Annotated in this window: 220 protein-coding genes and 1 riboswitch; of the genes, 189 read left to right on the plus strand and 31 right to left on the minus strand. The window is 47.6% G+C overall.

Annotated features, from left to right (window positions below):
• The first annotated feature begins 183 nt into the window (after window positions 1-183).
• From LG211_RS11290 to pdaA, 8 genes are all read left to right on the plus strand, one after another.
• Window positions 184-1,311, plus strand: a complete 1,128-nt coding sequence (locus tag LG211_RS11290) for a 4-hydroxybutyrate dehydrogenase (protein ID WP_148398660.1) — start codon at window positions 184-186, stop codon at window positions 1,309-1,311.
• A gap of 40 nt (window positions 1,312-1,351) precedes the next feature.
• On the plus strand, window positions 1,352-2,710 hold the full coding sequence (gene gabT / locus LG211_RS11295; RefSeq protein WP_269477563.1) for a 4-aminobutyrate--2-oxoglutarate transaminase: 1,359 nt from the start codon (window positions 1,352-1,354) through the stop codon (window positions 2,708-2,710).
• A 144-nt stretch (window positions 2,711-2,854) separates the two neighbouring features.
• Window positions 2,855-3,763, plus strand: a complete 909-nt coding sequence (locus LG211_RS11300; RefSeq protein ID WP_148398658.1) for an NYN domain-containing protein — start codon at window positions 2,855-2,857, stop codon at window positions 3,761-3,763.
• A 6-nt stretch (window positions 3,764-3,769) separates the two neighbouring features.
• Window positions 3,770-4,177, plus strand: a complete 408-nt coding sequence (locus tag LG211_RS11305; protein WP_227755411.1) for an NUDIX hydrolase — start codon at window positions 3,770-3,772, stop codon at window positions 4,175-4,177.
• 160 nt (window positions 4,178-4,337) lie between these two features.
• Window positions 4,338-4,730, plus strand: a complete 393-nt coding sequence (locus LG211_RS11310) for a Fur family transcriptional regulator (RefSeq protein WP_148398656.1) — start codon at window positions 4,338-4,340, stop codon at window positions 4,728-4,730.
• Between the two features lie 57 nt (window positions 4,731-4,787).
• Window positions 4,788-6,185: a glutamate synthase-related protein gene (locus LG211_RS11315; protein ID WP_253019858.1), complete on the plus strand. Its 1,398-nt coding sequence runs from the start codon at window positions 4,788-4,790 to the stop codon at window positions 6,183-6,185.
• A 9-nt stretch (window positions 6,186-6,194) separates the two neighbouring features.
• Window positions 6,195-6,743: a beta-class carbonic anhydrase gene (locus LG211_RS11320; protein WP_148398654.1), complete on the plus strand. Its 549-nt coding sequence runs from the start codon at window positions 6,195-6,197 to the stop codon at window positions 6,741-6,743.
• A gap of 103 nt (window positions 6,744-6,846) precedes the next feature.
• Window positions 6,847-7,662 (plus strand): delta-lactam-biosynthetic de-N-acetylase, encoded by an 816-nt coding sequence (gene pdaA, locus LG211_RS11325; RefSeq protein WP_227755409.1) that lies wholly within the window; start codon window positions 6,847-6,849, stop codon window positions 7,660-7,662.
• Here pdaA and LG211_RS11330 read toward each other — a convergent pair.
• Window positions 7,631-8,299 carry an SGNH/GDSL hydrolase family protein gene (locus LG211_RS11330; protein WP_148398652.1) on the minus strand — a complete coding sequence of 223 codons (669 nt, stop codon included), beginning with the start codon at window positions 8,297-8,299 and terminating at the stop codon, window positions 7,631-7,633. The genes pdaA and LG211_RS11330 overlap by 32 nt on opposite strands.
• Window positions 8,300-8,568: 269 nt before the next feature.
• Between LG211_RS11330 and LG211_RS11335 the strand changes: the two genes are divergently transcribed.
• Window positions 8,569-9,090: a DUF1836 domain-containing protein gene (locus LG211_RS11335; protein ID WP_148398650.1), complete on the plus strand. Its 522-nt coding sequence runs from the start codon at window positions 8,569-8,571 to the stop codon at window positions 9,088-9,090.
• 14 nt (window positions 9,091-9,104) lie between these two features.
• Here LG211_RS11335 and LG211_RS11340 read toward each other — a convergent pair whose 3' ends face one another.
• Window positions 9,105-10,106 (minus strand): asparaginase, encoded by a 1,002-nt coding sequence (locus tag LG211_RS11340; RefSeq protein ID WP_148398648.1) that lies wholly within the window; start codon window positions 10,104-10,106, stop codon window positions 9,105-9,107.
• Between the two features lie 121 nt (window positions 10,107-10,227).
• A riboswitch (THF riboswitch) is annotated at window positions 10,228-10,332 on the plus strand.
• Between the two features lie 113 nt (window positions 10,333-10,445).
• On the opposite strand from LG211_RS11340, the gene folE reads away from it, so the two are divergent.
• The 12 genes from folE (at window position 10,446) to LG211_RS11400 (ending at window position 20,878) form a co-directional block, all read left to right on the plus strand.
• Window positions 10,446-10,997, plus strand: a complete 552-nt coding sequence (gene folE / locus LG211_RS11345) for a GTP cyclohydrolase I FolE (RefSeq protein ID WP_227755407.1) — start codon at window positions 10,446-10,448, stop codon at window positions 10,995-10,997.
• A gap of 1 nt (window position 10,998) precedes the next feature.
• Complete coding sequence (locus tag LG211_RS11350; protein ID WP_148398644.1) at window positions 10,999-11,481, plus strand: HD domain-containing protein; 483 nt, start codon at window positions 10,999-11,001, stop codon at window positions 11,479-11,481.
• 11 nt (window positions 11,482-11,492) lie between these two features.
• Window positions 11,493-12,299, plus strand: coding sequence for a dihydropteroate synthase (gene folP, locus LG211_RS11355; protein WP_269477564.1), 807 nt, complete (start codon window positions 11,493-11,495; stop codon window positions 12,297-12,299).
• Window positions 12,300-12,313: 14 nt separating this feature from the next.
• Window positions 12,314-13,132, plus strand: coding sequence for a 2-amino-4-hydroxy-6-hydroxymethyldihydropteridine diphosphokinase (gene folK / locus LG211_RS11360; protein WP_148398640.1), 819 nt, complete (start codon window positions 12,314-12,316; stop codon window positions 13,130-13,132).
• An 18-nt stretch (window positions 13,133-13,150) separates the two neighbouring features.
• Window positions 13,151-13,444 carry a hypothetical protein gene (locus LG211_RS11365; RefSeq protein ID WP_148398638.1) on the plus strand — a complete coding sequence of 98 codons (294 nt, stop codon included), beginning with the start codon at window positions 13,151-13,153 and terminating at the stop codon, window positions 13,442-13,444.
• Window positions 13,445-13,456: 12 nt separating this feature from the next.
• Complete coding sequence (nudC, locus tag LG211_RS11370) at window positions 13,457-14,299, plus strand: NAD(+) diphosphatase (protein ID WP_227755405.1); 843 nt, start codon at window positions 13,457-13,459, stop codon at window positions 14,297-14,299.
• Between the two features lie 20 nt (window positions 14,300-14,319).
• Entirely contained in the window at window positions 14,320-15,354 is a 1,035-nt protein-coding gene (locus tag LG211_RS11375; protein ID WP_148398634.1) for a CobW family GTP-binding protein, read from the plus strand.
• A 29-nt stretch (window positions 15,355-15,383) separates the two neighbouring features.
• Window positions 15,384-16,325, plus strand: a complete 942-nt coding sequence (locus LG211_RS11380; protein ID WP_148398632.1) for a TIGR03943 family putative permease subunit — start codon at window positions 15,384-15,386, stop codon at window positions 16,323-16,325.
• A gap of 472 nt (window positions 16,326-16,797) precedes the next feature.
• Entirely contained in the window at window positions 16,798-16,950 is a 153-nt protein-coding gene (locus LG211_RS11385) for a hypothetical protein (RefSeq protein WP_227108373.1), read from the plus strand.
• The gene (locus LG211_RS11390) at window positions 16,944-18,536 is read left to right on the plus strand and encodes a hybrid sensor histidine kinase/response regulator (protein WP_148398630.1); all 1,593 of its coding nucleotides are present in this window, start codon (window positions 16,944-16,946) and stop codon (window positions 18,534-18,536) included. Before LG211_RS11385 ends, LG211_RS11390 begins: the two co-directional genes overlap by 7 nt.
• 58 nt (window positions 18,537-18,594) lie before the next feature.
• A complete protein-coding gene (locus LG211_RS11395; protein ID WP_227755402.1) occupies window positions 18,595-18,984 on the plus strand; it encodes a thioesterase family protein in 390 nt (129 codons plus the stop codon).
• A gap of 526 nt (window positions 18,985-19,510) precedes the next feature.
• On the plus strand, window positions 19,511-20,878 hold the full coding sequence (locus tag LG211_RS11400; protein ID WP_269477565.1) for an amino acid permease: 1,368 nt from the start codon (window positions 19,511-19,513) through the stop codon (window positions 20,876-20,878).
• Here the strand turns inward: LG211_RS11400 and LG211_RS11405 are convergent.
• On the minus strand, window positions 20,871-22,181 hold the full coding sequence (locus LG211_RS11405; RefSeq protein ID WP_269477566.1) for a M18 family aminopeptidase: 1,311 nt from the start codon (window positions 22,179-22,181) through the stop codon (window positions 20,871-20,873). The genes LG211_RS11400 and LG211_RS11405 overlap by 8 nt on opposite strands.
• A gap of 144 nt (window positions 22,182-22,325) precedes the next feature.
• On the opposite strand from LG211_RS11405, the gene LG211_RS11410 reads away from it, so the two are divergent.
• The 4 genes from LG211_RS11410 to LG211_RS11425 all read left to right on the plus strand — a co-directional run bounded on the left by LG211_RS11410 (window position 22,326) and on the right by LG211_RS11425 (window position 25,958).
• Complete coding sequence (locus LG211_RS11410) at window positions 22,326-22,766, plus strand: MarR family winged helix-turn-helix transcriptional regulator (protein ID WP_253019851.1); 441 nt, start codon at window positions 22,326-22,328, stop codon at window positions 22,764-22,766.
• On the plus strand, window positions 22,756-24,087 hold the full coding sequence (locus tag LG211_RS11415; protein WP_269477567.1) for an MATE family efflux transporter: 1,332 nt from the start codon (window positions 22,756-22,758) through the stop codon (window positions 24,085-24,087). Before LG211_RS11410 ends, LG211_RS11415 begins: the two co-directional genes overlap by 11 nt.
• Before the next feature lie 135 nt (window positions 24,088-24,222).
• Window positions 24,223-25,095, plus strand: coding sequence for an SIR2 family NAD-dependent protein deacylase (locus LG211_RS11420; RefSeq protein WP_269477568.1), 873 nt, complete (start codon window positions 24,223-24,225; stop codon window positions 25,093-25,095).
• A gap of 17 nt (window positions 25,096-25,112) precedes the next feature.
• The gene (locus LG211_RS11425) at window positions 25,113-25,958 is read left to right on the plus strand and encodes a protein-ADP-ribose hydrolase (RefSeq protein WP_148398620.1); all 846 of its coding nucleotides are present in this window, start codon (window positions 25,113-25,115) and stop codon (window positions 25,956-25,958) included.
• Here the strand turns inward: LG211_RS11425 and LG211_RS11430 are convergent.
• Window positions 25,907-26,257: a winged helix-turn-helix transcriptional regulator gene (locus tag LG211_RS11430; protein WP_148398618.1), complete on the minus strand. Its 351-nt coding sequence runs from the start codon at window positions 26,255-26,257 to the stop codon at window positions 25,907-25,909. The genes LG211_RS11425 and LG211_RS11430 overlap by 52 nt on opposite strands.
• A gap of 89 nt (window positions 26,258-26,346) precedes the next feature.
• Between LG211_RS11430 and LG211_RS11435 the strand changes: the two genes are divergently transcribed.
• The 4 genes from LG211_RS11435 to LG211_RS11450 are packed head-to-tail and all read left to right on the plus strand — an operon-like array spanning window position 26,347 to window position 29,262.
• Window positions 26,347-26,955, plus strand: a complete 609-nt coding sequence (locus tag LG211_RS11435) for a 4Fe-4S binding protein (protein WP_148398617.1) — start codon at window positions 26,347-26,349, stop codon at window positions 26,953-26,955.
• 25 nt (window positions 26,956-26,980) lie between these two features.
• Window positions 26,981-27,616: an ABC transporter permease gene (locus tag LG211_RS11440; RefSeq protein WP_336246067.1), complete on the plus strand. Its 636-nt coding sequence runs from the start codon at window positions 26,981-26,983 to the stop codon at window positions 27,614-27,616.
• A gap of 1 nt (window position 27,617) precedes the next feature.
• Window positions 27,618-28,532, plus strand: a complete 915-nt coding sequence (locus tag LG211_RS11445; RefSeq protein WP_227755397.1) for a glycine betaine ABC transporter substrate-binding protein — start codon at window positions 27,618-27,620, stop codon at window positions 28,530-28,532.
• A gap of 4 nt (window positions 28,533-28,536) precedes the next feature.
• Window positions 28,537-29,262 (plus strand): ATP-binding cassette domain-containing protein, encoded by a 726-nt coding sequence (locus LG211_RS11450; RefSeq protein WP_148398611.1) that lies wholly within the window; start codon window positions 28,537-28,539, stop codon window positions 29,260-29,262.
• A 519-nt stretch (window positions 29,263-29,781) separates the two neighbouring features.
• Here LG211_RS11450 and LG211_RS11455 read toward each other — a convergent pair.
• The 3 genes from LG211_RS11455 to LG211_RS11465 are packed head-to-tail and all read right to left on the minus strand — an operon-like array spanning window position 29,782 to window position 32,104.
• On the minus strand, window positions 29,782-30,546 hold the full coding sequence (locus tag LG211_RS11455) for an amino acid ABC transporter ATP-binding protein (protein WP_269477569.1): 765 nt from the start codon (window positions 30,544-30,546) through the stop codon (window positions 29,782-29,784).
• Between the two features lies 1 nt (window position 30,547).
• Window positions 30,548-31,240 carry an amino acid ABC transporter permease gene (locus LG211_RS11460; protein ID WP_227755396.1) on the minus strand — a complete coding sequence of 231 codons (693 nt, stop codon included), beginning with the start codon at window positions 31,238-31,240 and terminating at the stop codon, window positions 30,548-30,550.
• Window positions 31,241-31,267: 27 nt separating this feature from the next.
• Complete coding sequence (locus tag LG211_RS11465) at window positions 31,268-32,104, minus strand: amino acid ABC transporter substrate-binding protein (protein ID WP_227755395.1); 837 nt, start codon at window positions 32,102-32,104, stop codon at window positions 31,268-31,270.
• Between the two features lie 589 nt (window positions 32,105-32,693).
• Here LG211_RS11465 and LG211_RS11470 point away from each other — a divergent pair.
• The 13 genes from LG211_RS11470 (at window position 32,694) to LG211_RS11530 (ending at window position 47,029) form a co-directional block, all read left to right on the plus strand.
• Window positions 32,694-33,257, plus strand: a complete 564-nt coding sequence (locus tag LG211_RS11470) for a DUF2284 domain-containing protein (protein ID WP_269477570.1) — start codon at window positions 32,694-32,696, stop codon at window positions 33,255-33,257.
• 66 nt (window positions 33,258-33,323) lie between these two features.
• Window positions 33,324-33,725 (plus strand): molybdenum cofactor biosynthesis protein MoaE, encoded by a 402-nt coding sequence (locus tag LG211_RS11475; protein ID WP_148398579.1) that lies wholly within the window; start codon window positions 33,324-33,326, stop codon window positions 33,723-33,725.
• Between the two features lie 8 nt (window positions 33,726-33,733).
• A complete protein-coding gene (locus LG211_RS11480; protein WP_269477571.1) occupies window positions 33,734-34,516 on the plus strand; it encodes a hypothetical protein in 783 nt (260 codons plus the stop codon).
• An 84-nt stretch (window positions 34,517-34,600) separates the two neighbouring features.
• Complete coding sequence (locus LG211_RS11485; RefSeq protein WP_148398573.1) at window positions 34,601-35,842, plus strand: WYL domain-containing protein; 1,242 nt, start codon at window positions 34,601-34,603, stop codon at window positions 35,840-35,842.
• Window positions 35,842-36,750: a WYL domain-containing protein gene (locus LG211_RS11490; protein WP_148398571.1), complete on the plus strand. Its 909-nt coding sequence runs from the start codon at window positions 35,842-35,844 to the stop codon at window positions 36,748-36,750. Before LG211_RS11485 ends, LG211_RS11490 begins: the two co-directional genes overlap by 1 nt.
• 370 nt (window positions 36,751-37,120) lie before the next feature.
• Window positions 37,121-38,365 carry a slipin family protein gene (locus LG211_RS11495; protein WP_269477572.1) on the plus strand — a complete coding sequence of 415 codons (1,245 nt, stop codon included), beginning with the start codon at window positions 37,121-37,123 and terminating at the stop codon, window positions 38,363-38,365.
• Window positions 38,366-38,391: 26 nt separating this feature from the next.
• Window positions 38,392-38,673 carry a DUF503 domain-containing protein gene (locus LG211_RS11500; RefSeq protein ID WP_253019843.1) on the plus strand — a complete coding sequence of 94 codons (282 nt, stop codon included), beginning with the start codon at window positions 38,392-38,394 and terminating at the stop codon, window positions 38,671-38,673.
• An 84-nt stretch (window positions 38,674-38,757) separates the two neighbouring features.
• Complete coding sequence (locus tag LG211_RS11505) at window positions 38,758-40,167, plus strand: sigma-54 interaction domain-containing protein (RefSeq protein WP_269477573.1); 1,410 nt, start codon at window positions 38,758-38,760, stop codon at window positions 40,165-40,167.
• Between the two features lie 292 nt (window positions 40,168-40,459).
• The gene (locus tag LG211_RS11510; RefSeq protein WP_269477574.1) at window positions 40,460-42,079 is read left to right on the plus strand and encodes an amidohydrolase; all 1,620 of its coding nucleotides are present in this window, start codon (window positions 40,460-40,462) and stop codon (window positions 42,077-42,079) included.
• 17 nt (window positions 42,080-42,096) lie between these two features.
• Window positions 42,097-43,233: an MFS transporter gene (locus tag LG211_RS11515; RefSeq protein ID WP_253019841.1), complete on the plus strand. Its 1,137-nt coding sequence runs from the start codon at window positions 42,097-42,099 to the stop codon at window positions 43,231-43,233.
• A 433-nt stretch (window positions 43,234-43,666) separates the two neighbouring features.
• Entirely contained in the window at window positions 43,667-44,689 is a 1,023-nt protein-coding gene (locus LG211_RS11520) for a type II glyceraldehyde-3-phosphate dehydrogenase (RefSeq protein WP_253019840.1), read from the plus strand.
• On the plus strand, window positions 44,686-45,930 hold the full coding sequence (locus LG211_RS11525; RefSeq protein WP_269477575.1) for a phosphoglycerate kinase: 1,245 nt from the start codon (window positions 44,686-44,688) through the stop codon (window positions 45,928-45,930). The genes LG211_RS11520 and LG211_RS11525 overlap by 4 nt, the downstream gene beginning before the upstream one ends.
• A gap of 31 nt (window positions 45,931-45,961) precedes the next feature.
• A complete protein-coding gene (locus tag LG211_RS11530; RefSeq protein ID WP_148395962.1) occupies window positions 45,962-47,029 on the plus strand; it encodes a tartrate dehydrogenase in 1,068 nt (355 codons plus the stop codon).
• Window positions 47,030-47,084: 55 nt separating this feature from the next.
• On the opposite strand, the gene LG211_RS11535 is transcribed toward LG211_RS11530, so the two are convergent.
• On the minus strand, window positions 47,085-48,167 hold the full coding sequence (locus LG211_RS11535) for a response regulator transcription factor (RefSeq protein WP_227755384.1): 1,083 nt from the start codon (window positions 48,165-48,167) through the stop codon (window positions 47,085-47,087).
• 323 nt (window positions 48,168-48,490) lie between these two features.
• On the opposite strand from LG211_RS11535, the gene LG211_RS20150 reads away from it, so the two are divergent.
• From LG211_RS20150 to LG211_RS11545, 3 genes are read left to right on the plus strand one after another with little or no spacing between them, the layout of a single operon-like run.
• A complete protein-coding gene (locus LG211_RS20150) occupies window positions 48,491-48,658 on the plus strand; it encodes a YbhB/YbcL family Raf kinase inhibitor-like protein (protein ID WP_417448605.1) in 168 nt (55 codons plus the stop codon).
• Window positions 48,659-48,679: 21 nt separating this feature from the next.
• The gene (locus LG211_RS11540; RefSeq protein WP_269477576.1) at window positions 48,680-51,085 is read left to right on the plus strand and encodes a glycyl radical protein; all 2,406 of its coding nucleotides are present in this window, start codon (window positions 48,680-48,682) and stop codon (window positions 51,083-51,085) included.
• Between the two features lie 17 nt (window positions 51,086-51,102).
• Window positions 51,103-52,011, plus strand: coding sequence for a glycyl-radical enzyme activating protein (locus tag LG211_RS11545; RefSeq protein ID WP_269477577.1), 909 nt, complete (start codon window positions 51,103-51,105; stop codon window positions 52,009-52,011).
• Between the two features lie 132 nt (window positions 52,012-52,143).
• Here LG211_RS11545 and LG211_RS11550 read toward each other — a convergent pair whose 3' ends face one another.
• The 5 genes from LG211_RS11550 to LG211_RS11570 all read right to left on the minus strand — a co-directional run bounded on the left by LG211_RS11550 (window position 52,144) and on the right by LG211_RS11570 (window position 58,209).
• On the minus strand, window positions 52,144-53,220 hold the full coding sequence (locus tag LG211_RS11550; RefSeq protein ID WP_148395958.1) for an NAD(P)H-dependent amine dehydrogenase family protein: 1,077 nt from the start codon (window positions 53,218-53,220) through the stop codon (window positions 52,144-52,146).
• A 74-nt stretch (window positions 53,221-53,294) separates the two neighbouring features.
• A complete protein-coding gene (locus LG211_RS11555) occupies window positions 53,295-53,639 on the minus strand; it encodes a glycerol dehydratase reactivase beta/small subunit family protein (protein ID WP_253019836.1) in 345 nt (114 codons plus the stop codon).
• On the minus strand, window positions 53,632-55,524 hold the full coding sequence (locus LG211_RS11560; protein ID WP_272490569.1) for a diol dehydratase reactivase subunit alpha: 1,893 nt from the start codon (window positions 55,522-55,524) through the stop codon (window positions 53,632-53,634). The genes LG211_RS11555 and LG211_RS11560 overlap by 8 nt, the downstream gene beginning before the upstream one ends.
• Window positions 55,525-55,536: 12 nt before the next feature.
• Entirely contained in the window at window positions 55,537-55,959 is a 423-nt protein-coding gene (locus LG211_RS11565) for a diol dehydratase small subunit (RefSeq protein WP_148395956.1), read from the minus strand.
• A 24-nt stretch (window positions 55,960-55,983) separates the two neighbouring features.
• The gene (locus LG211_RS11570; RefSeq protein ID WP_148395955.1) at window positions 55,984-58,209 is read right to left on the minus strand and encodes a propanediol/glycerol family dehydratase large subunit; all 2,226 of its coding nucleotides are present in this window, start codon (window positions 58,207-58,209) and stop codon (window positions 55,984-55,986) included.
• 291 nt (window positions 58,210-58,500) lie between these two features.
• On the opposite strand from LG211_RS11570, the gene LG211_RS11575 reads away from it, so the two are divergent.
• The 16 genes from LG211_RS11575 (at window position 58,501) to LG211_RS11650 (ending at window position 77,681) form a co-directional block, all read left to right on the plus strand.
• Window positions 58,501-59,937: a sigma-54 interaction domain-containing protein gene (locus LG211_RS11575; protein WP_148395954.1), complete on the plus strand. Its 1,437-nt coding sequence runs from the start codon at window positions 58,501-58,503 to the stop codon at window positions 59,935-59,937.
• A gap of 356 nt (window positions 59,938-60,293) precedes the next feature.
• Complete coding sequence (locus tag LG211_RS11580; protein WP_148395953.1) at window positions 60,294-61,667, plus strand: APC family permease; 1,374 nt, start codon at window positions 60,294-60,296, stop codon at window positions 61,665-61,667.
• 307 nt (window positions 61,668-61,974) lie between these two features.
• On the plus strand, window positions 61,975-62,829 hold the full coding sequence (locus tag LG211_RS11585; protein WP_227755378.1) for an NAD(P)H-hydrate dehydratase: 855 nt from the start codon (window positions 61,975-61,977) through the stop codon (window positions 62,827-62,829).
• 27 nt (window positions 62,830-62,856) lie between these two features.
• Complete coding sequence (locus LG211_RS11590) at window positions 62,857-63,219, plus strand: type II toxin-antitoxin system PemK/MazF family toxin (RefSeq protein ID WP_148395951.1); 363 nt, start codon at window positions 62,857-62,859, stop codon at window positions 63,217-63,219.
• 80 nt (window positions 63,220-63,299) lie between these two features.
• Window positions 63,300-64,118 (plus strand): transketolase, encoded by an 819-nt coding sequence (locus LG211_RS11595; RefSeq protein ID WP_148395950.1) that lies wholly within the window; start codon window positions 63,300-63,302, stop codon window positions 64,116-64,118.
• Window positions 64,118-65,044, plus strand: coding sequence for a transketolase family protein (locus LG211_RS11600; protein WP_148395949.1), 927 nt, complete (start codon window positions 64,118-64,120; stop codon window positions 65,042-65,044). Before LG211_RS11595 ends, LG211_RS11600 begins: the two co-directional genes overlap by 1 nt.
• Window positions 65,045-65,068: 24 nt before the next feature.
• The gene (locus tag LG211_RS11605) at window positions 65,069-65,647 is read left to right on the plus strand and encodes a hypothetical protein (protein ID WP_148395948.1); all 579 of its coding nucleotides are present in this window, start codon (window positions 65,069-65,071) and stop codon (window positions 65,645-65,647) included.
• A gap of 149 nt (window positions 65,648-65,796) precedes the next feature.
• Window positions 65,797-66,276: a protease complex subunit PrcB family protein gene (locus LG211_RS11610; protein ID WP_227755376.1), complete on the plus strand. Its 480-nt coding sequence runs from the start codon at window positions 65,797-65,799 to the stop codon at window positions 66,274-66,276.
• Window positions 66,277-67,229: 953 nt separating this feature from the next.
• A complete protein-coding gene (ftsE, locus tag LG211_RS11615; RefSeq protein WP_148395946.1) occupies window positions 67,230-67,991 on the plus strand; it encodes a cell division ATP-binding protein FtsE in 762 nt (253 codons plus the stop codon).
• A gap of 2 nt (window positions 67,992-67,993) precedes the next feature.
• The gene (ftsX, locus tag LG211_RS11620) at window positions 67,994-68,887 is read left to right on the plus strand and encodes a permease-like cell division protein FtsX (protein WP_148395945.1); all 894 of its coding nucleotides are present in this window, start codon (window positions 67,994-67,996) and stop codon (window positions 68,885-68,887) included.
• Between the two features lie 11 nt (window positions 68,888-68,898).
• Window positions 68,899-70,080, plus strand: coding sequence for a murein hydrolase activator EnvC family protein (locus LG211_RS11625; protein ID WP_227755375.1), 1,182 nt, complete (start codon window positions 68,899-68,901; stop codon window positions 70,078-70,080).
• 28 nt (window positions 70,081-70,108) lie between these two features.
• Window positions 70,109-71,746 (plus strand): single-stranded-DNA-specific exonuclease RecJ, encoded by a 1,638-nt coding sequence (gene recJ / locus LG211_RS11630; RefSeq protein ID WP_148395944.1) that lies wholly within the window; start codon window positions 70,109-70,111, stop codon window positions 71,744-71,746.
• A 274-nt stretch (window positions 71,747-72,020) separates the two neighbouring features.
• On the plus strand, window positions 72,021-73,202 hold the full coding sequence (locus LG211_RS11635) for a S41 family peptidase (RefSeq protein ID WP_227755373.1): 1,182 nt from the start codon (window positions 72,021-72,023) through the stop codon (window positions 73,200-73,202).
• A 197-nt stretch (window positions 73,203-73,399) separates the two neighbouring features.
• Window positions 73,400-74,512 (plus strand): helix-turn-helix transcriptional regulator, encoded by a 1,113-nt coding sequence (locus tag LG211_RS11640; protein WP_269477578.1) that lies wholly within the window; start codon window positions 73,400-73,402, stop codon window positions 74,510-74,512.
• A gap of 126 nt (window positions 74,513-74,638) precedes the next feature.
• Window positions 74,639-76,051 carry an MFS transporter gene (locus LG211_RS11645; RefSeq protein ID WP_227755371.1) on the plus strand — a complete coding sequence of 471 codons (1,413 nt, stop codon included), beginning with the start codon at window positions 74,639-74,641 and terminating at the stop codon, window positions 76,049-76,051.
• A 10-nt stretch (window positions 76,052-76,061) separates the two neighbouring features.
• Window positions 76,062-77,681 carry an amidohydrolase gene (locus tag LG211_RS11650; RefSeq protein WP_269477579.1) on the plus strand — a complete coding sequence of 540 codons (1,620 nt, stop codon included), beginning with the start codon at window positions 76,062-76,064 and terminating at the stop codon, window positions 77,679-77,681.
• Between the two features lie 7 nt (window positions 77,682-77,688).
• Here the strand turns inward: LG211_RS11650 and LG211_RS11655 are convergent, their stop codons facing one another.
• Window positions 77,689-78,633, minus strand: coding sequence for a calcium/sodium antiporter (locus LG211_RS11655; RefSeq protein WP_148395939.1), 945 nt, complete (start codon window positions 78,631-78,633; stop codon window positions 77,689-77,691).
• Window positions 78,634-78,825: 192 nt separating this feature from the next.
• Between LG211_RS11655 and LG211_RS11660 the strand changes: the two genes are divergently transcribed.
• The 19 genes from LG211_RS11660 to LG211_RS11750 all read left to right on the plus strand — a co-directional run bounded on the left by LG211_RS11660 (window position 78,826) and on the right by LG211_RS11750 (window position 93,342).
• Window positions 78,826-79,125, plus strand: a complete 300-nt coding sequence (locus tag LG211_RS11660) for a YerC/YecD family TrpR-related protein (protein WP_148395938.1) — start codon at window positions 78,826-78,828, stop codon at window positions 79,123-79,125.
• A 66-nt stretch (window positions 79,126-79,191) separates the two neighbouring features.
• Window positions 79,192-79,728, plus strand: a complete 537-nt coding sequence (locus LG211_RS11665) for a 4'-phosphopantetheinyl transferase family protein (protein ID WP_148395937.1) — start codon at window positions 79,192-79,194, stop codon at window positions 79,726-79,728.
• Window positions 79,707-80,645 (plus strand): DMT family transporter, encoded by a 939-nt coding sequence (locus tag LG211_RS11670; RefSeq protein ID WP_148395936.1) that lies wholly within the window; start codon window positions 79,707-79,709, stop codon window positions 80,643-80,645. The genes LG211_RS11665 and LG211_RS11670 overlap by 22 nt, the downstream gene beginning before the upstream one ends.
• Window positions 80,614-81,444 (plus strand): MBL fold metallo-hydrolase, encoded by an 831-nt coding sequence (locus LG211_RS11675; protein ID WP_148395935.1) that lies wholly within the window; start codon window positions 80,614-80,616, stop codon window positions 81,442-81,444. Before LG211_RS11670 ends, LG211_RS11675 begins: the two co-directional genes overlap by 32 nt.
• Entirely contained in the window at window positions 81,434-81,886 is a 453-nt protein-coding gene (locus tag LG211_RS11680; protein WP_148395934.1) for a regulatory protein RecX, read from the plus strand. Before LG211_RS11675 ends, LG211_RS11680 begins: the two co-directional genes overlap by 11 nt.
• Window positions 81,876-82,559, plus strand: a complete 684-nt coding sequence (locus LG211_RS11685; protein ID WP_465250799.1) for a tRNA threonylcarbamoyladenosine dehydratase — start codon at window positions 81,876-81,878, stop codon at window positions 82,557-82,559. Before LG211_RS11680 ends, LG211_RS11685 begins: the two co-directional genes overlap by 11 nt.
• Window positions 82,553-82,897 (plus strand): Smr/MutS family protein, encoded by a 345-nt coding sequence (locus LG211_RS11690; protein WP_148395933.1) that lies wholly within the window; start codon window positions 82,553-82,555, stop codon window positions 82,895-82,897. The genes LG211_RS11685 and LG211_RS11690 overlap by 7 nt, the downstream gene beginning before the upstream one ends.
• Window positions 82,898-83,199: 302 nt before the next feature.
• Window positions 83,200-83,709, plus strand: a complete 510-nt coding sequence (locus LG211_RS11695) for an O-acetyl-ADP-ribose deacetylase (RefSeq protein ID WP_148395932.1) — start codon at window positions 83,200-83,202, stop codon at window positions 83,707-83,709.
• Window positions 83,710-83,724: 15 nt separating this feature from the next.
• On the plus strand, window positions 83,725-84,198 hold the full coding sequence (locus LG211_RS11700; protein WP_148395931.1) for a hypothetical protein: 474 nt from the start codon (window positions 83,725-83,727) through the stop codon (window positions 84,196-84,198).
• Entirely contained in the window at window positions 84,191-85,180 is a 990-nt protein-coding gene (locus LG211_RS11705) for a helix-turn-helix transcriptional regulator (protein ID WP_269477580.1), read from the plus strand. The genes LG211_RS11700 and LG211_RS11705 overlap by 8 nt, the downstream gene beginning before the upstream one ends.
• 4 nt (window positions 85,181-85,184) lie before the next feature.
• On the plus strand, window positions 85,185-86,450 hold the full coding sequence (locus LG211_RS11710; protein WP_148395929.1) for a DNA recombination protein RmuC: 1,266 nt from the start codon (window positions 85,185-85,187) through the stop codon (window positions 86,448-86,450).
• Between the two features lie 14 nt (window positions 86,451-86,464).
• The gene (locus LG211_RS11715; RefSeq protein WP_148395928.1) at window positions 86,465-87,166 is read left to right on the plus strand and encodes a metallophosphoesterase; all 702 of its coding nucleotides are present in this window, start codon (window positions 86,465-86,467) and stop codon (window positions 87,164-87,166) included.
• A gap of 5 nt (window positions 87,167-87,171) precedes the next feature.
• Window positions 87,172-88,344, plus strand: a complete 1,173-nt coding sequence (locus LG211_RS11720; RefSeq protein WP_227755367.1) for a phosphopentomutase — start codon at window positions 87,172-87,174, stop codon at window positions 88,342-88,344.
• A gap of 27 nt (window positions 88,345-88,371) precedes the next feature.
• Window positions 88,372-89,679 (plus strand): pyrimidine-nucleoside phosphorylase, encoded by a 1,308-nt coding sequence (locus LG211_RS11725; RefSeq protein ID WP_269477581.1) that lies wholly within the window; start codon window positions 88,372-88,374, stop codon window positions 89,677-89,679.
• Window positions 89,680-89,681: 2 nt separating this feature from the next.
• Window positions 89,682-90,359, plus strand: a complete 678-nt coding sequence (locus tag LG211_RS11730; RefSeq protein WP_148395925.1) for a nucleotidyltransferase domain-containing protein — start codon at window positions 89,682-89,684, stop codon at window positions 90,357-90,359.
• Window positions 90,360-90,391: 32 nt separating this feature from the next.
• A complete protein-coding gene (locus LG211_RS11735; RefSeq protein WP_148395924.1) occupies window positions 90,392-90,751 on the plus strand; it encodes a DUF6054 family protein in 360 nt (119 codons plus the stop codon).
• A gap of 145 nt (window positions 90,752-90,896) precedes the next feature.
• The gene (locus LG211_RS11740) at window positions 90,897-91,964 is read left to right on the plus strand and encodes a helix-turn-helix domain-containing protein (protein ID WP_269477582.1); all 1,068 of its coding nucleotides are present in this window, start codon (window positions 90,897-90,899) and stop codon (window positions 91,962-91,964) included.
• 14 nt (window positions 91,965-91,978) lie between these two features.
• Window positions 91,979-92,626: a GNAT family N-acetyltransferase gene (locus tag LG211_RS11745; protein ID WP_269477583.1), complete on the plus strand. Its 648-nt coding sequence runs from the start codon at window positions 91,979-91,981 to the stop codon at window positions 92,624-92,626.
• A 26-nt stretch (window positions 92,627-92,652) separates the two neighbouring features.
• The gene (locus LG211_RS11750; RefSeq protein ID WP_148395920.1) at window positions 92,653-93,342 is read left to right on the plus strand and encodes a YjjG family noncanonical pyrimidine nucleotidase; all 690 of its coding nucleotides are present in this window, start codon (window positions 92,653-92,655) and stop codon (window positions 93,340-93,342) included.
• Window positions 93,343-93,364: 22 nt separating this feature from the next.
• Here LG211_RS11750 and LG211_RS11755 read toward each other — a convergent pair whose 3' ends face one another.
• Both LG211_RS11755 and LG211_RS11760 read right to left on the minus strand, forming a co-directional pair.
• Complete coding sequence (locus LG211_RS11755) at window positions 93,365-94,714, minus strand: radical SAM/SPASM domain-containing protein (protein ID WP_148395919.1); 1,350 nt, start codon at window positions 94,712-94,714, stop codon at window positions 93,365-93,367.
• Complete coding sequence (locus tag LG211_RS11760; RefSeq protein ID WP_148395918.1) at window positions 94,711-95,016, minus strand: DUF6363 domain-containing protein; 306 nt, start codon at window positions 95,014-95,016, stop codon at window positions 94,711-94,713. The genes LG211_RS11755 and LG211_RS11760 overlap by 4 nt, the downstream gene beginning before the upstream one ends.
• 175 nt (window positions 95,017-95,191) lie before the next feature.
• Here LG211_RS11760 and LG211_RS11765 point away from each other — a divergent pair, with 175 nt between their 5' ends.
• The 12 genes from LG211_RS11765 to LG211_RS11825 all read left to right on the plus strand — a co-directional run bounded on the left by LG211_RS11765 (window position 95,192) and on the right by LG211_RS11825 (window position 103,157).
• Window positions 95,192-95,773 carry a TetR/AcrR family transcriptional regulator gene (locus LG211_RS11765; RefSeq protein ID WP_148395917.1) on the plus strand — a complete coding sequence of 194 codons (582 nt, stop codon included), beginning with the start codon at window positions 95,192-95,194 and terminating at the stop codon, window positions 95,771-95,773.
• Between the two features lie 26 nt (window positions 95,774-95,799).
• The gene (locus tag LG211_RS11770) at window positions 95,800-96,735 is read left to right on the plus strand and encodes a LysR family transcriptional regulator (protein WP_148395916.1); all 936 of its coding nucleotides are present in this window, start codon (window positions 95,800-95,802) and stop codon (window positions 96,733-96,735) included.
• A 107-nt stretch (window positions 96,736-96,842) separates the two neighbouring features.
• The gene (locus LG211_RS11775; protein ID WP_269477584.1) at window positions 96,843-97,685 is read left to right on the plus strand and encodes an acetoacetate decarboxylase family protein; all 843 of its coding nucleotides are present in this window, start codon (window positions 96,843-96,845) and stop codon (window positions 97,683-97,685) included.
• 8 nt (window positions 97,686-97,693) lie between these two features.
• Window positions 97,694-98,044 (plus strand): YdhR family protein, encoded by a 351-nt coding sequence (locus LG211_RS11780; protein WP_148395914.1) that lies wholly within the window; start codon window positions 97,694-97,696, stop codon window positions 98,042-98,044.
• Between the two features lie 156 nt (window positions 98,045-98,200).
• Window positions 98,201-98,935: a GNAT family N-acetyltransferase gene (locus LG211_RS11790; protein WP_465250800.1), complete on the plus strand. Its 735-nt coding sequence runs from the start codon at window positions 98,201-98,203 to the stop codon at window positions 98,933-98,935.
• Window positions 98,936-98,956: 21 nt separating this feature from the next.
• Window positions 98,957-99,355, plus strand: a complete 399-nt coding sequence (locus LG211_RS11795) for an SRPBCC family protein (protein WP_148395912.1) — start codon at window positions 98,957-98,959, stop codon at window positions 99,353-99,355.
• A gap of 28 nt (window positions 99,356-99,383) precedes the next feature.
• Complete coding sequence (locus LG211_RS11800) at window positions 99,384-100,019, plus strand: methyltransferase type 11 (RefSeq protein ID WP_269477585.1); 636 nt, start codon at window positions 99,384-99,386, stop codon at window positions 100,017-100,019.
• Window positions 100,003-100,296 (plus strand): hypothetical protein, encoded by a 294-nt coding sequence (locus LG211_RS11805; RefSeq protein ID WP_269477586.1) that lies wholly within the window; start codon window positions 100,003-100,005, stop codon window positions 100,294-100,296. The genes LG211_RS11800 and LG211_RS11805 overlap by 17 nt, the downstream gene beginning before the upstream one ends.
• 72 nt (window positions 100,297-100,368) lie before the next feature.
• On the plus strand, window positions 100,369-100,974 hold the full coding sequence (locus tag LG211_RS11810) for a histidine phosphatase family protein (protein ID WP_269477587.1): 606 nt from the start codon (window positions 100,369-100,371) through the stop codon (window positions 100,972-100,974).
• Between the two features lie 315 nt (window positions 100,975-101,289).
• On the plus strand, window positions 101,290-101,661 hold the full coding sequence (locus tag LG211_RS11815) for a GntR family transcriptional regulator (RefSeq protein ID WP_148395910.1): 372 nt from the start codon (window positions 101,290-101,292) through the stop codon (window positions 101,659-101,661).
• 3 nt (window positions 101,662-101,664) lie between these two features.
• On the plus strand, window positions 101,665-102,516 hold the full coding sequence (locus tag LG211_RS11820; protein WP_148395909.1) for an ABC transporter ATP-binding protein: 852 nt from the start codon (window positions 101,665-101,667) through the stop codon (window positions 102,514-102,516).
• Window positions 102,513-103,157: an ABC-2 transporter permease gene (locus LG211_RS11825; RefSeq protein ID WP_227755358.1), complete on the plus strand. Its 645-nt coding sequence runs from the start codon at window positions 102,513-102,515 to the stop codon at window positions 103,155-103,157. Before LG211_RS11820 ends, LG211_RS11825 begins: the two co-directional genes overlap by 4 nt.
• Window positions 103,158-103,584: 427 nt before the next feature.
• Here the strand turns inward: LG211_RS11825 and LG211_RS11830 are convergent, their stop codons facing one another.
• Both LG211_RS11830 and LG211_RS11835 read right to left on the minus strand, forming a co-directional pair.
• Entirely contained in the window at window positions 103,585-104,460 is an 876-nt protein-coding gene (locus tag LG211_RS11830; RefSeq protein WP_465250801.1) for a DMT family transporter, read from the minus strand.
• Between the two features lie 18 nt (window positions 104,461-104,478).
• Window positions 104,479-104,859: a DUF4186 domain-containing protein gene (locus LG211_RS11835; RefSeq protein ID WP_227755357.1), complete on the minus strand. Its 381-nt coding sequence runs from the start codon at window positions 104,857-104,859 to the stop codon at window positions 104,479-104,481.
• Between the two features lie 178 nt (window positions 104,860-105,037).
• Here LG211_RS11835 and LG211_RS11840 point away from each other — a divergent pair, with 178 nt between their 5' ends.
• The 7 genes from LG211_RS11840 to LG211_RS11870 all read left to right on the plus strand — a co-directional run bounded on the left by LG211_RS11840 (window position 105,038) and on the right by LG211_RS11870 (window position 111,103).
• Window positions 105,038-105,604: an RNA polymerase sigma factor gene (locus LG211_RS11840; RefSeq protein WP_227755356.1), complete on the plus strand. Its 567-nt coding sequence runs from the start codon at window positions 105,038-105,040 to the stop codon at window positions 105,602-105,604.
• Entirely contained in the window at window positions 105,588-106,553 is a 966-nt protein-coding gene (locus LG211_RS11845; protein WP_269477588.1) for a hypothetical protein, read from the plus strand. Before LG211_RS11840 ends, LG211_RS11845 begins: the two co-directional genes overlap by 17 nt.
• Window positions 106,554-106,605: 52 nt before the next feature.
• On the plus strand, window positions 106,606-106,800 hold the full coding sequence (locus LG211_RS11850) for a hypothetical protein (RefSeq protein ID WP_148395904.1): 195 nt from the start codon (window positions 106,606-106,608) through the stop codon (window positions 106,798-106,800).
• A 175-nt stretch (window positions 106,801-106,975) separates the two neighbouring features.
• Window positions 106,976-107,197 carry a FeoA family protein gene (locus LG211_RS11855; protein ID WP_269477589.1) on the plus strand — a complete coding sequence of 74 codons (222 nt, stop codon included), beginning with the start codon at window positions 106,976-106,978 and terminating at the stop codon, window positions 107,195-107,197.
• A 3-nt stretch (window positions 107,198-107,200) separates the two neighbouring features.
• A complete protein-coding gene (feoB, locus tag LG211_RS11860; RefSeq protein ID WP_269477590.1) occupies window positions 107,201-109,240 on the plus strand; it encodes a ferrous iron transport protein B in 2,040 nt (679 codons plus the stop codon).
• 148 nt (window positions 109,241-109,388) lie between these two features.
• Entirely contained in the window at window positions 109,389-110,012 is a 624-nt protein-coding gene (locus LG211_RS11865; RefSeq protein ID WP_148395901.1) for a TetR/AcrR family transcriptional regulator, read from the plus strand.
• Between the two features lie 14 nt (window positions 110,013-110,026).
• Window positions 110,027-111,103, plus strand: coding sequence for a radical SAM/SPASM domain-containing protein (locus LG211_RS11870; RefSeq protein WP_148395900.1), 1,077 nt, complete (start codon window positions 110,027-110,029; stop codon window positions 111,101-111,103).
• A gap of 75 nt (window positions 111,104-111,178) precedes the next feature.
• Here the strand turns inward: LG211_RS11870 and LG211_RS11875 are convergent, their stop codons facing one another.
• The 3 genes from LG211_RS11875 to LG211_RS11885 all read right to left on the minus strand — a co-directional run bounded on the left by LG211_RS11875 (window position 111,179) and on the right by LG211_RS11885 (window position 114,082).
• Window positions 111,179-111,652, minus strand: a complete 474-nt coding sequence (locus LG211_RS11875) for a pyridoxamine 5'-phosphate oxidase family protein (RefSeq protein WP_148395899.1) — start codon at window positions 111,650-111,652, stop codon at window positions 111,179-111,181.
• A 423-nt stretch (window positions 111,653-112,075) separates the two neighbouring features.
• Window positions 112,076-113,371, minus strand: coding sequence for a sensor histidine kinase (locus tag LG211_RS11880; RefSeq protein WP_253019820.1), 1,296 nt, complete (start codon window positions 113,369-113,371; stop codon window positions 112,076-112,078).
• Between the two features lie 9 nt (window positions 113,372-113,380).
• Window positions 113,381-114,082 (minus strand): LytR/AlgR family response regulator transcription factor, encoded by a 702-nt coding sequence (locus LG211_RS11885; protein ID WP_148395897.1) that lies wholly within the window; start codon window positions 114,080-114,082, stop codon window positions 113,381-113,383.
• A 166-nt stretch (window positions 114,083-114,248) separates the two neighbouring features.
• Between LG211_RS11885 and LG211_RS11890 the strand changes: the two genes are divergently transcribed.
• The 9 genes from LG211_RS11890 to LG211_RS11935 all read left to right on the plus strand — a co-directional run bounded on the left by LG211_RS11890 (window position 114,249) and on the right by LG211_RS11935 (window position 122,182).
• A complete protein-coding gene (locus LG211_RS11890) occupies window positions 114,249-115,007 on the plus strand; it encodes an ABC transporter ATP-binding protein (protein ID WP_148395896.1) in 759 nt (252 codons plus the stop codon).
• Window positions 114,994-117,102, plus strand: a complete 2,109-nt coding sequence (locus tag LG211_RS11895; protein ID WP_269477591.1) for an FtsX-like permease family protein — start codon at window positions 114,994-114,996, stop codon at window positions 117,100-117,102. Before LG211_RS11890 ends, LG211_RS11895 begins: the two co-directional genes overlap by 14 nt.
• 109 nt (window positions 117,103-117,211) lie before the next feature.
• Window positions 117,212-117,724 carry an immunoglobulin-like domain-containing protein gene (locus LG211_RS11900; RefSeq protein WP_253019819.1) on the plus strand — a complete coding sequence of 171 codons (513 nt, stop codon included), beginning with the start codon at window positions 117,212-117,214 and terminating at the stop codon, window positions 117,722-117,724.
• Between the two features lie 81 nt (window positions 117,725-117,805).
• A complete protein-coding gene (locus LG211_RS20155; RefSeq protein ID WP_415270811.1) occupies window positions 117,806-118,552 on the plus strand; it encodes a GNAT family N-acetyltransferase in 747 nt (248 codons plus the stop codon).
• Window positions 118,553-118,651: 99 nt separating this feature from the next.
• Window positions 118,652-119,440: a GNAT family N-acetyltransferase gene (locus LG211_RS11915; protein WP_148395893.1), complete on the plus strand. Its 789-nt coding sequence runs from the start codon at window positions 118,652-118,654 to the stop codon at window positions 119,438-119,440.
• 107 nt (window positions 119,441-119,547) lie between these two features.
• On the plus strand, window positions 119,548-119,988 hold the full coding sequence (locus LG211_RS11920) for a LytTR family DNA-binding domain-containing protein (protein ID WP_227755348.1): 441 nt from the start codon (window positions 119,548-119,550) through the stop codon (window positions 119,986-119,988).
• A gap of 13 nt (window positions 119,989-120,001) precedes the next feature.
• Window positions 120,002-120,430, plus strand: coding sequence for a DUF3021 family protein (locus LG211_RS11925; protein ID WP_227755347.1), 429 nt, complete (start codon window positions 120,002-120,004; stop codon window positions 120,428-120,430).
• Window positions 120,414-121,328, plus strand: a complete 915-nt coding sequence (locus tag LG211_RS11930; protein WP_148395890.1) for an ABC transporter ATP-binding protein — start codon at window positions 120,414-120,416, stop codon at window positions 121,326-121,328. Before LG211_RS11925 ends, LG211_RS11930 begins: the two co-directional genes overlap by 17 nt.
• A complete protein-coding gene (locus tag LG211_RS11935; RefSeq protein WP_269477592.1) occupies window positions 121,325-122,182 on the plus strand; it encodes an ABC transporter permease in 858 nt (285 codons plus the stop codon). Before LG211_RS11930 ends, LG211_RS11935 begins: the two co-directional genes overlap by 4 nt.
• 19 nt (window positions 122,183-122,201) lie before the next feature.
• Here LG211_RS11935 and LG211_RS11940 read toward each other — a convergent pair whose 3' ends face one another.
• A complete protein-coding gene (locus LG211_RS11940; RefSeq protein ID WP_269477593.1) occupies window positions 122,202-123,473 on the minus strand; it encodes an ATP-binding protein in 1,272 nt (423 codons plus the stop codon).
• Window positions 123,474-124,088: 615 nt separating this feature from the next.
• Here LG211_RS11940 and LG211_RS11945 point away from each other — a divergent pair.
• The 4 genes from LG211_RS11945 to LG211_RS11960 are packed head-to-tail and all read left to right on the plus strand — an operon-like array spanning window position 124,089 to window position 126,567.
• Complete coding sequence (locus tag LG211_RS11945; RefSeq protein ID WP_269477594.1) at window positions 124,089-124,562, plus strand: GNAT family N-acetyltransferase; 474 nt, start codon at window positions 124,089-124,091, stop codon at window positions 124,560-124,562.
• A gap of 26 nt (window positions 124,563-124,588) precedes the next feature.
• On the plus strand, window positions 124,589-124,954 hold the full coding sequence (locus LG211_RS11950) for an MmcQ/YjbR family DNA-binding protein (RefSeq protein WP_269477595.1): 366 nt from the start codon (window positions 124,589-124,591) through the stop codon (window positions 124,952-124,954).
• A complete protein-coding gene (locus LG211_RS11955; protein WP_269477596.1) occupies window positions 124,951-125,814 on the plus strand; it encodes an alpha/beta fold hydrolase in 864 nt (287 codons plus the stop codon). The genes LG211_RS11950 and LG211_RS11955 overlap by 4 nt, the downstream gene beginning before the upstream one ends.
• Before the next feature lie 33 nt (window positions 125,815-125,847).
• Window positions 125,848-126,567, plus strand: coding sequence for a DNA alkylation repair protein (locus tag LG211_RS11960; RefSeq protein ID WP_148395884.1), 720 nt, complete (start codon window positions 125,848-125,850; stop codon window positions 126,565-126,567).
• Between the two features lie 24 nt (window positions 126,568-126,591).
• Here the strand turns inward: LG211_RS11960 and LG211_RS11965 are convergent, their stop codons facing one another.
• Window positions 126,592-127,224, minus strand: coding sequence for a GNAT family N-acetyltransferase (locus LG211_RS11965; RefSeq protein ID WP_227755342.1), 633 nt, complete (start codon window positions 127,222-127,224; stop codon window positions 126,592-126,594).
• Window positions 127,225-127,344: 120 nt separating this feature from the next.
• Between LG211_RS11965 and LG211_RS11970 the strand changes: the two genes are divergently transcribed.
• From LG211_RS11970 to LG211_RS12015, 10 genes are all read left to right on the plus strand, one after another.
• Window positions 127,345-128,163, plus strand: a complete 819-nt coding sequence (locus tag LG211_RS11970) for a MerR family transcriptional regulator (protein WP_148395882.1) — start codon at window positions 127,345-127,347, stop codon at window positions 128,161-128,163.
• 30 nt (window positions 128,164-128,193) lie between these two features.
• On the plus strand, window positions 128,194-128,820 hold the full coding sequence (locus LG211_RS11975) for a sugar O-acetyltransferase (RefSeq protein ID WP_269477597.1): 627 nt from the start codon (window positions 128,194-128,196) through the stop codon (window positions 128,818-128,820).
• 64 nt (window positions 128,821-128,884) lie between these two features.
• On the plus strand, window positions 128,885-129,472 hold the full coding sequence (locus tag LG211_RS11980) for a flavodoxin family protein (RefSeq protein WP_269477598.1): 588 nt from the start codon (window positions 128,885-128,887) through the stop codon (window positions 129,470-129,472).
• A gap of 71 nt (window positions 129,473-129,543) precedes the next feature.
• Window positions 129,544-130,566, plus strand: a complete 1,023-nt coding sequence (locus LG211_RS11985; protein ID WP_269477599.1) for a GNAT family N-acetyltransferase — start codon at window positions 129,544-129,546, stop codon at window positions 130,564-130,566.
• Window positions 130,567-130,674: 108 nt separating this feature from the next.
• Window positions 130,675-131,058: a helix-turn-helix domain-containing protein gene (locus tag LG211_RS11990; RefSeq protein ID WP_253019811.1), complete on the plus strand. Its 384-nt coding sequence runs from the start codon at window positions 130,675-130,677 to the stop codon at window positions 131,056-131,058.
• Between the two features lie 131 nt (window positions 131,059-131,189).
• Window positions 131,190-131,819, plus strand: a complete 630-nt coding sequence (locus LG211_RS11995; RefSeq protein ID WP_227755338.1) for a CatB-related O-acetyltransferase — start codon at window positions 131,190-131,192, stop codon at window positions 131,817-131,819.
• Window positions 131,820-132,448: 629 nt separating this feature from the next.
• Window positions 132,449-133,111 carry a TetR/AcrR family transcriptional regulator gene (locus LG211_RS12000; protein ID WP_148395876.1) on the plus strand — a complete coding sequence of 221 codons (663 nt, stop codon included), beginning with the start codon at window positions 132,449-132,451 and terminating at the stop codon, window positions 133,109-133,111.
• A 125-nt stretch (window positions 133,112-133,236) separates the two neighbouring features.
• On the plus strand, window positions 133,237-134,199 hold the full coding sequence (locus tag LG211_RS12005) for a DUF4097 family beta strand repeat-containing protein (protein ID WP_269477600.1): 963 nt from the start codon (window positions 133,237-133,239) through the stop codon (window positions 134,197-134,199).
• Between the two features lie 18 nt (window positions 134,200-134,217).
• Window positions 134,218-134,586 carry an ACT domain-containing protein gene (locus LG211_RS12010; protein WP_227755337.1) on the plus strand — a complete coding sequence of 123 codons (369 nt, stop codon included), beginning with the start codon at window positions 134,218-134,220 and terminating at the stop codon, window positions 134,584-134,586.
• 70 nt (window positions 134,587-134,656) lie between these two features.
• Window positions 134,657-135,547, plus strand: coding sequence for an SPL family radical SAM protein (locus LG211_RS12015; RefSeq protein ID WP_269477601.1), 891 nt, complete (start codon window positions 134,657-134,659; stop codon window positions 135,545-135,547).
• A gap of 46 nt (window positions 135,548-135,593) precedes the next feature.
• Here the strand turns inward: LG211_RS12015 and hcp are convergent, their stop codons facing one another.
• Both hcp and LG211_RS12025 read right to left on the minus strand, forming a co-directional pair.
• Entirely contained in the window at window positions 135,594-137,183 is a 1,590-nt protein-coding gene (gene hcp, locus LG211_RS12020; RefSeq protein ID WP_336246064.1) for a hydroxylamine reductase, read from the minus strand.
• 17 nt (window positions 137,184-137,200) lie between these two features.
• Window positions 137,201-137,911: a 4Fe-4S dicluster domain-containing protein gene (locus LG211_RS12025; RefSeq protein ID WP_148395872.1), complete on the minus strand. Its 711-nt coding sequence runs from the start codon at window positions 137,909-137,911 to the stop codon at window positions 137,201-137,203.
• A gap of 423 nt (window positions 137,912-138,334) precedes the next feature.
• Between LG211_RS12025 and LG211_RS12030 the strand changes: the two genes are divergently transcribed.
• From LG211_RS12030 to LG211_RS12045, 4 genes are all read left to right on the plus strand, one after another.
• A complete protein-coding gene (locus tag LG211_RS12030; protein WP_148395871.1) occupies window positions 138,335-139,546 on the plus strand; it encodes a D-alanyl-D-alanine carboxypeptidase family protein in 1,212 nt (403 codons plus the stop codon).
• A gap of 21 nt (window positions 139,547-139,567) precedes the next feature.
• A complete protein-coding gene (locus tag LG211_RS12035; protein WP_269477602.1) occupies window positions 139,568-139,843 on the plus strand; it encodes a putative Se/S carrier protein in 276 nt (91 codons plus the stop codon).
• A 162-nt stretch (window positions 139,844-140,005) separates the two neighbouring features.
• Complete coding sequence (locus LG211_RS12040) at window positions 140,006-141,814, plus strand: SH3 domain-containing protein (protein WP_269477603.1); 1,809 nt, start codon at window positions 140,006-140,008, stop codon at window positions 141,812-141,814.
• A 25-nt stretch (window positions 141,815-141,839) separates the two neighbouring features.
• Complete coding sequence (locus tag LG211_RS12045) at window positions 141,840-142,490, plus strand: hypothetical protein (RefSeq protein WP_269477604.1); 651 nt, start codon at window positions 141,840-141,842, stop codon at window positions 142,488-142,490.
• A gap of 55 nt (window positions 142,491-142,545) precedes the next feature.
• Here the strand turns inward: LG211_RS12045 and LG211_RS12050 are convergent, their stop codons facing one another.
• A complete protein-coding gene (locus LG211_RS12050) occupies window positions 142,546-143,955 on the minus strand; it encodes a sensor histidine kinase (protein ID WP_269477605.1) in 1,410 nt (469 codons plus the stop codon).
• Window positions 143,952-144,659, minus strand: a complete 708-nt coding sequence (locus LG211_RS12055) for a response regulator transcription factor (protein WP_148395866.1) — start codon at window positions 144,657-144,659, stop codon at window positions 143,952-143,954. The genes LG211_RS12050 and LG211_RS12055 overlap by 4 nt, the downstream gene beginning before the upstream one ends.
• 144 nt (window positions 144,660-144,803) lie before the next feature.
• Here LG211_RS12055 and LG211_RS12060 point away from each other — a divergent pair, with 144 nt between their 5' ends.
• The 3 genes from LG211_RS12060 to LG211_RS12070 are packed head-to-tail and all read left to right on the plus strand — an operon-like array spanning window position 144,804 to window position 147,048.
• Complete coding sequence (locus tag LG211_RS12060; protein WP_148395865.1) at window positions 144,804-145,559, plus strand: ABC transporter ATP-binding protein; 756 nt, start codon at window positions 144,804-144,806, stop codon at window positions 145,557-145,559.
• Window positions 145,556-146,278 carry an ABC transporter permease gene (locus LG211_RS12065; RefSeq protein ID WP_269477606.1) on the plus strand — a complete coding sequence of 241 codons (723 nt, stop codon included), beginning with the start codon at window positions 145,556-145,558 and terminating at the stop codon, window positions 146,276-146,278. Before LG211_RS12060 ends, LG211_RS12065 begins: the two co-directional genes overlap by 4 nt.
• A 2-nt stretch (window positions 146,279-146,280) precedes the next feature.
• A complete protein-coding gene (locus tag LG211_RS12070) occupies window positions 146,281-147,048 on the plus strand; it encodes an ABC transporter permease (RefSeq protein WP_265333481.1) in 768 nt (255 codons plus the stop codon).
• Between the two features lie 83 nt (window positions 147,049-147,131).
• Here LG211_RS12070 and LG211_RS12075 read toward each other — a convergent pair whose 3' ends face one another.
• Entirely contained in the window at window positions 147,132-148,241 is a 1,110-nt protein-coding gene (locus LG211_RS12075; RefSeq protein WP_148395862.1) for an aminopeptidase, read from the minus strand.
• A 122-nt stretch (window positions 148,242-148,363) separates the two neighbouring features.
• Between LG211_RS12075 and LG211_RS12080 the strand changes: the two genes are divergently transcribed.
• The 30 genes from LG211_RS12080 (at window position 148,364) to LG211_RS12225 (ending at window position 194,777) form a co-directional block, all read left to right on the plus strand.
• Window positions 148,364-149,311 carry a diacylglycerol/lipid kinase family protein gene (locus tag LG211_RS12080; RefSeq protein ID WP_269477607.1) on the plus strand — a complete coding sequence of 316 codons (948 nt, stop codon included), beginning with the start codon at window positions 148,364-148,366 and terminating at the stop codon, window positions 149,309-149,311.
• 115 nt (window positions 149,312-149,426) lie between these two features.
• Window positions 149,427-150,845: a spore germination protein gene (locus LG211_RS12085; RefSeq protein ID WP_148395860.1), complete on the plus strand. Its 1,419-nt coding sequence runs from the start codon at window positions 149,427-149,429 to the stop codon at window positions 150,843-150,845.
• A gap of 296 nt (window positions 150,846-151,141) precedes the next feature.
• On the plus strand, window positions 151,142-151,405 hold the full coding sequence (locus LG211_RS12090; RefSeq protein WP_148395859.1) for a YabP/YqfC family sporulation protein: 264 nt from the start codon (window positions 151,142-151,144) through the stop codon (window positions 151,403-151,405).
• Window positions 151,353-152,594: a sporulation protein YqfD gene (locus tag LG211_RS12095; RefSeq protein WP_148395858.1), complete on the plus strand. Its 1,242-nt coding sequence runs from the start codon at window positions 151,353-151,355 to the stop codon at window positions 152,592-152,594. The genes LG211_RS12090 and LG211_RS12095 overlap by 53 nt, the downstream gene beginning before the upstream one ends.
• Window positions 152,536-153,516: a PhoH family protein gene (locus tag LG211_RS12100; protein WP_227755412.1), complete on the plus strand. Its 981-nt coding sequence runs from the start codon at window positions 152,536-152,538 to the stop codon at window positions 153,514-153,516. Before LG211_RS12095 ends, LG211_RS12100 begins: the two co-directional genes overlap by 59 nt.
• Entirely contained in the window at window positions 153,517-153,969 is a 453-nt protein-coding gene (ybeY, locus tag LG211_RS12105) for an rRNA maturation RNase YbeY (RefSeq protein ID WP_148395857.1), read from the plus strand. It abuts the gene before it with no gap.
• A 5-nt stretch (window positions 153,970-153,974) separates the two neighbouring features.
• Window positions 153,975-154,361, plus strand: coding sequence for a cytidine deaminase (cdd, locus tag LG211_RS12110; RefSeq protein WP_227755329.1), 387 nt, complete (start codon window positions 153,975-153,977; stop codon window positions 154,359-154,361).
• Window positions 154,358-155,254: a GTPase Era gene (gene era / locus LG211_RS12115; RefSeq protein WP_148395855.1), complete on the plus strand. Its 897-nt coding sequence runs from the start codon at window positions 154,358-154,360 to the stop codon at window positions 155,252-155,254. Before cdd ends, era begins: the two co-directional genes overlap by 4 nt.
• Before the next feature lie 186 nt (window positions 155,255-155,440).
• The gene (locus LG211_RS12120) at window positions 155,441-155,830 is read left to right on the plus strand and encodes a hypothetical protein (protein ID WP_269477608.1); all 390 of its coding nucleotides are present in this window, start codon (window positions 155,441-155,443) and stop codon (window positions 155,828-155,830) included.
• A 309-nt stretch (window positions 155,831-156,139) separates the two neighbouring features.
• A complete protein-coding gene (gene asrA, locus LG211_RS12125; RefSeq protein WP_148395853.1) occupies window positions 156,140-157,186 on the plus strand; it encodes an anaerobic sulfite reductase subunit AsrA in 1,047 nt (348 codons plus the stop codon).
• 2 nt (window positions 157,187-157,188) lie between these two features.
• On the plus strand, window positions 157,189-157,980 hold the full coding sequence (asrB, locus tag LG211_RS12130; protein WP_148395852.1) for an anaerobic sulfite reductase subunit AsrB: 792 nt from the start codon (window positions 157,189-157,191) through the stop codon (window positions 157,978-157,980).
• A gap of 18 nt (window positions 157,981-157,998) precedes the next feature.
• Window positions 157,999-159,048 (plus strand): sulfite reductase subunit C, encoded by a 1,050-nt coding sequence (asrC, locus tag LG211_RS12135; protein WP_148395851.1) that lies wholly within the window; start codon window positions 157,999-158,001, stop codon window positions 159,046-159,048.
• 182 nt (window positions 159,049-159,230) lie between these two features.
• A complete protein-coding gene (gene recO, locus LG211_RS12140; protein ID WP_148395850.1) occupies window positions 159,231-159,998 on the plus strand; it encodes a DNA repair protein RecO in 768 nt (255 codons plus the stop codon).
• Between the two features lie 16 nt (window positions 159,999-160,014).
• Window positions 160,015-160,725, plus strand: a complete 711-nt coding sequence (locus LG211_RS12145) for a DUF4342 domain-containing protein (RefSeq protein ID WP_148395849.1) — start codon at window positions 160,015-160,017, stop codon at window positions 160,723-160,725.
• A 35-nt stretch (window positions 160,726-160,760) separates the two neighbouring features.
• Window positions 160,761-162,164, plus strand: coding sequence for a glycine--tRNA ligase (locus LG211_RS12150; protein ID WP_148395848.1), 1,404 nt, complete (start codon window positions 160,761-160,763; stop codon window positions 162,162-162,164).
• A gap of 18 nt (window positions 162,165-162,182) precedes the next feature.
• The gene (gene ppdK / locus LG211_RS12155) at window positions 162,183-164,813 is read left to right on the plus strand and encodes a pyruvate, phosphate dikinase (protein ID WP_269477609.1); all 2,631 of its coding nucleotides are present in this window, start codon (window positions 162,183-162,185) and stop codon (window positions 164,811-164,813) included.
• A gap of 295 nt (window positions 164,814-165,108) precedes the next feature.
• Complete coding sequence (locus tag LG211_RS12160; RefSeq protein WP_227755327.1) at window positions 165,109-166,863, plus strand: Hint domain-containing protein; 1,755 nt, start codon at window positions 165,109-165,111, stop codon at window positions 166,861-166,863.
• The gene (locus tag LG211_RS12165; RefSeq protein ID WP_227755326.1) at window positions 166,851-169,103 is read left to right on the plus strand and encodes a hypothetical protein; all 2,253 of its coding nucleotides are present in this window, start codon (window positions 166,851-166,853) and stop codon (window positions 169,101-169,103) included. The genes LG211_RS12160 and LG211_RS12165 overlap by 13 nt, the downstream gene beginning before the upstream one ends.
• An 8-nt stretch (window positions 169,104-169,111) precedes the next feature.
• Window positions 169,112-172,237, plus strand: a complete 3,126-nt coding sequence (locus LG211_RS12170; RefSeq protein WP_253019801.1) for a hypothetical protein — start codon at window positions 169,112-169,114, stop codon at window positions 172,235-172,237.
• Window positions 172,227-173,543 carry a ComEC/Rec2 family competence protein gene (locus LG211_RS12175; RefSeq protein ID WP_148395843.1) on the plus strand — a complete coding sequence of 439 codons (1,317 nt, stop codon included), beginning with the start codon at window positions 172,227-172,229 and terminating at the stop codon, window positions 173,541-173,543. Before LG211_RS12170 ends, LG211_RS12175 begins: the two co-directional genes overlap by 11 nt.
• A 24-nt stretch (window positions 173,544-173,567) precedes the next feature.
• The gene (locus LG211_RS12180; protein ID WP_269477610.1) at window positions 173,568-181,772 is read left to right on the plus strand and encodes a hypothetical protein; all 8,205 of its coding nucleotides are present in this window, start codon (window positions 173,568-173,570) and stop codon (window positions 181,770-181,772) included.
• A gap of 348 nt (window positions 181,773-182,120) precedes the next feature.
• On the plus strand, window positions 182,121-183,272 hold the full coding sequence (locus tag LG211_RS12185) for an ADP-ribosyltransferase domain-containing protein (protein WP_269477611.1): 1,152 nt from the start codon (window positions 182,121-182,123) through the stop codon (window positions 183,270-183,272).
• A 4-nt stretch (window positions 183,273-183,276) separates the two neighbouring features.
• On the plus strand, window positions 183,277-183,633 hold the full coding sequence (locus tag LG211_RS12190; RefSeq protein WP_148395840.1) for a DUF6508 domain-containing protein: 357 nt from the start codon (window positions 183,277-183,279) through the stop codon (window positions 183,631-183,633).
• Window positions 183,634-184,241: 608 nt separating this feature from the next.
• The gene (locus tag LG211_RS12195; protein WP_269477612.1) at window positions 184,242-185,975 is read left to right on the plus strand and encodes an AraC family transcriptional regulator; all 1,734 of its coding nucleotides are present in this window, start codon (window positions 184,242-184,244) and stop codon (window positions 185,973-185,975) included.
• A 205-nt stretch (window positions 185,976-186,180) separates the two neighbouring features.
• Entirely contained in the window at window positions 186,181-187,653 is a 1,473-nt protein-coding gene (locus tag LG211_RS12200; RefSeq protein WP_269477613.1) for a M28 family peptidase, read from the plus strand.
• A gap of 29 nt (window positions 187,654-187,682) precedes the next feature.
• Window positions 187,683-188,282 (plus strand): hypothetical protein, encoded by a 600-nt coding sequence (locus tag LG211_RS12205; RefSeq protein ID WP_269477614.1) that lies wholly within the window; start codon window positions 187,683-187,685, stop codon window positions 188,280-188,282.
• Window positions 188,283-188,296: 14 nt separating this feature from the next.
• The gene (locus LG211_RS12210; RefSeq protein WP_269477615.1) at window positions 188,297-190,270 is read left to right on the plus strand and encodes an FAD-dependent oxidoreductase; all 1,974 of its coding nucleotides are present in this window, start codon (window positions 188,297-188,299) and stop codon (window positions 190,268-190,270) included.
• Between the two features lie 166 nt (window positions 190,271-190,436).
• Window positions 190,437-192,086, plus strand: a complete 1,650-nt coding sequence (locus LG211_RS12215; RefSeq protein ID WP_269477616.1) for an APC family permease — start codon at window positions 190,437-190,439, stop codon at window positions 192,084-192,086.
• 381 nt (window positions 192,087-192,467) lie between these two features.
• Window positions 192,468-194,018: an amidohydrolase gene (locus LG211_RS12220; RefSeq protein WP_269477617.1), complete on the plus strand. Its 1,551-nt coding sequence runs from the start codon at window positions 192,468-192,470 to the stop codon at window positions 194,016-194,018.
• Between the two features lie 144 nt (window positions 194,019-194,162).
• Window positions 194,163-194,777, plus strand: coding sequence for a GNAT family N-acetyltransferase (locus LG211_RS12225; protein ID WP_148395829.1), 615 nt, complete (start codon window positions 194,163-194,165; stop codon window positions 194,775-194,777).
• A 7-nt stretch (window positions 194,778-194,784) separates the two neighbouring features.
• Here LG211_RS12225 and LG211_RS12230 read toward each other — a convergent pair whose 3' ends face one another.
• Entirely contained in the window at window positions 194,785-196,464 is a 1,680-nt protein-coding gene (locus LG211_RS12230) for an AraC family transcriptional regulator (protein WP_269477618.1), read from the minus strand.
• 275 nt (window positions 196,465-196,739) lie between these two features.
• On the opposite strand from LG211_RS12230, the gene LG211_RS12235 reads away from it, so the two are divergent.
• From LG211_RS12235 to LG211_RS12310, 16 genes are all read left to right on the plus strand, one after another.
• A complete protein-coding gene (locus LG211_RS12235) occupies window positions 196,740-198,845 on the plus strand; it encodes a M28 family peptidase (protein WP_269477619.1) in 2,106 nt (701 codons plus the stop codon).
• A gap of 13 nt (window positions 198,846-198,858) precedes the next feature.
• Window positions 198,859-200,274: a M28 family peptidase gene (locus LG211_RS12240; protein ID WP_148395826.1), complete on the plus strand. Its 1,416-nt coding sequence runs from the start codon at window positions 198,859-198,861 to the stop codon at window positions 200,272-200,274.
• 40 nt (window positions 200,275-200,314) lie between these two features.
• Window positions 200,315-201,604: an MFS transporter gene (locus LG211_RS12245; RefSeq protein ID WP_269477620.1), complete on the plus strand. Its 1,290-nt coding sequence runs from the start codon at window positions 200,315-200,317 to the stop codon at window positions 201,602-201,604.
• Window positions 201,605-201,614: 10 nt separating this feature from the next.
• Window positions 201,615-201,803: a hypothetical protein gene (locus LG211_RS12250; RefSeq protein WP_269477621.1), complete on the plus strand. Its 189-nt coding sequence runs from the start codon at window positions 201,615-201,617 to the stop codon at window positions 201,801-201,803.
• The gene (locus tag LG211_RS12255) at window positions 201,800-202,366 is read left to right on the plus strand and encodes a TetR/AcrR family transcriptional regulator (RefSeq protein WP_148395823.1); all 567 of its coding nucleotides are present in this window, start codon (window positions 201,800-201,802) and stop codon (window positions 202,364-202,366) included. The genes LG211_RS12250 and LG211_RS12255 overlap by 4 nt, the downstream gene beginning before the upstream one ends.
• 352 nt (window positions 202,367-202,718) lie before the next feature.
• Window positions 202,719-203,915, plus strand: coding sequence for a metal-dependent hydrolase family protein (locus LG211_RS12260; protein ID WP_269477622.1), 1,197 nt, complete (start codon window positions 202,719-202,721; stop codon window positions 203,913-203,915).
• Window positions 203,916-203,968: 53 nt separating this feature from the next.
• Window positions 203,969-205,654: an amidohydrolase gene (locus LG211_RS12265; protein WP_269477623.1), complete on the plus strand. Its 1,686-nt coding sequence runs from the start codon at window positions 203,969-203,971 to the stop codon at window positions 205,652-205,654.
• Window positions 205,655-205,714: 60 nt separating this feature from the next.
• A complete protein-coding gene (locus tag LG211_RS12270) occupies window positions 205,715-206,002 on the plus strand; it encodes a helix-turn-helix domain-containing protein (RefSeq protein ID WP_148395820.1) in 288 nt (95 codons plus the stop codon).
• Window positions 205,986-207,119, plus strand: coding sequence for a type II toxin-antitoxin system HipA family toxin (locus tag LG211_RS12275; RefSeq protein WP_269477624.1), 1,134 nt, complete (start codon window positions 205,986-205,988; stop codon window positions 207,117-207,119). Before LG211_RS12270 ends, LG211_RS12275 begins: the two co-directional genes overlap by 17 nt.
• A 191-nt stretch (window positions 207,120-207,310) precedes the next feature.
• A complete protein-coding gene (locus tag LG211_RS12280; RefSeq protein ID WP_269477625.1) occupies window positions 207,311-208,939 on the plus strand; it encodes an AraC family transcriptional regulator in 1,629 nt (542 codons plus the stop codon).
• A gap of 222 nt (window positions 208,940-209,161) precedes the next feature.
• Window positions 209,162-211,300 (plus strand): M28 family peptidase, encoded by a 2,139-nt coding sequence (locus tag LG211_RS12285; protein WP_269477626.1) that lies wholly within the window; start codon window positions 209,162-209,164, stop codon window positions 211,298-211,300.
• Window positions 211,301-211,312: 12 nt separating this feature from the next.
• On the plus strand, window positions 211,313-212,749 hold the full coding sequence (locus LG211_RS12290) for a M28 family peptidase (protein ID WP_269477627.1): 1,437 nt from the start codon (window positions 211,313-211,315) through the stop codon (window positions 212,747-212,749).
• A gap of 26 nt (window positions 212,750-212,775) precedes the next feature.
• Window positions 212,776-214,068 carry an MFS transporter gene (locus LG211_RS12295; RefSeq protein WP_269477628.1) on the plus strand — a complete coding sequence of 431 codons (1,293 nt, stop codon included), beginning with the start codon at window positions 212,776-212,778 and terminating at the stop codon, window positions 214,066-214,068.
• A 25-nt stretch (window positions 214,069-214,093) separates the two neighbouring features.
• Window positions 214,094-215,314 carry a saccharopine dehydrogenase family protein gene (locus LG211_RS12300; protein WP_269477629.1) on the plus strand — a complete coding sequence of 407 codons (1,221 nt, stop codon included), beginning with the start codon at window positions 214,094-214,096 and terminating at the stop codon, window positions 215,312-215,314.
• Window positions 215,315-215,338: 24 nt separating this feature from the next.
• Entirely contained in the window at window positions 215,339-217,324 is a 1,986-nt protein-coding gene (locus tag LG211_RS12305) for an oxidoreductase (protein WP_269477630.1), read from the plus strand.
• Complete coding sequence (locus tag LG211_RS12310; RefSeq protein WP_269477631.1) at window positions 217,302-217,973, plus strand: zinc-binding metallopeptidase family protein; 672 nt, start codon at window positions 217,302-217,304, stop codon at window positions 217,971-217,973. The genes LG211_RS12305 and LG211_RS12310 overlap by 23 nt, the downstream gene beginning before the upstream one ends.
• 162 nt (window positions 217,974-218,135) lie before the next feature.
• On the opposite strand, the gene LG211_RS12315 is transcribed toward LG211_RS12310, so the two are convergent.
• Complete coding sequence (locus tag LG211_RS12315) at window positions 218,136-218,573, minus strand: Rpn family recombination-promoting nuclease/putative transposase (RefSeq protein ID WP_253019795.1); 438 nt, start codon at window positions 218,571-218,573, stop codon at window positions 218,136-218,138.
• Window positions 218,574-218,590: 17 nt separating this feature from the next.
• Window positions 218,591-218,929, minus strand: a complete 339-nt coding sequence (locus LG211_RS12320) for a PD-(D/E)XK nuclease family transposase (protein WP_269477632.1) — start codon at window positions 218,927-218,929, stop codon at window positions 218,591-218,593.
• Between the two features lie 310 nt (window positions 218,930-219,239).
• Between LG211_RS12320 and LG211_RS12325 the strand changes: the two genes are divergently transcribed.
• The 14 genes from LG211_RS12325 to LG211_RS12390 all read left to right on the plus strand — a co-directional run bounded on the left by LG211_RS12325 (window position 219,240) and on the right by LG211_RS12390 (window position 230,682).
• Window positions 219,240-219,773: a TetR/AcrR family transcriptional regulator gene (locus LG211_RS12325; protein ID WP_269477633.1), complete on the plus strand. Its 534-nt coding sequence runs from the start codon at window positions 219,240-219,242 to the stop codon at window positions 219,771-219,773.
• Window positions 219,770-220,264: a flavodoxin family protein gene (locus LG211_RS12330; protein ID WP_269477634.1), complete on the plus strand. Its 495-nt coding sequence runs from the start codon at window positions 219,770-219,772 to the stop codon at window positions 220,262-220,264. Before LG211_RS12325 ends, LG211_RS12330 begins: the two co-directional genes overlap by 4 nt.
• Entirely contained in the window at window positions 220,261-220,908 is a 648-nt protein-coding gene (locus LG211_RS12335; protein WP_227755310.1) for an NAD(P)H-dependent oxidoreductase, read from the plus strand. Before LG211_RS12330 ends, LG211_RS12335 begins: the two co-directional genes overlap by 4 nt.
• A 590-nt stretch (window positions 220,909-221,498) precedes the next feature.
• Window positions 221,499-222,380, plus strand: a complete 882-nt coding sequence (locus LG211_RS12340) for a 4Fe-4S double cluster binding domain-containing protein (protein WP_148395807.1) — start codon at window positions 221,499-221,501, stop codon at window positions 222,378-222,380.
• Between the two features lie 3 nt (window positions 222,381-222,383).
• Window positions 222,384-222,905, plus strand: coding sequence for a nitroreductase family protein (locus LG211_RS12345; protein ID WP_148395806.1), 522 nt, complete (start codon window positions 222,384-222,386; stop codon window positions 222,903-222,905).
• 120 nt (window positions 222,906-223,025) lie between these two features.
• Complete coding sequence (locus LG211_RS12350; protein ID WP_148395805.1) at window positions 223,026-223,496, plus strand: 2-thiouracil desulfurase family protein; 471 nt, start codon at window positions 223,026-223,028, stop codon at window positions 223,494-223,496.
• A 15-nt stretch (window positions 223,497-223,511) separates the two neighbouring features.
• Window positions 223,512-223,997 carry a DUF6652 family protein gene (locus LG211_RS12355; protein ID WP_269477635.1) on the plus strand — a complete coding sequence of 162 codons (486 nt, stop codon included), beginning with the start codon at window positions 223,512-223,514 and terminating at the stop codon, window positions 223,995-223,997.
• A 96-nt stretch (window positions 223,998-224,093) separates the two neighbouring features.
• On the plus strand, window positions 224,094-224,816 hold the full coding sequence (locus tag LG211_RS12360; RefSeq protein WP_148395803.1) for a Fic family protein: 723 nt from the start codon (window positions 224,094-224,096) through the stop codon (window positions 224,814-224,816).
• Window positions 224,817-224,933: 117 nt separating this feature from the next.
• Window positions 224,934-225,455, plus strand: a complete 522-nt coding sequence (locus LG211_RS12365) for a DUF5720 family protein (RefSeq protein WP_269477636.1) — start codon at window positions 224,934-224,936, stop codon at window positions 225,453-225,455.
• A 30-nt stretch (window positions 225,456-225,485) separates the two neighbouring features.
• Window positions 225,486-226,358, plus strand: coding sequence for a DUF6017 domain-containing protein (locus LG211_RS12370; RefSeq protein WP_269477637.1), 873 nt, complete (start codon window positions 225,486-225,488; stop codon window positions 226,356-226,358).
• A gap of 72 nt (window positions 226,359-226,430) precedes the next feature.
• Entirely contained in the window at window positions 226,431-227,414 is a 984-nt protein-coding gene (locus tag LG211_RS12375; RefSeq protein ID WP_269477638.1) for a toprim domain-containing protein, read from the plus strand.
• 16 nt (window positions 227,415-227,430) lie between these two features.
• Complete coding sequence (locus tag LG211_RS12380; protein WP_269477639.1) at window positions 227,431-227,715, plus strand: helix-turn-helix domain-containing protein; 285 nt, start codon at window positions 227,431-227,433, stop codon at window positions 227,713-227,715.
• Window positions 227,716-228,627, plus strand: a complete 912-nt coding sequence (locus tag LG211_RS12385; RefSeq protein ID WP_269477640.1) for a hypothetical protein — start codon at window positions 227,716-227,718, stop codon at window positions 228,625-228,627.
• A 30-nt stretch (window positions 228,628-228,657) separates the two neighbouring features.
• Window positions 228,658-230,682, plus strand: coding sequence for an LPD1 domain-containing protein (locus tag LG211_RS12390; protein WP_269477641.1), 2,025 nt, complete (start codon window positions 228,658-228,660; stop codon window positions 230,680-230,682).
• Window positions 230,683-230,686 lie beyond the last annotated feature (4 nt).

A 230,686-nucleotide genomic window follows, 5' to 3' on the forward strand; every position in this document is an offset into this window, starting at 1 on the left:
GGGATGCAGACCTCGGATATCATCGTGGCCATCAATAAGGATCCGGAAGCGCCGATGATGCAGCTGGCCGACTACGCGGTCTGCGGCGATCTGAAGAAGGTCATTCCGGAAATCATCGAAGCTTGGGATCAGGCGTAAGAAACGCCAGGGACGATTCCAGGGACCAAAAGGAGGTTCGTAACCATGAAAGAAATACTGATCAAAGGACAATTGCACAAGTTCCAAACCTTTCAGGCGTTTGCCGAGGAATTCCAGCTGGGAGCACGGGATCTGCTCTTCACCAATGAGTTCGTCTACACGCCCTTCATGAAAGAGCTGGGTCTTTCCTGCCAGGTGGTGTTCCAGGAGAAATTCGGAGCCGGGGAGCCCTCGGAGGAGATGATCACCGACATTTTCGCGGCCATCAAGGAAGATTCCTATGACCGGGTCATCGCGGTAGGCGGCGGCGCCATCATGGACATCGGAAAGCTGCTGTCCTTAAAGCGCACCGGCACGGTGCATCAGCTGTTCTTTAAGGAAGCCGAGGTGGTGCCGGCCAAGAAGCTGGTGGCCATTCCAACCACCTGCGGCACCGGTTCGGAGGTCACCAACATTTCCGTGGCCATCGTGCGGGACGAAAACGGGGACACCACCAAGCTGGGTCTGGTGTCCGATCTGTTGATTCCCCAGGACGTGTGCCTGATTCCGGACATGCTCAAGACCCTGCCTTACGCGCCCTTTGCCTCTTCGGCCATCGACGCCCTCATCCACGCGGTGGAATCCTATCTGTCGCCGGCCAGGGCCACCATGACCTCGGAGCTTTATGGCGTCAAGGCTATGGAGCTGATTCTGGAGGGCTTCCGCAGGATCGGAGAAGGGGGCCCGGATGCCAGGCTGGATTATTTGGATGAATTTTCCACCGCTGCCTGCTACGCCGGAATCGCTTTCCTGCAGGCGGGCTGTGCCACGGTCCACGCCATGTCCTTCCCTCTGGGCGGTACCTACCACGTACCCCACGGAGAATCCAACTACGCCCTCTTCGGCAAGGTGCTGGAGAAGTATGAGGTATTGAAACCGGAGGGCAAGATCGCCGACTTCAAAAAGACCATCGCCCGCATCCTGGGCGGAACCGAAGCGGATGCCCTGAAGAATCTGGCGGCGCTGGAGGAGACCATTCTCCATCTTAAGCCCCTGCGGGAATATGGGTTCAAGGAGGAGGACATCCAGGTCTTTGCCGATTCGGTGTTAGCCAACCAGCAGCGCCTGGTGACCAATTCCTATGTGCCTCTGACCAAGGAGCTCATTCAGGAAATTTATGCGGAGTGTTATTAATTGAAAAACGTTGAAAGAGATAGAAAGAGGAGGAGAAAATATGTCACTTAGAACAAGCTTGCCAAAGATCGTTACAGATACGGTACCGGGTCCAAAATCCACCGAATTGTTAAAGGTAAGAAAGGATAATGTTACCGATGCGGTTGCCATGCTGGCTCCTGTATTCGTGGACAGAGCAGAAGGCGCAATGGTCCAGGATGTGGACGGTAATATCTTTCTTGACTTTGTAGCAGGTATCGGCGTGCTGAATATCGGTCATTCCCACCCGGAAGTTGTGGAAGCAGTTAAAGCCCAGTGTGAAAAATATTTCGCACCTAATCTGAATGTGTTCAACTATGAACAATATCCCAGACTGGCGGAAAAGCTCAATGAAATTATCCCGATTGAAGGAGAAAAACAGACGATCCTGGTCAATACCGGCGCTGAGGCGGATGAAAATGCCATTAAGCTGGCAAGAAGATATACCGGAAGAACAGAAATCATCTGTTTTGCCGGAGCCTTCCACGGCAGAAGCTATATGACAATGGCCATGACCAGCAAATGCCATCCATACAAGACCGGATTCGGACCCCTGCCGCAGGGCGTGAACCGCTTCCCGTTCCCATACTGCTACAGATGCCCATATGGACTGGAAAAGGGCTCCTGCGACATGCACTGCGCCAAGATGTTCGAGGAAAGCTTCTTCCTGGAATATGTAGCTCCCGACGAAACGGCAGCGATTATTCTGGAACCGGTTCTGGGCGAAGGCGGCTTCATCGTTCCACCAGATGAATTTGTTCAGGAATTGAGACGTTTGTGCGACAAGTATGGAATCCTGCTGATCGCGGATGAAATTCAGGCGGGCTATGCACGTACCGGAAAGATGTTCGGATGTGAACACTGGAGCGTGAGACCGGATATTGTGGTCAGCGCCAAATCGGTTGCAGGCGGTATTCCGGTAGCTTGCGTAACGGCCCGCAAAGATATTATGGAAGCAGTTTCTCCAGGAGAACTGGGCGGTACATACAGCGGGAACGCTCTGGCAACTGCATCGGCTCTCAAGGTTCTGGAAATCATGGAACGGGACGATTATTGCGCGAAAGCAAGACATATCGGCGACATGACCATGAAACGTTTCCAGGAAATGAAAGAGAAATATGAGATTATCGGCGATGCCAGAGGCGTCGGCGCCATGCTGGTTCTGGAGTTTGTTAAGGATAGAGCCACAAAAGAGCCGGCAAAGACGGAAACAAAAGCCATTATCAACGAGTGTATGCAAAACGGCCTGGTCGTTCTGGGCGCAGGCGTGAGAGACAACTGCATCCGCTTCCTGATGCCGCTGGTGATCACCGACGAACAGGTGAACGCAGGACTTGACATTCTGGAAAAAGCGATTGCAAAGATCGACGCTGAAAGATAAGAATAAATCATTTAGCAAAGAGAGCAGTTCTCAAACCGAGAGCTGCTCTCTATTTGACTTCTTTTCTGAAAAATGCTACCATTAGATGCAATAGATTTCTTGAAATAAGGTTGCTTTGAGAGCATCAAGAGATAGGAGAATAATTTGGATAAGAGATTTGCGCTACTGATCGACGCCGATAATGTTTCGGCAAAATACATCGACCCGATTTTGGACGAGCTGTCCAAATACGGAAACGTCACATACAAGAGGATTTACGGGGATTGGACCAGCCGTCAGAATTCCAGCTGGAAGGAAGAACTTCTTTCCAGTTCCATCACGCCCATCCAGCAGTTCAGCTACACCACCGGCAAAAACGCCACGGACTCGGCGCTGATTATCGATGCTATGGATATTTTGTATACCAGTACGGTGGACGGATTCTGCATTGTTTCCAGCGACAGCGATTTTACCAAGCTGGCCAGCCGCATCCGAGAATCCGGGCTGACGGTGATCGGAATGGGTGAAAAAAAGACACCCATGGCTTTCCGCAAGGCCTGCGATATTTTCACCAGGCTGGAATTGCTCCAGGGAGAAGAAGAGACGAAGGAAGAAGCGGCAGTCAAGGACATCGACAAGTCCACGATTGAGGATGCCATCGTTAAGATCATCACAGAAAATACCAACAATGGCAGGGAGACCGGGCTGGCTGAGCTGGGCAACCGGCTGCTCAAGCTGTATCCGGACTTTGACGTACGAAGCTACGGCTACAGTCTGCTTTCCAAGCTTTTGGAAGAGTTCCCCAAGATCCGCCTCCTGAAAAAAGGGAATTATGTTTCCGTCAAGCTGGCGGAGGGAAACAATGTGGAGGATTTTGTGGTCGAGCTGGTTAAGGCCGGCGGCAGAGAAGGCGTTGATCTGGGTATTCTGGGGCAGGAGCTGCATCAAAAATACGATAATTTCAATGTACAGGATTACGGATTTTCCCAGTTTAAAAAATATATTCGCAGCATCAAAGGAATCGAAGTGCGCAAAAGCGGCAATCAGAACATGGTGCGGTTTGCAGGAAAGTAGGCGGACATGCAGGGATATAATTGTATCATGGTCTATGATCCCTCCCGGGAAAAACTGCTGTTTTGCAAACGGACGAAGGATCCATATAAAGGAAAGTTCAATCTGGTGGGCGGAAAGATCGAGCCGGGTGAGGACGGACTGGCCGCGGCCTATCGGGAGCTGGCGGAAGAAACCGGCATCGGCCGGGATCAAATCGTGCTCAAGCATATGATGAACTTCACTTACTTTAATCAGAACTGCGTCGTTGAAGTATACGTGGGTTCGCTGGTCCGAAGCGTGGATCTGAAGGAAGAAACCCATCCTCTGCTTTGGCTGGATATGAATGAAAATTTCTTTGATCTGGAGAAGTTCGCAGGAGAAGGAAATATCGGCCATATGGTGGAGCAGGTCAGGGTTTACGGCGACGGGATTTAGAGATTATAAGGATATAAGAAATTTTGAGGATTGCGGCGGCAGGGAAACGTCTTGTCAGGGCAATCCTTTTTGTTTGAGAAAATTTGTCTGCCATTGACAAACCTCTAAAAATAGAATATAATCTTAAATAATAATTATTATCAATAAGGAGGTGACCATAATGCAGACCAGAAATACGCTGCAAAAGGATATTATTTTGAAAGCTGTCAATCAGCTTCATAATCATCCTACGGCGGAGATGGTATATGAGGAAGTAATTCGCGAGTATCCGAGAATCAGCAAAGCAACTGTCTATCGCAATCTCAATCAAATGGCTCAGCAAGGGCAGATCCTGCGTATCCAGATTCCCAATTCGGCAGACCGCTATGATTTTAATATCTCCGGACACTACCATCTGAAATGTACGGACTGCGGACAGGTATTCGATATGGACGTACCCTATATGGACAGGCTGAACGAGCTGGACCTGAGCGAACAGGGGTTTACAATAGAAGATCACAATATCATTTTCCAAGGGAAATGCCCCCGCTGTAATAAAAAGGGGTCCAACTAAGGATATAGCAAGGGATCAATTCGTCGCTGCAACTGTTATTGAGTAAAGGAGAAGAAGATGGGAGTATACAAATGCGGCATCTGCGGTTATATCTTTACCGAAGAGCCGGGAAAAACAATCGATAGTCTGAGTGAATGTCCGATTTGCGGGCAGCCGAGGAGCGTTTTTGAAAAGATCGATGACGATGAGGTTCAGGCAGTGCCGCCGGAGGAAGCTTCTCCTGGCGAAGGTTCGCTGGATTATGATCCCGAGTATGCCAGAGCCGATGCCTCCTGCCGCTATATGGATGAGATTCACAAGATGTCAGTAACCGGAGAGACCATTATCGAAGCCATGGGTACCAAGATGCCCATGCCCAACTGGGACGACATTCTGATTTTGGGAGCACAGCTCAACCCGCCGCCGTTGTCAGAGCATGCGGAAGTGGACACGACCACCATAATTGGGCGCAGAGCTGCCAAACCGATGGTTTTGGAAAGTCCCGTCTATATTTCCCACATGTCATTCGGAGCGCTTTCCAAAGAGACAAAAGTTGCCCTGGCGAAAGGAAGCGCTATGGCAAAGACGGCCATGTGCAGCGGGGAAGGCGGCATTCTGCCGGAAGAGATGGATGCAGCTTATAAATATATCTTTGAATATGTTCCCAACAAATACAGCGTTACGCCGGAAAACCTGAAAAAAGCCGATGCCATTGAGATCAAGATCGGCCAGGGCACCAAGCCGGGCATGGGCGGTCATCTGCCGGGAGACAAGGTGACGCCAGAAATCGCAAGAATTCGAAACAAACCCCTGGGCCAGGATGTGATCAGTCCTTCCTCTTTTGAAGAAATTAAAAGTAAGGAGGATCTGCGGGCGCTGGTGCAAAAGCTGAGGCTGGAATCGGAAGGCCGTCCCATCGGCATCAAGATCGCTGCCGGCCGTATTGAACGGGATCTGGAATTCTGCGTTTTCGCGGAACCTGATTTTATCACCATCGACGGCAGAGGCGGAGCTACGGGAGCCAGCCCCAAACTGGTAAGAGATGCAACCAGCGTTCCCACCATCTATGCCCTCAGCCGAGCGAGAAAATATCTGGATGAAGTTGGCGCGGACATAGAACTGGTGATTACCGGCGGCCTGCGGGTATCCTCTGACTTTGCCAAAGCACTGGCTATGGGGGCCGACGCTGTGGCCATTGCTTCAGCGGCGCTGATCGCTGCGGCCTGTCAGCAGTACCGCATCTGCGGAAGCGGTAAATGTCCGGTGGGCGTGGCTACCCAGGACCCGGAACTGCGATCCAGACTCAAAGAAGAAGCCGCGGCTCAACGAGTGGCCAATTTCCTGAGCTGTACCTGCAGAGAGCTGGAGACCTTTGCCAGAATTACAGGACATGAACGCCTTCAGGATTTATCCCTGGAAGACCTGTGCACGATCAACAGAGAAATTTCAGAGTTTACCGACATACCACATGCATAGGAGTAATCAATGATTGAAGAAATACTGGAATACAACCGAAAATTTGTAGAAGAGGAAAGCTATAAGGCCTACGTCACCAGCAAATACCCGGATAAAAAGCTGGCTATACTCTCTTGTATGGATGCCAGACTGACCGAGCTTCTGCCTTCGGCAATGGGCCTGAAAAACGGTGATGTAAAGATCATAAAAAACGCCGGCGGCGTGATCGCGAACCCTTTTGGAAGTGTCGTAAGGAGTTTGTTGATTGCCATTTATGAATTGGGCGTGGAAACCATTCTGGTGGTCGGACACACCGACTGCGGCGTCCAGCACATGGACAGCAAGGCCATGATTGCGCATATGAAGGAGCGGGGCGTATCTCAGAAATCGCTGGATATGATGGGCTATTGTGGAATCGATTTTGAACGCTGGCTAAGCGGGTTTGACGATGTGAATACTTCAGTCAGAGAAACGGTTGATTTGCTGAAACATCATCCATTGATTCCTGAGGATATTCAGATCGGCGGATTTGTCATGGACTCTACGACTGGAGAATTGATGCCAGTATCGGAAAAATAGAAGGGCTGTATGGCAGAAAGCGGTAAGAGGCCTGTACCCTTTCCCGCATTAAAAGCATAGTTTGAATCACCGCCCAATATACTTGACTGGGTGGTGATTTTTTATGATTATAATGATTCGAAAAAAAAGACTGCTGCGTGTAACGGCAGTAGTGGCCCTTTTCGCAGTAGCATTTGTTGGTGTCGGTCTGGCAGCCGGCGTCTTTAAAAAGGATGCTGTCTCCACATCGGCAGACGGAAACTGGGGCCTGAGCTTCCAGCAGGCGGGGCAGCCTCCGGTTGCCAATGCGACGGCGGAATACCTGAAAAAGTATAATGCCTATTATGCGGAAAAAACCCAGGAGAAGGTCCTGTATCTGACCTTTGATGCGGGATACGAAAACGGGCATACGGCCAAAATCCTCGATGCTTTGAAAAAGCATAAGGTCCCCGCGGCGTTCTTTGTGGTGGGTAATTATTTGCAGACTAATCCCGAGCTGGTGAAACGAATGGTGAAAGAAGGGCATATTGTAGGAAACCACACCTTCCATCACCCGGATATGTCTCAGATATCCACCATGGAGGATTTTTCAAAAGAAATTAAGGACCTGGAAGCACTGTACAAAAAAACCACAGGGAAGGAAATGAAGAAGTTTTATCGCCCGCCCCAGGGAAAGTACAGCGAGTCCAATTTGGAAATGGCTAAGGAGCTGGGCTACCATACCATTTTCTGGAGCCTGGCCTATGTGGACTGGTATGAGAGCCAGCAGCCATCCAGAGAAGAAGCCTTTAAAAAGCTGATCCCCAGGGTACACCCGGGCGCCATCGTCCTGCTCCATAGTACTTCCCAGACCAATGCCGAAATTCTCGATGAACTACTGACAAAGTGGGAGGAACTCGGGTATACCTTTAAATCATTAGATCAACTAGTGCAGAATTAATCAGCGCATGTCCTTTTTCGTTGGGATGCATGCCGTCCAAACAGAGCAGCTCGCCGTAATGACGGTTTTCAAGGAAAATCCGACGAATATCGATCAGAGGGGCATTTTGCTCCTGGGCCAATTGAAAGACCATGAGATTATAGGCTTCGTGCCAGCGATAGATATAATCGATATCGCCGAGCCAGTTTAAAATATTCTCTTTGTTCAGCCCCTTGCAGACCCAGTCGAAAAAACGCTGCGGGTTCAGAGGGGGCAGTGAAAGAAGGATCGGCTGACTTCCGCAGGCTCTGACCTGCTTCAGGATTGTAGTGTAAGTATCCTTAAAAACAGATGAGGGGACCGCAGGCATGTGGTCCTTTTCCGGTGTCCGTGATATTTCTTCCCAGTTATAGTTGCAATCGTTTCCCCCGAACTCCAGAATGGTATAATCGTATAGAGACAGCTGGGTTTTATGCTTTTCAAGGATTTCCCGTCCTTTGGTGGTCGTGCAGCCGAAGCGGGCCAAGTTTTTTACCGGAATCTGCCTCACACTGGAAAACAGATTGATAAAACTGTTTTTCAAAAACGTATATTTGTTCCTCGCCTCATCGTAGATGACCCCTTTGGCAACGGAATCTCCGAGAACACAGATTTGCATGGTGAATCCCCCTTTCTTGAAACTTGGAATCTATCAGTAAGTCCAGCTCTTTTATGAGTTCTTAAACATTACTTGATACTACGGGATAATAAAAATTGTTTAATGTAATATTTAATATTATATTATGTAATTGTAATGAGGTCAAGACTATTTACAATTATTTATATATGATATATACTATTGGTGCAGCCAATAAAGCTCCAATATGGAGTCCTTGTATATAGAATGGCATAATAAGGAATTATTTATACAGAAAAGAGGTATAAAGGATGGAAACAATTAAGAAGGTATTGGAAGAAAAAAGGCCAAATAAATGGGATGATATTCCGGACATCGATTTATATATGGATCAGGTGCTCAGCTACATGCCCAGGCAGCATGCCGGACTGGAGCTGGACGAGAATCTGACGGCGGCGATGGTCAACAATTATATTAAAAAAGGGCTGCTGCCGAGAGCCAAGGGGAAAAAGTACAATCGAGAGCATATCGCTTATCTGACGGCAATCTGTCTTTTAAAGCAGGTTCTGTCTGTGACGGATACGGGAGAGCTGTTAAAAGCCAGGATTGAAGACGGTGAAGTTCGGGATTTTTATGAACGATATATCCAAGTGATGGATGAAGAGTTTAAAAAGGTGTCGGCGTCGCTGGAAGAGACCAAGGACAAAGCTCAGCTGTCGGAAGCGGCCCTCCGGCTGGCGGTTTCCAGCTATGCCCAGAAACTGGCCTGCGAGCAGATGCTGAAGGAACTGGGGGAATCGTTCAAGGAGGAAGCTGAGGAGGAAACGGAGTAAGCCGCCGGACACCCTCAATAAAGGGTGTCCGAATTGATGCACTTGTAGAATTTGCGGCAAATTTCCGGCCAGGAAATTCCATCCTCCGCCATAATCCACATCATCTTGGTCAGAACGGCTTCCAGGGTCATATCCTTGGCTTCCAAGATGCTGAAGGTTTCGTTGAGCCTGCGGCCCACCTCGTAAGTCTCCACATTGCTGCCTTCATAAGTAACCTGGGTGGTCATCACCAGCACCTTTTCCTGGGGAGCATATTTGCTCAACTGGGAAAAAAGTTCGCTTTCCAGCGTGTCGGGAATGCCGCCCACGCCGAAACTCTCGATAATGATGCAATCGTAAAGGCGAAAGATTTCGCCAAGAAGGACCGGGGAAATTCCGGGCGTCAGCTTGAGCAGGAAGACCTTGGGATTGAGCCGGTCGTAAAAGACTACCGGATTTTTTTCGATGCTGGGCGGCAGATAGCGGATGATCCGGCCATCCTGAATAGTAGCCAGGTAGGGGTAGTTTATGCTGGAAAAGGCCGCGAAGCTCAAAGTCTTGGTCTTTTTCGCCCTCGTGCCCAGGATCACTTTGCCGTCAAAGACGATCTGAACGCCCCGGGAATGGGGATCGGCCGCATAGAGAATGCTGTCCCGCAGGTTTGCTTTGGCATCGGTGATCTCAGAGCCGATGGGCTTTTGCGCCCCGGTGAGAACGATGGGTTTGGACGAATGCTGGATCAGATAGGAAAGAGCGGCGGCCGTATAGGCCATGGTATCCGTTCCGTGGCAGATGACAAATCCGTCGTAATTATGATATTCTTCCCGGATGGAGCCTGCCAGCAGCAGCCAATGCTCCGGCGTGATATCGGTGCTGTCCAGATTGCAGACTGCTTTTGTTTTTAAAAGAAAATCGCTGCCGATTTCGGGAAGGTAAGAAAGCAGTTCCTCGGAAGTCAGAGCAGGGATCAGCCCATGGGGCGTCTTTACAGAGGCGATGGTGCCTCCTGTAGTTAAAATAAGTAATTTTTTCGTCATATGTTGATTCACTTTCTGTTTCAAATTGCTGAAAACAGGATAGCACACGGTTGATGATTTTCCAAGTACAATCCTTGTAATTTCCTGAATTTGTACTATAATAGAGTATAGCGTAATAACATGCAAAATAGGAACGTACGCGTCAAGTGTTCGGCGGATGGGGAGTTGCCGCTGAAACGAAAAGCACGGACAAGCTGCTTGCGGTGTATGTTCCGCACCCGTTGCAACAGAAGCTCTGGCATTATGTATGTGAAGGGAGAAGTTTTTCACCGGCATCATGATAGATGGAGAGCTTTTTTGTTTTCTGTCAATGGGAAAAAAAGAAGGAGACAGAACAACATGGATCAAAAGAAAATCAAAGAAGGCGTCCGGCTCATACTGGAAGGGATCGGAGAGGACCCTCAGAGGGAGGGCCTTTTAGAGACCCCGGACAGGGTGGCCCGGATGTGCGAAGAGATATACGCAGGAATGGCCCAGGACGCAGAGGCACATCTTTCCAAGCAATTTCACGTGGAAAACAACAATATGGTGTTGGAAAAAGACATCGTCTTTTATTCCACCTGTGAACATCACCTGCTGCCCTTTTACGGGAAAGCGCATGTGGCCTATATACCGGACGGTACAGTGGCGGGACTGTCCAAGCTGGCCAGAACTGTGGAAGTTTACGCCAGAAGACCTCAGCTGCAAGAGCAGATGACCGCCCAGATCGCCGATGCTCTGGAAACCCACCTTCACCCCAAAGGAGTCATGGTTATGATTGAGGCAGAGCACATGTGCATGACCATGCGAGGCGTGCAAAAACCAGGAACAAAGACTGTGACCACCATGGTCAGAGGAGATTTTGCACAGGACTATTCGCTGCAGCAGACTTTTTTACAAATGGTGAAATAATATGGAAAGAGTAAATCGAATTTTTAACCATCCGGCATACCAGGAAGCGATGGAGGCCATTGAAGAAGCAGAAACCGATCGGATTTTCTGCAAACATGATATGGAACATTTCTTGAGTGTGGCAAGGCTGGCCTATATCTACAATTTGGAAGAACAGGCAGGCATTGCCCGGGAAATCATCTACAGCGCGGCCCTGCTGCACGATATCGGCAGAGGGCTCCAATATACAAAGGACATTCCCCATCACGAAGCGGGGGTAGGCATGGCGGAGAAAATTCTGCCAGAGTGCGGCTTTTCCGACGAGGAGCAGGCCCAGATCATCGATGCTATCCTGTTTCACAGGCGGGAGGGCGTAAAAAAGGGCGGACCTCTGCGGACGTTCCTTAACAAAGCGGACAAGCGGTCGCGGAATTGTTTTATCTGCCGGGCCAGGGATGCCTGCAAGTGGCATAAAGAAAATATGAATTTAAAAATCGACTACTAAGGAGAGCATATATGAAAATCGGCAATCGAGAATTTGACGCTGCGAATCGAACTTACATTATGGGGATCCTCAATGTGACCCCGGACTCCTTTTCCGACGGGGGAACGTTCAATCGACTGGATGCCGCTCTTTTTCGTGCGGAAGAAATGATCCGGGAAGGGGCTGACATCATCGATGTGGGCGGAGAATCCACCAGGCCGGGGCATACGGTCATTACGCCTGAGGAAGAAATGGAACGGGTTGTGCCGGTCATCGAGCAGATCGATAAAAATTTTGACATCCCCATTTCCATTGACACGTATAAAAGCAGCGTGGCCCGTGCTGCGCTGGAAGGGGGCGCCCATCTGGTGAACGATATCTGGGGACTGAAAAAGGATCCGCAGATGGCGGCTCTGATCGGAGAAAAAAAGGCGGCCTGCTGCCTGATGCACAATCGGGAGCAGCCCGTTTATGAAGATTTCCTCAACGACATGCTGGAGGATCTGAAGGAATGCGTCCGCCTTGCAAAGGACGGCGGCATTGCAGATGATAAAATCATCCTCGACCCGGGCATTGGTTTTGGCAAGACTTATGAAATGAACCTGACGGCTATCAACCGGGTGGAGCTTTTGGGCCATTTGGGTTATCCGGTGCTCCTGGCAACATCCAGAAAATCGGTGATCGGACTGACGCTGGATCTGCCGGCGGATCAGCGCCTGGAAGGCACCCTGGCGACGACAGTCCTGGGCGTGATGAAGGGCTGCGCCTTTGTGCGGGTTCACGATATTAAAGAAAATAAACGGGTCATACGTATGACAGAGGCCATTTTAGGCAAATAACAGTTAGGAGAACCATGGACAAAATCTATATCAAGAATCTGGAAGTTTTCGCCCGCCACGGCGTTTTTCCGGAAGAAAACGCACTGGGACAAAAATTTCTCATCTCTGCGGTTCTATATACGGATACGAGGAAGGCGGGAATGACCGACGATCTGACCGCATCCATCCACTACGGCGAAGTCAGCCAGATGATGAAAGCGTTCATTGAAGAGAATACCTTCAAGCTGCTGGAGACCGCAGCGGAAAGGCTGGCTTTTAAAATGCTGATGGAGATCTCCAATCTGGAGCAGGTCAAATTGGAAATCAAAAAGCCCTGGGCGCCGATCGGCATTCCGCTGGAGACCGTATCGGTGGAAATCCTTCGCGGGTGGCATCGGGCCTATATCGCTTTGGGGTCTAATATGGGCGATAAAGAGGCATACTTGAAACAGGCGGTGGCTGCCCTAGATGAGGAAGAAGGCTGCTGGGTGAAGCAAGTATCGAATTTTTTGACGACAGAGCCCTATGGATATCTGGACCAGGATGAGTTTCTCAACGGCTGCCTTGAACTGCACACGCTGCTGACGCCGCAGGAACTGCTGGAACTGATCCACAGGATCGAAGCAGATGCGGAGCGCAAGCGGGAAATACGCTGGGGCCCTAGAACCCTGGATCTGGATATTCTGCTCTATGATGATTTGATTCTGGATACTGAGGATCTGACCATCCCCCATATTGAAATGGAAAAAAGGGATTTTGTTCTGCGGCCTCTGGCCCAGATCGCGCCCTTGGTGCGGCACCCGCTCACAAGAAAGCGGGTAAGTGAAATGCTGGCCGATTTGGAATCTGAATAAAAGAGGTGAAGAAAGAAGATGCATAGCATAAAACTGGTTTGCGACAAGCCGTTTCACAATAACTGCGATGTCACCGTATACGATGTGACTGACGGGAAAGAAAAGAAACGCTGCAAGATCATGGTAGATTACGCTGAGAGCGATATCCGTCAGCTGCAAAAACAGGGATACGATTATGAAGCTGCTGCAGCTTATTTTCAAGAGTGGATTTATAAAACCGTAAAACGATACATTGCCGATGACTGGGAATGTACGGAAGGCCTGGATGAAATCATGCAGATCGTAAGAGAACATATTGAACCATACTTCTAAGGAGAAATGACGATGATACAGGATATAGCGCCGCACAAGCTGGACAATTCTTATGCACGCCAGCAAGCAGAGAAAGAACATATGGCCTTTACATTCAAAGACGGCAAGATATTGCTGCACAAGGATAAAGAGGGAAACCTGACGCTGCCGGTTCTGGGGCAGTTGCCGGGGTCCTTTGAAACATATGAAGAAAAGGCCCTCTATGCCTTTTCCGTGGATCAGGAGCCCATGTTCCTCATTTTACCCCATGATTTGGAAGAAGGGCAGACAGACCTGGAATACCACGATCTACGGGATTTATACGGGGTTTCACCTGTCTGGGCCGCCCTGGCCGGGGTGACAGCCAGCCATTTGAATCACTGGTATCTGGAGCACCTGTTCTGCGGTTGCTGCGGAAGTCCGGCAAAGCTGGGAAAATGGGAGCGGGCCATGGTCTGTCCCCAGTGCAAGAACATCCAATATCCCAGAATTTCGCCGGTAATCATGGCCGCCGTTACAGACGGCGACCGGCTGCTGGTCACCAGATACGCGGGCAGGCCTTACAAAGGACTGGCTCTGATCGCGGGATTTGTTGAGATCGGCGAGTCGCTGGAAGGCGCGCTGCGGCGTGAAGTAATGGAAGAAGTGGGACTGGAAGTGGAAAACCTTCAGTATTTTGGAAGTCAGCCCTGGGGATTTTCCGATTCGGTGATCTCAGGCTTTTTCGCCGATCTTTCAGGAAGCAGCCAAGTCCGGCTGGATCGGGAGGAGCTGTCGGAAGCCGTTTGGCTCCATAGAGATGAAATACCGAAGCAAAACAATGGCATCAGTATCACAGCGGCCATGATCGAAGCCTTCCGCACTGGGAAGTTTTAAGTTGAAAGGGGAATGAAACGATGACAAAGGTAGATCTGATATCCGGCTTTCTAGGCGCCGGAAAAACGACGTTTATTAAAGAGCTGATTGCAAAAGTTTGGAAGGATGAAAAGATCGTTCTTATTGAAAACGAATTCGGTGAGATCGGCATTGACAGCCGGTTTATGCAGGACTGCGGCATTGAAGTTACAGAAATGAATTCTGGCTGCATTTGCTGCACCTTGGTAGGCGACTTTGCAAGAGCCCTCAAACAGGTGGTGGAAGAATTCCAGCCTGACCGGGTGATCATCGAGCCTTCCGGCGTGGGCAAGCTGTCCGATGTGGCCGCCGCCGTCAAGGAGATGGAGGAAAGCGCCCAGGTAGAGATCGACTGCAAAATTACAGTTGTGGATGGGAAAAAGGCAAAGCTCTATATCAAGAATTTCGGAGAATTCTATAACAATCAGCTGGAAAACGCGGACACGATCGTTGTCAGCCGTACCCAGGACATGACCGAGGAAAAACTCAAGGAATGCCTGGCTTTGATCCAGGAGCATAATGAGGATGCGGCCATCATTACCACGCCCTGGCAGCAGCTTTCCGGCGAAATGATTCTGGACGCCCTGCACCACGCCCATGATCTGGAAGCGGAGCTGGCCAGGGAGCATGACCACGATCACCACCATGGAGCCTGCCACCATGAAGATCACCATCATGAACATCACCACCACCACGATGAAAGCTGCGGCTGCGGCCATGAACATCATCATGACCACGATCACGAAGGCCACCATCATGCGGATGAAGTGTTCACAAGCTGGGGGATCGAAACGGTCCACAAATTCAATGAATCCGAGCTTGCGGATACGCTGAAAATGCTCAGCATGACCGATGAATTCGGCACGGTTCTGCGGGCTAAAGGCATCGTGGAAGGTGAGGACGGACAGTGGCTCGAGTTTGACATGGTCCCCGAAGAGACAGAGATCCGCAGGTGCCGCCCTGACTATACGGGCAGAATCTGTGTGATCGGGACCGAGCTCAAAACGGACGATCTAAAGCGGGTCTTTGGTAAATAGAGGGCCGGAGCAATAAGGAGGCAGAGATTATGGAAATTCCTGTTTATTTGTTTACAGGACTTTTGGACAGCGGAAAGACGACCCTGATTCAGGAGGTCGCTGGTGAAGAAGACTTTCTGGAGCCGGGGACGACGCTGCTGATTCAGTGTGAAGAGGGGGAAACCTCATTCAGCGATGCATTTTTGGAACAATATCAAATAAAAAAGATCGACGTGGAGGATCCGGAAGAACTCAATGAGCTTTTTTGGAGACGTTGTGAAAAAACGTACCGGCCGGCTCAAATTATAATCGAATACAATGGGATGTGGGAGCTGAGTACGCTGTTTGAGAGCGGAATTCCCGAAGACTGGTTCATCGGCGGCATCTATTCCACCGTCGATGCCGGGTCTGCAGAAATGTATATTGCCAACATGCGCAAGGTTTTTATGGAGCCGCTGAAGGAGTCCAATCTGATCATATTCAACCGCTGCGGCGATGATACGGATCGGCTCAAATTCCGAAGAAGCCTGAAAGCCCTTAATCCTCAGGTCCAAGTGGCTTTTGAGCGCACCGACGGCACCATGTTTGAAAACGAAATCGAAGAAATGCCCTTTGATTACAGCGGACAGACAGTGGTCATTGAGGATATGGATTACGGGCTTTGGTATCTGGATGCAATGGACCATCCCGACCGCTATATGGGAAAAGAGGTTATGTTTACAGCAAGATACTGCGCCAGCGCCAAAGCCTCTCAGAAATACTTTGTCCCCGGCCGCCATATCATGACCTGCTGCGAAGATGATATTCAATTTCTGGGGTTTATCTGTGACTTCGAGGGTGAAATGCCCTTTGAACATGGAGACTGGGTACGGGTTACGGCTCAATTTGATTATGGTTTCAGCAAAATGTACGGAGAAGAAGGCCCCCTGCTGCATTTGATTCATATTGAGGAAGGAAACAAACCGGAACAGGAACTGGTCGCCTTTACGTGATAAAAAACACAAGATTAAAAGGAGAGGCACAGCCGGCCCTGTGTCTCTTTCTTTTTGCAAAAAGTAAACATGCAGGATGGACGCCCGCATTTTTGACTTGCACTTTTACACTCACTTCGGTTTATATTTATGAAGTTGAGGAGACAAAGCTTCTTTTCGGACAACTTTCCTTGTCCCAGCGTCTACACTATAACATTTACTCGGAAACATGGGAACTATAACAAAGTCGGCTTTGCCGATTCTTAAAAGAAGTAGACTTTGTTGATACTCCGGAAATATCGCTGACGATATTTCCTACGTAATAAAAAAGATATAGGCCTATATGGCTGATTGCATAGCAGACGTATCCACAGGATCTGTCTGATTTTGTCGAAAAGAAAATTGCTTATTTGGCGCAATTAATTGTAAAATCATGTTATGTTAGGAGTTAATTTACTAAAATGTTATCATATTTAGGAAAAAAGAGGGTATAATGGAAATAAGAGTATATGATGAGCGCGAAAATATCCGAAGGATTCAGGGAAAGAAAACAACAATTTCCGCAGCTGTGTATCGGGCAGAACCGGGAATGTTTGCGGCGATCTGCATTACTGCGGTAAAAGAAAAGAGGTTAGAGAAATGTTGAGGAGGAAGAAAGAGCAAGAGTCGGCTCTTGGATACGAGTGTATGGATGAAATCTTTGACAGTCCGGAAGATGTTCTGATCGTTGCCGACCGCCTGAGTCTTAATATTGAATATATCAGCACAGGCGGAAATGCGCTGCTGGGCATACAAAATGCAGATACTGAAGGATGCGTTTTTACGCTGCTGGATCGGGTGGGAGTTTCGCAGGAAATCCTTGAAGCCATGCGGTTAGGCTCAGAGCCTTTTGAATCAGAGTGCTGTCTGACCAATCTGCGTACAGGTCAGGCCGTTTGGTGCAAATGCAGATGGCGCCTTGCATTTCTTTTTGACAGCAGCGAAGAAAAACTGATTTTTCATGTTTTGGATTATTCCAAGGAAAGGGCGCTGTTAGATAAGACCAGGCAGGAACTTTTGGAAGCAAACCGGTCCAACGATGCAAAGAGCCGCTTTCTTTCCACCGTATCACACGATATCCGTGCACCTCTAAATGCAATCATCGGCTTAGCGGATCTGGCGATTGAGCATAAAGAAGACGGGGAAAAGGTACAAGGATACATACATAAGATTTTCCGCTCCTCCAATTATCTATTGAGTCTCTTAAACGATGTGCTGGATATGTCAAGAATTGAAAGCGAAAGAATGTCCTTGGATTATGAGAGCTTTCAAATGTCGACGCTGCTGGAGTCGGTTACGGATATTATACAAACCCAAGCAGAAGACAAAAATCAGGAACTGGAAACAGAATGGATCATTGTTCATGATCATGTCAACGGAGATGCTGTACGGATCAAACAAATTTTGATCAACTTATTATCCAATGCAGTTAAGTATACGCCCGAGGGCGGGAAACTCTTTTTTCAGGCCGTGGAAACTGTGGCAAAAACCGGCGAGGATGATATGTACGTGACCTATCAGATGAAAGTATTTGATAATGGTTATGGAATGTCAGAGGAATTCTTGAAGGTTATCTTTGAGCCTTTTGAAAAGGAACGGAACGGTGTTTATGGAGGCGTAGAGGGAACTGGCCTTGGAATGGCCATCACCAAAAGTCTGGTAGAATTGATGGACGGAAAGATTTTCGTTGAAAGCAAGCTGGGAGAAGGAACGATATTCACTGTCAACCTGCCGTTGCAGCTCCAATTGCAGGAAACGGCGGATATGGGCAGAACCAGCCTGGCATCGTCGGAAAAGGATGATCTTGCAGGATTGCGAATTTTACTTGTTGAGGATAATGAACTGACCGCTGAAGTACTCAAGGATATTTTAGAACTGACCGGATGCAAGGTAGAATGGGCGGGCAACGGGCTGGAAGCTGTCACTTCATTCCGGCTTAAAGGAGAACAATTCGATGCTGTTCTCATGGACGTACAGATGCCGGGAATGAACGGTTATGAGGCAACAAAACAGATCCGCAGCATGTCGGATGCGGGTGCCAGCGTGCCGATCATCGCGCTCACGGGAAATGCCTTCACAGAGGATATCCAGGCATCAAAGAAAGCCGGTATGGATCGCCACATTTCCAAACCAGTGCAGAGGCGGGAGCTTGCCAAGGTGCTGCGGGAAGTGCGCGGCATTGACAGAAAATAAACAAGTATGTTAAAATACGCCGGAAGCAAACGATAAATTGTAAAAGGAGACTTAGATTATGTTAGAAACAGGAATCAAGGGGATGCAGCAGGTGACCGTTTGTGAAGAAAACAGCGCTCTGTCCATGGGAAGCGGCACATTAAAGGTATTTGCCACTCCGGCCATGATCGCGCTGATGGAAAAGACAGCCTGGATGAGCGCGGCGCCTCATCTGGAAGATGGACAGGGAACCGTGGGTACGGCGCTGGATATCAAGCATACGGCCGCTACGCCGCTGGGCATGACTGTGACCTGCGAAAGTGAGCTGATCGCTGTGGACGGCAGAAAGCTGACCTTTCATGTAACCGCCAGAGATGAAGCCGGTGTCATCGGTGAGGGAAACCATGAACGGTTCATCGTCGATAATGAAAAATTTCAGGCAAAGGCAGATAAAAAAGCAGAAAAATAATCGGAGGGCAGCCTGATCAAAGGGCAATAAACGAGAAGAAGAGCGGAGATACCAGAGGGCATCCCTGCTCTTTTTCATTATGCAGGAAATATCGATGAAATTGATATTGATCAATTGGGACAGCACTGCCGAGGGTGGTGCCGAAAGTTGTCGAATGAGAGAATTGGTTCAACAATGCATTAATTTTTTCTTGTTGTTGAGATTTTTCAACGCCTACAGGCTGCAATTTTTGACAAAGGCTTTGATATACAAGTTTTTTCCATTTAGGCAGCCTGCAAGCCTGTGTTTTAGCTCAACAAATGAGTTGTTTTCCCCGATTGTTGAACCAAACTCTTAATTTTCTCTAGCTTAATCGATCCAACGAATGTCTACACAAAACAAGGTTCCAAATATCCGTATTTCTATGTCGGCAGTTTTTTTGTTAAATAGCAGGAGAGGAAATTACATAAAATCAGAAAGCTTTTAATATTTCCCGGTCCGGCTAATATACTTTAAAGAGTATCTTGGCGGAAAGAGGAAATATAACATGAAGAATACCATTTTTAAGAAGCTGCCCATCGGAAAGACCGGCGGGGGAGGGCTGAAGCGGACTTTAGGCGCTTTTGAACTGACCATGATGGGGATCGGCGTCATCATCGGTTCGGGAATTTTTGTGATTACGGGGGTGGCTGCCGCGGAACATGCCGGACCGGGACTGGTCTTTTCTTTTCTTCTGGCTGGGATCGCCTGCGGCTGCGCGGCTTTATGCTACGCGGAACTGGCATCCTCCATTCCCGCCTCCGGGGGTGCGTATACCTTCGCTTACGCGGGGCTGGGGGAAATCTTCGGCTGGTTCATAGGATGGTGCCTGACGCTGGAATACGTGGTGGCTATGTCGGCAGTAGCGGTGGGCTGGTCGGCGTATATTTCCAATGTTCTGCCGGTCCTGGGGCTGGAGCTTCCCCAGGCCATTCTTGCCGACCCATCCAGCGGAGGAGCGATCAATCTTCCGGCGGCGGCCATTATTACGATCATGGCCCTTTTGCAGCTGAAAGGATCGAAAGAAAGCGCCAGACTGAACAATCTTCTGGTTGCCATTAAGCTGACGGTCATCCTGCTGTTCATCGTTCTGGTTGCCGGCCGCATCGACCCGGCCAATTACGATCCCTTCCTGCCTTTTGGATGGGAAGGTGTCTGCTCAGGCGCTGCGGTGGTATTCTTTGCCTATCTGGGGTTTGATGCCATTGCCAATTCCGCGGAAGAGGTGATCGACCCGCAGCGGAACATGCCCAAGGGAATCATCGGTTCTCTGGTGATGGCTACGGTTTTGTATATTGTCGTAACCTTTATGCTGACAGGCGTGACCCGTTACTCTTCCTACGCTGGTGTTGCCGCCCCGGTGGCCTTTGCCCTCAACGAAGCTGGCATTCGATGGGGAGCGGCTATGGTATCGGCGGGAGCCATCGCAGGACTGACTACCGGGGTGCTGGTGTTTTTAGGAAGTGAATCCAGGCTGATCTACTCCATGTCCCGGGATGGGCTGCTGCCTCCGGCTTTTTCCAGAGTGAGCAAAAACGGGGTGCCGACAAAAGCAGTGGCCTGCGTATGGCTGATGGGCTGCGTTTTAGGCGGTTTTCTTCCCATCGGGACCATTGCCGAGCTATGCAACATGGGAACCTTGTGGGCCTTTTCTTTGGTATCAGTGACCGTAATAGTGCTGCGGGTGTCCCGCCCGGAATTGCGCCGTGGCTTTCGCGTTCCGGTAGTCCCTCTTGTGCCTCTGATTGCCATGGTGATGTGCGCCTTTCTTGCCCTGCAGCTGAGTGCGGTAACCTGGAAGGTATTCTTCATCTGGACCGCTGTCGGTATGTCCATCTATTTTCTTTATGGCAGAAGGCACAGCTTTCTCAGATAATCGTATAGCTGCCGTCCTGTCTGCAGCGGATTTCCGTCTGGTAAAATTCCTTGATGGCCTGAATCAGAAAGGCGGTATCCTTTGAACCGGCTGTTTCATATGGAGTATGCATCGCCAGCTGGGCCAGGCCGATATCCACCGTATTCATGGGCACCTGGGTGTTGGAAATATTGCCCAGGGTGGAGCCGCCGGCCATGTCCGACCGGTTGAGGAAGGTTTGACAGGGAACATCCGCTTTCTCACAGATAGATTTGAATATGGCAGCCGATACGCCGTCGGTGGTGTATTTTTGGTTGGCGTTATACTTGATCACCACGCCGTGATTCATGTAAGGCCGGTTGGTGGGATCGGTTTTGTCCGTGTGGCTGGGGTGAACGGCATGGGCGTTGTCCGCCGAAAGCATAAAGCTGTTTGCCAGCATGGTATGGTAGGCCTCCAGATCTGCACCCAGGCCCATTAAAATCCGCTTCAGCGTATCCTTGAGGAAGGTGGACGCTGCTCCCTGCTTGGTGCCGCTTCCCGTCTCTTCATTATCCAGCGTACAGTGAACCGAGATGGCAGCAGGGCTTTCCGCTGCCAGAAAGCCTTTGAGGGAGGCAAAGGCGCATTGAAGGTCATCCAATCTGGGACAGGAAATAAATTCGTCGTCCGCGCCCCAAAGGCTGCCTTTCATGCGCAGATATAAAAAGAGATCATTGCCTAAGATGGCATCTTCTTCCGTATCCGCGGCCTCTGCGATCAGTTTCATAAAGCTGCCGCGGGCGTTTTCGCTGCCGTATAAGGGTAGAAGATCGGTCTGGGCATTGAATTTATAGCCGTCGTTCACTTCCTTATTCATATGAATGGCCAGGCTGGGGATCAGCAGCAAATCCCGATCAATGGACACGAGCCGGGTTTGAACGGATGAGCCGTCCTTCACCAGAACCCGCCCGGCTGCGGACAGCGGCCGGTCAAGCCAGGGGGCCATGGACATGCCGCCGTATTTTTCCACGTTGAGCTGGATATAATGCTGCTCTTTTTCTATTTCACAGTTTTCTTTAATCTTAAAAGTCGGCGAGTCGCTGTGGCTGGCCGTGATATGAAATCCGACTCCTTCCTCTTTTGGGATATGAAAGGCGATCAAGGAAGAAAGATTTCGTGTTACAAAATAGCGCCCTCCCCGGACCAGCTTCCAGGAATCGGCCTCACTCAGTTCCTCAAATCCATGTTCAGTCAATTCCCTTTTCATATTGTCAATAGCGTGAAAACAGCTGGGACTTTTTTCGATAAAGTCAAAGAGCTGTTTGTTGATATCCGTTGTCATAATTCATCCTCCGTTGTTTGATGGTTCCTCTATTTTATAATAACCAAAATTGGGATGCAAGATGTTTGAAATTTGACATTGACAATAGTACTAATCCGTACTATAATAAATATGGTACGAATCAGTACTATTTTGTGGAGGTGAATGATGAATATTCGTGAACAGATCAAGCTGGTAAATCGTGCGCTGAGCGGCACTCTGGACTTGTACGGAGTATGGGCGAAAAAGCACGGACTCAACTATAATGCTCTCGTCATTTTATATACGCTGGACGATTGTCAGACTTGTACGCAAAAACAAATTTGCCAATGGTGGGCGCTGCCCAAGCAGACCGTCCATGGCATTTTGCTGGATTTTGAGAAGAAAGGCTATCTTACAATAACAGCAAATACAGAGAATAAGCGTGAACGGCTCGTCGCATTTACAGAAAAGGGAAAAGCATTTGCAGCTTCCATACTGGAGCCCCTTTATAAGATGGAAGAGAAGGCTATGAAAAAGATGGGACAAGAGCAGCGAGCTCAGCTGATTGCCTGCAATACAAACTACTATGAATTATTAAAGGAGGAAATGGAACATGGAGAATAAACTGGCCGGGAAGTTTACATTTGCTTCCTTGCTGTCCTTTGCCATTCCCAATGTAATTATGATGATTACCTTGTCCATGTATATAATTGTTGACGGCATGTTTGTATCCCGTCTGGCGGGAACGACAGCGCTTTCGGCTGTAAACATGATTTACCCGGCAATCTGCTTTGAAATGGCCATTGGAATCATGATCGCTACCGGAGGAAGCGCCATTGCAGCCAGAAAACTGGGAGAAGGGAAGCAAAGAGAGGCACAGAAAATTTTAAGCTTTCTAATTGTCGTGGAGCTGGTGATTGGCATTGTATTTGCCGTTGCAGGCAACTTGTTTCTGGAGGAAATCGTTCTGTTGCTGGGAGCAAGCGAAAGACAGCTTCCCATGTCTCTTGCATACGGCAGAATTATATTTGCCTTTGCCCCTGCCTTTTTCCTGCAGACGGCCTTCCAGACCTTTTTGGTTACTGCGGGAAAACCTGCTCTCGGCTTGATGGTTACTGTGTCCGCTGGTATTGTGAACATTGTATTGGACTTTATTTTCATGGCGCCGCTGGATATGGGCGTGTCTGGCGCGGCTCTGGCTACCGGATTGGGATATTGCGTTCCTGCTGTTGTCGGATCGGTCTTTTTTCTGAAGAAAAAAGAGAATCCGCTTCATTTGGTCAGACCGGCAGTGGACTGGAAGGTTCTTCGGCAGTCATGTGCAAATGGTTCTTCAGAGATGGTGGTGAATTTAGCCAATGCTGCAACGACCTTTTTGTTCAACTATATCTTACTGGATTTTTACGGAGAAGACGGCGTTGCTTCAATAACGATCCTGCTATATTTCCAATATCTATTTACCGCCCTCTATTTTGGCTACTCCAACGGGATCGCGCCGATCATCAGCTTTAAGTACGGAAGTGGAGATCAAGAGCAATTAAAAAAAATCTTTAAATGCAGTATCTTATTCTTGATCATAAGCTCCGTCCTGGCAAATATCCTGATCCAGTTGACCGTAACCCATGCCCTTACAATTTTTACGCCCGCAGACAGCAGGGTTTATGATATCGCCCTAAACGGGTTCTGGCTGTATTCGCCGGCGTTCCTGATCATGGGTCTGGGCATCTTTGCTTCTTCCATGTTTACGGCCTTTTCCGACGGGAAGATATCGGCTGTCATATCCTTTTCCAGAACCTTTATTTTCATTGTGGGAGCGATTCTTATTCTGCCTTATTTACTGGGCGGCGCTGGGATTTGGATCGCTGTGCCGCTAGCAGAAATTCTTGGGTTTTTTGTGGCAATTATCTTTCTCATTTCCAGAAAAGATCGATATGCATACGCCTGAAATGCTGAGGGCTTTTTCGGGCTGATGCCCGCCAATGGTATCCTTTTGGTGCCTATCCCACTTTAAAGTGCCGTCTTTACAAGCTGAAAACATGCGGTCATAATAGACTTAACATGAATAGAGGAGGCCGCGGCCATGGAAGATAGGAAACGGGACAGCAATAAAGAGAAACTGAGGAGCATGGCTCTTATTTTAAACCGGGCCGATGCCCTTGTCATTGGGGCCGGTGCCGGTCTTTCTGCGTCAGCAGGCTTTACTTACGACGGACCCCGTTTTACCGACAATTTTTCCGAGTTCATCGAGCGGTATGGGATGACGGATATGTACTCGGCAGGTTTTTATCCGTTTAAAACCCCGGAGGAAAAGTGGGCCTATTGGAGCAGGCATATTTATGTCAACCGCTACGATATGGAAGCGGGCCGGGCATACAAGGATTTATTTCAGCTGGTGAACGACAGGAATTATTTTGTCATCACCACCAATGTGGACCATCAATTTCAGCTGGCGGGATTTGACGATGATCGGATTTTTGCGACTCAGGGGGATTACGGGCTTTTCCAGTGCAAGCGGGCTTGCCACAAAAGGCTGTATGAGAATGAAGATCAGATCCGGGAAATGGTGAAGCACCAGAAAAACTGCCGCATTCCCTCCTCGCTGGTACCGAAATGCCCGGTATGCGGCGGTGAGATGGAGGTCAATCTCCGCGCAGACGGTTTTTTTGTGGAAGATGGAAGCTGGCACCGGGCTGCCCGGCGATATGAGGCATTTTTAAACGAGAACATGGAAAAAAGCATCGTGTTCCTGGAGCTGGGTGTGGGCATGAATACCCCCGGCATCATTAAATATCCCTTCTGGAAGATGACAAAGGGCATGAGCCGCGCTTTTTACATTTGCATCAATCGGGGAGAAGCCTGGGCGCCGGGTGAAATTGAGGATCGATCCATCTGTGTGGATGGGGATATCGGGGAACTACTCAACCAATTATTGCTGTACGAATCGAGGCTTTGAAAAAGGAGATGGGACGGATGAGTCAGTTTGATACACAAGAAGAACAGCTGGAATATCTGGTAAGGGAGCTGAAAAGAGACAGCGGCCGCTATAAGGATTTGGTCATTCCCAAAGGGAAACTCGAAAAAAGAAGGCTGATGCGATCCTTTATGAATATCCGTATGCCGGAACCGATGGATGAGGATTTTCTGAAAGTCCAAGATCAGTTCCTACAGCAGGAGGCCCGGGAAAAGGGCATTGTCTCTATTTCACGCCTTGCATCTGTGAAAGAGGAATTGGGGTGCGCTATGGAACATGGGGAGCGGATGGTTCTTTGGCGGGGAGATATCACTACCCTGGCGGCGGATGCCATTGTCAATGCGGCCAATTCACAGCTTCTGGGATGTTTTGTACCCTGTCACGGATGCATCGATAACGCAATTCACTCGGCTGCGGGGGTGCAGCTGCGGGAGGAATGCAGCAGGATCATGAAAGCCCAGGGACATAGCGAACCTGCGGGAACTGCCAAGATCACCAGCGGATATAACCTTCCCTGCAGATATGTGATTCATACAGTAGGTCCTATCGTTGCAGATACGTTGACAGATGAGGACTGCCGGCTGCTGGCCGGCTGCTATGAATCCTGCCTTCGATTGGCGGCAGAAAAGGGACTAAAGAGCATCGCCTTTTGCTGTATTTCCACCGGAGAATTCCACTTTCCCCAGGAGATTGCTGCAGAGATCGCAGTGAAAACTGTCCGCGATTTTCTGAGGGAAAACGGGGAGCTGGATACGGTGATTTTCAATGTATTCAAAGAAAGGGACTATGAGATTTACCGGGAAATTTTCTGCGGCGGCTCGTCATCTGTAAGCTGCTCTTTATAAGCGGTTCCCCAATCGATCATGGATTTTAGGACTGGCTGCAGGCTGAGTCCTGTTTCGGTAAGAGAATATTCCACTCTGGGCGGAACTTCCGGGTAAACGGTGCGATTTAGAAGACCGGCCTTTTCCATATCGCGAAGATTGCTGGTCAGCACCTTTTGGGTGATGCCGCTCAGGGAACGCATCAGTTCGTTGAAACGTTTCGTCCCGGAGAGCAGGTCGCGGATAATCAGGACCTTCCACTTGTTTCCAATGAGCTGAAGGGTCATTTCCACCGGACATTTTGGAATTTTTTCTTGCATGTGGATCGGCTCCTTTCTATAAACAGGTTGTATTACGGCAGATAAACTAATTCCTATTATAATAAAAGAAAAAGAAGAGGTAAAGGATAATGAATGAGAAAGCGAGAAAATATGTGGATTTGTTTCGTCAGGTCAAGATCGCATCGGCGGCCACTGTGGATGAAAAGGGGCGTCCCCAGAGCAGGATTATCAATGTGATGATCGCTGCAGACGAAGGCATGTATATCGTAACTTCCAAAGGCAAGCCCTTTTACAAACAGCTGATTGATACGGGACGGGTCGCCCTCAGCGCCATGTGTCCGGATTGTCAATCGCTGAAATTCAGCGGCAAGGTGCGGCAAGTGGACAAACAATGGGTAGACCGGGTCTTTGAAGCCAATCCGGGGATGAACGAGGTATATCCCGGCAAGACGAGGGATGCTTTGGAGGCTTTTCTGATTTATGAAGGCAGCGGCGAATGGTTCGATCTTCTCAGCTATCCTATCAATCGGGAGACCTTTGCATACAACACAGAGGAAGAAGCGGCCGGGTTTGAGATTACGGACGATTGCATCGGATGCGGGCTTTGTCTTCCGGTTTGTCCTCAAAAATGTATTGTGAAGGGACAAGCCTATGGTATAATGAAGAGTCATTGCCTGCAATGCGGCGCATGTCTGGCGGCGTGCCCGCAGGGAGCGATTCGCAGGCTGCATCCATGATAAGGAGGAGCGCGCTTTGGAGTTTGTGAAAGAAGTTATCAGCCTGTATATTGAAAGAAAAGATTGGTTTCTCCAGCTGATCGCAGAGCATATTGGTTTATCTTTGATCGCCATTGTCTTTGCAGGGGTGATCGGTCTGCTGCTGGGGATTTGGATTGCGGAGCACGAGAAGGCGGCGCCGCCTGTTTTGGGCATTGCCAATGTTTTTTACACTATCCCTTCCATCTCCCTTTTGGGAATGTTGATTCCCCTATTAGGGATCGGAAACACAACGGCGGTGGTGGCACTGATCATTTACGGAATCATGCCCATGGTGCGAAATACTTATGCGGGCATCAAGGGTGTGAGTGAGGATGTGGTCACGGCGGCCCGGGGCATGGGCAGCACCAACTTTCAGATTATGACCAGAATCAAGCTGCCTCTGGCGCTGGGGGTCATTATTGCCGGTCTGCGCAATATGGTGGTGATGACTATATCCGTAGCAGCCATCGCCTCCTTCATCGGAGCGGGCGGTCTGGGGGTAGCCATTTATCGGGGCATTACCATCTACGACACAGCCCTGACCTTTGGCGGCAGCTTCTTGATCGCACTGATCGCGCTGATCAGCGACCTTCTTTTGGGGCATATGGAAAAACGTATTAAGAAAAAGAGAGGGAACTAAAATGAGAACATGGAAGAAAATCACAGCATTTATACTGGTATTATTGATGACGCTGGCTTTCGCAGGCTGCGGCAGCGGCGGCGGGGCGGACAGCGAGCCTATCAAGATCGCCACCAAACCGATGACCGAGCAGTACATTTTGGGTGAAATGATCAAGCAGCTGATCGAAAGCAAAACCGATTATAAAGCGGAGATCACTAAAGGCGTTGGCGGCGGCACCAGCAACATTCAGCCGGCTATGGAAAAAGGGGATTTTGATCTTTATCCGGAATATACTTCTTCCGGATGGTCCATGGTGCTGGGCCATGAGTCCAAAGGTGTCAGCGATGATGAGATGCTGAAAAAACTCCGGGAAGAATACCATGAAAACTACGGCATGACCTGGACCAATCTTTACGGCTTTAATAATACCTTTGCCGTAGCGGTGCGCAAGGAGGTTGCTGACAAGTATAAGCTGGAAACTTGCTCCGATCTAACCAAAGTGGCGGATAAGCTGGTGTTCGGCGGCAACCCGGATTATTTTGAAAAAGAAGAAGGCTTCGATGCGCTGAAGGCGGCGTATCAGTACGAGTTCAAACAGGTGAAGGACGTGGATATCGGCCTTAAATACGAAGCTATGAAAAAAGGCGATATCGATGCGACCAATGCTTTTACTACCGACGCACAGCTGAGCAAAGATTTCGTGAAAGTGCTGAAGGATGACAAGCATCTCCAGTATAACTACTATTGTGCTACCGTCGTGCGGGAGGATGCTTTGGAAAAATATCCTGACCTGGAAAAGACGCTGGCTCTGATGGACAATCTTCTGACCGATCAGGAAATGGCGGAGCTGAATTATCAGGTGGAGATTGATGGCAAAAATGAAGGGGATGTGGCTAAGGCATTCCTGGTTTCTAAGGGTTTGATCGAGGAGTAAGCTGATGGATATGATCCGATTAGAGCATCTGTCAAAGAGCTTCGGCGGCCGGAAAATCCTTGATGATTTTTCCCTTGCCGTCAAGGAAGGGGAGTTTTTGACGGTGATCGGCCGCTCTGGATGCGGCAAGACGACCATGCTGAAGATGATCAATGGCTTGCATCAGCCGGACAGCGGCAAGGTCTTCGTCCAGGGACAGGATATCGGCGAGACGGATATTATTGAGCTGCGGCGGAGCATCGGCTATGTGATTCAGAATAAGGGCCTTTTCCCCCATATGACGGTGGAAAAGAACATCACCTATGTGCCGGTGATCAGCGGCAGGAAAAACAAGGCGGAAAATCTTCAGCTGGCCCGCCGCCTGATCGAGACTGTCGGTTTGGAGGAGGATATGCTGGAGCGCTATCCGTCCGAGCTTTCCGGCGGCCAGCAGCAGCGGGTGGGCATCGCAAGGGCCCTGGCATCTGACGCCAGGATTCTGCTCATGGACGAGCCTTTTGGGGCGCTGGATGAAATCACCAAGCGGGCCATGCAGGATGAAATTTTATCGCTGCATCGCAGTTTGGGGATTACCATTGTCTTTATCACCCATGATATCCGTGAGGCCATGAAGCTGGGGGATCGGGTTCTGGTCATGGAGCAGGGGAAAATTGTTCAGCTGGATGAACCGCAGCAGATTCAGGAACATCCTGCCGATTCTTTTGTGGCTCAGCTGATCGGGGCTGTGTAGGAAAGGGCGGGAGCCAGCCGGTTGAGCGTTTTATCGAAGCCTGGGCGCTGGGGGAAAGGGCCGGGCTGTTGGTTTGGCGTGAAGGCGGAAAAAAGGTGGGGTTCATTGAGAATAATGTGGGCCCCTCCAAAAAAGGGGAAGTGTAGGGTAAAAAATGCGTAGATTTTTTGGAATTTACGCTTTTTTTAACGATTGAGGCTCCTCAAATTTGCTTGTTTGGCGTCAGGAGCCCTTTTTCCCAATATGAAGACCCGCAAACCCACAACTTTGCGTAAATATCACGAAAATTTTTTGAAATTTTCCCGATGACGAGCCCGGAGGAGGTAAAATCTATGGGATGCCCAGTCCGGCGGTAAACATAGAAAAGGGGCGGCTGCATGAAGCAATTTGCTTTTCATACAGCCGCCCCTTTTTCATAACACAGGAAATATCGGTTGCGTAGCATTTCCTGTGTTTCAAAAAAGTTCACCTTGTGAAAGTGAGTGCGAAGCGCGATTAACGTCTCCCAAGAAAACTTTTTTATTTCAGCATGGAGCTGAGAAAATCTTTTAAACGTTCGCTCTTTGGATTTTTAAAGATCTCTTCTGGCGTTCCTTGTTCCACGATTTTGCCCTGATCCATGAATACCACCCGATCGGCAACCTCTCTGGCAAAGCCCATTTCGTGGGTAACGACAACCATGGTGATCCGTTCTTCTGCCAGCTTTTTAATGACGTTGAGTACCTCGCCGGTGATTTCCGGATCCAGGGCTGAGGTTGGCTCGTCGAAGAGCATGATCTCCGGGTTCATGGCCAGTCCTCTGGCAATGGCGATTCGCTGCTTTTGTCCGCCGGACAACTGGGCCGTATAGACACCGGCTTTGGTTTCCAATCCTACCAGCTTGAGCAGATCGTGTCCCCGGGCCTCCGCTTTCTTTTTATCCTCTTTTTTCACTTTGATCGGCGCATAACAGATGTTTTGCAGACAGGTCATATGAGGAAAAAGGTTGAAATGCTGAAACACCATTCCCGTTTCCGCGCAGATGCGGCGCAGTTCCTTATCGGGAATATACTCGGCCTTGCCGCTCTCAGGCGTGTCCACGAAGGTTTCTCCGTTGAGGGTGATGGTGCCGGAGGTAATGCGATTCAGGCAGTTGACGCACCGCAACAAGGTGCTTTTGCCAGATCCGGAAGGCCCGATAATGGCCACCGTTTCGCCTTTGGCAATGGAAAAATCAACATGATCCAGCGCCCGGCAGTTGGCAAAATCCTTTACGATCTGTTTCATTTCTAATATCTGTTCCATGTTACCATTCCTCCTTCGCGTCATAGACTGAGAACCTTCTTTCCAGATAATTGGACAGAAGGGTGAGCAGGAAGGTGAAGATCAGATAGATGATGGCCGCCAGCAAAAAGGCCAACGGGTTTACATCCCGATTTACCGCCGAAGAGGAAGCTTTCATCAATTCCAGTACGCCGATGGTGGAAACCAGGGCCGTATCTTTGATGAGTATGATGGCTTCGTTGGAAACCGGCGGCAGCACGCATTTCATGGTCTGAGGCAAAATGATGCCAAAGGTGGTCTGGGTCCTGGAAAGGCCCAGCGAATGGGCGGCCTCATACTGTCCCTTGTCGATGCTGTTGATCCCCCCGCGATAGATTTCAGCAAAGTAAGCGGCGTAGTTGAGTACGAAGGTCAAGGTTGCCGTTGTAAATGCCGAGAACCGAATGTCAAAAGCAATGGGGAGAAAAAAGTAAAAGAAGAACAGCTGCAACAGTAGAGGAGTGCCTCTGAATATCCAAATATATAGTTTTGCAAGTACCCGGAAAATCCCGATGCGGCTGTTGCTGCCCAGTGCGAAGGGCAGTCCCAGCGGCAATGAGAGAACCAGGGTCACAACAAATAGTTTTAGCGAACACCAGGCTCCTGTCAGGAGCGAGGGCATCAGGACCACCATATATTCCAGGGTGTCCTGAAGACTTGCGATAAAATCACTCATAGAAGCAACTCCTCCAAGTATGTTTATTTATTTATCCAGTTCTTCAAAAATTACGATGTTCTTTCCAAACCATTTATCGCTGATCTTTTCAGCTTCACCGCTGTCGATGGTGGCTTTGATGGCTTCGTTTACTTTGGCTGTCAAAGCTTTGTCATCTTTTCTAAAGCCGATGGCATAGAAGTCATCGCCGAAGTTAAAGTCGCATACGGTCATTTTCTTGTCCAATTTGGAGTTCTTGTATTCTCCCAGTACCTGGTCAACGACGATGCAGTCAACTCTGCCGGCCTGCATGTCCATCAGCGCTTCATCATATGTTTTGTATTCGGTGATGTTGTCTTTGAATGAATCATAGGCTTCGTTCTTTTTCATGGTTTCCAGAGCAGCAGAATCTACCTGGGTTCCGATTTTGTATTTTGCCATATCTTCAGCAGCTGCCACTTTTACATCCTTCTCCAGTGTCATAACGATGATCTTGTTGTTGAGATATTTGTTGGACAGGGACATGCCTTCTATTCTTTCAGGAGTGATGGACATGCCGTTCCAGATGCAGTCGATGTTTTTGGATGTCAGTTCCATGTCTTTGGAATCCCAGTTGATGGGCTGGAATTTGACCTTCACGCCCAGTTCTTTGCAGACAGCTGTCGCCAGGTCGATATCGAATCCAACCAGATTGTTGCTTTCATCGCGGAAGCCCATTGGAGCGAAGGTATCGTCCAGGCCTACGATCAGTTCACCTTTTTCCTGTACATATTCCCAAGAAGAATCGTCAGCAGTTTCCTTGTCGCTGCCGCCGCATCCGGTGAGAGCCAGTGAGCCGACAACCAGTACCAGCACAGCTGCCAGTAATAATAGTTTCTTTTTCATGATGTGTTTCCTCCATAACTTAATGAGTAATAAGTAAGAATAAGTTCGCTTTATTCCTATGCGACATCTTTGCGTTATTGGAATAAAGCGATACTATATTAAAAATGGTACCATAAATATGGACGAAAATCAATGGTTTTTGGGAAAGGTTGTGAAGGTTGGCGGCTGGGGTGAGTTGATGGGCTTGCAGGGTTCGCCTGTGAAGGAGGCAGACTCCATGGCGACTTTTATACTGCCGCTTCACTGCTCTGCGAACTTGGGTGCTTTGGCCTACACTATAATTTTGAGTTGGTGATGGGTTGTATCAGGTCATTGGGAGTCGGCATACGGAAGGAAATATCAAAAAGTGAATTTTTTTAAGAAAGCACGACAGTCTGGCAGGCTTGTTATCCTGATATGAGAAGCAGCTTCAAGCGAAACTATCAGGATACGAGATCGCACATATCAATCTTGATACTTTTTGCCGCGCAGCCTGAAATATAACCAATGCAAAACAAAAGGACGGAGAAATCCAGCTATACATATAACAGCACAGATGATAAAATAACGGTAACGGAGGAAAAGCCAAATCTGAAGTATGGAGGAACGAATGTATACAACAAAACGACACTGTATGTCAGTTGGGATAGAGGAATATCTGGATGGTTACGTCAACATAGAGGAGTTTCTTACGTATTGCCAAACCTGTCCGAACTACCAGACATTCTGGGCATGCCCGCCCTTTGATTTCTCCCCGATCGATTATTGGAAACAGTTTGAAACCCTGGACCTTTATGCGGAAGAAATTATCTTTGATGAAGCCCATGCAGGAAAGAAATTTGATCAGGAGGAAATGGACCGTATCATCGACGATTCTCTCAAACAGGTCAAAAAGCAGTTGACAGAGGAGCTTTATGAGATTGAGCAGCAGACTCCGGGAAGCGTCAGCCTCTCCGCCGGCAGCTGTGAGCTTTGCCAGGACGATTGCACCAGAAAAGATAAAGAGGCTTGCAGGTTTCCCGAAAAAATGCGATACTCCATTGAAGCATTGGGAGGCAATGTAGGACTGACCATTAACAAACTCATGGGTATAGAGCTGGAGTGGATCCGGGAAGGCGTACTTCCGGGTCGCTTTGTACTGGTCTGCGGGCTTTTGAAAAAGCCTCAGATTTAGAATGAACCGAAACCCAAAATGCAGCCATTTGAAAAGATTCTAAGTAATTAAGGAGGTATCGATCTTATGAATAAAAACAACATCCCTTCCATGGACGCTTGGTTAAAGGAAGCCAAGCAGCACGAAAGCGCTAAAAAAATCGGCATGTACCTGACGCACAACGGCGTTGTCCGGGAAAGCGCCAAGGCAAAAGTGCGGCAGGGCGCAGAGAATACCCGGCCGGTTGTGGGTATGGAATTTTCCTATGATCAGGAAAAAGTAAACGCCATCATTGACGAAACTTATAAGATGGACGGCATCTATTATATCAGAACCTGGCTGGCACAGGGCCAGCTGCAGGTGGGGGACGATATCATGTACGTACTCATCGGCGGAGACATCCGGCCGCATATCATCGAGGCGCTGCAATATCTGGTGGGCCGTATCAAGAACGAGTGCGTAGTGGAAACGGAACTTTACGGGGATTGATGCGACCTATGGTTAAAAAACTGTGCGAACACTGCCTTGAAGATAATGACATTTATTTTGTAAAGACCGAACATGATAAGATTTTTATCAACGATAACTACCAGGGCCTTTTCGTACTTGACATGAAATTCAACTGCATCGACCATATGCAAATGGACGACGAACTTTTTATATATGAAGGTTTTGTCCATGATGAAGAAGTCTTTTTGCATTGTGCGGAGAATAACTGCATCATATATGTTAGTTTTAAAAAGAGGTCAAAAAAGATCGTCAATTTGCCCAATGGTTTTATGACCTCTTTTAATGAGGTGGTGCGATGGACAGACAAGCGTGTTGATTTGATTTGTGGAAACGGTCGTTTCTATCGAGTCGATTTTATGGATAATAAGATACACAAGGTGTCTTGCCCGGATAACAGCCTGCCTTACTATGAGGCCCTTTGCAAAGCAATGGAGCAAGGAGGGATTGACCATGTTATTAATTGGAAATCCGGTTATGGATACAAAAAACGATCAGATCGATTCGACCTTTATTCCGTGAGAGACGGGTTTACAGGGGAATTAGATAAGAGCGCATATCACATCTATGAAAAAGACGGCGTGCTGGCAGGTGTCGGAGAAGAAAAGATAGAGGTCCTTTATAGAGCCCAGAAAACGGTTCTTACTCCAAAGCGCGGGTATTATTTCATTGGGTTTGATGGTACAACCGTTGATGAAGAAAAAATCTTAATCACGATCCAATCTGACAAAGAGAATTGTAAAAAGAACTGGATGATATTATATAAAATATAAGAAGATGCCGTTTTCTCAGGGATCGCACGGCCGCAACAACCACCAGAGCCCCCCCCGATCAGGAATTTACCCAGGAGCAGATCAATGGCATACACCGAATTAATCAAAAACTTTGAACGTATCCGCAGCTACATGCGGGATTTTTACGTCTACGGCTTTAAGAGCCGGGACAACTTCAAACAAAAGAGCGCCCGCTCTTATGACAATGAGCGCCGGCGGATCGAAAGCTATCTGGGCGAATATATGAAGTTTCACCAGACGGCGACGGGTAAAAACGTTTTTCTATCCATCGACAGCCGCAGGACAAGGCAAAACCCTCTCTATAAAGCATGGAAGGCCAAAAGCTTTACGGACAGGGATATTACCCTGCATTTTTTGATTCTCGATATCCTCCACCAACCCGAAGAATGGCTGTCCTTGACTGAAATTATGGAAAAACTGGAAAGCGAGTACCTATCCCGCTTTCGGGAACCGATGATCCTGGATGAATCCACCGTTCGCAAGAAACTGAAGGAATATATCGGACTGGGCATTCTTGCAGATCGGAAACAAGGCAGACAGATGTATTACAGCAGGAGCGGGGAGCTGGCGATTGAGCCGATGAGGGAGGCCATCGCCTTTTTTTCAGAAACCGCGCCGGCGGGCGTGATCGGCAGCTTTCTGCTGGATCAGCCGGGAATGGAAAGCTCCGTGTTCACCTTTAAGCACCACTACATTGCCTGCACACTGGACGATGAAATTTTGTGCCGCCTGCTTTCCGCAATTTCTGACGAAAAAGAGATCGCTCTGCAGCTGACAACAAAGAATCCGCACACCAACTCCACGAGGCGGGCGGTGCCTTTAAAAATCTTTGCCAGCACACAAAACGGCAGGCGGTATTTGATGGGCTACGACCGGAAGCAGCGAAAAATCACAGCTTACCGCCTGGATCGAATCGTAAAGATAGACGAAGGAGAGGTTTCACCGGATTTTGCCAGGCTGAGGGAAAAACTTGAGACCATCCGGCCGCAGATATGGGGTGTTGTCTGCGAGAGCAGAAGCACCGCCCTGGAACATGTGGAGTTCACCATACAGATCGGGGAGGGAGAGGAGCACATCTATCAAAGATTGATACGGGAAAAGCGGTGCGGCACGGTGGAGCGCCTGGACAGCAGCACCTGCAGGTTTACCGCAGACGTCTACGACAGCGGAGAAATGATCCCCTGGATCAGAACCTTTATCGGGAGGATCCTTTCCATGAACTTTTCCAATCGGACCATTGAAAATCAATTCCGGCAGGATATTGAAGAAATGTGCCGGCTCTATGGCATAGGAGGTGAAGGGTAATGCTGTTTCATGAAATCTACGGCTGTTACTACAATACGGTCGCCAGGATCCTCAAAGAAGCGCGGAAGGGAACCGTCGATTGGGATGCGATGAGGCAGATCGTTTCGGAAAATGCCTTTTCGGAGAGTTTTCTGACAATCGAGCCGGCACTGAAAAAACAAGAATGGAAGCTGATCGATGAAAAGGGGCTCACGCCGCTGAAGCACGACCCTTCCCTGCCGGTGAGCCTGCTTCAAAAGCGCTGGTTGAAAGCGATCAGCCTGGATCCGAGGATACAGCTCTTCGACGTGAATTTTGAAGGGCTGGAGGGCATAGAGCCTTTGTTCACACCCCAGGACTATGTGGTCTTTGATCAATATGACGACGGGGATCCATATGATGACCAAGCGTACCGCGAAAACTTCCGGATGATCCTCGATGCCATAAAAAATCAGAAGCAAGTTCACGTGCTCTATGAAAACCGCAAGGGGTCGGCGCGGGAGTTTGTTTGTGTGCCCTATCAGATGGAATACTCGGAAAAAGACGACAAGTTCAGAGCCCTGGTGGCGGGTACCAGATATGCGGATATTGTCAATATCGCCAGGATAAAAGAGTGCCGCCCGGTGGGACAAAGCGATGGGCAGATAAAAGAGCCTGCGGTAAAAAAATCGGATTATTTTGTTTTAGAACTGACCGATGAAAGAAACGCTTTGGAACGGGTGATGCTCCATTTTGCCCATTTCCAAAAGGAAGCGGAGCAGCTTTCGGATCATCGATATCGGCTGCGAATTGATTACCAGCGGGATGATGAAACGGAACTGGTGATCCGGGTGCTTTCTTTCGGCCCCATGGTAAAGGTCACCGAACCGGCAGGCTTTTTAGAACGGATCAAAGAAAGACTGATGATGCAAAAAGATTGCGGACTTTAATAAGGTTCGCAACTTTTTTTCCATGATATAGGAAACCATTCCCAGTATACTAAAAACTGCAAGAATGCTTAAGCATGTGTCTGCGGCCGTACATGGGCCGGGCACTGCGGTGCGCCAGGTGTACCGGGGCGTATGTCAAAGCATGAACTGCACATGGATGGCAATCGCAAAAGCGATGGGGTTCGACTCCCCAGATCGCAGGTTCGATTCCTGCCTGAGTTTATCTGACTCAGCCAAGCGGTTTTGGTAAGTAAAATTGTGTTTTGTCTGAAAGACGAAAACAGATGACATCCGTCATCTCAAGTAAGGCAATAGGCCACGTCAAGTCGTCCTTGATCAGATATGCGTCTGGTGAAGGAGCAGGCTGACAATGAGCATTGTACCCTGCCGGAAAGAGGATACCGTTTTGTGCGCCCCAGCCGGCCAGAGCATCTGCTTCCGCCGCTGCGGCAGCAAACTGAATGTTTCCGCCGTACCATGTTCATGGCAGATTGCCAAACGAATTTCAACTGGGAGGTTTATTTATATGAAGAAAATTATCAATGAAAATCAAAGGGGGCTCCTGTTTAAAAAAGGCCGGTTTATCAGACTGGTGGAGCCGGGAGGCTGCTATTTGTTCGGCGGCGCGCAAGTGGAAATTGTTGAACTGGATGAGCCTTTGGAGCCGGTGACCTGTTCTTTGGATGTGCTTTTGAGAAATGAGGCTGTTCAGGAGCAGGTGGAGGTAGTCAATGTGGGAGATGAGGAACTGGTCCTCCACTTTGTCAACGGGCGTTTTGACCAATGCCTGGATACGGGAAGATATGCCTTTTGGTCCCTTTATGATCGGCATGAATTCATTTCCGCAGGGATTGACCGCCCGGAAGTGGCGCAGGAGATTCCCGCTCACATCTTCGACAAGATTCCCGCCAGCTATTACATAAAAACAGAGGTTGCTGAATACGAAAAGGGCGTGCTGTTCTATGATCAGAAATTCGTCGGCGTACTGGATGCAGGCACCTATTATTTCTGGAGGGGCAAGACAAAGGTGAACGTTAAGCTGGTGGATACCCGTCTGACGAGGATGGAGATCAGCGGCCAGGAGATTCTTTCCAAAGATAAAGTGACTCTGCGTATCAATTTTGTGTGCAACTATCAGGTTGTGGATTGGGTAAAAGCGATCATCAAGCTGGATAATTACCAAGAACAGCTGCACGTAGCTGCTCAGCTGATCCTCCGCGAGTATGCGGGAAATTATCGCATCGACGAGATTTTGGAAAACAAGGAAGAACTGGCGGAGAAAGTGTTTCAGAAGTTGAAAGAAAAGGAAGCGGATCTGTACGTGCAGATCAAAGAAGCGGGTATCAAAGATATTATCCTGCCCGGAGAAATACGGGAAATTATGAACACGGTCCTTATCGCGGAAAAACGCGCTCAGGCCAACGTGATCACCAGGAGGGAGGAAGTGGCGTCCACCCGTTCCCTTCTGAACACAGCCAAGCTGATGGATGAAAACAAGACCCTTTACAAACTGAAAGAGCTGGAATATGTGGAGAAAATATGCGAAAATGTAGGAGAGATTTCGGTGGCGGGAGGCGATTTGCTGGGACAGCTGCGTGAGATCGTCGGCCGTTAGCGGGATTGCGGCAAGGAGGTCCTGTAATGCAAATTCTATATCTTACAATAAAACTTTATGCTCCCTGGGTTCACTCTCTGAAAGAAAAGCGGATGATCGTCAAGAGTCTGTGCGCCAGGCTCCGCAATAAATTCAACATAGCAATCGCAGAGACGGCAGAGCAGGATACCCACCAGACGGTCGTCGTTGGTATAGCTGCTCTGGCAGCGCATCAGGCTCAGGCTGACAGCATGATGGAGAAAATCGTTCATTTTATCGAAGAGACAGTAGAGACAGAGGTTCAGTCTGTGGAGTATGAGATGAGGTGAAAGCCCTCCGCTTGCCTTTTTTCCCAGTTCAGATTAAAATAGAATTGCAGTTAATTTCTGATAAGGGGACGAGGAGGTACTTCAATGAAAAGCCATAATCTCGATAAAGACACCAGGGCGGAATTGTTTGATGTGCTGCTGGAAAACTCCTTTATAGGAATAACGATAACAGATGAAAAGGGCGAAATCGTAGTTGTAAACGAGGCTCAATCAAGGATAACCAATATACCAATCGTGGAATCAATCGGGGCAAATATGGAAAGCTATGTGGAAAGCAACTATATTTCCCAGTCCGCATCCATGCAGGTAATTCAGGATAAAAAACGAGTGGTGATTAACCAGAAATTATCTGCGGGCAAGTCCCATGTCGTTGAAGGTATTCCTGTGATGGATGATGCTGATCATATAAAATATACGGTCAATTTTTTATTGGATGAATCGGAACTGGAGGAAGCAAGGCAGGAAATCGAAACGGTTTCATCTGACAAAGAAAAACTTTTCAACAAGTATCAAGAATTGCTGGAAATCCTGAACGAACAGGAAGACATCATCTATCAGAGCAAGGTTATGCGGGATATCGTGTATCTTGCGAGCCGAGTAGCTGATCGGGATGTAGCAGTGCTGATCACAGGGCCGTCCGGTTCGGGAAAGGAATTGATCGCCAATCTGCTTCATGAAAAGAGCAGGCGAAAAACGCGACCGTTCGTAAAAATAAATTGTTCGGCAATACCGGAGCAGCTGTTGGAATCAGAGCTGTTCGGATACGAGCCGGGCGCTTTTACCGGAGGAGCGCCAAAGGGTAAGGCAGGGCTGCTCGAGTATGCGGACGGAGGGTCTATACTGCTGGACGAAATCGGCGAAATGCCGATGCAGCTGCAGGCCAAGCTCTTGCGGGTGCTGCAGGACCAGCAGGTACGCAGGATAGGCAGCACGAAAGATATTAAGGTTGATGTACGGATTATTGCTTCTACAAATGCAGATTTGAAAAAGCTCATTGCAGAAAAAAAGTTCAGGGAAGACTTGTATTACAGGATCAATATCGTAGATATCAAAATGCCCGGACTGGATAAGCGCAGAGAAGACATACCGCTTTTGATCGCTCATTTTGAAAAACGTTTTAATCAAAAATATGATTTCAATAAAAAATTCAGCATTGATGCCATCAATTATCTGATGGGTTTGGACTATTGCGGAAATGTTCGAGAATTGCAAAACATCGTCGAGCGGCTCATTGTCCAAAGTTCGAATGATGTTATTACTTTGGAGGAAGCCTTTGCTGCCATGGGTATCCTCACCATCGAGGAGGATGGGGAAGGAGGAAGGGAACTTATCAAAGTAGAAGAAGAGATGTCACTGAAAAAGATTATGGAACAATATGAAAGAAAGATCCTTCTTCATTATAAAAAAGTATATGGCAAAGGCACAGTGATGGCAGAAAAACTAAAGACTGACCAAGCCACAATCTCTAGGAAGCTAAAAAAATACGGTTTATAGAAAATATGCAGGAATACAATATTTGCGTTCCTGCATATTTTATGTTTAAGGCTGGATATTTAGAGCTTTTCGGTGGTAATACGGCCCATAATATGCAAAATTGCAAGAATCCCTTTTGGAGCAGCAAAGGCAGAAGAACATAAAAGAGACCCCACTTTGCTTAAAAAACCTTTTATATTTACAAATATTAAGAAAATTCTGCGCAGCGGCAGCGTTGGCATCATAGTTGCGCTGTAAATAAGAAATTTGTAAATAAGAGGTTTTTTGTTTTGCAGAAGAAAAGGAGGGTGTTATGTTTCACACAAAAACAATAGCGGATATTGTCATAAAAAATGGCAATGTCGTGACGGTCAACAATGGCAATGAAATACAGGAGGCCATCGCCATTAAGGAAGAAAAAATCATTTTTGTCGGCAGGACAAACGATGCAGAAGAACTGATCGGTAAGAGGACAAAGGTAATCGACGCTCAGGGAAAAACAGTCATGCCGGGATTTGTCGATGCTCATCTTCACTTGGGAATGTTTGGTTTGCTCGGCCATGGAGTCATAGATATCAGCTATCCAAAGGTTAAGTCCATCGAAGATATCAAAAGGCTGATCCGGGAGGCTGCCAAAAAGAGTGCACCGGGACGCTGGATCAAACTGCAGGGATATGATCACAACAAGCTGGAGGAAAAGAGACATCCCTCCAAAGAGGATTTGGATGAGGCCGCTCCAGAGAACCCAGTCCAGTGTATGAGATGCTGCGCCCATCTGAGCGTTTATAATTCACCGGCGCTGAAGCTGGCAGGCATTCGAGATGATACAGGCTATGCGCCGGGAGAAGTGGTGATGAATGATAAACATGAACCCCATGGATTGTTAAAGGAAACGGCTCATTGGAATGCCTGCGAGATCGTAGAATTTTACGATGAAGAGCTGAGGGGCGGCTACAAGAACGCAGATCAAATCCTGACATCTTACGGAATAACATCAGCCCATGACGCAGGAGGGTATGGCAGCAGCTATTACAGGATCATGCAGGATATGTGTAATAACAGTGAGCTGAATACTAAAATGTACTCAATGCTGTTTAATTTATTTGGAAAGGAATCCGCCCGTAATTTTTTAAAGCTTTTCGTGGGAACAGGCATACATACAGGGTGTGGAAATGAACGATTCAAATTGGGGCCTGCGAAAATCATGCTGGACGGCAGCTCCAGCGGACCTTCATCGGCGATGATCGAGCCTTATTGCCATTTGCCTTCAAAGGGGATCCTAGTATGGACCCAAGAAGAAGCGGACAAAATGGTAGCTGATCTCCACAGAAAAGGCTATCAGGTCACAGCGCATGCAGTAGGGGACCAGGCAGTGACGATCATTGTAAATGCAATCGAAAAGGCTATGAACGAATATCCAAGGGAGGATTGCAGACACAGAATCGAACACTGTGGCATTGTAAACTCCCAATTGCTCGATCAAATAGCGGAGCTGAACATAATTCCAATCGCAAACCCCGCTTTTATAGCGATAAACGGTGCCGATTACAATCGCTTTTACGGTATGCGGACAGAATACATGTTTCCTCTTAAAAGCTATTTGGAAAAAGGGATCGTGGCTGCTCTGGGGTCAGACGCTCCGGTTTCTTATCCAAACCCCATGTACAGTTTTTTCGGTGCCCTCAACAGAAAAGATCTGAAAACAGGAGAGCCGGTAGGGGCGGGCCAGAAGGTGGAACTGATGGAAGTCATACGAATGTTTACCTACAACGGGGCGTATGCCTCCTTTGATGAGGATATGAAAGGAAGTCTGGAAGAGGGGAAGCTGGCAGATGTGATTATTCTCAGTGAAAATATTTTTGATTGCCCGAAGGAAGAGATCATGAGAATCACAGTGGAGACCGTCATATCAGGCGGCGAAATCGCAGGTTAAATGGGAGGAGGATTTAAATGGATATAAATTTAGTTAAGAAAAGCAGAAGGCGCGCCTGGCTGGTTGTAACTGCGGGATTTTTTACTTATTTCTTTATTTATGGTTCGGCATTCAACTGTTTTGGTCTGTTTCTTACACCAATGACTGAAACGCTAGGGGTATCGAGGACAATCATATCCAGTCTTTTTACCATAGAGCTGCTGGTAGCTATACCGGGCGCTTTGATCTTTGGCAGAATCGCCGACAAAAGGGATCTGAAATGGCCAATGGCAATATGCTGTGCGCTGGTGGGCATAGGATATATCATGTATGCTACTGTAACTTCGGTGGCGCTGCTTTATATAGCAGCCGGACTGATCGGTATTGGAATTGCAGGAACCATACAAATACCGGCGGCGATTTTCATTGATGGCTGGTTCATCAAAAGAAAAGGATTTGCTATGGGCGTCACCATGGTTGGAAGCGGTGTGGGTGGAACGATACTATCGCAGGTCCTCACACGCGTCATTCAGTCATCTGGATGGGAAGCCGCCTATTTTGGCCTGGGCGCAGCAATCATTGTCATTACGGTTCCGCTCACTTTGGCCTTCGTTACAAAAACGCCGCATACTAAAAATATGCTCCGATATGGCGAAGAAGATGAGGCGTATATTGAGAAACTGAAAGCATCTGAATATGCGGCTTCAGAAAAAGAAGGCGATATAAGAGAGATCATGCGTAAACCAGAATTCTGGGTGCTGTTCATAGGTGTATTCTGTTTTATGCTGCCGATGGGAGCCATCAAAGGCCATGTAGTAGCTTATTTAGGCGACCTGGGATATTCACCTCAGCTTGCGGCAAATATCCTAACCATTATGGTGTTTACCGTGATACCGGGAAAGCCGTGTACAGGCATATTTTACGATAAGCTGGATTCCAGGATCGCCACTGCCATATGCGGAGTATGCATGGCAGGCGGACTGTTCTTCTCTTTGGGGGCAGGAGCCGGGATTATATTCGCGATCGCCTTTGCTGCAATTTATGGATTCGGATCAGCACTGGCATTGCTTTTGTCGGCGATCATCATCGCCATAGGATATCTGGCATGTATCATCGCATTGACAATGAGCAAAAGAAGGAAAAGGCAGAGCAGGAAACATAATTTCTGTAATTAAGGAACGTCCGATAATCGGCTCCGAACAGGGCGGCGTCAGGACAAGCGGTACAAAACATCTGATTTACAGGCCGCATAGATAAAAAGCAGAAATAAGTCAAAAACGACTATGTGAATAGTCGTTTTTGACTATAAAAATAACGTTGTTTGGGATGAATTCCTTCCTATTTTAAGAGCGGATAGTCAATTTTAGCTAGCAATAAAAATGCCTGGCTAAAATGAAATTGAAGAAAAACCTTTTGTTTCAAGGAAATAGAAGGTTTTTTGTGCGTTTCTTGAAACTAAATGTATTTGGCATACAATTTGCAATATATTAAGGTCAGTATATTATCAACAAGGACTCGGAGGCGCCGTTAATGCAGCTTGCAGATCATGCCATCTGCGGAGCTTTAAAAAAGGTGATTCCGGAAATGAGTGAACGAGGAGGAGAAACAATGACGAATGTATTAGTGGTGGGTTATGGAACAATTGGACAGAGGCTTGCCGACGGGGTTAGTCTGCAGGACGATATGAATCTGATTGGAGTTGTGGACGCGGCAATGAGTCTGTCGATCAGGGCCCTGAAAGAAAAAGGCATGCCATATGATCTTTATGCAGTAAACGAAACGTGCCGGGCCGAGCTTGCAGCAAACGGGATTCCAGTCCGCGGACTTTTGGAGGAAGCACTTGAGAAAACAGACATTGTATTGGATGCGACATCCGCAGGTGTTGGTGCGAAAAATAAAGAGCAATATAAAAAATATGGGGTTAAAGCGGTCTTCCAGGGCGGCGAGAAAAATGATGTGGCAGATGTGTTTTTTCACGGATATGCCAACTATGAAAAAGGCCTCCATGCGGATTTCCTAAAGCTGACATCCTGCAACACAACCGGATTGATCCGGGCAGTAGACTGCCTCGATAAAAAATGCGGGATTGAGAAGGTCGCGATTACCATTGTACGGAGAGTTGCGGACCCGGGAGATTACCACAGAGGATTGACCAATGCGCTGCAGGTTGACAAAGCGCCCAATCATCAGGCACTGGATCTGATGACGATTTTGCCGGAAATTAAAGCGACCGGAATCCTGGTGCACGCACCGGTAACCCATGGACACTTTATTACCGTAGTGGCAACACCGAAGAGAGATATATCAGTGAAGGAGGCAATCGATACATTCAAAGAGCACAACCGTATTCGCATGGTCAGACTGGATGAAGGATTTCAGGGCAATGCTTCAATCTTCAAATACGCAAGAGATCTTGGAAGGCCAAGAGGCGATCTGTATGAAATCTGCATCTGGGAGGACACCATCGTAAAATCTGGTAAGGATATTATGTTTGGAATACATATTCCACAGGAATCGGTAACCATTCCTGAGACGATTGATGCGATTCGTGCGGCAATGGCCATGGATACAGACGGAAAAACAGCGGTGGAAAAGACCAACAAGAATCTTGGCCTGGGAGGATGGAAATGATTAAATGGAAAACAGTGGACGATTATGATTATCGGAACAAAGTGACCTTGCTGCGAGTGGACATCAACTCTCCAATCCACCCAGGTACGAAGAAAATTGTAAACGAAAACAGGATTCATAAAAGCGCGCCAACCATCCAGAAGCTGTTAGATAAAGGTACGAAGCTGGTGATCATCGCGCACCAGGGGGATACGCTGGATTACGAAAACCTGATCCCTATGGAAGAACATGCTCAAAAGTTGAATCAATATATAAACGGGAGTATCCGCTATATTGATGATCCCTGCGGTCCGGCAGCACAGGAAGAAATCCGAAAGCTGAAGGCTGGAGAAGGACTTTTACTGGGAAACTTGCGCTATCTTACTGAAGAGACTTCAACCTTTGAGAATGTGGTAAAGCTAAAGCCAGAATTGATGGAACAGACCTACCTGGTACGATCCCTGCTTCCTTTATGTGATTATTATGTCAACGACGCCTTTTCCGCAGCCCATAGAAATGCACCTTCCATGGCTGCATTCCAGAGGCTTCTTCCTACGGCAGCAGGCGAGCTGATGTGCCGGGAAGTTGAAGCGCTGGATCAGATTATTGAATCTCCGGACCACCCATGTCTGTTTGTGTTAGGAGGTGCAAAGATTTCCGATGCCTTTGGCATGATGAAGCAAGTTCTGGAAACAGGCAAAGCGGATAAAATTCTTACTTGCGGAGTTACAGGTGAAATTATGCTGATGGCGAAAGGCTATTCATTGGGAGAAAAAAAGGAATTATTTATCCGCGAGCGGGGACTGGACCGTTTCGTACAGGAGGCAAGGCAATATCTTGATAAATACCCACAAAAGATCGATTATCCAGTTGATGTGGTGTATGAAAGAAGCGGGGAACGCTGTACGCTGGACATTGACGAATTGCCCAAGTCAGAACTGTTTATGGACATTGGAGAAAAAACGATTGAGCACTATCGACGAGAAATCATACAAGCAAAAACCATTTTTGTAAACGGACCTGCAGGCGCTTATGAAAATCCGCTTTTTGAAAGAGGAACGAAAGAAGTCTGGGAAGCGATTGCAGCTGCAAAAGGCTATTCTGTCATCGGAGGCGGCGACACCGTCAGTGCGGCGCAGCGCTATATTAATCTGGATGATATTGGTTATGTCTGCACTGCAGGAGGTGCGATGGTGAGGTATGTATCCGGGACAAAACTGCCTTTAATCGAGGCCATGGACGGTGCACAATCAAAAGGTTAAAAGAACAGAGATTCTGGGAAAGGAAAACAAAATGAATACATATAAAATTGCAGTAATCGGCGGAGACGGCGTAGGACCGGAAGTTTGCAGGGAAGGAAAAAAGGTTCTGCATAAAATTGCAGAGCTGGATAAGGGCATCGGATTTGAATTTGAGGATTTCCCCTGGGGATGTGAATATTATCTGGAGCATGGTGAAATGATGCCGCAGGATGCCCTGGAGACTCTAAAAAAATTTGATGCCGTTTACTTGGGAGCAGTTGGATTTCCGGGGGTACCGGACCATATTTCTTTGTGGGATATTCTGCTGAAAATCAGAAAAGGGTTTGATCAATATATCAACCTGCGGCCGATCAAGCTGCTGAAAGGAGCCCCATGTCCGCTTGCAGGTGTAAAGCGCGAGCAGATTGACATGCTGGTTGTGCGGGAAAACAGCGAAGGCGAATATGCAGGAAGCGGAAGCTGGATGTACAAGGGAAAAATCAACGAAGTGGTGATACAGGACAGTGTTTTTTCCAGACTGGGATGTGAAAGGGTGATTCGCTATGCGTATGAATTAGCAAAAAAAGAGAAGAAAACATTGACAAGCATTAGCAAAGCCAATGCACTTAATTACTCCATGGTATTTTGGGATCAGATTTTTGAAGAGGTCGGACGGGAATACCCGGATGTGGAAACCTACTCCTATCTGGTGGATGCGGCAAGCATGTTTTTTGTAAAAGAACCTGAGCGGTTTCAGATCGTAGTAACGTCCAATTTGTTCGGAGATATTCTCACCGATTTAGGGGCAGCGATTGCGGGAGGTATGGGACTTGCCGCAGGGGCAAATATCAATCCGGAAAGGCTCTATCCGTCCATGTTTGAGCCGATCCACGGATCTGCGCCCGACATTGCGGGAACCGGGCAGGCAAATCCCCTTGCAGCGGTCTGGTCAGTCAGCCAGATGATGGACTTTTTCGGTTATGAGGAATGGGGAAAACGCATATTGGATGCCATTGAACAGCTTCTTACAGAAAAAAAGAGCCTGCCACGCGACTTAGGAGGGAGTTCGACAACAGAAGCTGTCGGAAATGAAATTGTGCGGCTGCTGGAACGGGCGTAAAGGGTAAAGGGATAAAATGCGGCAACGCCGCATTCAATGGGGAAAATCGTATACCCTAAGAATAAAAGACCCGCTGAAAAAGCTGATGTCTTCCGCTGATATCCAATTTCTGATAGATATTGGATACATGCTTTTTTACGGTAGGCATACTGATTTGACATTGCTCCATGATTTCCGTATTGCTGAGGCCGTTTACCAGATACTGGAGCACTTCGTATTCCCGGAGGGTCAGGTGATTGGTCTCTTTGATGGAAAGAAGGATATTGTCGATGATGGTGGAATAGTCGTAAACACAGCAGGAGAAGGTCTGGTCAGAATCGTTGTAGCTGACGTTGACGTAATAGGACTTATCTTCCAGGTTGATTTTACTGTGGGTTTTCAAAGTTTCAGACACTTTGGAAGCGCCTCGGGCCGAGATTTCCTGCTTTAGCGTCTCGCACATGGCAGTAAACATATTCCGGATCGTATCCAGAGAGAGCTGAGAATGCAGGCCGGTGGTAATATTGGAATGCATGATGTTCAGATCCCGGTCGTAAACCATGTACACCAGAATATTATCGTGAGAAAACATAGTATATTTGCTTTTATCCAGATTATGCTTTGCCTCACAAACATCCTGAACGATTCTGGACAAGTGCAGTTTGAACATTTTGATCAATTCCAGATCCTGCGCGGTAAAATCCTCAGATTGCTTTGACCGATGCAGCCCAATGCCGCAGACATATCCACTGGGGGAATTTTCCACAAAGAGATTGCCCTCGATGGAATAATACATATTGCAGGGCTTGAGGCATTCTTTAAAATAGCGGGTTTTCTCCCGCTCAGAGCGGGTAAAAATCTCCGAGCTTTTGAAGATGATGGGCTGTTTCAAAGAAACGATAGGCAGAGCATCGTCCATGTCACAGACCTTGAAATAATAGTTCAGATCCTTTCCCCATCCGGCAAAGATAAAATTTTCAAATCGAATGCTGTTCTGCCCTTTTTTAAAAATATAAATATCGCCTTTTTCAAAGAAGCAAAGTTTCTTTAGTTCTTCAAGAAAGTGCTGCAAAGCGTCGATTTTATTGTATGCAACATATAAATCCGAAATCATTTTGTTAAACGTATAAAATTCATTTTCATTAAAGGTAAATGCCATAATATTTCCTCTGCATAACATTTAGCAAAAACAGACTGTATATTTATTATATTTGATTGTATTTGAAAAGTAAATGTTCAATTCGGCAAGGTATACCAACGGCTACCATGGAAAAAATCCTACTGCAGAACAATTGTCAGAAAACTTGATCGGGTATATAGTTAATCTATACTTGGAAAAGACAAGACAACGGATAAAATGACGAAGGAAGGGAGTGAAAGAAAACGAATATAAAATTTAGAGCAGCCAGCCCGGCGATTACAGACGGCAGGCTGGCTGACAGATATGGGAGCTGGTCCAGAGAAGCTGAAATCGCCTATGGTATCCCGCTTACATCTTTTCCCCTCCGGTGGGAAGGGGTACCTGCGGGCACAAAGAGCTATGCGGTCATCTTTATGGATAACGACAACGCAAAAGGGGAAGGATTTCCTTTTATACATTGGCTGGCCTGCAACATTCCGGGGGAAATGACCGAGCTTTACTACGGATAGAAAGAGAAGGGAGCAAATCACATGAACACAGAAAACAGAACTTTTTCTTTAGAAGGGGAAAACCATTTCCCCAGAATTGAAAAGCTGATCGAAGACTACAGAAAAGCCCGGCCCAGCGTAGATATCGAGCGGGCCAGAATCTATACCGAGTCTTTCAAAGAAACAGAAGGGGAAGACATCATTACCAGACGGGCCCAGGCCTTCAAGGATTACTGCGAGAAAAGAGAGATACGGATTGCAGACCACCAGCTGATTGCAGGCGATGTCGCCAGAATCCCCAGGGCTGGAGTTGTAGACCCGGTGTTTCACTGCGGCTGGCTCAGCGAAGAACTGGACACCATTTCCACAAGAAAACAGGATCCCTATTTCATTTCGGAAGAGGATAAAAAAGAACTGCGGGAAACCATTTTTCCATATTGGAAAGGCAAAATTGTCAGCGAACTCTGGCTCCGCCAAATCCCGCCTTATGTAAGAGAAATGGCCGTCAAGACCGGCATCATCGACGTGGAGATCAAAACTCAGAGCGCGGCCGGAGAGACAGCTCCTTACTGGGAAAAGGCCATGAATACCGGCCTGGGACAGATGGAAAAGGAGCTTGCGGAGGCCATCGACGCTCTGGATCCGATTGATCCGGAAAGCTATGAAAAAATTACGTTTTATAAAGCCTGTAAGATGACCTTAGAAGGCTTAAAGCATTATATCCTGCGGTTTGCCGGTCTGGCTGAAGAGCAGGCCGATCAGGCGGCAGGCAAAAGAAAGGAGGAGCTGGAACGCATTGCTGCCAACTGCCGCTATCTTTCAGATAACAAACCAAAAACCTTCTGGCAGGGGCTGCAGCTTACTTACTTCATCCTGGCAGGCTGCATGATGGAAGGCAACGGCCCTTCCTATTCGCCGGGAAGAATGGACCAGTATCTGTATCCTCTGTACGCAAAGGATATGGAAGAAGGAAGACTGACGGATGCACAGACGCTGGAGCTGATCGAGGCATTCTATGTAAAGACAGCGGAATCCACTTGGTTTCTCAGTGCAAATGCGGCCATGTACTTTGCGGGATATCAGCCGTTTCACAGCATTATCGTAGGCGGGATTGACAAGAGGGGAAAGGATGCGACCAACCAGCTGTCCTACCTGTTTATCACAGCTAAAATGGATGTACAGCTTCACAGCCCCTCTCTGTGCGCCCGGGTACACCAGCAGTCGCCAGAGGAGCTGATTGCCCACATCGCCAAACTGGCCAGACTGGGAACCGGATTTCCGGCTATCTATAACGATGAAGTCGCCATTAAGATGATGCTGCTGTCCGGAGGAACGATGGAAGAGGCCAGAGACTATCAGATGGTTGGGTGTGTTGAGCCGTTTATGGGCGGCAAGATGGCCAAATGGTCAGACGGCGGCCACTACAACTATGCGGCGGCCATGGAATTCGTTCTCCATAACGGAAGAAGCATTATCAATGAGAACAAGCTGCTGGGTTTGGAAACAGGTGATCCACAGGACATGACTTACGATGAAATCAAAGATGCGGTGAAACAGCAGCTCAAATATATGATCGAGTCCATCAGCATCTGCGCCAATGTCAATGAGAAGGTCTGCGCAGAGCTGACACCGTACCCGTTTATTTCCACATTCCTGGAAGGGACGTTACATACAGGAAAAGATCTGACCCGGGGTGGTGTGAAATATACCATCGGACCGGCGCTGATCGGCACAGGCATTGCAGATCTGGTTAACTCGCTTTCCGCAATTAAGAAGCACGTCTTTGATGATAAGACGATTACTATGGGTGAGTTGATCCAGGCACTGAAAGCAAATTTTGATGGTTATGAAAAAATCCGTCTCATGCTGCAGAATACAACGCCGATGTACGGAAATGACATTGAAGAGGTGGATGCGCTGGCAGGAGAAATGACTGATTACGCCTACAGTGTGATTTCCCAGTGCAAATCCTGGAGAGGTCCGCACTTTATTTCCGGTCTGTACCCGGTATCCTCACATGTTCCCCACGGACTGGTGGTAGGCGCTCTGCCTTATGGGCGGCTTTCAGGAAAGGCCCTTGCGGACGGATGCTTCCCAAATGGCGGAACCGACCACGAAGGACCAACTTCCGTATTAAAATCGGTTTCCAGAATCAATCACGAAGTCCATACCTCGGGCACCCTGCTGAATATGAAACTGGACCCTCAAAGTGTTTCGGGAGATTTGGGAATCAAGCGGATTTCCGACATCATCCGTACATTTGTAGACTTGAATATCTATCACATTCAGTTCAATGTAGTGAGCCGTGAGCTGCTGCGAGCAGCGCAGGACAAACCGGAAGAACACAAATCACTGATCGTGCGAGTAGCCGGATATAGCGCCTACTTCACGGAACTTTGTGAAGAAATGCAGGACGACATCATCAACAGAACCATACATCAGGCTTAAATACAGGAGATTTGTCAATGAAGGAAAAACGGACAGGGATTATCTTTAATACGCAGAAATTTTCCATACATGACGGCGGCGGGATACGGACCCTGATTTTTATGAAGGGCTGCCCGCTGCGGTGTATCTGGTGCAGCAATCCGGAATCCCAGAGGCCGGAGCCGGAGATCACAGATGTAAAAACCAATTGTATTGGCTGCGGAGACTGCGTTTGTGTATGTCCGAAGGAGGCAGTCAATCCGTTGACCTTTCAGATTGACCGGGGCAAGTGCGATGCCTGCGGCCTGTGCGCGAAAAGCTGCTACGCACAGGCTAAAAAGCTGACCGGTCAGGTAGTGACTGTGGAGGAGCTGGTGAATATCGCTGTAAAGGATCAGGTCATATACCGGAATTCAGGCGGCGGTGTGACGGTCGGAGGCGGCGAGCCTCTGACCCAGCCGGACTTCGTTTACGAGTTTCTCCGTGCCTGCAGCATGCGCAACATCCATACGGCCATTGAAACCTGCGGCTTTGGAGACTGGTCTGAGGTGGAAAAGGTTTTTCACCAGGCCGATCAGATTTTATTTGATTTGAAATGCATGGATGAGGAAAAGCATCGGGCGTATACTGGCGTAAGTAATAAAAGCATCCTGCTCAACGCAGAAAAGGCGGCGGCCTCAGGCAAAGAGATCCGCTTTCGGGTCCCGGTGATCCCAGGGGTAAACGACGGGGAGAATATACGGCAAACCGGAGCGTTTGTCCGTGGGCTGCAGAGGCAAAACAGTCAGGTGAAGGTTGAACTGCTGCCTTATCATAATTTTGGAAAAGACAAGTATAAATGGCTCGGCAGAAAGTATGATCTGGAGCCTTTAGAGCGTATGGAAAAAGAGGAGTTGGGCCGATATTACAAGGTGTTGGAAGAATTGGACTGTAATGTCGTATATTAAAAAAGGAGCCGGTCGCTGTGCATTCAGTGGCCGGCTCCTTTTGTTGGGCTTCCGCATAGATTGGAAAAATGTCGCTTCGCGATCTTTCCTCATTGATGCGACAGCCCAACTCGATTAATTTATATGAAATGGCTATTTCACATAGGTCTCCATTGGGCGGATCATATAGTTGAGAGGGCCCATCTTATCGGTCGTAACATAGCCTGGCTCGGAGTTCATGACATCCGGTATCCGGTTAACAACGGAAGCACAGGTAATGGCTACGGTGTCCGGTTTCTTTAATACGAAGTCCTGGGTCGGTTCTCCGTAAAGGGTCCATTTGATCAAATCCTCTTCGCCGGGAGCATATACTTTTCCCACACACTCGGTTTCCAGCGTGATGCCTTCTTCTGTAGTGGTAATCACCGTAGCGGAGAGCCCGACTGCATGGCCGGCGGGGATTTCTGTCTGCAGAACATCGGACCATAACGGCTGATCGCAGGTCTGAGGGATGAATTTCTGTTCCTGTGTCTTTACAGTCAATCCCAGCAGGGAACAGATCCAGCCGTTGGCATTCCACATGTAGCATGGAAGGAAATCTTCTGTTTCCAGTACTTCCTGTCTCTTTTCCTCAGAAATATTATTAACAGCGGCAATGGTCTTTTCAAATTCATCCAGCGACAGGTTGACGCCATGAACCTTGGCCAGGGCAACTCCGTAATCTTCCGAATTATATACAACAGAGCCTTTAATTTTGGTGACTTTATTGGATGCCCCGGCGATGGTGGAAATAATGTATCCCCAGCCCATGTCCTGTGCTCCGGTCCCGCAGATGGTACAGTTGTTCTTTTTTGCAAGCTCATCGATTTCCTTTGTCATCTTATAGCGGGAGTTCCATGGATAAAAGGCCTCTTCACATGTGGAGATGGCATTAATGCCCAATTCCGCGCAGAGAAGGAAGATGTCCTGACAGTCGGGGAGAAGGGCCATGGTTTCAACAATGCATACATCCGGCTTAGTCTGGGTGAGGATCTGGCGGGCATCCTTGGCGTAGCTGACTTTAACGCCCTTGTTTTCTGTGCCCATGATCTCGCCAATATCTTTGCCAAAGGCGCGGTCGGATTTACCAAAAGCGCAGACCACCTCGCCACCATGGTCATAGACATACTTCATAGTTGGACCAGCCATTTTTCCACTTCCATACTGAGCAACTTTTACTTTACGATTCATTTTTTACCTCCTAAAATTTTCACAATGATTGATATGTTGATACGGCAAAATCAGCCGATCTGGATAAACACAAGTTATAACGGATATAAGGGCAGCCCTTTCACGAGGCGGGCTGCATTTTGACCAAAGATTCGCCCTTCCTTTTTCGTCAGAGCAGGCGGCCTCTTTTCCAGGATACAGGTCCCGGGCCCAGCCTTCTGATGCATGAGAAACACCTTCTCTTTTGATATTCCGATTGCAATGCCCACCTTGGAAGCCTGAGCTGAGCCAAAGGTGTGCTCGTTCAGAGCAGAGGCGGGCGCAAGGGTGCGGGTGCTGAACAAGCCTTCCTCCTCGATTCCGTACTCGATCTGCGTCACATAGCAGGATAGGGAGTCCTCGGTATAAAGCAGGTGGATTGCCGGGTATCGGTTATTCATGGCCCCCTCCTTTTTGCGCTTTTGCTGCGCCATCTGGTTGGGGTGAAGACTTGCGGTCAAAGGCTTCTTCTTTCTGAAGGAATGCATAAAGCAGGCCGCTAGCAACCGCATTCCGCGGCCCCATGCACCCGCGAATATTGCCTTTCCCGCTGGTGATGCCATAGTAGGCCAAAACATCCGTCAGCATATTTGGGAGTTCAAAGTCCAGTGAAGAGCCACCGACCAGCACCACATGCTCGAATTCATGAAGGGTGCCTGTAGCAGAAACCTTCAACAATGCCCGAAGCACATTGTTGACAAAGACCTTTCGTTTGATCTCTCTGCGGACGGAACGAACCTTTTCCAAAGAATGCCTGGTATTGATCGGCAGATATCCGTCCGGTTGAATGGACAAAAGTTTGGCGAAAAAGTCACTGTGGAGCGGCTCTTTGAAAAACTCCACACTTCCGTCTTCGTGGCGCAGGTGAAACAGGGACTCGGCTCTTGCCAGAGGATATTTTTTGATGGCTTCCGCTTCTTCTCTGGAAGAAAGGCCCAGCTCTGCCTGGATCAGCTCGGTCACCATGTTGCCCGCGCCAGCCAGGTGGATGGTCTTTTTCTGGCCATCACTGTGAAGATAACAGGAATCCGTAGATCCGGCGCCAATATCAACAACCAGGATGGGCGTTCCGCTTCCCGGCGTCGTGAGGGTTCCAAGGACTGCCATATCTCCCTCGACACCGCCGATCTCCGTGGGGCAGCCGACTGTTTCCTCCAGTAGAGCCGCCAGGTGCTGCATGTGCAGCTTTTGGGTCTTTACCATGGCCGCGATGCCGACGGATTTTTCCATATAAAACTCATTGGCCAAGGAGCCGATCACATTTTGCGGCACCAAAGTGTCTACGGCCATCAGATCCTGAATAAAGATGGAATCTTCCGGCGTATCGGTGACTTGAGCCATCTTTTTGCGAACCGACTCCAGCATACCGCCGACATTCGTACCGCTGCTGCCGTGGACATCACGAATCGAACCGGCACGTTTCACCTGATCCATAATTTTTTGGGCACCGTCGTCCACGTTGACCCGGTACTGCTGCCTCTGTCCGTCGATGATGATTTCGCCCGCCGGGATGATCCGTTCATGGATGCTGCCGGAAGGCGTTTTGATGACAACGGCAGAGCGGTTGCCGATCAGCGCTTTGGCAATATGGATTACATGCTTTGTCTCCGCAGAAGAGAGAGAAAAGGCGGTCGCAATGCCATAGGGGTTGGTGAGAAAGTCGATCGACGCACCCGGCCTTGCCACCTCTACGGCACACAGATAATCCACCGGAACCTTATCGATGAGGGAGACCTCATCCACGATGGGAAGGGTTTCCGAAAGCCGATTGCAGATCAGCACCCCGTCATCATTTTGGACGATCAGTCCTTTGATGGAATAACCATCTTCAATGGCCAGATTAACCTCCCTGGCTGCGGTAATAAAGTCGTGCTCCTCTGAAATAATAACGATATGCGGCTTTTGTTTATCTGCTGCGGGAAGATCCTCCAAAAATACGGTGTAGCCGATGCCAAGACCAAGGCCACCGGGAGTGTCCGGGTTGTGGCCAATCATGGCAGATTCGGTAATGACCGTCTGAGTGATCGTTTCCATGGCAAAATCACCGATCACAGGAGTTGCCTCGTTAATACGGATCAGATCCAGAGAAGACAGCGGGATATCCATATCCGCACAGGCTTCTTTTAGAGAATTGATCATTCCGTAAAGGTTGTCTTTTGTACCTTTGATACCGGTTGTTTTTGTTATTCCGCTGGTGCAGCGAAGCAGCCGCCCATCCTGGATCTTGCCCAGAGCAGTTTCGGTGGTAGCATTTCCGATATCGATACCAGCTACATAAGTGATCATAGGCTGCTCCTTTTACCGGTTGTGCTTGAGGCGGTTGCTGTCTTGCAGGATTTCGCCTGCCTCCCGGACGAACTGAGCGGTCTCAGCGGCTCCGTATTTGTTTTCCAAAGCATCGGCAACCGCTAAAATGTCTTCCATTTCACTACGGAAAGGGCGAATAGTGTTATAGACTTCCAAAATATAGTCATCGGGAACATTGGTCAGCTCCGCCGCGCGCCGCAGATTGGCCGCAATCTGAATATCGCCTGCCGACTGGGCGATTTCGGCCTGCATCAGCAAGGTGTCCTTGTGGATCTTTCCGTCCTCCATTTTGACCGTCCCTGCCAGAACGTTTTCCATGGTCAGTTGGCCTATGGGTCTTCCGGACATGGCTTTCAGTTTGTCAGGGTGCTTTTCCAGGAGTGGATAATCGGTTTTGTAATTTAAGGTATTCATGGGTTTTGCCGTTCCTTTCTGTAATTATATAAAAGAGACTTCAAGCTCTACCGGTTTGATGTTTTTGATCTGAGCTGTTTCGTGGTTGTGAAGAAGGGTTGTTTTCAACATATAAAATCTCGTGCTGCTGTCGATATCGCCGGGAAGCGGTTCAGGGCTTTCCCCTTTTGCGTATTTGGCCGCATTTTTTCCGATAGCCCGGTAGGTTTTTTTGTCATAAAGCGGCGACTGAGGGAAAAGCTCCAGATTGTCCAAAGGTACCAGATCTTTTTGATGGATCACCGTAGTCCCTCTTGACTGGATACCGATGCTGATGCCTGAGCCGCTCAGCCTGGAACCTGCGCTGCTGATTACAGCCAGATCAGAGGAGCTGTAGCATTTGATAAAGCGCGGTTTCATGCCTTCCTCTTCGATGCCGGCAGCAAGCTCGCGGAGCACGATTTCATGGGGGAGGTCTACGATGGTCTTTCGCTGCTGCTGCCCAAAGCTTGGAGAAACTGCAATAACAACTTCATCTGGATTTGTACCAGGAGCGGCAGGGCCGCATTCGGTGATGCCATTGATGTAGGATTCATCCCTGGAGTCGATAAAGTCATCTGTGGAAACAGCGCCCATGTGCTGCTGCATCTGATCCCACCGCGCATCCGAGATCTGATAGCCGGTCGTCGGTCCGGCATAGTCGTTTTCGTTATTGATCGCGCTTATCACGTGGAAGTTTTCGTCAAAGATTGCAGAGGTGTGCAGATAGTCTCCTGCCACGCGCTGCTTGAGCATGGTCAGGATGTTTTCTGCAAGCTCCTCGTATCCGGCCTGGTACAAAACCTTCACAATATCAAAACCATTAAAATCGCTTTCCATAATGTGGGTAGCCGCTTTTATGTCTTCTGCAACGTTTCTCTTTGGCATATCGGAAGATTTGTAGGCGTAAACAGCAGCCTCTACTTCTTCATCGGTGATCTCAGGAAAATCCATCGCGTAGAACAGTGCCTGCATAGCCTGGGCTGCTTTGCGGCGATGAGCAATTACCTCCTCATTGCTGACTGGATGCAGTGCTCCATCTACCTTCATATCGCGCTGAACCATATAATAGTTGGCGTAGTTATCGCAGTCCATGGTGCTGGCGGAGAAGGTGTTGTCGCAGTTGGGAATAGAGGCATACCCGGAGGTGACCAGATCGGTGCCGGGCAGCATCTGCATCAGTAGCTTGGACATGCTGCGAGCCAGAGAGTGGGAAAAATAGGTGTCGTTACCAGAGGCTACTTCCAGTCCCAGCATAGAGGTCAGCAGATTTTCTGCGGCAACAGCCCGAAGCCCTGAGGGCATGGACGAGGATAGGGGCAGTCCGTCGATAGAACCGTTCTGCGTGCCCTGGGAGCCGCCAGCTTTTACCATCCAGACACAGCGCGCTTCCAGATACAGCATGGATTTTCCTTCCGCATAGCCCATCATGACCTCAGAGCCGGTACCAGAGGAAAAACGCATTTTCATACCCCGGGCGGCGTAGGCGGATGCCAGGAAAGATTTTGACCAGGGAGTATCATCTCCGTCAGACATGACCGCCTCGGTACCATATACGGAAACGGTTTCTGCGTAAGAGGTGAAGCCCTTCATGCCGATCTTCAATTCGGTGGCTTCCTCCAGGGAACACTGGGTGATAACGCCTGGGCGGCCGACCTGGCTTCCGATCATCAGCGCAATCGCGTTGAGCGGTGCGCAGCGAGTCACACTGCAGGTAGTCTCCAGTTCGGCAAAACCGCGGAGGGCAGCTTCGGCGGCATCGGCAGCCATCAGTACCGGATTGTCCAGCAGGTTGGTCACATGGGCCTGATTGGCCGGACTTTTTCTGGCTCGCATTTTCATTTGTGCCATCATGATTTCCACAACGTTCATTTTGCTGACCACATCGACCAGTTTGGCAGGAGTCAGGCCGGAGGCAATCTTCAAAAGGTCACGTCTTGAAACGTTGATATCTACCAGCATCTTTGCGATTTCCGCGGAATCAAGGGCCATAGAGGTTTCCGCCTCAGAGACATTGATTCCATATTTAACAATAAATTTGTCGATAAAGTCAAATTCATCCCTGGTTTTTCCATCCATCTCCACAATCTGGCCATCTATGATTTTAATGCTGGGGCGAGGGTCGTTGGGGCTGTCCAGTGCGACTAAACCGACTGCAGGATCCTCCCACGCGATAACATCTTGGGTTACAGGGGCCTGCTCATATTTTTGTCTTCGTTTTGTTGATTTCATTTCCTACTCCTTTTCTACTTTGGTTTCTTTAAGAATCCCTGTGAGGACCATAAAAGTTTCCTCGTAACCTTATTTTAACATAAAGATTGCTCAATATTCTGAAAATTCTCCTGAGAAACGATGGGGACGAAAATCTTTATGCTATTTAATAAAGCAAATTTTATGCCAAAGATAATCGGCCCTAAAGAATAATGATAAAACTATACTGGCGGCTACTGTTGGAATGGGGCGTTTTCTGCTATAATAAGAATGTAGAAAAAGCGGAGGCAAGTGGAAGGAGGATAGAGCATTATGGAAAAAAAACATTCAGAGAAAAGCAGTTCGCCATGTGAAACATGCCGCCATTATGAAGAAAAACGAATGGATATCTTGTTCGAAGTTATGGATAATGAGAATGATGTGACCTTAGCGGACGGGAAGGGCGTTGTGCTGAGAGTCAGCGATTCCTACGAAGACCATTTCGGTCTGAAGAAAGAGGAAATTATAGGTAAAACCGTGTGGGAGCTGGAGGATATGGGGGTCTTTAAGCCGTCGGTAACTGCTGCTGTTTTGGAAAAGAAGAAAAACACCACCATTATGCAGAAGAACAAACAGGGGCGGGATGTACTGACTACTGGTGTTCCTGTTTTCGGAAAAGATGGAGAAATCGCATATGTAGTCAGCTTTAATTCGATTCATATTGCAGGCGTTACGAGCCTGCAGAGCCAATATGAACAGTTAAACACAATGATGCAAGCGTATAATCAGGAAATCAATAAGCTTCGATTAAGAGATTTGAGAGAAAAGAAATTTATCAAAAAGAGTAAGAGTATGGAAAATATCAGCGAATTGATTTCGCAGATTGCGGATACAAACGCGTCCGTATTGATTACAGGAGAAACGGGTGTGGGAAAAAGTATGGTTGCCAAGCTCATTCATGAAAACAGCAACCGTTCAGAAGGCCCTTTTGTGGAGATCAACTGCGGGACAATTCCTGAAAATTTAATCGAATCCGAACTGTTCGGCTATGAAAAAGGATCCTTTACAGGAGCCAACAGCAAAGGGAAAATAGGAAAAATAGAGCTGGCAAAAGGAGGAACTTTGTTCCTGGACGAAATCGGCGAAATCTCGCTCAATCTGCAAATTAAATTTCTGCAGGTCATACAGGAAAAATTGATAACAAGAGTAGGTGGACTTAGTAAAATCGAGGTGGATTTCCGTCTGATCACCGCGACGAACCGCGACCTGGAAGACGATATTCATCGGGGGCTCTTTCGGGAGGATTTGTTTTATCGTCTGAATGTAATACCAATTCATATTCCGCCTCTGCGCGAACGCAGGGAAGATGTCCTGCCGTTGATTTTGAATGCTTTGGAACGGTTTAATTCTCAATATGGAAGACATATAAAATTGTCGGCAGATGCCCTTCAGATATTGGAACGGCAGACGTGGCCCGGGAACATCCGCCAGATAGAAAATCTGGTTGAACGGATGGTCGTTACTTCCAGGGGCGAGCTAATAAGGATAGAAGACCTGCCTGCTGACTTGGAATGGGAGACCATGCAGCAGACGCCGGAAACAACGGGACAGCTGAAAGAACGGCTAGAAAATTATGAACGCAACATCTTTATCGATGCCTTTAAGGAACATCAGTCAAGCGTAGCAGTGGGAAAAGCCTTGGGAATCAGTCAGACAACGGCTGCGAGAAAGCTGCGTAAGTATATTCCGGGATATGCAAATTTGAACTAGTCAAAAATAGCTATTATAGTCAAAAATGGCTATGGTATGAAAAAGTGCTGTTATATTCAGATTTAGGCACGAGGAAGAGGAAAAAGGAGGTTTAAAAGTATAGCCAAAAATGCCTAGTCCTGCAACAGGCCCATGGTTGAAACCCTGGGATGAATCGAAATCTTTTGATCAAATTCCAGCAGGATAAAGGACTTGATTTTTTTAGTGCAAATCCGTAAATTCTCCTAAAATCCGTAACGCCCGAAAATTTTTTTGTCCTGCAGTTCAGTGATTTCTTAGTTTTGGCGCGAACCTTGCACTTTGATTAATTTCGTAAAATCAAATTCATTATTCATATGTATTAAGGAGGTATCGCTATGAACGAACACGACAGGGCTGTACAAGCCAGTGAACCCAAGCTAAAGAGGGTGCTTGGAACTCCCGGCCTGGTCTTTTTTGGTTTGGCATTTATGAACATTACATCGATTATACTGGGTTATGCAATCGTTGATCAAATGACACATGGAATGGTGCCGCTCTCCATCCTGATCTCATTTGTGGTCATGCTGATCACAAGCTTCAGCTATAAACAGATGTCCATGCAATATCCGATGTCCGGATCCGCCTACACCTACACTTCTAAGGCAATCAATCCATATGTAGGTTTTTTTACCGGCTGGGCGATTCTTTCCACCTATCTGATCCTTCCCGGATATAACTTCTTGTTGTTCGCATTGTACATGAATGTTTTAATTCCCGGTGTCCCTATGTGGGTTTGGATCGTAGCCTCAATCGTCATCGTTGGCGTGATTAACTTTTTAGGAATCAAGCTGCTTTCTATTGTAGATGCAATTTTTGTAGTTATTTTTGCTGTATTGCTTACTGCGATTGCGATTTCTGCTATCGTTCATCTGTCCGGAAATCCAACTGCTCCCGGGTTCTTCGATGGTCTGGCGAATCTGTATAAGCCGGAAGCGGCAAGTGAAGTTGGAGGAATGGGCATTTTACAGGGTGCGGCATATATCTGTTTTTGCTATTTGGGTTTTGATGCCATTTCAACGCTTGCTGAGGAAACGATTGATCCTACCAAAAAAGTTGGACGTTCTATGGTTCTTTCTGTTGCCATAGGCGGTGCGATTTTATTGCTGTTTTCGTTCCTGTTTGATCTGTGCTGGTCTGATAAATGGAATATGTATGATAACCCGGATACAGGGGCAATCGAGATTATCCGCTCTGTAGGCGGCGATACCCTTGGTTATATAACAAGCGCAATTTTGGTTGTTGGTGTCTTTGCTTCCGTATTGTCCATTGAGACTTCTGCGACAAGGCTGCTGTACGGAATGAGTTGTGATAAAGTAATGCCAAAATTCTTTTCCAAACTGCACCCGAAATTTAAAACTCCGGGTTATGGAATTATATTTGTGTCTGTTTTAGGCCTTTTGGCGCTTCTGCGGGATCTGGAGGTCATTGTTTCCCTGCTCAATGTTGGTGCGCTGATTGCCTTTATTCTTGTAAATATAGCGGTAATCGCCCAGTTCTGGATCAAGAAAAAAGACAGGGCAGGCTTTATGAACAAGTTGAAATATTTAATCGCCCCGGTTATTGGTACGTTAAGCCTGGCGGTTGTACTGATCAATGTCGGAATATACGGCCTGGTTTTGGGATTTGTCTGGTTGCTGGCCGGCTTTATTTTTCTCGCGTACAGGACAAAGATGTTTAAAGAACTGCCGCCTACCTTGAAGGGGTTCTAATGGCCTTGGATACTGACAGTTTTGGGCCTTTGATCCGGGCCGGACGTCAGAGAAAGTATCGGAATTGATTTTAAAACGCTTCAATTCCGATACTTTTTTCGTTTTTGCCGGAAGAAACAGTAACTTCTATCTTTTTTCCATCAGACACCTTGCGCCGTGACCGCATTGTGATATAATTATTTAATCTGGGATTTTAGTATCTGATTCAGGCAGGTCAAGCTGAGTCAGCGGCTGGATTTCAGAATCTGAACCAAGAACAAGAAAAAGCCGGTAAATCATTTGAATCATCGCCAGGCAGGAAATTTTTATGAAAAAAACAGGTTTAATAAATTTGGAATATGTAAATACTGTAATTAAGGAACGTCCGAGGGACATACATAAAGGTGACTGCGGAAAGGTTCTTGTGATTGCAGGCTCAGTTGGCATGGCAGGCGCGGCCGTGCTTTGCGCGCGGGGAGCGCTGCGATCCGGAGCAGGACTCGTACGGATATCTGCTCCCAGAGAACTATATCCCATTCTGCAGGTGGGCGTACCGGAAGCCACATGTGTCCCGAGAGAGCTTTCCTTACCGGAACTGATGGACAGCGATGCCATCGCAGTTGGTCCGGGGTTAGGAGATGATGGGCAGAACGCCAAGCTTATCCGTACAATCTTAAAGGAATATAAAAAGACCGTCGTCCTCGATGCCGATGGGATCAATACCATCAGCCGGGCGGATCTGCTGGATGAACTGCGGGAAACGAAGGCCCAAGTGATCATGACACCCCATCCTGGAGAGGCTGCAAGACTTCTCAGTTATTGCGGGATTGAAACTTCCCGGATGGACAGGCCCAAGACGGCCCAGCTGCTGGTGGAACAGACCCGGGCTACCTGCGTGCTCAAAGGCAGCGGAACCCAGGTGGCAACAAAAGACGGCGAATCATATACTAATACTACAGGAAACCCGGGAATGGCTGCCGGCGGCAGCGGAGATGTTCTGACAGGCATCATCGCAGCGCTGGCCGGACAGAAGCTTTCTCCGGCGGACTGTGCAAAGGCGGGAGTGTTCATCCACGGGATGGCAGGGGACCTGTGCGCCCAATCTCTTGGAGAGACGGGTATGACGTCCCTGGACCTGGCAAACATGGTTGCTCTTGCTTTCAAACAAATCATAGGAAAATAAAACTTGAATAGATAAGGAGTGAAGGACTTGCTGGTAAAGAAAGGCGATCTTTATTTTGCAGATTTAAGTCCGGTAATCGGCTCCGAACAGGGCGGCGTCAGGCCGGTCCTGGTGGTTCAGAACGATGTAGGAAACAAATACAGCCCGACCATAATCGTGGCTGCTGTTACCTCACAGAAAAATAAAGCCAATCTGCCGACCCATGTGGAAATCGCAGCGGACGGCAATGGTCTCAGCAAAAATTCAGTAGTGCTCTTAGAACAACTCAGAACAATTGACAAGAAACGATTAAAGGAACGAATTGGCACACTTGACCATGATCGTTTACCGGATGTAGATGAAGCATTAGGCGTAAGTTTGGGAATTGCAAGCCCCAATACGTTTGAATAATTATGAATAGCAAAAAGCGGGGCGGCCCCGGGCTGCCCTGCCCAAAGCTTATAGATAGAATTAACACAGGAGGAAGAAGAATGGATTACACACAGTTTGAAAAAACAGCGGCCAATATCCGTACCGGTATCGTCAAAGCAATACATAATGCGGGATCCGGCCATCCGGGAGGCTCTCTGTCAGCGGCGGATATCGTGACGGCGCTGTACTTTAAGGAGATGAACATCGATCCCCAAAATCCCAAGATGAAAGACAGGGACAAGTTCATACTATCCAAGGGGCACGCAGGTCCGGTGCAGTACGCGGCCCTTGCGGAGAAAGGCTATTTCCCTAAAGAAGATATTCTCCAGCTGAGAAAGCTGGGATCCAAATTCCAGGGTCATCCGGATATGAAAAAGGTTCCCGGAATCGAAATGTCCACCGGCTCACTGGGCCAGGGATTTTCTGCTGCCGGCGGCATGGCCATGGCAGCCAAGCTGGATAAAAGCCCGGCGAGAGTCTACGTCCTTTTGGGAGATGGAGAGATTCAGGAAGGACTGATCTGGGAAGCGGCCATGTCAGCGGCTCACAATAAGCTGGACAACCTGACTGCTATTTTAGACTGGAATGGTCTGCAGATCGACGGTAAAAATGAAGATGTAATGACAGTTGCTCCTGTTGATGAAAAGTTCCGTGCTTTTGGCTGGAACGTGATAAAGATCGATGGCCATGATTTCGAACAAATTTTCGACGCTTTTGCCCAGGCAAGAGCCTGCAAGGGGAAACCGACGATGATCATCGCCAAGACGATCAAAGGAAAAGGCGTTTCCTTTATGGAAGGAGAATACGGCTGGCACGGAAAGGCGCCCAATGAAGAGCAGACGAAACAGGCGATTGAGGAACTGGGAGGTGAATGGTAATGGCAGATAAGATGGCGACAAGACAGGCTTACGGCAAAAAGCTGGTTGAGCTTGGAGAAACATATGACAACCTGGTGGTAATGGACGCAGACCTTTCCAAATCTACCATGACCGCTGAATTCGGCAAAACTTACCCAGAGCGCTTTTTCAATATGGGAATCGCTGAACAAAATCTGTACGGCACAGCGGCCGGACTGGCTCTTTCGGGAAAAATCGTATGCGCCAGTACCTTTGCCATGTTTGCTTCCGGCAGAGCTTTTGAGATCATACGTAATTCCATCGGCTACACAAAAGCCAATGTGAAAATTTGCGCTACCCACGCAGGGATCACGGTTGGCGAAGATGGAGCCAGCCATCAGACCTTTGAAGACATTGCTCTCATGAGAACGATTCCGGGAATGACGGTGATCAATCCGTCGGACGGTGTTTCCGCTGGAAAACTGCTGGAACAGGCGGTTGCAATGCAGGGGCCTTGCTACGTAAGGCTGGGGAGAGCCGCGGTTCCGGTATTTTATGATGAAAGCGCAGATATCACACTGGGAAAAGGCAGTCAGGTACGACCGGGCAAGGATATTTCGATTATTGCTACCGGAATTATGGTCAATGAAGCGGTGATGGCAGCCGAAGAGCTGGCAAAAGACGGCATTGATGCTCGTGTAATTGATATACACACCATAAAACCCATCGATGAAGAGATCATCATCAAGGCGGCCCGGGAGACCGGAAAAATTGTCACTGCGGAAGAACATTCGGTGATCGGAGGACTGGGAAGTGCTGTGGCAGAAGTTATCGTAAAAAATACGCCGGTGAAGATGGCCTTTGTAGGACAGAAGGATACTTACGGAGAATCTGGAAAACCGGAAGAATTGAAAACGAAATACGGCATGACCGCTGCTGATATTGTTTTGGCAGCCAAAAGCCTGTAAGTGTGAAAGAGGAGAGATCGCTTTATGAAAAAATCGTTTTTGTGTCTTAGTTTGATGCTGATTATTTGTCTATCCCTGGCAGCCTGTGGTTCTTCTCAAACCAAAGGAGCACCGGATAAGGCTGAGGCAACGGAAACAACTCAAGCTCCGGCAAAGGAAAAAGTATTTGAAACCAGCGACGAGCGCTTTCAGATCACAGCCGATGAGGATTGGTCTGATGCTAAAGATGTTTTGAAGATTGAGGACGCTACGTTATCCATTTCCAAAGGAACGGAAGGCTATATTGCGCTTATCAGTGAAAGCAAATATAACTTTTCTAATGAACTTTCCGGCTACAATAAGCTGGTAGTGAAGCATATGGAAAAAAGTATTGATGACGAAAAAACTAGTGAATCACAAACGATGAAGCTGGGTAAATATGATGCTTACAAAACAACCATTTCCGGCAACGTAGAAGATGTGGCGATGACGTATCAAATCTATTGCACTGAAATTGAAGATCGGTTTATTCAGCTGACTTGCTGGAGTTTAGACGGCAGCGAGAAAAAGTTAGCCCCAAAATTTGACAAGATCGCGCAGACCTTGTCGCCGGTAAAAGATTAGAAAAACAAGTAATAACAAGCTCTCCTTCCGAATAGTCTTAAGTATGACATGTTCATATGCAAAAGCGGCCGGGCCGCAAAGACGAATATGTCCAGGTATGCGCAGGCTCAGCCGGCATATGGCAGATTATACGGAAGGGAGTTTTTGTTTTGGGAGAGAAAGAAAAAGAAAAGAAAAAAATATGGAAGCCGGGGAAGAAAGGTCTCATCATAATTGCAATTATTATCGTTGCTTTGGTAGCCGCCCTGGTTGCGGTAAATCTGTTTAAGGGTGACAAAAAAGTGGAATTTAAAACATTGAGCGAAAACAAAATACCTCAGGACATATCCAGTCAGGTAATCCCGGAATACAGAACTCTGGAGCGGGCTTTGGCATGTGTGGTAGAGGATAAAATCTATGTGGTTGTAACCAGAGGCGAAAAGCCGACTTCTGGATTTGAAGTGGATATTGATAAGATGAAGCTGGAGGAAAAGGACGGTAAGACCAATCTGATCGTCTACGCGGATTTTAAAGATCCGGAAAAAGATAAAGCCCTCGCCCAGGTCATTACCTATCCGGTGAAAGTGGCCAGTACGGATCTTTCCAAGCTTCCGGATGAAATCGAGCTGCGCATTCAGTATGAAGAATAGCCGCTGGTACTTTTGAGAAACCGGCAGTAGTTTCCTCAGTGTGACCCGCCCAGGCGCTGGCCTGTCGTGAGACAAGGTGCCGGGCTTTGGCGAGTTGTTAGTCAGGCGTGAGGTACTAGGCCGCCCTGCCAGCCAGATCGCTATTCAAGCGGCGGGCAGCTTGATGTCGGACAAATAGCCGCCATGCCAGCCGGACCATTGAAAATATCGAAATTGATGTAAAATGACATGATTTTTGATAGTTTTCCTTCGGAGATTGAAAGAAAATTGAAAAAAATATCAAAACAGCCATCAAAACATGGCCGTTTTGATATTTTTTATTGTCCAGATTGTGCTGAAGATAAAAAAAGTATCATAATAGCAGAAAAAAATAAGTATCCAGACACTTTACAGAATTTGACAAATACAAACAAATGATGTAAAATTTTGGAATAAAGAACAAACAGGGGGCCGTCCGAAAAAGGAGAACTATGTATACAGAATATCAACAGGAAATACGTGAGATAAAAGCGGAACTAAAACTGCTCCCCAAAGGCATTTGGTGAAGCGACGAGATTTCTATTATTATTGGGACAGTGGAAAGGAGGCAGATTTCATATTGCGATGAAGCTGCTTTGGCTCTGGGAGAGGTTACGTTTTTCCCGGATTTTGCAGCCAGGTGTTTAGGCGATGGCAGGCTGCTTTTTGGGGAATATTTTGGACTTTTGGGGCGACCGGATTACGATGAAAAGAATGCTCAAAAGTTAAACCTTTACGCAAAATCTTGATTTGTATTTCGGAACAGAGACGTCAGACCTTACCAAAATTTCAAGCAACTTTTCACATACTTTTCACCTGATGATGATAATATTGTAACGTTTTAAGGAATATTAGCGATAATTGTTTGATAATAGCGGACAGTTATAGTAAAATATATGGTAGATCTATCAAAAGGAAAGGGGCACAGACGCAGAATGATTGTTTTTGAAAATGTTACAAAGCATTACAAATCCAACATAGGTCTTGATGATGTCAGTGTGAGAATCAACAAAGGGGATTTCGTATTTCTCGTGGGACCAAGCGGAGCGGGAAAATCTACATTTGTTAAGCTTATCTTAAAAGAAATAGATGTCAATAAAGGCAAAATTAAAGTCAGAGGAGAAGATATAACCAAATTCTCTAATAGGCAGATACCGAAACTGAGAAGGAATGTCGGTATCGTTTTTCAGGATTTCAGATTGCTGCCAAAGAAAACTGTATTTGAAAATGTGGCCTTTGCAATGGAAATAATCCATCAGAGTCCAAGAACCATTAAAAGACAGGTTCCCCAGGTGCTCAGTCTGGTGGGAGTCGGTACTAAAGCGCAAAAATACCCGAATGAGCTGTCCGCAGGTGAACAGCAAAGAGTTGCGATTGCACGGGCTATTGTCAATAACCCCAAAATCCTCATCGCTGATGAACCCACGGGAAACCTTGACCCGGAGACTGCCTGGGAAATTATGCAGCTTTTGGAACTGATCAATATGCGAGGCACGACCATTCTCATGGTTACCCATGCCAAAGATATTGTGGATCGAATGAATAAGCGGGTCATTGCGATCGAAAAGGGAAAAATCGTAAGGGATGACGTTGGAACTTACGGATTTGAGGATGCGTTGGCTAAAATGGAAGTGACGTTTGACACGTTGCCCCACCGCCGCCAATTTAATGAAAAACTGAAAAAGGGAGACTTGTAATAATGTTCAGACGTTTTTTCTATACTATCAAGCAGGCATTCCTGCAAGTCTTTAGAAACAGAGCGATGTCGGTGGCATCGATATTTGCCATTACAGCCATGCTGCTGATTCTGGGATTATTCTTTGTGATTGTGATTAATATTAACACTGCTGCTACCATGATCCGGCAGGATTATGATTCCATCGAAGTTTTCCTGCTGGACACTACGGCTCCAGAGCAGGCGGATGCGATGATCGCTTCTCTTAAAGGGGAAAACGGTGTGGAAGATGTGACTTACCGCACGAAAGAAGAGGCAATGACAGAGCTGAAAACAAGATGGGGCGACAGCGGATATTTACTGGATTCATTGGCATCCAATCCTTTGCCTAATTCCATTGTTATCAAAATTAACAGTCTGGAAGCTGCTGATGATATAGCGGCTAAGGCTGCGGCCTTGGACGGCATTGAAGATGTAAAGTATTATAAAGAAACTGTAGACAAGCTGATGAGCGCCACCCGGTTTGTCCAATTGGCAGCCATTGTAATCATGATATTCTTGATCATCGTATCAGTAGTGGTGGTATCGAATACGATTAAGTTGACAGTATTTAATCGGGCCAGGGAAATCAGCATTATGAAATATGTGGGAGCGACGAACTGGTTCATACGGGGGCCCTTCTTAGCGGAAGGCATCATTATTGGTCTTTTTTCGGCCGGAATCTCGGTGGGGATTTCTGCCTTTGTGTATGAAAAAGTTGTGGATTTAATAGGGAAGGACGTATTTGCTGTACTTTCCACACCTATGGTACCGGTCGATTTTCTGACCTATAACCTGGTGTGGATCTTCGCTGCTCTCGGTGTCAGCATCGGCGCCTGCGGCAGTATCATTTCAATGAGAAAGTTCTTAGACGCTTAGGAGGTCATTTCATGCGAAAAAAGATAACAGTAATTACCGCTCTAATGCTTATGTTTACCGTAGTATTTAGTTCCGGCACGGTATATGGAGCCAGTCTGAGTGATATTAAGAAGGACATTCAGAATAAGCAAAAGCAGCTGGAGAATGGGAAAAGCCAAGAAAAGGAATTATCTCAGGAAATTCAGGACTTGGAAAAGGAGATCAACTCAGCTGAAAATCAGCTGGAGAGCTTAAGAAATAAGATTTCAGAAACAGAAGATAAAGTCGTGGCGGCGGAAGCAGACCTGAAAAAAGCGGAAGAAGATGTGGAAACCCAAAACGCCAATCTCAATGTCAGACTCAGGACAATGTATAAAAATGGAACCATTGGGTTTATGGACGTGCTCCTGGGATCAGGAAGCATTTCGGAATTCATCAGTAATATTGATATGGTGAAGAAAGTGTATTCCGGTGATAAAGATGTGCTTGCTGATCTTGAAAAAGACTATAAAAAAATTGAAGCCAAGAAAAAGAAGCTGGATTCGTTAGAAAGCCAGTTGGAATCTCAAAAGCAGGAGCAGATGGACAAGCAGGCTGAATTGACGGCTAATCGCAGTGAGGTTTCCAAGAAAAAGGCCAATGTGGTAGCCAGCAATGAAGCTCTTGAAGATAATATTGCCGATCTGAACGCAGAAGCGGATCGGATTGCTGCCATTATCGAACAAGACAGCAAGAAGAATGACAACAGCGGAAGCGGCGGAAGCGGTGGAAGCGGTGGAAGCGGCGGCGGGAGCGGCGGAAGTTCCTATAACGATGGACAATTTGGGTGGCCGGTGCCGGGACATACGAGGGTTTCCTCCAATTACGGATGGAGAAATTGCCCCTTCCACGGAAGAGAAAAGCATACTGGCATTGATATTCCAGCACCTTATGGAACAGCCGTATTGGCGGCTGCAAAAGGAACCGTTATTTTTTCCGGATATCTGGGCAGTTACGGAAACGCGGTTATCATTAGCCATGGAGGCGGATTATATACCCTTTATGGGCATAACAGCAGCTTGGTAGCAGGTTCTGGGGCCAAAGTAAAAAAAGGACAGAAAATTGCCAGAATCGGAAGTACAGGTAGCTCGACCGGGAATCATTGTCATTTCGAAGTTCGAAAAGGAGGCAGCGGTTACGGCAACGATGTGAATCCGTGGAATTACTTAAAATAAAATTCCTATCATTAAGGAGTCAAAACGAATGAATTACATAAATCCGATTATTATAGAACTTCTAAACAAGCGAGGCATCTCCGAAGATGCGGAAATCGAAGAATTCTTGTCGGATAAACCCCAGAAAACGTATGATCCATTCCTGCTTCCTGATCTGGAAGCGGGGGTGGATTTACTATTAGAGGCGATCCGTGATAGAAAAAGAATTTGTATCTACGGAGACTATGATGCTGACGGAATTACCTCCGTCAGTATTCTTATGGAATTTTTAGGTATATTGACCGACCAGCTTCAATATTATATTCCTTCCCGTTTTGATGAAGGATATGGTTTGAACGCCGAAGCAGTAAGGAAGATCAGAGAACGGGGAACCGATGTTTTGGTGACCGTAGACTGTGGAAGCGTTTCCTATGAAGAAGTGGAACTTGCCAAAGAATTGGGCATGAAAGTGCTGGTAACCGACCATCATAGCATTACCGATGTGCGTGCCGATTGCCTTTTGATCAACCCTAAACGGCCGGAATCTTCTTATCCATTCCGTGAATTAGCCGGCTGCGGCGTGGCTTTTAAACTCTTGCAAGGCATCCAAAAAAAAGCCGGCGTTCCGAAAAAAATTCTTAACAGGGCTTTAGACCTAGTCGCATTGGGAACAATTGCCGACGTGGTGCCGCTCTTGGATGAAAACCGGACGCTGGTTAAGCATGGCATGCATATCATCAGCAGCGGGCTCAGGCCAGGGCTGTCAGCTCTGATCGAAGGGATTTCTTTTAAAAGAGAAAACCTTCGCTCTGACCAAATTGCTTTTGGTGTGGCACCTCATCTCAATGCGGCCGGCAGAATGGGCGATGCCAAAGTGGCTGCGGGGTTGATGCTGGAAAAGGACCAAAGTACCATACAAAGCCAAGTATCTCAGCTGATTGACTTTAACAAACAGAGAAAAAAGACTCAAGAGGAAGCGTATCAGCTGTGTGCGCAGCTGATTGACGAGCACCTGAAAGATCGAAAGTTTTTGGTCGTTTACGCAGAAGATGTGCATGAGGGGATTGCAGGAATCGTTGCCGGCAAACTGAAAGATAAATATGAACGGCCAACGATCCTGGTAACTCCGTCAGGAGAACATTTAAAGGGGACGGGCCGCAGCGTAAACGGTGTCAATCTCTATCAAGTCTTGAAATCTCATGAAGAATTGTTTTTCCGTTTCGGGGGCCATGAAGGTGCTTGCGGTTTTTCCATGAAACGGGATAAGCTGGAAACCTTGGAAGCTTTATTGGAGCAGGATATGAAACGGATGCTCGATGAAGATCCGGAACTGTTTTCACGACTGATCAGAGCCGATTTGTCGCTGCCTGTAGAAAAGGTTACTCTGGAATTGGCGCAAGAACTGGAGCTCTTGGCGCCCTTTGGCAGTAAAAACCCAAAACCGCTCTTTCTATTGGAAAACATTCGAGCCGCCCGTTTGCAGCCTATGGGTGCTGACGGCAAGCACATGCGCTTTTTTGCCGTTTCACAGGATGGAAAATCGGTAGAGTGTGTACTTTTTAACCGGGCGGAGGATTTTAAACAGATGCTTTACGGGGAAGCGAGCATAAATTTGATCGGCTCTGTCGATTTTCAGGAGTGGAGGGGAAATAAAAGGGTACAATTCAATGTGGAAAGTGTGGTATAATGTTCGCGTTGATTGTATACGGCGTTGCCGCAAGGAAGCGAACATTGAAACCCGCTGCGACGTGGCTTGCGTGTTATAATGCCCGCGTTGATTGATACGGCGTTGCCGCAGGGAAGCGAACATTGAAACCCGCAGCGACGTGGCTTGCGTGTTATAATGTCCGCGTTGATTGATACGGCGTTGCCGCAGGGAAGCGAACATTGAAACCCGCAGCGACGTGGCTTGCAGGGTGTAGGAAAAGGGAAAATAGAATTTTGGGATGGAGGCAGTTGGAATGACGATAAAAAAACGAAACCTGGTACTTTTGCTGATCGTTGCCTTCCTGCTGGGAGGCACCATCGCCGCAGGATCGGTGATTTTGATTGAAAACGGCGCTCTGGGGGGAACAGTAAAGGTATCTAAGAAAAATTACAATTATTATCAGAAACTAGATGAACGTTACGGCAAGCTGGATCAGCTTTATGACGAACTGGAAAACAGTTTTTATAAAAAGCCCGATGAGGAGCAGATGGCGACAGGAATGTATAAAGGGCTCGTTGCCGGTTTGGGCGACCCTTATTCGGCCTACATGACTAAAGAGGAATATACATCCTGGACAGACAGCACACTGGGTGAATTTGACGGCGTAGGGATTACCTTTTCCACCAATAAAAACGGGGAATATGTAGTCGTCAATACCATACCGGATACGCCGGCGGAAAAAGCCGGATTGGAAGCGGGAGATATTTTGCTGGCCGTCAATGATAAGACATACAGCACCATGGACACCTTCAGCGCGGCATTAAAGGGAAAGGCCGGAACAAAGGTAAAACTTACGTATGCACGGGACGGCAAAGAAAAAAATGTGGTTATGAAACGGGCGACAATCGTCAACAAAACCATTGAAAGCGAGGTTTTGAAAGATCAGATCGGATATATTAAAATTTCTTCCTTTGAAGAGCATACGGCGGACGATTTCAAAAGCGCCCTCAGCAATCTGCAAAAGAAGCAGGTAAAAGGTCTGGTAATCGACCTGAGGGAAAACGGCGGCGGTATTGTCGATGCCGGAATCCAGGTAGCAGATGAACTGCTGGGTGAAGGAACGGTGACATACCTGCAGGACCAGCATGGAAAAAGACAGTATTTGAAATCCGAAAAAAGCAAAATCGATATCCCATACGTGCTGCTGGTGGATGAGAATACGGCAAGTACTTCCGAAATCATAGCGGCAGCAGTAAAAGATGACGGCAAAAACCCGCTGGTAGGAACGACGACTTTTGGTAAAGGAATTGTCCAAAGTACAGGAGAGCTCAGCGATGGCAGCGCCCTCAAGCTCACGACCATGCAGTATTTTTCACCAAAAGGGCATGTGATCAACGGCAAGGGAATCAAACCGACTTATGAAGTTAAGAACGACAAAAAGAGCAAGACCGATAAACAGCTGAACAAAGCGCTGGAGCTGCTGAAAGCAAAGTAGCATCAGCATCACTACGGAAAAAAGGACATAAAAAACGACCGGACAAATTCAGAGCGAATGTTTGGTCGTTTCTTTTCTTTTTCAACGTATTTAAGAACGTGATCCCTTCGGCAACAGCGCGATGCATGGTTCCCTTTTCACAGGAACATGGTATAATCAAAAGAAATGCCACTTCTCAAACAAAGAATGGAGCAGCTATGATCAGCAAGGATTTTTATCTGAACAGCAAACTAATGGTTCGTCCCCAATTCGGAGAACGATATCAGGATGTGGTGATAAAGAATACAATTTGCAAGGAACACCCGATTCACATGCACGATTGCGTCGAGATCATCTATGTTCTCAGGGGAACGATTGAATGCAAGATTTCCTTTGAGCAATACGTCTTGCAGGAAGGTGAATTTTTGGCCATTAATGCCTTTGATCTTCATCGGATCAAGGCAATTGCTGAGGGTACGGCTATTTCCTGCATCCATATCGGCCAGGAAATCTTTCCGCCGTCAGAAGGATTTATTGTGTGGTGGATCGATGTCTTGAAATCCAACAAAGAAAAATTCATACAGCAGGCTGAAAACCTGAGGATGTTGATCAAGCAGTATACTCAGTTTGCGCCCAAAAGTGCGATACGAAACTGTATTGAACGAATTTTACAGCTGTTTCGTATGGAGTTCATGCTGGAGCGTTTTCAGATTGCCGGTGACCACATTGTGCTGAAAAACAGTGAGGTCGATCTGGAAAGGATCGGAGCCATCTATATGTATTTGTATCGGCGTTGCAATGAAAAACTTACCCTGGAAAAAATGGCAAACGAATTTGCTATGAGCAAATATTATCTTTCACACTTTATTAAAAAAGTAGTCGGAAACGGTTTTCAAAAATCTCTGCATATGATTCGCTGTGAACGAGCAGAAGTCGCATTGCTCCACGGAAATGAGACGATTGAAGAAATCCGTATGCAATTTGCACTGTCATCAAATCAATCGTTTAACGAAGGCTTTAAAAGTCTCTTTGGAATGATACCAAGCGCTTATCGCAGAGCGCACAAAAAAGATACGGTCATTCACCAGGAGTTTCTGGAGGAGCCGATTTCCGATATTGGAGCAGTCATGAGCGGGATAAGCCAAATAGACGACACTGATAAAATCGTGGAACTTCATTTAAAAGAAGGAGCCGGGAAAATGATTATTGTGGAAAGCATAGGCGGTAACGAGGTCATGACACAGCATGATTTGATGGGAAAAAACAAAATTACCATTGAGCTGCAAAATGAAGAGAGCATTCTTGTGATAAAAAAGCAAGAAATGTTATAGAAAAAACAAAAAAAGAATCAAAAATCTGAAATTAGACAATTTTCTGATAAAAGAGCGCAACATTATAACTTCCTGTTGGCTCTTTTTTTTAATATTCTAGGCTCATAAAATTTAGGAGGTGTCATAATGAACGAAACAAAGAAGCTTTCAAACAAAACGATTTTCGGTTACGGTTTTGGCGCGATGGCAGATGCGGCTGCATATAATTTTTATATTATGTATGCGTTGTATTTTCTGACGACGATCGCAGGGCTTAGTGCGGGAAAGGCGGGCCTGGTTATTTCCGTGGCCACCGTGATAGCAGCAATCGTCGGGGTAGTGCTGGGACCGATCAGCGATAACACCAGAAGCCGGTTCGGCAGAAGAAGGCCGTATCTTCTGGCCGGAGGTACCGTGCTGCTGGTAGGTCTGGTGTTGTTTTTCAGACCTATGGAATTCAGTGACAGCGGAAAATTCGCGTACTACATGGCAATGTTTATCATCATTAACATAGGGTATGGAGTTTTTCTGATTCCGTATAATGCGCTGGGTGCGGAATTGACCAATGATTACGACGAGAGGACGAAGCTGAGGACTCCGGCTACCTTCATGAACTGTGTCGGCAATATTATTGGAATCTCTTTGCCCCTCACCGCAGTTGCGGCCTTTACAAAAGCAGGTGCATCAGAAGGGAATGCGTGGAATTATTTTGCGATGATTGTCGGTGCGGCCTGTCTGATCGCCATCCTCATCACCTGGAAAACGACAAAAGGCAAGGAACTGCCGCAGGAAAGTCTGGAGGCGCCGGAGGATCGTGAACTCAACCCATTGAAAACATTCTGGAGAATCCTCAAACTGAAACCTTTTAAATGGGTGATTGGGATTCTGATTTTATTTGCGATTGGGTACATTGCATTCCAGTCGGGACTGGTCTATTATGTGCTGTTTTACGCAGGTTTGACAGAAGCGCAGATGTCAACAGCCATGTTTATTTACATCTTTATTGGAATGGGATGGACCGTGGTGATTTCACTTTTGGCGACAAAGATCAACAAGAAAAAGGGCATGGCCCTCTGCTTTCTGGTGAGTGCTGCGGGTATGGCGATCATGTATTTTGTCGGCGTCCATTCTTTTGGAATGCTGGTCCTGCTGCTGGCCATCTTCGGCATGGGCAACGGAGCATACTGGCTGCTGATCTATCCCATCATTTATGACTTGGCAGAAGTCTATGAATATCAATACGGAAAGAGAAAAGAGGGAGCCCTGATGTCCATGTACGGATGTATTTTTACCCTTTCTACGGCATTGGGAACACAGGTGCTGACAATTATGCTGACCCTGGTAGGATACGACCCTCAGCTTCCGGTACAGTCTGCGGAAACCATCAACGGCATCTCCAATATTGTTTTGGGAATTCCGATCATCACCTTTGTTTTGGGCGCATTGTGCAGTCTGGCATATCCTCTTTCCAAAAAAACCTTTGAAAAACTGATGCAGCAGCTGGAAGCGAAGAGAGCAGGAGAGCCTTCAGATGAATCAGAATTGGAAAGGATCGTTTAGGTGGCTGAATATGATTGCATTATACAACGGAACAATTTACAGCGGAAAAAGGTTTTATGAAGCGATCCTGTTGGACGGGAAATGGATTAAAAGCATTGGAAGTAATGAAGCGATCAGAAGGCAGGCCACTTCACAGGACCAGCAGATCGATTTGGGAGGACGGCTGGTCCTGCCGGGATTCATCGATTCTCATGCACACGGCCCTTTGTCAATCAGCCGCACGTTGGGAAAGATTGACTTGTATCCGGCAGAAACGCAGGACCAATATTTGCAAATCATTCGTCAGTTTGTCGAGGAAAATCCTGAACAAGAACTCTATTCCGGCATGGGGTGGCTGAACCCGGCATTCGGTGAACTGGGACCTGACAAGGAATCGCTGGATGCTATATGCAGCAGCAAACCCATCGTACTTTGCTCCGGCGACGGACATTCCACCTGGGGAAACTCAAGGGCCATCGAGCTGGCGGGAATAACCCGGACCAGTGAAGATCCGGAGGGCGGAACGATTGAGCACAATGCGGACGGATCTATTCGCGGCACTTTTCGCGACCAGGCAAAGGACTATCTGCAGAATCTGGTCCCTGATGCGAGCGCGGACGATTACAAAGAGGCATTGATGAACTTTCAGGACATGATGGCCGGGTATGGGCATACGGCAGTCTTTGACGCGATGGTCGACCTGAACAGCAATATGCACCAGGCCTATCGGGAACTGAACCGGGATGGACAGCTGAAAATAAAATGTGTACTGGCATATACCAGCGATCCGGAAAACCCGGAGCTGTCACTGGCTCAGTATGAAAAAGCAAAAGTGGTTAAGGAAGGAAAGCTCACGGAAGGGACAATCGTAAAGGTCTTTGTGGACGGCGTGGTTGAAGGCGGCACTGCGTTTCTAAAGGAAGAATATTGTCATCAGAAAGATTACTACGGGGAGCCGCTCTGGGAGCAGGAGGCTTTAAATCAGTTCTGTGCAGCGGTTGACCGGATGGGGTATGATCTTCATTTTCATGTTATAGGAGATGCCGCGGCGGCGGAAATGCTTACCGCAATGGAATTCGTCCATCAGAAAAATGGAGAAAAACTGCGAAACACAGTGGCTGCCCATATGCAGTTGGTAGATCCGAAAGACTATCAGCGGCTGAAAGCGTTGGATATACGAATCTCATCAAATCCCTATTGGTTTGTCAAAGCTCCCGGCTACTACGAAAACATCGAGCTTCCCTTTTTAGGCAACCGGGCAGAGTTGGAGTATCCCATGAAAAGCTTCTTTGACCTGGGCCTTATCGTGTCGGCCGGCAGCGATTACGGCGTGACACCTCAGCCATATCCTCCGGCGGGCATGCAGATTGCCCTGCTGCGAACTTTGTATGGGAAGGACCATACGATTTTGAAAGATGTTTTAAATGCCGCAGAAGCCATCGATCTGGAAGAGGCACTGGATGCATTTACGATCAACGGAGCCAATACCATGGGGATTGAGGATATGACAGGTTCTTTAGAAGTGGGTAAACATGCAGATTTAGTAGTGATGGAGCAAAATCTCTTTGATACGGATGCGGCGGATTTTTACCGAACAGAAGTTTATATGACCATATCGGAAGGAGAAATCATATATAAAAAGCGTGAATGACTAACGATCAGCGCACAATGATATAATAGCTGTAAACAAAATATGCAAGAATAAAAAGAAGTCCCCAGCCCCTGCGGATTTCTTTTTTTATAAGCGCGGGGATCATGACCAGAAGGCTGGCGCCGATCAAAATCCAGGCATCATAAATCGAAATCGCTTCCACCTGAATGGGGTGGACGGTCACGGAAGCGCCCAACACAAAGAGAATGTTGAACAAATTGGAGCCAATTACGTTGCCGACGGCGATATCCGTTTCTCCCTTTCTGGCGGCGGCAATACTCGTTACCAGTTCAGGCAGGGATGTGCCGATCGCGACGATGGTCAGGCCGATGAGCGTCTGGCTGACGCCGAAAGAGGCAGCTATGGCGCTGGCTTTATCCACCACCAGCTGTCCGCCGAAAATAACAGCGGCCAGTCCGATCAACGCAAACAAAATTCCTTTGGGCAGAGAAGGCTTCTTTTCCCCGGAAGCAGACTCAAAGACTGGCTGCTTGATTGCCTTGCGGATCGTCGATATGATAAAAAACGCGAAGACTGCCAAAAGGATCAAGCCGTCCGGCCTGGATAGAGAAAGGGCTGTGCCGGAGCCAAGGGCAGTAAGCGTTAAAACAAGAAACAGAAGCGCGGCTATGATAGAGAGGGGATATTCGCTCTTTAAAATGTGCGGCTGTACGGGACATGGCTTGAGCAGAGAGCAGGCCCCAAGAACAATGAGCAAGTTAAATAAATTGGAGCCGATCACGTTGCCCACGGCGATGCCGTTCTGGCCGGTAGTTGCCGCTGTGATGCTGACGGCAGCCTCGGGGGCGCTGGTCCCGAAGGCGACGATGGTCAGGCCGATGATAAAGGATGGAATGCTGAAATACCGTGCGATATCCGAACTTCCATCTACAAAAATATCCGCTCCTTTAACAAGCAGTATGAATCCAACAATTAATAATATGTAATCCAATGTTCTTCCCCTTTATTTATATACTAAAGGAATTATATGACAATATGCGGAAGCTTGTCAAATTTTAATTTTTACAGAAAAAGCTGCAGGCGCGCTTTAGGGCGTGAAAGTAAAAAGTGTTGACGGTCATTTTGCCGGGTGCTATAATTGTACTGTAATGTGTTGAAGTAAGGATGAAAGGAGCTATATCATATGGCTTACGAATCAAAATTCAAACGCGCAGACATTGATGAACTTTTCAAGGCAATCTTGCTGCTGGAGGATGAGGAGGACTGTTACCGCTTTTTCGAAGACATCTGTACAATTAATGAGATTCATGCAATCGCACAGCGGCTGCAGGTGGCCAAGCTGCTTTCAGAAAAGAAAACTTACAGTGAAATTGAGGACCTGACAAAAGCGTCCACGGCTACGATCAGCAGGATCAACAAATGTCTGGTATACGGCGCCGAAGGTTACCAAAGAATTCTGGACCGCATGGAAAAAGCCGATTAGGACGGTAAAGGGAGAACAGAAATATACACAGCGGAACTGTCAGGTTCCGCTGTTTTGGAGTTAAAAATGTATTTATACGTATATGAAGGTTATCAAGGAGGCCGGGAAGGGCGGCAGCGAACAGAGGAACTGGTCCGACGTGCCGCCGAGCGCTACATATATGAAGAGCGTTTGAATTTGGGGACGGTTTCCGGTCGTATTCTGCGAACCGAGCGGGGAAAACCATATTTTCAGGAAGTTCCGATTGAATTTTCGGTCAGCCACACCGGGAGCCTGTGGGTCTGCCTGATGGATACTGGGACGGTGGGGGTGGATGTGCAAGAGATTCGCGGCTGCCGCAGAGAAAAAATCGCAGAACGTTACTATACAGCTGACGAGAGGGAATATGTCCAATCGAGGGGAGAATCAGGATTCTTCCAAATTTGGGCAAGAAAGGAGGCCTACGCCAAATACACGGGCGACGGCTTTACCGAACGGCTTCGTAGCTTTTCGACTCTGAAGGATACCAGTGTAGAATTTATTGATTTCGATGTTTGTGCGGGGATCAAAGGATCCTGCTGCATGAAAGAAAAGAGAGAATTATGGATAAGACAAATAGTGTGAAAGGATATGGCGCTGCAATACTGTTTTCTATTTTAGTCGGGTTTTCGTTCTTAGGTGTCAAGACCTGCGTGCCGCTTGCTAGCAGCCTTCAAATTTTGGTACACCGATATAATTTTGCGTTCCTGGCGCTGGTAATTATTCTGGCATTGCGCATTGGAAAAATCAATCTGCGTGGCAAGCCGAAAAAAAATCTGATCCTGACGGCGGGTTTTTACGTAGGATTCATGGTTTTGCAGGTGGTGGGACTTATCTTTTCTACTTCCATTGAAGGTTCCATAATTTTTGCCATCATCCCGATTATCGCTAAGATCATCGCTTCACTGTTTTTGGGAGAAAAATCCTCTGTCCTTCAAAATATTTTTGTTTGTTTGACTGTAGCGGCATTGATCGTGATGATCGTTATGGGCAGCACCACTGTCACCCTTAACATCGGCGGCGCAATCCTGCTGGTCCTTTCCAGCATTTCCATGGCCATCAGCAATGTTTTTATGCGTTATGTCCGCGACCAATACAAACCCATTGAAATCTCTGCGGCCATTATCATCGGCGGCTGCGTGATTTTCAACCTGGCTTTCCTGGTCCAGGGACTGTTTTCTGGGACGCTTCACACCTACTTTGAGCCCTTTTCCCACCCGGAATTTATTATAGCAACGGCTTATCTGGGCGTGGGCTGTATTTTGCTTTCTGCCCAGCTGATGAGCTATTCTTTAAGCAAGATGGAAGCGGTAAAGGCTACGATCTTCGGCAATGTTTCCACGGCTATATCCATTATAGCCGGCGTTGTGGTGCTGGGAGAACCTCTCCTTGCGTATCATATCGTTTGCACGGTTTTAATCATTGTCGGAGTTGTAGGCCTGAGTGTGTCAGGAAAGAAAAAGGAGGCAGATGATGAGATTCAAAATTCTGATGGAGAATAAGACCGACGGACCCGGCTGCATAGCAGAACACGGGTTATCGATATACATAGAGGCCCAAGGGCGAAAGCTGCTGTTTGACACCGGGGCTTCTCCACTGTTTGCCCAAAATGCAAGAGCGATGGGCGTGGACCTTTCCCAGGTGGAAGCACTGGTCATCAGTCACGGCCACTACGATCATACTGGGGGAGTACCGCAGTTCTGCGAGCTGAATCAGATTGCTCCCATCTACATTCACCAGGGCGCTTTCTATGAAACTTACGGAAAGGAAGATGGTAAGTGGGAGAGTCAGACCTGCGGAATTCGCTGGAACGATCACCAGCGGAGCATGATCGATCCAAGGATCGTCCGTACAAATGGCCCGGAGTGGATTTCAGAAAATATTGTTATATCGGGAACTATCCCTGAGATTCCCGGATTTGAGCCCGCGGAAAGTTTTTACCGGAAATGTCAAGACGGCAGCTATGAGCCGGACCCCATGGATCACGAACAAATTCTCGTCATCCGGGAACCGGAAGGACTGTACGTTTTCTCGGGATGCAGCCACAGGGGCGTCGTTGCGGCAGTCCGCCGGGCCAGGGAACTGTTTGACGGCGAACGGATCGCGGTGCTGGCAGCGGGTATGCATCTTTACAGCGCTGGGAAAGATATGAGAAAAAAGGTGGTGGACCAGATCATACAAGAAGAAATGGATCTGATAATGCCGGTCCACTGCACAGGAATCGACGCCATCTGCGACCTCAAGACAGCGCTGGGGGATAAGTGCGTGGCAGCCACGGCGGGGAGCAGCTATGGATATTAAAGATTCAGCTCTCAGGTATCTGGGGCCGAGAGCCAGGACCTGCCGTGAAATGAAAGAGCATCTGCAGGCAAAAGGCTTTTCCCAGCAGGAAATCGAAGAGGTGATCCGGGAGCTAAGCCAGCTCCATTATCTGGACGACCAGGATTATTGCCGCCAATATTTTGATTATGCCTTTGGCAAGGGGAAGGGCGCCTACCGGGTCAAAAGAGAACTGGAACAAAAAGGCGTCGACCGCGCTACCATTGAAATCGCATTCGAAGAATATGAAAGCGAAGAGACGGAGATGGAAAGGGCGAAAAAGCAGGCGGCCAAAATCGCGGCTGGAAAGCAGATAGATGAAAAGCTGATGGCTAAGATGGGGCGTCGGCTGACTGGGCTGGGATATCGTTCAGATGTGGTATATCAAATAATAGGAAGTTATATGGAACAACATGATGAATGACCGTTTTACAAGGACAAAATTGATATTGGGACAAGATGGAATCGATAAATTACAAAACAGCCGGGTAGCTGTTTTCGGAATCGGCGGCGTGGGCGGCTTTGCAGCAGAAGCCCTGGCGCGGGCCGGAATCGGTGCTATTGATCTCATTGATAAGGATAAGGTGGATGTGACCAACATCAACCGGCAGATCATAGCCGCGGAAAGCACGGTGGGCCGGGACAAGGTGGAGGTCATGAAGGAGCGGATTTTGGACATCGGCCCGGAGATTCGGGTGACGGCTCATAAATGCTTTTTTCTGCCGTCGACCGAATTTGATTTTACACGATTTGATTATGTGGTGGACGCCATCGATACGGTGACTGCCAAGCTGGATCTGATTGTCAGGGCCAGGAAAGCAAAAGTGCCTGTCATCTCATCCATGGGAACAGGCAACAAGCTGGATCCGACCCGATTTGAAGTGACCACCATTGACAAGACCTCTGTGTGCCCCCTGGCCAAGGTCATGCGAAGAGAACTTCGCCGCAGAGGAATTTTAGACCTGAAAGTCGTTTATTCCAGAGAAGAACCTGCAGAGCAGGCGGAGCGGGGCGTTCCGGCCAGCGTTTCCTTCGTGCCTCCGGCAGCGGGGCTGATCCTTGCGGGCGAAGTGGTAAAGGATTTGATAAAATGGTAATGGTAAAAGTAAAAGAAATTAATTTGGAACGGGGATATCCGACTGTTCCCCAGGCAATGCGCAACCTGGTCAACGATCTGACCACCGCCCAGAGAAGCGGCTGCAAAGCTGCGGTCATTGTACACGGATATGGTTCCACAGGCACGGGCGGAGCGATTAAGGTCGCGACGAAAAGCAAACTGAAAGAACCGCTCCTGCGGGGAGTGATCAAAGAAGCCATAGCCGGCGAGGATTGGTATTCCAAGAAAAAAGTGTTTATCGATTATTGTCCTCAGCTGAGGGACTTCAGCCGCTATATCGATGGAAACCGGGGAATTACCGTCGTCTTGCTGCGATAAAAAAGGCAGCCAGACCCGGCGGGAAAAAATTTTTAAAAAAATTTCAAGAAATTTCGCATACGCACCGAAAAACGGACATAGACTTTGGTATAGTTTAACTATCAAGAGAACGGGTATAACCATATCAAGTAGAACAGACGGAGGTGCATACAATATGTTGTTAATTTTACCTTGGATTTTCATGCTGATCGCCATTGCTTTAGTTCTTGTTCTGTGGAACGACTATTTAAAAGAAACACGCAGTAACGCTTACAAGAAAGAACGGGACCGAATGAGAGAAGAAAAAGAAAGGATGATGCTCAATGAGCCTGAAAGCGATAAAAGGAGACATCACAAAGCTGAACGTAGACGCTATCGTCAATGCTGCTAATCGGACGCTGCTGGGCGGCGGAGGCGTGGACGGAGCCATTCATCGGGCAGCGGGCAAAGAACTGCTAAAAGAGTGCAGGAACCTTGCCGGCTGCGAAACGGGACAAGCCAAGATAACCAAAGGATATAAACTTCCGGCCAAGCACGTGATCCACACGGTAGGGCCGGTATGGCACGGAGGGGAGCAGGGTGAACCGGAGCTTCTGAAGAATGCCTATCAAAACAGCTTGAAGCTGGCCAGAGAAAATCAGCTGGCCTCCATCGCCTTTCCCGCTATTTCCACAGGCGTATATGGTTATCCAAAAGAAAAGGCCGCTCAAATCGCAGTGGAAGCCTGCCTGGATTTCCTAAAGGAGTATGAGATGGCAATCCTGTTGGTTGCTTTCAGTGACAGCGATCTGAATCGTTATCAACAGCTGATAGAAAATATGTCCGAAAAGTAGAAGCGGAGGAAATCAATGTCAGACTATCGAACACTGATCCAAAGGATCGAACATTTTTATATCGACGTTGTGGAAGAATTTAAAGAAGCGGAGCAGCAGATTATCAACGATTCTCAGTTTCGAAGCATATTCCGCAAGAAGGACTATGACGGCAACATCGCAAAATTGAAAGCTTGTAAAAGGCTGGCCCAGGAGATCGATATCGTTCATATTCAAATCGATGAACAGGCTTCAAAAGAGGTGGCGGAAAGCTTCAGCCGGGCGTTGTCCTTGTTTATCGCCCTGTGTGATGTGTATGTGCAGCTGCAGGTTTTTCTAAAAAAGAAAGCCATGAAGGAAGAGGCTAAATTGTCCACTTACAAGGAAATTTTCGCAAAAGTAGAACAGTGCAAAAAGGATGTTAATCAGGCTCTTCACGATTTGGACATCGTCTATACCGACTATACGGAGGAATATCCCCTGGAGGACGGGGAAGAAACCGATGAGTAAAGGACAAGTAAAAAAACTCTATATCCTCTATATCCTGGAAATTCTCCGCAGATACTCAGACCAGGATCACCCGCTGATGCAAAAAGAGATCGTTGAAATTATGGAACGGGACTTTGGCATCGTCTGCGAGCGCAAAGCGGTATCGAGAAATGTGGGCGATTTACAGGATATGGGCTACGAAATCCGCCACACTAAGAAGAAGGGGTGGTTTCTAGCAAAACGTGAATTCGGAGACGGCGAGCTGCGGCTTTTGATCGACAGTGTGATGGCTTCCCGCCATATACCGGAAAAGCAGGCGCAGGATTTGATTGAGAAGCTGATTAACCAATCCAGCGTCTTTTTTAAAAAACAGCTGCGCCACGTCTATAACATTGAACGGATGGAGAGGGATGAAGGAAATGAACTCTTCCATACCATCGAGCAGATCAGCAGAGCAATTGAAGACAGGAAAAAGATCTCCTTTTTCTATAATAAATACGGACCGGATAAACAGCTGCACCACACAACAGAAAACAAACATCTGGTCAACCCCTATCAGATCGTAGTTGCCAATGGGCGCTATTACTTGATCGGCAACGTGAACAAATACAATAATGTCACCCATTTCCGCGTAGAAAAGATCACCGATACGGAGATTCTAGATCTGGACGCCAAGCCGCTGGAAGAGGTGGAGGAGCTGAAAAACGGATTGGATTTGCCGACCCATATGGCGGAGCATCTTTATATGTTTTCCGGAAAATCCTCGATGATCACCTTAAAGGTGGAAGAATGGGGGATCAACGATGCCATCGACTGGCTGGGAAAAGACATTGAGATTTCCCGGGAAGAAGACGGGTATCTGGTGCGGGTAAAGGCAAATGAGCAAGCGATCGCTTACTGGGCGATCCAGTTCGGCGGCAGTGTGGAAGTCCTGGCTCCGGAAAGTCTGCGGCAGCAAGTAGCGGAGCGGATCAAAGCAATCAATCAAAAATACGAAAGGTAAATCTATGGAATATATCACACTTTCGGCAGCGCTGGCTGCTGTTGTGCTGCTTGTTTTTGCGCTGCTGAAGATCAGTGCCCTCAGCCGTTCCGGTATGCAGGCCCAGCTTATTAAAGAGACAAAACGGGATCTGGAGCAGCAGATACAGGTATCCAGGCAGGAAACGCTGCAGCTGGTTCAGAGCAGCGTCAAAGCCCTGGGCGAAATGCTGGCCGTCAACCAGCGGGGATCTGCGGAGGCTCAGGATAAACGATTGGCGGAGATGAACCGGCAGTTTGCCAGCATGACCATACAAAATGAACATAAGATGGAACAGATACGGCAGACCATGGAAGGGCGGCTCGCTGCCCTGACTGCCGATAACAACCGGCAGCTGGAGCAGATGCGGCATACAGTGGATGAAAAGCTGCAAAAGACTTTGGAAACCCGCATCAGCCAATCCTTTAAGCTAGTCAGCGAGCGGCTGGAACAAGTGTACAAGGGGCTGGGAGAAATGCAGACCCTGGCTTCGGGTGTGGGGGATTTGAAAAAGGTGCTTTCCAATGTTAAGACGAGAGGCATCTTGGGCGAGATCCAGCTGGGAGCCATCCTGGAACAAATTCTGGCTCCCGATCAGTATGAGGAAAATGTCCGCACCAAGCCTTCCGGCAGTGAACGGGTGGAATTCGCCATCCGCCTTCCGGGGGAGGGGGATGCAGCTGTCTATCTGCCCATCGATGCCAAGTTTCCCGCCGACGTTTATGCCAATTTGATGGATGCTTACGATGGCGGCGATCCTCTGATGATCCAGGAAACCGGCAAGCTGCTGGAACGAGCTGTGAAAAAATCGGCAAAGGATATCCACGATAAATACGTGGAGCCGCCCGCGACCACGGATTTTGCCATTCTCTTCCTTCCTTTCGAAGGGCTTTATGCGGAAGTGGTGCGCCGGGGACTGGTGGAAACCTTGCAGCGGGATTACAAGATCAATATCGCAGGGCCCACCACCATGGCGGCCCTGCTCAACAGCCTGCAGATGGGCTTCAAGACCTTGGCGATTCAAAAACATTCCAGTCAGGTATGGGATGTTCTGGGGGCAGTCAAAACCGAGTTCGATAAATTCGGAGACGTACTGGCCGCGACTCAAAACCGGATCAATCAGGCCAATTCCGAGCTGGACAAGCTGATCGGCACCAGGACCAGGAGCATTCAGCGCAAGCTGCGCAGCGTCTCCAGCCTGGCGGAAGAAGACAGTAAAACGTTGTTGGACTTTACAGATGATATTGACTGAAGGAGCTAATTGACATGAGCATTTATGCGATTGGCGATCTGCACCTGTCCTTTGCTCCGGGCGTTGAAAAGCCCATGGACATATACGGCAGTGCGTGGATCGATCATGCGGCAAAATTGAAAAAGAACTGGCTGGAATTGATTAAGCCGGAAGATACCATCGTTTTGGCCGGGGATATTTCCTGGGGGCTGAAGCTTTCGGAAGCGATCCCGGATTTGGACTGGATCGACGGATTGCCTGGGAAAAAAGTGATTTTCAAGGGAAATCACGATCTCTGGTGGAGCGGAATCGGAAAGCTCAACAGCCTTTATGATTCGATCCATTTTGTACAGAATACGGCCTTTGAAGCAGAAGGCTGTTTTCTGTGCGGCAGCCGGGGGTGGATTTGCCCGGGAAATGACGATTTTACCCAGCAGGATGAAAAAATCTATAAACGGGAGCTTTTGAGACTGGAGATGTCCCTTACGGATGCCAAAGAAAAAGGCGGCGGCGATCGTATCATCGGCGTCCTGCATTTTCCGCCGTCCGCAGGTCAGGCCCAGGGCTCAGGTTTTACGGATGCCTTTTCCAGGGCAGGCGTCAGTCAAGTGGTATACGGCCATCTTCATGGAAAAGAGGCTTTCAAAAATGGATTACAGGGAACTTATAACGGGGTAATGTACAGGCTGGTCTCTTTGGACTATCTCAACTGCAGGCCTGTACGGATAAAGGAGTGATGATCATGAAACGAGCAGCAATTCTTGTACTGGACAGTCTGGGCGTGGGGGAGCTTTCGGACGCGGGACGTTACGGCGATCAGGGGGCGGACACGCTGGGCCATATTGCCCAGCAATACCCTCAGCTTTCCATGCCAAACCTGCAAAGACTGGGTTTTGGAAATATTCAGGGGGCCGCGGGCGGGGCTTTTGCAGTCAGCGATCCTGCAGGCTCCTTCGGCAAGCTCAGGGAAAAATCCAACGGCAAAGATACCATTACCGGCCACTGGGAAATCGCCGGACTATATACGGAAGTGCCTTTTAAGACGTATCCAGATGGATTCCCCCAGGAATTTATCGAGAAATTCCAGAAGGCCATAGGCAGAGAGGTCCTGGGAAATTGCACGGCTTCGGGAACGGTGATCATTGATGAGCTGGGGCCGGAGCATGAGGAAACGGGAAACCCCATTGTTTATACTTCTGCGGACAGTGTTTTTCAGATTGCGGCCAATACGGCTGTGATTCCCCTGGAGGAGCTCTACCATATTTGTCAAATTGCCCGGGAAATGCTCCAGGGCGACTGGTCCTGCGGCCGGGTCATTGCCCGTCCCTACGTTTTGGAGGATGGAAAACGGAGCAGAACGGCCGACCGGAAGGATTATGCCGTTTCTCCCTCCGGAAAAACCATGCTCGATCATGTGGCGGAGCTGGGAAAGGAAACCTATGCCATTGGTAAGATACGGGATATTTTCGACGGCCAGGGAATCACTCAGGCGGTCCATACCGTCAGCAACATGGATGGCGTTGATAAAACCATTGAAGCGCTCAATATGGACTTTGAGGGATTGATTTTCACCAATTTGGTGGACTTTGATTCCAAGTATGGGCACAGGAGAGATCCCCAGGGTTACGGAAAAGCCATTGAAGAATTCGATGCCCGCCTTCCGGAAATTCTGGCGGCCATGAAAGACAGCGATGTGCTTATCCTGTGTGCGGACCACGGCAACGATCCGGTACACAGTGGATGGGATCATACGAGAGAACATGTTCCGGTAGTGATCACAGGAGCGGAGATACGCAGCGGGGTCGATCTGGGGATCCGCAGTTCCTTTGCTGATATCGGGGCGACTGTCTGTGAAATGCTGGGAGCAAAGAAAACGGCCATTGGAGAAAGTTTTTTCAATCAGATCAAAAAATAGATCGGTTCAAGACAGGGGGACATGAAAATGAATATGAATGATATGATCATAAAAAAGAGGGACAAAGGCGTCCTGACCGAAGAAGAAATCCAGTTCTTTGTTAAGGGATATACGGAAGGCGCAGTTCCAGATTATCAGGCGTCCGCCCTGCTGATGGCCATTTATTTCAACGGCATGAATAAGGAAGAAACCTATGCCCTGACGACCGCTATGCGGGATTCAGGCGATATTGTGGATCTGTCGGCCATACGGGGAATCAAAGTGGATAAGCACAGTACCGGCGGCGTAGGAGACAAAACGACTTTGATCGTGGGCCCCATGGCCGCCGCCTGCGGCGTGCCCATCGCCAAGATGAGCGGAAGAGGACTGGGCTTTACCGGCGGCACGGTGGACAAGATGGAATCCATACCAGGTTTTCGGACAACGCTGGAGGAGCAGGAGTTTGTCAATCTGGTCAATGAAAACGGCATTTCCGTTATCGGACAGACCGGCAGCATCGCTCCGGCTGATAAAAAAATTTACGCGCTGCGGGATGTGACGGGTACGGTGGAGAACCTCAGTCTGATCACTTCCAGCATTATGAGCAAAAAGCTGGCTTCCGGCAGCGATGCTATTGTGTTGGACGTAAAGTGCGGCGACGGCGCTTTTATGGAAAGCCTGGAAGATGCCCGCCGCCTAGGCGAGCTGATGGTGGAGATCGGCAATGCGGACGGAAAGCGGACTGCGGCAGTTATCACGGATATGGATCAGCCCCTGGGCCGGGCAGTGGGAAACAGCCTGGAAGTGATCGAAGCCATCGAGACGCTCAAGGGCAATGGACCGGAGGACATTACCCTGCTTTCGCAGACTTTGGCCGGGATCATGGTTTATTTGGGCGGAAAAGCAGCTTCCCCTGAGGAGGGCTATCGTATGGCCGGTGAAAGCCTGCAAAGCGGCGCTGCCTTGAAAAAAATGCGCCTCTTTATAAAGGGGCAGGGAGGAGACCCAAGGATCCTCGATGATGCCGGCTTATTTCCTCAGCATCAGTTCGCAGTGGAAGTGACCAGCCCTGGGGCCGGATTTATCCAAAAGATTAAGGCACGTCAGGTGGGAATCGCATCTCAGCACGCAGGGGCCGGCAGGGCTGCCAAAGGTGATGCCATCGATATGACGGCGGGAATCTATCTCCACAAGAAAGTGGGCGATGCGGCGCTGGAAGGCGAAACATTAGCTACTGTATTTGCAAACGATGAGCAGAAAGCTGCGGCGGCTGCCGAAGAGCTGTTGTCCGCCTATCAGATCGGAGAAGAAATGCTGCAGACAAACAAGCTGATCAAAGAGATCATAGGGTTATAGATATGGATATTAAACAATGGATGAAAGACTTTCAGGATGCGATCCTGAATCAATTTAAAGAGAACGTCCTTTTTATCGGCCTGCAGGGAAGCCAGGCCAGGGAAGAGGCGGGGCCTGACAGCGATATCGATGTGGTGGTGATTTTCGATACCCTGTCCTTTGAAGATATCAAGCAATATGAAAGGACTGTAGAAAGCCTGCCCTGCAGAGACCGGCTGTGCGGTTTTATCTCCGGAAAAGCCGAGCTGCAGAATTGGGAGCAAGGGGAATTGTTCCAGTTTTATTACGATACGATCCCCGTATACGGCAGCCTGGAAGAGCTGATCAAGCTGGACGATGGGGACAGCGCAGCAAAGGCGGTCCATATGGGAGCCTGCGCCATTTATCATGGGTGCCTCCACAACTTTTTGCATGGAAAAGAACCGGCAGCTTTGAATGCATTATGTAAAGCGGCGGTTTTTGTCATGCAGGCGGAGCATTTTTGCAAAACTGGAACCTACATACATAAGCATCATCAGCTGCTGCCGCTTTTGGGCGAGCAGGAGCAGAGAATTTTAGAGATGAAAGAGGATTGTCCGGCCAATTTCGAACCTCTGTCTGACCTGCTGATTAGTTGGTCGGCAGAACGAATCCAGCCGCCCCAGGCAGAGAAGAGCGCACGGACCAATTTTATACGGTGAATAGGTTCAATTAAATAGAGAAAGGCAAATCTATGGGAAAGTTTGTAACGCAAATGCAGGGAAATATCGATGAATTTACCCGTTATCTGGAGCAGGCGATGCAGCGTGAAAAGCTTTTTTCTGAGATCCGGCATCAGTTCCGTACAAAGATCAATGGGGTTCGGTGCTGTATCCAGGTTTTTGAACGATATTCCTTTCGCGGAGGCAATTGGCTGACGATGAACGTTACGACTTTAGAATATGTCGGAATGCTCAAAATCGTAGTTATGGTTTCAGGCGGCAGCAATAATATCTTGTTTAAGTACTGGTCCTTTGGAGTGGAGAGCGAAGCCCGCGTGCTTGAGGAAGCAAAAAATATAATCGCCGCATACAAGCCAATCCGCTTAGGTTGAGGTGGTTTGGAGCAGGAAATCAGCGCAAATATATGAATAACAGTTAAGTTTTTTGATGAAAACTTAATAACCGGTCAATATCATTAGAAGAACTCCAATGCTAAAATACGAGTAAGATACCGTTGAAGAAGGAAAGGAGTTTTTTATGAAACTGCCTCAAGTAATCAGAGAGAAACGAAAGCAATTGAATTTGACACAGGAACAGGTGGCGCGCTATCTGGGCGTCACTGCGCCGGCCGTTAATAAATGGGAAAAGGGCATATCTTATCCGGATATTACCCTGCTGCCGCCTCTGGCCCGGCTGCTTGGGACGGACCTGAATACTTTGCTGGCTTTTCACGAAAATCTGACTGATCAGGAAGTGGAACAATTCGCAGCAGAGCTTTCCGCTATGGCGATGACGGAGGATTTTGCTGTATGCTACCAGACGGCCATGGAGAAGATTGCCCAGTATCCAACCTGTGTCAAGCTCCTCTTTTATGCGGCCGTCACGCTGGAGGCGGCACTGATCCGACTGCCGGAAAAGGATGAGCGTCAGCGCTGCAGGGAGGAGATCGAGAAGCTTTACCTCCGTGCGGCGCAGGGAGATGATTTTGAGATCAGCCATCAGGCGAAGCTGATGCTGGTCGGCCGCTACATTGAGCGTAAAGAACTGGAACAAGCAGAAGCTCTGCTGGATGAGCTGCCGGAGCTTCCCGTGGATACGGTTCATCTGAGGGCCAGCCTTTATATCGCCCAGGGAAAACTTGATAAAGCCGGAGAACTGATGGAACTGGCTGTGGCCAAGGCCGGACAGGAGTTGGAATCCCACTTTCTGATGCTGATTGAAATCGCTGCTGAAGAACGGGATGAGCAGAGGCTGGAAGAATTAATAGGTTTGTCTCAGAAAACCGCAAAGCTGTATGACCTGTGGGGGATTTTCCCCTGTTTGACAGAATTTCGTATCGCCGCTGTGCTGGAGGATAAGGACCGCTGTATAAAGGCTCTGAAAAACCTGCTGGCTGCAATGAAACAGCCGTGGAAAATCAACCAGTCCTCACTGTATAAGCATATTCAGGATGAGGCGGGCAGTTATGCGCTTACAGAGCAAATGACGGCTAGCTTTGCGGCAGGCCTGAAGAATGACCCCACTGTCGCGTTTTTGCGAAAAGACCCGGAGTTTTTAGGATTGATCAAAGCCTTTGAAATGGATGTGAAGGAAGAGAAGCTTTGACAGGGACCCATATTATGAAACCATTAAAAACAAAAAAATTACTTATTACGCCGATGACAGACGAGGAATTGGGTGAGAAGATTGCCCGGGAAAAAGAGGCGCATATGAGCGCGGCTTTGCGTGAAATGCTCGACGGCTGTCGGCAGCATCCCCAGGACCGAGACTGGTACACGGGCTGGCGGATCACTTTACAGACAACTGGAGAGGAAATTGGAAGCCTGGGTTTTCATGGGGTGCCTGAAAAGGGCCAGGTGGAAATCGGATATGGCATCGAACAAGCATATCAAAGACAAGGCTTAGGGACAGAGGCTGTTCGGGCGGCTGTTGAATGGGCCTTTTCTCAGACTAATGTATATTTTGTAACAGCAGAGGCAGAAGAAGATAATCTTGCTTCCGTGCGTCTTTTGGAAAAATTACAGTTTGCTGAATGCGGCAGGGGAGAAGAGGGCGTCTGCTTTGAAAAAGAAAAGCCGGCCTCCGTCTATCTGCCCATTTTTATGTGCTTGTTCATGAGCGTAGGGCTGAGTATTGGCGCAGCCATGGATCATATGGCGATGGGCAGTTGTTTTGGAATCGCGATTGGATTCATGCTGGGGGCGGCTCTGGATGCCAGCGATAAAAAGAAACGAGAAGAGATGAAAAAAGAATGGCAGAGAAATTAGCATGAATCGAGGCGCAAGGAGGAAGTATGGAAACGATAAGAACCATATTATGGGACGTGGACGGAACGCTGCTGGATTTTGCCGCATCAGAAGAAATTTGTATGAACCAGTGTCTGAAAAAGTACGGTGTGACGATTAATGAGGAGCAATTTAACTGGTATAAAGCGTGCAACCACTCCTACTGGCAGCGGTTTGAGAAAAAGGAAATCCCCAAGAGTCGGGTGTACATCGGCAGATTTGAGGATTTTTTCGCATACTTAAAGGTCAGCGGAATCGATTGTCAGCGCTTCCATGATGAGTATCAGCAGGCACTGGGAAACAGTGCCGTTTTGCAGGATTATGCCCTGGAGATCTGTCAAAAGCTGGCCCAAAACTACCGCCAGTATGTGGTCACCAATGGCAGCAGCGTCGCGCAGAATGGAAAGCTGCGGCGCAGCGGACTTTATGATTTGATGGATGGCATCTTTATCTCCGAAGAAATGGAAACAGAAAAGCCCAGCAAAGAATTCTTCGACCTGTGCAGCGAGCAAATATCGGATTATGATCCGCAAGCCGTGATGATTATCGGAGATTCCCTGACCAGCGACATGGCAGGCGGCAACAACGCCGGAATCCGCTGCTGCTGGTTTAACCCGGAAGGAGCACCGGTTCCAGAAGGTCTGAAGATCGATTATGTTGTTTCTTCACTGCGTGAAGTTGAAAAGATTCTTTTTTGATCTTGTCCGCAGCACAACCAGTCTATTTGCCTGCTTTTTCAGCCTGCTGCTCCGCCCATAATTTATCGGCTACAGGCGTCCATTGATCTGCATAGGGAACAGTCTTGGCACAGAGCTCTTCCGCAGTCTCAGGTGCCTGGGGATCGGTGGAATGGGCGCCGGATTCCCTTACGAGTTTCGGCAGTATATCGGGATTTTCCAGCATCGGACAGGGCCGGAACATGTTGTCGTTAAACGGCTGCCCATCGTGATAGGCCATAAAGAGCGGCGATCTCAGCACATCCAGCAGTGAGCAATCGTGGATATTGGCGTTGGAATAGTGGATGAACACGCAAGGGTCTACGTCGCCGGCCGCATTGATATGCAGATAACGGCGGCCTCCGGCTATGCAGCCTCCTACAAATTCAGCATCGTTTTGAAAATCCATGGAAAAGATGGGCTTTGTCTTCCGATACTTGCGGATGCGGTCATAAACAGTCATCCGCTGTTTTGGTGTTGGCAAAAGTTCGGGCGATGCATCCTTGCCCACCGGCATGTAATGGAAGAACCAGATGAAGAATGCTCCCATATCGATCAGTTTATCAAAGAAAGCCTCGCTGCTGATATCATCGTAGTTCTGGCTGGTATAGCAGGTGGAAATGCCGAAAGGCAGCTTGTGCTCCTTGAGAAGCTCCATCGCGCGCATCACTTTCTTGTAAACACCGTCTCCTCTGCGGCTGTCGTTGGCCTCCTCGAACCCTTCCAGGCTGATGGCCGGCACGAAGTTCTGAACCCGGAGCATCTCCTGGCAGAATGCCTCGTCAATCAGAGTGGCGTTGGTGAAAGAGAGAAAGATGCAGTCATGATGCTTCTCGCAGAGGCGAATCAAATCGTCTTTTCGCACCAGCGGTTCGCCGCCGGTATAAATATAGACATATGTACCCAGTTCTTTGCCCTGACTGATGATGGAATCGATATCCTCATAGGACAGATTTAAATTGTGGCCATATTCCGCAGCCCAGCAGCCGGTACAGTGAAGATTGCAGGCTGAGGTGGGATCAAGAAGGATCGCCCAGGGAATGTTGCAGCCATACTTTTCCCGGTTTTCATCCTGAATGGGCCAGCTGAGCAGATTGCCGTTGAGGATAAAGTTGCGGAAAAAGGTGATTCTGGTCTGGGGATCCAGATCGTAAACCCGCATAATCAGCTGATACCAGTTGTTTTTCTCATCGATAGCGCTGCGGAAGGCCGCCCTCTGGGACGCAAACTCATCCTTGGGAAATACATGGTCCACAAACTCCATCAGCTTTGGTATATTGGTCTGCGGATCCTTTTCAAGATAATGAAGGACCTTATTGAAGCCGAATGTTTTGATTTTTTCATTGATATTCATTGTACGATCTCCTTTGCTTTTATTGCTGCCGCTCCTTTTAAAAAGCTCATCAGGCCGGACCAGCAGTTCTTTGCAGTCTCATATCCATGCAAATAATAAGCTTGCAAAGTATCATAATCCGTTTCGAACCGTTTCACTTCACGGCTTTCAGGACGAATCCGAAAGACTTTTTTCTCCCCTTCCAGCTGCTCCAAAATGCGGATTTGCTTTTTATAGGTGTCGGGGGAGGATTCAATTGCCTCCAGCAGGCGAGGATATTTTTTGTAATTTTTTTCGTATAGCATTTTTTGTATCGATGTCATCAGGGGACCTTTATCCCGATTTCTGGTGGCCGATCATCTCCCTTCCGCGATGATTATATCCCAAATGTTGCTTTTTCTACATATGGGTATTATAATAGGGAGTGACAATTTTTTCAATTACCAGAATTTTTGATCTGAGTATTATTCTACAAGTTAACAGAAAGTGGGGCGAAACATGACAGATCGAAGAGTACAAAAAACCAAACAAGCCATCCGTGAAGCATATCTGTCGCTGATTTTGGAAAAGGATACGCCTAAAATTACCATAACGGAAATTGCGCAGAGAGCCAATATTGACCGAAAAACGTTCTATCTACATTATGATTCCATCGCAGATATTATTCATGAATTCGGCCGGCAGGAAACAGAAGAGCTTATCCTGCGGCTGGAACAGAACGATTTTTTCGACGATACCTCGGATGTAGCGGTGCTCTTTCGGGCTCTAAACACGCTGATGGAAGAAAATCTCCAGTTGTATCAGCACATTGCCAAGACGCCTTCCTATGCCTTTTTATGGGGAGCCATTAAAGATATATTAAAGGAAAGTCTGATCGAAACCATGGGAGAGCGGCTGGATATTTCCAAAGCGGAACTGGAAATCTGCGCGGAGTTTTATGCGGCCGGAACCATTTCCACCTATCTGGAGTGGCTGCGGGGCGATCTGCCCATGACCGATGACGAGCTGGCGCAGATCATCGGCGATACGGCTTACTATGGCCTGCAAAAGCTGCTGACAAAGCCTCAGGAAAAGGCATGAGAGATCATTAGAAAGGGAGAGGTGTTATGAGTCTTAATCTATTTGCGTTGGAATATATCTCAGAAGTGGCAAAGACCGGTTCCATTTCAAAGGCTGCTCAGAATTTGTTTCTTTCCCAGCCACATCTGAGCAATACCATCAAAGCCGTTGAAAAGGAACTGGGGGTTCAGCTATTCCGCAGGTCAGCCAAAGGGATGGCGCTGACAGAAGAAGGCCGGGTCTTTGTCCAGGAAGCCAGAAACATCTTGACTGAGGTGAACGCGCTCCACGCAAAGCTGCGCATAAAACCGGAAACAGCGGTCCGCAGCCGCATCTCCGCAACCCGATCCCACCAGATCAATCGCTGTATCACCGATTTCATCAACCGTCATGCAGCCAAAGCGGAGTTTCAGATACACGTAAAGGAAACCAATCCCTTCCAAGTGGTGGAGGACGTGCATTGCCGCGAATCTGAGCTGGGAGTTCTGCATTTTTTCGACGCACAAAAGGAATATTTTCTCAATTTGTTCCAACGCTATTCTTTATCCTTTCAGAAACATTATCAGCGGGAATTCCTGGTTGCCATGTCAAAAGACAACCCGCTGGCAAAGGAAGAAACGCTTTGCAAAGAGATGCTGGAAGAGCAGATTGTCGTCATTTATGGGGATTATGAAATCCCTTCCGCTTCCTATGAGACGATCACCAAGGTCAGCGATATTATCTTATCGCCCAAACGGATCTTTGTATATGACCGGGCGGGCGCCATGGAAACCCTGAGTCGATGCCCCGGCACCTATATGTGGATTGCCGGCCTTCATCCCGAAACGCTTCAGAACAACGGCCTGGTGCTGCGCCGCTGCAGCGATGTGGAAGTGGTTAATTTGGGGTATAGTATTCATTCTCTTGACGAGCCGCTGTCCTGGGCCACCGCCGAGCTTTTCGCTGATATGCAAAAGATCGACTGGACCGAGGAAGTGCGATAAACAAAAACCAATACCCCTATAAGTAATGGGTATTTTTCAGCAAGGCCGGCAGATGCTATCATGGTTTTAGAAAGAATCGAAAAAAGCAAAACATAGGAGGTAAAACCATGAGCTTTAAAAGAACGCAGGAGCAGGTATGCGATACGCTGAAAGGCGGGATCACCGATTTTCCAGGTGCAGAAATCATGTCGGTCTTTTACGAAACAACGCCGGAGGCTGCGGCTGATGTCCTGCCGCCGGGGCTGAAGCCCTACAAACGTCCCATCGTCGTTGCCGGATTCAATCATTTTACGGAGACTAATTTTGAGGTACCCTATAACGAAGCGGCTCTCTATGTCGCAGCTGTTCATGAAAAAACTGGACTTCCAGGACTTTTTGTTCCCGGCATGACCTTAGATGTGGACATGGGCAGCATTCTCGGGCGGGAGGTAGGCGGTTATCCGAAAAAGTGGGGAAGCCTATCCATGGAGCAGGAGGGAGAAACTTATCAGGCCAGCGCCAGGCGGCATGGGATAACGTATTATTCCGTCAAAGCTCAGCTCAACGGAAAACCCAATGATCCCAAGCTGATGGAGGCCATCGGCGAGCTGCTGACACCGCCGGATCCGGAAGGCCATCCAGGTGCTACGATCATCTACAATTATCTCTGGCCCGCCAGCCAGTGGGCTCATCTTTCTGATATTTCCAAGGCACCCAGCCCCATTCTCTATACTGTGTGGAAGACCAAACATCCAGGCCCGAAAAAGCCGATCCTTGGTACCGGCGAGGTCATCTATCAGCATTCGGATCACGACCCATGGGATTCTCTTCCGGTTGTTCATACTTTGGGGGCGATCATGACTTTTGACGGCATTGCCCTTGATGGCGCAAGAAGTCCGGAGGATGAGTACCTAGTAGATCCGCAGGAGTATTTGCCGTATGCGTTTTATGGATTTGATCACAAGCTGTAGGAGGTGGAATGATGTCTGTATTTCTTTGTGTAAAAATGGATTTGGGCGGTGAAGGTTTGACCTTTGACGAGACGGTAGATACTGCGTTCACCATGGAGGGGGCCCGGCGAATGCTGGAGCTGCCCACCTTGCAATGGAAAATTTGGGGTTTGGACTCTGATAAAAAACAGGGCTGCGGATTTTATCTGTTTGCTTCAATAGAAGCGGCAAAAGCCTATGCGAAGCAGGCCGTTCTCAACTTGCAGTCGCGCCAGGGCGTGTCCAACGTGACGACGCAGATTTGGACCATTGCGGAAGAACAAACGCATATCACCAAAGGGCCGATTGATCTGCCCCAGATCAAGGATTTAAAAGAATAATTGTTAAAAGAGAGCCGCTGCGCTGGCTGAAAACCCAATGCAGCGGTTTTTCTATGGAGTTTTTCTTTGTTTTGTTATACAATAAACCCCAGAGTAGTATCTGATTTATCCAAACACCAACCAGACACTACCCTAGGAACGAGAAGGAGGCGCAAAATGTTTGAATCGAGATGCGGCGTCGATTGCAGCCAATGTGAAAGAAAGACGGATGTCAGCTGCAGAGGTTGTATTTATATGGATAAGCCCTTTTGGGGAAGCCCGTGCGGCGTCAAGTCCTGCTGCGAAGAAAAGGGGCTGAACCACTGCGGTCAATGCAGGGAGTTCCCTTGCGAAATGCTGGCGACGATGGGCGTGGATCAGGGGTTCGATCCCAAGCCCAAGCTGGAAAACTGCAAGGCATGGGCAAAGCTGAAGCTGCGGCGGGCGTCGATGGAGGATCTGACGGCTGTGGTTTCTGTGGAAGCTGGGTGTTTTCCTCAGGCCGAAGCGGCGGGGAAAGAGGCTTTTGCAGAAAGGCTGAGGGTATTCGGCGATCATTTCTGGCTGCTTGAGGATGAAGGAACGCTGGTGGGCTTTATCAACGGCCTGGTCACCAACGAAGAAACGATTGATGATCTGATGTACGAAAAGGCAGATTTACATATTGAAAATGGTGCTTGGCAGACCGTGTTCGGCGTGGATACCATTCCCCAATACCGGCGCAAGGGCTGCGCGGCTTTGCTGCTACAGCGCTTGATCACAGATGCAAAGAAGCAGGGTCGTAAAGGTTGTATACTCACCTGCAAGAAAGAGCTGGTTCACTATTATGAAAAGTTTGGCTTTCAGAACTGGGGCCAATCCCAGTCGGTTCACGGCGGGGCCTTGTGGTACGACATGCGGCTGGAATTTTAACGAAAGGAAAAGGTTTAACGGATGACAACTGCCAATATAAAGGTGACTTTGAATGGGGATGTGGAAACTGTATGGAATACGGTTACATCTCTGACAGAATGGGGCTGGAGAAGCGATGTGAGCAGGATCGAGGTTTTAGAAAAGGGCTGCAAATTCGTGGAATATACGGAGGAGGGCTATGCGACCACCTTTACCATTACGGCTTTTGAGCCCCTGCAGCGCTACGAATTCGATATGGAAAACGGCAATATGAAGGGCCACTGGGTCGGGCTCTTTTCTGGTGAAGGTGAAAAAACAACCATTGATTTTACAGAAGATATAATGGTGAAGAAATGGTTTATGAAGCCTTTTGCCGGCGCTTATTTGAAAAAACAGCAGCAGACCTATGCGGACGACCTGCGGAAAGCTTTGGAAGAGTAGAGACCAAGACTGCGGAAAGGGGACAGACATGAATCAGAGTATGGAAAATCCTTGGAAGGCGATTGATCTTACTGATTATGAAAATCATATGAAACTGGATGATGTGCGTCAGCTGCAGACGCTGAATGAAATGATGAAAGACCAGCTTCATGATTACCTCGTAAAGACTGTCATGATACTGGGCGTTGCCGGAGGCAACGGACTGGATCACATAAAACCGAAACAGTTCGAGCGGGTCTATGGGGTCGATGTCAATGGTGATTATCTGGCGGAATGCTGCCGCCGTTACGAGGATTTGAACAGCTTTTTTCCCATTGAAGCCGATTTGACCGGTGATGATCTGGAGCTTCCCTGCGCGGAACTCCTGCTGGCCGATCTGCTGATCGAGTATGTTGGCTGCGAATGTTTCCTGCGGGTGGTAAAGCTGGTTGATCCCCAGTATGCTTCCTGTATCATTCAGGTCAACAGCGGGGAGGAAACCTTTGTCTCAGATTCTCCATACCTCCATTCCTTTGACCGGCTCTATGAGGTGCATCATCAGGTGACAGAGCCTTTGCTGACAGAGAGTATGGAGAAAGGCGGATATTCGTTTCTTGCAAAAGAAGAGCGGAATCTGCCCAACGGCAAGAAGCTGGTCCGTTTGGATTATGGAAAAGAAGGGTGATGGAACAGGCAGTGCGGGTTACCATCCATTGAAGAAAAAAATCAAAATTTGCCGCTCGCCGATTAAGCTGTTTTTTTACAAATGGCCGCGCAATTTTGCCATTTCTCTTGGGGTTGAAATGTGCATCGCTCAGCCTGCCGCAAGATTTGTTATGTTGAAACTGCATATGGCAATAGACCGTAGAACGCTGCCCCAGGAACAGAAGGAGCATGGCGGAAAATGGGAGGAACTCATACCGGAGAAGCTGCAAAACATGCAGAACCAAATCAGCGACTAAGGAAGGAATGCTTTTGACATTGGGCAGAAAAAGGGATAAACTATTCCATATATGTTTAAGGAGAAACCTATCATGGAATTATATATTGTACGTCACGGTATCACGACATGGAATAAGGAACGGCGCATTCAGGGGAGTTCCGATATCCCGCTGGCAGAGGAAGGCATCCAAATGGCCCGAAAAACAGCGGAAGGCCTTAGAAATGTATCGTTTGACCGTATTTTTTCCAGCCCTTTATCACGGGCTTTTGAGACGGCCCGCATTATTAAAGGGGACCGGGAGCTTGCGATCAAACAGGATGAACGGCTGCAGGAGATGGGATTTGGCATTGGAGAAGGCGCGGAGTACGTCGAACCCGTACAGGACGGAGCCTCTCTTTTGGACGGCTTTTATGACTGGCCGCAGGATTACCAGGCGCCGGAAGGCGGCGAATCCTTTGCCGATGTTTGCCGCAGGGCGGATTCCTTTTTAGAGGAGCTGCGGACCGTCGATCCTGCTGTAAAGCGAGTTTTAATCGTGGCTCATGCGGCGGTTAACCAGACCTTGTTCCGCTTTCTGGAAGGGTTCGATCTGAAGGATTTATGGAAACACCCAAGGCAGCCCAACTGCGCCGCTACCATCGCTGAATTAACGGTGGATTCTTCCCGGATCGTAGAACGGGATAAAGTCTTTTATTAATCGTGCTGATTTTCATGGGCGGATCGGTATTGAATCAAATCAGGAAAATTTTATTGAAAGCTTTTGTTTTAAATCTTTTCCCAAAAGCCTATGCCGCCTGAAATTTGGAGCTACGCTTGTGCTGCCGGGCGCACTCCCGCGAATAAAGCTGCCGCATTGAAAAGTCATGTCTTTCAACAGGCAGCTTTTTTGTTTGTATCAAACCGGATGATGCGGAAGCAGCGCTTTTATAAATCTTTTAAAATAAACAGCATATAACAGTTGACAAAGTGTTATATGCTGTTATATACTGTTTGTGAACAAGGGAGGAAACCTATGAAACTGATAATCAATAACTCTTCTCAACAGCCCATCTATGAACAGATTGTGGATCAGATTAAGGCGCATGTCATGAATGGAATGTTTGAGGAAGGCGAAATGCTCCCATCTGTTCGATCCCTCTCAAAAGAACTGAAAATCAGTGCTTTGACGGTAAAGAAAGCCTATGATGCTTTGGAGCATGAAGGGTTTGTAAACACGGTCCACGGCAAAGGAAGTTTTATCGCAGGCACCAGTCCGGAACTTTTGATGGAGGAACACCGAAAAAACGTAGAATCTGATTTGGAAATGGCCATTCTAAAAGGACGAAGATGCGGTATGACGGATCAGGAAATTATTGATCTGTTTAATCTAATTATGGAGGAATAAGCGATGCTTGTAAAACTGGAACATGTGACAAAAGCTTACGGAGATTTTAAGCTTGATTGCTCCCTGAGCCTGAAGGAAGGCCATATTACAGGTCTGGTCGGACAGAATGGGGCGGGAAAAAGCACGACTTTTAAAGCGATTTTAGGGCTGCTGACACCTGACAGCGGCAGTGCATGGGTGTTTGGAAAAGATAGCAGAAAACTGACGGATGAAGATCGGGTGAAGATCGGAACAGTGCTTTCCGACAGCGGATTTGGCGGACATTTGAATATCAGGGAGGCCGCTTCCATTATGGATGCATCTTACGAAAGCTTTAACAAAGAGGGGTTTCTTTATCAATGTCGGGAACACAATCTGCCCGCAAATAAAAAGATAAAAGAGTTTTCTACAGGCATGAAGGCCAAACTCAAGGTGCTTCTGGCGGTTTCCCATGAGGCTGCCCTATTGATTTTGGATGAACCGACGGCCGGGCTGGATGTGGTGGCACGTGAAGAAATTCTCGATATGCTCCGGGGGTATATGGAACAAGAAGGGCGGGGAATTTTGATCAGTTCGCATATTTCCAGCGATTTGGAAGGTTTGTGCGATGATATCTATATGATTCAAGGAGGCAAAATTGTTCTGCATGAGGACACCGACGTGATACTCAGCAATTACGGCCTTCTAAAATTGGAGGATCGCCAGTACGATACTCTGGATAAAGACCATATTTTGTGTGTGAAAAAGGAAGGTTTCGGATACAGCGCACTGACTAATGAGCGACAGTATTATCAAGAGAATTATCCGTCGCTGATTGTGGAGCGATGCGGAATCGATCAAGTGGAAACCATGCTGATAGGGGGGAAAAGAAAATGAAAGCGATGCTGCTAAAAGATTTTTATACGCTGAAAGAGGCAAAAATATTAATTGCGCTGATGCTGTTTGTAGCCGTAATTATGGCTTTTTGGGGAGGCGAGGCCAGTACGTCGTTTATCATCAGCTATATTACAGTGATTGCAGCTGTTTTGGTTTTGAACACCATTGCCTACGATGAGGTGGATAATGGATTCGCGTACTTGTTTACGCTGCCTGCTTCCCGCAGGACCTATGTCAGGGCCAAGTATATCTTTGGATTCGTGACCGGACTGATTGGCTGGGCAATTGCAATTGTCTTGGCGCTGATTGTGGGAGCTGTCAGCGGGCAGTCTGATATTGACAGCTTGTATATCATGTTTGCCGGAGCTTTGATCGTATTCCTTTTGCTGCAAGCTGTCATGATTCCGGTACAGATTAAATTTGGAGGTCAGAAAGGCAAGATTGCCATTTTGGTTTTAATCGCGGCGGTCATTGCCTGCATGCAGGTGCTTATCAACCATGCGGATTTGGGCAAGATCGTGAATTCCCTGGAAGGTATGGGAACCGCGCAGATTGGAGGAATTGTTGCAATTGTGGTGCTGGCTGCCCTGGCGATTTCTTATAAGAGCAGTGTCGGAATCCTGGAACGTAAAGAATTTTAAGAGGCTCGTTCGATGGGGACCGGCTAATCGAACGAATCGAAAAAACGATCAAAGATCGGCTTGGAATCTTCTTATTTTTGATACCAATGCCGATCTTTTTTATTCTGGTTGAAAATTTTTGGAAAAAAGCAAAAGAATCGTCTGAAATTTACGCATTTTTGAACGGTTGCGGCCTCTTGAAATGAACTTTCAGCAGCCAGCCAGGTCATTTCTCAATCTCAGGCCCCGCAAACCCACAACTTTGCGTAAATAATGCAAAGTCTCGCAGAAGTTTTCCGCAATCCGCTGCCCGACTGGTTCGAAGTGCGTTTTCGTGTCCCGGCTACCGCGGCTCGCTATCGCTTGCCGGGCAGAATGTTATACGATGAAAACCACGCGCTCACGGTGTTCGCTGGGTTTTCTGGCATAAATTCTGCCATGCGGCTCGCTATCGCTTGCCGGGCAGAATGTTATACAAAAACATTGCGACTGCCACGCCGGAGATGATGATGTAGCCTAGGATGCTCCAGAGGTCTGGGATTTGTCCAAAGAAGAAGAATCCCAGGCCGGCCGCAAAGACAATCTGCGTGTAATCAAAGACTGAGACCTCCCGTGCGGGAGCGTGGGTATAGGCCGCAGTGATGGTGAACTGGCCGCCCGCTGCGGAAAGTCCGGCAAGCAGAAGAGTAATGACCTGGGCAGCTGACATTGGATGAAAGTCAAAAATTAAAAATGGCAGCGTCACGATACAGGAAAAAGCGGAGAAGAAAAGGACGATAAAGGGACCCCGTTCACCCCGCTGCCCCAGTACCCGGACATAAGTATAGGCGATGCCTGCACAGAATCCGCCGGCCACTCCAATGAGCGACGGAATCAAAGCACCGGCCACGGAAAAGCCTGGCTTGACCACCAGCAGCGCACCACAGAAAGCAATGGCCACAGCGGCAGCTTGGACCGGCTTTATTTTCTCCTTGAGAATGAAATAGGAGCAGACAATGGCAAAGAACGGAGACAGCTTGTTCAAAATTGAAGCATCGGACAAGAGCAAGTGATCGACCGCATAAAAATTGCAAAGTATACCCAGCGTGCCAAAACCCGCTCTGGCGATGAAAACCGGCAGATTTTTTTTGTCAAAAGCAAACCCCTCTTTGGAGCGGATGAGTATGATGAGGGCGAAGAAAAAGGCCACAAAATTTCGGAAAAAGCTCTTTTGAACAGAAGGCAGATCGCCTGACATCCGCACGAACATATTCATCAAGGCAAAGAAAAACGCCGAACAGATAATAAATATAATTGCTTTCTTTTTATCACTCATTGGTGCCATAACGGTATCATCTCCTCTCTAACGGTCCATTCTCTTATCGCTAATCTGCTTTACAATCCATGCTAGGATTACATCCACGATATAATCCTGCTGCGCCTGAGTCAGCTGAACGCCAGCGGGTATGCGGTGCCACTTTTGCAGGCAGCCCCGGCAGCAGGTGGCCGTGGCGTGCTGGGCGATAAAAACAGGATGACCCCGCATGGGCGTCTGTTTGCCGTCATTGGCGATGACTGCCGGCGCCAGCCGTTTGCCCACAAAATCATATGCGTGGCTGCGAATCGTATCCAGCCCTTTTGCTGCGATATAGTTCAAGTCTTTTTCTTTCAGTGAAAAACCGCTTCTGAATTTGGAACGTGATAAGCGGCCAAAGAGGTTGTCCATCTGATTTACATCTATCATAGTTAAAATGCTCCTTTATCAGCAAGGTTTTGTTTTTTCCACCCAATTAGTATACCACCGAAGCCGGGAAATGCAAACTGGAAGACAAAAAACAAAAAGATGGAAGAAAGTTTGAGTGAAAGATCGCCCAGGTCACGTATAATAGGGTGAAAGACGTCTTCAATGTGTGGAGGATAAAATGAAGGATAGAACACTGATCGAAATGATAAAAACGGATCCGGAACGGGGAATCGCCGCAGCAGTGGAAGAATACGGCGGCAATGTAAAAGCCGTATGCCGCAGCGTGCTGCGATACTGCGGACAGGAGGATGTGGAGGAAGCGGTAAGCGATACCTTCGTCAAATTGTGGAAATATGCCGACCGGTTCGATGAAAAGAAAAACGCCAGTCTCAAGACCTATATCACAATGCTGGCCAGAAGCGTTTCGCTGGACCGTCTGCGCAAACAGGCAAGGGAAATCCCCATGGACATGAACGACTACGATGTGGCAGATCTGTCCGTGGATTTGGAATCCGATCTTGCCAAAAAGCACAACGAGCAGCTGGTAAGGCAGGCGGTTTCTGAGATGGAAGAACCGGACCGAAGCGTTTTCGTCCTGCGCCATTTCTACTTTTTATCGATAAAAGAAATCGCAGAAAAACTTTGTCTGGCGCCGAAAAAAGTGGAGAACATTCTCCACCGCAGAAAAGCGGCGCTGAGACGTGTGTTGACAGAGAGGGGAGTTTTACATGACAAAGCTATATGAATTAATGGCAAGCGTTGAAGAAGAACAAGTGTGTGATAAGATCGGGACGGACAAACTGGAGCGGACGGAAGCAGAGGCTATTACCTGCGGCGTATTAAGAAAAATTCAAAGCGAAAAGGAGGGCCGCGCAATGCCTGGCAAAAAAAGATCACGCAGCCGGAGGGTGTGTATTCTGGCAGCGGCTTTGGTGGGGCTTTTGGCCTTCGGAGCGGTCGCCTATGCGACGGAGCTTTTCGGTTTTGGCAAGGTAATTTATCTGGGTGAAGAGACTCAGACGGTTTCTCTGAAAGACAGCAATCAATACAAAGCCATGAAGGAATATCGTGAATATGTGGAAAATCTGCCGCCGGAAGAATTGAAAAAACTGTCCCAGGAACAGGCCGCAGCCACTAAAGGCGCGATGACGGATGAAAGCTATACCCGGCATTCATTTGCCCCGGAAAAAGCAGCGGAATTGTGTAAGAAATACAACCTGAAATACGATGAAAAAGACATCTTCACAAAGACTGCCGCTGAGACATTTGAAAAGTCGGGAACCGGCAACTTCCTGGGAAGTTTCCCAGACAACGGTAAAGGTCAGTATTCCTATACGGAAAACGGTTCTGTCAGTATCATAATGGATGGAAACACCTATTGTGACTTTAGCTGCACGCCTAACGACGTGTTCAGTGGAATCAACGGATTGGCCCTGAGTCTTTCTGACGATGTTAAAAACGTGGAACAATGGGATTATGTAACCAAATCGGGATATACGGTGAAGTGTTCCATGTACCAGGACGGCACCAAGGAAGATGATAATCAGTCGGAAATTTATGAAGTGGTCATTCCGGCAGGAAATTATGTAGTCACCATGTGCATGGCCGACGAGCTGAAAGAAGGGAAAGGAACTTACAGTAAAAAGAAGCTGGAAACCATGATTGAGCAGTTGGATTTGAAGCAGCTAAAATAATGAATTAAGAAAAGCAAGATTACCAGCATGGGACGGAAAAACAGGGCGCTGCATGGAGCAAATTGATTTTCATGCAGCAGCTCTTTTTTTACGCGGCCTCGGCTGTGGAAGCGAGATCCTGCTGGAAAACCAGGACGGAACAGAGGCGCAGACCGCTTTCGCTGGGAAAACAGTAAAATGCCCGGATTTTCTATGGACATCGCATCCAAATCAGGGCATTTCGAATAGGAATCGGCAAAAAAACTGAAAATCGCTTTCAGATGCCTGGAGTCACACCGCTTTGTTCAAAACAACAGGAAATGTATAAAAAAAATTGCTGAAAAGTGTATACAATCATAAAAAAATGCGGTACAATTCTTAATGTTAGACGTGGCTAACACCTGTGAAAAACAGTTGAAATGATCGAATAGTGAGAGGATGTTATGACATTAGACAAAGGCAGTATCGGCAAAATTTATGTAATAGAAGAAACCGCTCTACCGGCCCAGCTGGAAAAGCGGATGGAAGCGCTGGGAATGACAAAGGGGACCCGGGTCCAGTTGATTCATAAAAAGAGGCGGGGAACGATGGTTATGATGCTGCGGGGCACCCGTTTTGCCGTCGGACACGGCGTGACCTCAAGGATTAAGGTCAGGGAGGTGTAAGATATGGAAAATGAAATGACCGTAGGTTTTATTGGAAATCCCAATTGCGGTAAAACCACGCTTTTCAATGCTTTTACCGGAGCTAACCTGAAAGTGGCAAATTGGCCCGGCGTTACTGTGGAAAAGGTCGAAGGGGCCATGCAGTATCACGAGAGTGCTTACAAGCTGGTGGACTTGCCGGGAACATACAGTCTGACCTCTTATACCATGGAAGAGCAGGTTTCCAGACAATACATACTCAGTGATGAAGTGGACGTAATCGTGGATGTGGTGGACGCTTCGGCATTGGAACGCAATCTTTACCTGACTCTGCAGCTTTTAGAGCTGGGAAAGCCGGTGGTGATGGCCCTCAATATGATGGACATTGTGGCTAAACGGGGTATGGAAATTGACCTTCACAGGCTGCCGGAAATGCTGGGAATCCCGGTTATTCCAGTATCCGCGCAGAAGCGCAAAGGGCTGAATATCTTGCTCCACGCAATCGCCCATCATAAAGAGGAAAAGCGGGCCGACAGGCTGATCCATCACCATGACTGCGGCATGAGCAAGGAAGAAAAGCACGAAAAGTATGCGATGGTTTACAATGACGATCTCGAGGAAAAGATCGACTTGCTCTGCCAGCGGCTTTCCCAGCGGTATCCCCGGCTGGAAAACTATCGATGGTATGCGATCAAGCTGCTGGAAAGCGATAAGGAAATTTGTGAAAAGTATCCCGTTGACCTGCCTCAGGTGCTGGATCGAAGCTATGAAAGCGATATTATCAACGAAAAATATGATTTTATAGAAGAGATTATATCAGAAGTGCTGGTGAACAAAGACCGGAAAGCAGCTATCACCGATAAGGCGGACAATATTCTGCTCAATAATTGGCTGGAAATTCCCGTGTTTTTGGGGATCATGGCACTGGTGTTTTTCCTGACTTTTACCATCGGCGATTGGATGAAAGGGTACCTGGAGACCTTTATCGGCTGGGGTTCGGATGGGGCAGCTGCGGGGCTTGCGGCAGCAGGCGCCGGAAAGGGACTGACTTCATTGGTGATCGATGGGATTATTGCTGGGGTAGGCGGTATCGTCTCATTTTTGCCCAATATTGCCATTCTATTTTTGGCTCTGGCATTTCTTGAAGACAGCGGGTATATGTCAAGAGTGGCCTATGTGATGAACGGCATGATGGGGCGGCTGGGACTTTCGGGCAGAGCCTTCATCCCCATGATTCTGGGATTCGGCTGTACCGTTCCGGCGCTGATGGCTTCCCGCGTACTGGAAAGCCAAAAAGATCGGTACCGGATCATGCTTATTACGCCCTTTATGTCGTGCAGTGCCAGACTGCCCATCTATATTCTTTTTTCAGGCATGTTTTTCGAAAACCATGCGATGCTGGTGGCGTACTCCATGTATTTGATCGGAATTGTGGTGGCAATTCTGGTAGCCCTTGTCCTGCACCGGTTTGACCGGGAAGAACGGGAAGACCTGCTGCTGATCGAGCTTCCGGAATACAAAATGCCAAGTATCCGAACTGTGTCCATCTATGTTTGGGAAAAGGTCAAAAGCTATTTGACCAAAGCAGGTACCGTGATTTTTATCGCATCGATCATCATGTGGTTCCTGCTCAATCTGGGCCCTTCCGGATATGCTGCGGATATGACCGATAGCTTCGGCGCAAAGATCGGCGCCGTGCTGGTTCCGGTTCTGGCGCCAGTGGGATTGGGTTTCTGGCAGGTCGGCGTGGCGCTGATCGCCGGAATTTCGGCAAAGGAAGTTGTCGTGTCCAGCTTCATCGTACTCTTTGGACTGGAAAATCTGGGAGGCGGCGGAATGTCACAGCTGGGCCAGGAACTTTCAGACATGGGATTTGGGCCGCTGAATGCCTTTTGCATGATGCTGTTCTGTCTGCTGTATACGCCCTGCGCGGCAACGCTGGCAACGGTGAAAAAGGAAACCGGCAGCACAGGGAAAATGGTGCAGACAGCAATTTTCCAAATTGTGGTTGCTTGGGCAGTGACCTTTGGTGTTTATCAGATCGCGTCGCTGTTTCTTTTTTAGATAAAACCCTTCGATTATGGTAAACCAAAAAGCGCAGGCTATCGGCTGATAGCAGCGCTTTTTCTGTGGCAAGCAATTTTTTCTTGACAGGAGAACAGGTATTAGCTAAACTATAAGCGAACAAACGTTAGCTAAAAAGGAGGAGGTCATGGGGCGCAGTACTGGTAACACAAAAGAAAAGATTCTGTCTGAAGCGTTGAAGCTTTTCGCAGATCGGGGCTACGACGGTGTCACGGTTCGGGATATCGCCGATCGTCTGGGAATCAGGCAGAGTTCCTTGTATAAGCATTATCAAAGCAAGCAGGATATTTTTCAGAGCATTATAAATCGAATGGACCAGGAATATGAAAGGCGGATGGAGGCGATGGGACTTCCTGACGGGGAGTTTTCTCAGATGGCGGATCTTTACGGCCAGGCGTCCATATCCGATATGCAGACTTACGGCAAGGAGATTCTCCGCTATTGGACGGAGGACCCCTATGCTTCCGCCTTTCGCAGAATGATGATGCTGGAGCAATACCGAAACAGCGATCTTTCCCAGATGTACCGGCAATATCTGGCGGACGGTGTGATTCAGTATATGGCCAATCTGTTTTCTGAGATGATGGACAAGGGGTATTTCAAAAAGGGAGATCCGGAGCAGATGGCCATTCAGTTTTACGCACCGATCTTCTTAATGATGACCGTTTGCGACGGAAACGGCCAGAAGGAGCGAGCAAAAAAGCTTGTGGAAGATCATATTAAACAGTTCGGAGAACGTTATTCGGCATAGGAAAGGGGTATATTATGGATCTCAATCAATATATGGAACAGGGGATACATGCAATCGCCCACACAGCGGCGAAATTCTATTTGACCGATAAACAAGGAAGACGGTTTTTAGCAGGGTTCATACCTGCGCTGAAAAAAAGCGCGGATATCCGGAAAAGCAAGGAAGCATCCGGCCTCCATGTACCGCCTTTTCTGATCGCCAGCATTACATCATCCTGCAACCTTCATTGCAGCGGATGTTATGCCAGGGCAGACGGCATGTGCTGCGACAGCGGGGAACCGGAAGACGATCTGACTGATTCGGAGTGGGAAAAAGTCTTTTCTCAAGCGTCCCAGCTGGGTGTTTCTTTTGTTTTACTGGCAGGAGGCGAGCCGCTTTTGAGGCGGGATGTGTTAGAAGCAGCCGCAGCTTACAAGAACATGACCTTTCCGGTGTTTACCAATGGGCTCTTGCTGCAGGACAGCTATCTGGACCTTTTTGATGATAATCGCAATCTGATCCCAGTGATCAGCGTGGAGGGAAGGAAAGAGCGGACCGATCTGCGCCGTGGGGCCGGTGTGGCAGAGAAGATTGAGCACCTGATGGAAGCTCTGAAAGAACGGGGGATTCTGTTCGCCGTTTCCATCACCGTGACCAGCGAGAATGTCCATGAGATCGCAGGGGAACAGCATCTTGACGAACTGAGAAAAAAAGGATGCGGTGTGGTGTTTTACATAGAATATGTTCCAGCAGAGACAGGAACGGAAGAGCTGGTGCTTTCTTCTGAGCAATTAGCCTGGCTGACGGAAGAGACCTTGCGCCTGAAAAAAAGATATAAGGATATGGCCATTCTATCTTTTCCCGGTGATGAACAATTTATGGGCGGCTGTCTGGCTGCAGGGAGGGGCTTTTTTCATATCAGTCCCAAAGGCAGTGCTGAGCCGTGTCCCTTTTCGCCTTTTTCCAGGTTGAATGTAAAACGGGAAGGCTTGGAGAAAATCTTGACCTCATCCTTTTTCCGACAGGTGCGAGAGATTGAAGAACGTGCGCAGGATCATCACGGAGGCTGCACGCTGTTTCTCCACCAGCAGGAAGTGAAAAGCCTGCTATAGATTAGAAATTCAACGGTGTTAACACCGGCGCAGACAGAGGCAGCCGGATGGGGTGGATATCCGGCTGCGAATCATTTAAATACCCTTTTTGGCCGTCAGGTGTTCAATGGTGATTTCCACTGCGCAGACTTCATTCCAGGATGCCTTTATGTAATCCCGGCCGCTTGCCATGTAGTCAGCGGAATATTTCTTTAGAATTCGTTCCAACGCCTGTTGCTTCTCCTCATCATTGTCTAAGATTCGAGCGCGGCCAAAGGCAATGGCACTAAGGAATAAGGTGTTGAAATCGGCGGCAAGGATCTCATCCTTTTCCACTACACAAAATGAAACCTTGCTGTTTCTTGCGATCGAATCCAGCTTATGTCCTCCCTCGGCTGCACCGTGAAAGTAGATTTTACCGTCTTCATAGGCATAGCTTACCGGAACTGCGTAGGGATAGCCGTCATCCCCATCCAAGGCAAGAACTCCATGGGTGTTATTTTCCAAGATTTTTACTGCATGCTCTTGCGGCAGCTGGTTTTCTTCCTTTAATCGCATTTGACGAAACATAATCGTTACCTCCCTTTTCTATCTTTTTCAGTGTATGGCGGATATGAGACTATTATAACATGTTTGTCCGAAAAAAGTTGTCAGGTTCCCTTGCCTCGAGTTTACTTTTGATGCGGAAGGGGAGATACTATAAGTGAGTTCAAGTTTTCTTTAGATTTCAAGAAGCAATGGATGTTCACAGCAAAGATGATATTCAGGAACTCGTAGACGAGATGCGATACGGAAAGGAAAGATAAGATCCCTGCGTACCATTATATTCAGAAATATAAAACTTGTGGATAACTCTATCTGTCCAGCTCCTATAATCCGAATAATTTCAACGTTTGTAAAAAAATGTTTATCCACAAAAGGGGTCGAATAAAATTGTATACGATTTTAAAAATCTTGTGGAAAAGTACGGCAAGGCCGATGAAAAGGCCGATCTCAGATGTTGAAAAGTGTCGAAGGAATATGGATCAAAATCACCACGGAGAAAGTATCTTCCGTATGAGAAACATCCATTGTTCCGCCAAGTCTGTTCACCACATCTTTCACATTTTCCAGGCCAAACCCGCGAAACTTGGAATCGCCTTTGGTAGATACGAATCTGTTATCCAGCTGACGAACAGGATTTTCCTTCGCATTGATGATTTCATAACTGAAATACTCCTTATCATAGCGGGCTTTTACAGAGATGCTCCGCTCCTTAGGATCGCGGAGCGCGCAGGAGGCTTCGATGGCGTTGTCCAGGGTGTTGGCAAAGATGGAGCAAAGGTCAATGGGATCCAGTTCCGGCATCCGGTCCAGATCGATCTTAAAAAAACAATCGATCTGATTTTGCACAGCCAGATCGTATTTGGCGTTGAACACAGCATTCATCACGCTGTTCTTGCAAAAAGTCCGGGTTTTGGCGGGGAGCTTTTGAGAAAGATCACTTACATAGGTTAAAGCCTGCTCCCACTTTTTCTTTTCCAACAGCGAGCGGATGACGCTGAAATGATTGTTCATATCATGGCGCAGCTTTCTCGTTTCCCTCTGATTTTGCTCCAGCTCCTGATAGTAAGCCTGCTGATAGCGCAGATTGCTGATTTCCATCTGCGCCCGCATGGAAGCGGAAATATAGGATATGAGGTAAATACAGCCCAGCTCGGTGAGAAGGCACGCCGCGCAGGCCGGGTAAGAGGGCCAGAGAGACGGCCCGTCGGGAATCAGGTTTAAAACAGAAATAACGCCCACCAGAGAGCCAAGAGACACCGCATCCACAATGAGCCACATGCGAACAGTGAGGATTTGGAAAGCCTGACGGAGCCGTTTGCGGAAAAAAAGATAGATGGCGGCCCAAATGGGGACACGAATCGCCTGAACCAGCACCAAAGTGGCGGATTCGTACACCTGGCTGGTATTTCCCAAGGCAAGAAAAAACATTCGCCCCATTTCGTGGGTCATATAGTTGATGGCAATGATGATCGAAGAAAGGATCAGGACCGCGGAAACGGTTTCGATCAGCTTGCCCTTAAAGGTGATAAGGAGCGTCGCAAAAAGCATTCCAAACAGGGCGATCAGGTTAAAGGGATCGTTGGGAAAAATCACCATGAGGGATGTCTGCCAGCAGCCGATGATGGCCAGCACCTTCCAGATCAAGTGATCCCTCACCGGGATAAAGGATGCAAGCAGCAGATAAAGGAATATACCGTAAGTTATGGATATGGGTTTTACAATAAAATCGAAAAAGGCAATCAAATATCACACCTACCTTAAAATATATTTCGCGAAGGATACTTCCAGCTCCTGCTTACAGGAGCGACTGACCGGCAGCTTTTCGTCTTTACAGAGAACCGAGTTCCCGTCGATGGCCGAGACAAAGCTGAGATTTACCAGATACCGGTTGTGAATGCGGATAAAAAATTCCGGCAGCTCCAGTTCCAGCTCCCCCAGCTTTCCGTAAAAGCTTACCGGCCCGGCCCCGGTTACAGCCGTAATGGTGCGCCGCTCACTGAAAAAATAGCGGGTATCGTTGAGCAGCAGCCGTGCAGCGCCGGATTTGTGCCGGATGGTGTAATACTGGTCAGCACTGATCCGCAGTTCCTCCATGGCCTGATAAAGTACGGACAGCACTTTCTCTTCCTTATATGGTTTTAAAATGTAGTTGAGTGCCCGAACCTCATAGCCTTGAAACACATAGTCCGGGTAAGCGGTGATAAAGATGATGACCGCCCGGCAGCCGGCCTTTCTCAGTTCCATGGCCGCCGTCATCCCATCCATCTGTCCCATTTCAATATCGAGAAAAAGAATATCCGGATCCTGCTCCCCGGCCAGCGCCAGAAGATGTTCGCCGCAGGAATATGGAAAGATTTTATAAGAAACGCCCTGAAGCTCCAGGCTGCGCGATAAGATCTTCGACAGATCCTGGCGCAGCTCTTTTTCGTCATCACATATGGCAATTTTTAACATGATTTTGTCCTTCCTTTTTACTGTTTGACGATCATTATCATAGCACAATTCCGCCTTCCTGTGCAAAACTTTACAAAATCCAGGTCAAAGTTGACAGCCGCCCATATCGCTTCCCAAGGGGCAGATAGCTTAAAATAGAGCTATCACAACAATCAGGAGGAACGATATGTTAAAGGTGGAACACTTGTATAAAAGTTATCAAACGGGCGATGCGACCTACCAAGTCTTGAAGGACGTGTCCTTTCAGATACAGAAAGGAGAATTTGTTGCGGTCATGGGTCCTTCCGGAAGCGGTAAGACGACTTTGCTCAACTGCATTTCCTGCTTCATCCCGTATGAAAAAGGGGAGGTCCTTTTAGACGGCGTGGATTTGGCGTCTTTGGACGAGCGGAGACTAGCCCGGGTACGCAATGAACAGCTGGGATTTGTTTTCCAGGACTTCATGCTGCTGGACGGATTGACCGTTTTTGAAAATATCTGCGTACCCAAGGTGATCAAAGACGAGCCTTACAAATCCATGGAAAAAAAGGCCAGAAAGCTGCTTTCTCTTTTCGACATTCAAGATATCGCCAATAAGTTTCCGGCGGAGATTTCCGGCGGCCAGAAACAGCGGACAGCCGTAGCGCGGGCCTTGATGAACAATCCGCTGCTCATCCTGGCCGATGAGCCGACGGGCAACCTGGACAGCCGTTCCAGTGAAGCCGTGATCGGTTCCTTTCTCGCGGCGCAGCAGCATCTTGGCGCCACCACCTTCATGGTGACCCACGACAGCTTTTCCGCCAGCTATTGCAACCGGGTGATCGTCATGAAGGATGGACGGATTTATCAGGAGCTGGTTCGCAGGGGGAGCAGAAGAGCGTTTCTGGAGGAGCTGCTGGGCGTATTGAAAGTTTTGAATGGTGGTGAAGGCAATGACGTTGAATAATCTGTTTTCCAAGCTGCGAAAGAGAAACAGGGGAAATTACACACAGTTTGTTTTCTGCGTTACCTTTGCCGTGATGCTGATCGGGTCTTTCTCCACGGTCATATTCAGCCCGCTGATCCAAAGCGTTCTGCCGGAAGGCGGCGACTCCCGAAAGCAGGTTTACATGATCTTTGCCGTGGCCGCGGTGGGCTGCCTGCTGTTTTCCATTTATGCGGCAGGACTGTTCCTCCGGTACAAGAGCCGGGAAACCGGCGTGTTTATCGCTCTGGGGGCGGAGAAGGGAAAGCTGTCCCGGGCGCTGCTTTTGGAAGTAGCCCTTTTGACCGGGCTCTGTACTCTGGCCGGGCTGATTTTAGGGAACGCGCTGGCCGTTCTCATCGGGCAAATCTTTAAGGGGCTGGCCGTATCCGATGTGGAAAAAGGCACCTTGTCGTTGACTGGCGTCGGAACCAGCCTGCTGTTTGCCGTTGTCGTGCTGCTTTGTCTGATGTTCATGGCTTTTCGCTTTATGAAACGCAGCAATTTAATGGATATTATGAATCAGCAGAGGAAAAGCGAACCTCTGAAAAAGATGGTGACCGGTCGTTATGCTGCAATCGGCGGCGCGCTGTTGATCATCGGAATTGCCTGCGGATTGCTGCTTCCGGTCATCGCGGCCAAGCTGATGGAAAAAAACCTGGGACTGATCCCTTACCTGTTTTACATTCTGGCGCTGATCGGGTTGTACATGCTGATGGTTTATTCGGTGGCCGTCCACAAAAAGGGAAGAAATCCAAAAAAATATTATAAACATATGATTTCCTATGGAATGATGAAATTCCAAGGGGCTTCCGTGGTACGGAACATGCTGGTCATCGCCCTTTTGATCATTGCCACTCTCTTTGCCTGTTTTTACGGGCCTACCCAGTATTTGAACGGGAAAATGCTTCACCAAAATAACCCGGTGGACTTTGCTTTGGCTTACCCTAAAAACGTCGATGAAGTAAAGAAAGAGGACATCCAAGAGCTGGCCGGAAAACATCATGCGGAAATCCAAAATTACCGGGAGGGTGAGCTGATCAGGCTGCTGGCCAGCGGAGTTGAACGGGAATCCTATGACAGCTCCGGCAATTTGATCGAAATTTATAAAAAGCAGTTCTGCTACCAGGAGTTTATCAGCGCCAAAGCCTATAACCGTCTCACAGGCAGCGAAATAACCGTGGACCGGGGAACCTACAAGCAGATCAAAAGGCCCAATGCCGAGGAAACCATCTGGAATCGTTTTGGCGACCTGGATCATGTAAAGAATACGGTGACAGGCCTTACTATGAACTTGAAAGACGGCGGCACGGCGGATTATCAGGGATTGGTGCAGAATGATGGATTTACGGTCAATGGAAGGTTTGTTTTAAATGACAATGATTTTTCCAAATTGAAACGAGGCTTGTCCGATGAACTGATAACCAGACAAATTCTCTTTGATGCGGGCGAGCTGGAGGATTCTTACGAATTTGCCAAGGCTCTTTTCAAGGAGTATTGTCTGAGGGCTTCCGACGAAATGAAGGTGCTCAGCAGTTACGATGAATTTCAGAAGCAGGAGGCGCTGGCAGCCGGGAAAACCTATGGCTATGATAGTCAAGTCCAACTGCGTCCGGAACATTCTGAGGTGGATCTGGGATGGAAATATGCCCCCAATTTTAAAATCCTCAACCTGAAAAATATCTTTTCCAGTTTTATCCTCTATTATTTACTGTTCATTTATGTGGCGGTCATTTGTATGGCGGCAGTGGGGATTATCGCTTATACCAGAAGCATGAATGTGGGGATTGCCAATAAGCAGGTTTTCGACGATCTGCGCAAACTGGGAGCCGATCACGGTTATATCCGAAAACTGGTGGTTTCCCAGCTGAAAAAGCTCTTTGTGCTGCCGACCATTGTCGGGAGTGGCCTCATGTTTGGCTACTATGTGCTGCTGCTCTGGCAGAATGATTCGCGGTTCCTCCCCGATGAATGGGCTGCTCTGGGAGTCGATCTGGTCACCTGCGCGGTGATGGGGCTTTATCAGTTTATCATGTACCGTTTTTCGCTGAAACGGGTGATGAAAATTATTTTGTAACGTGTGTGTTGAATTGTGGGCGGGCAGTTTCTAAAGATAGTGAAGCTGTCCGCTTGCTAGTGTAGTGTCCGGTTGGTGTTTGGACACTACACTAGCAAGCGGGAATGTGATGAAAAAATGGATTGTATTGATGGCCTTTATACTGGTGATATTGGCGGGATGTTCCCAGCAAAAGGATCGGCCCAATGCGGATGTGGAGGATTATGCCCAGGAATACCCGGTATCAGCGTATGGAACGGAGGAAAACCTGAATACACTGACGGATGTGAAGCTTGCTGCGGATCGGAAAGGGTATCCTTCTTCCGATTTGGGCCGGATAACGCTGATTATGGAAAATTACTCGCAAAAGGAGTATCGTTATGCCGAATACTTTGAATTGGAGGTGGAAGAAGATGGGATATGGTATCAGCTGACCCAGCTTGCCGATACGCCGGAACCGTCAAAGGATTTGTACCTCGCCCCGGGGCAGGAGAAGCGGCTGGAACAAGACATCAGCGCATACTATGGAAACGATCTGCCGCCGGGCCGTTACCGGTTGATCAAGAGCTTTTACTGGTTCGTCCATGAGCGGGATTGGGATTATAAACAGTACAATTTGTCCTGTGAATTTGAGCTTCAATAAATGTAAGATTTGATAGAAAGCCTCAAGGTATGGTAAACTAGTGCAGATAACCAGTGCAGCGATTCGATTTGAGGTGATAACATGGATTACATGAAGGCGGAAAAAAAGCATATGGAAGCGGTTTACCAGCTTGTGCAGGAGACGATTAAAACCATTTATCCCAAATACTATCCAAAAGAAGTGGTGTCTTTCTTTTGCAGCCTGCATGATCGGAAGGCAATCTGCGGGGACATAGAAAAGGGCCGTACTGGCATCCTTCTTTCTGATGACCAGCAGCTATTGGGGACCGGAAGCCGCCAGGGTAATCATATTACAAGAGTTTATGTCGCCCCAGCCTATCAAGGCCGGGGATATGGGAGCCATATTATGGAATGCCTGGAGAAAGAAATCGGCAAACAATATGGAGTGGTTCGGCTGGATGCCTCTCTTCCGGCCTGCTGCATGTATGAACACAGGGGATATCAGACCATTGAACATAAAATTCAGACCGTTGGAAACAGCGCTGTGCTGGTCTACGAAATCATGGAAAAAAAGCTGAGCAAGCAGCCTGGCTCCCAAAAAGAAACCTGGGGACCAAAAGCTGCGAAGCAGGAATTGATCGGGAATTTGGGGCGTTTACATACCACCGAGCTGGGAGCAACGCGAATCAGAAGCAATCTTTCTCTTGCAGCAGAGGAAGATGTGGTCGGCTGGTGCAAAGACAAGATTACTGCCCCAGGGACTGCAGTTTCCAGAAAGGGAAAGAACTGGTATGCTCAGACGGAAGGCTGCATTATTACCGTAAATGCCCGAAGTTGTACGATTATCACAGCTCATCGGCGGAGATAGAGGCCGCAGCCAGGGAAACCTTTTCGATCGCGAAAGATCTTCTATAGCTTTCGTTAAGCCTGTATAATAAAGTATGCATCTACAAAAAAGGAGGTTTTTATGATTGAAGTGAAAAAAGAAGATCTGGATCAAATTGCACCGATGTTCAGCGGAATAGAAGATTCTATGGTCATTGCTTGCCTGCAGGGATATATGGGAAAAGCGTATCTAGCATCATGGACAAATCCTAAAGCCGCACTAATCATCAGCGGTGAATACAGCTTTTTTGGAGGAAATCCCAACTCGGAGGACGCCGCCTATCTAGTTCGGCATTTTTTTCGGGTTTGCCAAGCGCAGAGCAGTGTGGCTATCTTCGATGATGATCAGCCGGGCTGGGAGACGCTCTTGCTGGCCTGCGATGTCAATCACCCTGAACCGGTAGCCCGGTATGGAATCGTACAAAAGGATTATATTTTTGATTTGACAAAGCTTCAGCGCTATGCGGATTCCTTGCCGCCGGGATTCTCTCTGATACCCTTTGATGAAAACCTGTATGCGCAGGCTATGGCGGAACCCTGGTCCCGGGAATTTTGTGAGACCTTTTCATCTGCCAAAGATTTCCTGGAACGCGGGCTTGGATTTGCCGCGGTTGATAAAGGGAAATTGGTTTCGGCAGCATCTACCATGACGGTATACGATGGAGGCGCGGAGATCCAGGTGGCAACCCGGGAAAATTATCGGAGAAAAGGGCTGGCACTTTGCTGCGCGGCTGCTTTAGTCAAAGAATGTTCCCTGAGAGGAATACGCCCTTGCTGGGATGCTGCAAATCTGGCCTCGAAAAAAATGGCATTGAAGCTGGGCTATGAATATAGAGGAGAATACACGACCATCCACATGCACAGATCATGAAACATGTGTGCATGTTACCGGTAAAAAAAGCAAGATACCGTCCAGGTACTTGCTTTTTTTATGCAGGACGTTAAAATAACCAAAGAAAGCGGATTGGAGGTGTTTTCTTGAAGATCAAAATAGAGCAAACCGAGACCCTCTGCGAAACAGAAGTGATTGTTCGCTGCGGCAGCAAGCACGATGAGGCGACAAAGACGCTGCTGCGGCAGTTGGAGATGCTTGCCGGCGCAGCGGTGGGATATAAGAGCGGAACGGCCCACAAGGTGGCGCTGCAGGATATCTTTTACATCGAAAGTGTGGACGAAAAGACTTTTTTCTATCTGGAAGGGGATGTCTATGAGACCCCGCGGAAATTATATGAATGGGAAAAAGAGCTGCAAGATACTTCCTTTGTCCGCATCAGCAAATCGACCATTCTCAATACGGATAAGCTGTGCTCCGTGCGGCCGATGCTCAGCGGAAGGCTGGAAGCTTCTTTGGAAAACGGCGAAAAACAAGTAGTCAATCGCCACTATGTGAGCGGTTTTCGCAAGAAATTTGGAATTTGAAAGGGGTGGTTTTATGGATAAAGTAACGGTAAAAAATTGCGTGCTGATCGATTGCATATCGTTTACCACAGTGATGGTCATTCTGTCCTGCCTGTCCTTTGACGCGGATCTGATGACGGATTTTACAAATGTGTTTGCGCTGGAAGTGTTCGGCTGCACTACGATGATCAGCATCTTGATCTTTTTCACTTCCAGGATCCGGTTCCGGTCGGTTCTCGCCATAGAGTTTACAAAGCTGCTGGATGTGGCAGTCTGCGTGCTGGGTCTGGGAGGAGGGCTATTCGGCTGGTTCCCATGGGAAGGAAAATACATCTTGGAAGTCTGTCTGGTGTTTGTGGCGGTTTTCCTTGTCACCTCGGCTCTATTGCTCTGGCACACCAGTAGTACCGCCAATAAAATTAACAAGAAGATCAAGGAGAGAGAAAATGAAGCACATCATTGAAGTGGAAAATTTACGAAAGGCATATGGAGCTGTGGAAGCAGTCAAAGGCATCAGCTTTTATGCGGAAACGGGCAGGCTTTTTGCTTTCCTGGGACCCAACGGGGCGGGCAAAAGTACGACCATCGATATGATCTGTACCTTTCTCAAGCCGGACAGCGGCAGCGTCCTGGTAAATGGGCATACGCTGGGCAAAGAAGATGACGCCATCCGCAGATCCATCGGCGTGGTTTTTCAGGACAGCCTGCTGGACCGACGTCTGTCGGTGAGAGAAAATATGGTTTGCCGTGGCGCGTTATACGGCCTAAAAGGCAGAACGCTGGATCAGGCGGTGGATCGCGCTATGACTTCCGTGGGAGTGAACGAATATGCAAAACGTCCTTACGGCAAATTATCCGGAGGCCAGCGCCGCCGCTGCGATATTGCCAGAGCGCTGATTAACACACCAAGAATTTTGTTTCTGGACGAACCCACCACAGGTCTCGATCCTCAGACCAGAAAAGTGGTATGGGAAACCATACGAACGTTGCAAAGAGACAGCGGCATGACTGTCTTTCTAACGACCCATTACATGGAAGAGGCTTCAGGAGCGGATTATGTGATTGTCATCGATGATGGTGAAATCGCAGCCAAAGGAACGCCCTCACAGCTTTGCGACGCCTATGCGTCCGACCGGCTCAAATTGGTCTGCGGCGACCCGGAGGCTGTCTCCGGGATTCTGAGCGGCCTGAATCTGGAGCATACGAAGCGCCCCGGGCAGTTGGAAGTCAAACTGAAAAAGACAGTGGATGCGCTGCCGATTTTGGAAAAATGCCGTTCTTACATCGAAAGCTTTGAAGTGACGGCCGGGTCAATGGACGATGCTTTTATTGGGATCACCGGAAAGGAACTAAGAGAATGATAACTTTTACTAAGAGAAATTTGCTCGTATTTTTTCGGGATCGGACAGCTGTTTTCTTTTCACTGCTGTCTTCCCTGATTATCGTAGGTTTGTACGTGTTATTTTTAGGTGATACATGGGCGTCTGATTTTGAAGGCTTTGCCCATGTAAAACAGCTGATGGATAACTGGGTGATGGCTGGGCTGCTTTCTGTGACTACTGTCACCACGACCATGGGCGCTTTCGGCATCATGGTGGGAGATCGGGCGGAGAAGATCAGCAAGGATTTTTATGTTTCTCCCACCCACCGCAGAGACCTGGCCCTTGGATATGTGCTGAGCGCGGCCATTGTCGGCTTTGCTCTTTCAATTGTAACCTTGATTGCCGCAGAGATCTATATTGGGGCCCGGGGCGGAGAGCTGCTGAGTACTTCAGCATTATGCAAGCTGCTGCTGCTGATTCTGGCTGCCGATTTAGCCAACACAGCTATGATCTTTTTCATAACTTCCTTCTTTGAAAGTAATAACGCCTTTTCCACCGCCAGCACAATCATTGGGACCTTGATCGGTTTTGTTACCGGTATCTATCTGCCCATCGGCGTGCTACCGGACGGGGTGCAGTGGATCGTTAGGCTGTTCCCCACATCCCATGCGGCTGCGCTGATGCGGCAGACGATGATGGAAGCGCCTATGGCCCAGAGCTTTGAAGGCGTGCCGGTTTCCCAGACCCAGCAGGTGGAAGAGATGCTGGGCGTTCATTTCTGGTTCGGCGAAAAGGAACTGACCGGCGGCATGAATCTGCTGGTTTTGTTCGGTTTTGGAATCCTGTTTTTCGCACTGGCGGCAGCCAATCTTTCGCGGAAAAAACGGGTGTGAGGTGCTCGCGGAATTGCCTTTAAATCAACCAGGCCGGAACATACCAGTTTTTCTTATCAATGGGGATGATATCCGATGGCAGGCAAATGACCAGACCTGTTCCGATTTCCGTCTTTAAATGGGAAGTCCCTTTGAAGACATCGTCTTTTTCCGGTTCTTTTTCAATCGGTTTGAGAACAGAAAAATGCTTTGTCGCTCCTTTTGGCGCGGAGGCTTTCTTTATTTCAATCGGATTTACGATCCCATTCTGATATAGGATCAAGTCGATTTCTTTTTGGTTACTATCGCGGTAAAAATACAATGGCGGCTTCTTTCCTGCGTTCAAGTAACTTTTATAGATTTCACCTACGACCCAGGTTTCAAAAATTTGTCCGCTCATAGCACCCTTTTCCAGTACCTCCGGAGAATTCCACCCTGTCAGGTAAGCGCACAGTCCCGTATCTAAAAAATACATCCGAGGAGCTTTGATGACACGGTTCAGGGCGTTATTGAAATATGGCTGCACGAAAAGCACCAGCCCGGAAGAAACCAGGATCGACAACCATTGCTTTGCGGTCGGCGCAGAAATATCCACTTCATTCGCCAGAGCCTCATAATTTACGTTGGTTGCGGTCCGCGCAGCTACTGCTCTCAGAAAGCGGAAAAAATTCATTTCATCGGCGACCTGGGATAAATCCCGGATATCTCTGCTTATATAAGTCTGCAAATAAGATTCAAAATAATGTTCCCTGTTCACCGATTCGTTTTCATAAAGTCTCGGCATAGAGCCTTTGTATATCCGCTCGAAAACTTCCATCAGGCTCATGGAGTTTCCATGGTCAAGCCGTTTGATCAGCGAGGGAATATCAGCATCAAAGGCAGCATAACGCCTGCCGTTGATCTCGCTATTTGAAAGGCCTTCCATTTCCAGGATGCCCACTCTTCCTGCCAGGGATTCCGTCACATTTTTCATCATGCGGAAGGTCTGGGAACCGGTCAGCCAAAAATCGCCGCAGTTTTTATTGGCGTCCACATACATCTTAATATACGGAAACAGTTCCGGGGCATATTGGACCTCATCAATGAGAACGGGCGGCTCATACCTCTGCAAAAACATGGCCGGGTCTTCTATGGCCGCCTGCCTTATGGACGGATCATCCAATGAGACAATGCGGCGTTCCCTTTCCGCCATTTTTTTCAATAAGGTTGTTTTTCCAACTTGGCGCGGACCGGTCAAAAGTAATACAGGAAAAGTCTCACTCACATTTCTGACCGCATCTTCGATTGTTCTTTCAAAAAATTTATTCTCCATGTGTTTTTTACCCCTTATTTATGCAAATCTAAAATATAAATTTATTTTAACATAAAACGCGTAAATCGTCAAACGAACCCGCCGGGCATGAACTTATAATTTTTTCGCTACGACGAAAAAATTTCACGATATTCAACCGCTCGGCAACGCCGTATCCCAATGGTTAGAATAGTATCATTGTAAGCTAGAGGGAGCAAAGCGGCCGGTTTGAGGGATATGGGCCTCTTTGCGTAAAAAGTAAAAAAGATAGACGAAATTTACCCTGTTTTCAACGATTGAGCCATCTCAAATTCGCCTTGAAGCAGGGTTTTCCGTTTTCTGGCCTTTTTGGAAAGATCAGTCTCCGCAAACCCACGGAATTGCGTAAAAAACGAAAATTCTTATAAAAATTTTCCGGCTTCTTTTACCTTGCGGCAACGCCGCGCTCCGATGGTTAGAATACTATACGATGCGAGCCACGTCGAGCATCATTCAACATAATGAACCCCTCGGCGAAGCCGTACCAATTGGTCAATATGTTATACCTTGCAAGCTACGTCGCAGCAAGATATAGGTGCGGCAAAGAATGATCGGTGGTATAATAAAATAAAATATGTTAAAAAGGGAGAAAGTCCTGTGAAATTAAAAAGACTGCGGGATCATCCAAAGCTCCTGGAGCAGGCGGCTGCCTGGTTTGCGAGCAAATGGGAAGTCCCGGTCGAAGCCTATAAGGAAAGTATGGAGCTGTGCATCCGGCAGCAGCAAGGGATTCCCCAGTGGTATGTTGTGCTGGATGAAAAGCAGGGAATTATCGCCGGCGCGGGTGTCATTGAAAATGATTTCCATGAAAGGAGAGACTTGACGCCCAACCTGTGCGCGCTTTTTGTTGAAGAGAATTACCGCTGCCAAGGAATCGCCAGGTCAATTTTGGATTTCCTCCGAAAGGACCTTGGGGAGATGGGAGTTTCAAAGGTCTATTTGATTACGGATCATATGGAATTCTATGAACGATGCGGGTGGGAATTTCTGACGATGGTTCGCTGCGAGGAAGGCGAGCTGATACGCATGTATGAGGCGGACTGCTGCGGATGGGACGTATCGCTGGCATAAAAGGATGAGAGAAAGCTGGTGAAAATATGAAACGCGAACAGATATTTGCATATATAAGAGAAACTTATGGAACAGAACCGGACTACCCATGGGCCAAATCGCCGGAGTATGCGGTGCTCCGCCACAGGAACAGCCGAAAATGGTACGGCCTGGTTATGAATCTGCCTGCCGATGCGCTGGGCATTGAGAAGGCTGGGAATGTGGAGGTCATAAACTTAAAATGCGATCCTTTTCTAATTGGCACCTTACGCAGTCAGGAGGGATTTTTTCCGGCTTACCATATGAACAAAGAACATTGGATCACCGTGCTGCTTGCCGGGCCGGTTTCAGAGGGTGAAATTTTTGATCTCATTGATCTAAGTTACGATTTGACGAGGTATGGGAAGAAATGAAATCCATATATCGAAACGAGATCGCCAGGAAAGCGGTGCTGGACCTATACGACGCCCAGCTGCAGGAGCTGAATCGCTCTTATAAAGACCTGTATGTCGAGACATCCTTTGGAAAAACCCATTTAATTGAAACGGGTGATTTTTCCGCAAAGCCGCTGCTGCTTTTTCACGGGGGCAATGCGACAACTGCATACAATCTGAAATACTGCCAATTTCTGCTGGACAACTTTCATATTTACGCAGTGGACACCATCGGCCATCCAGGCAAAAGCGCAGAAACCTGTCTGTCCCCAGCAAACCAGGATTACGGCAGATGGGCCAGCCAAGTGATCACCCAGCTCGGGTTTGAGAAAATTGCCTGCTTTGGCGGTTCTTTTGGAGCAGGAGTACTGGTAAAGACCATGTGCGTTTCTCCGGAAAAAGTTGAGCGAAGCGCGCTGGTGGTACCTTCTGCCATTAAGAATGCTCCGGCCTATAAAAGCATGAGCATGCTGCTGCCGATGATTCTGTATTGGATCACCCATAAAGAAGAGTGGTTTATCAAATGTCTGTTGCCCATGGCCGTTACCAGAGAAAACATTTCCGACGATATCCTGGCGACTGCCCGCTGCAGCATCGATAATGCTAAGATTAAAACCGGCATGCCAAAAGACGAAAGTGAGGAGCACCTGAAAAGATTTAAAAATCCGGTATTGATTATGGCGGCGGAGAAGGATTGTTTGTTTCCGGGAAACCAGGTGATCCGCCAGGCGAAGAAGGTCTGGAAGCAGTGCCAGACCTATTTGCTGGCTGGAAGAGGGCACATTCATGAATTAACAGATGAAGAAAAAAATCAGATCTTAAAGTTTTTATTGAGTTAAGGCGCCAAAAAGATATAGAAGGGAGCAAACAAAATGAACACCCAGGAAATCATAACCAAGCTGCAGGAGCTGGCTTCGGAAAAGCACAAGGCCAATGTGGTAAAGCTGGGAATTCCGGAGGAAAACAGCATCGGCGTTTCGACGGGAGATATCCGCAAGCTGGCGAAATCCATAGAAAAATCCAATGAACTGGCCCGTGAGCTATGGGAAACCGGTTATCATGAGGCAAAGCTTTTAGCCGCGCTCCTCTTTGATAAAAAGAAAACCACCATGGAAGAGGTGAAAGCTTTGATGCAGGATGTGATCTCCTGGGATCTCTGCGATCATCTGTGCAAGAACTTAATCATCAGAATAAAGGGATATGAGAGCTTGATTCCGGAGTGGGCAGAATCAGAGATGACATACGAAAAGCGGGCCGCCTTTACCTTGATTGCTTCTGCGGCTATTCACGAAAAGAAGCTCAGCGAGGACGTGCTGGATAACTACTTGCAGCTAATTAGGGAGCATTCCGCCGATGAACGGGATCATGTAAAAAAAGCGGTCTCGTGGGCACTGAGAGAAATTGGAAAGCGAGATTTTGATTACAACGAAAAAGCGCTGCTGCTGGCCCACGAATTAAAAGAAAGCGGCGGTAAAGCGCAGGTCTGGATCGGGAAAGACGCGCTGAAGGAACTGGAAAACTTAGTGAAAGTAGAGGGGCGCAGCAGGCTGATTTCCTCCAAGTCACAGATGGGGAAAACCAGCCGCAGCTGATGCCGTAAGGAAAAGGGGATATTATCAGGTCCGGGCGGCGTATTCATAGAGAAAGTAGGACATACGGACCTCCCGTCCTTTAATGGTGTACGCGGCATCCTGCCGGCCGCGCCGTTTCATGCCCTGATGCTCATAAAACTGGTAATTGCAGCTGGTGTCGGTGAACAAATAGAATTCATGGAGTTTTTCCTCTTCCATGTAGGCAAGTAAGGATTGGAATAACTGCCTTCCGACTCCTTTTCCACGATGGGTTTCATCTACGGCAAAAAAAGCGACTTCTCCAGGGTAGGCTTTGCCAGTGCTGTCTAACAATGCTTGATCGATCTGGGTTACATTTTTAAAGAGCTTGCTGGCTTTGCGGCCTTCTTTGCACAGCATCAGCGAAACGATGGAAAACAGCCAGCGTACCTTCTGCGGCAGCGGACATTTGCAGGCAGCCGTATTTTTGCCCATAATAATCCCCACAGGAACATGGTCGATGAGGGCGACCCGGGTGAACGTCTGCTGGATCAGACAGCTGTTCAAATAAACCCTCGCTAGCTTTGCCGCTGCCTTGGGGCCGCAAAATTCTTCGTAATTCCAGGTTTTACTGATGATTTTCTCCAGGGCTTTGCGATCCTGATTTTGAAATTCTCTTAAAAGAACAGAATTTGACATGTTTTGATTTCCTCCTGTATATTTAACTTAAAGCTTAGGAAGCATAAAAAGCGGCCGCCGTATGCTGTAAAACCAGAATAATCCATACAGCTACTGTACGGTCAAGAGGGAAATGAAAAAATGTCAAATCAAAAAAATACGTTGTTTACAATCGGCCAGTTCGCCGACCTGCATCAGATCAATAAAAAAACGCTCATGTGGTACGATGAAGTGGGTATTTTCAAGCCTGCGGTTATCAAGGAAAACGGTTACCGCTGCTACACCTACGATCAGAGTACTACGCTAGAAACCATTCTCATGCTGCGCAAGCTGGACGTCTCGATTCCAGAGATCAGGGAATTCATCAATGCCCGTTCGGCTGCTGCGCTGCGGGATCTTTTCGCGGAAAAAATTGCCGAGCTGGATCAGACCATTGCCCATATGAAGGCTATGCGAAAAACTTTGACGGACCGGCAAGAAACCATGTCCCGGCTGGTGGATCTGGATTTGTCTGAGATCAGCATCATTGAAAAGAAAGCCTCCTGTCTGGCGGTTGTTCATATGGAGAAAGGAACACCTTTAGAAGCGGAGATTAAACGGGTAATCGAGGAAGCAAAAAAATATTCCTTCCAGCGTCTCCATGATGCTCAGTATGGTTCGATGATCGAGGTTGAAAAGCTCTACCAGGGAAACTTCGACGATTACTTTGCCTTTTTCATCAATCTGCCGGATCCTGGAACTGGAAAAGGGCTTCATGTTCAGCCGAAAGGGCGGTATCTGAAAGCTTTCTGTAAAGGCAGCTGGGAGAAGCTGCCTGTCCGATATCAGGAAATCCTTCAATATGCAAAGGACCACGGATTGACCCTGCGCGGCTATGCTTATGAACGAGGTATCAACGAGATCGTTATTGATACCATCGATGACTATATTACGCAAATTGAAATCCCTATAATGGAATAAACCTTGTCAATTAAAGAAAGGAGCCGTTTCATGAAGGAAGAAGAAAAAATCTTTGGCGGATGGATGTTCGATCCCCGTAAAAAAGAACTGAAAGACCTCAAACATAAAGCTCATCAGGCGTGCAAGCGCTACAATGAGATGGATGAATACGATTCTGACCGAGCTGCCATCATTAAAGAAATCATTGGCAATATCGGAGACACTTACTATTTTCAGGGCCCGATCCAGATCAACTATGGATGCCATACCTTTATTGGAGAAAATTTCTTTGCCAACTTCAACTTGACCATTATGGATGATGCCCGTATTTACATCGGCGACAATGTGTGCTTTGGTCCCAATGTTTCGCTGATGGCCACCAACCATCCTCTGATCGCGGATGAGCGGATGGGAATTGATGAAAACGGGAATACCACCATGGCGGAATACGCGGAAGACATCCATATCGGAAACAACGTATGGATTGCCTGTAACACAGTGGTCATCGGCGGCGTACATATCGGCGACCATGTGGTCATTGGCGCGGGAAGCGTGGTGACAAAGGATATTCCGGACCATTATCTGGCCTACGGAAATCCTTGCAGACCGATACGCCCGATTACAGAAAAAGACAGCAAGGCCCATCTCTTTCTGCCTGAGGATAGGCCGTCAAAATGATGGTGACGGCCGTTGGCAAAAGAATCGATTGCCGCTATAAGGAGCTATAGAAATGGAGGATGTTATGAACGTTTGCATTTTAATGGGCAGCCCGCGAAAGCATGGCAATACTGCCGCCCTGCTCAAGCCATTTATGGAAGAGCTTGATGCCTGCGGGTATGAGAGTGAGGTGATCCGGCTTTACGATCTGGAGATCAAACCCTGCATCGCCTGTAGAAACTGCCAGCAAGACTGGTCCGGCTTTAACTGTTCCTTTGATGACGACGGCCAGCAGGTGGCCCAAAAACTATTGGCATGCGATATGATCGTTCTGGCCACACCGGTTTATTCCTGGTATTGCACGCCGCCGATGAAAGCGCTTTTGGATCGGATGGTATACGGGCTGAATAAGTATTACGGCGATAAGAAGGGCCCTTCTCTTTGGAAGGGGAAACGGGTCGCCCTCATTACCACTTGCGGTTACCCGCCGGAAAAAGGCGCGGATCTTTTGGAGGAAGGCATCAAACGCTATTGCAAACACTCCCAGCTCATCTATAAAGGGATGCTGGCGGAACGCCATATGGGCTATGAGACGGTGTTCATGGATGAAGGAAAAGAACGGCGTGCAAGAGAATTTGCTGCCAGATTATGTGTCGCCTTGGATCAGGAATAAAGATTGCGATAGGTTTTTCTTATTCTGGCGCTAGAACCGCCATATAAAAAGCATAAGAGGAGGATTTGAACATGGAGTTTATCCCGGTTCTTTCTAAGGATGCGGAACAAATACAAGCTTTATCTCGCCTGGCGGTCAGGATCGTCAGAGATTACTTTACCCCGATCATCGGTGAAACGCAGAACGAGTACATGATTGAAAAATTTCAATCTCCATCTTCAATAAGCAGGCAGATCGAGGAAGGCGCCAATTACTATTTTGTAAGGAAGGACAATCGGAACATCGGATTTCTTGCTTTTTATCCCCGTGATGGTAGGATGTATCTGAGTAAATTTTATCTGGACAAAGCAGAACGAGGCAAGGGTCATGCCAGCGGCATGATGGACTTCCTCGTTGACGAGACTTTGAAATGTGGATATTCCTCCATCCTCCTCAATGTCAATCGGAACAATCCGGCGATCGCAGCTTATGAGCATATGGGATTCAGAAAAGCAGGGGAAGAAAAAACACACATTGGCCGCGGGTTTATCATGGATGATTATGTCATGCAGTTTGATCTGAACCAAGAAAGGCCGGGAAGGCCAGACAGTGGAAGGAAAACTGGTCTGCGCTGTGAGCCAATTGCCGCAGAACATCTGGGCGGACTGACTGCCCTGTGGACGGACGAGGCATTGATTCGCTATACCAATATCAAAGCGCCGTGCAGTCCAAAGGAAGGGGAACAAAGGTTGGCTGTCTTTTTGGACAATCAGAAAGATTTGACCTGCCCGACGATTTTTACACTCTTCTATGCCGATGAAATTTGCGGTATGGCAGGGTGTCCGTTGATTCGGAAAAACGAGTTCGGCTTTTTCTATCAGATTAATCGCTGCTTTTGGAATAAAGGAATCGGCGGTAAGAGCGCGGGCTGGATGATCGCCTATATGCGGGCCAATTATCCCGGCTCAACGATCTATGGGGATGTGGTGACAGAAAACACAGCCAGCGTAAAAATTTTAGAAAAACTCGGATTCAAGTCATCCGTTGTACGAGAAAACGGATTTGAGCGGGGCGGCAAGACCTGGGATGTAGAGGATTTTTACCTGAAAATTTAGGAGTAAAAGCGTTGGAATTAGATGATGCTACCATTGGTAGCAGTATGGGTAAAGAGCGTAGCAGACATTTTAGGCGGATTTTGTTATCCTTTGCAAGAGGTGATAAGTATGACATTTGCAGAAAAACTAAAAAGCCTGAGGACAAAAAACGGATATTCTCAGGAAGAGCTGGCAGAGGCGCTCAATGTTTCGCGGCAGGCGATCACAAAATGGGAGAGCGGTAAAGGGCTGCCGGATATTCAAAATTTAATCGCCATTTCCGATCTTTTTGATGTAACGCTGGATTCCCTGATGAGGGAGGAAGAGGAACTGGAGATGTCTGACGAGAGCAGCTGTTGGATTACAGCTTCTGCCGGAATAACAGTCGGCCTGTTGATGAGCTGGTTCTTGCAGGATTCCCTGGATGTTAAAATTATGGGAGCATGGGGACTGGGCGGGGGCGTGATCGGTTATGCCGCAGGATATCTGGGGACATTGCTGAAAAAAAGATAGGCGTGGTTTGATCGGCGCTTATCAATCATTTGCAGTTAAGCAAAGGAAAGGACGGTGGTTTGGGTGAAACGCTGCATTGTTTTATCTGGAATAGTTGGCTTGATTCGATAGTTTAACAAGGAGGAAGGAAAATGACTATTCCAGAGAAAATGATTTATCCCCGCACTGGGGATCACGAAACCGTTTATTTGAAAAATGTGATTACAAACCCCAATATCTTAGTGGGAGATTATACCATGTATAACGATTTTGTCAATGATCCGAGGCTGTTTGAACAAAACAACGTACTGTATCATTACCCAATCAACCATGACCGGCTGGTCATTGGCAAATTCTGTTCAATAGCTTGTGGTGCAAAGTTTCTTTTTACCAGCGCCAATCATACTATGTCGTCACTATCCACATATCCATTCCCGCTGTTCTTTGAAGAGTGGAACCTGGATCGTAAAGATGTGACAACTGCCTGGGATCGCAAAGGCGATATTGTAGTTGGAAATGATGTTTGGATCGGCTATGAGGCTGCGGTGTTATCCGGCATTACCATAGGAAACGGAGCCATTATCGGAACCCGGTCGCTGGTAACCAGGGATGTGCCGCCCTATACCATTGTAGGAGGAGTGCCGGCAAAACCGATTCGAAAACGGTTCGACGATAAAACGATCGCTTCTTTGACCGCCGCCAAATGGTGGGACTGGCCGAAAGAAAAAATTGCCCGAAATCTCGATGCGGTTCAATCCGGCTGCATTGAACAATTGAGGTGATCAGAGGGCGAAAGCTGCCGTTTTGTGTTATCTGCCTCAGACTGGACCTGGTTCGCTATAAAAGGCAGCAAAGCGGAGCGGTCATCGGATTGAAAAGTGAGTGCCGAGAAACCCGGATTAAGGTTTTTTTGCTAATTTCTATTCGAAATTAGCTGTTTTGAGGGCAATGTCCATATAAAAATGGAAAAATCTTTATGTTCGGTAGATTGAACAGGATTAATTTGCTGTGAAAGATGAGATTGAAATTGGAAAGTTTGCGCTAACTCGTCCTGTGACTTCTGCTATTTATTAAAAATTGGAAGAAATAGGCCGGGGAAAGCCAAATTTATATGGACATTGCTGCAAAAACCAGGCATTTCGAATAGATTTAGAAATTATTTACATTTTAGCTGCCTGGTTTTCTATTTGTATATAGCAGGGCTGCTGCTTTTTCTAGTCGGGATCAAATTCCGAGTCATTCCTGTAAATTTCTGAGAAAGTACGGAATCTTTACGTAGAGTTGCGGGGCCTCATTTTATAGAAAAGGAGCAAGATCTGTCCACCATCCCTTTTGAATTTTGCTTGACCAATAGGTAGAAGTTTGATATATTATTGAATGAACCATTCAATAATAATGACAGAGGTGGGATATGAAAAACCGGATGGATGTGATTTATCAGGCAGCCAGCCATTTGTTTATTAATAAAGGATATGCACGAACCCAAATGAAGGATATTGCCAAGGAGATCGGCTTATCCACAGGCATGCTCTATGTTTATTTTGCTGGAAAAGAAGATTTGCTTCATTTCGTTCTGAAAGGAACCATCGACCCGGCCTTCATAAACAGAGAGTTTGAATTGCCGGTCGACCCGGGAATCTTTGATTCCCTAGAAGAAGAAATCATGGAGGTATTTGAAAACAATACAAAGGAATTCGCGTCCCATCTGAACCACTTGGAGGATTATCCTTTTGAACAAATGCTTTCCCATGCGTTTGACATTATTTCCAGATACGGAACCGGATGCTTGATGATCGAAAAAAATCCCGACACATTGAAAAAGCTGGCCGGTTACTATAAAGCGTATCGCAGACAATTTTTCGATCAAATGCTGGCGTATGTGAACGGCTATATGGAACAGGGAATGTTCCGCAAAGTGGAGCAGCCGGTTTATTGCGTCCGCCTGATCATAGAAACTTTGTGCTGGTGGGGGATGCACATCATGAACGACGCGTTTGAGCTGGAGCAGGATCTGCCGGTGGAGACTGCGAAAAAGGTCTGCCTGGATAACTTGATCCATGCGTACAAGCAGTAAAGGATCGAGCAATGATGCATACGGATAATGGATGACCGAATCTGAACGGAGCGATTGATGCTCCGTTAAAAAATATAAAGAAATTGAATGAACGGTTCAGTCAAGAAATAAGGAGGAATACATCGATGAAAAAGAAAGTATTATCAGGGTTACTGGGGGCGGCTGTGCTGGCGGTCCTGCTATGGGGATGCGGAGAAGGGGATTCAGCGCCTTCCCTTGTCAATACGATGAGGTTTGACGCAGATCGGTTTCAAAAGATTGAATTGGATTATGATGCGGACGATATCCGTCTGTTTGCAGGTGAACAAGAGCAAGTGGTGGTCAAGGAATATTTGAGCAGAGATAAAGAGAAATATTATGGCCAAAGGCTGGAGACAGAAAGAAGTCTATTGGTTTCGGAGGGAAAGCGTCCGCTCTTATCGGATTTTGATTCTTATATTGAACTCTACATACCAAAGAACTATCGAGGGAATCTTTCGCTCCATTCCACCAGCGGGACTATCGAAACTGGGCCTGTGACATTAATGGGAAATTTGAAACTAGATACGACGAGCGGTTTGATCCGGGCATCCGATCTTGCTGCAAATTCCATACGGATAGCTACGACAAAAGGAGAAATTAGAGGTTCGGGCCTTACATCAGAAACGGTGACTGTCGTCAGCACCAATGGTCCGGTGAAGCTGACAAGATTGGAAACTTCTCTCTTTGTTACGGAAACCACTGGAGCGGATACAGTCATTAAAGATGTGTCTGGGAAGGGGGATTGCAGAACCAAGAACGGAGATCTTACTATCGAAGGATTAAAGGGAGGCGGAACCTTTGTGGTTTCCGGAGATGGTTCAGCCGAAGTGAATGTGATGGAAGTAAGAGAGGATGTTAATGTCACCACCAAAAACGGAAAGCTGGAAATCGGCTTGCCGGAGGGGCTGAGCTGCAAATTTTCTGCCTCAGCAAAAAACGGAAAGATCACTACGCCTTTTGATGGCAGCTTGGCGGTGGAAGAAAGGAATACTGCAGGTATCATAGGACGTTCTGCCAAATTTTCCATTAGTCTATCCAGTAAAAATGGTGATATAATGGTCAAATAGAATACGAGGAGGAATAACATGGAATTAAAAAAAATTGACAAAGACTTTTCCGTATGTAAAATTAAGGACTTATCCCAAGTGAACTTAAAGGATGAATTCTACTTTATCGGCAGGACCGATGAGGAACTGTCGCTGGTCTGTGAAACAGGCAGCGCTCCGGCTGGTACGCTGGAAAGGGAAGACGGCTGGAAAGCGTTCCGCATTCAGGGTGTTTTGGATTTTTCACTGATTGGAATTCTGTCAAAGATATCGGGAATTTTGGCGGATAACCAGATTGGGATTTTCGTAGTGTCCACATATAACACTGACTATGTGCTGGTAAAGGAAGGAAACTTTGAACAAGCGCTCCGCATACTGGAAAAGGAAGGTTATGAGATCGCTGATTAATCAAACAAGCCATACAGCTGTCATGTTTGATGCGGTATGATCGTGTAAAACAACAGCAGGAGGATGAATCATGCACCAGGTAAAGGCAAAAGGAATTCTTTCAGCAAAGAACGGCATCAATCTGTACCGCGGCTGTTCCCATGGCTGTATTTATTGTGACTCCAGGAGCAAATGCTATCATATGCCCCATGCATTCACAGACATCGAAGTGAAGTCCAACGCAGTGGAGCTTTTGGAAGATGCACTGAAACGCAAACGGAAAAAATGCATGATCGCCACCGGAGCGATGACCGATCCGTATATCCCTTTAGAGATGGAACTTGAGCATACGAGAGCATGCCTGAAACTGATTGAGCGGTACGGATTCGGCGCTGTACTCCATACCAAGTCTGATCGTATCCTTCGTGATCTGGACCTGATTTGCCGAATTAATCGAAAGACCAAATGTGTAGTGCAAACGACTCTTACCACTTACGACGACGCATTGTGTAAAATCGTGGAACCCAACGTCGCTGCCACGGGGCAGCGTCTTGCGATGCTGAGAACCATGAGGGATAATGGCATTCCAACGATCGTCTGGGTCAGCCCCATCCTTCCCTATATCAACGATACGGAGGAGAACCTTCAAGGACTCTTAGAAGGCTGTATAGAAGCCGGAGTGCATGGAATTATCTGCTTTGGAATGGGCCTTACTTTGCGGGAAGGAAACCGGGAATATTTTTACCAACAGCTGGACCGCTATTTTCCGGGACTAAAACAGAAGTATATTGAAGAATACGGAAATGCTTATCAAGTGAACAGTCCCAAAAACCAGGATTTAATGAGGCTGCTGAAAACGACTTGCAAGAAACATGGGATCCTCTGCGATATAAATGAAATCTTCAAGTATTTGGCAGAATTTAAAGATAAGGAAGAGGCCCGCCAGCTTAGCTTTTTTCCGAATACAGAAAGAATAGAATGAACAAAGAGGCTATGGACACTTTTCGCGTCCCAGCCTCTTTTAATGATTATCCTAAAATTCGGGCCAAATCCTCTTCCGGTGAAGATGTCTTGCGGATTTGAAAGTTATCCACCAAATAGGAGAGTACATTGGGCGAGATGAACGCTGGCAATGTAGGTCCCAGATAGATGTTTTTGATCCCCAAAGATAGTAGTGTCAGCAGAATGCATACCGCCTTTTGCTCGAACCAGGACAGCACCAAGGTCAGCGGAAGATCATTGACACCGCATTCAAAGGCATCGGCAAGGGCTAACGCCACCTTGACAGCACCGTAGGCGTCGTTGCACTGGCCCATATCCATGATGCGGGGCAGTCCGCCGATTGCGCCCAGGTCCAAATCATTAAAACGATATTTTCCACAGGCCAGGGTCAAAACAACCGAATCAGATGGCGTCTTTTTTACAAAGTCGGTATAATAGTTCCTTCCCGGGCGGGCTCCGTCGCAGCCGCCGACGAGGAAGAAATGGCGGATATCGCCCGACTTAACGGCCGAGATGACCTGATCGGCCGCTGCCAGGATCGTTCCATGTCCAAAACCGGTCGTAACCTGGCTGCCTCCGTTGATTCCGGTAAACTGCTGAGTCTGTGCATATCCGCCCAACTCCAATGCCTTTTCGATGACAGGTGTAAAATCTTTGCCCTCGCCGATATGGGTCAGTTGGGGATAAGCCACCACTTCGGTGGTGAACACCCGGTCCTGATAACTCTTTTTCGGCGGCATCAGGCAATTGGTCGTAAAGAGGATCGGAGCCGGAACGCCGTCAAATTCTTTCTGCTGATTCTGCCAGGCAGTTCCAAAATTGCCTTTCAGATGGGCATATTTTTTCAACTGGGGATAAGCGTGGGCAGGCAGCATTTCGCTATGGGTGTAGATGCTTAATCCTTTTCCTTCTGTTTGTATAAGCAACCGTTCCAGATCCTTCAGATCATGGCCGCTGATAATGATAAACGGTCCAGGCTCCACAGCAAGGGAAACGGTAGTCGGAGCGGGCGTTCCATATGCGCAGGTGTTGGCTTTATCCAAAAGCTCCATGCACTTCAAATTGACCTCACCAGTTTCCATAACAACTGGGAGCAGCTGCTCCATAGTCCAATCTTCACCAACGGCAAAGAGCCCTTTATAAAAGAATTGGTTAACCGTATCATCGCTGTAGCCTAAAGCCAGGGCATGGTAAGCGTATGCGGCCATGCCGCGCAGCCCGAACAGAATCAGGGACTTGAGGGAGCGGATATCCTCATCAGCGTTCCATAAAAGATTCATGTCGTAATCATCGTTGCGGATACAAGGGCTGCCGCAATCGCTGCATTGGGGGATCAGGGCCGCCTTCTGGCGATGGACGGCTTCAATTTGATCCCTGAGGGCATCTTCGGAAAAGTTTACATTGGTGACCGTGACAAAGAGCCCTTCGATCATCGCTTTGTGCGCAGCCGGGCCGGGCTGATTTCCGTCAGAGGCCCTGGCAAGGCCGATCAGCGCTCCTGTCAATTCATCCTGCAAATTAGAAATCTTGGCGTTTTTGCCGCAGACACCCGCTGCCCCTGTGCAGCCGCTGCATCCGGCCGTCTGTTCACATTGATAACAAAACATTTGATTCATTTTCTGGTCCTCCTCGTTTATCGATCTAAAATGTTGCCGTCTGTGGAAATGGTTACTACCTGCCACGGCAGGAATTTGCCGCTGGCCTGCAATGCGCTTTTCACTGCCGCTTCGATGCCGCCGCAGCAGGGAACTTCCATGCGGACAACGGTAACGCTTTTGATATCGTTATGACGGATAATCTCCGTTAACTTTTCCGTATAGTCCACATCGTCCAGCTTGGGGCAGCCCACCAGTGTAATCTTGCCCTTCATAAACTCCTGGTGAAAATTCCCATAAGCGTAGGCCGTACAATCGGCAGCGATCAGCAGACTAGCATCTTGAAAATAGGGAGCCTGTACCGGGACAAGTTTGATCTGAACCGGCCACTGATTCAGCTGGTTTTGTGCGAGTGCAGACGGCATTTCGGCGCGGCTGGATTCTGTCTGGGCCCGGTCGATTGTTTGGGAATTGGTACCTGGACAGCCGCAGGGAAGGGGCTGCTGGGACGGATTCTTTTTATTTTCCTGAACCGCCTTTTCGTCATAAGCCGCAGCTTCCCTTTCCACAAAAGTGATTGCTCCTGTGGGACACGTGGGCAGGCAGTCGCCCAGGCCATCGCAATAGTCGTCGCGCAGGAGTTTGGCTTTACCATCGACCATGCCGATCGCGCCTTCGTGGCAAGCCTCGGCGCATAAACCGCAGCCATTGCATTTTTCTTCATTAATTTCAATAATTTTTCTTATCATAACTTGATCCTCCAATCAGATTTGCTTGATTTGATATACTCATTTTAAAAGAATGGGCGCCATAAGTATGTTGTAAATACAACGAAACAAAAACTTTTTTTAAAAGTTATGCCCATAATTTGGTAAAATGTTTGGATACTGCGTAACTTTTTTTGGGGGCTCTAAAAACTGTGGATAAGTAATTTGGCGAAATGGTATAAAACGTTGAAATTTAAGGTGTTGCAAATTTGTAATTATCCACAGCAAACACGGGATAAAATTGTATACGATTTTTAAAATCTTGTGGATAAACCCTCCGGCCCTGGAAAAAAGCCACTTGGGGATGTTGAAAAGTGTCGAGGTCAAAAATGGAACTAATTGTGCTAAACCCAGGCAGGGCGAATATGTTAGTAGTAGCTATTTGCAAACAAGGGGGTTTTTTGTGTGAAAAAAAGGATTATCAGCGGATGCCTGGTGCTGGCTCTGCTAATAGGGGGCTTTATGGGGATCGATCGATTCCGCCCCGAAGAAAGGAGCATTTCCATTGTAAATGCGAAAGTAGAACCTTCGCAGAAAGAGACCGGACTTAAAGTGGACGCCAAAGCAGCCGTACTCATGGATGCTACCAGCGGCGAAGTGTTATTCGCTCAAAATGCGCATAAAAGGCTTCCGCCGGCGTCGGTGACGAAAGTTATGACCATGCTGCTGATTTTGGAAGCCTGCGAGTCGGGGAAGATCAACCTGAGCGATACGGTCACGATCTCAGAGCGGGCTGCCGCCATGGGAGGCAGCCAGATGTATATGGAACCGGGTGAACAGCATACGGTTGAGGAATTGCTCATGGGCGTGGCCATGGCCAGCGCCAACGACGGAGCGGTGGCTCTGGCTGAGCATCTTGCCGGCAGCGTGGAAATGTTTGTCGAGCGAATGAACAAACGGGCGGCGGAACTGGATATGAAAGACACGAATTTTGTCAATACCAACGGACTTCCGGTGTCAAATCATTACACCAGCGCATATGATATAGCAATCATGTCAAAAGCCCTGATCCGCTTCCCCGAAACCCAAAAGTGGTTCACCAAATGGCAGGCGACCATTAAAGTAGGCCTGCCGGGTAAGGAAAAGGATTTTGGGCTTACGAATACCAACCGGCTTATTAAGATTTATCCCGGCGCCATTGGTATTAAAACCGGTTTTACCCAGGATGCGGGATACTGTCTGTCGGGTGCGGCGGAGCGGAACGGGACCCGATTGATTGGCGTGATTTTGGGTGCATCTACTTCGAAAGTACGGTTTGCAGAAATTAGTAAGATGTTTGACTACGGATTTTCCAATTTTGAAAGCGTCAAAGTAGCCAAAAAAGGCCAGGTTCAAAAGGCGCTCAAACTGGAAAAAGGAACCCCGTCAAAAATCGATGTGGTTATGGAAGACGATGTGGCGGTTCTGGTGAAAAAGGGAAAAAAGAATAGCATCAAAACAAAAGTGGAAATGAAAGGATATGTGCCGCTGCCGCTGAAAAGAGGTCAGCAGCTGGGAGAACTGGTCGTATATCAGGATGGCGTGGAAAAAGAACGATTCCCCATTGTAGCGGCAGAGAGTGCAAAGAAGGCGTCTATAAAGGATCTTTACATACAAATGATGAAAAAGATCATATAGTATAGACAGGAGGTCCTTTTTTTGCACAGACCTGAAACAAAGTTAGAATATATATTCACATTTTCTTCTTTTTACAAGGCGATGTATGCACGAGATAAACTGATGGAACGGGGAATTGGCTCAGAGGTGAGACGCGTACCCACCCAGCTTTTGCGATCCTGCGGCCAGGCACTGTATATTACAGGGCACGACCTGCAGAAGGTGATTGCTGCACTTACAGAATGTCAGATCGATATGAAAGGAATCTTCCATGTGGAATACATGGAGGGAAAGCCCGAATACCGAAGAATCCAATAAACGAAAAAAGACTGTTATGGTAAAGAAACCTAGCAGTCTTTTTTTATTTCAATTTACTGTAAAAAAATTGTCGAATCATTGACTTTTCAGGAACAATAAGGTAAACTCTAGTAAGTAAAAGTCGAATATGGGGGGAATTTTTTTCAACAGGAGTAAAAGATTATGTCAACAAAGATTAACAGCAAATGCATTGCGGTCGTAACAGCTCTGTTTATGATAATGACTGTTTTTGCAATCCTGCCAGCGGCAGGGAAGGCAGATGTGTACGGCGCAACGAAAAAAGGAACTATCAAAAATGGCCCATTGAACGTGCGCAGCAATGCCGGAACAAAGTATAAAAAATTGGGAACCATTGCCAAGGGGAAAACCATAACCATCAAAGGAACGAAAAAAGATAAGAATGGGACCAAGTGGTACAAGTTCAAGTTTAAATCCAAAAATGGATATGTATGTGCAAAATATGTAACCGTGAAATCCACTTCCAAGAATTCTTCTTCTGCAGGCAAACTGAAAACGTATTCACCGTCAAAGAAGGGAACGATTAAGAGCGGTCCTTTGAATGTGCGAAGCAACGCCGGGACCAAATATAAGAAAATTGGAACGGTAAAGAAAAAAGCATCTGTAACCATTACCGGCGAAAAGAAGGGTACGGATAAGGCTAAATGGTACAGAATTAAATTTGGCTCTAAAACAGGTTATGTTCATTCCAAGTACGTGACTGTGAAAAAGGCAGCTTCGTCGTCTTCAAAGAATAAAGAGACAGCCTTGAACAAAAAGGCTAAAATAAAAAACGGACCGCTCAATGTTAGAAGCGGAGCAGGGACTAATTACTCCAAGATCGGCTCGGTGGCAAAAGGAAAGTCGATCACCGTTCTTTCCAAGGTAACCAATTCTTCCGGGGAAGTATGGTATAAATTCAATTATACGTCATCCAAGAAGGGCTATGTGCTCTCCAGTTATGTCACCTTGACGGATACCGCCGGTTCGCAGGCGCCGTCCGGCAGCGGTTCCAACCTGAGCGATGCCCAGTTTGAGACCTGGATGACCAGCGAAGGATTCCCGGACAGCTATAAAACTAAACTGAGAACCCTGCACAAAGCCCATCCCCAGTGGATTTTCAAGGCTCAGAAAACGGGACTTACCTGGTCGAGTATGTTGTCAAAGGAAATGAAGATCGGAATTAATCTGGTTGAGCCGACTTCGCCCGATTCCTGGAAATCCAAAGCAGCCGGAGCCTATAACAGCTCTACTGGAAAATATACGACCTTTGACGGCAGATGGAACGCGGCATCCGAAAAGATTGTTGCCCATTATATGGATCCTAGAAATTTCCTGACGGAAAGCTCAATCTATCAATTTATGGACCATAAATTCGATTCGGCGTCGCAGAACAAGAACACCATCAAGAGCATGGTATCCAGAAGCAGTTGCTTTATGAATACCACCAGCTACATCAATTATCTGTACAATGCGGGTGTCAATTCTAAAGTAAACCCCAATGTGATCACAGCTATGGTCATTATGGAGCAGGGCTGGAGAGGCGGCAGCGGCCTGATATCAGGAAATTATTCCGGGTATAAGGGTTACTACAATCATTTTAATATCGGAGCTTATACAGCCAACGGCATGAATGCGACTCAGCGCGGCTTGTGGTGGGCCAAGGGCGCGGGCACCGGCGCTACCAGCTATGGCAGACCATGGAATACCATAGAAAAATCCCTGTCCGGCGGCGCCAGCTATTATTCGAGCAACTATCTGACGAATAATCAGTATACATATTATACGAAGAAGTTTAATGTAATGAACGGGTTGAACAATGTGGCTTCCCATCAGTATATGACCAATACTTCCGGCGCTGAGAGCGAAGGAAAGATTCTCAAGTACGCATATGAAGCCAGCGACAACTATCCAATCGTATTCCATATTCCGGTTTATAACAGCATGCCGTCAAGTCCATGCGCAAAACCGTGATAAATGGTAAGGCAGAGGAGAAGAAATGAAAAAGACATTCAGAATATGGACAGCAGTCATGGTATTGTTTGCCCTTCTGGTTCCCAGTACGGTCTTTGCCGCCAGTTCCAGCGTTTCCATTTCCGGAGGTTCCGCTCAGGTGGGAAAAACGCTGACAGTTACGGTGACCTACAAAGGCAGCTCTCTGGGGTATGTAAATGGGCACTTAACGTACGATAACAGCAAGCTGGAGTACGTGTCCGGCGGCAGCAGCCAGGGCGACGCTGGCCTTGTGGAACTTAAGTCCTACGCCGGCGATGCCAGCGGAAAGATATCCTTTAATGTGAAATTTAAGGCAAAGGCTTCCGGCAATGTGAAGCTCAGTTTGGAAACTTTAGAAACTCAGAATTTAGACGGCGACCAGTCACTGGGCAATCCGTCGGCGGACAGCACGGTAAAAATAACAGGCGCTAAGGCTACGACGGAAGCTACGAAAGAGAGCACGACGGAAGAAACGACTGCAGCGGAAACGACCCAGCCGACTTCATCAGCAGCTGCAGATGAGTCCACCATGGACCAGGCACAGCAAAAAGACAGCGAAGGATCAGGCATCAATTACCCGCTGCTGATCGCAATAGCGGCAGTCATCATCATCTTGATCGGTTTGATTGTTTGGAAATTGAAACGTAGAAAATAAATGATACACAAAAAAGAGCCTGTTGTGGCTCTTTTTTGGTGCTTCTAAAGTAACGTTAAGAATTGTGATTCTCTTGGCAGATGGGAAACTCCAGCAAAAGAGAAAAGCCCCCATAAGTACTGCGGCCAATGGTTACACTGCCATGATGGGCGGCGGCGATTTGTTTGACGATTAAAAGACCCAGGCCATGGCGCTGCCGGGATATCTGATCGTTGCAGACCATGTAATGGGGGCTGCTGTTCAATTCTTCAATCTGAGCGTTGCTGACGCCGATCCCGTCATCCTCCATCAGGATTGCGCACTGACCGTCTTTTTCCGATAAGGTGATATAGATTCCACAGCCGCCATCGTTGTGGTTGATGCTGTTTTGTATGATATTGGAAAACGCCCGACGCAGAAGGTCTTTATCGCCCAAAACAAAACAGGCATTCATTTCTTCTGAGCCATTCCAGCTAATGGGATATTTGTCCTCGATATCCATATTCATAAAATCTGCTGATACTTGCCGGGTCAGAGCAGCCATGTTGACTGGGGCCATTTTTAGCGGCTGCATGTTGTATTCCAGTTTGGATGCCAGGTTCAGATCGGACACCAGATTCCTTATCTTCTCACTCTGATGGCGAATCGCAGATGCTTTGCGGCGTACAGGCTCTTCCAGCGCCTGGTCCTCTTCCAACTGACCGGCATACCCCATGACCATGGACAGCGGCGTACGGATATCGTGGGATACCCCGGCGATCCAGTTCGCCCGCGCCGTTTCCTTTTTTCGAATCTGCCGTTTTTGCATATTCAAGGTTTCCGAGACCCGATTGATGGATGCTGCCAGCTGTGATAAAAGCCCTTTCTCTTTTACATAGACGTTTCCGCCTTCAGGAAGGGCCTCGATACCACAAAGAATCGGTTTCACTGAACGGAAGATTCCTGTGGCGGCAACCATGTAGATGAGAAAAATGGCAGCCAGATTACAGATGGTGAACACCAATAAGTGGCGGGGCAGACTGGCAATGGTCTGGTAATCAAAGGTGTTATGCATCAATTTCCAATAGGCGGTTTTGGGGTGACCCAGGATCAGCAAATCCTTACCGTGGCCGCTGGTAGTAGTGGGGTAATCGCAGATATATCCTCTTACTGCCCTGGCGATGTCTGCAGCAGAATATGCAAGGGGAACCTCCTGGGGAAGATTGCTGCTATGCCAGACGACCTTCCCGGTGCGATCATCGATGAGAATGGCCCATGCCTGATACTCATCCAAAGTAGCTGCCCCCTTTTCAGAAAGTCGGTAGCTGCCGCGGTCATCCTTTAGTAAGGACTGGGAAATGGTTTCCGCCGCTTTCCAGCCGCCCTGGTTTCCGGCCTGATGATAGGACAGATAGAAAAAAAGCACCACATTGAAGATAAACAGCAGGCAGATGGACAGAAAAAGAATTACGATAAATCTGCGGATCAATTTCATTGCGCTGCTCATTGCTTGTCCTCCACAATTAATTTGTATCCCAAACCTTTGACTGTAACCAGGGATTTGGGTTTTGACGGATTGTCTTCAATCTTTTCCCGTATACGCCGTATATGGGCCATCAGAGAATTTTCATAGCCGTACGGATTGCTACCCCAGGCTGCTTCACATAGCGTGTCGATGGTAACGATTTTTCCTGCCCCCTGGCAGAGTGCAAAGAGCAGATCATGCTCTTTGGCTGTCAGGGATATATGTTCGCCGTTTTTGATGACTTCCGCCTTGCTGAAATCGATTTTGCAGGCATGGAGCCGCACAAGCGGGCTCTCGTTTTTATAGCTTCTCCGCAGGATCGCATTGATCCGAAACAGCAATTCTTTTGGCAGAAATGGTTTGACAATATAATCGTCAGCGCCCAGCCCCAGCCCTTCCAGGCGATCCTCGTCTTCTCCCCGGGCAGAAAGAAATAAAATCGGATAGTCAGCCATTTTCTTCAATTCTTTCATTAGAAAAAAACCATCCCCATCGGGCAGCGTCACATCCAGGACTGCCAGTTGGGGCTCAACCAGTTCAGCCGTCTTTACAGCCTGGCAAACAGTCTGGGCCGTGTAGATGTGTGTGTAGCCGCCATCTTTAAGAATGGATGTGACTAAATCCAACAGTTCTTGCTCATCATCCACAAGCAAAATCGGTTTTCCCTTTAAAAAATCATCGTTCATGTTGATCACCTCACCCATATTATACTACCGAAAACATGGTTTTTTTCATTGCAAAGCAAATGTAAGGCAAATGTAAGGTTATGAGAAAGCAGGCGTAAGGATGAGGATGTAGAATGGAATTGTGATCAGAAAGGAGATGGTGATATGAACATCATACAGACAAATAAATTGACAAAGGCCTATGGAGATTTTAAGGCAGTATCCAATCTGAATCTCCATGTCCGCAGCGGCAGCGTATATGGATTTTTAGGTCCCAATGGGGCAGGGAAGTCTACGACCATGAAATTGTTTTTGGGATTGATCAAACCAACCCGGGGTAATTTTCTCATAAACGGCAGGTCATATCCTAAAGATCGGCAGGCCATTCTCAGAGAAATCGGATCCTTTATCGAAGCGCCGGCTTTTTATGCTAATCTCAGCGGCGAAGAAAATTTAGAGCTTATCCGAAAAATCTTGGGATTGCCCAAGTCGGCCGTGGAGGAGGCCCTGGAGCTTGTGGGCCTGACGGAGCATCGGAAGCGGCTGGCTAAGAAGTACTCACTGGGGATGAAACAACGGCTTGGGCTGGCGGGCGCGCTGATTGGAAAACCGCCGATTCTCATTTTGGATGAGCCCACTAATGGTTTGGATCCGGTTGGAATCCACGAGATACGAACGTTGATTCGGAATCTTCCCAAACAGTTTGACTGTACAGTATTGGTGTCTTCCCACTTGCTGCCGGAAATTGAACTGATGGCTGATGACGTGGGAATCATCAACCATGGCAGGCTTCTCTTTGAAGGCTCTCTCAAAGCTTTAAAGCAGCTGGCCGTCCAAAAAGGTTATTCCAACCAACATCTTGAGGATACCTTTTTAGCGATGATTGATGAAGATAACCAAAAAAGGGGGCGCGGTCGATGAGCGTTTTTTTAGAATTGAAAAAGGTAAAACGGACCGGACTGTTTCCCGCTTTTGCGGGAGCCGGACTGCTGGCGGCCGCCATACCTGTTGGCAATATGGCTTTTCGAGAAGATGTTTTCACATCGATGGGCGGTTCGTCTATAAAGGTTCTGATGGATGCCAACTGGCAGATGGTGGCTATGCTCAATGTTTTTATGATCGTGATCGGCGGGTGTATTGTGTATCATATAGAGTTTTCCGACAATGGTATGGAGAAGATGGAAACCTTGCCGACTAACGCCTGGGGGATTTTTTTCAGCAAGTGCATGGTTCTGCTCTCCGCATTGCTTCTAATGGCAGTTTTGGAAAGCGCTGCCTTTGCCTTCTGTCTCTGGCATTGGTTCTCTCCTTCAGAAGCAGTTTGGATCAAATTGCTTCAAACAATGGGGTTGAGCCTGGTTTTGGCAATACCGGTCATGCTTCTCATGGCCGCAGTCTCCTCTGCATGCAGGAATATGTGGGTATCTCTGGGGATCGGCGTGATCGGCATCTTTATCACAGTGGTGATTCCCGCTTCCGGTTTTCTTTCATCGCTCTTTCCATTTTCCCTTCCGTTCCGGAATTTATGCAGCATGGAGGACGGACGCGCGGTGGAATTCCTTTGGGGAGTTTTGGCGGAAAGTGTAGTGCTTGGGACGGCAGAGCTGGCTTATTTGAAGATAAGGAGGAATGTGCGGTGAATATGATAACCATGATCGATATAGAAAGGCAAAAAATCCGGCGTTCAAAAATTCTTTTGATTCTGCTGATCCCCATTGTTATTCTCTGGATTCCGATGATTATCAATGCCGATACCAATTTCAACATGCAGGAGGAGGGCATTCTGCCGGAAGACAATTTTCTGGTGCAAAGCTTTCTGGGACTGGCCTGGTTTATGTTTCCGGCCAGCTTGGTAATTGGCACCGTTTTGCTCAATCAAACAGAACGGGGAAATCATGGCATCTTGAAGATGCTTTCCCTCCCCATATCCCCGGCCAAACTGTGCATGGCAAAATTTATATTGCTGCTTCTTTTAGCTGCGATACAGATGGCTATGATGGTGCTTTGTTATTATTTAAGCGCTGCTGCAGCATCCTCAGCGGAAGATTATTCGTTTGTTCAGGATTTGGAAAAGGTGTTGAAACTGGCCGGCTCCGTTTATCTGGCGGCAGTGCCCATGGCAGCCGTATTTTGGATGATCGCTGTCTGCGTTCAAACTCCGGTTTTTTCCGTGGGGATTGGACTGGCGGCCATCGTTCCTTCGGTATTGGCCATGAACACCAGGATTTGGTTTGCTTATCCGATGTGTTACCCATTTCGGGTTGTTACCGCCAGGATGCATGAACTGGCCACGCATATGGGAACGTTTCCCTGCGAGCTGCTGCCGTGGGTCCCAACTGCCGCCATTATCACGTTTGTTTGTCTTTCTATTGCCTGCGTCCGCTTCGGGCAGGCGGAAAGGAGAGGGTGAAACTATGAGAGGAAAAGGACCGACTGCTTGCGATGCGGCCGGTCCTTCTTCTTTGTACAGGAAAGGAATAACGGATAAAGGCTTTATTTCAGGTTTTCCGGGTTGAGTCCTTTTAATTCGGGAACCACGAATAAGCCGTCTTTACGGATGAGCACATCGTCAAAGTAGATTTCGCCGCCTCCGTATTCCGGGCGCTGGATCATGACCAGATCCCAGTGAACGGCCGACTTGTTTCCATTAAATGCATCTTCATAGGCGGCTCCCGGGGTCAGATGGAAGCTGCCGGCGATTTTTTCATCAAAGAGGGTATCCTTCATGGGCTGAAGGATGTATGGGTTGACGCCCAGGGCGAACTCTCCGAAATAGCGGGCGCCTTCGTCGGTATCCAGCAGCTGGTTGATGCGGTCGTTGTTGTTGGCTGAGGCTTTGACGATTTTTCCATCTTTGACTTCAAATACAATGTTTTCAAAGGTAAAACCCTGTTCTTCCGAAGGTGTGTTGTAAGAAATGGTTCCATTCATAGATTCTTTTACTGGAGCCGTGTAGACTTCGCCGTCGGGGATGTTGCACTCGCCGGCGCATTTTACGGCGGGGATATCCTTGATGGAAAAGGTCAAATCCGTATCCGGTCCTTTGATCTGGACTTTATCCGTTTTGTTCATCAGATCTACCAGCCCATCCATGGCCGTGCTCATCTTCTGATAGTCAAGGGTGCAGACATCAAAATAAAAATCTTCAAAGGCTTCCAGACTGGTATTGGCCAGCTGAGCCATGGAGCTGTTTGGGTATCTTGCGATGACCCACTTGGTCTTATTCACCCGGTAGTCCAGTACCGGCCGGGTCAGCTTGCTGTACATGTTCAGCTTTTCGGAAGGCACGTCCGCCATTTCCGCCGTATTATCGCCGGCCTTCACTGCGATATAGGCCTGCATGCCTTTCATCTGCGCCAACTGATATTCGTTCATAAACTCAATCTGTTCTTCCTGGCATCCCAGCAGAATCTCTCTTGTTACGGCAGAGTCCCGAAGCTCCGCGTAGGGCAGGCCGCCGCAGGCGTATACATCCTTGATGATTTGGCGGATCAGCGGTTTGCAGCAGTCTCCTTCATAGGTGATCAACACTTTTTCCCCCTTCTGTACGTTACAGGAATAGTGGACCAGCAGATCCGACAGCTTTTTTATTCTCGTATCCATAATCAAACTCCTTTAAATTCTATATACTGGTAGATATTATACCCTAAGTGGGCGGATTTTAAAAGAATTAGTGTTGCATGCAGGTTCAGGAAACATTAAAATGAGAGGCAAGGAGAGAAAAGATGCGACATATTTTTGTGATCAATCCACTGGCCGGAAAAAAGGGAAAGAAACAGAAACTGGAAGAGCAGATCCGATCTGCTTCGGAGCGGCTGGGGGAAGCTGCTGAAATCTATGAAACCCGATCTCAGGGAGATGGCGAACGATTCGTTCGAACGATCTGCCAGGAAAAAGAGGCCGGTGAAAATATCCGTTTTTACGCCTGCGGCGGAGACGGGGCTTTGAATGAAGTGGTCAACGGGGCCGTCGGGTTTGAGGGTGTGGAGGTGGGCTGCGTGCCGCTGGGAACGGGCAACGATTATGTGAGAAACTATGCTTCACCCCAGGAATTCCTGGATATTGAAGCCCAATTGCGCGGTCAGGCACGCAGCAGCGATTTGATTCGCTATGAGGCAGAAAGGAAAGGACAAGCCGGGGAAAGCAGATATTGCGTGAATATGTTCAATATTGGATTTGACTGCAATGTGGTGGATCAGACCAGCCGCGCCAAAAACTGGCCGCTGGTGAAGGGTTCATTTGCCTATTTGCTGTCGGTGGCCATTATTTTGGTTAAAAAGAAAGGCGCTGATCTGAAGGTTTTCTATGAGGACGGAAGTGCCTTTGACGGCAAGCTGCTTTTGATCGCAGTCGCCAACGGATGTTACTGTGGGGGAGGCGTAAAGGGACTGCCTCTTTCCAAGGTGGACGATGGATTGATGGATGTGAGCTTGATCAAAAATGTTCCTCGAAGGACCTTTATCCGGCTGTTTCCCAAATACGCCAAAGGAACCCATCTAGCAGACCGAAAAGCGCCGGAAATCATTGATTATCGAACCTGCAGGCGATTGAAAATCTGGGCCAATCAGGGCTTAATGAAGCTTTGTGTAGATGGCGAAATCATCGACACAGAAAAAGTCACTTTTGAAATAGCGCCCAGGGCCATGAGCTTTTCCGTACCCGCAGGAGTGTGAAGCGGCCGCAAAGGGTTGTTTGGAAAAAATGCGAATGATATTCCAAAACCTTGACAAACTAAACAAGAATGAAACTTGCGACTGCAAGTCATATGTTTTGTTAAGGGAGAGAAGTATGAATAAATATAAGGAATATCTCGATGCATTTCGAAAAAAGCTGCCTTTGGGAGAAAGCTTTGATGTTTTGGAAAGAAATATCAGTATCGGCGGCAAAGAAACGACAATCTTTTTTATCGATGGACTGGTAAACGGTGAGGTCATGCAGAGGGTCATGTCTTATCTGCTGCGGGTGCCGCCGGAGAAAATGAAGGATGTCCATACCTCGAAAACGTTTATTGAACGCAATCTTCCTTTTTTAGATACATTGACAGAAACGGATATCGATAAAGCGCTCAAGCATTTTTATTCCGGCCTCATACCCTTTATTATTGACGGCCTGGATGAAATTATCATTATCGATATCAGAGAATATCCCGCCAGGAGCGTGCAGGAGCCGGCCAAGGAGAAGTCTCTGCGAGGGGCAAAGGACGGCTTTACGGAGACCTTGATGACCAATGTAGCCTTAATACGGCGCAGACTTCGGGATAGCAATTTGATTTTCAAGGGCTTTATTGTGGGCAATGAGAGCAAGAGCGACGTCTGCCTGGTCTATATGAAAGGAAAGGCCGATCCAAAGCTGGTCGACCAGCTTTCCGATGAATTGAATAAATTGAAGCTGGAAACGACAACAGTGGGGGAACAAACGCTGATTGATGCTATGGGCAAACTGCAGGGAAAGCGGGGAGGCCGCAGGGGAGGCTGGCTGAACCCCTTCCCCAAGGTTCGGTATACCCAGAGGCCGGATGTGATTTCGGCCCATGTGGCGGAAGGAAAGCTTGCGATCATCACCGACAATTCGCCGACGGTCATCTTAATTCCGGCAGGAATCTTCGACTTTGTCCAGGATGTGGATGATTATTATTTCCCCGTTGTTACAGGCAATTATTTCCGCCTTCTGCGAATTGCCAATGCGCTGGTGATCTTGTTTCTAACACCGGTGTATCTGCTGGTGAGCCAAGGCGATATTCCAATTCCTATTAACGAGACCTTTTTCGTGCCCGATGAAGAATTTGCAATCTCGTTATTCTGGCAGTTTATCCTCCTTGAGCTGGCCATCGACGGGCTGAAGCTTGCTTCCCTCAATACACCGGAATCCCTGGGAATGTCCCTTTCCGTCATCGGAGCATTGATATTGGGCGAGTTCTCCATATCATCCGGCTGGTTCATTCCGCAAACCATTCTCTGCATGGCCGTGGTGGCGCTGGCCAGCTTTACCCAGCCCAGCATCGAGCTGGGGTATGCAGTGAAATTCATGCGTATTCTGATTTTGATCGGGGCTGCGGTCTATGGAATCTGGGGTGCGGTCATCGGCCTGGCCGTGGGCCTTTTGTTCATGGTTTCCACAAAGACCCTGGCAGGGACCAGCTATCTGTATCCGCTGATCCCGTTTGATAAAAAAGCTTTAAAAAAATTACTGTTTCGAACAAAAGAATAATTTATATTTTAGCATATTGTCTTGAATCGGGATTCTATTTGATGCGGCTTGCGTTGTATACTATTCTAATCAGATTGGTAGTAGAGCCGCATCAAACATTAGGCCCGAAAAAAACAACGTCTGCGCCATACAAAATATAGACTCTTTGCTATCTACTTACAAAAACACCTGAATTTATTACAAAGCCATAAATCTAGGTGTTTTTTTGTGATAAAAGATGCTGGATGCAGCTCGCATCTTACCTGCATATTCTTCAGAAGGGAGTAATAAAATAGAAAGAATGATAAGGAGGGAATATGGCCATTAAGGATGAACTGCTGTTTGATTTTGCGATCAATATGCCCAGGGTACTGGTCAGCGGCAATACGGTTATTTTGGACAATGTAAAAAAATTGGTACTGCTTAGTAGAGATCAAATCATCGTTCATAATGGGCAGCGATTTACTTCTGTTGTAGGAAAAGATCTGACCATAAAAGAACTGAAAGACGAAAGGATGCTGATCACAGGTGACTTGGAACAACTCCAGTTTTACGGAACACTACAAGAAGATAAGAGTTGAAGGTTTTCAGCTGGATAAGCTGATCGACAAGTGCATAAAGAACCGGGTTCAACTCAAGGGCGTAACATTCGTAAGTGATTTGGAACTGACGATGATGGTCAGCAGCCAAGACTTTAAAAAGCTGAAAAAGCTGGCCAAGAGTACCTATAAAATTACGGTAATTTCCGACGGTGGATACGGGTATGCTTTGATGGGCCTGTGGAAACGAAAAGTCACGATTATAGGGGTGGTGCTATTTTTGGCGTTTTTTTACTATCAGAGCCTTTTTATCGTGGAAATTCAAATTGACGGGTACGAAAAGATCGATGAGCCTCAGCTGCGCCAAACCTTGGCCGAGGCCGGGCTGTACGAAGGGTGCAAGAAAAATATCGATGTAGGCAAGGTTAAAATAAAGTTGTATGAAGATTACGATGAAATTTCCTGGGTAGGTATTGATTTTACCGGAAATCTGGCAAAAGTCACTATCGCCGAAGGTGCAAAGCCAGTAAAGACCAAAGTTGAGGACAAAAAGCCCTGCGATATCGTAGCCGATAAAGCGGGATATATCAGCAAAGTCATTCCGATTGAAGGCGTGCGGGCTGTGAAAGACGGGGCCTATGTAAAAAAAGGCGATATCTTAATTACAGGAACGGTACCTTTGCGGAATGTGGCCTACGGCACTGATTCTGAAAACGAAACAAAAACCTACGTCCATGCAGAAGGGACGGTGGAAGCTAAAATACCGGAACGTTTGAATTTTTATGCAGAGAGGTATAAGAGAATCAAGACCGGGACAGGAAAGAAGATATGGGGACTTTCTTTCAACGGCCATAACCTTGCCAAGGCCGTCAATCCTTATGAGGTTTCCAGAGTAAAGACAAAGAATTTGATTAATCTGGTCAAACCGTTTCGGCTGAAAATCGACGCAGTAACCGTGGAACAAGTGACTTTAAGTCAGACCGAAGTTAAAAATGAGGAACTGACAAAGACAGTAAATGCCGCGATTCGACAGTATGCAAAAGAAAATTTACCGCAAAAAGCACAAATTCTCAATAAAAGTTTGAATTTTTCCCGGGAAAAAAATATAATAACAATAGGTGTGACATTAGAAACCTTACAGCAAATAGGAACAGAAGAGGAGATCATAGTTGATAAACAAGACGGAAAAGATAAAAAAGATCGTGATCAGCGAGGAGATCGACCGCAGTGAGCTCTTTGGAAATCTGGATTCCAACATTCGAATTATAAAGGAAAATATGGATGTGGATATCATGCAGCGGGATAATGAGCTGATTTTAAGAGGCCAGGATACAGACCGGGCTGAATCAGTTATTAAGGAATTAACGGAGATCATGAAAAAAGGCGAAACGCTGGATGAACAGAAGATCAATTATGTCATTGCGCTGAAGGATGAAGGGCTTTCTTATGAAGAAAGCAAGATAGATAAAGATATCATCTGCTTTACTCATAAAGGCAAACCGCTAAAACCAAAGACTCTGGGTCAAAAAAAATATGTCGAGAGCATTCGCAAGCGGGATATTGTATTCGGAATCGGCCCGGCAGGCACAGGAAAAACCTATATCGCAGTAGCAATGGCCGTCCATGCCTTTAAGAATAAAGAAGTGCAGAAGATCATTCTGACCCGGCCGGCTGTGGAAGCAGGTGAAAGGCTGGGCTTCCTGCCGGGAGATATGCAGGAAAAAGTTGATCCATATCTGAGGCCCCTATATGATGCCCTTTACGATGTTTTGGGCAGAGAAAGCGCCCTCCGCTTAAAAGAAAAAGAAGCGATCGAGGTGGTGCCGCTGGCATACATGCGGGGCCGGACGCTGGACAATTCCTTCATTATTTTAGACGAGGCACAGAATACAACCCGCGAACAAATGAAGATGTTTCTAACCAGAATGGGTTTTGGATCCAAGATCGTCGTCACTGGCGACGTGACCCAGATCGATCTGCCCAGAGGCAAGCGGTCAGGTCTTGTGGAAGCGTCCAAGATTTTAAAACATGTGCGGGGCATTGATTTCTGCTATTTGAAAGATGTGGATGTTGTCAGGCATGAATTAGTTAAGAAGATTATCGGCGCTTATGATAAATATTATCAGGCAAATCCCGAACCGGAGGAGGAATAAATGAACATTATATGCGACCCGGAAAGAAAACCGGGAGATAAGCTCCTCGCCAAGATGGAGGAAGGGGCGGTCATCTGTGTAGAGTCTGAGGGCATTCCTTCTGATCGTGTAGAGGTGAGCCTGACCTTCGTCAGCCCGGAGGAGATTCAGCAGCTGAACAGCATGTATCGGGGAGTGGATAAAGTCACCGATGTGTTGTCCTTCCCCCAATACGAGGATCTGAATCAGCTTCCTGAGGAAGGCGGAATCCCTTTGGGTGATGTGGTTATCTGTACGCAGCAGGCATTGATCCAAGCGGATGAATACGGCCATTCCAATGAGCGGGAGATGGTTTATTTATTTGTGCACAGCATTTGCCATTTGCTGGGCTACGACCATATGGACGAAGAGGACAAGCAGGAAATGCGGGCGAAAGAGGACCAGGTTATGGAGAAGATTCAGGTGGAAAGGTGAGCGGTATGGAATACAAAGAACTATTCAAGATAGCCGATCAGGTCAAAGAAAACGCATACGTACCCTTTTCAAAGTTCCAGGTTGGCGCTGCGCTTTTGACAAAAGACGGACAAGTGTATACCGGCGTCAATGTGGAAAATTCATCCTATGGCGGCACGATCTGCGCTGAGAGGACGGCCTTTGTTAAAGCTATTTCAGAAGGAAAGCGGCAGTTTTCTGCCATTGCCATCGCTTCCAGCGGCGGTGAAGCTCTTCCTTGCGGAATCTGCCGGCAATTTATGTACGAATTTTGCCCGGAGCTAGACGTTATTACAGGAAAAGATGAAAACAGCCTCAGGGTGCAGCCTCTAAATGTTCTGCTTCCGGAAGGCTTTCGATTGGAGAAAGAATGAAATCAGGATTTATTAGTATCGTAGGCAGGCCGAATGTTGGAAAATCAACCCTGCTTAATTCCATCTTGGGAGAAAAGATTGCCATTACCACAAGCAAGCCGCAGACTACCAGAAATACCATTCGGGGAATCTATACCCGCAGCGGGCAGGAAAAGCAGGACGATCTGCAAATGATCTTTATCGATACCCCCGGGATTCACAAGCCGAAAAATAAGCTGGGCGACTTTATGACCGAGTCGGCAATCGGCACCTTTAAAGAAGTGGATGCGGTGATTTTGATCGTCGATGATAAGTTGAGTGCAGGTCCGGGAGATAAATACATTCTGGATCTTCTGCGGCAAATCACCACGCCTAAAATCTTAGTCATTAACAAGATCGACCAGCTGGATCCGGATGATTTCCTGCAGATTTATAAAGAGTACGAGGAGACGGGAGTGTTTTCCAAGATTATCGGAACCTCTGCCACAGAAGGGAAAAATGTAGGCGATGTCATCGAGGCTGCTGCTGAATTTATGGAAGATGGGCCGATGTATTTCCCGGAAGATATGGTTACAGATCATCCGGAGCGTTTCATTGTCAGTGAGATTATTCGTGAAAAGCTGCTGCTTTATTTGCAGGAAGAAGTGCCTCACGGTGTAGCCGTGGAGATCGAAAGCTACAAGGAAACTCCTAAGATTACAAAAATTGGGGCTGTCATCTATTGCGAAAAAAAGTCTCATAAGGGAATTATCATTGGCAAAGAAGGCAGAAAATTGAAAGGTGTTGGAAAGAGCGCCCGTGAAGAGATCGAGGCTCTGCTGGGGACGAAAGTGTTTTTGGAACTGTGGGTAAAAGTGAAGGAAAATTGGAGGGACAGCGACTTTGCGCTATCCAATTTTGGGTACAAGGAGTAAATGTAAATAAATGTAAATAATATATCTAAATCTATAGACGAGCGATTCCATTTGTGCTACAATAAAACATACTATTCTAACCATCGGAATGCGGCGTTGCCGCAAGGAAGAAAATAGTGAATCTTGCTGCAACGCAGCTTGCAAGCAATCTAAGAAACGGTATTTTCCAGTTGTGAAAGGGGTAACATGATGGAAGATAAAGTCCTAAACATTTTATTAGAAGTACAATCCGGGTTGCAAAAGCTTGAGACCCAAGTGAAAGATCTGTGTTTGGAGATGGAAGACATGCGCTCGGAGATGAAAGACATGCGCTCGGAGATGAAAGACATGCGCTCGGAGATGAAAGACATGCGCTCCGATATAGAAGTGTTAAAAGAGGATATGGTGAACGTAAAATCTGATATTGTATTGCTGAAATCAGAAGTGTACGACATAAGGGTTGAACTTAGAGAGCTTTCAGAACGAGAAGAGCGCCACTATTATATGCTTCAGAACAGCATTAGTGATGCATTTGAATCAATCAAGATCTTAGATCGAAAAAAGCTGGATAAGGAAGCTTTGAAGAAAATAATCTAACAGATAAAAATGCAAAATATGACCGTATTTAAATGGCTGCCCGTAAGTTAGAACTAAAATCTAGCTTGAGGGCAGTTGCTTTTTTTTTCAGCAAGTTTGCCTCAGAACTTCCTTTTCAATACGTTCTCAATCTTTTCATTTGTGAAAGGGAGCAGGCGGAGAGCATAGATAACTGGTTGGAATTTTCAGAATTATACATAAATAATATTTATGACACGATAAACTTTAATAATTAGACAAAACGGTGAATAAGGTAGACAATATAAGAAATCAATATAACATTAGAGAGGATCCAAAGGAGGCTTTGATATGGGCTATAAACTGGATTTTGAGGAGGCAGATCGCATCTTTGACGCACTGCGGGATGAGTTCGAGATCTGGGCTCCGAAAAGATTCGTCGGTAAGGGGAGATACTCTGATACCGATATCATTCGTTACGATCAAGTACATACGGCAGGAGAAATCGAGTTTCACGAAAAGTCGGATTTTCCGGCAAAAGAAGTTTTAACACCGATTACGGAGACCTTGTTTTATTTCACAGAAGACGAGTACAGGGCTAGTAAAGAAACGAAAAAGAAATTGCTTATTTTTATGCGGCCCTGTGATGTGCATGCAAAATACCATCAGGAAAAGATTTATCTGCAGAACGGAGACTTTGCCGATTCCTATTACCAGCGAATGAGTGAGAAAGTTAAGGTTGTGCTGATGGAATGCGGTGAAGGCTGGGATACCTGCTTCTGTTCCAGCATGGGTACGAATCGGACAGAAGACTATGCTGCTGCCGTACGGGAGGATCAAGGAACGCTGCTAATACAAGTAAAGGATGAAGCGCTGGAGTCTTATTTCCGGGATTGCGCCTCTGCTTCGTTTGCGCCTTCATTTGTTGAAAACAACCAACTTCAGGTATCCATTCCGGAAATACCGGATCAGGAGGTTTTGACTGAATTAAAGAGCCATTCCATGTGGGACGAATTTAATAAACGCTGTGTTTCCTGCGGAGCCTGTACCCTCGCATGCAGTACATGTACCTGCTTTACTGCCAGCGATATTATCTATCAGGAGAATACAAGCGCCGGCGAACGCAAGCGGACTTCCGCATCGTGCCAAATTAAAGGATTTACCGATATGGCAGGGGGGATTGTATTCCGTGATTCTGCGGGAGAACGAATGAGATATAAAGTTCTTCATAAATTCCATGATTACAAGGCCCGCTTCCACGATTTTCATATGTGTGTCGGATGCGGCAGATGCATCAGCCGATGCCCGGAATTGATTTCGATTGCAGCTACAGTAGAGAAAATGGCTGCTGCTGTGGATGAAATCACAGCCAAACGCAGTGCAGAAGGAGGAAGATAATCATGGATAATATCATTCAGCCCGTAGCCTGTGAGATCTTGGATATCAAACAGGAAAGCAAGCAAGAATATACCTTTAAAGTAAAGACCGATATCCGGCCTGCCCACGGTCAGTTCCTCCAGCTTTCAATCCCCAAAATAGGAGAGGCGCCCATATCGGTCAGCAGTTTTGGCGATGGATGGATGGAGTTTACCATTCGTTCCGTTGGAAAAGTTACCAATGAGATTTTCGCAAAGCGTCCGGGAGATGAGCTGTTCCTGAGGGGTGCGTATGGAAACGGGTGGCCGATGGAAACCTTCCAGAGGAAACATATGGTTATCATTACGGGAGGAACCGGGCTGGCCCCTGTCAGAAGTATGCTGCGCAAGTTTGAGCAAGAACCGGATTTTACGAAAAGTGTTCATTTGATCTGCGGATTTAAAAATCAAGAGGGGATCCTGTTTCGTAATGAATTGGAAACGTGGAAAAATCATTTTTCAACTATATATGCATTGGATAACGAAAACTTTCCAGGCTGGCGCAAAGGCTTTGTGACGGAATTTGTCAAAGAAATCCCCTTTGACACGTTCGGTGATGCATACGAAGTAGTTGTGGTCGGTCCGCCGCCGATGATGAAATTTACCGCTATGGAATGTACCAAATGCGGCGTGCCGGATGAAAAAATTTGGCTTTCCTTTGAACGCAAGATGTCCTGTGCGGTAGGAAAGTGCGGCCACTGTCGGATCGATGAAGTTTATGTATGTCTGGATGGGCCGACGTTTAATTATACCCGGGCCAAATATTTGGTGGATTAAGGGAAGGAGGTAATGGAAATGAATCATGATATTGATGTAAAGAAAGTTCGCACCAACTGTTTCCGCCAGTCCAAGGTGCCGGGCGAATTTATGCTGCAAATGCGCGTGCCCGGTGCAGTGATCAATGCCCAGCATTTGAAAACAGTAGCAGAGATTTGCCAGCGGTGGGGAAACGGATCCTTTCATATGGGAACCCGCCAAACTTTGGATGTACCAGGAATTAAATACGAAAATATTGAAAAGGTCAATGAATACATCCGAGAATATATCGAGGAAGTGGATGTGACCATCTGCGGATGCGACATGGAAGCGACTCAGTATGGTTATCCCACCATCGGCGCTCGTAATGTTATGGCATGCATTGGCAACACCCATTGCATAAAAGGAAATGCCAATACCTATGAGATGGCGAAAAAAATTGAAAAGCTGGTATTTCCGTCCCACTATCATATTAAAGTTTCCGTAGCCGGATGCCCCAACGACTGTGCCAAGGCCAATTTTAATGATTTTGGGGTGATCGGAATCAATAAACAAGTTTATGATTACGATCGCTGTATTGGCTGCGGCTCTTGTGTTGATGCATGTCAATCTCATGCAACCGGTGTCCTGTCTCTTAATGAAAATGGAAAAATCGACAAGGACCCATGCTGCTGCGTTGGCTGCGGAGAATGCACATTAATCTGTCCGACGGGAGGATGGACCCGGGATCCAAAGAAATTATACCGAGTTACCTTGGGAGGAAGAACGGGAAAACAGACGCCCAGATCCGGCAAACTGTTTCTCAACTGGGTCACAGAAGAGGTGGTTCTGGGAATGTTTGCAAACTGGCAGAAATTTTCTGCTTGGGCCCTGGACTACAAACCGGAATATCTCCACGGAGGCCATCTGATTGATCGGGTAGGATATAAAGAGTTTGTAAAACATATCTTTGAAGGCGTGGAATTCAATCCGGAGGCAAAGGTAGCCGATGATATTTACTGGGCGGAAAACGAGCAGCGGAGCAATATCCATGTCATGCCTCTTTCCCAGCATAAACATGCGGGACCTCAGGAAAAATCAATGAAATAAACGGTAGCAGCTTTCAATGATTGAGTCCCATTTGATTGGAGCTTAGTGCTGCGGAGGATCCATATACACGAAAAACCGGTTTTCAACTATGAAGCCGGTTTTTTCACGGTCCTGTAACTATTGTTGAATTTCAGTGGATGTGGTAAACTAAAGGACAATGATTCGCAGAAAGGAGCCCAACTATGATCACAGATACGGAAGGCATCATACTCAAACAGATAAAAGCCGCATATGGACGCCGTATGGTCCTATTGTTTTCAAAAAAATACGGAAAGATCAGCGCGGGAACCAGCATCAGCGAAAAGGGCAGGAATAAATCGGCGCTGGCTATGCGCCCCTTCACTTACGGCCGCTACGAACTCTTTAAAAACAGAGACAGCTACAATATCAACGGCGCGGAAGTGCTAAAAAGCTACTATCGGATCGGGGAAGATGTAGACAAGTATATGAACAGCTCCTACGTTTTGGAATTTACCGAAAAACTGCTGGTGGAAGAACAACCCTCACAGGCCTTGTTCAGTCTGATTTTGGACTTTTTTAGCGTCATGGAAAAACGGCAAAAAAGCCATGGAACCTTGGTTTTGGGTTATGAAGTAAAAGCACTGAAGATCATGGGGGTTATGCCCCGATTGGATCGGTGCTGCCTCTGCGGACAATTCTGCGGCCAGGAAAATCCGCCGGTGTATCTCAGCATAAAAGATGGAGGGATTATCTGCGAAAAATGCGGTACTGCCGTTGAAATTAGTAGCAATGATACATTGATTTATCCGATTAGTTTTGGTATAGTAGATATATTAAAGTACTTTGCGGACAATTCTCTGAAAAACTTTGAACTTCTGGCTTTGGATGAGAAGGTCCAAAAAAAGCTGCAGGCCATGATCAGGCGGTATGCAGCGTATCATTTAGATATTGGTGATTTAAAGAGCGAAAGCTTTTTAACGGAGTATTAATACCAGGAGGTTGAACATGGAGATTACATTAGAAAAGATTGAATTAGTCAAGGACAGAACAGGTGTGAGCTATGCGGAAGCAAAGGAAGCACTGGAAGCTGCTGATGGCAGTGTAGTAGATGCGATTATCAGCATCGAGGAGACTATTGACAGCAAGGAAAGCAAATCCTTCAGCAGACAGGGGACTGCCGTATTGGATAACCTGAAAGAACTGATCAAGAAGGGAAACGTTTCCAAGATCGTTGTAAAAAGAGAGGATGAGGTAATCCTCAACATCCCGGTGAACCTGGGAATTATCGGAACAGTCGTTGCTCCGTGGGGCGCTGTTTTAGGTGTGATCGCGGCGTTTGGATTCAAATGTACCGTTGAAGTTGTAAAAGATGACGGTACGATCATCGATGTAAGCGATACAGTTTCCGATACAGTAGAGAACGTAGTTGAAAAGGGCAGCGTTGTGGCCGATGAAGTGAAAGAAAAGGGGTCCGATCTTTATCAGGACGTAAAGGAAAGAAGTTCCGACATTTATCAGAATGCCAAAGCAAAGGCCTCCGATGCCATCAGTAAAGTAAAGAAAGAAAAAGAAGACATCGATTTTTCCAGCTGCTTTGATGAAGCGGGCGATATTGCAGATGATATTAAGGATGAAGCAGAAGAGATCATTGATGACTTGGAAGATGGTGTAGAAGACATCAAAGAGAATATCGAAGATAAACTCAACGATAAATAAAAAACAATATAGAAATGGTAGGTAAGTAAACAGCAATGAGTAAAGAAGTGACGATGGACAAAATTACTGCTTTGGCCAAAAACCGGGGATTCGTGTATCCGGGCTCCGAAATATACGGCGGCCTGGCCAATACATGGGATTATGGCCCCCTGGGCGTTGAATTCAAAAACAACGTAAAAAAGGCCTGGTGGAAAAAGTTTGTGCAGGAATCCAAGTACAACGTAGGACTGGACGCAGCGATTCTCATGAACCCGCAGACTTGGGTGGCTTCCGGCCACGTAGGAGGATTCGCGGATCCTTTGATCGACTGCAAGGCTTGCAAATCCAGATTCAGAGCCGACCAGCTGATCGAAGAATACCTAAAAGATGAGGGCATCACCGACATTACTGTGGACGGATGGTCCAATGAAAAGCTGGAAGCATTCATCCAGGAAAAGGGCATCAAATGCCCGGACTGCGGAAAGCAGGATTTTACAGGAATCCGCCAGTTCAACCTGATGTTCAAAACCTTTCAGGGTGTAACGGAGGATTCCAAATCGGAACTCTTTTTAAGACCTGAAACAGCTCAAGGTATCTTCGTAAATTTCCGAAACGTGCAGAGAACGTCTCGAAAAAAGATTCCGTTCGGCATCGCTCAGATTGGAAAATCTTTTAGAAACGAGATTACTCCGGGCAACTTCACATTCAGAACCCGAGAGTTCGAGCAAATGGAGCTGGAATTTTTCTGCGCTCCGGGAACGGATTTGGAATGGTTCTCCTATTGGAAGGACTATTGTGTCAACTTCCTGAAGAATCTGGGTATGAAAGACGAAAATATCCGTCTGCGGGACCACGAAAAAGAAGAACTTTCCCATTACAGCAACGCTACGACCGACATTGAGTACCTCTTCCCGTTCGGCTGGGGCGAACTGTGGGGAATCGCCGACCGGACCGACTTCGACCTGAAACAGCACATTGAACATTCCGGACAGGAAATGAACTATGTGGATTCTGAGACCGGCGAAAAATATGTACCTTACTGCATTGAGCCGTCTTTGGGTGCTGACCGTGTGGCGTTAGCTTTCCTCGTAGACGCTTATGATGAAGAAGTGCTGACCGACAGCAAGGGAAAAGAAGACGTTCGAACCGTACTTCGCTTTCATCCGGCGCTGGCTCCGTTCAAGGCTGCGGTGCTGCCTTTGGCCAAAAAGCTGGCGCCGATCGCAGAACCGATCCACGAGGAACTGTCCAAATATTTCACCGTCGATTATGACGCTTCCGGATCCATTGGAAAACGTTATAGAAGAGAAGATGAGATCGGTACGCCATTCTGTATATGCGTGGATTTTGATACGGCTGAAGACGGCTGCGTGACCATCCGCGATAGAGACACGATGGAACAAGTTAGAATTCCTGTAGAACAGGTTAAAAGCTATATAGAAGAAAAACTAATTTTTTAAGCAAGGGAGATTTAAAAAGTGGAAAAGAAAAAGTTTGTTTACTCGTTCAATGAGGGCTCAAAGGATATGAAAGACCTGTTGGGCGGAAAAGGTGCTAATCTTGCGGAAATGACCAAAATTGGCCTGCCTGTACCGTTTGGATTTACGGTAACGACTGAAGCCTGCAACCGCTACTATGAAGAAAATCAGACTATCGCAGACGACATCGTAGCTGATATCTTTGAGAAACTTTCCGATCTTGAACATGTGACCGGAAAGCAGTTCGGCAGTGTGGAAAATCCGCTGCTGGTATCTGTTCGTTCCGGCGCAAAGATTTCCATGCCTGGTATGATGGATACCATCCTCAATCTTGGTCTCAACGACAACACGGTTGAAGGACTGGCAAAGCTGACTGAAAATCCGAGATTTGCTTATGACAGCTACAGAAGATTCATCCAGATGTTCGGCGATGTTGTCATGGAAATTCCAAAAACAAAGTTTGATGCCATTTTCGATTCCAAGAAGGAAAAGGAAGGCTGCGAATTTGACGTGGACCTGACGACCGAACATTTGCAGGACATCATTGTCAATTATAAAAAATTAGTAAAAGAAGAAATGGGAAGAAACTTTCCGCAGGAGCCGAAGGATCAGCTGATGGAAGCGGTTATGGCCGTATTCCGTTCTTGGAATAACGAAAGAGCTATCCTTTACAGACAGCTCAACGACATCCCGGGCAGCATCGGTACTGCAGTAAATGTACAGTCTATGGTATTCGGCAATATGGGAGATACATCCGGCACCGGCGTTGCTTTCACAAGAAACCCGGCCAACGGCGAAAAGAAACTCTTCGGCGAATTCCTGGTAAACGCCCAGGGCGAAGACGTAGTAGCCGGTATCCGTACCCCGCAGCCGATCGCAGAGATGGCGGAAGCTTTCCCGGAAGTCTATAAAGAATTTACAAGAATTTCAGAACTGTTGGAAAAGCATTATACAGACATGCAGGATATGGAATTCACCGTTGAAAGAAATAAACTATTCATGCTTCAGACAAGAAACGGTAAACGGACAGCTGCAGCTGCGGTAAAGATTGCCGTAGACATGGAAAAAGAAGGTCTGATCGACAAGAAAACGGCTGTTACCCGACTGGAACCGGCTATGATCGACCAGCTGCTCCACCCGAAATTCGATGACGCAGAGCTGGCTGCTGCAGAAAGACTGACCAAAGGACTTCCCGCATCCCCGGGCGCTGCTACAGGAAAGATTTACTTCAATGCTGCCGATGCGGTAGCTGCTGTAGAAAACGGTAATCCTGCGGTCTTAGTAAGACTGGAAACTTCTCCGGAAGACCTGGCTGGCATGGTTGCAGCAGAAGGTATCCTTACTGCAAGAGGCGGTATGACTTCTCATGCGGCCGTCGTTGCCAGAGGCATGGGAAAATGCTGCGTATCAGGATGCGCGGAAATCAAAGTAGATGAAGAAGTAAAAACATTGACCATCGGATCAGACGTGTTCAAAGAAGGCGACTACATTTCTCTGGACGGTACGGCCGGCGAAGTGCTGAAGGGTCAGATCAAGACGGTTCCGCCAGAACTGTCCGGCGACTTTGGCACGATTATGCAGTGGGCCGATGAAATCAGAACCCTGAAAATCAGAACCAATGCTGACAACCCGAGAGATGCCAAACAGGCCGTTGATTTTGGGGCAGAAGGAATTGGACTGTGCAGAACTGAGCATATGTTCTTTGAAGAAGAACGTATTCCGGCTGTAAGAAGAATGATCCTGGCAGACTCGGAAGAAGAAAGAAGAGAAGCTTTGTCCTTCCTGCTGCCTTATCAGAAGAGCGACTTCAAGGGCATTTATGAAGCAATGGGTGACAGACCGGTAACGATCCGTCTGCTGGATCCGCCGCTTCACGAGTTCCTGCCTCATACAGACGAAGAAATCAAACAGCTGTCTGCCCAGATCAATGTTCCATATGAAAAATTGGCGAAAAAGACAGAAGAACTCCACGAGTTCAACCCAATGCTGGGACACCGTGGATGCCGTCTTGCCGTTACTTATCCGGAAATCGCCGAGATGCAGGCGGAAGCCATCATCATGGCAGCCATCGAAGTAAGAAAAGAACAGGGCCTGGATATTGTTCCGGAAATCATGATTCCGCTGGTAGGCCTGAAGAAAGAACTGGCTGACGTCAAAGCAACTGTTGTTCAGACAGTAGAAAAGGTTATGGAACGGGAAGGCGTGAAATTCGATTACCTGATCGGAACCATGATTGAAATCCCAAGAGCAGCTCTGACAGCTGACGAAATCGCAGAAGAAGCGGAATTCTTCTCCTTCGGTACCAATGACTTGACACAGATGACCTTTGGTTTCTCCAGAGACGATACGGGCCAGATCATTCGGGAATACAGAGACAAGGGCATCTTTGACGATGATCCGTTCCAGTCCATCGACCAGGTCGGCGTAGGCCAGCTGGTGAAGATGGCGGTTGAAAAGGGTAAAGCCACCAGACCCAACATTAAGCTGGGCATCTGCGGCGAACACGGCGGAGATCCAAAATCCATCGAGTTCTGCCACAACATCGGACTTCAGTATGTATCCTGTTCCCCGTTCCGAGTGCCAATTGCACGGCTGGCAGCCGCGCAGGCAGCTGTGAAAGCTGAAAAATAGGAACCTTTGTAGTAGAAGAAGGATCATTAAGTTAGAGTGACTTAAAACATAAAACCGTTTGCTTGTTACATAGAGCAAACGGTTTTATTTTTTCGCCGCCGGGTTACATCATGCTGCTGGTCGCGGTGATCTCCTTGCGGGTGTGTACATTGCCAACCTCAGACAAAAGGAAAAATGACAAGAAAAACAACCAATTGACGAAATTTGGGTCAAAATGATTAGAATGTTCTGAAAACATTGACAATTTTTGCTCAAAAGAATAGACTGAATTTATCATTACCAAAGGAGGCTCCCAATGCTTATCAAAAATCAGCAATTACTGAAAAGCACACCGCAGCAGCTTGCCCGCAAAGAAAAAATCATCCGTCTCGCCCGCTCTGCATCGGACGGAGCGTGCTATCTATCACCGCTGGAGGAGAGCCACGCCCAATATATGCGGGATTTTTTTGCTGGCATGACAAAGGAAAACTTTCCATGCACTGTTTCCTGTATGGAACGTACTGGTGCAATCGCCAGAGAAAAAGGCCTGCGCCGGGTGACGGGGGACGACCTGTCAGACGGCTGGTCAGACGGGATTTTTGTAAAGAACGTGGAGCAGAAAGCAGGAAACTACCGGATCGCTGCCGGTGCTACAGCTGTCCATCCCATCTGGGAGATGGCGCTGGAAGTGGATTACTATGCCTTGGAGGAAGGAATACCGGTTCTTATCGAAGAAGGAATTCCTTCTTTTTCCTTTCCTGCGGAACAAAATGTTGACGCCTGGCTGGAGATTTCGCCAAAATCCCTTTTGAAAGAGCCTGGAGGGATCCTCATGACGGCTTGTTTTATCGGTCAGGACGACATTTTACGATTCAAGGTAAAGACCCTGGAATTTGCTTCCTTTGCCGAAAACTTTGACATGCTTTCCAAGATCCATGTGCTGGATCCGGTGAAAAAACATGAACAGGCGGAAAAGCAAGATGAGTTTATCATTGTCTGCTATGATAGGGCGCCCAGTTCTTTGGAAGCGTATGATTATCTGCTCTATTATACGCAGGGTGATTTTTACATACCCAGCCGGGGGCAGGCGGTCTTTGCGGATAAGAATCAGCGCTTCGTGAAAGCCCTGAGTGTCTGGAGCCCCGGATCTTCTTCAACCCTTTCCCTGGTACGCAAGAGCGGAGGCGGACTGGCTGCCTTTGAAAACGAGCCGGATAAAGATTTTTCCCAGTTTTTCTCCATCTATATTGATCCTGATACTAAACTTCCGGGCTTTCAGTGGGACTTTAAGAACGCCCGCTGGCAGGCCAAAAATCCGCTGCCGATCATGGAAATTCTGGAGGCGGACTATCAGCTTACGGTCAGCTATCAGGTGGCCGGATCCGAGGACGTTTATCACATGATGGTCTATACCGGAGAAATCCCTGAGGGGGAAGATAAACCGATCGCACCCATCAAACTATACTGGGGCTGCCTTTGCCGGGACACCTTGATTACAATGGCCGATCAGTCGGTGAAAAAGATTCAGAATATGAAAGCGGGCGACCTGGTGTATTCGGACGGCGGCCCGCTGCGTGTCCGGGAGTTGGTCACAGGAACGGAACGGAAGGGCGTTTACAAGCTGACAGCGGGCAAGGATGGCGAAAAAGCTATGGAGCTTTCTCTTACCGGGGAGCACCCGCTGATCACCGACCAGGGGGTCCGCGCCCTGCTGCGCATAAAGTCCTATATTGATGATCATGGAAACGTGGCCTTCCATCAGCGTCTCAAGCGGCAGGACGGAGAATTTGTCCCCATCCGTTCCCTGGAATTGGCCGTGGTGGATGATAATACGGTGTACAATCTGGAGTTGGAATCTGCAAACGGAGAGCGGATCCCAGTGGAGAAAGGCGTGTTTTACGCCAATGGTCTGGCTGTGGGCGATAACCAGATGCAGGGATACGCTGCGGAACTGGACCTTGAAGAAAAGCGGCAAGAAAACGGCCTCCCAGTGAGCTGGGAAACCGATGTAGCCGCAGTAGAACGATATTTTCGCGGACCGGACAGGAGTGTGATCTTATGGAAAAAGTAAAAGCGGACCAAAATTACGATGACCAAGCGGTAAGATTAGATTGGGGCGATGGCACGGACGAAGGGAATGGAGCGGTCAGCGATCCGGCTCTGCCTCCTGATATAACAAAGATTTTGTGCAAGATCGCAGGCACCGAAGGGTCCTACCAGGTGTTCTGGAGCCCGCAAAAGGGGGTGACTACTTACCAGCTGGCTGTGTTTCGCTATGAAGAACTGGTAGGTGAAACAGTTGCGGTGACAGGAACCTCCGGCACCATTACCAGAACCGTATCCGATGACGCCCAGTATTATATCGGTGTGGCGCCTTCTGACAACCCGGCGGCGTACAAGAAAATTCCCGTATTTTCCACAGCGCCGGTTCAGTTAAATCAGGTACGGGTGTTAAAGGATGCAGCTATCGAAGTAGATTACGCCTTTCCCGGCATGATCACCGATCTGGTGCAGGTTTCCCTGACAAATACCGAACAGTCTATTCAAAAAACAGTAGAGCTGGTCCCATATGCATGCCAAATCCGTTTTAAGGAGCACGGATTGCCGGCATTGGAAGACTATACCTTAACTCTGGGAGCGGAAAACCGGATTGAGAAAACCAAGGTTCATTACCAGCCTGCGGACTTCTGCGCAGTGCATCTGCCCCGGCCTGAATTTACCAGGCTGGAGGCGACAGCGGATACGGCCGCAGAGCGCTCCTTTTCCCTTTCCGCTCCCGGCGGGTTTTGGAAAGGCGGAAAGCTGGCGGTCTTTCTGTACGCGGGAAGCACGCTTTTGTGGAGCAAGGCCAAAGTCGACGCTCTGGCTGACGGGAGCTACACCATTTCCATACCTCAGGGCGCTTTTTCTGTCGGAACAGAGGGCGGCTTTTTTGTTCGATTTCAGGTTGAAAAAGATCAGGTTCTATCCCTGCCCTCCATGCCGGTAAGGCTGCTGCTTTCTGTACCGGAGCCGGTAAAATGCCATTACACGGCAGCGGATACGGTTTGCTTCCATTTCCGAAGAAACTGCGGCTTTCCCCATGGCATGGCAGCTGCTGCCAAGGAGAAAACATATGCCCTTTCACCGGACCTAAAGGGAGGGGAGGAGCTGGTATCTCTGCCCTTGGATACAGGCAGCCCGGTGGCTTTTTCCTATACCAGCGGCATTTCCCAGGGGAAGGCCTGCCCGGCCCAAAACAGACTTCATCCGGCCTTTTATCTCTTCGGTGATGCGTCCCCCTGCATCTGCAAAAGCCAGACACCGAATTTGGACCAGAGCGGGGCGATCACCGTTGCCCTGGATAGCGGGCTGGGGATCAAGACCGAGCTTTCAAAAACCTATTTTAAGCTTTTATCCAAAGACAGCGGTTACGTCCTAGAAATCGCTAAGGAGGCATGGGACTTTTCCGATAAAGCCGTGCGCCAGGCGATTAAAGAGGACTTTCAAGGGTTTTTAATTGAGATGGAGGAAAAGGCTTTTACGGCTGGGCAGATTCTCGCTGTCCGCGGCCTGGCAGAGGACTATCTTCCCCAGTCCATGGAGGAATTTTTATATTACCACGGTCACTTGGATAACAATTTCGTGGAGCTGTTTCCTGGGCTGACCATAAAGGCGGACCAGCAAACCTACCAGTATGTGGGGGATACGGGGGCGGCCTTGTATGTCAACGGCTATACGGGAACCGGCACCAAATACGCGCCTGTCAGCCGGAAAAAAGGCAAGCTTTGCCTGGATCCATTTGTCACCCTGCTTTCGGAAGGGGACTATGTAGAAGACTTAGAGCAGCCAACCATGGAAAGCGGTCTGTGCGCCTTTGGCGGCGGAAGCGTTACGGATTTGAACGCTTGCGGAATCGCCAGGGAATACGCGGGCATTCTCTACCCGGATCATTTCCCATCTGCTGAAAAAGAGGGGGCTCCCCAGGTATGTAAAAATCCCGCGGTTCTGTCCGCTTCCAGCTACAAGGCTTTGGCAGCAAATCTTTCCGCTTTCCGTAAGACCGGGGTGCCAGAATCGGGAGCATCGGCTGTTTATCTGCGGGGCAGGACCCAGCTTACGCCATGTATGCCGGTCACCGTCAATGGCTTTCTCCATCAGATGCCACTGGGCAGTACCCTCTGCGATCTTGCGCCGCTGACCGGACTTTTGGAGCCGCGGCAGGAGCCGGCTGTTTACCGGTGTGGTCTGCCGGTGTATACGTTCCACATGACAGGAAGCTGGAGCGGCGACTTTTATTTGTATCCCGGTGATGTAATAAGCTGGAAGTAGGTGATGAGATGTGCCAGTGGAAGGAGACAGGAGAAGCTTATCTTTATGCCCATGACAGCTGCGGGGATAAAGTATTTTTCCACACCAGACAGGGACAGCCCCTTTCCCTTACCGACGGGTTTCATAAGACGGATTTTGTGCTGGTCTTTACCGGGCGGCCGGTGGAAAAAGAGGCATTAAAAAAACTGAAAGAGGCTTTAGATGTTCATGGGACAGAGCAGCCGGGCTGCTTTCTGGTTTTCATAGAAAAGGACATTTTGCCGAGGGAAAACTGGCAGCGGCTGCCCCTGAAGCCTGGGGCGGCCGGCGGTGTTTTTAGTCTGGGAAAAAGCGTAACCTTTTTCATTGGCGAGTATGCTCTGGAACTGAAAAAGAACAGCTTCCTTTCCGTATTGGCCGGGCAGGACGGCGACGAGCAGCTCCAGATCAGCGCTGCTGCGCCGGGATCCGGCGGGGCCGATTATGGAGCGGAGTTTTTGCGGGACGGCGGCCTGGCGTGCCGAATGGAGCGCTGTCTGCTGCTGATGGAAGGACAAAGCGCGGGATGCTTTTCCTTCGCTGCGGCCGGGGCGATTACCATGGAGAGCCTGCGGGCCGGAATCTGGTACGGCTTGCAGAGAGAAGCACCTGCCCGCGGGCGGGAAATCGATGCTTTCTTTGACCAGGTGCTGGAACCGGATTTTCCGATCACAGAGCTGGAGGTCCGGTTGGATGTGCTGAATCCGCTGGATAAAGAACGCAGCTTTTTCTGGCTCCCCAAAGGCCGATGGCGCACTAATTTTCCAATCTATCTATCACCTGAGAACCTGGAGCTGGAGACGGAAGAACGGGAGGCAAAGCTGGTCTTTTCCAGAAGAAGGACGGAGGTTAAGCTGCCCTCGTACCGGTATTATCTGACCTTTGACGGCGCTTTTACCATAAAAAGTCCGGCGGGCAGTCTGTGCGCGGGTCTCAGCGGCCAGGAGTATGTGGACTTTGAGGCGGACAGCCGTCTCTTTTTCATCAGCGGCAAACAGGCTTATTTTCCGCTGCAAGAGCAGTCTTTTGCGTCCGGCCTGCCCAGCGGCGATACGGCTTACGTTGCTTTGGAAAAGGGAACCTATTATTCCCAGGCTCAGGACTGCGCTTTTTATGCCATGAGCAATGAGGCGGGGGTCCTGGATTATGCGGAGATTCCCTTTCAGAAGATCGGAAAGGACGATTGTTTCCCCCTTCTCCCTGTGGGAACATCCGGCGGGCAGCACGGGGCGGCAAAAAAGCAGCAGGCGTATGATGCGATGAAAGCCCTCGATGAACGGCGGCTGGCGGCTCTCCGAAACCGGCTGTTAGGCGCGCGGCCGCTGTCTTTGGATGGAATGGGAGAGGCAATGAAGGTTTTGAGCACCAAGGGGCTTTATCTCACGCAGACACCGGGGAAGGATTACTTTGACACGCTGGAATTCTGTGAGAAGTTCCGTTTTGCCAAGGTTTCCGGGTTTTTGAAGCAGGCGCTTTTGGCTTCCCATGCTTTTTTGGTTATTGATAACCCAGAGGAATTTTCCAAATACGCCTCGGTCATGCCGGAATCACCGCCTCTTTCCCTCGACGGCTGGACCTTTTCTCTGGATAGCGCTGGTTGGAAGGATAATCAGACCTTCTTGCTTTTAAAATACACCTCCCATAAATCCATACGGGCCCTTGCTGATGCTCCCGCCGAATGGTCTTATCCGCCCGATACCGGAGATTTGAGGGGAAAGGGAGCCGCATCTCTGCAGGCGATCCTCAAGGAGCTGGACGAGGTTGATAAGGAAAATGCCGCCTTCGACGATCTTCGGGCCATTTTAGAGGACCCGCTATGGTGCGGGACCATCGCTTTTTCCGTTCCCGTGGAAGGAAATCAGCTGCCGGATAATTTGAAATTCTTGCTGCGCCTGCGGGAGGGCGGGAAGCTGCTGGCCCATCACATGATCTTCGAGAGCAGAAGTCTGGACGAAAAAGGCATTTTAAGCCCGGGTCAGATCAGCGGGATCATCGCTTATGAAGACCCGGAGCATCCGATTTTGACAGAACCCTGGGAGTTTTATTACAAGCTGGACCAGCTGCAGGTTGTATTCCGTCAGTCCCAGGTCTTTGATTTTTCCTGCCGCCTCTCGCTGACACTGCAATATTTTCTCGGCTCCCCCCTATTCGCGGTGGGTGGGTCCTGCGGAAATTATATGATTGTTACAGGTAGAATGGCAGAGAATCAGGACGCGCCGGGAGTCAGCGATTATTTATTTGAGCTTGCGGAGCGGATCGAGTATTTTACAGACAATGCGTTCTACAGTGGTCTTTGCGTGGACAAGGTTACCCTGACCTCCTCGGCGGCAGAAGAGCGGGCCTCCTTTTTCCTGGCAGGGCGGCTGAAATTCGTGCTGCTGGATTCCGATGTGCTGAGCTACGGAGACCCTAAGCCGGATCCCAAGGCGATGGAAACAGAAAGCGGAAAGGAGGATACCGGCCTGGTCTTTTCCGATCTGCTTTTGTTGGAGAAAAAGGGTAGCATCGCCGTTCACACGGGTACCATGAAATACCATTATGAGAACAGCGTGCCCAGAGCCGGATCGCTGGCAGAGCAGTTTCCGATCCATGTGACGGATTTTCTCACCGGTTCGGCGGGCGTTACGCCGGAGTCTCTGGGCTATGCGGGGATTCAGGCAGAAGGTATCCATCAGGAAGCCCTTGCGGATACTTGGTCTGCGGTCTGCTGGCAGATCGATCTGGGCGACTTGGGCGCTTTGTCGACAGCCAGCAATTTAAAGCTTTCCCTTTTGACGGCCTGGAGCGTGGGAGCGGTGGATCGTCAGGGAGACGGCGGTGTCACCACCGGGACGGCCAGCGGGTACATCGGAGCAAAGCTAGGCAATTTTCAGGGTGTCAGCGGCATGGTCCCGCTGGAAGGCATCTTGTCCCTCGGTTTTGATGCTGTGGAGCTGAAACGTTCTGCAGCCGGTGAATTTTATCTCCATTTCCGGGATTTTTCCCTGAAGTTTCTCAAATATACTTTTCCCAGCGGCAATAATGATATTTATCTTTTTCCCGGACCCAACAGGGACGGCAAGCTGGGGTGGTACGCGGCGTATGAAAAGGAGGGCGAGAAGAACCATGTATATTAAAGTGACCGGACTTTATATCGGCCAGGGAATGTCCAATCTGGTGGAGGTTTACGAAAACAAAGCTGACGCCACGGCAGCCAACCCGGTGTTCAAGGGCCTGGTCCTCATCGACTGCGGCACCTTTGGCAAAGACGGTAAACCGGCCCATGCGCCAAACGAACCGGACAGGCCCATTGCCCTTGATTATATCGAACGCAAAATAAGGCAGAACAACGGCGCTTTGTCAGCGCTGGTTTTGAGCCATCTGGACCAGGACCACATTAACAAGATCATCAGGCTTACAGGCGAACGCCAGGACGGCCCTCTGCAGCGGATCGGGACGGTGCTCATCGGAGGGACAGCTAAGAAATTCAATGCGAAAAAAAACGTTTTTACAGGGGGAGCCGGTGTGGCGGGCCTTTCGTCCATTGCGAGGAAAATGGCGGTCGCTTTGAAAAAGATCTGCAACAATATCCGAATTTTTTCCGTTATCGACGGATACGTGCAAAAGGATTGCAATTTTCTGGACTTTAAAGGGACAACCGGCAATCAAGACGAACTGCGGTTTCGGATTCTGGCAAATCGCAGCCTGCCTGCCCTTAAGAACGGCGATGACCTTTATATCAATGGAAATTCGGCGGTGATCGTCGCTGAATACATACATCCCCAGGGAGGACATTTCGCGTTCCTGTTTACGGGAGATGCTACGGATGACACCTTCGCTTACATGAATAAGCGGCTGGATAAATTCAGCGCCAAGTATACATTCCTCAACGCTGCAAAAAAAGTGCTCATGCTGCCCCACCATGGGGCGGTGAGAACCGCCTGCCCCGATGGTAAGATGACCAATCGCGATACGCTGGCAGACCAGCTGGCCCAGGCGACTACTTTTGCGGATACGGTAGCGGCTACCCATGTTTTTGCCAGCGCCCATTACAATGCCAAACGCTTTTCACACCCCAACATGGATGTTTTCGATATTTTTTCAGCCCACGCCGATGCCGCGGCGAACCATGAGAATTTTGGCTTTCGGGTCCGGCTGGATGGAGGCGGCGTGCCCATACCGGCACCCGCAGGGGGATTTCCCAGCTACGGCCTTTTTACGATTGACAGCACAAAGGCGGCCTATACGGCCCATACGATCATCACCCGCACCCAGCCACGGCCTCCGGACCCGCCGTTTTCCAAGCCGCTGGTGTCTTACACCTCTGCGAAAGGCGGAGCGTTCCGCATTACCAATCTGCCGGCTGCAGACCATCAGTTTTACAGCCTGATCAGCGAGGTGGAAAACGGAGTCTTTAACAGTGTAATCAGCCAGATTCTGTAAGGATGGTCGAAATGAGGTGACCAAGTGAACAAGTATGAATTGATCAAGCTCTTGAGAAAAAACTACAATTCCCAGGAACATTTTGTGAGACTGACATTTGACACACATTGGACGTTGTACAGGATGCTCAACAGGCTTGGTGTGGGGGAGATACTCTTTTACCCTGAGAAAAACGGGGAAGGCTTTCTGGATGCTCTGGAATATATAGAGGGTGATTTTGAACCGGAAATGGCTGTTTTGGGTACTGCTGAGATTCACGATATTCCTTTCAAGCTGAAGATCAAAATAGAAGATATAGAGAAAGGGAGTTTGGCCTTTTATTTGTCCTATGAAGGAGAGCCGATCCCGTTTCCTGCCTTTGCCGAAAGTTTTGTAAGCTTGCGGATTGCAGACGAGGGGTACTTGGAATACACGGAAGACTCCATGCTGAAGGATGCAGCCATCAAAAAAATGGATTTGCAGGTGGATGAACACAACTTGAATGTCCATGGCAGCACCTATATCTGGAATGCTATTTTTGATCTCAGCGCTTGCGAAGAACTGTGGTCTGAAGTAAAAAAATTTATGTCCAAGATAGAGCCTCCCGCCGAGTGGCTTATGGAGGGCGCGTTTTATTATTCCAGCAAAGATGATCCACTGTGTCGGTTGGATGTGACTGCAAAGAGCGTTCCTTTCCCCGGGGAGTGTTTTGTCATGGCTACGGAAAACGGGGTATTTGTCCCGGATCGGTATTATCTGCGGATCAATACCCATATCGTTGATGATAGTAATTTCGATAATTATGCTGAGAAAATTCAAAAAACAGCTTATGTCACAGAAGTCTGTTTTGGATTTGTTTTTCTGCTCCCCAATGGAAAATCATCAGAGGAAGTGCCTTATGGGGCGGAGTGCTCTTTTATGCGGGAAAGCCCGAAGGAGCTTTGCCTTCTGAGTATGTGCTGCGAACATGTGCCATACCGTATGCTCTACCGTGCGGATGATGCATTTTTGTGCCATATTCTCGGTCTTATGCCGGGCAGGTTTATCAAGGATGTAGAAGAATGGGTTGAGTATTGGTACCTGAGTTTTGGTAATCGTATTGATGAAATCAAAGACATGGCCATGTCCCTTTACTGTTTATTGAATGAAGATACTGGGTGCTATGAGCTGGAAATGATTTATTTCAGGATCAATTATGTGGTAAAGCCAAGATTCAAAAAAACCATGCCATTTGAACTGTCAGAATATGAGACAGAGATAGAAGGCTGTTTGACGGAGGCGGATCTTCAGGTATTTCATCCGCAAAACATCAATTTCGATCTTGGAATTTATCAGGATCTGAGAGACCCGGAAGAACCCGAGGATGAAACAGATCTAAAAGAAGGAACAGAGGGAATGGTTCTGTTTTCCCATGTAGTAGCAAGCCCGCCTAAGCTTTCCCTACCCGGGCTTATCCTGCAAATCGACCTGGAAAGCCAATTCTTCCGTATGGAAGTGGCGCCTCCCATCGGGACCTCCATTACTGCGCCGGACAGCGACGCGGCCGACTGGAATCCCGGTTTTGCCATGCTGCCTGGGAGTGGGGACATCAAGGTCATATATTTCTTAGGAGAAGGAAGCCTTCAAGATCAGGAGATGCAAATCATTTTGAACCTGGACACTTCGGCGGCGCTGAAATTCAACGCGGGGAAGCTGACCTTTACCGTAGAGGAAATTGGCGGCTATCTCAATTATTCTCCTCAGAATACAGGAATCGGCCTGCATGGAGTCCTGCGATTTACTCTGGATTCCAGCTTTGACCTGGCCCTTATGGCTTCTTATGAGAAAACGGAAGATACAGAAAAAGGCATTTGGACCTTTGAGGCGGCTTTGCGGGAAGGAAACATTCCTCTTGCTGAAATCATCAACAGCATCACCGGATGGAGCCTTTCTCTGGAACTGGATGTAGACCGGCTGGATATTCGCTGCTGCACCGACGGGAGCTACCTCTTTGACTGCAGCATTACAGCGGGCTTTCCCATCTTTGGTTCCAAGCTGACTATTTCCGTGCGGGGACGAATTGCGAAAGCCGCCCAGGCGGAAAATCCCGATATTCTCCTTGAGGGCCAGCTTTTGATCCAGTATTTCCGCTTCCAGGCAAAAATCCATCTGCTGGAAGACGGGTCAAAAAAGTATTTCTTTTCCGTGCTCTTTGACAGCCTGGAACTGGAGGCCTTCTATGAGACGAACCACGCCTACGAGAGGGCCAGGCTTTCTGCGGAAGAGGAAGGCGGCGTTCTGACAATTCTGTTAAAAAATTTCACCATCGGAGGAATCCTGCGGGCCTTGATGCGGGTTTTGCGGCCCAATGTGAATTTTAAGCTGCAAAAGCCGTGGGATCTTTTAAACCGCATCGGCTTTCCGGAAATCCACATTCTTTTCGATACGGCGACCAGAGATATTTCCGTGACCCTGCCGATGGATATCGATCTGTTGATTCTGCAGATTCAGGAGGTGGGATTTACCTACGTTAAGCGGGAGGGCGACAAGGAAGCCAAATTCCATATTCTTGTTAAATATGATTCGATTCTTCCCATTGAGGCCAGCGGCGGCCGAATGCTGGATAGCGGCGGGGCTTATTATCTTTGGGATGCTTTTCACGATTCCGCTCCCGGCCCGGTATCGGCTCAGGAGAAAAAGAAGTTTGAGCTGAAATATTTTGGCCTTGGCAGGCACATCGATCTGGGGCTGCAGGGCGCGGCGGATCAGAGCCTCTTTGCCCTTCTGGATATATGCCGGGAGCATGTGAAGGAAACGGCTGAGCTGCCGACTAAGATTTACGACGACTCCTACGGCTGGTTTGTGGGAGCCAGGTTTACGGTGCTGGAGTTTTTGGAAGCAGGAATTCTGTTTTATGATCCGGTGCTGTACGGAATCCAGGCAAAGGTGCTGAATAACGATCTGGTACCGCTTAAAGGGCTGGATCTGACCATTTATTACCGCAAGGTGACTGAGGACATCGGTGTGTTTTATGCCAATGTTACCCTTCCCGACTGCATTCGCAACATGGATTTTGGAGCCTTATCGGTGAGCCTGCCCAGCATCGAGGTCTGGGTTTACACCAACGGAAATTTCAAGATCAATTTCGGTTTCCCGGAAAACGACGATTTTTCCCTTTCTTTTGCCCTGTCCTACGGGATTTTTTATGGCAGGGGAGGCTTCTACTTTGGTTATTTGAACGGGGATACGTCCGCCAACGCGCCGGATACTAAAAAAGGCTATTTTGATCCGGTCATTGAACTGGGCATTGGCATCACCGTCGGTGTGGGAAAGCGGCTGTCCCTTGGGATTCTAAAGCTTTCCGCCTCTCTGGAGCTCTCCGGGATCTTTGAAGGCGTCTTTGCCCGCTTTGTGTCGGCGGACGGAAAGGTGACGGCCACTTATTATCGGTGCCGGGGTACCGTGATTATTGCCGGAGAAATTGCCGGTGAAATCGATTTTTTCATCATCAAAGCCGGATTCAGGCTCTACGCCAGGGTTGCGGTCACGGCGCTTTTGGAGTCGGGGAAGGCGACCGAGGTGGCGCTGGAGGCATCCTTTGAGGTGAGCGCCTATATCAAAATCTGGATTTTTAAAATCTCCTTCGAGTTTTCTTATACATACCGGGATACCTTTGTGCTGGGAAGCCCTTCGCCGGTTCCCTGGCAGGAAGAATTTCTGCTATTGGATGAAGAGGCGCTTTCCTACGACTGGACACCGGGGCAGATACTGCCGGAGATCTGCGACCTGGAAGTGTGGCTGCTCCCCTATTTTACAAAGGACGAGCGGCGGGCTGTCTGGAGCCGCATGGCGTCGCAGGAGGAGGCGATGCTCCTTCAAGGAGCGGGAAGCAATGGGGAAAAACATCGGATTGCCATACTGGCATCCTATGAGCGCGGCTCCATCACCGATCTTTTGGACCTTCTCTGCGGTTTTGCGCTGGGAGCACAGAAGCGGCCGCAGATGGACTCCATCAGCCAGGGACAGTTAAAGGAGCTGCTCTCCGTCCTTGAGGCTGGGTGCTCCGGTTTTGCCGCGGAAAATCTGTGTGAGCTTTTGCGGCTCAATCTTCGATTTTTGTTTGAAAAAGCGGCCTTTTCTGTGACCGACAGCCGTAAAGCCGCAATGGAGGAGGCTTGCGGCGGGGAGGCCGATCATGTTCCGATGCCGCTGCCGCCGATCCTGACACTGATCTGGGAAACCCTTGAGGAGGACCAAAGCTACAGCAGCCTTTCCTTTGATTTGAGCCGGCAGGAATACGCGGCAGAGCTGTTTTGTGAATACTTTCTGCTGATCACCAAAACCGGACTGCAGAGGGGCTTATCCTGGATGCAGGAGCAGGGCAGGGAGGAAGTGCTTTGCAGTGAACTGACAGATGGGATACGGGGACAGGCAGATGCTGTATCCGGCATGGTTTCCCGCTTTCTTTTGAGCGGCCCAAGGCCGGAGGGGATGCCCCTTTATGAAGCAGCCTTTCAGCAATTCACCGGCCTTGTTCCTGCGGGCAGGGCGGCGGAATGTATTGTTCACAGGCTCCATGTGCAGCAGTCTGTGGGCGGGCCGCTTCTCAATGCGGCTTACAGTGAAGATTTGACCATTGAGATCGCGGAGGCGGATTTGAAGTATCCGCAAAACCCGCTGAACATCCAATTTCAGAAGGAGCCGTCGCTGCTGCCGTTTTATTCTAAGGAGCATTGCCCCATCCTGCTCCACGACCAGCAGGATGTTTATCAGGAGGATAAGCCGGTTTTCTCCCTGTGGAGAGCACCCGTCGATCTCAGCCGGCTGGCCCATCTGGATATCCGTGTGGGCGGCGAGGCTGAATCCTGCGATTTCAAGAAGGAGGATTCCCTGTCCTACTGCCGCTGTTTTTTACTTCGCCTGGAGATTCGCAAGGCCAGGGATACGGATATGGTTTATTCCATTGTATCGGTGGATGAAGAGTCCAGGGCGCAGCTGCAAGCTTTGGCAAAGGGAACCGCCGCGCTGCAAAAGACTCGTCTGCTGTTTTCCCGGGAACTGAAAAATACCTCAGAAACAAGGCCGGCCGGGGCTTACTCTATGGACGAGGACGATCAGTCGGATTTGGTTCTGATCCGCCGGAATTTGTCGGAAATTACCACTGCGCCGGTGGCGCTAGATCGTAACGGGACAGAGGATCATAACTGCGTTTCCTTTGATAACTTGCAGGAGGCCTTGAAGCTTTTAAACCACATGGCGCTCATCGGAGGAGAGGGGCACTATATTGGAATCGGAAAAAAGCCGCTGCCTACGGAGTTATTTGAGGATAACGGCCATGCGGTCATCAACCTCTTGATTGAAACGGAAGATGCGCCGGACGCCCCTGTCATATGCCTCGGGGCCGGTACAGTGGGATCGGATGAAGTTCCCATCATTGATAACCAAGAGCTGCCAATGAAGTCTCTTCAGCGAGTAAAACCCGATGAGTACGGTTTCTCCTTTACCTTAAAGCAGATGGACACGGTCTATGGACAGTTTGTTTACCGGCTGGACGGAGAGGATTCTCCGCCCATTACGCCGCAGGAAACAGAAGGGCTTGCAGAGGGAGAAAGCTATTATACGCATGTTTTCAGCCTTAAGCCAAATGGGGAGCCGCAAGCTTTACCTTTGGCAGAGCCGAACCCTTATACCAGGGTGCTCCCCACGGATTACGATCCGGACGCTCCGGCTTCGATCCAAAAATCGGAGCTGAGCTTCGGTTTTCGGGATATTGCCGGGAACCGGACGGCGGCCGGGGACGATTACCGCATGAAAGAGCCTTTTGCCATTCTCTATCATGACCGGCTATTTGCTCTGACTGAGCTGCCGTCGACTCAGGCTTCCTATTGTTTTAAAGACGCGGCGGAGCATCGTGCTTTGCAGGTAGAACTCTGTCTGCGCTGCGCCGCAGAGCCGGAGCCGCAAACCGTGCAGGGAATCTTAGAGCAGACGGCCCGGGCCTATTATCAATACAGCTGCGCGGACACGGCCTTTTCTTTGCGGCTTTCTTTTGGAGAATATGAGGCGGCATCCCAGACCTTTACCAAAGCGCAGAAGGAGGCGGTGACCGGTTATTTGCTGCAGCTATACCAATATTTGAAGGAAGGGCAAAAAGAACTGCGCCCCATGGACGTGAAGCTGGCCTTTTCCTTTGTATGCCCGGTGCCGGAATCGCCGCAATCGCTGCTTTGTCTGCCTGTGGCGGTCACGGCTGCGGTGAAGCGGGATCAACGTTACGCAGCGGCAGGACTTGCGGAGGCATGGGAAATACCTTGTAAAATCCAGCCTGATAAAAACCTGGAAGCTTCCTGCGCTGCCTTTGAGGCCAGCGTTCCCGGGGGAAAGCTGATGCTGGGCGAGGGGCTTTATGGGGCGTTCTTCCCCAAGCATACCCTCTGTGCTGCACCGGGGAATCTGCGAAGTTTGTTTTACAGTATTCCGCCTCTCAGTGTGCATTTGATGAGCAGAAGCGGCATGGAGCTTACGACGGTAGCCCAGCGGTTGTCAGGATTGGAAAGCGGGGAAACGGTCAGCTATTACCAGATTGATTTGGATCTGTGGGCGGCTCGTTTTCTGGGATTCTTTGAGCGGCTGCTGGCTCCCCAGGCGCTGAGCTGTTTGTTTGCCGAAGATGTGACCGAGCAGGTTGACGAGCTGTTGGAAGTGAAACGGCAGCTGGCGCAGACCATCGCACGCCGTACGGAAAGCCTGTTTGCAGGCGGGGATTCCGAGGCAAACCAGGCTGCTTCTGAGGCTTTAAGAGATTATCTGGAAAAGGATTTGGGGCGTGGCTATGGGGCGTCGGGCTGTGCGGCCTATCCGGTTTCCCAGTCTTTGGGGCAGCGCTATGCTCTGGACGGAAGCCTTAAAAACGCACATGGCGTTTTGGGCTGTAAATTTACGGATTGCAGCTATGGGACTTTTGTGGCGGATCCTGCGGATCCCGCTGCTGCGGACTCCATTTCCATGGAACAGGCCGCCTATGTTTTCACTCATCTGGAGGACCGGGAGGAGCAGACCTGGTATCGTTTTCTCCAGCCCTTTGAACAATTTGGGGAATACGTGCAGGTGGACCTGAGCCGCTATGAGGATGCAAGGCCGGTCGTGCTGCCTGTGCCTTTAAGGCGTTATCCCAGCGCGCCGCGCCTTCTCGGTCAGCAGGCGGCCGCCTCGGGATGCGATTATAAAAATCCGGCTTGGCAATATGAGCTGGCAACGGAATGCGCCTTATCATCCCAGGACCGTCTCCATGTCTTGACTCATACAGAGGCAGAAGAGATGAAAGCTGGGAATTCCGGCTCTGACCTTTACTCCGCTTTGGCGCAGTTTATCTTCAATGAAGATGAGTACGAGGAGCTGCTTTTTGGAGAAGCCCGGGAATATCCGCTGACAGATGTACTGGAGGATTTTCGAAAGCAGTCGCTCGTTATTTGCAGCTGCTGGGGAAAGACGTTCATGGGGAAAAGTATTGAGTCTGGGATGGTGCTGGCCGCTGAGTATGAGGAAGGGCTTTTGCGCCGGATCCGGATCACGGAGCACCATATCCCGCAGGGGATCCCGCTTCCCACGCTGGTAATAACGGACCGTGAACAGCAAAGCTGCGTCTGTGAGGCGGATCCGAATACCATGACGTATTCCATTGAAAAAGATAACGTGCGGATCGGACCTGCGGACATTTTCCAGCTCCAGGTACAGTTTCGGAAGATCGCTTTAAAAACGTGGCAGGCGATGAGCTGCAGCCTTTATTTGAAGCGAAATGAGGTATTCTCCGCCATGTCTGGGGAAACGGAACCGCTTACGGTGCGGCCGGAGTTTATTTATGAGACTGCGCCCATGGGCTTTTCCGAGCTGCTTTACCCGGCTTTGCGCTTTTCGGAGCGGATCGCGGCAGGAAGCTGGTCGGTGGAGCGGGCGCTGGCCTTTGTGGGCGAAACGGTCGGATATGCGAAAGGGCTTCGCACAGAGCTGCTCTTGGGCTTGGGGCAGAGGGCAGGTGGAACGGACGGACCGCTACTTTTCCGGCCCTTAGCCAGACGGATTCCCCATGTACTGACGCCGGATACGGCAGAAGCTTTTTTCCGCCATGGGGAGAAAAGCTGGCAGGATAAAGGGATCGCAGGAAAGGGTCTTTGCCATGTGAAGCTGACACTGCGCCAATACCCGGCGGCCGAAGCGGATGAAGCTGCCGGCGCGGTGCTGATGGAAATCGACGATATTGTATTTGATTTGTAGTTTTATGAGGCAGGAGGTGAGAGGCAGCAACTGTGTAGTATTGGCTGTGACGGGTTGAAATTAGTCGAATGGGCATTTTTATTATAAAAATTTTGATAATTAAGTTTTTGTATCAAATTTCAAGGGTTGCAGGCAACGTTTTGCAGTTGTAAGTGGATATTAGGGAAAGGAATGGGAAAAGCGCTGGATTAAGGCCGCCAATCCTGATAAAAAGATACAAAAAAAAGTTACTTTTGATTTTTTTGTATCCATTCTCCCAATTCTTCTTTTTTGAGACTTGCCCGCTGCTGAATATAGCCGGATGTTGTATCAATAATGTGTACTTTTATGAAAGGAGAGTATGAGCTTATGACATTAACACTATTAAAACAGACAGAGGTCTTTTATGGGACTGAAAAACGAAAGGTCAGCTTGGTCAGCGGTGATCTGTCTGCGCTGACGGCGGAAGATCAGGTGGATTATTTGGGTGTGTCGGCCTTTCCCAATGATTATTCGCCTACAGGAGGATCGCTGATTCAGGCGCTTTTCAAAAAGGGGATTTCCGTCGCTGATCTGGCGAAGGACAAGCTGGCGGATTATCGCACGGATTTTCCCTGCTGGGTGAGCAAAGATGTTTCCGGAGCGGCTTTTCGGCGGATTGCTGTGTACGAACCTGCTGGTGTGGCCAGCGCCTATGACATGGTAAGCACGTTGTTTTCCGCTGTTCAAAAGGCACAGGGCAGCGATAAAACGCCCATATGCGTTGCACTGCCGCTGGTTTGCACAGGCTGCGCCGGTGCGGATGAAATGGAGGTTATGGATATGCTGTTTTACGCAGCTTACCACTGGTGCGGCGTGGCTTTTCCGTTTTCCGAGATTAAGATCACGTTGTATCACAATAAGGCATCTGTAGACAGCCTGAAGGCTCGCTTCGACCAATTGAGCGCTGCCTACGGCGACCTGGAACATCTGGATTTACCGGACAGCTACAGTTATTATGCTGCCCAGGCGGCCAGCACCATCGGTAAAAAAGAACTTCCGCCAGGACTGACGTATCGAGAGGCTTTTGCCATCTGTGTGTATTCGAGCAATTATTTCAGGACCATCAATGGAACTCTCAGGGAAAAGGAGAAGTACCATGACGTCTACAAGAAAATGCTGCCGCTTATTGAAGCGATCGATACCGGCCTTATGAATATGGCCGTCTTTGCGGGGAAAGTCTACCGAGGTGAAAAGACCATGACGCCGGAACGGGAGAAAGAGAACGAAAAGGGTAATAAGGTAGTAAACGCAGCATACACCAGCACCAGCTATTCGCCCGGCGGGTTTTACTATGGCGCGCCCTACCGTTTTCAATTCCAATCGCTCTTTGGTGTTGTCATTGAGAAGCTGTCCATTTACCCCAATGAGAAGGAGGTGCTCTTTGCGGATCGTATGCAGTATCTTGTGAAGGATGTGACAAAAGAGAGCAATTATCGTTTATACACGGCGGATGAAGTTGAGCAGGCGTTAAGGAGGTAACAATATGGATATTCTTGAATTTGATAGAACGAGGAAAGAGGAGCTGCTGGCTTATCTGGCTCCGCTGCAAATGAATCTGCATACAGAAGACATGCAGGACATATATGAAAATACGATTTACCGCAGCTTTTTGACGGCGCTGGATGTAACCGGCTTTGTGGCTGAGTTCGATTATGGGAGCTGGATAGCGGATTTAAAGGACATCACCGATCCGGCCCTTTTGGATCAGGCCGACTTGGAGTTTCTGCGCAAGATCGTGACTGCTCATGTTCGCTTTGATCGGTTCTTGGGCGGGCATTTGGAAGAATTGTTTGCCAGCGGATATTTTGTGCGGGTTTTGGAGAGGCTGGAAGTGCTGTAAAGCTGGCTAGATTGATGGATGATTGCCGCCGGTTCTCGATAGGGCCGGCGGGGTAAAGCTTTCGTTAAAATTGCGCTGCAGGCGGCCGAACAACTAAGTTATCAATGGCGATCTTTATATCAAGTTTAAAGTCGCTTTTATTGAATGAATGGGGCATCCCGGTAGTCAGCATGGTAGCGGCGGAAATGTATATCTATCATCCGTCAGATAAACCGAATCGTATCCCAATAGACGCCTTGGAGCCTTTTGGTATGGCTTTTGCGGAAATTGCGATGATAGCCGCGAGGCAATTATAATAAAAGAAGGGTCTAGGGAGGAGCGCGCTGCCTGGCTTTGTGTCAAAAGCGGTCGTCCCGTCCGAGCAGGGAAACCGCTTTGACCCAAGTATCATCCATCGAGAAATGAGGAAGGATGAGATTTTGTGGCCTCGCATCATCACGATTGTGCCACAAACATCAGTATTGAAATGGAGATTCCTATAGCAATCATTATGCGCCTGTGTAAGCCGTGAGTTAATGGTTTATAGGCCTTGTTCATAAAATGATTGTGCGATATAATTAGACTGCTAAGTTAAAAAAGTGTTAACAGAAAATATCTTAAGGAATGCGATGAAAAACTTAAAAGAAAAATTTATCGATTTACCTGTAGCGTTAAATGTTAATGATAATTTAGACGAACTCCATCATCATGATGAGCTTGAAATAATCTTTGTATTGAATGGAACCGCACAGCTACTTGTTCATAATAAGACTTATAATATTAAAAAAGGAGATCTTAGAATCATCAATTTCGACAATGTACATCGGCTGAAACCTGACGGCAAAGATTTTAAATATTTATCATTATACTTTCATATGCCCTATTTTAATCAGTTTATTCCGGATATTGGATATACTTTTTTTCAGTGTGCTCCAAATGAAAAACTTGGGGGTAAAACAGAAAGCTACCTTGCAGACTTAAAAGAAAGCTATTTTAACATTATTAAATACTATTTTGATGAAGATATTTTCAATTCGGATATAAACCGGCAATATATAAACCAACAGGCAATATTGATTCTTACGAACCTCCGTAATTGGTTCCCATTATATAATAGTAGAATCAAAGAAGACTTTAGTGAGGAACAACTGGATAAGTTATGGGTCATTATGGAGTATATTTATGACAATTGTGAAAGGAAATTAACAATAAAAGAAATTGCAGATTATGTATATTTGTCGCCCAATTATCTTTCCCATTATATCAAAAAAGTCACAGGCACCAGTTATAAAGAACTGTTAAACTTCATCAGATCAGAAAATGCGCTCAAAATGCTGATCGGTACGGATAAAAGTATCACTAGAATTTCACAGGAATGCGGTTTCTCCGAACCGAAGTATTTTAAAAAATATTTTGAACTGTACTATAATGTTTCCCCAAAGCAATACCGTAATGAATATGGAAAAGATAAATTCGAAAAAACATCCTCAATGTTTAAAGAAATTACATTTGACAATAGTTCAGAAGAGGATCTGGAGCTGATCAGAAAAAATATTCAAAAGTATGCCAGCCGAAAAAACAGTGTACATAAACTTAAGGAAAACCTGCTGGTCGATCTGGATGCGCATGAGACATACTCTATTGATAAAGAAAAAAGCATATACCTGGATGACTACGAAGATTTATACAGTATAAGGAATCAGAAAATAATCCGAGAATCGGTAGATAAATTAGAGATCTGTGAGATCTGTTTGACTGCAACCAAAAAAATAAGTAAAAAAGACAGAATTTTGATGGAAGATATTGCTGAAAGTTTAGAATGTGTATTAATAATAGAACCAACTAAGAAATCAATCGAAAAGACAGCTTTGTTTTGCAGCGCTCAAAATAAAACCAAGGGATTATTTACGAAGCAGGGTATTAAGACCCCATATTTTTATTACAGACAATTCTGTTCCATGCTGAACGAGGTGATCCTTATGAAAGCAGATAATTACATGATTTCAGGTAATAAAGAAGAAATTCAAATCCTTGTAAATGATTTTTTTAACAAGAAAAAGGGGGGTTTTGTAAACAAGGATACAATAATAGGCATCAAGGGACTGATTAAATTAAACTATGATCGGATAGACTTCATCGTTGACCATTGTTCGGAATTCTATGATGAGCTTGACAAATTCGAATCTGTTTATAAAAGATTGTCGCATAGAGAATCTGGTATCGTAAATGAAATGAACATGCCTGATGTTTTACTCGATACGATTTCTCCTAAAAGTACGATATATAAAATGGCTGTCCCAGAGACCCATAATTCCATCCGTTTCATCACGTTAAAACTGATTGATGATTCTGCTCATATGTGAAAAGGTGTTTTCCCCAATACGGATTTGGTGTTATTTTGAAAAAAACAATCGTCTGATAATTACAAAAGTATGGTTGCCGATGACCATATTTTTTTTTGCGTATCATAACATCTTTCATTTCAATCCTGGAAAGATATAATTTGAAATAAGCTTTGATGGTTAATGCTTTATTGATTGCTTTTTAGCGAGAAAGGAATGAAGTAGAATGAAAAAATTTGCAACAAATGAAGAAATTTTCTCTTGGATTAAAGACCTCACACAATGGGGGCATAGAAAGACAGGTACTCCTGAAGGCAGGAAAAGCGCAGAATACATAAAAGATAAATTTGAATCTTTTGGACTAGAAGATGTGACGATTGAAAAAGTCAAATGTGAAATCAACGAACCTCAAAAATGGGAGCTGAAAATAGAAAATGAAGTAATTCCCTCCTATTACATAAACGGGACATTTGTTAGCAATAAACCTGGCAGAAATACGCTGGGTGAGAACGGTATCGATAAAGAACTCATTTATCTGGGAGAAGGCTGGCAGGAAGATTTTGAGAATATTGATATCCGCGGCAAAATCGTTGTCTGTGATATAAGATTCCAAAACCGCGATGACAGAACCAGGTTGGAACAAAAAAAATCACGGGGAAACGAACCTTATGTATATGACCCTGAAGGTACGATGGATATACCCAGGAGGCGTTCCGACATCTTTAGCCCGAATAATTGGCCGTATAACTATTTTCGCGCGCAGGTAGGAGGAGCCGCAGGCTTCATAGGAATTTTAGCCGATTATTTTGACAGCTGTGAATACTATAATGAAAACTATCTGGAATTTTCCGGAGAATTTGGTATCGACTCGATGAATATTCCGGGCTTATGGGTCAGCCGATCAACAGGCAAACAGATCAAATCGATGATACACGAAGGAGCATTAACCGCAAATATTATCATGGACACGATCAGCTCGGAAAAAGAGGCCCGCAACGTATCCGGCATATTGCCTGGTGTATCAAATGAAATCATACTGGTTCATTCTCACCATGATGCAGTCTACGAAGGTGCTGTGCAGGATGGTTCAGGAACGTCAGAAGTGATTGCCTTAGCCCAATACTTCTCGCAGTTTGGCAAAGAAGAACGACAAAAAACATTGATGTTTGCAGCAACGGACACGCATTATGAAAGCTATGTAGGACATGAAGCTTTCATTGAACAAAGAAAAAAGAATAATCAGGATATCATACTCGATGTATCTATTGAACATATCGGTAAAGAAGTTGAGCTGGATGAAAACAACAACGCTGCCTTAACCGGCTATACGGATTTAAGAAATTTATATGTATCCGGAAGTGAGATTTTGATGGAAATTACGATCAATGAGGTAGAAAAGAATCAGTTAACGCGATCAATGATAAATTATGTTCCTGCGGTCAAAACCAGAGTCAGACCTGATGATCATGAATTCTCGCCGGATGAAATAATTTCCGATGCCTATCCTTTCCACCAAGCCGGTACAGGGGTTATAAGTGTGGTCAGCCCGCAGATGTATATCTTCCATCCGTCCGATAAGCCAGATATGGTTGCGGTTGATGATCTTCAGAAAGTGGGACTGACTTTTGCAGGCATTATTAATAAAGCAATGCAGTTATCGAAAAAACAAATGGGCGTCATCGGATTAATCGATTCATAAAAAATAATCCGGAAGGAATCAAAAAAACAATGATAAAAAGAATTTTTACAAAACAAAAATTAATAAAGCTGGCGTTTACCCTCCTCGTTATTCTTGCAGCCGAATATACATTGGAAATCCTCGGTTTCCCGGCTTGGCCGGCTATGATGTGCATGGTTCTTTTCTTTGTCAACCATCAGGACACGAAATCCGCAGTGCCCATTCTTGCCGGCGGAGCTTTCGGCATTTTGAATGCTTTCATTATCGAACAATGGCATAAGCTGGTCGTTCCTCTGTTAGGCGGAGATATTCACGACTATGCGGCAGATGCACTGTTTCAATCGAAGATCATATATGTCTTGATTTTCGTGTCGTGTATCATACTGATGAAAGATGTGGCTGGCTCCGTCTTTAACAGTTACGCGTTCATGTTTTTTCTGGTTGCAGCGCTGGCTTTAAATGGGCATCTTTCAACGATGCCTGCAACAAATATATTTATGTGGCTCGGAGTAGAATTGATTGGCGGAGGCTTTATTGTTTTAATGCTGGTCGGCGCCGAAAAGCTTTCCGGCATGATAATGGCAAATGGTGTTCGAGGTAAAAAGACTTCCATGGCAGCTGCTCAAGAACCGAAATCGTTAAATAGATAATGGAGGATACGAAGATGTATTATTCGGAGTTATTTACGCCAACTAATATTGGCACTGTAACAATTAAAAATAAACTGTCAATGGCTCCTATGGGCCCGGTAGGTTATGCTGATGAAAATGGCGCATTCAGTCAGAGACTGCAAGACTATTATGTTGAACGGGCCCGTGGAGGAATAGGGCTTATCATTACGGGGCTATGTAATGTAGATCTTGAGACTGAAAAAATAGATCGATCAAGATTGCCCAGCCCAACCTTTTCCCCGACTGCATTCATTCACGCAGGGAACCAGATGAATGACAGAATACATGCCCATGATACGAAATGTTTTATTCAGTTGACAGGCGGTATGGGACGAAGTGCAATGCCCGGGCGTGTCGGAAAATACATTGCGCCGTCAAAGAATACCAACCGGTTTGACCCCATGATTGAGCATCGGGAAATGACGGCTGAGGAAATTCAAAAATTGATACAGAAGTTTGTTGAAGCGGCTGTAATAAGCAAACAATCTGGCTTTGACGGCATTGAAATACATGCCGTTCATGAGGGCTATCTGTTGGATCAATTTGCAATCGCTTTATTCAACCAAAGAACGGATGAATATGGCGGCAGTTTAGAGAATCGTCTCAGGCTTGCAACTGATATTGTCAGGGATATAAAAAAAGCGTGCGGCTCGGATTATCCTGTATCGCTGCGGTACAGTTTGAAAAGCATGATGAAGGGATTGCGCCAGGGAGCTTTGCCGGGAGAAAGCTTTAAAGAGGCGGGAAGAGATATCGATGAGGGGATAGAAGCGGCGAAAATTCTTGTTGAAGCGGGTTATGACGCCTTGAATGTGGATGCCGGGACATATGATTCTTGGTACTGGAATCATCCGCCTGTGTATTTTGAAGATGGCATGTATCGAGAATTTGGAAAACTTGTAAAGCAACATGTGGATACAACGGTTATACTCGCCGGCCGTATGGAAAACCCGAATCTTGCAATCGAGGCTTTAACAAACTGCTGCGACATTATTGGAATTGGGAGGCAATTGCTAGCCGATGCCTGGTACCCGGAAAAGGTGCGTACAGGAAAGCTAGATGAGATCCGGCCTTGCTTAGGCTGTCATGAAGGCTGTCTTGGACACATTTCGAAAGGACCGATCTGCTGCGCTGTAAATCCGGCATGTGGAAGAGAGAAAATTTATGGACTGGTGCCAATCAATCGGAAAAAATCATTTGCCATTATCGGCGGCGGTGTGGCTGGAATGGAAAGCGCAAGAGTACTTGCCGAACGTGGACACTCTGTTACATTGTACGAAAAAAATGATAAGCTGGGCGGCAATCTGATTCCGGGAAGTGTTCCGCATTTCAAGCGATTCGATAAACGGTTGATCGAATGGTATGAAGTCCAGCTAAAAATACTTAATGTCGATATAAAACTGAACAAAGAAGTCAGTAAAGAGGATTTAGCATCATTAAAGGTTGATGGGGTCATTGCAGCGACGGGTTCCACTCCAATAAAGCATAATTTCGGCAGTGTCAAAGATATTCCTACAGCGGACGAAGTCCTTCTTGGAAAAGTAGACGTTGGGAAAAAAGTAATCATTATAGGCGGCGGGCTTGTGGGGTGCGAAACCGGATTATGGTTATCCCAGAAAGGTTTTCAAGTGACGATTGTGGAAATGCTGTCAGGGAGGCTGCACAACCTCCCTCATATGAATTATTTTATGCTCGAAGACATGCTTAAACATAATAAAGTGAGTGTTATGGAGAACACAAAAGTATTGTCGGTTGATTTCAATAAAGTTACTGTGGAATCCGAAGGGGAAGTAAAAGAACTTGAATCTGATACGGTTATTTCAGCCATAGGTTATAGAGAAAATGATAATCTTTATCATTCAATAAAAGAGCTGGACATTCCTGTATATCACGTCGGTGACTCCAGAAAAGTTCATAACATTATGTACGCAATATGGGATGCTTATGAAATAGCTAGAGAATTATAGTATTTTTACCATTGAATACGGCTTCGCCGCAAGGTAAAAAACACTGAAACTTGCTGCGACGTGGCTCGCAAGTTATAACAAAAACGTACTTCGTTTAGAATTAATAGTTAAATCATAATTCTATTATTATGATAGAATTAAGTGTTTAGTAGAAAGGAGTAACGATATGAGTAATAGTGCTCAGAGGGCGAATACACTTGATAATAGTAAAATAAAGGCGCAAGATGTTTCTTTATTTACTTTCGTATTCATAGCGTTTAGTTACTGTTGTGGTGGTTGTTTTGGGATTGAAGAATTGGTTGCATCGAGTGGCCCCGGTTTGGCGTTGGTGATATTACTGCTTTTGCCCTTTTTCTGGGCGGCGCCCCAGGCTTTGGTAGCGGCTGAATTGGGATCCGCTATGCCGTATACCGGTGGATTTTACAAATGGATACAGCGCGGTCTTGGTGAGTTTTGGGGGTTTACCGCTGGATGGTGCAGAGTGTTAGGAGGTTATTTAGGCATTGCCATACCTGTAGTTTTGGGTGTAGATTATCTTAAAATGCTTGTGCCAATGGATGACCTTCAAACCTATTTATTTAAAGCGGCATTAATCATTGTTTTTACAGTACTCAATTTAAGGGGCATAAAAGAGGCTGGCAGGGTAACCACGATTTTATCACTTGTCGTATTAGCAGCATTTGTATTTGTGGCGATAGTTGGATTCATGCATTGGAACCACAATCCCGTTGAACCGTTTTTCAATGAAAAAGCCGGTCCGCTCGGCAGTTTTACCGAATCAATTGCTATTGGGTTATGGGTGTACTCCGGGTTTACATCCGTTTCTTTTCTGGCAGGAGATTGCAAAGACAGATCGGTTGCCTGGAAAGGAATACTGATCGTTATTCCGCTTAGCATGATACTCTATATATTGCCTACAATGTCAGGACTTGCTGCAGTGGGACAATGGGAGAGCTGGTCAGCAGATTCTGTAAACTATGCAACTGTTGCGGGATTGGTAATACCTTTTGCAGCATCCTTATTTGCAATAATTGCTTTTATTTCGCAAAGTGCCATGTTTAACACTTCAATAATGGCAATCTCAAGAGGACTTTATGCTATTTCTGAAGACCACTTAGCTCCTAAAATATTGTCAAAAGTAAGCAAATCAAAAGGTGTTCCGATTGCTTCTATAATCACAATTGGTATTTTTGCACTGATCGGGGCTCAATTTAGTTTCGGCGCCCTTGTCACTGTAAAAGTTACGTTCCTTATGGTTGACTACATTCTGATCTGGATATCCGGTTTTCAATTAAGAATTAAGGAACCTGATATGGAAAGACCTTTTAAAATACCTGGCGGTATGGGAGTTTATCTTTTAGTTGTAATTCCTGGATTTTTAGTTGCATTCTTTGCGGTGTTAGTCAACGGCGCTAACTATTTCTGGGGTGGAATGGTGGGAATATGCTTAATGTCGGTGCTGTACATTTTTATTAAAAGAATATGCGGCGGCTTAACAAAAATTGACTCCGTAGGACATCCTATTAATCCTGTAACAAAACTTGCTTATGGCGACCTCGGTAGATTCGCAAAAATGTTTGGCGTATTCACAGTCCTGGGAATAATTGCATACTTTTTTATTCCTCTTTATGAAGGCTCATGGGGGCCAGAGTACTATGCGGACAAATATGGTTTTGCCGGCGCATATGATTTTATACTGCAAGGTATCTTATATACGAGTATTGCCTTTGCATGTATAACAATTCTACTTCTAATTTTAGATAAAGTCATTGATCCCAAGGATAAAAGGCCTAAGAACTTAAAGTTCGGGTTATAAGATTTATAAAAAAGTTTCCTCCGGAAACGTTATTCGCACTTCGCGCTCACTTCCACAAGGTAAACTTTTTTGAAGTATACGGAAATATCGCATCATCCCTAAAGGCGATATTTCCTATACTATAAAAAAGTTTCCTTCGGAAACGTTATTCGCGTTTCGCGCTCACTTTCAGAAGGTGAACTTTTTTGAAATACAGGAAATGCCACGCATTCGATATTTCCTGTATTATAATAAATAGGAATGAAAGCGTCTCAACTTCACAATGGAGGCTACTGGAGTTGAGGCGTTTCATCCTATACACAGAAAGAGTGATAAAATTGCTCATACCAGGGAGGTAATATGATGTGTAAAACTTCATACATCAATGGAGATGTTTGGACTATGGATAACAGAAAAAAATGTTCCGCTATTTCTATTGATCATAATCGAATTAGTCGCACAGGATCGGATAAGGAAATCATTGAATATGCAAAAGCAAACAACCATGAAATAATCGATCTTTCCGGTAAAACAGTAGTCCCGGGATTTATAGATGCTCATATGCATCTTGGACCGATGATATATGCACCGCTCTATTTTGATTGCAGTAAATATAATTCTATCAATGCTATTACAGATCATTTACTTGAAAAAGCATCCGATAATGGTTGGATCGTTGGTAAAAAATACGATCATGAAACGATTCGTGATAAAAGACATTTAACTAAAAATGATCTGGACGCAGTGTCAAAAGATATTCCGATTTTTATTATTCATGTCTCAGGCCATATCGCATATATCAACAGTAAGGCGATGGAGGTAAGGGAGTTAACCTCTGAATCATTTATTGACGGAGGTGAGTTTGGTAAAAATGAAAACGGAGAATTGAACGGGATTTTATATGAATATGCGGTAGATGCTGTTTATAGAGATATTCCGGAGCCAAGTGAAAAACAAATAGAAAATTGTCTGATGGATATGGCGCCTTTTTTACATGAAATGGGAATCACCAGTGTTCATGATTCTTGTTCAGATAGTAGTAATTTATACAGGAAAGAAGGACATGTATATCGTGAACTTGCAAAGAGAGATAACCTTCCCATAAGAATCAATCTATTTCTCCCATATCAAAGAAGTGAGGATATGAAAAACGATATGCTGGATGCAAATTCACTTTTGATGGATCGGGAGACCTATCATGATTTTTTTAAAGTAAGCACAATTAAGACTTTTGCCGATGGTTCCTTAAGGGGCGGTACTGCTGCAATTACCAAACCTTATAAAGAAACAAATAATTATGGGATGCTGACAATATCAGAAGAAATAATAGATCAATATATGAAAGCCGCATTGGCAACCCAGAAACAACTTGCAATTCACGCGTTGGGAGATCATGCTGTTGATTTTGTTATTTCTTCCTATAAAAAGTATTTGACGAAGGGAAATGATAAGAGGTGGCGGATCGAGCATTATGGGATGGCCAGTGATGAAAACATTTTTGATACTGAGAAATATGGTATTTATTCTGCTTTGAATCCAATATTCTTATTCGATACGGGTGATGCGATATATGAAAAAATTGATAAAACCTTATACAGCAGATTGTTCCGCATTAACTCACTTTACAGCAAAGGGTTAAAGTTGGGGTTTGGATCTGATTGCCCTGTTTGCAGTTGTAATCCACTCAAGGCGATTGCATCTGCAATTAATAGAAAAAGTAAATCCGGACAATTGATTAATGAAAATGAAAAAATCGATATTTATGACGCATTTGAAATTTACACCTCAGGCGGAGCATATGGCTCTTTTGATGAAAATATAAAAGGTAAATTACTTCCGGGATATCTCGCGGATATGGTTATTCTTGACAAGAAACTGGATGAAACCTGTATCGATGATATTAAGGTAAGTAAAACAATATTGGATGGGCGCATCGTTTATGAATGCAGTTGAACTATTTAGCATTACAAATTCTCATCTTTTGTTTCCTCCGACCGCGGTTATATTGACAGTCTATTTTTGTGATGATACACTTGTAACGTCAAAACAATTGTATGATCGAAAATCAAAATTGTCAACGGCGCGGCCAAGGGGGAAATGAAATTGGAAATCAGAGAGCTGGAAAAAAAGGACTATCAAAAAGCGATACAATTTGCCATAACAGGGATGCACTTTGACTGGTATATGGAAAGCTCCTGGGTGCTGAATTTATACGGCCGATATTTTTGGTACTTGGAAATGACTCGTGCCACACAAATCATCGCGGCCTATGAAGGCAGTGAACTTGCAGGAGTGTTACTGGCTGAAATTAAGGGCGGGGATAGAAAATACCGCTCCTTTTGGAAACGGCTTTATGTGAAGGTCTTTGACTTTTTACAGAACCTTTATGCCAAAGGCGGGGTTGACGTCTATGATGAGGCGAATAAAAAACTGTTTTCCCAATATCAAAAGAGAAACGCGCCGGATGGTGAAATCCTTTTCCTGGCCGCAAACCCGGAATTGAAAATAAAGGGAATCGGGAGCTTGCTGCTCAAGGAGCTGGAGCGCAGGGAAAAAGGAAAAAAAATTTATTTATATACGGACAATGCCTGTACTTATCAATTTTATGAGCGTAGAGGCTTTACACGCGCCGGAGAAAAAGCGGTTGAACTGAAAATAGGGGACAAAGCAGTTAATCTCACCTGTCTTTTATATAGTAAAGTATTAGGATGATGGACTTTTATGCTTCATCGTGGGAACGAGCGGTATGCAGCATAATCAGAGCCGCGGAATTCGGCGGAGCAGTAAAATCAATCGTATGAAGCCTGCTCATGATTTCTATTTTCTCACAGTGCGTTTCAGGCGCGTTCATTTCTCTTAAAACGGCGATTTGATGAGAATCGTAAAATTGTTCCAAGTCTTTAAGACTGCTCTCTTTTTCGTAAAACTTCCGCAAATATAAATGCAATTCCGACTTTATATAGGTTTGTTTTTTTAAGTTATCAATCACGATGTTTATATCGAGCTTGTAATCATGATCATTACAGATCAGCAGTTCTAAATTTTCCGAGTCCCCGGTAATTAAAAAAGAAGTTCCTTCCTCAATAACAGAAGTACCCATCATTGCATAAAACAAGTCGAAATAAAATTCAGGCGTTTTAATCCCGTTGGAATCAAACAATGCCGTCAGAGCGCGGCAGCGAATTTCGGCCTGTGGCTCTTTTAGGAGCTTGCAGCCTAAAGAAGCGGAAATATCATAGATTGATTGCAATACTTCTTTTGACAGCTCGCTTAGGCCGTCGATCCATAAATGCTTAACCGCCAGTTGATCAATGGCTGATTTCAGCAGTTTGTACTTTGCCGGGTTATAGATATAATGGCTCTTATCAAGGCGGATGCATAAGGGGGCCTTTTTCTTTGCATGGTTTACGCCCGCCGCCATATCGAGGGAGATGTGGAGCGCTTTGGGATTGAGAGACGCGCTGTGGGAACTATATTTCTCCATATGATAGGTAAGAAGGCTTTTATCCTCTTCACTGACCTGGCTGTAGTCAAAAGCCGTTGTGCCACCATTTGGTTCGGATAAACGCATAAACCCGTATTGCTGCCGATATTCACGGGGCGTAATACCATAGAACCTTTTAAAGTATCTGTTAAAATACCTGGGTTCGGAAAACCCGCACTCATCCGAGATCTTAGAGATACTGTCATCTGTGCCGATCAGTGATTTCAGGGCCATTTCGGAACGTATAAAATTGACCAACTCTTGAAAGCTGAAACCGGTAACGCTTTTCACATAATGAGAAAGATAGTTCGGTGTGAAAAACACATGCTCCGCCACTTCGGAAAGCAGCAGCTTGCGCTTATAATGATCATATATGTAGTCGGCAATAATCCATATGCGTTCATCGTTTTTCGATTTTGTATCAATGACCTGATTCATGAGAGTAAACCAGTTGCGAAGCTCGATTAGCATGGCGGTTGCTTGCTCCATGATTTCTTTTCTGCTTTCAGTCCCGGATTTTGGCTCACTGCTGGAAATCAGCTGCCTAATTATATTCCAGAAAACGGAATACAAAATATCCACATACTTTTCAGTTTTACCGCCAAGGTCGCGATTTGGCACACACTCAAAAAAAGTAAACTCAATATTGGGAATGAATTGATTAAAAAAATGCATATCAAAAAAAAGCGACACATATTTGAAACCTTTGTCCTGGGGTTTGATACTGTGTATATTGCCGATATTGAGGATGCGCAGATCACCTTCCTTGAGGGGGTAGGTTGTATTTGATATTAGTAAATCGGCTGCTCCCTGTAAAGCATAGATAATTTCCAGTTCATTGTGATAGTGCATCTGATTAAAACTGTCATTGAGCTTCATGTATACGGGAGCGTTCTCATTATTTGTTGTGTCCATTTCCATTACCTGCTTCTAAAAATTCTCATACGGTTAAAATGATTATACCGCAGCATCGTACCGGATTGCAATTCATAAATCGGGGTTATGTGTTCTTGTGGCATAGATTTATGTTGAAATATGATTTTTCTTTAAAATAAAGATGAGAATTATCAAAAGATCGATATTATATATGGTTTTAATTATATTTAAGCATAATAACCATTAAAATAAATTTTCAAAAGATTATAATATTTATAGATGGAACGAACCCAATCAACGAAAGGAGACCAGCGATGAAGAGCCAAACCCTATTAAATGAAATTGGTGGATTTTGCAGTTTTATAGACCTGGATTATCAAGTGAATTTTGTCAAAGAGTACGCCCAAATTGGGGATAATCCCCAATTTGGTGGCAAGCATTGCGGCAGTGATGCGGAGCATGAGGGCTCAAACTATATAGCAGAGGAATTGAAAAAGATCGGTGTAAAAAAAGTGGAACTGTTAGAAGTCCCCACCTGTAGATATCAATTCAACGATGCGAAGGTACAGATTAGCGGTATTCCTGCTGAACAAGGAGAGCGGGAAATAAAGCCGTTTGGATACGCCTCTCCGGGAACGAATGAAGAAGGAATTACCGCACGGCTTGTGGATGCAGGCAAAGCGACAAAAGAGGAATGTGAAAACGCCAACTTGAAAGGCAAGATTGCGCTGATCGAAGATATGGGCGGTCTGGCCAGTGAAAATCTGCCGGAGCAGATAGAAGAAGCAATCCTGCACGGCGCGAAAGCGCTGCTTATCTATGCGACAAAGGAAATTCTTGATGAAAACACGATAAGGGTGCAGTTCCCGAGAATGGTGCCGACAGTGCCGGTGCTGGGCATAAGCAAAGCGGACGCTCTCTATCTGAAAGAGCTGCTTTCCGCCAAGAGGGATCTGACGCTCAAGATAGCGGTCGATGCGGATTTTCTTCCGGACGGAGGCGTAACCTATAATGTAGTCGGAGAAATTCCAGGCTCAATATCCGATGAACAGATTGTATATACCGCGCACCTGGATCATTTCTTCCGATGCCTTCAGGACAATATGGCATCCTGCGCGACGGTCCTTGGAATCGCTAAAACCATCATGGGTTCCGGCTATAAACCGAAGAGAACGATTATTTTCGCCTTTCATGGCAGCCACGAATGCGGCCTTATAAACAGTAAATATTCTTACCTGCACGGCGCGACGACGCTTACCCACAAGCTCCGCCCGCAGTGGACAGGAAAAACCTTAGCGCAGATCAACTTTGAATATACGGCGTTGAAATTAAACGCCCTTGATACAATGACAACCATAGGAAGTGAAATAACCGTGGACTCCTATAAAGAATACGCGCCAAAATTGACAGGCGGTTTTCAGCGGATTGCTGAGTCGGTCAGTTCAGAAAAGGCGGCGGCCGTGACCTATTGCGACGCAGTGGCGTATACATCTGCGGGGATTCCTTCTTTTACCAATGATTCCATGTCCGAGCAGATGCTGGAACCGCCGACTTCCCCTTATTGCGGAAGGGACCACTCCAATAAGGATAACTGGGAAATCTTCGAGCCCGGCGCCCTTGCGGACAATGGCAGATTCTACGGCGGCCTGGGAATTTATCTGGATCAGCTGCCTTATGAAGAATTCGACTTTTCAAAACAGACGGCAAGGTATCGAGATTATGTGGACTTTACTGAACTAGAAGAAAATGGAATCGAAACAACAAAGATCATCGCCTGTCTTGACAGATTAGACGTAGCGGCCAAAGAGCTCCTAACGGAATTAAAAGCGAAAAACGAAGCCTATCTAATAGCTTTGGACAATTCCATTACCGAAGCGGAGCAAAGAGAGACGTTTGCGGCGGCAGCAGCAGTCAATCAAGAGACTCTGGCTGTTTATGATCTTTTTCAGAGAGAGCTCGATAGGGTAACATCCGGCGGCGCACTGATCTATATAGGGAGCTTAAAGCATATGGAAACGATCGCCTTTATGACAGGAGCTGTTGAATACCTGCAAAACGGCTGTGCAAAAGAAGCGTTGGAAGAATGCTTGATCATGGTGGATATCTGTGAGAAGTCGTTATATTTTAGCGAAAAAATCATTGACGAACTCCAAAAGCAAATTGCCGGGGAGGAATATGCGGATAGAAGAAGTTGGGCATCCGGCAAGGAAACATCCTGTTTGGCTTTATATGATCTTATGAATCGCTTGAAAGCAAAGGCTGCACAGGAGGCAAGTGATTTTGATGAAGAAATTGAATTGCTTTACGAAGCGATTGGATCGGAAATGGCCTGCGCGATGAAAGCGCTGGAAAGAGAATGCCAGTGCATGGCGGCTGCAGCCGAAAAACTTTATGGAATAACTAAAAAGATGAAGGGTTGAGGGAGGTGTAACGATGTTAAAGACAATTGATAAAAGCAAGTTTTCAAATAGTGAAGAGATGTTTTCCTGGATAAAGGACTTGTGCCAATGGGGACACCGCAAAACAGGGACGCCAGAGAGCCGCAAGTCTGCTGAATATATCAGAAATAAATTTATCGAATTCGGTCTGGAAGAAGTGGAGATCGAGAAAGTCCCATCCATGTGCATGTATGTGGATCAGTGCAGCCTGTCGGTTGATGGAGAGCGCCTCAATACCATGTTTGCAAACGGTACCAACAGAAGGGCGGAAGAAGGAACTTTTTCCTTTGGCAGCGCAAGGAGTGAAGAAGAATTCGTTTATTTAGGAGACGGCCTTGAAGAAGACTTTGAAAAAGCCGATGTGGCCGGCAAAATTGTCATCTGTGATATTCATTTCAGATATCTGCCGCTTGCGGCTTTTGCCGAGATGATAGACGAAGATTTGATCTATGATCCAGAGGGAAAACTGGCAGACAGCAAGCCTGTGCTGGATATTTACTCGCCTAATAACTGGCCCTACAACTACTTTTACGCCCAATTAAAAGGTGCGAAAGGTTTTGTCGGAATTTTACAGGATTATGTGGATGAGCCGGACTGGTACAGCGAGGATTACACCTTTTACGGAGAGGAAATGGGCATCGAATATATGGAATTACCGGGGATGTGGATTTCCAAAAGCGATGGGGAACGATTGAAAGAAAAGTTTAAAAAACAAGACGTTTTAAAGGGCGGCATGCAGATGAAAAGCAGGTATGAATATCGGGACGCACTGAATGTAAAAGGCATCATTAAAGGAGAATCCGATGAAATCGTCTTAGCCCACTCTCATCACGACGCTGTTTATGCGGGCGGCGTTCAGGACGCTTCAGGAATGTCGGAAGTGCTGGCGCTTGCAAAATACTTTGCTGCGCCGGGAAATAAAAAGAGCGGAAAAACTTATATGTTTGCTGCAATGGACTCGCATTTTACAGACTACTGCGGGCATGAAGGTTTTATTGAGGAAAGAAGTAAACGGGGCGACAACATTACCTATGACTTTGTGATCGAGCATATCGGAAAGGACGCTTATATTGAGGACGGAAAGTTCGTTGAAACTGGAGAAGGCGTTCCGAAAATTGTATACGCCAGCACAGAAAGTCCTCAGCTCCTCACGGATACTTGCGCGGCTATTGCCAAATACGACATTGACAAAACGCTGGTTATGCCAGTAGATCACCAAGAAGAGGAAGATTATACAGAGGGCAATGTGATTTCTGACGCTCACTTGTTTGAAATGGCGGGAATCAAAATCGTCAGCATGGTGAGCAGTCCTGCTTATTTGTTTCATCCAAGCGACACCCCTGAGCGGGTCATGAAGGACTGGCTACAGCCGATTGGGCTGATGTTTGCGGAGCTGATGGAGTCCGTATAGTAGTCAAAGGGCCTGCAGAGGGGCCGGATAGGAGGAGAAAATGGAAGCGTTAAACATACAACTGGAAGCCCCAAGAGGAAAGAAGGCTCTGAGCCTTTGCATGATTATTGTAATGGAACTGGCGGTAACGTCAATTTACGCTTTGGCTGTTTTCGTCAGTACGCTCCAGGAAGCGCACGGTTGGTCCCCCAACAAGATCGTTATGGCATACACCGTGACCATGTTCTGTGAATTCCCGTCATTTATTGTCGGCGGCTGGCTGATGAATAAATTCGGCATCAAGAAGGTGCAAGTGACTTCCGGCGTGCTTTATGGCGCGGCGATCCTCATAAGCGGTCTGACCTCCAGTGTCGCAGTATTTGTAGTTGCGCAGGGAGTTATGGCGGGACTTGCGATGTACGGCGTTTATATTTGCAACGTTGCCCTGATCAATGCGCTGTTTCCCAAGAATAAAGGCCTGGTCATGGGAATCATGTTTGGCGCGCAGGGAATTGGCAGCATTATATTGGCGCCAATACTGGCTTACAGTATCCAGGCCTTCACGGCCAGTATAGTTCTGGTTGCGGAAGGCATCATCTTTATCATCGTTCTCTTTACGGCGACGATGCTGGTTTATGACCCGACAAAGGGAAATCGGGAATTACAGGCAAGAATCCAAAAAGAAGCCGATGAGCAGGAGCTTGCAGAGGCGATAGCGGGAAAAGAAGCGGGCGCGCTTCCAACCATGAGGTGGAAAAGAGCCTTAACACATCCGGCCTTTTGGCTTATATTCATTTCCATTATCGCAGTGCAGATGATCGGCAATGTATTGGTGACAGATATTGCTGTTTTAGCGGAAGCAGTATACAAGGTCAATGAAACTGATTCGGCATGGGTTGTTTCCGCTTTTGGCGTAGGGGCAGGCCTAGGCGGTATTATCATCGGATATATATCCGACAAGATCGGACCGTACAAAACGACTTTCTTGCTGGGAATTATCGACGGCGTACTGCTGCTTTTATTCATCCTGCTGGGAGCTGAAAGCTTTATGGCCTATGCGGCCATATGCATTATACAGGGTTTTACATATAACGGAATGACAACACTGAATCCAATTATGATTACAGACAGCTACAGCCCCAAGGATTTGGGAACCGTTTTGGGGTTGATGGGTATATCCTATGCCATTGTTGGGGCCATCGGACCGCAGATCGGTTTATCCGTGCCTTTTGTTCCGATGATCATTCTTTGCGCGGTATTGAGCATCATCGGCGGCATGCTCGCGAAAATGGCCGGCAGAGCGCTCAATAAATATTATAGGGCGGAAGGAAGCAAATGCGCAGTTCGATAAGGAGGAATTGATGGGCAACACTTCGGAAATTCTTAATGGAAAAGCCAACGGAGATGAGTTCGGTTTTAAGATAAATGTTAAAACTCCATATGGTACTTATAAATTCAACGTATCAGGAACAGTTGACAATGATAATATCACTGCCAAGATGTCTCATCCAATAGCAAAGATCAATTTGAAAGGTGAAAGAATCCGATGAGTTCTTTAAAAAAGAATGACCGGCGCGTGCATAAAACGAGAAAAGCGATACAAGATGGATTTTCTGAGCTAATGATAAGCAAGGAGCTAAAAAATATTACAGTTAAGGAATTAGCCGCAAAAGTCGATATCAATCGGGGAACATTTTATAAACATTACTATGATCTCTATGATTTATATGAAAAAATGGAAGATGCTGTATTTAATGAATTGAGCGCAATTATAGTGAGCAATCCATTCCAGGTATATGAAGTGATGTTTCGCGATATAGTTGACTATGTCGGAAAATCTCCATTAATCAGTCAGATGTTTTTAGCAAAGAACGGAGGTAGCCGTTTTTTAAGCCGGCTCAGTAAATTTCTCGAAGCTAAATGCTTGGAAATATGGCTGTATGACACGAAAAGAAAACAAATTCCTGAAGAATGGAAATTCATAGCACCCTATTATGTTCAGGGAAGCATTGCAATCGTCAGACGTTGGGCGGAAAGTAACTTCGTATATCCAAAGGAGGAAATATTTAAAACTATCCTTAGGGCCTGGTATGAAAAAAGGCCGTGGCGATAAATAAAAAAAGCCGGACACTTAATACTAAGGCAATTTAAAGGTAGTATGCACTAAATTATCAATAATATATGGGATGAGACCACTTTTAGCCATCGTATCATTTGCACAGAAATTTGGATCGGCGATTGGGCCCTATGCAACAGGAAGTCTATTAGCGCTAGTTGGATATAATGCTGATCTTATCCAACAGACAGAGGGATCGGTACTACTGTTTATAATAGAAAGAGGCGAAATGATGATAGAAGGTAGATATGTGCTAACAAATATAACAATAATAAACGGCAAAAATAATAGAGCTAAACCAGATATGTTTCTTAAGATTCATGACGGTAATATTGAAGAAATAGGACCTATGGCTAACTATGTTCCTTCTGCGTCTCGGGAAGTGGATATGAGCGGCTATTATGCAATGCCCGGATTGATTGATGCGCATATCCATTTGGCAGGAGGTAGAGGATGCGGCCTTTGGGGGGATACGGAAATACTCTGCGAGCCAAAGGAAGTAAGAGCAATGCGCTCTGTTTATGAAGCCCAGAAAATGTTAAAGCACGGCTTTACTACACTGAGAGATATTTCCTGGAATGGGCTGTATCTAAAGCGGATCTTCCACGATAAAGTTATGCCGGGACCTAAAGTGATTGCCTGCGGTCCCGGATTAGCTAGAAGCGGCGGGCATTGCGACAGCCCGCAGCTCCCGCTAGAGTTTGTAAAAAAGAATCATTTTTGGGCAATCCTTTCGGATGGCAGGGAGGAATGCATAAAAAATGTCAGGAGGGTTCTTAGAGAAGGCGCCGATCAGATAAAGTTCTGGGCAACCGGCGGCAATTGGGGCACAGACAGAATAACAGATACCCATTACTCTCAGGAGGAAATGAACGCGATCTGCGAAGAAGCCCATAGGATTGCAGGGACGATGGTGTGCGCCCACTGTGAAACCGAGGAGACGATCCGAATGGCACTAAAAGCCGGTGTGGATACGATCGAACATGGTGAAGAACTCAACGAAAAGCTTGCGGAAGAAATGTCGCAAAAGGGTGTCATATTGGTCCCCACATTATATTTGCTGGCCAATTGGTATGATTTTGTCAAGACGCCGGGGAGCGATGCCCCAAAGCTTATCAGGCCGGACGCTTTTTTATACAGAGAGGCTGATACTCTACTCACCGATCAAGAAAAAAGCCGATATCATAAGCAAGTAATTGATAGTTTTCATCTAGCCTTAAAAAAGGGCGTTAAAATAGCGTTAGGTTCTGATACGGTGTATGAACCTGCCTGTGAATATGGAGAACAAAGTATGCAAGAACTTAAGGAACTAATAAAACAGGGTATGTCGATTGATCAGGCGATCAAATCGGCTACGGAAATAGCGGCCCAGGCGTGCGGCATGGCGCATAGAGTGGGAACCATTGAACCAGGGAAAGCAGCAGATTTGTTATTATTTAAAGAAAACCCGGTAGAAAACATAAAGATGCTGACGGATAAAGACAACATTGAGTATGTAATCGTAGACGGGAAGCTGGCAGTCGAACATGGGAAGCTGGCGTGGTAATAATATAAAGCGGGCAGCGCGTACTATAAAGAAAAATCCGGAGGAAACGATTTATGAAACAACAAGCGGATAAAATTTTGTATAACGGACATATCTGTAAGAGCGATTGCAAACAGGGATATGCGGAGGCGGTTGCTGTATTAAATGATAAATTTCTTTGTGTGGGTTCTTTGGAAAGCTGCGAAACCTTTAAAGGTGAGCGTACACAGATGATCGATTTAAAAGGGCGGCTAGTCTTGCCAGGTTTTATCGATGGGCATACGCACCCTGAAACCGTTGCAAAGAGCCGATGGCGTGTACAGATGCCCGTATTTGATGATATGCACGAGTTGTTGTCATGGGTAAAAAATTACTGCGAGGAACATCCTGTCAACGAAGTTCCCTATTTCTTTGGGGAGTGTTATTCGCAGGACATGTTCGATGAAAAGGGTCCGAGAAAAGAATGGATCGATGAATACGTATCTGACCGTCCCGTAAGGCTTCAAGATTTTACGGACCATGCCTGCTGGTACAATTCAAAGGCGCTAGAACTTATGGGGATTAAGAAAAATCCAGGGGAAACAGGGGCAGTCCCCTTTTTCATAAGCGATGAAACTGGTGAGCTGACAGGCTGGGTTAAGGAACCATTGCTGGGTGAGGAGCTGGAAGAAACGCTCTATCAAAATCTGGGCTGGCATCCAGCGACAGAAGTAACCGAGGAAAGCGTCGCTCCGTTTCTTGACTTTCTCAGAAGCTGCGGCGTGATTGCAGTCCTCGATGGCATTACAGAGGGCGAAGAATCGATGAAACTTTTCTATGATATGGACAATGCAGGAAAGTTGAATATGTATTATGAAGGAACCTGCCTTCTTAAAAGATATAGCAAGCTTGACCAATGCATAGCAACGCTGAGAGAATGGCAGAAAAAGTATACAAGTAAACATGTAAGGATACATACAGTGAAATTCTTCCTGGATGGAACCAATGAAATGGGAAACAGCGCATCACTGGAGCCGCACTATAACGATTCGGCCAGAACCAATTACGGCAAAATAAATATGACCGAAAAAGAGCTTACGAATGTGTTACTGCGATTGAATGAAGAGAAACTTGATCTGCATATCCATGTGGTCGGTGACCGCGGCTTTCAAACAGCCTGCAATGCCTATGAGAAAGCGAAATATCAGGTTGAAGCAGCGGGCGGAACCTGGCGGATTTATATGGAGCTTGCTCACTGTGAGTTGGTACATCCCAGCGATATGGTCCGGCCTGCCAAACTTGGGATCATCATCAATTGGTCGTGTCATTGGGCGGGAGGATATTTTGGCGAAGCGGCGATTGACTATCTGGGCTTGGATCGTTGGAATACGATGTATGACTTCACAAAGATGATTGAGACAGGGGCAATCGTAACATATGGCAGCGATGTTATAGGAATGTGTGAAGCGCATAGGGGAAACCCGTGGTTTGGTATGGAAATATCGGCTACAAGGGTGGATTTGGAGAACCCGCTAGATCCTGCAAAATACTCGGGCAGCGTTAGGCCGCCCAAAAATGCAAAGCTCAGCGTTACAGAAATGATAAAAGGGTATACAAGATTTGGCGCGATACCTCTTAGGCTTGAGAATAAAATTGGTACCATTGAAGTAGGGAAACAAGCACATTTGATCGTGCTCAATAAAAATATTTTTGAAATACCTGACACAGAAATCCATACGGTCGAGCCAGAAGCAGTTATGTTTGAAGGAGAATTCATATAAAATAGATAAAATATGATCCTTTTCTTGCTAAAATAAGCAAAAAGGGATAAAATATTAACTATGAATGAGAATTTTTTATTATTAAAAACTCCATATGAAATACAACAGGAAATAGCGTTACGCGCCAAAACGCGGAGAAAAAAGTTGAAACTGACACAGGTGCAGCTTGCAGAGCGTTCAGGAGTGAGCCTGGGCTCTGTAAAACGCTTTGAGCAGTCGGGCGAAGTCTCTTTGGTGCATCTTCTCAAAATGGCAATGGTTCTGGAGTGCCTCGGCGATTTTGAGAAACTCTTCGTAAAAACCGAATACCGCTCCATTGAGGAGGTTATCCATGAAAAGAATCGATAAGCTGGACGTATTGATCGGCGAAAAGCAGGTGGGCACACTGGCAGAGACAAAGGACGGTCTGGCTGCTTTCCAATACAGCGACCAATGGCTGTCCGCGGGATATGCCTTGAACCCTTTTTCACTGCCTCTTGCGAAGAAGGTCTTTTTACCAAATTACGATCCGTTTGAAGGGATATTCGGCGTCTTTGCCGATTCCCTTCCTGATGGATGGGGACGACTGCTTGTGGACCGATATTTGAAAAAGACATTGAAGGTAAATGTCGATGAAATCAGTAACTTCTATCGATTGACGTTTGTGTCCGATGCGGGTATGGGCGCACTGTCCTATCAGCCATCGCAGATGCTTGAATCGCATGTAATGCCCTACGATTACGACACGATAGCGCTGGAATGTAAAAAGCTGCTGGAGCAGGACACTGTGGGAAATCTGGATGAACTTTTTCTTTTGGGCGGTTCTTCTGGCGGCGCAAGGCCAAAGATTTTGACTGAAATCGATTCGGAAAGCTGGATCATAAAATTTCCATCCTCTTATGACGACCTTGATATAGGGCTGCAGGAATATGAATACAGCTTATGCGCCAAAGCCTGCGGACTGGAAATGAGTGAAACACGTTTATTTGCTTCAAAAGAATGCGCCGGATATTTTGGGACGAAACGTTTTGACCGAAGGCAAACGAGCAGCGGAAAACAGCGAATCCATATGGTGTCGCTGAGCGGCATGCTAGAAACATCTCACCGCATTCCCAACATGGACTACAATCAATTGATGAGGCTTACGATGCTCCTTACAAACGATATGCGGGAAGTAGAAAAAATGTTCAGCTTCATGTGTTTTAACGTGTTTGCGCATAATCGGGACGATCATTCCAAAAACGTTTCATTTTTATATGATGAACAGCAGCAGCGCTGGAAAATGGCGCCGGTCTATGATTTGACCTACAGCAATTCCATAGGCGGCGAGCATGCTACCACCATTGACGGGGAAGGAAAGCGCCCGGGCATGGAGAACATTCTCTCCGTGGCGAAAAAAGCGACAATGGATTGCAAACGCGCTAAAATCCGCGCAGCGGAAATTCGGGATATCGTAAGGGAGTGTCTTGGCAAATACCTGGGATAAGACATCAATTTCGAGCGTAAAAAAATACGGTTGAAATTGCTTCTTTAGTAAGCTTGGAAAAATCGAAGACCGCCGGGATTTTGAAAGCCATGTCTAAGCGGGGCATTGTGACCATTGAAGGCAATGGGTGCGGAACTAAGTACCGGCGATAGCACGGGGAGGACTTTTCCCTAAGCAAGGAGTAAAAAACTATGATCGAACATCTAGTGACCGTATCGATAAAAAATCAAAGTCAAAGCTTTCACTGGCATGAAGAAATGGAACTCGACCTTATCCTTGCGGGAAGCACGGATGTCATCATCAATAATCGAAGCATAGCTTTAAAAGAGGGGGACATGATCGTCATCAACTGCGAAGACGTTCACTGTATAGACAAGCAGGACGACGGGCTCTTATACGTTCAATTGCAGCTGAACATGGAAAACTTTGACCAGTACCTTCCGGACATTTCCAACGTAATTTTCAAATGCGACCCGCAGATCAATGATATCCTTTCCGAGAATCTGAAGGAAGAAATCAGGCAGTACATCGGGGACATGTTCGACCTGATAAACTCCGAAGACGATAGCGGAAGCCGGGAACAGGAGTTGGTCTATTCATGCCTGGAAATCTTGAACAATTTAAAATTCGGCTTCCAATACGCCACGGAAGAATACAGCCGGATCAAGGATGAAGATCAGTGGGACAGGATGTGGAAAATCATCGAGTATATGTACGATCATTGCTGCCGGAAGCTTTCTCTGAAAGAAGTGGCGGACCAGGTATTTTTGAGCGAAGTGTATTTATCAAGGCTGATAAAAAAATATACCGGAAGAAGCTTTGAAGACTGGCTGGCGTTTATAAGGGCGGAAATCTCCATCCGCTATTTACTGGACTCCAAAATGAGCATCACCAACATTGCCTATGAATGCGGGTTTTCCGCGCCCAGATATTATAACAGGGCCTTTGAGAAGAATTATGGATGCAGTCCGGCTCAGTGGCGGGAGAAAAATAAACCTCGTTTAAAGCCGATCCCCCGCATAAAGCCATCGGCTATTTTCTTCGATGATCATATCGACCGAACGTCGGTGCGCCGCTTATTAAAAAAATACCAAAGCGATGCTGCGGCAGAGCAGGATCTATGCAGCATAGATGTGAACCTTGCCCAGGAAGTCGCCCCATCTATGGAACTGCCATACCGGGCGGAGGCAATTTACTGTTCCGTAGAGCAAGCCCTTGCCTATCAGACCAGGAAGCTGCTTGCCCTTTGCCGGGACAGCCTTGCGATCAAAAAAATCATCCTGGAAGAGAGCAGAGGAAAACATCGGGAACTGGCAGCAGAAAACCTTTCGGATGAAGGCTTTGAACTTCTGAAAGAGGACGCCGCGGCAAGCAGCATACGGCTAGAGGAACTATTTTTTGAAGGCGATCTTAAATCACCGAAATTTTACATACAGGAACTGCTTTCCAACGTGGGGACTTTGTATAACAAAATAAATGCGGATGCTATTTTCTATAATAATGACAGAGGCGGCCATTTATTGATCTTCAATTTCAACAGCCAGACGGCCAAAAAGTATCTCATTCATTTTTCAGGACTGAAAGAAAACTGTGTTTATTGGTATCAAAAAGTGAGCACCCGTGAAATCCCAGGACTGCTTACGAAAGACCAATACCCGGCGGTAAATTTGAGCGATATTTCCCGGGAATATTTGAAGGCGTATCTTCACCCCAGCATAGAAATCAATGCCATAGAAAGCAATGTACCGTTGATTTGCGAAATAGAGCTACAGCCAGGGCAGCTGTGCGCCATAACCTTATATCCCACTTTGCATCAATAGCGAAAAGACGTCCGCAGGGACGTCTTTTTGTGAACAATTCGCACCTTCCTTGTGAACAATTCCTACCTTAAAATAGTCAAAAAATACAGAAACTTCAAAATAGATCGAAAGCCGTTAGCCGATTGTACAGATCGGTGATTTTTTTTATTCGGCAAAACAGGTATATTAGTTTCATCACCAGAGATAGTGAGTACCGGTATGAGAAAACAAAGGAGGAAAATCGTGAGCAAAAACCCGATGATCGAAACGAATATCAAACGCTTTTGCGAAAATCTGGATATGGAATATCAGGTCAGTTTTATTAAGAACTATTCGCAAATAGGCGACAGCGAGCTCTACGGAGGTAAGCATTGCGGCAGCGATGCGGAGCACCGAGGATCGGAATACATAAAAACGGAGCTCGAAACATTGGGCCTCGACCATGTGGAGATGCTGCCGTGCAGCACCAGCAGGTATCAGTTTCGCGATGCCGCATTAAAAGTCAAAGGCCAGGAACGAGTGATAAAACCTTACGGCTATGTTTCTCCGGGCACGGATGAAAAAGGGATCACCGCACAGCTTGTGGACGTAAAAAAATCAGTGAAGGAAGTCTACGAAACCTGTGAGGTGAAAGGCAAAATCGCACTGCTGGAAGCCATGGGCGCGTTGGAAAGCGGAAATCTTGCGGGGCAGATCGAAGAGGCGGTGCTGCATGGAGCATGCGCGGCCGTCATATACGCCACAGAAGATATCTTAAATGATGAAACCATCCGCGTACAGACACCGAGTCTCAGCAACAATATCCCCATCGTTGGGATATGCAAAAAAGATGCGGATTATCTGAAAGAGGAGCTAAAGCAAAAAAGCAGTCTAAAAGTCACCCTGACGGTGGACGCGGAATTTATCCCCGACGGCGGAACAACCTATAATGTTGTCGGAGAAATCACCGGAGCATTGAGCGAAGAGGCCATCGTTTACAGCGCCCATCTGGATCATTTTTTCAGCTGTCTGCAGGATAACATGTCCTCCTGCGCCAGCCTGCTGGGAATTGCCAAGGCAATGAAAGCCTCCGGATATGTGCCTGCAAGGACGATCATTTTTGCGTTCCACGGCAGCCACGAAACCGGCCGGACCGATACCAGATACCCATACATCCACGGCTCCTACAAACTGGTTCACGAAGCAAAACCCCAGTGGACAGGAAAGGTAATCGCCAATATCAACTTTGAATACACGGCCTTAAGCCTGAAGGAGCTGAAAGCAATAGGCTGTATCGGCGGCAGCGGCCTGCTTGAGGATTATTTTAGATATGCACCAAGGCTGGTGGGCGGATTCCAAGCAATAGCCGAAGAAGTGGATACGGAAAGCTACTATTTGTGCTCCTGGTGCGACGGCATTTCCTATCATGGGGAAGGGATTCCCGTATTTGGAAACGATATCATCACCGAACAGATGGAACAGGGCACTTCACCCTACATAGGCAGAGACCATTCCAACCACGATAACTGGGAAATCTTTGATGTAAAAGCCTTGGAAGACACGGCGAGATTCTACGGAGGGCTGGGCATTTATCTCGACCAGATGCCTTATCTGCGAATTGATTTTTCCGAACAGGCCCAGCGAATCAAACGAGAGCTAAAAGGCGAATTACTGAACAAACTCGGCCTTTCCTGTGAAGTATACTTTGCAGCTGTCGATGAACTGGAGCAACGGGGAAAGGCCGCGGCACAGACGATAGTAAGCGGCAATGACCGATATCTTGGCCAGTTGGAAAAAGGCCTCAGCCAAGCCAGACGAAAACAGCATTACGATGAAGCGAGAAAGGAAAATGTGCGGACGCTGCAGATATACGAACTGTTTTCCCGTGAAATCGACAAAATCAACCAATTTGATTTCTTATGCCTAGGAAGCGCCAAATACGCGGAAGACATCGAAGCTCTATTCAATACAATCGCCTTGATCCAAAAAGGCAATTTGGAAAAGGCCATGGAGGAAGGGATCGCCTACGTTGATTTAGCCTTAGCCTCTTATTACTTTAGCGAGCAGATTGTCGAGCATATGCAGGCGCAGATTTGTTCTCCAAAGTACGCGGATAAAAGAACCTGGGCCAGAGGGAGAGAAGTCCATGTTTCCACTTGCTATGCCCTTGTCAACAACCTGCTGCGTAAGCTCAATATGACGTCAAGCGGATTCAGAAATCCATTATCCATGATCAAGGCGGGCCTGATTCTGAAAGTCAGACCACTGCGAAACCGCTTTTTTCGCGATACCCTCCATGAGATAGAGGAAGCGATAGAAGAGGAAAAGAAATACATGGCCGAGACAATGGCCGAAGAAAAAGACAGCATCAGAAAAGCCATCACCATACTGAAAAACGATTAGGAGGTTTTATTTATGACATTGATCAACAAAGCGCTATTTCCGAAAAAAGAGGAAATCTTCTCCTGGATTGAGGACCTGAGCCAGTGGGGACACAGAAAAACCGGCACACCGGAAGGCAGAAAATCCGCCGAATATATTGCGGAAAAAATGAGGAGCTTCGGACTGGAAGACGTAAAAATTGAAAAGGTGCCTTCAATCTGCATGACGGTAGAGGATTACGCCTTGAGCATTGACGGCGGGGAAATCCCATGCTTTTACGCCAACGGCACCAACCGAGGCGCGGAAAGCGGCACCTTTGAAATCGGAACTGACGGAGAAGCGCAAGAATTTCTTTACCTGGGAAGCGGAGAAGAGGAGGACTTTGCAAATGTGGATATCAAAGGCAAGATTGTCGTTTGCGACATCTATTTTCCGCCCATTGATATTACCGGCCTGATGGAAATGTTTGAAGGAGCCCAGCTCTATGACCCCCAGGGAAAAGCCGCCAAGGAACTGAAAAAATACCATATCTATACGCCGGGCAACTGGCCGTTTAACTATTACAGAGCGCTCCACAGCGGAGCCGCCGGATTTGTCGGCATTCTGGAAAATTATTACGACGATCCGTATTGGTACAGTGAAGATTACGATGATATCGGCAATCTTTATGGCGTCGACTATATGTCGCTGCCCGCTCTGTGGATTTCGAGAAGCAGCGGCAAAGAAATGAAGGAAAAATTCGCAAAGCAGTCCCAGCTCAAAGGCCATATGAAGATGAAATCCACCTACGGATATAAGAATGCCCTGAATGTGAGCGGAAAGCTGGCTGGCAAATCGCCGGAGATCATCCTTGCCCACTCCCACCACGATGCAGTCTTTTCCGGCGCGGTCCAGGATGCTTCGGGAATTTCAGAAATGCTGGCACTAGCCAAGTATTTTTCCCGGCTTCCCAAAGAACAGCGTGAAAAGACAATGATGTTCGCGGCTACGGACACCCATTACACAGATTACGAGGGACATCAGGCCTTTATACGCAGGAGACAGGAGCTGGGAGAAAAACTAATTCTCGACCTGGCCATGGAGCATATTGGAAAAGAAACCTACTTTGACGACGACTACCTTGAGCATGAGACCGGCGAGCCTGAAAGCAGGCTGGTCTACATTTCCAAATATCCGGGGCTGCAAGACATGGTGATCGACAAATTCAAACAATATGAGCTGGATAAAACCCTCTTCTGCCCGGTGGAGCTGAAAAACGGCCTCGGTGAGGAGTATGAGTTCAGTGAAGATGAAGTGATTTCAGACGCATATTATTTCAATGAAGCGGGGATTCCTGTGGTCAGTATGGTTTCCGGGGAAATGTACATTTATCACCCGTCCGATAAGCCTGACCGGATCCCGCAGGAAGCGCTCGAACCAGTGGGCATGGCTTTTGCGGAAATCGCTCTGGCAGCCGCGGAAAAACTCTGATGGGTCTTGAAAAGGGAGGTGCCATTATGACAGATAACTTGATAAGCAGGCCGAAGATTTCTAAAAAAGCTGGCATTATCAGCATGATCATGCTTCTGATTGTAGGTGTGCTCAGCAATTACATTTACGCTCTCAATATTTACGTAGAGCCGCTGCATAACGCCCACGGCTGGTCCATGAATACCATCGTACTTGCCTATTCGACGGCCATGTTCTGCGAAGTGCCGGCCTATGTGGTAGGCGGATGGCTTTCCAGCAGGTTCGGCATGAAAAAGATCCTGGTCATCTCCGGCGTATTATACGGTCTCGCCATTCTGGTGAGCGGCCTTACGTCTTCGGTAGCCGTATTTATCTTTTCGCAGGGCATTGTGGCCTCGCTGGCCATGTTCGGCATTTTTATCGCGACGCTGGCCTTGATCAACGTGCTGTATCCGGGAAAAAAGGGACTGGTCATGGGCCTGTTCTACGGCAGCCAGGCGCTGGGCGGGGCGGCAATGGCTCCGATGGCGCACTTTTTCATAGAAAAGCTGGATGTGAGCATGGCCCTCGTATGGCAGGGCGCGATCTTTGCCGTCGTTATGTTCATCTGCTGCATGCTGGTGACTGATCCGACCAAAGGCGACGCCAAAACCATGTCAAAGCTTCAGGAAGAGGCGGAAAAAGAAGAAGCGGAAGCGGCTCTGGAAGGAAAGAGCGAAGAAGCCAGACCGACCATGCGCTGGAAAAAGGTGTTTACCTATCCGGCCTTCTGGATTTTCTTCGTATCGCTGATCCTGATACAAATGATCGGTAATGTGCTAGTGACAGATATTTCTTATCTGGCGAAAACCAATTATGGCGCATCGGGCGCTGACGGAGCGTGGGTCGCATCGGCTTTTGCCATCGGCGCCGGAGCCGGGGGCGTGGTCATCGGATATATTTCCGATAAGATCGGACCGTATAAGACGACCTGCTATCTGGGGATTATTGACGGCATACTGCTGCTGATCCTAATCCTCATCGGCACCGACAATTTCATGTTCTTCGGAGTGATGTGCGCGATTCAGGGGTTTACCTACAACGGTATGACCACGCTGAATCCAGTGATGCTGACCGATTCCTACGCGGCCGAGGATTTGGGGATTACCATGGGCTGTATGGCCATCGCCTATACGGTGGTCGGTGTGGCCGGACCGCAGCTGGGACTTGTGGTCGCCTTTGTCCCTATGGTTGTCATCTGCGCTGTTTTCAGTATCATCGGCGGATTGCTTTCAAAAATGTCCTGTAAGTCATTGAATAAATATTACCGCTCAATCGGTAGTAAATGCCAGGTGAGATAATCAATAGAAAGGGAGTTATTTAATTATGAAAAAAATATTAGTATTAGGAACCGGCGCCCAGGGCTCAACCGTAGCGCAGAGAATGGATGAAGAACCAAATGTAAGCGAAATCATCTGTGCGGATGCGGATCACAAAGCCGTCGATGAGCTGGTGAAGATTTTGAAAAAAGCCAAAGGCATCTATGTGAATGCCGACGATACGGATAGTATCATCAAAGCGGCGGAAGGTGTGGATTTGATTGTCAACGCCCTGCCTATCGGCTTTGCACCCAAAGTTTTAGAGGCAGCAATCGCTGTCAAGGCCAACTACCAGGACTTCGCTGCCACGGACGTCCTGGATCCCTGGTGGCCCAAATGCGTGGAAATCATGTATAGCGATTATGGCAAACGGTTTAAAGCCATTGGCAAAATGGCCATCATCGGTACAGGTTCCGCGCCGGGTATGATGTGTGTAGCCGCTAAAAGTTCTATGCGATATTTGGATACCTGCGATGATATCCTGATGATGGTCTATGAAGGCGTGGAAGCCAAGCGTTTCCTGCCGTTCTGGTGGTCCCCCTTCACCGCGCTTTCCGATATGACGGATCCGACTTTTGCCTTAAAAAACGGTGAGTTGGTAGAAACAGAACCTCACAGCTTACCTGTGACCAGACACTTCAAAGGCTGCCAGCGCCCCGTTACGTTAGTGGAGCATGCCCACGACGAAACAGTATATATGGGGCTCAACAAGGATACGCATTTCAAGGGCGCGAAAAATATTAACTTTAAATACGGCGGCGTCGGAATCGACTTTTCCACGCCTCTTTATCGGGCCGGCCTTCTGTCCCGTGAAGAAGAGACTTATAAAGGACACACCTTTATTCCATTTGATGTCATCGTTTCCCACCTGCCGCCGGCGCCCAAATACCATGATGAGATTAAAGAGATTCTGGACGAAGGGCTGGTAAAGGACGAAGGCGCATTTGTCGTGGAAGCCGCGGGAACGAAAGATGGAAAAAAGGTATTGGCGGAAACGTATCTTTATGCGCCGGGCTGCGTCGAATCCTTTGAGCGGGCCGGGATCACCGGAGAAATGTATTTGACAGGGCAGTGCGGATCGCTGTTTACAAAGATGTTCGTCAATGGCGATTACACCCAGACCGGCCTGATTTCTTCCGATATGCTGACCTATGAAGAATGTGACAAATACCTGGGCTATGCGGAAAAACTGGATATTACCCTGGAAACAGAAGTGAAACTACTGTAAAGATGAGAGAAAGGAATCAGCAGTATGACACAATACAAAGAATTATTTGAACCCGCGCAGATCGGAACCTGCGCTATCAAAAACAAAACGTCCATGGCCCCTATGGGGCCGGTGGGTTATGCGGACGCTTTCGGGGCCTTTGATCAGAGGCTCCAGGATTATTACGTGGAACGGGCCAGACACGGAATTGGTCTAATCATAACCGGAATTTGCAGTGTGGATATAGGGATTGAGGGAATGCCACTTTCGGGAATTCCTTGCCCTACGGTAGAACCCATCAAGTTTATCCATAATGCGTATCAAATGAATGAACGAATCCACGCGTATGGGGCGAAGGTTTTCCTGCAGCTGACCGGCGGCCTGGGAAGAAGCGCGCTGCCCGGCTTTGTGTCAAAAGCGATCGCCCCGTCCGAGCAGGGAAACCGCTTTGACCCAAGTATCATCCATCGAGAAATGACGAAGGATGAGATTATGAACCTGATCCAAAAATTTATTGCTTCGGCTGTAATTGCTAAAAGAGCCGGGTTTGACGGTGTGGAAATCCATGCGGTACACGAAGGATATTTGCTGGATCAGTTTGCCATTGAACTGTATAACAAACGGGCGGACGAATTTGGCGGGAGCTTGGAAAATCGGCTCCGCATATCGACGATGATCGTCCAGGGAATCAAAAAAGCTTGTGGGCAGGATTTCCCTGTGAGCCTGCGCTATAGCCTGAAAAGCTGCATGAAGGGCCTGCGGCAGGGCGGGCTTCCAGGGGAAGAATACGAGGAAGCAGGTAAAGATATAGAAGAAGGCATAGAAGCAGCGAAAATACTGGTGGCGGCCGGATACGACGCGCTCAATGTGGACGCGGGAACCTATGATTCCTGGTATTGGAACCATCCGCCGATGTATTTTGAAGATGGCTGTTATCGGGAGTTCGGAGAAATCTTAAAAAAAGCCGTCGATGTGCCCATTATTCTCGCGGGCAAGATGGAAAACCCGCAGATGGCCGTAGAAGCCTTGGGCAAAAGCTGCGATATCGTCAGCTATGGGCGGCAGCTTTTATGCGATGCGGAATACGTGGAAAAGCTGCGCACAGGCAGATTGGATGAGGTGCGGCCTTGCCTTGGATGCCACGAAGGCTGTCTGGGAAGAATCGGGCATGGGCCGGTCAGCTGCGCGGTCAACCCTGGCTGCGGCAGAGAAACCATTTACAACATCATTCCGGCAGCTGTGAAAAAAAAGATTTTGATAATAGGCGGCGGTATCGCAGGCCTGGAAGTTGCCAAGACGGCTACAGAATCCGGACACAACGTCACTTTATGCGAGAAGTCAGACCAGCTCGGCGGCAACTTGATTGCGGGAGGCGTTCCTCATTTTAAGCACAATGATCACAAGCTGATTCAATATTATCAAAGACAGATGGAACTTCTGTGCGTAGATGTGAGAACGAATACCAACGTTACAAGGGAGGACATCGCAAGTTATCAGCCGGACATCATCATCGTCGCCACGGGTTCAAAGGCTAGGAAAATCAAACTACCCGGAGTGGACCGGGCTGTAACGGCAGAAGAAGTTCTGCTGAATCCTGACTTAGCAAAGGATCAGGTGGTAGTGGTAGGCGGGGGCCTGGTAGGGTGTGAGACTGCGTTGTGGCTGGCCCAGCAAGGCAAGGAAGTAAATGTTGTGGAGATGCTGCCGGAGATTATCGGCGGGCCGGGGACGATTCCCCATATGAATGACTTCATGCTTCGCGATTTACTGAATTTCCATAAAGTCGGAATTCATACAAGCGCCCAATTTGTCGAGGCCAGAGATCATGCGGTTGTTGTAAAGAAGGACGATGAATGCCTGGAGCTCCCCGCAGAAACCATCGTTCTTTCCGTAGGCTATGAATCCGAGAATCAGCTTTATGAAGCAATCAAGGATCTGGAGATTCCCGTCTATAATATCGGCGATTCCCAGAAGGTGCATAACATTATGTATGCCATATGGGATGCGTATGAGTTGGCAAGAAACTTGTGATCTTCTAATCATAGAGGTGAACGATGAAAAAAAGATTAAAATAATATTGATTGTCTTACTGTGCATTGTAATAGCGGCCGCCTTGCTATTGTGCGGATTTCTGATAAAACAGCATATTACGATCAAGAAAACCTGCAAGACGGAGAATTCGCCGGTTGCCGATTACAGCAGTATTCTGCCCGATAAAGAGAAGACCTATGGATATGTGAAGGAACTGGTCGGCATGGGTGCAAGGCGGCCTGGAACAGAGGCTGGAGAAAAAGCGCGGCAATATGTGAAAGACAAATACGAGGATCTGGGATTGGGAAATGTACAGATTGCCCCATCCAAAATTTCTTTATGGTTTGTAAGCAAGCGGGGGCTTACGGTAAACGGCAAAGCGGTGCCGTCTTATTACATGTCACATACCATGACAGACGGGACGCTTGGGGAGTTTTCTACTCCGGACGGAGGTGTTGAGGCGGAAATCGTCTATGTTGGCGCCGGAGCTGAGGCGGATTTTGAAAAGAACATGGCATCGAGCGATTTGCATCGATCGCGGCGGATTTTTTCGGCGAGGAGCTGCCGACCGCCGCGGATCTGCTCCATCAGGCGGGAGTACCTGTCATCAACTATATCAGCGCGCCGATTTATTTGTATTCGGATTTAGATACGTTGGATAAGGTTTCACCTGAACAGCTGGATAAGGTGACGAAGGCGTTTATTGATATCGTCTGGCGGCTGGACGACATACCGGAGGAGGAACTGAAACGATAAAAATAAAGGCATTCTGATTTCCTTCGGAATGCCTTTATATGGCTGTGTACGAAAATCACAGCGCTTCTATTTCCTCAACACTCAAACCAGTGAATTCTGCAATTTCTTCCAGGGGTTTGTTTTTCTTCTTCATCTTAAGCGCCATCTCCTTTTGTGCTTCTTTTTTGCCTTCCTGTCTCTCCAGCATTTTTTCTTCATATTCGTTCATATACTTCACTCCAATCTCTTCACTGGATCGGATCGCTTCGATTTTTCTGTGCATCCTGCGGATTTTTTCATTGCCCGAAGCTTCTGCTGCCTGCTGTGACGTGCGCTCTAAATAGTTCAGCAGCGCGATCAGCTCGTCGCTGACACCGGTTTTGTCGGCTCCATGGGTATTGAGAAAGATCCTTGTGGCGCCGTCGTTCAGCTCCAGCCCCGGCACCTCCTCGCAGCCCATCCGGAATGTGTATCGGTACAGACCGCGTCCGAAGAGGTCGAAGGGCATGGCCATGATGACAAAAACATCGTTCAGCTTCCCATATAGTCGATTTCGCCCGGCTTGAGCAGCTTGCTGTCGATCAGCCCGTGGTAGAGCCGGCTGCGCTTGGGAAGGTTATAGGTATTACGCTGCTGCACCTCCGTATCATAGATGACATTCTCTTCGTCCATAGCCCAGACGTCCATGCGAATCTGTTTCGTCCAGAGGCTTTTACGCTCTTCCTTTTCGGTTTGGGGCAAATGCTTGAGAACCACGTCTTTACCGAGGATGATTTCCAGCATATCCTGCAAGGTCTCCGGGTCTTCGACTGCTTCTGCGAATAAAAAACGATCCAGTAAGTTAAAATCTTTTAATTCTTTTTTCTTCAATGTGTTTCCTCCTTTTAGTATACGATGAAAGCCTCGTGCTTGCAAGTTCTCTGGGATTTCTGGCATAAATTCTGCATGGCATCTTGTATGTGTTCAGTGGTTGGATTGGTTTCCATTTTATTACATACATTAAAATGTCAATATTTTCCATAAAATAATTAGAATTGCCAGAGAGTGTTCATAAACAGCCTTTAACCAAAAAAATCGCCCTTGACAATTCGGACAATGAAATATAACATAAGTTATATAACGACTGTAATTTTGAAAGGATAAGGAAATGCCAAAACAGAAAATAACTAAGGAACTTATTATGAAAGCTGGATTTTCGCTGGTCAGGAAGAAAGGCTATGAGGCGGTAAATGCTCGGAGCGTCGCCAATGCTGCGGGCTGTTCTGTTCAGCCAATCTATAGCTGCTATGCCAACATGGAACAGCTGATGGAAGAGCTGTTTGACCATTGCCGCGGCTACCAGCTGGATTATGTTCGCAGCCATTTGGATGAGACGAATTACTTCGGTTCTTCAGGAAGGGCGCATATTTCCTTTGCACAGGAGGAACGGGAATTATTTAAATTCATTTTTTTATCCAAATATGTGAAGGGAACTGCAGTGGAAGATATTTACGTGCAATACGGTCTGCAAGAGGTAACAGATAGTATTGAAGCTACGCTGGGCCTCAGTAAGGATAAGGCAAAACGACTTTACCTGGATATGATGATCTACACCCATGGTATAGCGGCAATGGTGGCCGCAGGAGGGATGAGCTTATCGTTTGAGAATATCCATGAGAATGTCGATCGTGCGTACAATGCGTTTTTGACTCAGGCAAAGGAGAATGAGAGATGAGGCTTGTCATTTGCGACCTGCCCCAGGAGCAGGTAAAAAAATTGCTGGAAGGAAAAAAAGACATAGAACTGATTACTTGTGATGAACACGCCGGGACCTGTATCGGATGTTTTGACTGCTGGCTTTTAACGCCGGGACGCTGTGTGATTCGAGACAGCTATGGAGACATGGGCGCTAAGCTGGCAGCGTGCAGCCAGTTACTCATTATCAGCCGGTGCAGTTACGGCGGATTCAGCCCCTCTGTAAAAGCAATCCTGGACCGATCCATACCGTATCTTCACCCTGATTTTCGAATCAAAGAAGGGGAGATGCACCATAAGATGCGATACAAGAATTCGATTAAAATACAGGTTTGTTTTTATGGAGATGCAATAACAAAGCAAGAGAAGAAAACAGCCCATGGGCTGCTGCTGGCCAATAGCCTTAACCTGGGGGCTGAGCTGGAAAAGGTGGAGTTTCTTTCGTCTATGGAAGGAGTGGGGATCCAATGAAAATTGCGTTTATAAACGGCAGCCCCAAGAAAACAGGAAGCGCTTCTGCTATGCTTATTGAGGAAATGACCGCATGCCTTGAGGATATGGAAACAGTACAGTACCATGCGTATAACGGTGCATTTGCAATCCCGGAGGCGCTGAAGGAACAAGATGCCATGGTTTTCGTATTCCCGCTGTATGTCGATGGGGTGCCTTCTCATCTGGTGCGTTTGCTGGAAAGGTTGGAAACCACTTTGCACGGAAAAAGCATTTCTGTATATGCAGTAGTAAACTGCGGTTTTTTTGAGGGTGAACAAAACCGATGGGCGCTGGAAATCATGCATAACTGGTGCGTAAAAGCGGGCTTGAGCTGGGGCCGCGGCCTTGGCATCGGCGGCGGCGGGATGCTTTCCATGCTGAAAGATGCTCCGCCGGATAAAGGCCCGAAAAAAACCATCAGCAGAGGGATCGACCAGCTGGTTCACAGCATCAGAGAAAACACCCATGGGCAAGAGTCCGCAGCCGATCTTTTGGTTTCACCAAATTTTCCTAGAAGATTATATATGCTGGCCGCACAGATGGGATGGCGGCGGCAGATTAAAAAGAACGGTCTGAAAGCCAAAGATTTGGGAAGAAAAGAAGGCTGTATACGCCTTACTTGATTCTCGATAGCGAGTTTATGACAGCGCTGGAAAAGCGGCTAAGAGCGGCGTGGATGTACGCATCACTATCCCCCCCCGCCGTATACCCACCAGCAAGCCAGTGAGAGCAAAGAGGCCAGTTTGGGAGATTTGGGACTCTTTGCGTAAAAAGGAAAAAAGATAGACGAAATTTACCCTGTTTTCAACGATTGAGCCATCTCAAATTCGCCTTAAAGCAGGGATTCCCGCTTTTTGGCAAGATCAGTCTCCGCAAACCCACAGATTTGCGAAAAAAATGAAAGTTCTTATAAAAATTTTCCGACTTCCGGCCCCGGAGGCCAGTTTCAAAACACTATCACTGCTCGCTGCCTGACAGTATTTATGCTAGCACAAGGTTTTCATTGTATACCTTGCAATCCACGTCGCAGCAAGATTCAGTATTTTTACCCTGCGGCAACGCCGGATTCAATAGTAAAAATACTATACCATATTATAAACGTATCTCTTCAAATAACAACCTTCTGGCAATCGGCCGGACGTTATGGTAGAATGAGGCCAGAAAGAGTGGCGCTATCGATGAAAAAGGAAATCCTGGATAGGGGGCTGGAAAGATGGATATAAGAACCACCATTCAAAACGTATTTCAAAGCCTGGAGAAAAACAATTTTGCCGTTTTAGGCTTTGCGGACGAACCCATGTGGGAAGCGCCCATTGTGGGTGTTTCCGCCGGAAATGACAGCTATTACGACTTTATAAAGGAACATATCGGTCCGTTTCACTGGAGCCCGTCGGAGGTTTTTGCTCTGAAATATGAGGACGTTCCCGCCGCAGACCGCCTGCGGGTGGTGTCCATGATCTTTCCCCAAACGGAAAAGACCAGGGCCATGCAGCAAAAAGCCAAGGTTTTCCCCTGCGACCGCTGGCTGGTCAGCAGAGGAGAATGGGAACCCCTGATGGAGGAGTTTTCCGGAAAACTGGTGGCAGAATTGGAAGCGCAGAGTTACCGATGTGTGTCCGTCGACCTGCAGCCGGAGTTCAGCCGTGAAACATCGCCCGATTTGGGGATCGCGTCCAAATGGTCCCACCGCCATGCGGCCTTCGCCGCGGGACTGGGAACCTTTGGGTTATCCGATGGTTTTATTTCGGAAAAAGGAAAGGCCATCCGAATTACGTCCATGGTTATTGAAGCAGATCTGGAGCCTACGGACCGGAAGGGCAGGGGCCCTTACGACTGGTGCCTCTATGCCTTCAACGGCAGCTGCGGCGCATGCATCAAGCGGTGTCCGGTTCATGCCATCGATGAAAAGGGGCATGATAAAGCAGCCTGCTCTGCCTACGAAGATGAGGCTTGTGATGCCTACTGGCCAGCGCATATTGAGCGCGGAACCTATATCTTTGGCTGCGGGCTCTGTCAGAGCAGCGTACCATGCCAAAACCGGCGTCCGGTCCCGGATGATGCCGAAACGGTGCCAACCAAAGAACAGGAGGAATGAACCATGATTGAAAAACTTACAAAGCGGCGCAGCATCCGCAAATATACGGACGAGCCAATTGCTGATGAAAAGCTGAACACCATTCTCAAAGCCGGACTGCTTTCCCCGACCTCAAAGAATCTCCACCCTTGGGAATTCTTGGTGGTCCAGGATAAGGAAGCGCTGAACAGGCTGGCGGACAGCCGCCAGATGGGCGCCGATATGCTCAAAGGGGCTGCGGCGGTGATCATCGTCATGGCTGACACCACAGTCAATGACGTTTGGGTGGAGGACTGCTCCATCGCTATGAGCAATATGCATCTGACCGCAGCCGACCAGGGCGTGGGCAGCTGCTGGATCCAGGTCCGCTGTCGGCAGAGCAGAACCCCAGGCGTGACCACGGACAAATTCATCAAAGAGCTCTTTGGAATCGAAGAAAAATATGCGGTAGAAGCGATGCTTTCTTTAGGTATGCCGGAAAAGGAGCGCAGACCGATGACTCTGGATGAAAAGCTATGGGATAAGGTTCATTACGAGAAGTTTTAGCGATGTGCAGAAAAACGGAAATAGATCGGGAGGCTGCTGTGAAAGGGCTGGATATAGCTAAAAAGGTGGAAATGTTAAAAGCCGCCTTTGAATATAGGAAGTATCAGGGAGGTAGTTGAAATGAAGAAAATTTTAGTAAGTGAATGTCTTTACGGAGGAAAAATCGTAAGATACGATGGCGGAGACACGACAGAAACGGATCCTCGATTTTTGAAATGGAAAGAAGAAGGACGGCTGATTCCGGTCTGCCCTGAAGTCTTTGGCGGTTTGCCAACGCCAAGGCCCGATTCACAGAGAGTGGGAGATAAAGTAATGGCTCAGACCGGGGAAGATGTGACAAAAGAGTATACGCTGGGGGCTGAGGAAGCGCTGCGATTGGCTAAGGAACACCAAGTCGTTTTCGCGATCATGAAACAGGATAGCCCTTCCTGCGGGAGCAAATTTGTTTATGACGGAACCTTCACGGATACGAAGAAGGAAGGACAGGGACTAGCGGTTGAATATCTGAGAAATGCAGGCTTCACAGTTTTCGCAGAAGAAGATCTTGATGAGGCGGAGAAACTGCTGTTGAAATTGGAGGCAGAAGCATAAGGAGGATTTTCTACAGTGAAGCGAGTTAGGATGCTGCTGATAGCCGTTTACATATATTTTTCGTTGCTTATTGCAGAGCTGGCATCCATTACAGTTTTGATAATTTCCAATATAGCCAGGGCATGTAAGCAGTACGCTGCAGAAGATTACACAGGCCTGCGGCGCGGCATGAGGCGCCTCAAGCTGAGTTTGATTCCATTCTTTGTTTTGAACTTTCTGCTTTGCATGGTGGTAGCCCTGGTTATTTTTGCAGCGTCACGAGGGTTCGCGATTTTTATACCCTGGGTGTGGATATGGGTAGTTTGCGCCATTGGCATCACCTACCTTATAGCGGCGGGGACTTCCGCTTATGGGATTTTATTTGTCAGAGCCTTGAGGAAAAAGGGGCTTGTTTTAAAAAAACAGATGGTGCTTCATATGGTTTTTCAATTCTGTTTTGTAGCGGATATTATTGATACGATCGTTCTCCTTAAAAAGTATAAAGAGGGAACTCACGCTTAAGTCATAAACGTTCATATTGCAAGATGTTATTCCGATAAAGTTGATATTATTCCGATAAGGGGGTATAATATTATCTTACAGATTGGAGTGGTTTTTATGTTTATGACGGTAAAAGAGACGGCGAATAAATGGGGAATTTCTGACAGAAGAATCCGAACTTTATGCTCACAGGGGAAAATAGCCGGTGCATATCAGGATGGCCGCAGCTGGAAAATTCCCGTGGATGCCGTTAAACCGGCAGATGGAAGATATAGGTCAAGGAAAACTCTGCTTGACATGATAGACAGGAAGAAAGCTGAACTGGATGCAAGAAGACCATTAACAGCAGGAGAAGCCGCGAGACTGAATGAAGAATTTGTAGTGGAGTATACTTATAATTCCAACGCCATTGAAGGGAATACCTTGACTTTGAGAGAGACGGATATGGTACTCAGGGGACTGACAATTGGTCAAAAGCCGCTGAAAGACCATATGGAAGCAGTTGGTCATAAAGAAGCCTTTGAATTTGTCAGTGAATTAGTAAGAAAAAATACACCTCTTACTGAAGACATAATCAAGCAAATTCATTATTTTGTGCTTGCGGACAAAAGAGAGGACCGCGGTGTATATCGCAGGGTACCGGTGCGTATTATGGGCGCAAAACATGAACCTGTTCAGCCTTATTTGATTATACCGAGCATGGAGCAGCTGATTGAACGATACGCCGCAAGTGAAGAACATATCATACCCAAGTTGGCGCGTTTTCACATTGAATTTGAGGGAATTCATCCCTTTATTGATGGTAATGTAACACAGAGACACCAGCAGAAAGCGGCATAACAGCGGCAGACTGCTTTGTACATAAAATTGAATAGCGTATATGCCAAAGGACATTTCATCTTTTATTTAGGTGGATGTCCTTTTTTTGTACCCATTTTCAGGAGAAAGGAGACTCACATGGAACTGAACGAAATGGAAAAACGGATGCTGTACCAGACAGAGGGCTGTGAACGGTATGCCATTATCAATGAGCTTTTTATGGCTTCGCAGTATGCCGGTGATCCGGCACGGAGGAAAGCGGCAAAGGACCTTATGGAAAAGTTGCGTCCCCTGTCAGATGCCGAGTGCATGGACCTAGTGAGGGATATTCAGAAAAATTACCGGCTTCCGCAGGAAGGGCGAACCATCGGGGAGCTGATCGCGGAGGCTCGGCAGAAATCCGGCGCGGAAAAATTAAAGGGGCATGACATCATGGCGCTGGAACGCTTCGACCCGGAGGTAAAGCACATGATCGTCTTTGATGTGCTGTCTTATGATTCCCCTGTCGGAGATAAGGGCGATAAGATGCGTCTGTTCCTTACGGATGTCGGCTATCAGAAATTTTTGGACAGCCAGGAACAGGGCGAAGTCAAACTGAAAAACCATGCGAAGGTTTCAGGCGGGCACCTCCACTATGACCGCAGGGACCGCGCCTTGTAACGGAAATAACCGGAGAAAGGAGGCTGTGAAATGGCTGTATTCCGGGTAGAAAAAACGAAGGACTTCACGATCATGTGCAACCACCATCTGCGCAATACGGAACTGTCCTTAAAGGCAAAGGGGCTTCTCTCCCTCATGCTGTCGCTGCCGGAAGATTGGGACTATACCACAAAAGGGCTCGCCCATATCTGTAAGGACGGTGTGGATTCCATCACCACCGCCCTGAAAGAACTGGAGCGGCATGGGTATCTCACCAGGCAGCGCCTCCGCTATGGGAACGGGCAGCTCGGAGATATTGAATATACGATCCATGAAAAGCCTGTAAACGCTGAAAAACAGGCGTTTCTACCTAAACGGGAAAATCCAAGACAGGTAAATCCTGGACAGGCAAAACCTGAACAGGCGGAACCTGAACAGGAAAATCCCGCACAATTAAATACTAATCCATTAAAAACTAAAAAATCAAAAACGGATATATCAAGGACTTATCCATCAATCTATCCGGCAGAGCCGGAGACGGCAGACCGCCCGGATGGGATGGATCGGATTGAGCTGATAGACGCATACAGCAAAATCATCAAAGAAAATATCGAGTATGACTGTATGGTCTCCCGGTATGGGACGGAACGCTTAGACGAGACTGTAGAACTTATGCTTGAAGTGGTTTTATCCAAACGGCCATATATCCGTATTGCCGGGGATGATTTTCCCAGAGAGGTGGTAAAGAGCCGTTTCCTGAAGATCAATTCCGGCCACTTGGAGTATGTCTTTGACTGTATTGACAAGAACACTACAAAAGTCGGAAATATCAAGGCATATTTGCTGGCGGCGCTGTATAATGCCCCGGCAACAATGGACAGTTATTACCGTGCCGAGGTCAACCATGACCTGTACGGCTGTTAGGCGTCTCTGGGCGTCTTTTTTCATCACGGAAAGGAGGCGGGGCACGATGAAAAGAAATACTGTGCCGGCACGATGCCCGGCGTAACCAAAGAACAGATTCAGGCGGCGCGGGAGGCGGACCTGTTCGCATACCTGCAGTTCCATGAGCCTAGGGTACTGAAACGGGACGGGCCCAATTACCGGCACAAGGAACATGACAGCCTGGTCTATGTGACCGGGAAAAGGTACTGGTACTGGAACAGCCGGGGCCGGAGTATCAACGCCCTGGATTATCTGATCCAGATTCGGGGCTATGGGCTGGTGGATGCGGTCCATACGCTGGTAGGCGGAGAAATCCAGCAGGCACCGGCCTATCGGAGTGCAACAGAAAAAGCCCATGTGCAGAAAGAACCGGAGAAGAAACCTTTTTCTCTCCCCTGGGCCAGACGGTGTGCTACCTCTGCTGTTTCCTATTTACAGCGGCGCGGGATCAGCTCTGATGTGATTGGCCGGTGTTTCCGGAAAGGGCTGTTCTATGAGGCACGGTATCATGGCGAGCCGGTCTGTGTGTTTGTGGGAAAGGATGAAGCCGGCAAAGCGAAGTTTGCCTGTATGCGGAGCATTACCGGCAATCTCAGAAAAGATGTTTACGGCAGCGACAAGGAATATAGCTTCTGCTATCCACCGAGGAATCCGGGCAGCCGCCATGTGGCGGTCTTTGAGGCACCCATTGACGCCCTCTCCCATGCCACGCTGCAGGAATTGGAAGGCTGGAAATGGGACGGCTACCGGCTGTCTTTGGGCGGCACTTCCCATGTGGCGCTGACTGCATTTTTGAAACGCCACCCGGAAATCCGGCGCGTCAGCCTCTACATGGACAATGACCTTGGCGGCCTTAAAAATGCCAGGAGGATCAAGGCAATGCTCCATGAAGATCAGCGGTTCAAACATATCCGGGTGGGGATCAACCCGCCCCGTATAGGAAAGGACTACAACGAAATGCTGCTCCATGTTACGGAGAAAATGAAAGACCATCAACAACAATGCCGCCAGAAACAGGCGGCTATTTCAATTTGACAGGAGGATTTTAGAAATGATGAACACAGAGAACACCGCTTTACAGATGATTGCTGAAGCTGCCCGGTGTCCGGACTATGACCCCGACATGGTTAAGGCCCTGATGGAAAAACTGGATATGAACGAGAAAGGCTTTGCGCTTCTGATGAACGTCGCCCCTTCCACGGTCCGGCTCTGGACCAGCGGTGCAGCGCAGCCATGCGGAACAGCAAAGCGGCTCATGCAGATTTACGAGACCGGGCCGGAGATCGTCGGCAAGATTGCCGGAGGGCAGCCGCCGGCAGATGGGAGGAATCTATAAATGGCACCGGTCACTATGAAAGATGATGCGCTTCCGCAGATTCACTTAGTCCGTGATACGGATTTAGGTGTATTTGCCTATGAGCTCCATATCCTGGCCGGGGATTTCCTGCGGGAAAGTGAATTCAACCTGCGCTCACTGGCAACCAACACCGGGCAGGATTCTATCGCTATCATGGGAAAAAACCACATATGGCTTGCTGATGCCCTGTCTGCCTACTATCCCACAGGAGAGCTTTACCGGATGGCCGCCATGACGGAATACCCCGGTGCCAGGGCTTTCCTGTTCCACACAGAGCGTAAGGAGGACGGACGGCTGTACGGGGATGTCCTGATGACGGACCTTGACACGCTGCGGCAGGACATAGAACGGAATACCCTCTACCCTTACGGAGTCAACATGGAATACCGGGACGGCACGAAGGCGGAGGCAGGCATTGAAAAATGGGAGGCAATGGAACTATGCGAAAAGGATGCCCTGAAAACCTGGCGCTACCTTTATGCGCCGGAGCAGGTGACGGAATGGCAGTACCGCTATTCTAACCGGTTCAGCCAATGGAAGGAGCAGGCATTTTCCTATATGCCGCAGGATTTGGAGGAACTTCTGAATGTGGAGTATATGGAGGAGGCGCAGAACCCGGACACAGATATGTACCGCATACCCCTGGGGACAGCGAAGCAGATGCTCCTTGACGGCGGTCCGGTCTACCGCCTTTTTCCCGGAGGGCCGGAAAAGGTACCGCCGATTGCGGCAGTCACGGGGCTCTGGTATGAGAATTACCGGGAGTTTGCCGTTACCCCGGAGGATTTGGGCGCACTTGACCGATTGGTCCGCAGGGAAACGGACCGGATCATGGGAATACGCCCGCAGCCTGATAAATCACAGGAACGCCGCCCTTCCCCAGAGCGGTGATTTTTTATGACAGATTGGAGGTGATAAGGATTGGCAGATAACATACAGCATGAAGATTTCGGGGAAAAGATCGGCGGCGCCAAAAAAGACTTGTGGAAGGACCGGGGGCTTTATGTGAACGACCTGGACGCCATGAATGAGCGTGAGGCCGAGAAATTCGTAAAAAAGGATAATATCTGGAAGAAACCGGATTATACGGCCATGCTTGATGACGGGATTCCCCTTGGCGTGGTCTATTTTATCAAAAAGGCGCGGGACGGGCTGAATGCCTCCCCGCAGTATTACCGCAGGGATGATACGCCGGAGAAACGCCTTGCAAGGCAGAAAGAATATATCAGGACGGTACGGGAGCTGCAAAGCACGGTCTCGGAGGTCCGCACCGTGGAGGAGGCAATGAAGGTCTATGACCGTTTCTTTGTGGAAAACGGGTATCTGGAACAGGTGCAGGGCTGGGGCAGCGGCACCCATTACCGGGCAACGGAGAAGGGTCAGGAGAACCCAGCCATTACAAACAAGCTGTCCAATACCCTGATGATCCGCTCAGCGGGATATTTTGAGCGGAACTTTACACAGAAAGCACAGAAGGAACAGTTTGGCGTTTCCAAAGACCAGAAGGTGCCGAAGGGTTATGCGATCCATTTCAACGACGGGAAGAATACCTATGCCAAAAATAATGACTGGAAACCTGATACCTACTATGTGACGAAGGGTTATTCCATCTTACAGACAAATTTTGAAACGCGGGAGGCTGCCCTGAAATGGGTGCAGGAGCTGGCAAAAGGCCGCAGCAAAAGCGGAAAGACGCGGTTTGTGCCTCCACAGCTTATCGCTGTGCGGCGAACCGGGCCGGATTACAGAAACGGTGCAGAGATTACCGGGCAGCACTACCTTGATACCTTCGGGTTCCGCGGCGGTGAGTTTGGGAACTGGATGAACCAGAATGACCGGCAGGCTTCCCTCGACATGGGTTTTGAAGCGCTCAAAGATTTGGCGTCTGCCCTGCAGGTCAGCGACAAAGACATTGCCTACCAGGGAACGCTTGCTATCGCTTTCGGCGCCAGGGGCAGCGGCAACGCGGCGGCCCATTATGAACCGCTTCGCAAGGTTATCAACCTTACGAAGATGCACGGGGCCGGCTCTTTAGCCCATGAATGGTGGCACGGGTTTGACGATTACCTGGGTACGAAAATGGGCGCAAAAGGGATGCTCTCGGAACAGCCCCGCCTCTATGCGCCGTTCCAAAAGTTGATTGATACCATGAAATATAAGCCGGAGACCCCAGAGCAGGCGGCAGCCCGTACCGAAGCGCAGACAGAGCGCACCCGGAAAAATGCGGCAAGCTGGCTGGATTCTGCGGTGCTCGGTTCTCTGAAACGGTATGGCAATGAGGCACAAATGGAAACCTACGCGGTTCTCAGGGAGGCGTTTTTGTCCGGCGAGGCCGGCTCCGTGGAACAGATCAGCGCTTTTAAGAAGTCTGTCACCGGGCGGGTGATCCCCAAAAGTGAGCGGGAACGACTGGAAATATTCGAGCACATGCTGTCCGGGATGCAGGCGCAGGAGGCTCCGCAGATCGGGCGGGTGGAAACTGATTTTTACCGGAATTCCGTGCGCATGGGTAAGGAATGTGAAAAGGACGGCGGCTATTGGGACAGCAACACGGAAATGACCGCCAGGGCCTTTGCCTGTTACATCAAGGATAAGCTGCCCTATCAATCAGATTATTTGGCAGGCCATGCGGACTGTGCTGTCACCTTTGCGACTGATAAAGACGGAAAAATGGAGGTTTTGAAAGCCTATCCTGAAGGTGAGGAACGCAGGGCCATCAATGCGGTATTTGACGAGATCGTGGCAGACCTGAAACGGGAGCAGATACTTACCCATTCGGATGTGACGCTGCCCATTCCGGTGCAGCCGTTGGCGGAGAATGAGCAGATTTCCATATTTACAGCGGATCGGCCTTCGGTCATGGCGCAGCTTGCAGCGGCGAAACCGGCAGAAAAAACTACCCCGGCACAGGCGGTTCCCAAAAAGAGCCATGCGCCGGAGATTTAAGGAG

Source organism: Hominibacterium faecale (assembly GCF_020734085.1).
GTDB classification, from domain to species: domain Bacteria; phylum Bacillota; class Clostridia; order Peptostreptococcales; family Anaerovoracaceae; genus Hominibacterium; species Hominibacterium faecale.

What these genes read in the sequence shown, in the direction of transcription:
- LG211_RS11290 (WP_148398660.1), top strand. Translation starts at nt 184, where the DNA reads ATGAAAGAAATACTGATCAAAGGACAATTGCACAAGTTCCAAACCTTT.
- gabT (WP_269477563.1), top strand. Translation starts at nt 1,352, where the DNA reads ATGTCACTTAGAACAAGCTTGCCAAAGATCGTTACAGATACGGTACCG.
- LG211_RS11305 (WP_227755411.1), top strand. Translation starts at nt 3,770, where the DNA reads ATGCAGGGATATAATTGTATCATGGTCTATGATCCCTCCCGGGAAAAA.
- LG211_RS11310 (WP_148398656.1), top strand. Translation starts at nt 4,338, where the DNA reads ATGCAGACCAGAAATACGCTGCAAAAGGATATTATTTTGAAAGCTGTC.
- LG211_RS11315 (WP_253019858.1), top strand. Translation starts at nt 4,788, where the DNA reads ATGGGAGTATACAAATGCGGCATCTGCGGTTATATCTTTACCGAAGAG.
- LG211_RS11320 (WP_148398654.1), top strand. Translation starts at nt 6,195, where the DNA reads ATGATTGAAGAAATACTGGAATACAACCGAAAATTTGTAGAAGAGGAA.
- pdaA (WP_227755409.1), top strand. Translation starts at nt 6,847, where the DNA reads ATGATTATAATGATTCGAAAAAAAAGACTGCTGCGTGTAACGGCAGTA.
- LG211_RS11330 (WP_148398652.1), bottom strand. Translation starts at nt 8,299, where the DNA reads ATGCAAATCTGTGTTCTCGGAGATTCCGTTGCCAAAGGGGTCATCTAC.
- LG211_RS11335 (WP_148398650.1), top strand. Translation starts at nt 8,569, where the DNA reads ATGGAAACAATTAAGAAGGTATTGGAAGAAAAAAGGCCAAATAAATGG.
- LG211_RS11340 (WP_148398648.1), bottom strand. Translation starts at nt 10,106, where the DNA reads ATGACGAAAAAATTACTTATTTTAACTACAGGAGGCACCATCGCCTCT.
- folE (WP_227755407.1), top strand. Translation starts at nt 10,446, where the DNA reads ATGGATCAAAAGAAAATCAAAGAAGGCGTCCGGCTCATACTGGAAGGG.
- LG211_RS11350 (WP_148398644.1), top strand. Translation starts at nt 10,999, where the DNA reads ATGGAAAGAGTAAATCGAATTTTTAACCATCCGGCATACCAGGAAGCG.
- folP (WP_269477564.1), top strand. Translation starts at nt 11,493, where the DNA reads ATGAAAATCGGCAATCGAGAATTTGACGCTGCGAATCGAACTTACATT.
- folK (WP_148398640.1), top strand. Translation starts at nt 12,314, where the DNA reads ATGGACAAAATCTATATCAAGAATCTGGAAGTTTTCGCCCGCCACGGC.
- LG211_RS11365 (WP_148398638.1), top strand. Translation starts at nt 13,151, where the DNA reads ATGCATAGCATAAAACTGGTTTGCGACAAGCCGTTTCACAATAACTGC.
- nudC (WP_227755405.1), top strand. Translation starts at nt 13,457, where the DNA reads ATGATACAGGATATAGCGCCGCACAAGCTGGACAATTCTTATGCACGC.
- LG211_RS11375 (WP_148398634.1), top strand. Translation starts at nt 14,320, where the DNA reads ATGACAAAGGTAGATCTGATATCCGGCTTTCTAGGCGCCGGAAAAACG.
- LG211_RS11380 (WP_148398632.1), top strand. Translation starts at nt 15,384, where the DNA reads ATGGAAATTCCTGTTTATTTGTTTACAGGACTTTTGGACAGCGGAAAG.
- LG211_RS11385 (WP_227108373.1), top strand. Translation starts at nt 16,798, where the DNA reads ATGGAAATAAGAGTATATGATGAGCGCGAAAATATCCGAAGGATTCAG.
- LG211_RS11390 (WP_148398630.1), top strand. Translation starts at nt 16,944, where the DNA reads ATGTTGAGGAGGAAGAAAGAGCAAGAGTCGGCTCTTGGATACGAGTGT.
- LG211_RS11395 (WP_227755402.1), top strand. Translation starts at nt 18,595, where the DNA reads ATGTTAGAAACAGGAATCAAGGGGATGCAGCAGGTGACCGTTTGTGAA.
- LG211_RS11400 (WP_269477565.1), top strand. Translation starts at nt 19,511, where the DNA reads ATGAAGAATACCATTTTTAAGAAGCTGCCCATCGGAAAGACCGGCGGG.
- LG211_RS11405 (WP_269477566.1), bottom strand. Translation starts at nt 22,181, where the DNA reads ATGACAACGGATATCAACAAACAGCTCTTTGACTTTATCGAAAAAAGT.
- LG211_RS11410 (WP_253019851.1), top strand. Translation starts at nt 22,326, where the DNA reads ATGATGAATATTCGTGAACAGATCAAGCTGGTAAATCGTGCGCTGAGC.
- LG211_RS11415 (WP_269477567.1), top strand. Translation starts at nt 22,756, where the DNA reads ATGGAGAATAAACTGGCCGGGAAGTTTACATTTGCTTCCTTGCTGTCC.
- LG211_RS11420 (WP_269477568.1), top strand. Translation starts at nt 24,223, where the DNA reads ATGGAAGATAGGAAACGGGACAGCAATAAAGAGAAACTGAGGAGCATG.
- LG211_RS11425 (WP_148398620.1), top strand. Translation starts at nt 25,113, where the DNA reads ATGAGTCAGTTTGATACACAAGAAGAACAGCTGGAATATCTGGTAAGG.
- LG211_RS11430 (WP_148398618.1), bottom strand. Translation starts at nt 26,257, where the DNA reads ATGCAAGAAAAAATTCCAAAATGTCCGGTGGAAATGACCCTTCAGCTC.
- LG211_RS11435 (WP_148398617.1), top strand. Translation starts at nt 26,347, where the DNA reads ATGAATGAGAAAGCGAGAAAATATGTGGATTTGTTTCGTCAGGTCAAG.
- LG211_RS11445 (WP_227755397.1), top strand. Translation starts at nt 27,618, where the DNA reads ATGAGAACATGGAAGAAAATCACAGCATTTATACTGGTATTATTGATG.
- LG211_RS11450 (WP_148398611.1), top strand. Translation starts at nt 28,537, where the DNA reads ATGGATATGATCCGATTAGAGCATCTGTCAAAGAGCTTCGGCGGCCGG.
- LG211_RS11455 (WP_269477569.1), bottom strand. Translation starts at nt 30,546, where the DNA reads ATGGAACAGATATTAGAAATGAAACAGATCGTAAAGGATTTTGCCAAC.
- LG211_RS11460 (WP_227755396.1), bottom strand. Translation starts at nt 31,240, where the DNA reads ATGAGTGATTTTATCGCAAGTCTTCAGGACACCCTGGAATATATGGTG.
- LG211_RS11465 (WP_227755395.1), bottom strand. Translation starts at nt 32,104, where the DNA reads ATGAAAAAGAAACTATTATTACTGGCAGCTGTGCTGGTACTGGTTGTC.
- LG211_RS11470 (WP_269477570.1), top strand. Translation starts at nt 32,694, where the DNA reads ATGTATACAACAAAACGACACTGTATGTCAGTTGGGATAGAGGAATAT.
- LG211_RS11475 (WP_148398579.1), top strand. Translation starts at nt 33,324, where the DNA reads ATGAATAAAAACAACATCCCTTCCATGGACGCTTGGTTAAAGGAAGCC.
- LG211_RS11480 (WP_269477571.1), top strand. Translation starts at nt 33,734, where the DNA reads ATGGTTAAAAAACTGTGCGAACACTGCCTTGAAGATAATGACATTTAT.
- LG211_RS11485 (WP_148398573.1), top strand. Translation starts at nt 34,601, where the DNA reads ATGGCATACACCGAATTAATCAAAAACTTTGAACGTATCCGCAGCTAC.
- LG211_RS11490 (WP_148398571.1), top strand. Translation starts at nt 35,842, where the DNA reads ATGCTGTTTCATGAAATCTACGGCTGTTACTACAATACGGTCGCCAGG.
- LG211_RS11495 (WP_269477572.1), top strand. Translation starts at nt 37,121, where the DNA reads ATGAGCATTGTACCCTGCCGGAAAGAGGATACCGTTTTGTGCGCCCCA.
- LG211_RS11500 (WP_253019843.1), top strand. Translation starts at nt 38,392, where the DNA reads ATGCAAATTCTATATCTTACAATAAAACTTTATGCTCCCTGGGTTCAC.
- LG211_RS11505 (WP_269477573.1), top strand. Translation starts at nt 38,758, where the DNA reads ATGAAAAGCCATAATCTCGATAAAGACACCAGGGCGGAATTGTTTGAT.
- LG211_RS11510 (WP_269477574.1), top strand. Translation starts at nt 40,460, where the DNA reads ATGTTTCACACAAAAACAATAGCGGATATTGTCATAAAAAATGGCAAT.
- LG211_RS11515 (WP_253019841.1), top strand. Translation starts at nt 42,097, where the DNA reads ATGGATATAAATTTAGTTAAGAAAAGCAGAAGGCGCGCCTGGCTGGTT.
- LG211_RS11520 (WP_253019840.1), top strand. Translation starts at nt 43,667, where the DNA reads ATGACGAATGTATTAGTGGTGGGTTATGGAACAATTGGACAGAGGCTT.
- LG211_RS11525 (WP_269477575.1), top strand. Translation starts at nt 44,686, where the DNA reads ATGATTAAATGGAAAACAGTGGACGATTATGATTATCGGAACAAAGTG.
- LG211_RS11530 (WP_148395962.1), top strand. Translation starts at nt 45,962, where the DNA reads ATGAATACATATAAAATTGCAGTAATCGGCGGAGACGGCGTAGGACCG.
- LG211_RS11535 (WP_227755384.1), bottom strand. Translation starts at nt 48,167, where the DNA reads ATGGCATTTACCTTTAATGAAAATGAATTTTATACGTTTAACAAAATG.
- LG211_RS11540 (WP_269477576.1), top strand. Translation starts at nt 48,680, where the DNA reads ATGAACACAGAAAACAGAACTTTTTCTTTAGAAGGGGAAAACCATTTC.
- LG211_RS11545 (WP_269477577.1), top strand. Translation starts at nt 51,103, where the DNA reads ATGAAGGAAAAACGGACAGGGATTATCTTTAATACGCAGAAATTTTCC.
- LG211_RS11550 (WP_148395958.1), bottom strand. Translation starts at nt 53,220, where the DNA reads ATGAATCGTAAAGTAAAAGTTGCTCAGTATGGAAGTGGAAAAATGGCT.
- LG211_RS11555 (WP_253019836.1), bottom strand. Translation starts at nt 53,639, where the DNA reads ATGAATAACCGATACCCGGCAATCCACCTGCTTTATACCGAGGACTCC.
- LG211_RS11560 (WP_272490569.1), bottom strand. Translation starts at nt 55,524, where the DNA reads ATGATCACTTATGTAGCTGGTATCGATATCGGAAATGCTACCACCGAA.
- LG211_RS11565 (WP_148395956.1), bottom strand. Translation starts at nt 55,959, where the DNA reads ATGAATACCTTAAATTACAAAACCGATTATCCACTCCTGGAAAAGCAC.
- LG211_RS11570 (WP_148395955.1), bottom strand. Translation starts at nt 58,209, where the DNA reads ATGAAATCAACAAAACGAAGACAAAAATATGAGCAGGCCCCTGTAACC.
- LG211_RS11575 (WP_148395954.1), top strand. Translation starts at nt 58,501, where the DNA reads ATGGAAAAAAAACATTCAGAGAAAAGCAGTTCGCCATGTGAAACATGC.
- LG211_RS11580 (WP_148395953.1), top strand. Translation starts at nt 60,294, where the DNA reads ATGAACGAACACGACAGGGCTGTACAAGCCAGTGAACCCAAGCTAAAG.
- LG211_RS11585 (WP_227755378.1), top strand. Translation starts at nt 61,975, where the DNA reads ATGAAAAAAACAGGTTTAATAAATTTGGAATATGTAAATACTGTAATT.
- LG211_RS11595 (WP_148395950.1), top strand. Translation starts at nt 63,300, where the DNA reads ATGGATTACACACAGTTTGAAAAAACAGCGGCCAATATCCGTACCGGT.
- LG211_RS11600 (WP_148395949.1), top strand. Translation starts at nt 64,118, where the DNA reads ATGGCAGATAAGATGGCGACAAGACAGGCTTACGGCAAAAAGCTGGTT.
- LG211_RS11605 (WP_148395948.1), top strand. Translation starts at nt 65,069, where the DNA reads ATGAAAAAATCGTTTTTGTGTCTTAGTTTGATGCTGATTATTTGTCTA.
- ftsE (WP_148395946.1), top strand. Translation starts at nt 67,230, where the DNA reads ATGATTGTTTTTGAAAATGTTACAAAGCATTACAAATCCAACATAGGT.
- ftsX (WP_148395945.1), top strand. Translation starts at nt 67,994, where the DNA reads ATGTTCAGACGTTTTTTCTATACTATCAAGCAGGCATTCCTGCAAGTC.
- LG211_RS11625 (WP_227755375.1), top strand. Translation starts at nt 68,899, where the DNA reads ATGCGAAAAAAGATAACAGTAATTACCGCTCTAATGCTTATGTTTACC.
- recJ (WP_148395944.1), top strand. Translation starts at nt 70,109, where the DNA reads ATGAATTACATAAATCCGATTATTATAGAACTTCTAAACAAGCGAGGC.
- LG211_RS11635 (WP_227755373.1), top strand. Translation starts at nt 72,021, where the DNA reads ATGACGATAAAAAAACGAAACCTGGTACTTTTGCTGATCGTTGCCTTC.
- LG211_RS11640 (WP_269477578.1), top strand. Translation starts at nt 73,400, where the DNA reads ATGATCAGCAAGGATTTTTATCTGAACAGCAAACTAATGGTTCGTCCC.
- LG211_RS11645 (WP_227755371.1), top strand. Translation starts at nt 74,639, where the DNA reads ATGAACGAAACAAAGAAGCTTTCAAACAAAACGATTTTCGGTTACGGT.
- LG211_RS11650 (WP_269477579.1), top strand. Translation starts at nt 76,062, where the DNA reads ATGATTGCATTATACAACGGAACAATTTACAGCGGAAAAAGGTTTTAT.
- LG211_RS11660 (WP_148395938.1), top strand. Translation starts at nt 78,826, where the DNA reads ATGGCTTACGAATCAAAATTCAAACGCGCAGACATTGATGAACTTTTC.
- LG211_RS11665 (WP_148395937.1), top strand. Translation starts at nt 79,192, where the DNA reads ATGTATTTATACGTATATGAAGGTTATCAAGGAGGCCGGGAAGGGCGG.
- LG211_RS11670 (WP_148395936.1), top strand. Translation starts at nt 79,707, where the DNA reads ATGGATAAGACAAATAGTGTGAAAGGATATGGCGCTGCAATACTGTTT.
- LG211_RS11675 (WP_148395935.1), top strand. Translation starts at nt 80,614, where the DNA reads ATGATGAGATTCAAAATTCTGATGGAGAATAAGACCGACGGACCCGGC.
- LG211_RS11680 (WP_148395934.1), top strand. Translation starts at nt 81,434, where the DNA reads ATGGATATTAAAGATTCAGCTCTCAGGTATCTGGGGCCGAGAGCCAGG.
- LG211_RS11685 (WP_465250799.1), top strand. Translation starts at nt 81,876, where the DNA reads ATGATGAATGACCGTTTTACAAGGACAAAATTGATATTGGGACAAGAT.
- LG211_RS11690 (WP_148395933.1), top strand. Translation starts at nt 82,553, where the DNA reads ATGGTAATGGTAAAAGTAAAAGAAATTAATTTGGAACGGGGATATCCG.
- LG211_RS11695 (WP_148395932.1), top strand. Translation starts at nt 83,200, where the DNA reads ATGAGCCTGAAAGCGATAAAAGGAGACATCACAAAGCTGAACGTAGAC.
- LG211_RS11700 (WP_148395931.1), top strand. Translation starts at nt 83,725, where the DNA reads ATGTCAGACTATCGAACACTGATCCAAAGGATCGAACATTTTTATATC.
- LG211_RS11705 (WP_269477580.1), top strand. Translation starts at nt 84,191, where the DNA reads ATGAGTAAAGGACAAGTAAAAAAACTCTATATCCTCTATATCCTGGAA.
- LG211_RS11710 (WP_148395929.1), top strand. Translation starts at nt 85,185, where the DNA reads ATGGAATATATCACACTTTCGGCAGCGCTGGCTGCTGTTGTGCTGCTT.
- LG211_RS11715 (WP_148395928.1), top strand. Translation starts at nt 86,465, where the DNA reads ATGAGCATTTATGCGATTGGCGATCTGCACCTGTCCTTTGCTCCGGGC.
- LG211_RS11720 (WP_227755367.1), top strand. Translation starts at nt 87,172, where the DNA reads ATGAAACGAGCAGCAATTCTTGTACTGGACAGTCTGGGCGTGGGGGAG.
- LG211_RS11725 (WP_269477581.1), top strand. Translation starts at nt 88,372, where the DNA reads ATGAATATGAATGATATGATCATAAAAAAGAGGGACAAAGGCGTCCTG.
- LG211_RS11730 (WP_148395925.1), top strand. Translation starts at nt 89,682, where the DNA reads ATGGATATTAAACAATGGATGAAAGACTTTCAGGATGCGATCCTGAAT.
- LG211_RS11735 (WP_148395924.1), top strand. Translation starts at nt 90,392, where the DNA reads ATGGGAAAGTTTGTAACGCAAATGCAGGGAAATATCGATGAATTTACC.
- LG211_RS11740 (WP_269477582.1), top strand. Translation starts at nt 90,897, where the DNA reads ATGAAACTGCCTCAAGTAATCAGAGAGAAACGAAAGCAATTGAATTTG.
- LG211_RS11745 (WP_269477583.1), top strand. Translation starts at nt 91,979, where the DNA reads ATGAAACCATTAAAAACAAAAAAATTACTTATTACGCCGATGACAGAC.
- LG211_RS11750 (WP_148395920.1), top strand. Translation starts at nt 92,653, where the DNA reads ATGGAAACGATAAGAACCATATTATGGGACGTGGACGGAACGCTGCTG.
- LG211_RS11755 (WP_148395919.1), bottom strand. Translation starts at nt 94,714, where the DNA reads ATGAATATCAATGAAAAAATCAAAACATTCGGCTTCAATAAGGTCCTT.
- LG211_RS11760 (WP_148395918.1), bottom strand. Translation starts at nt 95,016, where the DNA reads ATGACATCGATACAAAAAATGCTATACGAAAAAAATTACAAAAAATAT.
- LG211_RS11765 (WP_148395917.1), top strand. Translation starts at nt 95,192, where the DNA reads ATGACAGATCGAAGAGTACAAAAAACCAAACAAGCCATCCGTGAAGCA.
- LG211_RS11770 (WP_148395916.1), top strand. Translation starts at nt 95,800, where the DNA reads ATGAGTCTTAATCTATTTGCGTTGGAATATATCTCAGAAGTGGCAAAG.
- LG211_RS11775 (WP_269477584.1), top strand. Translation starts at nt 96,843, where the DNA reads ATGAGCTTTAAAAGAACGCAGGAGCAGGTATGCGATACGCTGAAAGGC.
- LG211_RS11780 (WP_148395914.1), top strand. Translation starts at nt 97,694, where the DNA reads ATGATGTCTGTATTTCTTTGTGTAAAAATGGATTTGGGCGGTGAAGGT.
- LG211_RS11790 (WP_465250800.1), top strand. Translation starts at nt 98,201, where the DNA reads ATGTTTGAATCGAGATGCGGCGTCGATTGCAGCCAATGTGAAAGAAAG.
- LG211_RS11795 (WP_148395912.1), top strand. Translation starts at nt 98,957, where the DNA reads ATGACAACTGCCAATATAAAGGTGACTTTGAATGGGGATGTGGAAACT.
- LG211_RS11800 (WP_269477585.1), top strand. Translation starts at nt 99,384, where the DNA reads ATGAATCAGAGTATGGAAAATCCTTGGAAGGCGATTGATCTTACTGAT.
- LG211_RS11805 (WP_269477586.1), top strand. Translation starts at nt 100,003, where the DNA reads ATGGAAAAGAAGGGTGATGGAACAGGCAGTGCGGGTTACCATCCATTG.
- LG211_RS11810 (WP_269477587.1), top strand. Translation starts at nt 100,369, where the DNA reads ATGGAATTATATATTGTACGTCACGGTATCACGACATGGAATAAGGAA.
- LG211_RS11815 (WP_148395910.1), top strand. Translation starts at nt 101,290, where the DNA reads ATGAAACTGATAATCAATAACTCTTCTCAACAGCCCATCTATGAACAG.
- LG211_RS11820 (WP_148395909.1), top strand. Translation starts at nt 101,665, where the DNA reads ATGCTTGTAAAACTGGAACATGTGACAAAAGCTTACGGAGATTTTAAG.
- LG211_RS11825 (WP_227755358.1), top strand. Translation starts at nt 102,513, where the DNA reads ATGAAAGCGATGCTGCTAAAAGATTTTTATACGCTGAAAGAGGCAAAA.
- LG211_RS11830 (WP_465250801.1), bottom strand. Translation starts at nt 104,460, where the DNA reads ATGGCACCAATGAGTGATAAAAAGAAAGCAATTATATTTATTATCTGT.
- LG211_RS11835 (WP_227755357.1), bottom strand. Translation starts at nt 104,859, where the DNA reads ATGATAGATGTAAATCAGATGGACAACCTCTTTGGCCGCTTATCACGT.
- LG211_RS11840 (WP_227755356.1), top strand. Translation starts at nt 105,038, where the DNA reads ATGAAGGATAGAACACTGATCGAAATGATAAAAACGGATCCGGAACGG.
- LG211_RS11845 (WP_269477588.1), top strand. Translation starts at nt 105,588, where the DNA reads ATGACAAAGCTATATGAATTAATGGCAAGCGTTGAAGAAGAACAAGTG.
- LG211_RS11850 (WP_148395904.1), top strand. Translation starts at nt 106,606, where the DNA reads ATGGAGCAAATTGATTTTCATGCAGCAGCTCTTTTTTTACGCGGCCTC.
- LG211_RS11855 (WP_269477589.1), top strand. Translation starts at nt 106,976, where the DNA reads ATGACATTAGACAAAGGCAGTATCGGCAAAATTTATGTAATAGAAGAA.
- feoB (WP_269477590.1), top strand. Translation starts at nt 107,201, where the DNA reads ATGGAAAATGAAATGACCGTAGGTTTTATTGGAAATCCCAATTGCGGT.
- LG211_RS11865 (WP_148395901.1), top strand. Translation starts at nt 109,389, where the DNA reads ATGGGGCGCAGTACTGGTAACACAAAAGAAAAGATTCTGTCTGAAGCG.
- LG211_RS11870 (WP_148395900.1), top strand. Translation starts at nt 110,027, where the DNA reads ATGGATCTCAATCAATATATGGAACAGGGGATACATGCAATCGCCCAC.
- LG211_RS11875 (WP_148395899.1), bottom strand. Translation starts at nt 111,652, where the DNA reads ATGTTTCGTCAAATGCGATTAAAGGAAGAAAACCAGCTGCCGCAAGAG.
- LG211_RS11885 (WP_148395897.1), bottom strand. Translation starts at nt 114,082, where the DNA reads ATGTTAAAAATTGCCATATGTGATGACGAAAAAGAGCTGCGCCAGGAT.
- LG211_RS11890 (WP_148395896.1), top strand. Translation starts at nt 114,249, where the DNA reads ATGTTAAAGGTGGAACACTTGTATAAAAGTTATCAAACGGGCGATGCG.
- LG211_RS11895 (WP_269477591.1), top strand. Translation starts at nt 114,994, where the DNA reads ATGACGTTGAATAATCTGTTTTCCAAGCTGCGAAAGAGAAACAGGGGA.
- LG211_RS11900 (WP_253019819.1), top strand. Translation starts at nt 117,212, where the DNA reads ATGAAAAAATGGATTGTATTGATGGCCTTTATACTGGTGATATTGGCG.
- LG211_RS20155 (WP_415270811.1), top strand. Translation starts at nt 117,806, where the DNA reads ATGGATTACATGAAGGCGGAAAAAAAGCATATGGAAGCGGTTTACCAG.
- LG211_RS11915 (WP_148395893.1), top strand. Translation starts at nt 118,652, where the DNA reads ATGATTGAAGTGAAAAAAGAAGATCTGGATCAAATTGCACCGATGTTC.
- LG211_RS11925 (WP_227755347.1), top strand. Translation starts at nt 120,002, where the DNA reads ATGGATAAAGTAACGGTAAAAAATTGCGTGCTGATCGATTGCATATCG.
- LG211_RS11930 (WP_148395890.1), top strand. Translation starts at nt 120,414, where the DNA reads ATGAAGCACATCATTGAAGTGGAAAATTTACGAAAGGCATATGGAGCT.
- LG211_RS11935 (WP_269477592.1), top strand. Translation starts at nt 121,325, where the DNA reads ATGATAACTTTTACTAAGAGAAATTTGCTCGTATTTTTTCGGGATCGG.
- LG211_RS11940 (WP_269477593.1), bottom strand. Translation starts at nt 123,473, where the DNA reads ATGGAGAATAAATTTTTTGAAAGAACAATCGAAGATGCGGTCAGAAAT.
- LG211_RS11950 (WP_269477595.1), top strand. Translation starts at nt 124,589, where the DNA reads ATGAAACGCGAACAGATATTTGCATATATAAGAGAAACTTATGGAACA.
- LG211_RS11955 (WP_269477596.1), top strand. Translation starts at nt 124,951, where the DNA reads ATGAAATCCATATATCGAAACGAGATCGCCAGGAAAGCGGTGCTGGAC.
- LG211_RS11960 (WP_148395884.1), top strand. Translation starts at nt 125,848, where the DNA reads ATGAACACCCAGGAAATCATAACCAAGCTGCAGGAGCTGGCTTCGGAA.
- LG211_RS11965 (WP_227755342.1), bottom strand. Translation starts at nt 127,224, where the DNA reads ATGTCAAATTCTGTTCTTTTAAGAGAATTTCAAAATCAGGATCGCAAA.
- LG211_RS11970 (WP_148395882.1), top strand. Translation starts at nt 127,345, where the DNA reads ATGTCAAATCAAAAAAATACGTTGTTTACAATCGGCCAGTTCGCCGAC.
- LG211_RS11975 (WP_269477597.1), top strand. Translation starts at nt 128,194, where the DNA reads ATGAAGGAAGAAGAAAAAATCTTTGGCGGATGGATGTTCGATCCCCGT.
- LG211_RS11980 (WP_269477598.1), top strand. Translation starts at nt 128,885, where the DNA reads ATGAACGTTTGCATTTTAATGGGCAGCCCGCGAAAGCATGGCAATACT.
- LG211_RS11985 (WP_269477599.1), top strand. Translation starts at nt 129,544, where the DNA reads ATGGAGTTTATCCCGGTTCTTTCTAAGGATGCGGAACAAATACAAGCT.
- LG211_RS11990 (WP_253019811.1), top strand. Translation starts at nt 130,675, where the DNA reads ATGACATTTGCAGAAAAACTAAAAAGCCTGAGGACAAAAAACGGATAT.
- LG211_RS11995 (WP_227755338.1), top strand. Translation starts at nt 131,190, where the DNA reads ATGACTATTCCAGAGAAAATGATTTATCCCCGCACTGGGGATCACGAA.
- LG211_RS12000 (WP_148395876.1), top strand. Translation starts at nt 132,449, where the DNA reads ATGAAAAACCGGATGGATGTGATTTATCAGGCAGCCAGCCATTTGTTT.
- LG211_RS12005 (WP_269477600.1), top strand. Translation starts at nt 133,237, where the DNA reads ATGAAAAAGAAAGTATTATCAGGGTTACTGGGGGCGGCTGTGCTGGCG.
- LG211_RS12010 (WP_227755337.1), top strand. Translation starts at nt 134,218, where the DNA reads ATGGAATTAAAAAAAATTGACAAAGACTTTTCCGTATGTAAAATTAAG.
- LG211_RS12015 (WP_269477601.1), top strand. Translation starts at nt 134,657, where the DNA reads ATGCACCAGGTAAAGGCAAAAGGAATTCTTTCAGCAAAGAACGGCATC.
- hcp (WP_336246064.1), bottom strand. Translation starts at nt 137,183, where the DNA reads ATGAATCAAATGTTTTGTTATCAATGTGAACAGACGGCCGGATGCAGC.
- LG211_RS12025 (WP_148395872.1), bottom strand. Translation starts at nt 137,911, where the DNA reads ATGATAAGAAAAATTATTGAAATTAATGAAGAAAAATGCAATGGCTGC.
- LG211_RS12040 (WP_269477603.1), top strand. Translation starts at nt 140,006, where the DNA reads ATGTCAACAAAGATTAACAGCAAATGCATTGCGGTCGTAACAGCTCTG.
- LG211_RS12045 (WP_269477604.1), top strand. Translation starts at nt 141,840, where the DNA reads ATGAAAAAGACATTCAGAATATGGACAGCAGTCATGGTATTGTTTGCC.
- LG211_RS12050 (WP_269477605.1), bottom strand. Translation starts at nt 143,955, where the DNA reads ATGAGCAGCGCAATGAAATTGATCCGCAGATTTATCGTAATTCTTTTT.
- LG211_RS12055 (WP_148395866.1), bottom strand. Translation starts at nt 144,659, where the DNA reads ATGAACGATGATTTTTTAAAGGGAAAACCGATTTTGCTTGTGGATGAT.
- LG211_RS12060 (WP_148395865.1), top strand. Translation starts at nt 144,804, where the DNA reads ATGAACATCATACAGACAAATAAATTGACAAAGGCCTATGGAGATTTT.
- LG211_RS12065 (WP_269477606.1), top strand. Translation starts at nt 145,556, where the DNA reads ATGAGCGTTTTTTTAGAATTGAAAAAGGTAAAACGGACCGGACTGTTT.
- LG211_RS12070 (WP_265333481.1), top strand. Translation starts at nt 146,281, where the DNA reads ATGATAACCATGATCGATATAGAAAGGCAAAAAATCCGGCGTTCAAAA.
- LG211_RS12075 (WP_148395862.1), bottom strand. Translation starts at nt 148,241, where the DNA reads ATGGATACGAGAATAAAAAAGCTGTCGGATCTGCTGGTCCACTATTCC.
- LG211_RS12080 (WP_269477607.1), top strand. Translation starts at nt 148,364, where the DNA reads ATGCGACATATTTTTGTGATCAATCCACTGGCCGGAAAAAAGGGAAAG.
- LG211_RS12085 (WP_148395860.1), top strand. Translation starts at nt 149,427, where the DNA reads ATGAATAAATATAAGGAATATCTCGATGCATTTCGAAAAAAGCTGCCT.
- LG211_RS12090 (WP_148395859.1), top strand. Translation starts at nt 151,142, where the DNA reads ATGGCCATTAAGGATGAACTGCTGTTTGATTTTGCGATCAATATGCCC.
- ybeY (WP_148395857.1), top strand. Translation starts at nt 153,517, where the DNA reads ATGAACATTATATGCGACCCGGAAAGAAAACCGGGAGATAAGCTCCTC.
- cdd (WP_227755329.1), top strand. Translation starts at nt 153,975, where the DNA reads ATGGAATACAAAGAACTATTCAAGATAGCCGATCAGGTCAAAGAAAAC.
- era (WP_148395855.1), top strand. Translation starts at nt 154,358, where the DNA reads ATGAAATCAGGATTTATTAGTATCGTAGGCAGGCCGAATGTTGGAAAA.
- LG211_RS12120 (WP_269477608.1), top strand. Translation starts at nt 155,441, where the DNA reads ATGATGGAAGATAAAGTCCTAAACATTTTATTAGAAGTACAATCCGGG.
- asrA (WP_148395853.1), top strand. Translation starts at nt 156,140, where the DNA reads ATGGGCTATAAACTGGATTTTGAGGAGGCAGATCGCATCTTTGACGCA.
- asrB (WP_148395852.1), top strand. Translation starts at nt 157,189, where the DNA reads ATGGATAATATCATTCAGCCCGTAGCCTGTGAGATCTTGGATATCAAA.
- asrC (WP_148395851.1), top strand. Translation starts at nt 157,999, where the DNA reads ATGAATCATGATATTGATGTAAAGAAAGTTCGCACCAACTGTTTCCGC.
- recO (WP_148395850.1), top strand. Translation starts at nt 159,231, where the DNA reads ATGATCACAGATACGGAAGGCATCATACTCAAACAGATAAAAGCCGCA.
- LG211_RS12145 (WP_148395849.1), top strand. Translation starts at nt 160,015, where the DNA reads ATGGAGATTACATTAGAAAAGATTGAATTAGTCAAGGACAGAACAGGT.
- LG211_RS12150 (WP_148395848.1), top strand. Translation starts at nt 160,761, where the DNA reads ATGAGTAAAGAAGTGACGATGGACAAAATTACTGCTTTGGCCAAAAAC.
- LG211_RS12160 (WP_227755327.1), top strand. Translation starts at nt 165,109, where the DNA reads ATGCTTATCAAAAATCAGCAATTACTGAAAAGCACACCGCAGCAGCTT.
- LG211_RS12165 (WP_227755326.1), top strand. Translation starts at nt 166,851, where the DNA reads ATGGAAAAAGTAAAAGCGGACCAAAATTACGATGACCAAGCGGTAAGA.
- LG211_RS12170 (WP_253019801.1), top strand. Translation starts at nt 169,112, where the DNA reads ATGTGCCAGTGGAAGGAGACAGGAGAAGCTTATCTTTATGCCCATGAC.
- LG211_RS12175 (WP_148395843.1), top strand. Translation starts at nt 172,227, where the DNA reads ATGTATATTAAAGTGACCGGACTTTATATCGGCCAGGGAATGTCCAAT.
- LG211_RS12185 (WP_269477611.1), top strand. Translation starts at nt 182,121, where the DNA reads ATGACATTAACACTATTAAAACAGACAGAGGTCTTTTATGGGACTGAA.
- LG211_RS12190 (WP_148395840.1), top strand. Translation starts at nt 183,277, where the DNA reads ATGGATATTCTTGAATTTGATAGAACGAGGAAAGAGGAGCTGCTGGCT.
- LG211_RS12195 (WP_269477612.1), top strand. Translation starts at nt 184,242, where the DNA reads ATGAAAAACTTAAAAGAAAAATTTATCGATTTACCTGTAGCGTTAAAT.
- LG211_RS12200 (WP_269477613.1), top strand. Translation starts at nt 186,181, where the DNA reads ATGAAAAAATTTGCAACAAATGAAGAAATTTTCTCTTGGATTAAAGAC.
- LG211_RS12205 (WP_269477614.1), top strand. Translation starts at nt 187,683, where the DNA reads ATGATAAAAAGAATTTTTACAAAACAAAAATTAATAAAGCTGGCGTTT.
- LG211_RS12210 (WP_269477615.1), top strand. Translation starts at nt 188,297, where the DNA reads ATGTATTATTCGGAGTTATTTACGCCAACTAATATTGGCACTGTAACA.
- LG211_RS12215 (WP_269477616.1), top strand. Translation starts at nt 190,437, where the DNA reads ATGAGTAATAGTGCTCAGAGGGCGAATACACTTGATAATAGTAAAATA.
- LG211_RS12220 (WP_269477617.1), top strand. Translation starts at nt 192,468, where the DNA reads ATGGATAACAGAAAAAAATGTTCCGCTATTTCTATTGATCATAATCGA.
- LG211_RS12225 (WP_148395829.1), top strand. Translation starts at nt 194,163, where the DNA reads ATGAAATTGGAAATCAGAGAGCTGGAAAAAAAGGACTATCAAAAAGCG.
- LG211_RS12230 (WP_269477618.1), bottom strand. Translation starts at nt 196,464, where the DNA reads ATGGACACAACAAATAATGAGAACGCTCCCGTATACATGAAGCTCAAT.
- LG211_RS12235 (WP_269477619.1), top strand. Translation starts at nt 196,740, where the DNA reads ATGAAGAGCCAAACCCTATTAAATGAAATTGGTGGATTTTGCAGTTTT.
- LG211_RS12240 (WP_148395826.1), top strand. Translation starts at nt 198,859, where the DNA reads ATGTTAAAGACAATTGATAAAAGCAAGTTTTCAAATAGTGAAGAGATG.
- LG211_RS12245 (WP_269477620.1), top strand. Translation starts at nt 200,315, where the DNA reads ATGGAAGCGTTAAACATACAACTGGAAGCCCCAAGAGGAAAGAAGGCT.
- LG211_RS12250 (WP_269477621.1), top strand. Translation starts at nt 201,615, where the DNA reads ATGGGCAACACTTCGGAAATTCTTAATGGAAAAGCCAACGGAGATGAG.
- LG211_RS12255 (WP_148395823.1), top strand. Translation starts at nt 201,800, where the DNA reads ATGAGTTCTTTAAAAAAGAATGACCGGCGCGTGCATAAAACGAGAAAA.
- LG211_RS12260 (WP_269477622.1), top strand. Translation starts at nt 202,719, where the DNA reads ATGGCTAACTATGTTCCTTCTGCGTCTCGGGAAGTGGATATGAGCGGC.
- LG211_RS12265 (WP_269477623.1), top strand. Translation starts at nt 203,969, where the DNA reads ATGAAACAACAAGCGGATAAAATTTTGTATAACGGACATATCTGTAAG.
- LG211_RS12270 (WP_148395820.1), top strand. Translation starts at nt 205,715, where the DNA reads ATGAATGAGAATTTTTTATTATTAAAAACTCCATATGAAATACAACAG.
- LG211_RS12275 (WP_269477624.1), top strand. Translation starts at nt 205,986, where the DNA reads ATGAAAAGAATCGATAAGCTGGACGTATTGATCGGCGAAAAGCAGGTG.
- LG211_RS12280 (WP_269477625.1), top strand. Translation starts at nt 207,311, where the DNA reads ATGATCGAACATCTAGTGACCGTATCGATAAAAAATCAAAGTCAAAGC.
- LG211_RS12290 (WP_269477627.1), top strand. Translation starts at nt 211,313, where the DNA reads ATGACATTGATCAACAAAGCGCTATTTCCGAAAAAAGAGGAAATCTTC.
- LG211_RS12295 (WP_269477628.1), top strand. Translation starts at nt 212,776, where the DNA reads ATGACAGATAACTTGATAAGCAGGCCGAAGATTTCTAAAAAAGCTGGC.
- LG211_RS12300 (WP_269477629.1), top strand. Translation starts at nt 214,094, where the DNA reads ATGAAAAAAATATTAGTATTAGGAACCGGCGCCCAGGGCTCAACCGTA.
- LG211_RS12305 (WP_269477630.1), top strand. Translation starts at nt 215,339, where the DNA reads ATGACACAATACAAAGAATTATTTGAACCCGCGCAGATCGGAACCTGC.
- LG211_RS12310 (WP_269477631.1), top strand. Translation starts at nt 217,302, where the DNA reads ATGAGTTGGCAAGAAACTTGTGATCTTCTAATCATAGAGGTGAACGAT.
- LG211_RS12315 (WP_253019795.1), bottom strand. Translation starts at nt 218,573, where the DNA reads ATGGCCATGCCCTTCGACCTCTTCGGACGCGGTCTGTACCGATACACA.
- LG211_RS12325 (WP_269477633.1), top strand. Translation starts at nt 219,240, where the DNA reads ATGAAAGCTGGATTTTCGCTGGTCAGGAAGAAAGGCTATGAGGCGGTA.
- LG211_RS12330 (WP_269477634.1), top strand. Translation starts at nt 219,770, where the DNA reads ATGAGGCTTGTCATTTGCGACCTGCCCCAGGAGCAGGTAAAAAAATTG.
- LG211_RS12335 (WP_227755310.1), top strand. Translation starts at nt 220,261, where the DNA reads ATGAAAATTGCGTTTATAAACGGCAGCCCCAAGAAAACAGGAAGCGCT.
- LG211_RS12340 (WP_148395807.1), top strand. Translation starts at nt 221,499, where the DNA reads ATGGATATAAGAACCACCATTCAAAACGTATTTCAAAGCCTGGAGAAA.
- LG211_RS12345 (WP_148395806.1), top strand. Translation starts at nt 222,384, where the DNA reads ATGATTGAAAAACTTACAAAGCGGCGCAGCATCCGCAAATATACGGAC.
- LG211_RS12350 (WP_148395805.1), top strand. Translation starts at nt 223,026, where the DNA reads ATGAAGAAAATTTTAGTAAGTGAATGTCTTTACGGAGGAAAAATCGTA.
- LG211_RS12360 (WP_148395803.1), top strand. Translation starts at nt 224,094, where the DNA reads ATGTTTATGACGGTAAAAGAGACGGCGAATAAATGGGGAATTTCTGAC.
- LG211_RS12365 (WP_269477636.1), top strand. Translation starts at nt 224,934, where the DNA reads ATGGAACTGAACGAAATGGAAAAACGGATGCTGTACCAGACAGAGGGC.
- LG211_RS12370 (WP_269477637.1), top strand. Translation starts at nt 225,486, where the DNA reads ATGGCTGTATTCCGGGTAGAAAAAACGAAGGACTTCACGATCATGTGC.
- LG211_RS12375 (WP_269477638.1), top strand. Translation starts at nt 226,431, where the DNA reads ATGCCCGGCGTAACCAAAGAACAGATTCAGGCGGCGCGGGAGGCGGAC.
- LG211_RS12380 (WP_269477639.1), top strand. Translation starts at nt 227,431, where the DNA reads ATGATGAACACAGAGAACACCGCTTTACAGATGATTGCTGAAGCTGCC.
- LG211_RS12385 (WP_269477640.1), top strand. Translation starts at nt 227,716, where the DNA reads ATGGCACCGGTCACTATGAAAGATGATGCGCTTCCGCAGATTCACTTA.